This is a genomic window from Vibrio sp. Vb2880, assembly GCF_033337975.1.
Classification (GTDB): Bacteria; Pseudomonadota; Gammaproteobacteria; order Enterobacterales; family Vibrionaceae; genus Vibrio; species Vibrio alginolyticus.
Genome location: NZ_JAWORT010000003.1, coordinates 1 through 230,686 on the forward strand (window position 1 = coordinate 1; position 230,686 = coordinate 230,686).

At 44.2% G+C, this 230,686-nt stretch carries 191 protein-coding genes, 1 tRNA gene and 7 pseudogenes (1 of these 199 cut by a window edge); 130 read left to right on the top strand and 69 right to left on the bottom strand.

The window, feature by feature from the left end:
• Positions 1 to 223: 223 nt before the first annotated feature.
• The 9 genes and pseudogenes from R7M92_RS03975 to R7M92_RS04015 all read left to right on the top strand — a co-directional run bounded on the left by R7M92_RS03975 (position 224) and on the right by R7M92_RS04015 (position 7,123).
• On the top strand, positions 224 to 505 hold the full coding sequence (locus R7M92_RS03975; RefSeq protein ID WP_318132754.1) for a hypothetical protein: 282 nt from the start codon (positions 224 to 226) through the stop codon (positions 503 to 505).
• A 110-nt stretch (positions 506 to 615) separates the two neighbouring features.
• Positions 616 to 1,188: an imm11 family protein gene (locus R7M92_RS03980; protein WP_318132756.1), complete on the top strand. Its 573-nt coding sequence runs from the start codon at positions 616 to 618 to the stop codon at positions 1,186 to 1,188.
• Between the two features lie 8 nt (positions 1,189 to 1,196).
• A pseudogene (locus tag R7M92_RS03985) lies at positions 1,197 to 1,688 on the top strand (hypothetical protein).
• Positions 1,689 to 1,780: 92 nt separating this feature from the next.
• A pseudogene (locus tag R7M92_RS25075) lies at positions 1,781 to 2,157 on the top strand (DUF4150 domain-containing protein); the annotation flags it as partial.
• Between the two features lie 989 nt (positions 2,158 to 3,146).
• The gene (locus R7M92_RS03995; RefSeq protein WP_318132760.1) at positions 3,147 to 4,883 is read left to right on the top strand and encodes a hypothetical protein; all 1,737 of its coding nucleotides are present in this window, start codon (positions 3,147 to 3,149) and stop codon (positions 4,881 to 4,883) included.
• A gap of 127 nt (positions 4,884 to 5,010) precedes the next feature.
• Entirely contained in the window at positions 5,011 to 5,379 is a 369-nt protein-coding gene (locus R7M92_RS04000; protein WP_318132762.1) for a hypothetical protein, read from the top strand.
• Positions 5,379 to 5,942 carry a hypothetical protein gene (locus R7M92_RS04005; RefSeq protein WP_213867634.1) on the top strand — a complete coding sequence of 188 codons (564 nt, stop codon included), beginning with the start codon at positions 5,379 to 5,381 and terminating at the stop codon, positions 5,940 to 5,942. Before R7M92_RS04000 ends, R7M92_RS04005 begins: the two co-directional genes overlap by 1 nt.
• A 78-nt stretch (positions 5,943 to 6,020) precedes the next feature.
• Entirely contained in the window at positions 6,021 to 6,509 is a 489-nt protein-coding gene (locus R7M92_RS04010; protein WP_225496057.1) for a hypothetical protein, read from the top strand.
• Between the two features lie 203 nt (positions 6,510 to 6,712).
• Entirely contained in the window at positions 6,713 to 7,123 is a 411-nt protein-coding gene (locus tag R7M92_RS04015; RefSeq protein ID WP_005373341.1) for a hypothetical protein, read from the top strand.
• A gap of 114 nt (positions 7,124 to 7,237) precedes the next feature.
• Here R7M92_RS04015 and R7M92_RS04020 read toward each other — a convergent pair whose 3' ends face one another.
• On the bottom strand, positions 7,238 to 8,374 hold the full coding sequence (locus R7M92_RS04020) for a multidrug effflux MFS transporter (RefSeq protein ID WP_318132764.1): 1,137 nt from the start codon (positions 8,372 to 8,374) through the stop codon (positions 7,238 to 7,240).
• 99 nt (positions 8,375 to 8,473) lie between these two features.
• On the opposite strand from R7M92_RS04020, the gene R7M92_RS04025 reads away from it, so the two are divergent.
• Positions 8,474 to 9,247 (top strand): AraC family transcriptional regulator, encoded by a 774-nt coding sequence (locus R7M92_RS04025; RefSeq protein ID WP_213866782.1) that lies wholly within the window; start codon positions 8,474 to 8,476, stop codon positions 9,245 to 9,247.
• A 90-nt stretch (positions 9,248 to 9,337) separates the two neighbouring features.
• On the opposite strand, the gene R7M92_RS04030 is transcribed toward R7M92_RS04025, so the two are convergent.
• Entirely contained in the window at positions 9,338 to 10,246 is a 909-nt protein-coding gene (locus R7M92_RS04030) for a LysR family transcriptional regulator (RefSeq protein WP_149192096.1), read from the bottom strand.
• Positions 10,247 to 10,381: 135 nt separating this feature from the next.
• On the opposite strand from R7M92_RS04030, the gene R7M92_RS04035 reads away from it, so the two are divergent.
• The 9 genes from R7M92_RS04035 (at position 10,382) to mnhG (ending at position 18,448) form a co-directional block, all read left to right on the top strand.
• The gene (locus R7M92_RS04035) at positions 10,382 to 11,101 is read left to right on the top strand and encodes an SDR family oxidoreductase (protein ID WP_053307575.1); all 720 of its coding nucleotides are present in this window, start codon (positions 10,382 to 10,384) and stop codon (positions 11,099 to 11,101) included.
• 393 nt (positions 11,102 to 11,494) lie between these two features.
• Positions 11,495 to 12,430, top strand: coding sequence for a universal stress protein (locus tag R7M92_RS04040; RefSeq protein ID WP_054574676.1), 936 nt, complete (start codon positions 11,495 to 11,497; stop codon positions 12,428 to 12,430).
• Positions 12,431 to 12,539: 109 nt separating this feature from the next.
• Positions 12,540 to 12,731: a hypothetical protein gene (locus R7M92_RS04045; protein ID WP_005373328.1), complete on the top strand. Its 192-nt coding sequence runs from the start codon at positions 12,540 to 12,542 to the stop codon at positions 12,729 to 12,731.
• 164 nt (positions 12,732 to 12,895) lie between these two features.
• Positions 12,896 to 15,565, top strand: a complete 2,670-nt coding sequence (gene mbhE / locus R7M92_RS04050) for a hydrogen gas-evolving membrane-bound hydrogenase subunit E (protein WP_239932195.1) — start codon at positions 12,896 to 12,898, stop codon at positions 15,563 to 15,565.
• A complete protein-coding gene (locus R7M92_RS04055) occupies positions 15,565 to 15,918 on the top strand; it encodes a Na+/H+ antiporter subunit C (protein WP_017633704.1) in 354 nt (117 codons plus the stop codon). Before mbhE ends, R7M92_RS04055 begins: the two co-directional genes overlap by 1 nt.
• A complete protein-coding gene (locus R7M92_RS04060) occupies positions 15,915 to 17,411 on the top strand; it encodes a Na+/H+ antiporter subunit D (RefSeq protein ID WP_053349220.1) in 1,497 nt (498 codons plus the stop codon). Before R7M92_RS04055 ends, R7M92_RS04060 begins: the two co-directional genes overlap by 4 nt.
• On the top strand, positions 17,408 to 17,884 hold the full coding sequence (locus R7M92_RS04065; protein ID WP_005373320.1) for a Na+/H+ antiporter subunit E: 477 nt from the start codon (positions 17,408 to 17,410) through the stop codon (positions 17,882 to 17,884). Before R7M92_RS04060 ends, R7M92_RS04065 begins: the two co-directional genes overlap by 4 nt.
• The gene (locus tag R7M92_RS04070; protein ID WP_005373317.1) at positions 17,877 to 18,155 is read left to right on the top strand and encodes a cation:proton antiporter; all 279 of its coding nucleotides are present in this window, start codon (positions 17,877 to 17,879) and stop codon (positions 18,153 to 18,155) included. Before R7M92_RS04065 ends, R7M92_RS04070 begins: the two co-directional genes overlap by 8 nt.
• Positions 18,155 to 18,448: a monovalent cation/H(+) antiporter subunit G gene (gene mnhG, locus R7M92_RS04075; RefSeq protein ID WP_005373314.1), complete on the top strand. Its 294-nt coding sequence runs from the start codon at positions 18,155 to 18,157 to the stop codon at positions 18,446 to 18,448. The genes R7M92_RS04070 and mnhG overlap by 1 nt, the downstream gene beginning before the upstream one ends.
• A 19-nt stretch (positions 18,449 to 18,467) precedes the next feature.
• Here mnhG and R7M92_RS04080 read toward each other — a convergent pair whose 3' ends face one another.
• A complete protein-coding gene (locus R7M92_RS04080) occupies positions 18,468 to 19,175 on the bottom strand; it encodes a GntR family transcriptional regulator (protein WP_318132766.1) in 708 nt (235 codons plus the stop codon).
• A gap of 180 nt (positions 19,176 to 19,355) precedes the next feature.
• On the opposite strand from R7M92_RS04080, the gene R7M92_RS04085 reads away from it, so the two are divergent.
• Together R7M92_RS04085 and R7M92_RS04090 are read left to right on the top strand one after the other, a co-directional pair.
• Positions 19,356 to 20,684, top strand: coding sequence for a 6-phospho-alpha-glucosidase (locus R7M92_RS04085; protein WP_318132768.1), 1,329 nt, complete (start codon positions 19,356 to 19,358; stop codon positions 20,682 to 20,684).
• Between the two features lie 55 nt (positions 20,685 to 20,739).
• A complete protein-coding gene (locus R7M92_RS04090) occupies positions 20,740 to 22,290 on the top strand; it encodes an alpha-glucoside-specific PTS transporter subunit IIBC (RefSeq protein WP_053308067.1) in 1,551 nt (516 codons plus the stop codon).
• A 177-nt stretch (positions 22,291 to 22,467) separates the two neighbouring features.
• Here the strand turns inward: R7M92_RS04090 and R7M92_RS04095 are convergent, their stop codons facing one another.
• The 3 genes from R7M92_RS04095 to R7M92_RS04105 form a co-directional block, all read right to left on the bottom strand.
• Positions 22,468 to 24,495: an acetoacetate--CoA ligase gene (locus R7M92_RS04095; protein ID WP_318132769.1), complete on the bottom strand. Its 2,028-nt coding sequence runs from the start codon at positions 24,493 to 24,495 to the stop codon at positions 22,468 to 22,470.
• Positions 24,496 to 24,582: 87 nt separating this feature from the next.
• Complete coding sequence (locus tag R7M92_RS04100) at positions 24,583 to 25,509, bottom strand: electron transfer flavoprotein subunit alpha/FixB family protein (protein ID WP_017820355.1); 927 nt, start codon at positions 25,507 to 25,509, stop codon at positions 24,583 to 24,585.
• A complete protein-coding gene (locus R7M92_RS04105; protein ID WP_042523555.1) occupies positions 25,506 to 26,258 on the bottom strand; it encodes an electron transfer flavoprotein subunit beta/FixA family protein in 753 nt (250 codons plus the stop codon). Before R7M92_RS04105 ends, R7M92_RS04100 begins: the two co-directional genes overlap by 4 nt.
• Positions 26,259 to 26,413: 155 nt before the next feature.
• Between R7M92_RS04105 and R7M92_RS04110 the strand changes: the two genes are divergently transcribed.
• The 9 genes from R7M92_RS04110 to R7M92_RS04150 all read left to right on the top strand — a co-directional run bounded on the left by R7M92_RS04110 (position 26,414) and on the right by R7M92_RS04150 (position 37,155).
• Positions 26,414 to 28,051: an electron transfer flavoprotein-ubiquinone oxidoreductase gene (locus R7M92_RS04110; protein ID WP_053304706.1), complete on the top strand. Its 1,638-nt coding sequence runs from the start codon at positions 26,414 to 26,416 to the stop codon at positions 28,049 to 28,051.
• Positions 28,052 to 28,293: 242 nt separating this feature from the next.
• Positions 28,294 to 29,094 carry an ABC transporter ATP-binding protein gene (locus R7M92_RS04115; RefSeq protein ID WP_318132771.1) on the top strand — a complete coding sequence of 267 codons (801 nt, stop codon included), beginning with the start codon at positions 28,294 to 28,296 and terminating at the stop codon, positions 29,092 to 29,094.
• Positions 29,094 to 31,046, top strand: a complete 1,953-nt coding sequence (locus R7M92_RS04120) for a long-chain fatty acid--CoA ligase (RefSeq protein ID WP_318132773.1) — start codon at positions 29,094 to 29,096, stop codon at positions 31,044 to 31,046. The genes R7M92_RS04115 and R7M92_RS04120 overlap by 1 nt, the downstream gene beginning before the upstream one ends.
• Positions 31,046 to 31,939 (top strand): branched-chain amino acid ABC transporter permease, encoded by an 894-nt coding sequence (locus R7M92_RS04125; protein WP_005373295.1) that lies wholly within the window; start codon positions 31,046 to 31,048, stop codon positions 31,937 to 31,939. Before R7M92_RS04120 ends, R7M92_RS04125 begins: the two co-directional genes overlap by 1 nt.
• Positions 31,940 to 31,950: 11 nt before the next feature.
• Positions 31,951 to 33,018 (top strand): branched-chain amino acid ABC transporter permease, encoded by a 1,068-nt coding sequence (locus R7M92_RS04130; RefSeq protein WP_005382737.1) that lies wholly within the window; start codon positions 31,951 to 31,953, stop codon positions 33,016 to 33,018.
• A gap of 45 nt (positions 33,019 to 33,063) precedes the next feature.
• Positions 33,064 to 34,308 carry an ABC transporter substrate-binding protein gene (locus R7M92_RS04135; RefSeq protein ID WP_132937151.1) on the top strand — a complete coding sequence of 415 codons (1,245 nt, stop codon included), beginning with the start codon at positions 33,064 to 33,066 and terminating at the stop codon, positions 34,306 to 34,308.
• Between the two features lie 80 nt (positions 34,309 to 34,388).
• Complete coding sequence (locus R7M92_RS04140; protein WP_017633695.1) at positions 34,389 to 35,210, top strand: ABC transporter ATP-binding protein; 822 nt, start codon at positions 34,389 to 34,391, stop codon at positions 35,208 to 35,210.
• Between the two features lie 9 nt (positions 35,211 to 35,219).
• Positions 35,220 to 36,422, top strand: coding sequence for a phenylacetate--CoA ligase family protein (locus R7M92_RS04145; RefSeq protein WP_213867643.1), 1,203 nt, complete (start codon positions 35,220 to 35,222; stop codon positions 36,420 to 36,422).
• A gap of 136 nt (positions 36,423 to 36,558) precedes the next feature.
• Positions 36,559 to 37,155 carry a methyltransferase domain-containing protein gene (locus R7M92_RS04150; RefSeq protein WP_085569108.1) on the top strand — a complete coding sequence of 199 codons (597 nt, stop codon included), beginning with the start codon at positions 36,559 to 36,561 and terminating at the stop codon, positions 37,153 to 37,155.
• A 3-nt stretch (positions 37,156 to 37,158) separates the two neighbouring features.
• Here the strand turns inward: R7M92_RS04150 and R7M92_RS04155 are convergent, their stop codons facing one another.
• The 3 genes and pseudogenes from R7M92_RS04155 to R7M92_RS04165 all read right to left on the bottom strand — a co-directional run.
• A complete protein-coding gene (locus R7M92_RS04155) occupies positions 37,159 to 37,635 on the bottom strand; it encodes a hypothetical protein (RefSeq protein WP_318132775.1) in 477 nt (158 codons plus the stop codon).
• A gap of 117 nt (positions 37,636 to 37,752) precedes the next feature.
• Positions 37,753 to 38,372, bottom strand: a pseudogene (locus tag R7M92_RS04160) (c-type cytochrome).
• 76 nt (positions 38,373 to 38,448) lie between these two features.
• A pseudogene (locus R7M92_RS04165) lies at positions 38,449 to 38,672 on the bottom strand (molybdopterin containing oxidoreductase); the annotation flags it as partial.
• Here R7M92_RS04165 and R7M92_RS04170 point away from each other — a divergent pair.
• Both R7M92_RS04170 and R7M92_RS04175 read left to right on the top strand, forming a co-directional pair.
• Complete coding sequence (locus R7M92_RS04170; protein WP_226083206.1) at positions 38,657 to 38,965, top strand: TPMT family class I SAM-dependent methyltransferase; 309 nt, start codon at positions 38,657 to 38,659, stop codon at positions 38,963 to 38,965. The pseudogene R7M92_RS04165 and the gene R7M92_RS04170 sit on opposite strands and share 16 nt — an antisense overlap.
• 131 nt (positions 38,966 to 39,096) lie before the next feature.
• Positions 39,097 to 41,010, top strand: a complete 1,914-nt coding sequence (locus R7M92_RS04175) for a BCCT family transporter (protein ID WP_318132779.1) — start codon at positions 39,097 to 39,099, stop codon at positions 41,008 to 41,010.
• A 90-nt stretch (positions 41,011 to 41,100) separates the two neighbouring features.
• Here the strand turns inward: R7M92_RS04175 and R7M92_RS04180 are convergent, their stop codons facing one another.
• From R7M92_RS04180 to budA, 3 genes are read right to left on the bottom strand one after another with little or no spacing between them, the layout of a single operon-like run.
• Positions 41,101 to 41,859: an SDR family NAD(P)-dependent oxidoreductase gene (locus R7M92_RS04180; RefSeq protein WP_054574665.1), complete on the bottom strand. Its 759-nt coding sequence runs from the start codon at positions 41,857 to 41,859 to the stop codon at positions 41,101 to 41,103.
• Entirely contained in the window at positions 41,856 to 43,559 is a 1,704-nt protein-coding gene (gene alsS / locus R7M92_RS04185; RefSeq protein ID WP_318132781.1) for an acetolactate synthase AlsS, read from the bottom strand. The genes R7M92_RS04180 and alsS overlap by 4 nt, the downstream gene beginning before the upstream one ends.
• A 29-nt stretch (positions 43,560 to 43,588) precedes the next feature.
• Positions 43,589 to 44,374 carry an acetolactate decarboxylase gene (gene budA / locus R7M92_RS04190; protein WP_005382707.1) on the bottom strand — a complete coding sequence of 262 codons (786 nt, stop codon included), beginning with the start codon at positions 44,372 to 44,374 and terminating at the stop codon, positions 43,589 to 43,591.
• A 97-nt stretch (positions 44,375 to 44,471) separates the two neighbouring features.
• Here budA and R7M92_RS04195 point away from each other — a divergent pair, with 97 nt between their 5' ends.
• The 3 genes from R7M92_RS04195 to R7M92_RS04205 all read left to right on the top strand — a co-directional run bounded on the left by R7M92_RS04195 (position 44,472) and on the right by R7M92_RS04205 (position 46,707).
• Entirely contained in the window at positions 44,472 to 45,353 is an 882-nt protein-coding gene (locus R7M92_RS04195; RefSeq protein ID WP_213893484.1) for a LysR family transcriptional regulator, read from the top strand.
• A 129-nt stretch (positions 45,354 to 45,482) separates the two neighbouring features.
• Positions 45,483 to 46,208, top strand: coding sequence for a hexitol phosphatase HxpB (hxpB, locus tag R7M92_RS04200; protein WP_318132783.1), 726 nt, complete (start codon positions 45,483 to 45,485; stop codon positions 46,206 to 46,208).
• Entirely contained in the window at positions 46,201 to 46,707 is a 507-nt protein-coding gene (locus R7M92_RS04205; protein ID WP_054574663.1) for a hypothetical protein, read from the top strand. The genes hxpB and R7M92_RS04205 overlap by 8 nt, the downstream gene beginning before the upstream one ends.
• A 133-nt stretch (positions 46,708 to 46,840) precedes the next feature.
• Here the strand turns inward: R7M92_RS04205 and R7M92_RS04210 are convergent, their stop codons facing one another.
• Genes R7M92_RS04210 through R7M92_RS04220 form a run of 3 tightly spaced genes read right to left on the bottom strand, consistent with a single transcriptional unit; the run spans position 46,841 to position 49,390 of the window.
• Entirely contained in the window at positions 46,841 to 46,969 is a 129-nt protein-coding gene (locus tag R7M92_RS04210) for a DUF2474 domain-containing protein (RefSeq protein WP_005373267.1), read from the bottom strand.
• A 20-nt stretch (positions 46,970 to 46,989) separates the two neighbouring features.
• Positions 46,990 to 47,997, bottom strand: a complete 1,008-nt coding sequence (gene cydB / locus R7M92_RS04215) for a cytochrome d ubiquinol oxidase subunit II (RefSeq protein WP_258483393.1) — start codon at positions 47,995 to 47,997, stop codon at positions 46,990 to 46,992.
• A gap of 28 nt (positions 47,998 to 48,025) precedes the next feature.
• Positions 48,026 to 49,390 carry a cytochrome ubiquinol oxidase subunit I gene (locus R7M92_RS04220; RefSeq protein WP_318132785.1) on the bottom strand — a complete coding sequence of 455 codons (1,365 nt, stop codon included), beginning with the start codon at positions 49,388 to 49,390 and terminating at the stop codon, positions 48,026 to 48,028.
• Between the two features lie 136 nt (positions 49,391 to 49,526).
• On the opposite strand from R7M92_RS04220, the gene R7M92_RS04225 reads away from it, so the two are divergent.
• Complete coding sequence (locus R7M92_RS04225) at positions 49,527 to 50,960, top strand: PLP-dependent aminotransferase family protein (protein WP_005382689.1); 1,434 nt, start codon at positions 49,527 to 49,529, stop codon at positions 50,958 to 50,960.
• Positions 50,961 to 50,969: 9 nt separating this feature from the next.
• Here R7M92_RS04225 and R7M92_RS04230 read toward each other — a convergent pair whose 3' ends face one another.
• Positions 50,970 to 51,518 (bottom strand): sugar O-acetyltransferase, encoded by a 549-nt coding sequence (locus tag R7M92_RS04230; protein ID WP_318132787.1) that lies wholly within the window; start codon positions 51,516 to 51,518, stop codon positions 50,970 to 50,972.
• Between the two features lie 334 nt (positions 51,519 to 51,852).
• Between R7M92_RS04230 and R7M92_RS04235 the strand changes: the two genes are divergently transcribed.
• Complete coding sequence (locus R7M92_RS04235) at positions 51,853 to 52,719, top strand: mechanosensitive ion channel family protein (protein WP_005373258.1); 867 nt, start codon at positions 51,853 to 51,855, stop codon at positions 52,717 to 52,719.
• Between the two features lie 98 nt (positions 52,720 to 52,817).
• Here the strand turns inward: R7M92_RS04235 and R7M92_RS04240 are convergent, their stop codons facing one another.
• From R7M92_RS04240 to R7M92_RS04270, 7 genes are all read right to left on the bottom strand, one after another.
• Complete coding sequence (locus tag R7M92_RS04240; protein ID WP_005373256.1) at positions 52,818 to 53,138, bottom strand: DUF1840 domain-containing protein; 321 nt, start codon at positions 53,136 to 53,138, stop codon at positions 52,818 to 52,820.
• 173 nt (positions 53,139 to 53,311) lie between these two features.
• The gene (locus R7M92_RS04245; protein WP_062731026.1) at positions 53,312 to 54,214 is read right to left on the bottom strand and encodes a hydroxymethylglutaryl-CoA lyase; all 903 of its coding nucleotides are present in this window, start codon (positions 54,212 to 54,214) and stop codon (positions 53,312 to 53,314) included.
• A complete protein-coding gene (locus R7M92_RS04250) occupies positions 54,195 to 56,243 on the bottom strand; it encodes an acetyl/propionyl/methylcrotonyl-CoA carboxylase subunit alpha (RefSeq protein ID WP_213969773.1) in 2,049 nt (682 codons plus the stop codon). The genes R7M92_RS04245 and R7M92_RS04250 overlap by 20 nt, the downstream gene beginning before the upstream one ends.
• Positions 56,236 to 57,018, bottom strand: coding sequence for an enoyl-CoA hydratase-related protein (locus R7M92_RS04255; RefSeq protein ID WP_258460939.1), 783 nt, complete (start codon positions 57,016 to 57,018; stop codon positions 56,236 to 56,238). Before R7M92_RS04255 ends, R7M92_RS04250 begins: the two co-directional genes overlap by 8 nt.
• A 105-nt stretch (positions 57,019 to 57,123) precedes the next feature.
• Entirely contained in the window at positions 57,124 to 58,731 is a 1,608-nt protein-coding gene (locus tag R7M92_RS04260) for a carboxyl transferase domain-containing protein (RefSeq protein ID WP_262627204.1), read from the bottom strand.
• 115 nt (positions 58,732 to 58,846) lie between these two features.
• Complete coding sequence (locus R7M92_RS04265; RefSeq protein WP_005373245.1) at positions 58,847 to 60,016, bottom strand: isovaleryl-CoA dehydrogenase; 1,170 nt, start codon at positions 60,014 to 60,016, stop codon at positions 58,847 to 58,849.
• A 45-nt stretch (positions 60,017 to 60,061) separates the two neighbouring features.
• On the bottom strand, positions 60,062 to 60,448 hold the full coding sequence (locus tag R7M92_RS04270) for a MerR family transcriptional regulator (protein WP_005373242.1): 387 nt from the start codon (positions 60,446 to 60,448) through the stop codon (positions 60,062 to 60,064).
• Between the two features lie 209 nt (positions 60,449 to 60,657).
• On the opposite strand from R7M92_RS04270, the gene R7M92_RS04275 reads away from it, so the two are divergent.
• The 14 genes from R7M92_RS04275 to choV all read left to right on the top strand — a co-directional run bounded on the left by R7M92_RS04275 (position 60,658) and on the right by choV (position 78,434).
• Positions 60,658 to 61,836, top strand: coding sequence for a thiolase family protein (locus R7M92_RS04275; protein ID WP_046264876.1), 1,179 nt, complete (start codon positions 60,658 to 60,660; stop codon positions 61,834 to 61,836).
• A gap of 70 nt (positions 61,837 to 61,906) precedes the next feature.
• On the top strand, positions 61,907 to 63,400 hold the full coding sequence (locus R7M92_RS04280) for a CoA-acylating methylmalonate-semialdehyde dehydrogenase (protein ID WP_318132788.1): 1,494 nt from the start codon (positions 61,907 to 61,909) through the stop codon (positions 63,398 to 63,400).
• 93 nt (positions 63,401 to 63,493) lie between these two features.
• The gene (locus R7M92_RS04285; RefSeq protein ID WP_005373226.1) at positions 63,494 to 64,648 is read left to right on the top strand and encodes an acyl-CoA dehydrogenase family protein; all 1,155 of its coding nucleotides are present in this window, start codon (positions 63,494 to 63,496) and stop codon (positions 64,646 to 64,648) included.
• Positions 64,649 to 64,697: 49 nt separating this feature from the next.
• Positions 64,698 to 65,474: an enoyl-CoA hydratase gene (locus R7M92_RS04290; RefSeq protein WP_064354701.1), complete on the top strand. Its 777-nt coding sequence runs from the start codon at positions 64,698 to 64,700 to the stop codon at positions 65,472 to 65,474.
• A 10-nt stretch (positions 65,475 to 65,484) separates the two neighbouring features.
• Positions 65,485 to 66,615 carry an enoyl-CoA hydratase/isomerase family protein gene (locus tag R7M92_RS04295; protein ID WP_025767889.1) on the top strand — a complete coding sequence of 377 codons (1,131 nt, stop codon included), beginning with the start codon at positions 65,485 to 65,487 and terminating at the stop codon, positions 66,613 to 66,615.
• A 19-nt stretch (positions 66,616 to 66,634) separates the two neighbouring features.
• On the top strand, positions 66,635 to 67,531 hold the full coding sequence (gene mmsB, locus R7M92_RS04300) for a 3-hydroxyisobutyrate dehydrogenase (protein ID WP_033906449.1): 897 nt from the start codon (positions 66,635 to 66,637) through the stop codon (positions 67,529 to 67,531).
• A 9-nt stretch (positions 67,532 to 67,540) separates the two neighbouring features.
• Positions 67,541 to 68,299 (top strand): SDR family oxidoreductase, encoded by a 759-nt coding sequence (locus tag R7M92_RS04305; RefSeq protein WP_033906450.1) that lies wholly within the window; start codon positions 67,541 to 67,543, stop codon positions 68,297 to 68,299.
• 462 nt (positions 68,300 to 68,761) lie between these two features.
• Entirely contained in the window at positions 68,762 to 70,783 is a 2,022-nt protein-coding gene (locus R7M92_RS04310; protein WP_081008327.1) for a tetratricopeptide repeat-containing diguanylate cyclase, read from the top strand.
• Between the two features lie 605 nt (positions 70,784 to 71,388).
• Complete coding sequence (betI, locus tag R7M92_RS04315; protein ID WP_017820329.1) at positions 71,389 to 71,988, top strand: transcriptional regulator BetI; 600 nt, start codon at positions 71,389 to 71,391, stop codon at positions 71,986 to 71,988.
• Between the two features lie 18 nt (positions 71,989 to 72,006).
• Complete coding sequence (betB, locus tag R7M92_RS04320) at positions 72,007 to 73,467, top strand: betaine-aldehyde dehydrogenase (RefSeq protein WP_206970150.1); 1,461 nt, start codon at positions 72,007 to 72,009, stop codon at positions 73,465 to 73,467.
• Positions 73,468 to 73,647: 180 nt separating this feature from the next.
• The gene (gene betA / locus R7M92_RS04325) at positions 73,648 to 75,363 is read left to right on the top strand and encodes a choline dehydrogenase (protein ID WP_005373209.1); all 1,716 of its coding nucleotides are present in this window, start codon (positions 73,648 to 73,650) and stop codon (positions 75,361 to 75,363) included.
• 36 nt (positions 75,364 to 75,399) lie between these two features.
• Entirely contained in the window at positions 75,400 to 76,338 is a 939-nt protein-coding gene (locus tag R7M92_RS04330) for a choline ABC transporter substrate-binding protein (protein WP_005382646.1), read from the top strand.
• Between the two features lie 72 nt (positions 76,339 to 76,410).
• Positions 76,411 to 77,253, top strand: a complete 843-nt coding sequence (gene choW / locus R7M92_RS04335; RefSeq protein ID WP_005392552.1) for a choline ABC transporter permease subunit — start codon at positions 76,411 to 76,413, stop codon at positions 77,251 to 77,253.
• A 2-nt stretch (positions 77,254 to 77,255) separates the two neighbouring features.
• Complete coding sequence (gene choV, locus R7M92_RS04340) at positions 77,256 to 78,434, top strand: choline ABC transporter ATP-binding protein (protein WP_318132789.1); 1,179 nt, start codon at positions 77,256 to 77,258, stop codon at positions 78,432 to 78,434.
• A 96-nt stretch (positions 78,435 to 78,530) separates the two neighbouring features.
• Here the strand turns inward: choV and R7M92_RS04345 are convergent, their stop codons facing one another.
• Positions 78,531 to 79,187 carry an NAD(P)H-dependent oxidoreductase gene (locus R7M92_RS04345; protein ID WP_047101370.1) on the bottom strand — a complete coding sequence of 219 codons (657 nt, stop codon included), beginning with the start codon at positions 79,185 to 79,187 and terminating at the stop codon, positions 78,531 to 78,533.
• A gap of 243 nt (positions 79,188 to 79,430) precedes the next feature.
• Here R7M92_RS04345 and R7M92_RS04350 point away from each other — a divergent pair, with 243 nt between their 5' ends.
• Entirely contained in the window at positions 79,431 to 79,865 is a 435-nt protein-coding gene (locus R7M92_RS04350) for a globin (protein ID WP_149192078.1), read from the top strand.
• A 41-nt stretch (positions 79,866 to 79,906) separates the two neighbouring features.
• Here the strand turns inward: R7M92_RS04350 and R7M92_RS04355 are convergent, their stop codons facing one another.
• Both R7M92_RS04355 and R7M92_RS04360 read right to left on the bottom strand, forming a co-directional pair.
• On the bottom strand, positions 79,907 to 80,689 hold the full coding sequence (locus R7M92_RS04355; RefSeq protein ID WP_005373196.1) for a slipin family protein: 783 nt from the start codon (positions 80,687 to 80,689) through the stop codon (positions 79,907 to 79,909).
• A 10-nt stretch (positions 80,690 to 80,699) separates the two neighbouring features.
• Positions 80,700 to 82,076 (bottom strand): NfeD family protein, encoded by a 1,377-nt coding sequence (locus R7M92_RS04360; RefSeq protein WP_047101372.1) that lies wholly within the window; start codon positions 82,074 to 82,076, stop codon positions 80,700 to 80,702.
• Between the two features lie 498 nt (positions 82,077 to 82,574).
• On the opposite strand from R7M92_RS04360, the gene R7M92_RS04365 reads away from it, so the two are divergent.
• From R7M92_RS04365 to R7M92_RS04375, 3 genes are all read left to right on the top strand, one after another.
• Positions 82,575 to 83,543 (top strand): cytochrome-c peroxidase, encoded by a 969-nt coding sequence (locus tag R7M92_RS04365; RefSeq protein ID WP_017820324.1) that lies wholly within the window; start codon positions 82,575 to 82,577, stop codon positions 83,541 to 83,543.
• The gene (locus R7M92_RS04370; protein ID WP_318132790.1) at positions 83,536 to 85,893 is read left to right on the top strand and encodes an ATP-binding protein; all 2,358 of its coding nucleotides are present in this window, start codon (positions 83,536 to 83,538) and stop codon (positions 85,891 to 85,893) included. The genes R7M92_RS04365 and R7M92_RS04370 overlap by 8 nt, the downstream gene beginning before the upstream one ends.
• A 99-nt stretch (positions 85,894 to 85,992) precedes the next feature.
• On the top strand, positions 85,993 to 86,460 hold the full coding sequence (locus tag R7M92_RS04375; RefSeq protein WP_318132792.1) for an OsmC family protein: 468 nt from the start codon (positions 85,993 to 85,995) through the stop codon (positions 86,458 to 86,460).
• Positions 86,461 to 86,535: 75 nt separating this feature from the next.
• On the opposite strand, the gene gdhA is transcribed toward R7M92_RS04375, so the two are convergent.
• Positions 86,536 to 87,888: an NADP-specific glutamate dehydrogenase gene (gene gdhA / locus R7M92_RS04380; RefSeq protein ID WP_017633658.1), complete on the bottom strand. Its 1,353-nt coding sequence runs from the start codon at positions 87,886 to 87,888 to the stop codon at positions 86,536 to 86,538.
• A gap of 306 nt (positions 87,889 to 88,194) precedes the next feature.
• Here gdhA and R7M92_RS04385 point away from each other — a divergent pair, with 306 nt between their 5' ends.
• A complete protein-coding gene (locus tag R7M92_RS04385) occupies positions 88,195 to 89,205 on the top strand; it encodes a DUF2804 domain-containing protein (RefSeq protein WP_318132794.1) in 1,011 nt (336 codons plus the stop codon).
• Positions 89,206 to 89,212: 7 nt separating this feature from the next.
• Positions 89,213 to 90,070 carry a sterol desaturase family protein gene (locus tag R7M92_RS04390; protein ID WP_318132796.1) on the top strand — a complete coding sequence of 286 codons (858 nt, stop codon included), beginning with the start codon at positions 89,213 to 89,215 and terminating at the stop codon, positions 90,068 to 90,070.
• A 16-nt stretch (positions 90,071 to 90,086) separates the two neighbouring features.
• Here R7M92_RS04390 and R7M92_RS04395 read toward each other — a convergent pair.
• Positions 90,087 to 90,161, bottom strand: a tRNA-Gly gene (locus tag R7M92_RS04395).
• Positions 90,162 to 90,532: 371 nt separating this feature from the next.
• Here R7M92_RS04395 and R7M92_RS04400 point away from each other — a divergent pair.
• From R7M92_RS04400 to R7M92_RS04410, 3 genes are all read left to right on the top strand, one after another.
• Positions 90,533 to 91,051 (top strand): DUF4136 domain-containing protein, encoded by a 519-nt coding sequence (locus R7M92_RS04400; protein WP_005382627.1) that lies wholly within the window; start codon positions 90,533 to 90,535, stop codon positions 91,049 to 91,051.
• Positions 91,052 to 91,138: 87 nt separating this feature from the next.
• On the top strand, positions 91,139 to 91,576 hold the full coding sequence (locus R7M92_RS04405; RefSeq protein ID WP_318132798.1) for a hypothetical protein: 438 nt from the start codon (positions 91,139 to 91,141) through the stop codon (positions 91,574 to 91,576).
• 50 nt (positions 91,577 to 91,626) lie between these two features.
• The gene (locus tag R7M92_RS04410) at positions 91,627 to 92,307 is read left to right on the top strand and encodes a DedA family protein (protein ID WP_017820317.1); all 681 of its coding nucleotides are present in this window, start codon (positions 91,627 to 91,629) and stop codon (positions 92,305 to 92,307) included.
• Between the two features lie 124 nt (positions 92,308 to 92,431).
• Here the strand turns inward: R7M92_RS04410 and R7M92_RS04415 are convergent, their stop codons facing one another.
• The 3 genes from R7M92_RS04415 to R7M92_RS04425 form a co-directional block, all read right to left on the bottom strand.
• Positions 92,432 to 92,755, bottom strand: coding sequence for a hypothetical protein (locus R7M92_RS04415; protein WP_005373158.1), 324 nt, complete (start codon positions 92,753 to 92,755; stop codon positions 92,432 to 92,434).
• 86 nt (positions 92,756 to 92,841) lie between these two features.
• Positions 92,842 to 93,300 (bottom strand): hypothetical protein, encoded by a 459-nt coding sequence (locus tag R7M92_RS04420; protein WP_017633653.1) that lies wholly within the window; start codon positions 93,298 to 93,300, stop codon positions 92,842 to 92,844.
• A gap of 327 nt (positions 93,301 to 93,627) precedes the next feature.
• Positions 93,628 to 94,269, bottom strand: coding sequence for a murein L,D-transpeptidase catalytic domain family protein (locus R7M92_RS04425; protein ID WP_005373154.1), 642 nt, complete (start codon positions 94,267 to 94,269; stop codon positions 93,628 to 93,630).
• Positions 94,270 to 95,127: 858 nt separating this feature from the next.
• On the opposite strand from R7M92_RS04425, the gene R7M92_RS04430 reads away from it, so the two are divergent.
• Complete coding sequence (locus R7M92_RS04430) at positions 95,128 to 95,703, top strand: imm11 family protein (protein ID WP_017635389.1); 576 nt, start codon at positions 95,128 to 95,130, stop codon at positions 95,701 to 95,703.
• Between the two features lie 139 nt (positions 95,704 to 95,842).
• Here the strand turns inward: R7M92_RS04430 and R7M92_RS04435 are convergent, their stop codons facing one another.
• Positions 95,843 to 98,203 carry an EAL domain-containing protein gene (locus R7M92_RS04435; RefSeq protein ID WP_054574642.1) on the bottom strand — a complete coding sequence of 787 codons (2,361 nt, stop codon included), beginning with the start codon at positions 98,201 to 98,203 and terminating at the stop codon, positions 95,843 to 95,845.
• Between the two features lie 473 nt (positions 98,204 to 98,676).
• Here R7M92_RS04435 and rbsD point away from each other — a divergent pair, with 473 nt between their 5' ends.
• The 13 genes from rbsD (at position 98,677) to vctC (ending at position 111,289) form a co-directional block, all read left to right on the top strand.
• A complete protein-coding gene (rbsD, locus tag R7M92_RS04440; protein ID WP_005382620.1) occupies positions 98,677 to 99,096 on the top strand; it encodes a D-ribose pyranase in 420 nt (139 codons plus the stop codon).
• 23 nt (positions 99,097 to 99,119) lie between these two features.
• On the top strand, positions 99,120 to 100,625 hold the full coding sequence (gene rbsA, locus R7M92_RS04445) for a ribose ABC transporter ATP-binding protein RbsA (protein ID WP_318132800.1): 1,506 nt from the start codon (positions 99,120 to 99,122) through the stop codon (positions 100,623 to 100,625).
• Positions 100,622 to 101,605: a ribose ABC transporter permease gene (gene rbsC / locus R7M92_RS04450; protein WP_005382618.1), complete on the top strand. Its 984-nt coding sequence runs from the start codon at positions 100,622 to 100,624 to the stop codon at positions 101,603 to 101,605. Before rbsA ends, rbsC begins: the two co-directional genes overlap by 4 nt.
• Positions 101,606 to 101,692: 87 nt before the next feature.
• Entirely contained in the window at positions 101,693 to 102,571 is an 879-nt protein-coding gene (gene rbsB / locus R7M92_RS04455) for a ribose ABC transporter substrate-binding protein RbsB (RefSeq protein WP_005373143.1), read from the top strand.
• Between the two features lie 223 nt (positions 102,572 to 102,794).
• The gene (gene rbsK, locus R7M92_RS04460) at positions 102,795 to 103,712 is read left to right on the top strand and encodes a ribokinase (protein WP_318132802.1); all 918 of its coding nucleotides are present in this window, start codon (positions 102,795 to 102,797) and stop codon (positions 103,710 to 103,712) included.
• Positions 103,713 to 103,747: 35 nt separating this feature from the next.
• Positions 103,748 to 104,770: a substrate-binding domain-containing protein gene (locus R7M92_RS04465; protein WP_005373138.1), complete on the top strand. Its 1,023-nt coding sequence runs from the start codon at positions 103,748 to 103,750 to the stop codon at positions 104,768 to 104,770.
• A 499-nt stretch (positions 104,771 to 105,269) separates the two neighbouring features.
• On the top strand, positions 105,270 to 106,001 hold the full coding sequence (pnuC, locus tag R7M92_RS04470; RefSeq protein WP_017820308.1) for a nicotinamide riboside transporter PnuC: 732 nt from the start codon (positions 105,270 to 105,272) through the stop codon (positions 105,999 to 106,001).
• 10 nt (positions 106,002 to 106,011) lie between these two features.
• Complete coding sequence (locus tag R7M92_RS04475; protein WP_258472302.1) at positions 106,012 to 106,743, top strand: nucleoside phosphorylase; 732 nt, start codon at positions 106,012 to 106,014, stop codon at positions 106,741 to 106,743.
• A 134-nt stretch (positions 106,744 to 106,877) separates the two neighbouring features.
• The gene (locus R7M92_RS04480) at positions 106,878 to 107,558 is read left to right on the top strand and encodes a Crp/Fnr family transcriptional regulator (RefSeq protein WP_213904450.1); all 681 of its coding nucleotides are present in this window, start codon (positions 106,878 to 106,880) and stop codon (positions 107,556 to 107,558) included.
• 163 nt (positions 107,559 to 107,721) lie between these two features.
• A complete protein-coding gene (locus R7M92_RS04485) occupies positions 107,722 to 108,630 on the top strand; it encodes a siderophore ABC transporter substrate-binding protein (protein ID WP_213904451.1) in 909 nt (302 codons plus the stop codon).
• A gap of 22 nt (positions 108,631 to 108,652) precedes the next feature.
• Entirely contained in the window at positions 108,653 to 109,588 is a 936-nt protein-coding gene (gene vctD, locus R7M92_RS04490) for an iron chelate uptake ABC transporter permease subunit VctD (RefSeq protein WP_130546284.1), read from the top strand.
• Positions 109,581 to 110,531: an iron chelate uptake ABC transporter permease subunit VctG gene (vctG, locus tag R7M92_RS04495; protein ID WP_005376631.1), complete on the top strand. Its 951-nt coding sequence runs from the start codon at positions 109,581 to 109,583 to the stop codon at positions 110,529 to 110,531. Before vctD ends, vctG begins: the two co-directional genes overlap by 8 nt.
• Before the next feature lie 2 nt (positions 110,532 to 110,533).
• Positions 110,534 to 111,289: an iron chelate ABC transporter ATP-binding protein VctC gene (vctC, locus tag R7M92_RS04500; RefSeq protein ID WP_017635379.1), complete on the top strand. Its 756-nt coding sequence runs from the start codon at positions 110,534 to 110,536 to the stop codon at positions 111,287 to 111,289.
• 42 nt (positions 111,290 to 111,331) lie between these two features.
• Here the strand turns inward: vctC and cueR are convergent, their stop codons facing one another.
• Positions 111,332 to 111,718, bottom strand: coding sequence for a Cu(I)-responsive transcriptional regulator (gene cueR, locus R7M92_RS04505; RefSeq protein WP_005376627.1), 387 nt, complete (start codon positions 111,716 to 111,718; stop codon positions 111,332 to 111,334).
• Between the two features lie 87 nt (positions 111,719 to 111,805).
• Positions 111,806 to 112,774: a helix-turn-helix domain-containing protein gene (locus R7M92_RS04510; protein ID WP_053307613.1), complete on the bottom strand. Its 969-nt coding sequence runs from the start codon at positions 112,772 to 112,774 to the stop codon at positions 111,806 to 111,808.
• A gap of 116 nt (positions 112,775 to 112,890) precedes the next feature.
• Here R7M92_RS04510 and R7M92_RS04515 point away from each other — a divergent pair, with 116 nt between their 5' ends.
• Positions 112,891 to 114,897: a TonB-dependent siderophore receptor gene (locus tag R7M92_RS04515; RefSeq protein ID WP_005382608.1), complete on the top strand. Its 2,007-nt coding sequence runs from the start codon at positions 112,891 to 112,893 to the stop codon at positions 114,895 to 114,897.
• A 41-nt stretch (positions 114,898 to 114,938) separates the two neighbouring features.
• Positions 114,939 to 115,220 (top strand): DUF2218 domain-containing protein, encoded by a 282-nt coding sequence (locus R7M92_RS04520; protein ID WP_033906471.1) that lies wholly within the window; start codon positions 114,939 to 114,941, stop codon positions 115,218 to 115,220.
• Between the two features lie 88 nt (positions 115,221 to 115,308).
• On the opposite strand, the gene R7M92_RS04525 is transcribed toward R7M92_RS04520, so the two are convergent.
• The gene (locus R7M92_RS04525) at positions 115,309 to 115,560 is read right to left on the bottom strand and encodes a YgjV family protein (RefSeq protein ID WP_005376619.1); all 252 of its coding nucleotides are present in this window, start codon (positions 115,558 to 115,560) and stop codon (positions 115,309 to 115,311) included.
• Between the two features lie 861 nt (positions 115,561 to 116,421).
• Here R7M92_RS04525 and R7M92_RS04530 point away from each other — a divergent pair.
• Positions 116,422 to 135,039 (top strand): retention module-containing protein, encoded by an 18,618-nt coding sequence (locus R7M92_RS04530; protein WP_318132804.1) that lies wholly within the window; start codon positions 116,422 to 116,424, stop codon positions 135,037 to 135,039.
• A gap of 183 nt (positions 135,040 to 135,222) precedes the next feature.
• Here R7M92_RS04530 and R7M92_RS04535 read toward each other — a convergent pair whose 3' ends face one another.
• From R7M92_RS04535 to yccS, 3 genes are all read right to left on the bottom strand, one after another.
• Positions 135,223 to 135,525, bottom strand: coding sequence for a hypothetical protein (locus tag R7M92_RS04535; protein WP_318132806.1), 303 nt, complete (start codon positions 135,523 to 135,525; stop codon positions 135,223 to 135,225).
• An 80-nt stretch (positions 135,526 to 135,605) separates the two neighbouring features.
• Positions 135,606 to 135,836, bottom strand: a complete 231-nt coding sequence (locus tag R7M92_RS04540; protein ID WP_005376575.1) for a hypothetical protein — start codon at positions 135,834 to 135,836, stop codon at positions 135,606 to 135,608.
• Between the two features lie 189 nt (positions 135,837 to 136,025).
• Complete coding sequence (gene yccS, locus R7M92_RS04545; RefSeq protein WP_005376573.1) at positions 136,026 to 138,179, bottom strand: YccS family putative transporter; 2,154 nt, start codon at positions 138,177 to 138,179, stop codon at positions 136,026 to 136,028.
• 324 nt (positions 138,180 to 138,503) lie between these two features.
• On the opposite strand from yccS, the gene helD reads away from it, so the two are divergent.
• Positions 138,504 to 140,573, top strand: coding sequence for a DNA helicase IV (helD, locus tag R7M92_RS04550; RefSeq protein WP_005376572.1), 2,070 nt, complete (start codon positions 138,504 to 138,506; stop codon positions 140,571 to 140,573).
• A 77-nt stretch (positions 140,574 to 140,650) separates the two neighbouring features.
• Here helD and R7M92_RS04555 read toward each other — a convergent pair whose 3' ends face one another.
• Positions 140,651 to 141,106, bottom strand: a complete 456-nt coding sequence (locus tag R7M92_RS04555) for a methylglyoxal synthase (RefSeq protein WP_005376571.1) — start codon at positions 141,104 to 141,106, stop codon at positions 140,651 to 140,653.
• Between the two features lie 64 nt (positions 141,107 to 141,170).
• Positions 141,171 to 142,220, bottom strand: a complete 1,050-nt coding sequence (gene torT, locus R7M92_RS04560; RefSeq protein WP_080960073.1) for a TMAO reductase system periplasmic protein TorT — start codon at positions 142,218 to 142,220, stop codon at positions 141,171 to 141,173.
• 43 nt (positions 142,221 to 142,263) lie between these two features.
• Here torT and torS point away from each other — a divergent pair, with 43 nt between their 5' ends.
• On the top strand, positions 142,264 to 145,227 hold the full coding sequence (torS, locus tag R7M92_RS04565; RefSeq protein ID WP_318132809.1) for a TMAO reductase system sensor histidine kinase/response regulator TorS: 2,964 nt from the start codon (positions 142,264 to 142,266) through the stop codon (positions 145,225 to 145,227).
• A gap of 50 nt (positions 145,228 to 145,277) precedes the next feature.
• Here torS and R7M92_RS04570 read toward each other — a convergent pair whose 3' ends face one another.
• The 3 genes from R7M92_RS04570 to R7M92_RS04580 form a co-directional block, all read right to left on the bottom strand.
• A complete protein-coding gene (locus R7M92_RS04570; protein WP_005376565.1) occupies positions 145,278 to 145,469 on the bottom strand; it encodes a hypothetical protein in 192 nt (63 codons plus the stop codon).
• A gap of 18 nt (positions 145,470 to 145,487) precedes the next feature.
• Positions 145,488 to 147,842 (bottom strand): fatty acid cis/trans isomerase, encoded by a 2,355-nt coding sequence (locus tag R7M92_RS04575; protein WP_206958799.1) that lies wholly within the window; start codon positions 147,840 to 147,842, stop codon positions 145,488 to 145,490.
• Positions 147,843 to 147,922: 80 nt separating this feature from the next.
• On the bottom strand, positions 147,923 to 148,309 hold the full coding sequence (locus R7M92_RS04580) for a winged helix-turn-helix domain-containing protein (protein ID WP_005376561.1): 387 nt from the start codon (positions 148,307 to 148,309) through the stop codon (positions 147,923 to 147,925).
• A 306-nt stretch (positions 148,310 to 148,615) separates the two neighbouring features.
• Between R7M92_RS04580 and R7M92_RS04585 the strand changes: the two genes are divergently transcribed.
• The gene (locus R7M92_RS04585; protein WP_318132810.1) at positions 148,616 to 150,163 is read left to right on the top strand and encodes an arylsulfatase; all 1,548 of its coding nucleotides are present in this window, start codon (positions 148,616 to 148,618) and stop codon (positions 150,161 to 150,163) included.
• A 134-nt stretch (positions 150,164 to 150,297) separates the two neighbouring features.
• On the opposite strand, the gene R7M92_RS04590 is transcribed toward R7M92_RS04585, so the two are convergent.
• Positions 150,298 to 151,155, bottom strand: coding sequence for a LysR family transcriptional regulator (locus R7M92_RS04590; RefSeq protein WP_025767859.1), 858 nt, complete (start codon positions 151,153 to 151,155; stop codon positions 150,298 to 150,300).
• Positions 151,156 to 151,295: 140 nt separating this feature from the next.
• On the opposite strand from R7M92_RS04590, the gene R7M92_RS04595 reads away from it, so the two are divergent.
• The 11 genes and pseudogenes from R7M92_RS04595 (at position 151,296) to yegS (ending at position 163,401) form a co-directional block, all read left to right on the top strand.
• Positions 151,296 to 152,822 carry an arylsulfatase gene (locus tag R7M92_RS04595; RefSeq protein WP_017635363.1) on the top strand — a complete coding sequence of 509 codons (1,527 nt, stop codon included), beginning with the start codon at positions 151,296 to 151,298 and terminating at the stop codon, positions 152,820 to 152,822.
• Positions 152,823 to 152,928: 106 nt separating this feature from the next.
• Complete coding sequence (locus tag R7M92_RS04600) at positions 152,929 to 154,230, top strand: anaerobic sulfatase maturase (RefSeq protein WP_318132812.1); 1,302 nt, start codon at positions 152,929 to 152,931, stop codon at positions 154,228 to 154,230.
• Positions 154,231 to 154,315: 85 nt separating this feature from the next.
• Complete coding sequence (locus tag R7M92_RS04605) at positions 154,316 to 155,299, top strand: MoxR family ATPase (RefSeq protein ID WP_318132814.1); 984 nt, start codon at positions 154,316 to 154,318, stop codon at positions 155,297 to 155,299.
• Between the two features lie 12 nt (positions 155,300 to 155,311).
• Entirely contained in the window at positions 155,312 to 156,274 is a 963-nt protein-coding gene (locus R7M92_RS04610) for a DUF58 domain-containing protein (protein ID WP_047101409.1), read from the top strand.
• A complete protein-coding gene (locus R7M92_RS04615) occupies positions 156,275 to 156,853 on the top strand; it encodes a DUF4381 domain-containing protein (RefSeq protein WP_213971542.1) in 579 nt (192 codons plus the stop codon).
• Complete coding sequence (locus R7M92_RS04620) at positions 156,846 to 157,916, top strand: vWA domain-containing protein (RefSeq protein ID WP_005398156.1); 1,071 nt, start codon at positions 156,846 to 156,848, stop codon at positions 157,914 to 157,916. The genes R7M92_RS04615 and R7M92_RS04620 overlap by 8 nt, the downstream gene beginning before the upstream one ends.
• Positions 157,909 to 159,639 (top strand): VWA domain-containing protein, encoded by a 1,731-nt coding sequence (locus tag R7M92_RS04625; protein ID WP_318132818.1) that lies wholly within the window; start codon positions 157,909 to 157,911, stop codon positions 159,637 to 159,639. The genes R7M92_RS04620 and R7M92_RS04625 overlap by 8 nt, the downstream gene beginning before the upstream one ends.
• The gene (locus R7M92_RS04630; protein ID WP_318132820.1) at positions 159,636 to 160,937 is read left to right on the top strand and encodes a BatD family protein; all 1,302 of its coding nucleotides are present in this window, start codon (positions 159,636 to 159,638) and stop codon (positions 160,935 to 160,937) included. Before R7M92_RS04625 ends, R7M92_RS04630 begins: the two co-directional genes overlap by 4 nt.
• Before the next feature lie 49 nt (positions 160,938 to 160,986).
• A complete protein-coding gene (locus R7M92_RS04635; RefSeq protein WP_213874259.1) occupies positions 160,987 to 161,412 on the top strand; it encodes a bifunctional diaminohydroxyphosphoribosylaminopyrimidine deaminase/5-amino-6-(5-phosphoribosylamino)uracil reductase RibD in 426 nt (141 codons plus the stop codon).
• Positions 161,413 to 161,584: 172 nt separating this feature from the next.
• A pseudogene (locus tag R7M92_RS04640) lies at positions 161,585 to 162,490 on the top strand (LysR family transcriptional regulator).
• An 8-nt stretch (positions 162,491 to 162,498) separates the two neighbouring features.
• Complete coding sequence (gene yegS, locus R7M92_RS04645; RefSeq protein ID WP_213874258.1) at positions 162,499 to 163,401, top strand: lipid kinase YegS; 903 nt, start codon at positions 162,499 to 162,501, stop codon at positions 163,399 to 163,401.
• Positions 163,402 to 163,482: 81 nt separating this feature from the next.
• On the opposite strand, the gene R7M92_RS04650 is transcribed toward yegS, so the two are convergent.
• The 4 genes from R7M92_RS04650 to R7M92_RS04665 form a co-directional block, all read right to left on the bottom strand.
• Positions 163,483 to 163,818, bottom strand: a complete 336-nt coding sequence (locus R7M92_RS04650) for a YgiW/YdeI family stress tolerance OB fold protein (protein WP_203345389.1) — start codon at positions 163,816 to 163,818, stop codon at positions 163,483 to 163,485.
• Between the two features lie 15 nt (positions 163,819 to 163,833).
• Positions 163,834 to 164,481 carry an AcfA family outer membrane beta-barrel protein gene (locus R7M92_RS04655; RefSeq protein WP_318132822.1) on the bottom strand — a complete coding sequence of 216 codons (648 nt, stop codon included), beginning with the start codon at positions 164,479 to 164,481 and terminating at the stop codon, positions 163,834 to 163,836.
• 163 nt (positions 164,482 to 164,644) lie between these two features.
• Positions 164,645 to 166,258, bottom strand: a complete 1,614-nt coding sequence (locus R7M92_RS04660; protein ID WP_318132825.1) for a VRR-NUC domain-containing protein — start codon at positions 166,256 to 166,258, stop codon at positions 164,645 to 164,647.
• A 67-nt stretch (positions 166,259 to 166,325) separates the two neighbouring features.
• Positions 166,326 to 167,558: an OFA family MFS transporter gene (locus tag R7M92_RS04665; RefSeq protein ID WP_017635352.1), complete on the bottom strand. Its 1,233-nt coding sequence runs from the start codon at positions 167,556 to 167,558 to the stop codon at positions 166,326 to 166,328.
• A 576-nt stretch (positions 167,559 to 168,134) separates the two neighbouring features.
• Between R7M92_RS04665 and R7M92_RS04670 the strand changes: the two genes are divergently transcribed.
• The gene (locus R7M92_RS04670; RefSeq protein ID WP_005376535.1) at positions 168,135 to 168,491 is read left to right on the top strand and encodes a hypothetical protein; all 357 of its coding nucleotides are present in this window, start codon (positions 168,135 to 168,137) and stop codon (positions 168,489 to 168,491) included.
• Positions 168,492 to 168,594: 103 nt separating this feature from the next.
• On the opposite strand, the gene dcuC is transcribed toward R7M92_RS04670, so the two are convergent.
• Positions 168,595 to 169,962 carry an anaerobic C4-dicarboxylate transporter DcuC gene (gene dcuC / locus R7M92_RS04675; RefSeq protein WP_203345392.1) on the bottom strand — a complete coding sequence of 456 codons (1,368 nt, stop codon included), beginning with the start codon at positions 169,960 to 169,962 and terminating at the stop codon, positions 168,595 to 168,597.
• A gap of 359 nt (positions 169,963 to 170,321) precedes the next feature.
• A complete protein-coding gene (locus R7M92_RS04680) occupies positions 170,322 to 171,446 on the bottom strand; it encodes an acyl-CoA desaturase (protein WP_017821552.1) in 1,125 nt (374 codons plus the stop codon).
• 271 nt (positions 171,447 to 171,717) lie between these two features.
• Here R7M92_RS04680 and R7M92_RS04685 point away from each other — a divergent pair, with 271 nt between their 5' ends.
• Positions 171,718 to 172,266 carry a GNAT family N-acetyltransferase gene (locus R7M92_RS04685; RefSeq protein WP_005376525.1) on the top strand — a complete coding sequence of 183 codons (549 nt, stop codon included), beginning with the start codon at positions 171,718 to 171,720 and terminating at the stop codon, positions 172,264 to 172,266.
• A gap of 89 nt (positions 172,267 to 172,355) precedes the next feature.
• On the opposite strand, the gene R7M92_RS04690 is transcribed toward R7M92_RS04685, so the two are convergent.
• Positions 172,356 to 172,973: an HAD family hydrolase gene (locus tag R7M92_RS04690; protein ID WP_054701759.1), complete on the bottom strand. Its 618-nt coding sequence runs from the start codon at positions 172,971 to 172,973 to the stop codon at positions 172,356 to 172,358.
• Between the two features lie 363 nt (positions 172,974 to 173,336).
• Here R7M92_RS04690 and R7M92_RS04695 point away from each other — a divergent pair, with 363 nt between their 5' ends.
• Complete coding sequence (locus R7M92_RS04695; RefSeq protein ID WP_033906489.1) at positions 173,337 to 175,382, top strand: response regulator; 2,046 nt, start codon at positions 173,337 to 173,339, stop codon at positions 175,380 to 175,382.
• A gap of 103 nt (positions 175,383 to 175,485) precedes the next feature.
• Here R7M92_RS04695 and cqsA read toward each other — a convergent pair whose 3' ends face one another.
• Entirely contained in the window at positions 175,486 to 176,667 is a 1,182-nt protein-coding gene (gene cqsA / locus R7M92_RS04700; protein WP_318132827.1) for an alpha-hydroxyketone-type quorum-sensing autoinducer synthase, read from the bottom strand.
• Between the two features lie 336 nt (positions 176,668 to 177,003).
• Complete coding sequence (ylqF, locus tag R7M92_RS04705) at positions 177,004 to 177,948, bottom strand: ribosome biogenesis GTPase YlqF (RefSeq protein ID WP_005376521.1); 945 nt, start codon at positions 177,946 to 177,948, stop codon at positions 177,004 to 177,006.
• A gap of 447 nt (positions 177,949 to 178,395) precedes the next feature.
• Between ylqF and R7M92_RS04710 the strand changes: the two genes are divergently transcribed.
• The 5 genes from R7M92_RS04710 (at position 178,396) to R7M92_RS04730 (ending at position 186,225) form a co-directional block, all read left to right on the top strand.
• Positions 178,396 to 182,061 (top strand): ATP-binding protein, encoded by a 3,666-nt coding sequence (locus R7M92_RS04710; RefSeq protein ID WP_318132829.1) that lies wholly within the window; start codon positions 178,396 to 178,398, stop codon positions 182,059 to 182,061.
• A complete protein-coding gene (locus R7M92_RS04715) occupies positions 182,045 to 183,211 on the top strand; it encodes an EAL domain-containing response regulator (RefSeq protein ID WP_054576033.1) in 1,167 nt (388 codons plus the stop codon). Before R7M92_RS04710 ends, R7M92_RS04715 begins: the two co-directional genes overlap by 17 nt.
• Complete coding sequence (locus R7M92_RS04720; protein WP_017635347.1) at positions 183,204 to 183,800, top strand: response regulator transcription factor; 597 nt, start codon at positions 183,204 to 183,206, stop codon at positions 183,798 to 183,800. The genes R7M92_RS04715 and R7M92_RS04720 overlap by 8 nt, the downstream gene beginning before the upstream one ends.
• Positions 183,801 to 183,809: 9 nt before the next feature.
• Positions 183,810 to 185,180, top strand: a complete 1,371-nt coding sequence (locus R7M92_RS04725) for a GGDEF domain-containing protein (protein ID WP_005376517.1) — start codon at positions 183,810 to 183,812, stop codon at positions 185,178 to 185,180.
• Positions 185,181 to 185,337: 157 nt separating this feature from the next.
• Positions 185,338 to 186,225, top strand: a complete 888-nt coding sequence (locus R7M92_RS04730; protein WP_005376516.1) for a LysR family transcriptional regulator — start codon at positions 185,338 to 185,340, stop codon at positions 186,223 to 186,225.
• Here R7M92_RS04730 and R7M92_RS04735 read toward each other — a convergent pair.
• Entirely contained in the window at positions 186,222 to 186,830 is a 609-nt protein-coding gene (locus R7M92_RS04735; protein WP_017821556.1) for a response regulator transcription factor, read from the bottom strand. The two genes, R7M92_RS04730 and R7M92_RS04735, sit on opposite strands and share 4 nt — an antisense overlap.
• A gap of 681 nt (positions 186,831 to 187,511) precedes the next feature.
• Here R7M92_RS04735 and R7M92_RS04740 point away from each other — a divergent pair.
• A complete protein-coding gene (locus R7M92_RS04740) occupies positions 187,512 to 188,492 on the top strand; it encodes a chemotaxis protein (protein WP_025998672.1) in 981 nt (326 codons plus the stop codon).
• Positions 188,493 to 188,541: 49 nt separating this feature from the next.
• Here the strand turns inward: R7M92_RS04740 and R7M92_RS04745 are convergent, their stop codons facing one another.
• A complete protein-coding gene (locus R7M92_RS04745; RefSeq protein ID WP_005376513.1) occupies positions 188,542 to 189,072 on the bottom strand; it encodes a prepilin-type N-terminal cleavage/methylation domain-containing protein in 531 nt (176 codons plus the stop codon).
• Positions 189,073 to 189,515: 443 nt separating this feature from the next.
• On the opposite strand from R7M92_RS04745, the gene R7M92_RS04750 reads away from it, so the two are divergent.
• The 4 genes from R7M92_RS04750 to R7M92_RS04765 all read left to right on the top strand — a co-directional run bounded on the left by R7M92_RS04750 (position 189,516) and on the right by R7M92_RS04765 (position 192,368).
• Complete coding sequence (locus tag R7M92_RS04750; protein ID WP_005376512.1) at positions 189,516 to 190,238, top strand: sulfite exporter TauE/SafE family protein; 723 nt, start codon at positions 189,516 to 189,518, stop codon at positions 190,236 to 190,238.
• Between the two features lie 102 nt (positions 190,239 to 190,340).
• On the top strand, positions 190,341 to 191,246 hold the full coding sequence (rarD, locus tag R7M92_RS04755; RefSeq protein WP_031778926.1) for an EamA family transporter RarD: 906 nt from the start codon (positions 190,341 to 190,343) through the stop codon (positions 191,244 to 191,246).
• A 208-nt stretch (positions 191,247 to 191,454) separates the two neighbouring features.
• On the top strand, positions 191,455 to 191,841 hold the full coding sequence (locus R7M92_RS04760) for an MAPEG family protein (RefSeq protein WP_005376510.1): 387 nt from the start codon (positions 191,455 to 191,457) through the stop codon (positions 191,839 to 191,841).
• Entirely contained in the window at positions 191,835 to 192,368 is a 534-nt protein-coding gene (locus tag R7M92_RS04765; RefSeq protein WP_033906497.1) for a hypothetical protein, read from the top strand. The genes R7M92_RS04760 and R7M92_RS04765 overlap by 7 nt, the downstream gene beginning before the upstream one ends.
• Positions 192,369 to 192,652: 284 nt before the next feature.
• On the opposite strand, the gene R7M92_RS04770 is transcribed toward R7M92_RS04765, so the two are convergent.
• The gene (locus R7M92_RS04770; RefSeq protein ID WP_213872461.1) at positions 192,653 to 194,017 is read right to left on the bottom strand and encodes an endonuclease/exonuclease/phosphatase family protein; all 1,365 of its coding nucleotides are present in this window, start codon (positions 194,015 to 194,017) and stop codon (positions 192,653 to 192,655) included.
• A gap of 380 nt (positions 194,018 to 194,397) precedes the next feature.
• Between R7M92_RS04770 and R7M92_RS04775 the strand changes: the two genes are divergently transcribed.
• Positions 194,398 to 194,712, top strand: a complete 315-nt coding sequence (locus R7M92_RS04775; protein WP_005376506.1) for a DMT family transporter — start codon at positions 194,398 to 194,400, stop codon at positions 194,710 to 194,712.
• A gap of 79 nt (positions 194,713 to 194,791) precedes the next feature.
• Here the strand turns inward: R7M92_RS04775 and R7M92_RS04780 are convergent, their stop codons facing one another.
• On the bottom strand, positions 194,792 to 195,697 hold the full coding sequence (locus R7M92_RS04780) for a DMT family transporter (RefSeq protein ID WP_033906499.1): 906 nt from the start codon (positions 195,695 to 195,697) through the stop codon (positions 194,792 to 194,794).
• Between the two features lie 169 nt (positions 195,698 to 195,866).
• Between R7M92_RS04780 and R7M92_RS04785 the strand changes: the two genes are divergently transcribed.
• The 3 genes from R7M92_RS04785 (at position 195,867) to R7M92_RS04795 (ending at position 198,540) form a co-directional block, all read left to right on the top strand.
• Positions 195,867 to 196,325, top strand: a complete 459-nt coding sequence (locus R7M92_RS04785; RefSeq protein ID WP_005376504.1) for an NUDIX hydrolase — start codon at positions 195,867 to 195,869, stop codon at positions 196,323 to 196,325.
• 104 nt (positions 196,326 to 196,429) lie between these two features.
• Positions 196,430 to 197,002 carry a GNAT family N-acetyltransferase gene (locus R7M92_RS04790; RefSeq protein WP_318132832.1) on the top strand — a complete coding sequence of 191 codons (573 nt, stop codon included), beginning with the start codon at positions 196,430 to 196,432 and terminating at the stop codon, positions 197,000 to 197,002.
• A gap of 125 nt (positions 197,003 to 197,127) precedes the next feature.
• Complete coding sequence (locus R7M92_RS04795) at positions 197,128 to 198,540, top strand: coniferyl aldehyde dehydrogenase (protein ID WP_318132834.1); 1,413 nt, start codon at positions 197,128 to 197,130, stop codon at positions 198,538 to 198,540.
• Between the two features lie 175 nt (positions 198,541 to 198,715).
• Here R7M92_RS04795 and R7M92_RS04800 read toward each other — a convergent pair whose 3' ends face one another.
• Positions 198,716 to 199,195 carry an aminoacyl-tRNA deacylase gene (locus R7M92_RS04800; protein ID WP_005376501.1) on the bottom strand — a complete coding sequence of 160 codons (480 nt, stop codon included), beginning with the start codon at positions 199,193 to 199,195 and terminating at the stop codon, positions 198,716 to 198,718.
• Between the two features lie 156 nt (positions 199,196 to 199,351).
• On the opposite strand from R7M92_RS04800, the pseudogene R7M92_RS04805 reads away from it, so the two are divergent.
• From R7M92_RS04805 to R7M92_RS04820, 4 genes and pseudogenes are all read left to right on the top strand, one after another.
• Positions 199,352 to 200,894 (top strand): annotated as a pseudogene (locus tag R7M92_RS04805) (glutamate synthase-related protein).
• A gap of 186 nt (positions 200,895 to 201,080) precedes the next feature.
• A complete protein-coding gene (katG, locus tag R7M92_RS04810; protein WP_132937214.1) occupies positions 201,081 to 203,255 on the top strand; it encodes a catalase/peroxidase HPI in 2,175 nt (724 codons plus the stop codon).
• 174 nt (positions 203,256 to 203,429) lie between these two features.
• Positions 203,430 to 203,882 (top strand): antitoxin Xre/MbcA/ParS toxin-binding domain-containing protein, encoded by a 453-nt coding sequence (locus tag R7M92_RS04815; protein WP_005376498.1) that lies wholly within the window; start codon positions 203,430 to 203,432, stop codon positions 203,880 to 203,882.
• 1 nt (position 203,883) lies between these two features.
• On the top strand, positions 203,884 to 204,354 hold the full coding sequence (locus R7M92_RS04820) for an RES family NAD+ phosphorylase (protein ID WP_005376497.1): 471 nt from the start codon (positions 203,884 to 203,886) through the stop codon (positions 204,352 to 204,354).
• Positions 204,355 to 204,433: 79 nt separating this feature from the next.
• On the opposite strand, the gene R7M92_RS04825 is transcribed toward R7M92_RS04820, so the two are convergent.
• Positions 204,434 to 206,284 (bottom strand): acyltransferase family protein, encoded by a 1,851-nt coding sequence (locus tag R7M92_RS04825; protein WP_054577841.1) that lies wholly within the window; start codon positions 206,282 to 206,284, stop codon positions 204,434 to 204,436.
• A 241-nt stretch (positions 206,285 to 206,525) separates the two neighbouring features.
• On the opposite strand from R7M92_RS04825, the gene R7M92_RS04830 reads away from it, so the two are divergent.
• Positions 206,526 to 206,801: a nitrogenase-stabilizing/protective protein NifW gene (locus tag R7M92_RS04830; RefSeq protein WP_017820985.1), complete on the top strand. Its 276-nt coding sequence runs from the start codon at positions 206,526 to 206,528 to the stop codon at positions 206,799 to 206,801.
• A 117-nt stretch (positions 206,802 to 206,918) separates the two neighbouring features.
• Here R7M92_RS04830 and R7M92_RS04835 read toward each other — a convergent pair whose 3' ends face one another.
• Positions 206,919 to 208,019, bottom strand: a complete 1,101-nt coding sequence (locus R7M92_RS04835; protein ID WP_318132836.1) for an alkene reductase — start codon at positions 208,017 to 208,019, stop codon at positions 206,919 to 206,921.
• 11 nt (positions 208,020 to 208,030) lie between these two features.
• Entirely contained in the window at positions 208,031 to 208,417 is a 387-nt protein-coding gene (gene gloA, locus R7M92_RS04840; RefSeq protein ID WP_005376490.1) for a lactoylglutathione lyase, read from the bottom strand.
• A 211-nt stretch (positions 208,418 to 208,628) separates the two neighbouring features.
• Between gloA and R7M92_RS04845 the strand changes: the two genes are divergently transcribed.
• Positions 208,629 to 209,057, top strand: a complete 429-nt coding sequence (locus R7M92_RS04845) for a PaaI family thioesterase (RefSeq protein WP_318132838.1) — start codon at positions 208,629 to 208,631, stop codon at positions 209,055 to 209,057.
• A 26-nt stretch (positions 209,058 to 209,083) separates the two neighbouring features.
• Positions 209,084 to 209,473 carry a MazG nucleotide pyrophosphohydrolase domain-containing protein gene (locus R7M92_RS04850; RefSeq protein WP_047101463.1) on the top strand — a complete coding sequence of 130 codons (390 nt, stop codon included), beginning with the start codon at positions 209,084 to 209,086 and terminating at the stop codon, positions 209,471 to 209,473.
• 43 nt (positions 209,474 to 209,516) lie between these two features.
• Here the strand turns inward: R7M92_RS04850 and R7M92_RS04855 are convergent, their stop codons facing one another.
• Entirely contained in the window at positions 209,517 to 210,392 is an 876-nt protein-coding gene (locus R7M92_RS04855; protein WP_025767825.1) for a universal stress protein, read from the bottom strand.
• A 215-nt stretch (positions 210,393 to 210,607) separates the two neighbouring features.
• Here R7M92_RS04855 and R7M92_RS04860 point away from each other — a divergent pair, with 215 nt between their 5' ends.
• From R7M92_RS04860 to def, 5 genes are all read left to right on the top strand, one after another.
• Positions 210,608 to 211,951 (top strand): magnesium transporter, encoded by a 1,344-nt coding sequence (locus R7M92_RS04860; protein ID WP_017635328.1) that lies wholly within the window; start codon positions 210,608 to 210,610, stop codon positions 211,949 to 211,951.
• A 289-nt stretch (positions 211,952 to 212,240) separates the two neighbouring features.
• Complete coding sequence (locus tag R7M92_RS04865) at positions 212,241 to 212,783, top strand: AAA family ATPase (protein WP_170960430.1); 543 nt, start codon at positions 212,241 to 212,243, stop codon at positions 212,781 to 212,783.
• Between the two features lie 107 nt (positions 212,784 to 212,890).
• Positions 212,891 to 214,336: an AGE family epimerase/isomerase gene (locus R7M92_RS04870; RefSeq protein ID WP_085569062.1), complete on the top strand. Its 1,446-nt coding sequence runs from the start codon at positions 212,891 to 212,893 to the stop codon at positions 214,334 to 214,336.
• A gap of 537 nt (positions 214,337 to 214,873) precedes the next feature.
• On the top strand, positions 214,874 to 215,338 hold the full coding sequence (locus R7M92_RS04875; protein WP_017635325.1) for an ABZJ_00895 family protein: 465 nt from the start codon (positions 214,874 to 214,876) through the stop codon (positions 215,336 to 215,338).
• Positions 215,339 to 215,571: 233 nt separating this feature from the next.
• A complete protein-coding gene (gene def / locus R7M92_RS04880) occupies positions 215,572 to 216,078 on the top strand; it encodes a peptide deformylase (RefSeq protein ID WP_005388756.1) in 507 nt (168 codons plus the stop codon).
• Between the two features lie 72 nt (positions 216,079 to 216,150).
• Here the strand turns inward: def and R7M92_RS04885 are convergent, their stop codons facing one another.
• On the bottom strand, positions 216,151 to 216,558 hold the full coding sequence (locus R7M92_RS04885) for a helix-turn-helix domain-containing protein (protein ID WP_021707542.1): 408 nt from the start codon (positions 216,556 to 216,558) through the stop codon (positions 216,151 to 216,153).
• An 84-nt stretch (positions 216,559 to 216,642) separates the two neighbouring features.
• On the opposite strand from R7M92_RS04885, the gene R7M92_RS04890 reads away from it, so the two are divergent.
• The 4 genes from R7M92_RS04890 to R7M92_RS04905 all read left to right on the top strand — a co-directional run bounded on the left by R7M92_RS04890 (position 216,643) and on the right by R7M92_RS04905 (position 220,286).
• The gene (locus R7M92_RS04890) at positions 216,643 to 217,146 is read left to right on the top strand and encodes a DUF2938 domain-containing protein (RefSeq protein WP_005376471.1); all 504 of its coding nucleotides are present in this window, start codon (positions 216,643 to 216,645) and stop codon (positions 217,144 to 217,146) included.
• Between the two features lie 226 nt (positions 217,147 to 217,372).
• Entirely contained in the window at positions 217,373 to 218,401 is a 1,029-nt protein-coding gene (locus R7M92_RS04895; protein ID WP_017820977.1) for a phospholipase A, read from the top strand.
• 93 nt (positions 218,402 to 218,494) lie between these two features.
• On the top strand, positions 218,495 to 218,953 hold the full coding sequence (locus tag R7M92_RS04900) for a hypothetical protein (protein WP_005388759.1): 459 nt from the start codon (positions 218,495 to 218,497) through the stop codon (positions 218,951 to 218,953).
• A 328-nt stretch (positions 218,954 to 219,281) separates the two neighbouring features.
• Entirely contained in the window at positions 219,282 to 220,286 is a 1,005-nt protein-coding gene (locus R7M92_RS04905; RefSeq protein WP_206969559.1) for a metal-dependent hydrolase, read from the top strand.
• Between the two features lie 41 nt (positions 220,287 to 220,327).
• Here the strand turns inward: R7M92_RS04905 and R7M92_RS04910 are convergent, their stop codons facing one another.
• The 3 genes from R7M92_RS04910 to R7M92_RS04920 form a co-directional block, all read right to left on the bottom strand.
• On the bottom strand, positions 220,328 to 220,720 hold the full coding sequence (locus R7M92_RS04910; RefSeq protein WP_258678013.1) for a hypothetical protein: 393 nt from the start codon (positions 220,718 to 220,720) through the stop codon (positions 220,328 to 220,330).
• Positions 220,721 to 221,224: 504 nt separating this feature from the next.
• Positions 221,225 to 222,985: an ABC transporter ATP-binding protein/permease gene (locus R7M92_RS04915; RefSeq protein WP_318132843.1), complete on the bottom strand. Its 1,761-nt coding sequence runs from the start codon at positions 222,983 to 222,985 to the stop codon at positions 221,225 to 221,227.
• Between the two features lie 173 nt (positions 222,986 to 223,158).
• Entirely contained in the window at positions 223,159 to 223,773 is a 615-nt protein-coding gene (locus R7M92_RS04920) for a 3'-5' exonuclease (protein WP_318132846.1), read from the bottom strand.
• Between the two features lie 356 nt (positions 223,774 to 224,129).
• Between R7M92_RS04920 and R7M92_RS04925 the strand changes: the two genes are divergently transcribed.
• From R7M92_RS04925 to R7M92_RS04940, 4 genes and pseudogenes are all read left to right on the top strand, one after another.
• Complete coding sequence (locus R7M92_RS04925; RefSeq protein WP_318095238.1) at positions 224,130 to 224,990, top strand: immunity 49 family protein; 861 nt, start codon at positions 224,130 to 224,132, stop codon at positions 224,988 to 224,990.
• A pseudogene (locus tag R7M92_RS04930) lies at positions 224,991 to 225,359 on the top strand (threonine aldolase); the annotation flags it as partial. It lies immediately after the preceding gene.
• Positions 225,360 to 225,441: 82 nt separating this feature from the next.
• The gene (locus R7M92_RS04935) at positions 225,442 to 225,702 is read left to right on the top strand and encodes a DUF5062 family protein (RefSeq protein WP_005376453.1); all 261 of its coding nucleotides are present in this window, start codon (positions 225,442 to 225,444) and stop codon (positions 225,700 to 225,702) included.
• 223 nt (positions 225,703 to 225,925) lie between these two features.
• Positions 225,926 to 226,420 carry a YcxB family protein gene (locus R7M92_RS04940; RefSeq protein WP_318132848.1) on the top strand — a complete coding sequence of 165 codons (495 nt, stop codon included), beginning with the start codon at positions 225,926 to 225,928 and terminating at the stop codon, positions 226,418 to 226,420.
• Between the two features lie 119 nt (positions 226,421 to 226,539).
• Here R7M92_RS04940 and R7M92_RS04945 read toward each other — a convergent pair whose 3' ends face one another.
• The 3 genes from R7M92_RS04945 to R7M92_RS04955 all read right to left on the bottom strand — a co-directional run bounded on the left by R7M92_RS04945 (position 226,540) and on the right by R7M92_RS04955 (position 228,953).
• Positions 226,540 to 227,280 (bottom strand): helix-turn-helix domain-containing protein, encoded by a 741-nt coding sequence (locus tag R7M92_RS04945; protein ID WP_005376444.1) that lies wholly within the window; start codon positions 227,278 to 227,280, stop codon positions 226,540 to 226,542.
• 104 nt (positions 227,281 to 227,384) lie between these two features.
• A complete protein-coding gene (locus tag R7M92_RS04950) occupies positions 227,385 to 227,846 on the bottom strand; it encodes a carboxymuconolactone decarboxylase family protein (RefSeq protein WP_042520770.1) in 462 nt (153 codons plus the stop codon).
• Positions 227,847 to 228,041: 195 nt separating this feature from the next.
• Positions 228,042 to 228,953 (bottom strand): DMT family transporter, encoded by a 912-nt coding sequence (locus tag R7M92_RS04955; RefSeq protein ID WP_258474301.1) that lies wholly within the window; start codon positions 228,951 to 228,953, stop codon positions 228,042 to 228,044.
• A gap of 93 nt (positions 228,954 to 229,046) precedes the next feature.
• On the opposite strand from R7M92_RS04955, the gene R7M92_RS04960 reads away from it, so the two are divergent.
• Positions 229,047 to 229,952 carry a LysR family transcriptional regulator gene (locus tag R7M92_RS04960; RefSeq protein ID WP_033906526.1) on the top strand — a complete coding sequence of 302 codons (906 nt, stop codon included), beginning with the start codon at positions 229,047 to 229,049 and terminating at the stop codon, positions 229,950 to 229,952.
• A 266-nt stretch (positions 229,953 to 230,218) separates the two neighbouring features.
• Positions 230,219 to 230,686: the 5' portion of an MBL fold metallo-hydrolase gene (locus R7M92_RS04965; protein WP_175413494.1), read on the top strand. Its footprint extends 360 nt past the window's final position; 468 of the gene's 828 nt are visible here — the first part of the coding sequence; it begins with the start codon at positions 230,219 to 230,221; the stop codon falls past the right edge of the window.

Here is a 230,686-nt window from a genome sequence, read left to right on the forward strand (position 1 = left end):
TTAGCATGAGTAGTTTTACAGGCAAAGCCGAAACGGATGATAACCACCTACTGAAGTAGGTGGTTTAGGGCTGAAAACAAAAGTTTATAAGACTACTGATGTGTTTTTAATTCCTTCATTAGCAATAATAAGTGGTGTTTTTGATAATATTTCATTCAATCACTTATTTTGAGTAAACTGGGTTGACATAACTCTTGTCGATAATGGAAATTATGGCTATAAAATGTTACAGCTTTGCAATGAAATAAATGTAATTGATAGGGGTAAAAGTGTATTTGACTTTTACGATGAATTTGAAGGTGTAGAGTTTATCTCTGGAATGAATAAGTTGATTGTAAACGAAGATTTGATAGATAACATAGAGCTTAAAAAAAGACTTATATTTAGGGATTCTGGTTGGAAGGATAAAATATTTTACCATAAGTCCATTGTGGAAAAATTTCTTGAGCAGAAAGTGCAGGGGATAGAATTTTTCTCAGTCGATAATTATTCGGAGTTTGTATAGATGCCTATAAAATGTGAATAAATCAATAAGACTTTTTAAGGAAGGGAAATGATTTTTGTATTTGTGAAATCTAGACTTATACAGCATTATAAAGCAAGTGAACGTAAAATATGAAATTTTCTATTATTAGTGAAAATCATGTAATTTCGCAAATGATTTATACATGTGTTGATAGTAGAGAGTCATTGTATAGTAAAGCGCAATTTGAGCCCACAAGCTCTTTAGAGCCTATTGTTTGGGAATCTACGGATGGTTTTGTTAAAGGTGTAGGTAATATTGCGGATAATGGTGATCTCTGTGTTAGTAAGGAGTTCGCTGAACTGGTGATGAGTTTTGATCCTTATGGGATTGAATGTTACCCTGCAGAACCTAGATTAACAGATGGCTCGTTATCAAATCGTTATTTGTTGGCACTAAATAATGTTTTAGATGTTATTGATGAATCTAAATCTAGAATGAGAAAGTCACCCAAGAGAAATAAGATGTTAGTTATGGAACTTTATTTATCAGAGGAGAAGTTAAAAAAACTCCCTCTTCAAAATAGAGTTTTGTTCCGCGTTAAAGAGGCTGAGACCGCAACAATTTTCGGTGAGGAAATTTTTGATCTTGTGACTGGCACTGACTCATTTAGTGATTTAAGAGCTTTTAAATTGGATTGTGATAAGGAAGTACCAAAGTACTGAGGCTTAAGATGAAAAAACAATATCATTTACTAACCAAACAAGACCTAGGTAACTTTCTATTCAAGCAAAGTCCTAAGCCAATAGTGCCAGTAGAGCCCGATTTGCTTTTGGAAATGACCTTTTCTCCAAAGTTATTTATCACCAGTGATATTGCGTCAAAAGTGGAGAAACTGGTCGTACACGGGGTAGAGTGGTTAGATGCTCGAGTGGATTGCTCTCCAAGCCAACCAACAGATGATCAAATTAAAGTTTACGAAGATTATCGTATGCCTTATATCCATCAAACTTATAAATTGAGGGACAAAGAAAAACAATACGGCAAGTTGAACTGGTTAGACATTGAGTCAACGGAGTTTGATTTTTCTTAACTAGACAATGTTCCCTTAGAAGAGCGATTGATATTTAAACTAGAAGAAGATTTTGGCTTAGTTTTCATTCACCAAAGTGTGATTGACCTTCTTAAAAATGACGTCAAAGAGGTTTGGGTAAGGGATGTATAATAAACGCAGCAAGGCGCTTATTCATTTAATACTAGATTTAATCCATAAATCATATAAATGCACGTTTTTAGGTGTTTTTACTAGTCGCCTGTAAGCCGATCGTACCTATCTCTTATGGCAAATGCTAAATCAGCAGACCTTGCTGGTGGGACTACGACAGTCTCTATGGATGGCGGTAACAGTGTCGCTATCAAGGGCAGTACGTTCTCAAAAAGTACCGGCGATGCGGGCGGTGACAGAAAAGGCGTTTCCTCTGGCACGATAGAAGCTGAAGCAAAATTCATTTCAGCCTCACCAACGGTTAAATTTGAAGGTAAGGGCGTATGTCGCCTGTCCGATCAAATGACCATGAACAAAGCCAACACCATGTGTTTGGGTGGGGCACAAAACCCATCGGTTTCTGTTACGGAAGATCAGGAAGGGACGTATACGCTGGATATAGAATGCAAATATCCAAATGGGCTCCCTTACTCTAATGCACAATTTTCTTTAGTCGAACCTTCAGGTGCTGTCATTGGGAGTGGAGTGCTGGATTCTAGCGGAAAAGCATCTGTTAATGGTCTCGCTCTAAAAGAATGCAAGTTAGTGCTCAGTGAAACTCAAGACTCTTACACCCCGAACCAATCTTTAGCTGAAAATATTGTGACGGAAACTTACCCTGATCCGAATGATTTTTGTACGTTTGTCGCAGGTCGCCGCTCACCATTTTGGGAAGATCGTGTTGGGGTTGCTAATGACTGGGGGATATTGATGTCCCCATCCTTCAGTGATGATGACTTTAAAGACATTGTGTTAGAGCAAAGCCGTATATCGTCTCCTTATGCGATTAGTCAAAATCACTCTAAAGACTTTTCTGATGCTTATGTTTCGGCACTTTATCACATCCAAACTGATACTACTGCGCTAGAGAAATATGAACCTTTAGTTGAACTGCTCTTGGAGCAAGTGCACGAAAATGGCGATATATTGAGAGTCTTATATCAAGCTGATGTGTTTGAGCCTCCCTATGAATTATTAGCGAAGCTTCGCTTTTTAGGGACTGGGAATACTGTGAAGTATTTGCAGTTTGTTTTATGGACGTTGATAAACAATCAAATCTGTTCATACATCGATGAGCTAAACAGTGAAATCATCGGTCGTTTAGATTTCATACAAAGCCAAGCTTCTGCAAGATCGTTGAGTTCTGTTGAAGAGGGTATAAACGGTTATAAAAAAGCACTTAACCACTTCAAACAAGCACTTCCTGACGTCATTAGCCAAATTTTCGAAACCAAAAATGACACCCTAATTTCTATATCGGCAATGGCCCTTGGGAGCACCGTTAACATAGCGAGCCAATCTAGCTTTGCTACTAATTTAGGTAGGGTTAATGCGGTGGTGTACACGAAGTCAAACAACTTGAACCGCCCATCATTTGTCACTTTTGACGATAACTTTTCTGACTAGGACATTTAAATCATGGATGCAGTTTTTCCGATAGCGCAACGAGAAGGTGACGCTTACTACACGCTCAGTGATTTTACGAAATTGTTTGATCAAGCTAAGAGCGGTCGTTATTTAATAGGACAAGGGTACGGTTGGCATAGTGGCATTCACTTAACATCAAAAATGTTACCGTGGGGGAAAGGGCTCAGACCTATTCAAGCGATGCTTGATGGAAAAATAGTGGCATTTCGCATAAATCCTGATTACCTAACATCAACGTACCAAGAGCAAGAGTTTAAGTATAGTAATAACTTTGTGCTTATCGAGCATGAGGCTGTAAACCCCGAAGATAATGAAGATGTATTTAAGTTCTATACACTTTATATGCACCTTGCGCCACCTTCAGATATTGGCGCCAATTCATCTATAACCACGCGTTACCGTTTACAAGAAGCGAGAAATGTACGCACTTTCAAACATAGTGATGTGCCTACTAATTCTGGTGAAAAAAAACAGTCGATGTCTAAAGGAACATTACTTGAATACCTGTATGCAGAAGAGAAGGAGAGCCATCCATACCAGATCGACAAAAATACCTACAAAATGATAAAGTGCCGTGTGGTAGAGAATGGTAAATCGGCAAGTGGTAGCGAAAAAGCACTGTTAAACAAGATTGTTTGGTTTGCTTCGGGTCTCAATAGTGACTTTGACATTTTAGAAGATTCCTCTGCTGTCCTATCAGAACCAGTTTCAGAACCTAAATGGATGTCGGACAAGGCGGCAATGATTAGGGACGGTAGTGTGGTTTCTTTACTCCCACTCCTATTTAGAGAGGGGATAAAGGTTTCAGCTGGGGAAGATATCGGTTACATGGGACTGCATGAGTACAGTAACGATGCAATTGGAACTAAGAAAGAAGATAATCGTGTGCATATCGAGATGTTCTCTTTTGAGGAGCCGCCCGAATTTTTCAAAAAACAGATTTCTCCCAAAAATGCGGAAGAAAATCCACTTGTTGTTCTCGATGGGGCCGATAGTAGCGGTGCCGTTGATATGAGTAATTCGTTTATTCAGCAATTACTTGAATCTGTGACAGAAGATCAAGTAACGGACTTCTCCTCGTTCACTGCTCGCGATGCCAAAGTATACTTAGACGGTAAGCGTAAACACTTTGAGCGATTTATTGTGAAACATCCTACAGATTGGCATACAGAGTCGTCACAAAGTCTTTATGAATCAATCCATCAGACCGCAAAGGAAGCTCTAGATATTAAGTGCTCCGCTGGTTTTGTGACTATAGAGGACTACCGTAACTCCCCATGGCGCGATCAAGTGATGGATAGCTTTGATCTTTTCTCGCAATTCGAACTGGAAAGAGCAGATAAGTTCTCATGGATGCAAGATTTACAAGGTGATTTGCAACTAAGCGATGATAAGAGTCTTTGGCATTATTGGCCTTTTATTCCTCAAACTCAAGGTGCCTTTAAGTTTACTCTAGAAATGCTACAAGAGGTATACCCTGAAGTTAAAGACTCTAAGCGGGATGTCTTACAAGGTATTGTTAATGAACTAAATGATCACATGCTTTTTTATAAGCTAGATACGCCTTTACGTAGAACACACTTTTTTGCTCAGCTTATGCAAGAAACCGGTGAGAGCCTAAATATGGCTGAATATACCAATTATCGTATTTCTACGCTGGATACATCAGAATTTAATACTGCTAGGTCACGTCGATATCCTTTAGATCACCCCAAAATATGCAGGTAAGCGCTATATTGATGTTCACGGTATCGCAGACAAGAAAAATGGTAAATTCGTTAAAAAAGATGGTACTTCTCCTACTCTTGATGACAAAAGGATATTGTTTAACGTTATGTATGGAGGCAGAAGCGAAATGAAGAATGGTGATTTTTTGACAACTGATGATGGGTGGATTTTTAGGGGGCGTGGATTAAAACAGCTTACCGGCAGAGACAATTATGAGCGTTTCAATAAATGGCATTTACAAAATCAATCAGAGTGGCCATTGGACGTCGTAGATTTTTTAAATACACCAGAGCTTATATTAGAGGCTAAATATGCGACTCGCTCTGCTGCTTGGTTTTGGCTAGATATTAAAGGTCCTGAGAGGGCAGATAAAGGAGCCAACGATAAAGTTGTGAATGAAATAACACGTAAGGTAAACCGTTATACTAGCAATAAATCTTACCGGAAGCGTAGAGAAAACTTCAAACTTTTATGGGAAAATAAGGTATTTAACTAATGATAAAAAATATTAAACTTCATGCTATGTCAAGCATTCTCATAATAAGCTTCCCAGTTTTAGCAGTACACCCACAGATAGACAAAAAACTAAGCGATACAACAGTCACTTTGTGTAAGAGCAACGAGGACATTTACTTTAATGCAAAGTTAGAGAACCGAAAATATGTTTCCTTGTGTGGGGCTGGGCATAGAAGTCCAAGTACTGGTTATGTAAAGTATCGATATGGGACAAGCGATAAAGTAGAATTAGAATACCCAGAAAGTGCAGAAACCCCAAAAGGTAAATTTTTAAGTTATCATATAAGACTTGGTAAGTTACAAGGTAGGAATATTTTTTTCTATTCAGGGGATTACAGATATAGTATCGGTTATTTAGCTGATAACTGTAGCTTGCATGTTTATAAAGGTAGTGAGCTTGTATTTAGCTCATCTTGCGAAGAGACTTCCGAGCTGAACACGTTTGGTGGAGGTCAATCATCAGGCTCGGTGATATTAGAAGAAGAACTAATCAAAAGATTTCCTGAACAATTTCAAGACCCAAATGAACCGGAGTTTCACTGAATTTACAATAGATGTGTTAGCTTATAACGATCCTCTGGTTCTTGCGCGTGACTCTTGAATGTTTGATGAGGGGGCTCCTTGTTCATTAGGAATATAAACATCATTAGCTTTTTATCGTCCTTGTCTCTTTCACTTTCTGTAAGTGCAAGCTGTGATCAAGAATCCACCGTATTCACATGTGATTTAGAAAATAAAGGTGGCAGTTTGAAAGCTTGCTTTAATCAAGCCGAGAATTCGATGTATTTTGTTGTTGACGAAAATGGGTTGAAAACAGTTTATACTCCAAGACAAGGGAAGAGTTTAGATAACTATAAATGGATAGATATTTCTTTTGAAGAACCTGAATTCATTCCTTTGAAGTTTGAAGTAAATGAAAACAAGAATGCGTATTTTTCATTGACTAGAGGTGGTGGGCGGTTGAGTGTCGTTGCTAACTCCGTTGACATGATTGAAGATGAAAATGCTGTTGAGTACTACTGTGAATTGGAAACTGAAACAGCTCTGGATCCCAACGTTAGATTAAAAATAAAACACGTAAAGCCTAATGAGTTTGAAGCTTGGGGTTAAATAGCAATAGATTCCGGTGAGAGCCTAAATAAAATTCATTGTAATAAAAAGTTAGCTTTTCTAGAAAATCTACTCGAGACGTTTGGATAAGAAATGTTCAGATAAAAAGCGCCGAAAGGCGCTTTTTATTTTCTTTAAAATAAAGTATGGTCTCCCTCCTTTTAAAATGGTAAGTGTTGAATAATTCAACAGTGGTTAGGTAAATGAATAAAATAACTAAACTCGCTTTGGCTTTGTCCGTATTGACATCTGTTGTTGGGTGTCAACTGGTCTCAAATACGCCGATGCAATCGACAGCAACGAAGGAAATAATTGAAAAAGCAAAGACAGAGTTTGATGGACAACGTTTTTATAAGTTGAATGAATATGATGAAGAAATCAACGTTTCAGATGACGGGGTCATTACCTTCAAGTCTTACTTACCACGCAGCGGCGGCTATGAATGGGTACCAATTGTTATACGCGATACTAGTTTTCGTGTTTCTTGCGATTATTTCAGTGAATATGTTGAAGCTGGAATGGTTGTTCAGGTTCAGTTTGTAGGTAAACGCGGGCGCATTGAAAATTACGACAAGCAACGTTGTGAAGAGTTTGGCGAGCCAACATGGCAATAAGATCTATGGATAATTAAAGCGCCGACAGGCGCTTTTTATTTACGTTTTAGTTAACCGTTAGAAAAGATGTAGACCAATCTTCGGAAGATTAGGCAAGCAATGCGTAGTATCTGGTCACAAGTTGGTATGAACTTGCCTTTTAGAAAACGCTAATAAAATCGCTAAACAGCTACATGCTAATAGAACGACACCTAAGTTTTGTGCTGTTCCAGCCATCGCTAATCCCGTCCCGATCATGATGTAGTACATGAGCCCAAATAAAGCGCCTGCGCTACCTACCTGTTGTTTATAATCAACGAGTGCGTCACTGAGTATATTGGGTATCGCAATCCCATAAGACATGACGACTAACACCATTGGAGCAACAAACCAGATTGATTGGCTCAGAATCAACACACCGACTGATCCCAAACTAAGCAATACTGCTGAGAGCCAAAGTAGTTGGCTTTTTCGAACATTTTTAGACACTAGGGATTTGTTTAAACAACTCCCAAGCAGAGTGCCTAACCCCAGTACCATGCCACTGTATCCAAATTGTTCGGAGTTATACCCAAGTACCGAGAAAGTAAATGCGCCAAGCTGGTAATAAGAAAATAGAGCAATGTTATACAAAGCAACCAGTAATCCTGAGCGCCAAATTCGCGCGTCTCTTACCATTTCCCAGCTAAGTTGATGCAACCGTACTGGTGTCTGTTCCTTCTGTGTTTCAGGAAGCTTAATAACGTTATAAGCGAGCAATACTAACGCGATTAAAAACAAGGCAAAAAACACATAACGGTATCCACCAAGCGCTGTAAGCTGCCCGCCTAATAGCATGCCAACTACCGGGCTGATTGATATACCCATCCCCATTAAGCTAAAGACTTTACTCAGTTCTTGACCGTCAAACGCGTCACGAAGCATGGTCTGTGTGACAACGGATCCTACCGCGATACCAAATGCGCTTAGGGCTCGCGCGGTCATGACAACAGCAAAGCTTTCGGTTTGAGTTGCGAGTAAAGATGCGCAACCATAGATAAAGAGCCCAATAAGCATGGTGGGCCTTCTTCCCAGTTTATCTGCGAGAACTCCCCAAACTACAACGCCAATGGCAAAAGCTAGGAAGTAAATCGACAATGTTTGGGCTGCTTGTGCGTGGTTTACATCAAATGATAGAGCGATTGAGCTCAACGCTGGGCTATAGATGGTTTCTACAATTTGCGGAAACATCAACATGACCAGCATGAGCCATAAAGAGGGCTTAGTATTCATATTGTTACCCATTGTTAATGAAGTTGGCGGGCAGTATAAATGAGGCTATGATTGATCTAATAACAACATAAAAACCAAATACATCAACATTCGGACAAAATGGCGCTTATTAACGAAAAAACACAATTTGATGCAGACAAAATTTTTAATTGTGTAGTGGGAATTGCTGCGGATATTGGCAAGCACGACTCAGGTATGCATATGCACAAGAAAGGGCAGTTATTGTACGCACCTCAAGGTTGTATGAGTTTTGCTCTGGAAGACTCGATTTGTATTTTGCCACCGACAAAGGCGGTTTGGATCCCACCTAATACGCCGCATCGCGCACTAATGACGAATGTGGTGGCGTATCGATCTTTGTATTTTGATTGTGAGGAGTTTGCCTGTCCGAGTAAGATCACGATGATAGAAGTGAATAATTTACTCCAAGCTCTTATTGATAAAATGTCATTTTGGGAGTGGGATAAGCCTAGCAGCGAGATGGTAAATACGACGGCGCTTTTTTGGGAGGAGTTTTATGCTGCGAAACGTTATTCGTTTCAGTTGCCTTTGCCATCGCATCGGCGCTTAACAACGTTTCGTCGAGAGTTGGTTGAACCTTCATTTCTAGCTCCTTCGCTTACTACTCTTGCAAGCAAAGTTGGGGCAAGCACCAAGACGGTAACACGATTATTTAAGTCGGAAACGGGCATGAATTATCAAGATTGGCGGCAACAGTGGAGGCTTTTAAAAGCAGTTGAATTGTTATCAACGGGAATGCCAGTCAGCGCAGTTGCCGATTGGCTGGAGTTTTCGTCAGACAGTGCTTTTATTGCATTTTTCAAAAAGCAAACTGGACAAACACCTCTGACGTTTATGAAAACCAAGCCTTAAGCGTCAAAATGCTCACACTCTTTCTAGAACAAACCCCAGGTTCACAGGCTCAGCCTATAAAGCATACATAGACAGGTACCAACGTGCAGGTTACTTGTCTTTACTCTGCAGTTTGCGAAAGTATTGCGTAGTAAAATCAACAAAGGCTCGGATGCGTTTTGGTTGATGTCGGTCGTGATGATAAAGGAGTGAAAATTCCACACTCGGAATGCTCCAATTGGTAAACACTTCTTTTAGCTTGCCTGTCTGGAGTTCTTGTTGACAATAAAGTGCTGGTACACGGATGATGCCATTTCCCGCCAAGGCTGCTTTTATCATTACTCTGCCACTCTTACATCGTAACTGTCCACGTATCTGGTGTTCCGTTGACTGCTTTGTATTCGTGTTCTCAAATGCCCACCGTGTCACACTACCTGTCAAACAAACGTGTTTTTCTAAGTCCTTTGGATGCGAAGGATAGCCATATGTTTCTAAATAGTTTGGGCTTGCGTATGTCCCCATTTCCACATCGATCAGTTTGCGAGCGATAAAGTTGGAGTCGTCTAACTTTCCCATTCGAAAAGCGATATCGAATTCATCCGCGATTAAATCGACACGATGGCTACTAAAATCTAGGTTAATGCTCACTTGTGGGTGTTGGATTAGAAACTGAGCAACGATATCTGCGACAACGTCTTCTCCTAAATAGCCCCCCACACAGTTGATACGAATGTCACCTCTTAAGTCTTCTACATCATCAACCACTGCCATAACAGCTTGATCAATATTGTGAAGGGCAGTTTCACACTGTTTATACAGAGCCTTGCCTGCTTCGGTGAGGTTCAGTGTTCGAGTGGTCCTTTGTAGCAAAGTGACACCAATCTGTTGTTCCAGATTTGTTATTTGACGTGAAACGTGTGAGCGAGAAACGCCAAGTTGCTCTGCTGCTTTCGTGAAGTTTCCTAGTTGAGCGATTAGGACGAAGGAGCGAATATCCGCAAGGTTGATGTGTGTTTGCATGATGACTTCTTCATAATTCAAAAAAGTATTGTTGCAGTATAACAACAGTGTTTCAACTAGGTCGGTATATATCAACAAACAAAGTTTTCTTAAACTTACCGCCACTGATGTAAACCGTTCGATTAAGGATTCAAAATGAAAAAGTTAATTGTTATTACAGGCGCTAGTTCAGGCATTGGTGAAGCGATTGCACGTCACTTCAGTGACCAGGGCCATGCTCTTCTTTTGTTAGCAAGACGTGTAGAACGTTTAGAAGCATTAAACTTACCAAATACGCTTTGTGAAAAGGTAGATGTGACCGACAAAGCTTCTTTTGAGGCTGCAATTGAGAAAGCTGAAGCGTTGTATGGTCCGGTAGATGCACTTGTAAATAACGCAGGCGTTATGCTTCTAGGTCAGATAGATACTCAGGAAGCATCGGAGTGGAAGCGCATGTTTGATGTGAACGTAATTGGCTTGCTCAATGGCATGCAGTCCGTCCTAGCACCTATGAAAGCACGTAACAGTGGTACGATCATTAACATCAGCTCTATTGCGGGCAAGAAAACATTCCCTGATCATGCTGCTTATTGCGGTACCAAATTTGCGGTTCATGCTATTTCTGAAAACGTACGTGAAGAAGTTGCGTCATCGAATGTTCGCGTTACGACGATTGCACCTGGTGCAGTGGAAACGGAATTACTTTCACATACAACGTCTCAAGATATTAAAGATGGTTATGACGCCTGGAAGGTGGATATGGGCGGTGTGTTGGCCGCAGATGACATCGCACGCGCAGTGCTGTTTGCTTATCAGCAACCGCAAGGTGTATGTGTTCGTGAAATTGCTTTGGCACCGACAAAACAACAACCTTAACATTGAGTTACGGCGATTTTAGGTCACTAAAGCCGTAAAACTTTGCATATCGATTCGTGATTGAGATGGCATCTTTAAACTAAGTTGCGTGAAAATTTAGGTCATCCATTTAAATCCGGACACTAAGTGTGTTATTGCTTATACCCAAGTTACTCAAGGTGAGAAAAAACTTTGAGTAATTTGGGTTTTTATTTGGTCTCAACTTTAGGTAGCGGAATTTATTTAGGTCGAAGGCGATAGTTGTGAAGAAAGGAGAGTGTGACGTAAAACAAAATGAAGCAATATCCGTCTCTTAATGAGAATTGATTTCATCAACGTCACAAGCCGTTACAATTATCCGTTAGGTATTATACTTTGTGGGTGGTTAATATTTAACCAAATAAGGAGGTGTGTATGAAACGATTCGCAAACATACTTTTTGCAACACAAGGATTGCCAGGCCATAGTGACGCCCTCGAACAAGCGATGAGGATTGCATCTAGCAACAAAGTGCCTGTCTCAGGGCTAATAGCGTGTCCTGATTTCCCAACAGACATGATCCAGTATCAGCAAAGTTATGAGCAATCGCTGCAAGACTCCCTCAAACAAAGTATTCACGAATACAGACAGAAGCTGGGACTCACTGAAGAGGATCTCGCATTTCCTCTTACTGTTAAAAGCAGTGAAAAGCCCGCTGTCTGTATTATTCAAGAAGCATTAGCTGATAACAAAGATCTCATCATCAAAGAAGCTGAACCGCTCGGTGAAGGTGCTGAGGGTTTCAAAGCTATTGATATGACTCTGTTACGAAAATGCCCTTGTCCGCTTTGGTTGCACCGACCAATTGATAAGCCAAGAGATAAGCGCCGTGTTGCTGTGGCTATCGACCCATTAACGGCAAGCGATGAACAGCACTCATTAGCCGTGCGTTTACTCGAATTATCGCGTTCGATAGCCGACACCTGCGATAGTCGTTTACACGTGATTTCTTGCTGGGAGTATTACTTAGAAAACTACCTTAATGGTAACGCTTGGATTCAAGTCGATGATGCTGAGTTGAAACATGAACTCGATAAGGCAAAAGCCGATCATAAACAAGCTCTGCAACAGCTGTTGGAGGAGTCTGGGATTACAGGTGAAATTGTGATTCACCACCTGCATGGAAAACCCGACGAAAAGATTCCAGATTACGTAGAAAGTATTGAGGTAGACGTGTTGGTCATGGGTACCTTAGCGAGGACTGGTATATCTGGTTATGTCATTGGTAATACGGCTGAAAATATTTTGCAATCGATTAACTGTAGTTTGGTCGCTCTTAAGCCCGATGGTTTTGTCTCACCGATTCAGTAATTGGGGTGTAACAAAGTTGGGTTTAAGTGATGTTTTAGGTAAAGGAGGGAGATGGATCTCTAGAACATGGAATTATCAATGTATCAATAAGTTATCAGAGGAGAGTGACATGAAAAACCTATGCCCGAAATGCCACACAGAAATGATAGAACGTTCGAATGTTTATGTTTGTCCGAGAAATGATATCGGTGACTGCACCTACGATGCATTCGAGTTAGCTGATGACGATAATCCATATACATTCAGCCAAGAACACGTAAGTAGTGACCTACGTTCTTATGCCGTAGCAGACAGCAAATAGCGGTTTGTATCGGCGTTCCTCTAAGTAGCACTCAGTGATTACTGTTTGCTACTTTTCCCTTGGTTTCATGATCGTTTTTGAAGCGCTTGGGCTAAAACAATACAGTGGAGTTTGTCATTTGCGCCGGATAGGGCGTATCTTCTTATAATAACGAATGGGCTGCGATGTTGAATAACATAACGGGTAAAGAAAACCTGCCGAAAAACCTAGATAATCAGTTGGTCTTACTGATTTTCCCTGCGCTGCCAGTTTTAATCTTCTCTTTTCTCTTCTATATCTATACTCCTGCAGGCGTGAGCTGGAATGCGGAATGGATACCAAGCCTCGATATCAACCTTAGCTTTAGATTAGATGGTCTTTCATTTCTTTTTGCGGGACTGATCAGTGGGATTGGCGCACTGATTCAAATCTACGCTTTGGCTTATTTACGAGAAAGTGATAGCCGGTTTTCCTTTCATTTGTATCTAACCCTATTCATGCTTGCCATGCTAGGGATTGTGATGAGCGATAACATTCTGTTGTTATTTGTTTTCTGGGAACTCACCACCATCACTTCTTACTTACTGATCGGGTTTAATCACGAAAATAAAACGTCTCGGAAAAACGCCTTGCAGTCGCTGATTGTTACCGGTGCTGGTGGACTAGCGTTGCTAGCTGGTCTTATCTTGCTGGGAGCAATGGCAGGGAGTTATGAGCTAAATACCATTATCGAGCAGGCAGACACTATTGCGCAGCATGAATGGTTTATCCCATCTCTAGTGCTCATACTACTCGGTGCATTTACTAAATCTGCGCAATTCCCGTTTCATTTTTGGCTACCTAACGCGATGGCAGCTCCCACTCCGGTCAGTGCGTATTTACACTCGGCAACAATGGTAAAGGCAGGCATTTACCTATTAGCACGTTTATCGCCAGTTTATGCCCACAGCGAGATCTGGTTTTATGCTTTAGTCATCACTGGGAGTATCACTGCCATTTGGTGCACATTTGTCGCATTAAAACAAACTGACTTGAAGCTGATGCTAGCCTACAGCACGAATGTTGCTTTGGGTAAATTAACATTATTACTAGGTATGGGCACAGATTTGGCTGTTAGTGCAGTATTGATGTTTATTCTCGCTCACTCTTTCTATAAAGCTGCGCTGTTTATGGTGGTGGGTAATATCGACAAAGCGACAGGAACACGAGATATTGATCAATTGTACGGTCTGAAGTCAGTTCTCGTCATCAGCATGGTTGCGGGGAGTTTGGCTGCATTGTCTAAAGCGGGGTTCCCGCCGTTGTTAGGCTTTTTGAGCAAAGAATACATGTACAAGTCCGCAGTAGAGCTCAATAACTGGATCGCCTTTGTACTATTAATCGTGAATATACTGATGGTCGCGCTAACCATTATGCTTATTGCGAGACCATTCTTTGCTCGCCGTGGTCTCGTGCCGATTGAAACTAAGCCAGTTGAGACAAAAAAAGCCATGTGGATCTCGCCTTTGCTCCTGGCTCTTGGCAGTCTCCTGGTCCCGTTATTCGGTTTAAATTGGTTAGATCGCAATATTATTTTTCCGGGCTCTGCTGACATTCTGCCCACAGCAGCTCTTAAAGAGACATCACTATGGCATGGCGTGAATGTACCGTTAGTGTTAAGCGTTATTACGCTAGCGTTGGGGTATGTGGTGTACCGTGTTTATCCTACTGTGTCTGCATTTTTTCAGCGGTTACATCTATTCGTCCCCAAAGCGGAGAATATTTTTGAACGACTATTAGATGGCATGATGACAGTGGCGAAGTGGCAAACGGCGCGGTTACAGCAAAAGAAATTGAGTCGCTATGTCCTATTATTTTTCACGGTACTTGCCGTTGCGTTACTGAGTCAGGTAGCGCTTATTCCTCTACCTTTGGTTGGCGAACTTTCAAGTGTCACTTTCTATGAGATTGGTATTGCCTTATTGTTAATTGGTGCTGCGCTCGTATGTGCGTTGTCCCACGCAAGACTTCTTGCGATCTCTGCGCTTGGTATGATTGGCTTCATGACCACGCTTGTTTTTATGATCTATAGCGCCCCGGACGTTGCGAAGACTTTACTGTTAGTGGAAACATTAATGGTGGTCTTTCTTGCATTGTTAATGCGTCATATGCCACGTCTAACCACCGTGCCCAAGCATTCAATAAAACGTAAAGTAGCGAATATTTGCATAGCAGGTGTGATAGGTGTTTCGGTTACTTTACTTTTGTTAGGAATCACGTCTCAGCCGATGGACTCTTCGGTGTCAGATTTCTTTGCAGAAAACAGTGTCCCGGGTGGACATGGGCGAAACATTGTTAACGTTATTCTGGTTGACTTTCGCGCATTTGATACATTGGGAGAAGTTGTCGTCGTTGTTATTGCTGGGATTGCGGCAGTGAGTTTGCTTAAGACAAGAGCGAAAAAGCAAAATCGTATCCAATCATTAATTTTTGCAACCACGGCACACATCGTTTCGGCACTCATGCTCGTATTTTCAGTGTATCTGTTGTTACGTGGTCATAACGAACCGGGTGGTGGCTTTATTGGTGCGTTGATTGCCGTTATTGGTTTATCACTTCTCATGTTCGCGGAATCACCGAAATACGTTCGTTCTAGGTTGTATTTCAAACCGTTTCTCATTGCGTTATCTGGCATCGCATTGAGCTTAGTTTCTGGTGCTTTGAGCTTTGCGTTTGATAAACCGTTTTTGACCGGACTGTGGTGGAAAGACGTGATACCACTAGGGACGCCATTGGTTTTTGATGTTGGTGTTTACCTTGCCGTTATAGGTGGCGTGATGGGTATGCTGCTTCGTATTAATGAGGAGCTAGAGTGATGGAAATAGTCTGGAGTGTTGTCGTTGGAGTATTTGTCGCAGCAGGTGTTTATTTAATGCTTGAAAAGCATATCTTGCGCCTTTTGTTCGGCATCATGTTACTCAGTAGTGCGGTTAACCTTGCTATTTTTACCGCTGGAAGGCTGACGCCCGGAGAGCCGCCATTGATTGGCGATAATGCTCTTTTACCACCAGATAGCGCGGCAAATCCTTTACCTCAAGCGCTTATCTTAACTGCGATAGTCATCGGTTTTGGACTACTTATTTTTGCTTTAATGCTGTTCTATCGAGCTTATAAAGACACTGGAACTGCAAACGTCGATGAAATGCAACGTTCTGAGGAGGGTCAATGAGTTCGATTTTGCTTACGTTACCGGTTGTTCTCTCGCTGAGTACGGCGTTGACTATCTTCTTCGTCCGTCGCTCAACAAAAAGTGTTGAGTGGTTGAGCGGTGTAAGTGCGATTTCGAACCTTTTCGTTGCGGGCTTTCTCACAGAAAACATCATAAGTAATGGTATTCAAGCCGTTGCTTTTGGTCAGTGGAGTGCGCCATTTGGTATCGTGTTTGTCGCAGATTACCTCAGCGTTGCTATGGTGATGATAACGGCGGTGATTGGTGCGATATGTGTTTTCTACGCGATGGCGGACCTTCACCGAAAGCCCTCCTATAGCAATTACCATGCGTTAATGCACGTGTTGCTTGCTGGCGTTTATGGTGCTTTCCTGACTGGAGATATTTTTAATCTGTATGTTTGGTTTGAGGTCATGCTCATTTCATCATTTGGTTTAATGGTGTTAGATGCAACGAAAACTCAAGTTGATGGTGCAGTAAAGTACGTGATGTTGAACCTGATTTCGACGCTGGTATTTTTGCTTGCTATCGGTTTATTGTATGGCGCAACGGGCACCTTGAACTTGGCCGATCTCTACACCAAAGTAGGGGAAAATGAATTGAGCATCAACATGATGCTGTCCGCGCTATTTTTGTTTGCCTTTTCTATTAAAGCGGCACTCTTTCCTTTATTTGCTTGGTTGCCAGCTTCTTATCACACGTTACCAAGCGGTGTGGTGGCACTGTTTGCCGCGTTGCTTACTAAAGTCGGTGTATACGCGTTGATAAGAGTCTTTACCTTGGTATTTCCGCTCGCCGAGAGTGGTTGGCAACCGACGTTAATTTGGGTCGCAGGGCTAACCATGTTAACGGGCGTTTTAGGAGCGGCTAGCCAATTCGACATTAAGAAAATTCTTTCTTTTCATATTATTAGCCAAATAGGCTATATGATCATGGGGTTGGCTATTTACACTCCCTTAGCTTTAGCCGGTGCCATTTTCTACATTGTTCATCACATCATTGTAAAAGCGAATTTGTTCTTAATAGGTGGATTCATCGAGCGCAAATATGGCTCTAGTCAACTTGAACATTTGGGTGGGGTATACAAAGCTATGCCTTGGTTAGCGTTCTTGTTTCTTGTCCCTGCGTTTTCTCTGGCCGGTTTCCCACCGCTATCGGGTTTCTGGGGAAAGCTATTGGTCATCAAGTCGAGCATACAGGCTGAGTATTACTGGTTAGCAGGTACCGCGTTATTGGTGGGGTTGCTTACTGTCTACTCGATGACGAAAATTTGGAGTGAGGCATTTTGGAAAAAGCCATTTAGAGAGAAGCCAGAACAGACTCTGCAGGCCAAAGTACATTGGTTGTACTGCGTTCCAATTATTGTATTGACAACGTTGACGCTAATCATTGGCTTAGTGGCGGAGCCTTTTTATCAATTTTCCGTTCAAGCTGCAGAACAACTGTTAAATCCGACTGAATACATCAGAGTGGTGTTAGGAGGAAATGCATGATCTATCTATTCCTCAATTTTTTCTTAGCGTTAGCGTGGATGATGCTTAATGGCAGCTATTCGAGTCTGAATTTTGTTGTCGGATTTACGGTCGGCTTTTTTGCTTTAAGGTTGAGTCAACCATTTGGATTGAAAACGAGCTATTTTCAACGTTTTGCATCTGCATTGAAGTTATTGGTGTACTTCGCTTATGAAATGGTTATATCGGTTGCGAAAGTGGTGTGGGACGTCGTGACACCTACTCATTTGAGTCAGCCTGATATCGTTTATGTCCCTCTGGAGGTCGATTCTGACCTAGAAATCACATTACTGGCGAACATGGTTTCTTTAACACCGGGTACGCTTAGTTTGGATGTTACGGCTGATAAAAAGTATCTTATCGTTCATGCCATGTTTGCACCTGAACATGAAGAGGTTATTCGCGGAATTAAAGATGGGTTAGAGCATCGAATTTTGGAGGTGACGCGTGGATAGTTGGCTGCAAATAACGGTCACTTTTGCCTATTCTGGGCTACTACTCAGCTTTGTTATGGCTTTTGCTCGTTTAATTCTAGGACCAACGCTAGCTGATCGAGTTGTGGCGTTAGATCTGATTTCATTTATCACTATCGGATTTATTACGGTCTACACCTTAGACAGCGGTGAGGACGCTCTGTTAGACATCGCCATTACATTAGGTTTGGTCGCATTTCTCGGCACGATCGCATTTGCACGTTTGATCGTTAAAAGAAAGGAGAAAGAATAATGGACGTGTTGATTGGACTATTTTTATGCTTAGGAACATTGTTGACCTTGGTTGCAAGTCTAGGTGTCCTAAGGCTTCCTGATTTGTATACCCGAATGCATGCAGCGACCAAAGCTGGAACTGTCGGAGTGAGCTGCTTGTTATTAGCGGTCGCTTTCTCACTCCCTGAAGTTACCGTGATCTCTCGGGTTATCGGTACGATGTTGTTTATCGTTCTCACTGCGCCAGTCGCCTCCCACCTGCTCGGCAGAGCAATGCGAGAGGTCGGATATAAGATTTGGCGTAATGATTAACCATTAGCGTCGAATAGTACTACGCCCTAGTTGAAATAAACTCGAAGCTGTATTGATGAAGTCGGAAGTAATTGACGGTATATTCAAATGCACGACCATCTTCTAGGTAACCAGTGGACTCAACTTTTAGAATAGGGGAAGCTTCTGATTCATTCAGGTATGAGGCCGTCCCTGCATCTAACAAGTACGGTTTGACAGACTGACTGCTTTTCGCAATTTTCAATCCTTTGCTATTTTCAATGTACTCATATTTAGAACCATTCATTATGGCTATGCTCAAGTCTGGAAATAACATTGCTGGCATATGAGTGACTTCGTAAATTTCAGGCTCATCATTAATACATCTGAGTCTATGTATTTCATATGTATCATCATTGGGCGAGAGATTTAACTGCTTAGCAACCTGCTCATTCGGCTTTTTAAGTTCGAACTTTATGACTTGAGAGCTAGGCGTTTTCCCCTGTTTACTGACTTCCTCGATAAAACCCAGCAAATGTAAGGCATCATGTTGGGCTTTTAGATCGTTTACATAAGTTCCACTACCTCTTGTCCGACTAATTAAATTATTGTCGACCAGAATTTGTAAGCTTTTTCTGATGGTTACGCGGCTTACGGAAAACTCTTCTTGCAAATCACTCTCTTTTGGAAGCATCGATTTCGGTTGTAGTTCCCCATCTTTGATCTTTTTTTCTAATCGTTCCGCAATGTCTATGTATTTGGGTTTCATAATACCTCGCTAAGTCTTGGATCATGATAGCAAGAATGTGATCTGAGATGTAGTTAATACTTTTCCTTAGGATCTTTGTGTGATTTTTATCTCGTATCTTTGTGCTTATACTTTAAATGTATCATAAAAGTATTAATACTTATTTTATACATTTTCAGGATAAACATTTGAGGTAGCGAAATGAAACGTCAAAAATTAGCGATTGTTGGTGCTGGCAGTACATACACACTTGGTATGATGAACAGCCTTATTGCCGAAAAAGATAACTTTCCACTCGCAAAAGTCGTGTTTTACGACATAGATGAGAAACGCCAAGAATCGAATGCATTAGCTACTGAAATTCTATTGCGAGAACACTATCCAGAAGTTGAAGAGTTTGTTTATACAACGGATAAATCTGTCGCATTCGCAGATTCGGACTTTTTCTTTATCCAGATCCGCACTGGTGGGTTGACCATGCGCGAGCGCGATGAACAAATCCCGCTATCCAACTCTTGTGTTGGGCAAGAGACATGTGGCGCGGGAGGAATGGCATATGGACTTCGCTCTATCGGCGACATGATCCAGCTAGTGAACGAGATCCGACAAACGTGTCCAGATGCGTGGATTCTTAATTACACCAACCCGGCGGCAATTGTCGCTGAAGCTTTAAATCGTGAATTTCCGCATGATAAGCGAATTCTAAATATCTGTGATATGCCAGCAGCGATTATGGTCAGCTATGCGCAATTGTTAGGATGTGAAATTTGGGACTTCGTTCCTGAATATTTTGGGCTTAATCACTATGGCTGGTTTACCAAAATTCGTAACAAACAGGGTGAAGACTTAACGGACAAAATTAAAAATATCATCCTAAAAGAAGGGATCAGTGCGGTTGATGCGGAAATAGCGGATGACCCATCGTGGCAAGCCACATTCAAAAACATGAGAACAATGCTTGCTGATAATCCAGAGTTTTTGCCGAATACGTATCTTCAGTACTATTTGTACCCTGAAAAAATGGTGGCGAAAGAGGATATCAACAATACTCGCGCAAGGCAGGTAATTAACGGCCGTGAGAAACGAGTGTTCGAATTGAACGCAAGAATAATTGAAGCGGGCACCACGAAGCATGAAACACTGCATGCCGATATCCATGGTCGATACATGGTGAGAGTCGCGGCTTCGCTAGCCTACAACTTGAGCGATGTGTATCTCGTCATCGTACCGAACAATGGTGCTATTACAAATTTACAAAATGACGCCATGGTAGAAGTTCCAGCTGCGCTAACTAGTGATGGACCGAAAGCTTTTACTGTAGGAAAAATCCCAACCTTCCAAAAAGCCATGATTGAGAGCCAACTTGGTTACGAGAAATTAGTTGTGGATGCTTGGTACGAAGGAAGTCAGCAAAAGCTGATTAATGCACTCACACTTAACCGTACCGTGGTTAATGTGCCAAAAGCTAAAGAAATAACAAAACAATTACTAGAAGAAAATAAAGCCTACCTTCCTCAATTTTTTCAATAACAACTGGACGTTCGGGGCCTACTTGTAGACTCCGTGAATGAAACAAGAGGTTTATATGAAAGACATTATTCAAAGGTTCGGAGCCGCGATGTTTGTTCCCGTTCTATTATTTCCAGCAGCGGGCATGTTATTGGGTTTCTCTGTTGTGCTGTTAAATCAAGAAGTGTTTCCTTGGGCACTAGAGGGGAGTGCTTGGGTTAAAGTCTCGACGATCATTTTACAGGCATCTCTCGCTGTATTTAAAAATATGGCACTTATTTTTGCCGTTGGGTTACCTATCGCTTTAGCTAAAAAAGCATCTGGTCGCGCTGTACTTGCAACACTCGTTTCCTACATTACGTTTAACTACGTTATTGGTGGAATCCTTCAATTTTGGGGACCAGAACTGGGCGTGAACTATACGGAAGGTGAGCGAGGTTTGACTGAAGTTGGTGGCATTCTAACGCTTGATACCAACTTACTAGGTGCCATTTTAATTGCAAGTCTCTCTGTTTGGGTTCACAACCGATTCTTTGATAAAAAGCTACCGGATTGGGCGGCTGTATTTGGCGGAACGCCATTGGTTGTGATCATTAGTTTCCCCATTATGGTCGTGATGGCAATTCTAACTTGTTTGACTTGGCCAAGTATTCAGCATGGTATTAATAATCTGCAATCATTTTTGGTTTCTGCTGGATCGTTAGGGGTATGGCTATTTACGTTTTTAGAGCGAATCATGATACCAACGGGGTTGCATCATTTCGTATATGGTCCCGTTTTTTATGGGCCAGTTGCAGTCGATGGCGGGACGGTTGCCTATTGGATTCAAAATATACAGACATTCGCCCAGAGCTCGGAAAGTTTAACGACACAATTTCCTCAGGGTGGTTTGATGTTGACGGGAATGGGTAAAGTGTTTGGTTGTACGGGTATCGCACTAGCACTCTATTCAGTTGCGAAAAAAGAAAATAAAAAGATGGTGATGGGGTTAGTGCTCGGAGCCGCAATCACAGCAATTCTTACAGGGATAACCGAACCAATAGAGTTTACATTCTTATTTATCGCACCTGCGCTGTTTGCTTTGCATGCGTTGTTATCTGCGACAATGGCAACGATCGCCTTTATGTTTGGTGTTTCCGGTAACTTTCAGACTGGCTTGATAGACTTCATTTTCCAAAACTGGTTGCCTTTGGCTGGTAACCATGCAGGAACATACGTGATTCAGATTATTATTGGTCTCATGTTTACTGGTGTTTACTTTGTTACGTTTCGCGCGCTTATTTTAAAATACAACATACTTACTCCGGGACGTGAAGGTGCAGATAGTAAGTTGTATTCCAAAGCTGACTACAAAGAAGCGAAAGCGGTCCATAACAGTAGCGCAAGTCCGTCACAAGCTAGTGCCTTTATTGAAGGTTTGGGTGGAAAAGAAAACATTGACTTGTTAACTAATTGCGCGACGCGTCTGCGTGTTAAAGTTAAAGATGTCTCTCTGGTAAAGGAGAACGCATTTTTCACACAGCACGGAGCGGTGAATATTGTTAGAAATCAAGAGAGCCTTCAAATCATCGTTGGTTTAACGGTGCCACAAGTTCGCGAAGATATGAGCCAACTGATAAAAGCTTAACCCCCAAACTAATGCTCCAGCTCATATGGCTCAAAGGTGAGATAGAATTATCTCACCTTTTTTGTGTACATGAAGCATATTTCGCTCAGTTTCCACGAAAGTGGGGAGGAGTTATCGAGCGAGCTAAAATATAGTTAGGTTATACCCGTCTGTATTGTGGGAAGACTTGTTGGGTCTCTAAGTGACTGTGGCGCCTTCTATGTTGAAAAGCGTTTTAATTTCTTCCAGCACTTCTGGGTTAGCAATAGCACCAATGTTTTTTACAGCTTGTCCGTTTACCAATTGTTTCACTGCTAGCTCAACCAATTTGCCTGAGCGCGTTTTAGGAATATCACTGATAGCAAAAATTTGTCGTGGGACATGGCGCGGTGAACATTTTGTCTTCAATGTTTGGCGAATTGAATCGGTGAGTTGTTGGGTTAACTCGACGTTGTGAGCGAGTTTTACTAATAACCAGATTTCTTCAGACTGCTGGTTTAACTTGCCGACAGCGATGGAGTCTTCAACCTCGGGTAACGCGTTCACTTGTTGGTAGATTTCAGCGGTACCGATTCGTACGCCGCCTGGATTTAAGGTTGCGTCACTACGGCCATAAAAAATAAAGCCGCCATGTTCGGTTTGCATCACATCGTCGCCATGGTGCCAGATATCGGTAAACTTGCTCCAATAAGCGTTGTGATAACGTTCGCCGTTGTCGTTCCAGAAGCCAATAGGGAAGTTAGGTAGCGAGTTATTACAAGTCAGTTCGCCGCGTTTTTGCGTAATAGTATGTCCACCATCCTCTAGAACACGTGCGTCGATTCCTAGCCCTGAGCCTTGGCATTCACCTTTGTAAACTGGTGAAATAGGGTTTCCAAGTACAAAGCATCCGCAAATATCTGTGCCGCCAGCGATAGAAGCGAGATGCAAGTCCTGCTTGATGTGCTGATAGACATAATTAAATTGTTCTGGGTAAAGCACCGAACCAGTTGAGCACAGAGTTTTGAGTGACTTCAGGTTATGTTCTAGTTTTGGAGAGCAGTTTGCCTGTTCCAGTGCTTCTAAGTATTTCGCTGAAGTACCAAACAGCGACACGCTATGTTCTTCTGCTAATTGCCATAAGACGGAGTGATCAGGGTAAACCGGACTACCGTCGTAAATCACTAAGGCTGCACCACTCGCAAGAGCGGAAACATGCCAGTTCCACATCATCCAACCACATGTTGTGTAGTAGAAAACCTTGTCTTGCGATTTGATGTCGCAATGCAGTTGATGTTCTTTGAGGTGATTGAGCAAGGTACCGCCTGCGGAATGGACAATACACTTAGGTTGACCTGTTGTACCAGAAGAATACAAAATGAATAACGGGTCATTAAACAGCGTTGGTTGATATTGAATTGATTGTGGAGAAAAGTGGTGAGTAATATCGGACCAAGAAACAAACTCAGAAGTGCTAGCACTCTCAGCGTTTTGTAAATATTCGATTTGGCATACGCTAATAGTAGTCTCTTCGGAGGCACTGCTTAACTTACTACTAAGAGTGGTGTTCTTGTCCGTCATATCGAAAGCTTTGCCTCCGAACTGGTAGCCATCACAGCAAAAAAGAACTTTCGGTTTGACCTGACCAAAACGCTCTACGACGCTATCGATACCAAAATCAGGAGAGGTTGAAGTCCAAATGGCACCAAGACTGGTGGTGGCCAGCATGGCAATAACGGTTTCAGGAAGGTAGGGCAAATAACCCGCAACGACATCGCCTTTACCGACACCACAATTGAGTAGCCATTGTTGAATGGCAGAAACTTGTTCAAGCAACTGTTTACCGGTGAGTTGTCGGTGTTCACCGCTTTCATTGCTAAAAACAATAAACTCACGCTCTGGTGATTGTTCAGCCTGAGATAGGAGGTTCTCTGCGTAGTTCAGCGTGGCGTCAGCAAACCATACTGTGTCTCTATTTACATGATGATGATTAGAACCTGTTGGTGTCCATTTGGGACTGCCAAGGCTCTTGACTTGCGAACCCATATCTCCGATTACGTTGCAATACTGCCAAGTATGTCGCCAAAATTCATCATTGTGCTCAATGGACCACTGGTGTAGAGACGTGTAATTGTTGATTACGGTACCTTCGGCTTTGTCTTTATTAACCTTTTCGATGAACCGTAATAAGTTGCTATTGCTGACGCGCTCAGCAGATGGTGACCAAATAGGTGCAGAATTTGGCATAGGTCCCTCTAATTTCAATTCTTTTGAATATGACCAAAAACAAAATAAAGGGGCGAACATAGCAGTGTTCGCCCCTTATCTGATCGTTTAAAGTTGTTCGGCAAGCTGAGGTAGTACCTCAAATAAATCACCAACCAATCCATAGTCGGCAACTTCAAAGATAGGAGATTCTGGATCTTTGTTGATCGCGACAATCACTTTGGATTCCTTCATTCCTGCAAGATGCTGGATGGCACCGGAAATCCCAACCGCTATATAAAGCTTAGGTGCAACGATTTTACCGGTTTGACCCACTTGTAAGTCGTTGGCAACAAACCCGGCATCAACCGCCGCGCGAGAAGCGCCAATGGCAGCACCTAGTTTATCGGCCACTTGTTCGATCAACGCGAAGTTCTCTTTGCTACCGACCCCGCGTCCACCTGACACAACCACCTCTGCCGCGCTTAATTCAGGACGTTCTGACACGGTTTTATCGACAGAAACCAATTCAACCATTGGAGCTGAGATAGTGACCTGCTGATGCTTAATATCAGCTTGGTTGTGACAAGTAACCGGCTCAAACGCAGACGCGCGCACGGTGATGACGCGAACCTTGTCGCTGGTGGTCACTTTGGCAAATGCGTTTCCTGCGTAAATAGGGCGGATAAAAGTGTTTTCATCGATAACTTGGACAATATCGGAAATTTGCCCAACGCCGAACTTCGCTGCTACTCGAGGTGCAAGGTCTTTCCCTTTTGATGATGAGCTAGCCCAGATTGCGTCAAAACCTTCAGCAATACTCACTACAATAGGTGCGATACTCTCGGCAAATTGATGCTTAAGTTGCTCATCATCGACACAAATTACGTTTGATATACCATCAACGCGACAAGCTTGCTGAGCGACTTCTTCACACTGGTGGCCCACTACGATCAAAACATTGTCTTGGCTGACTTGTTTTGCTGCATTAACCACTTTGAGTGTGTCCGCATGCAATTGGTTATTGTCATGCTCTGCTATGATTAAGTTCTTCATGAAATCACCTTCGCTTCGTTACGCAGCTTATCGAGAAGCTCTGAGACAGATTCAACCTTGATGCCACCTTTTCTTTGCGCTGGCGGTGTGATTTCTTGAATGGTTTGGCTAAATACCACTTCAACACCCAGACTGTCAGGTGTGATGGTATCTAACGGCTTGCGCTTAGCTTTCATGATATTAGGCAAAGAGGCAAAACGCGGTTCATTCAGGCGTAAGTCAGTACTGATCACCGCAGGTAAGTTCATCGCGACCGTCATCAAGCCGCCGTCCACTTCTCTCACGACCTGAACTTTTTGATCTTCAATCTTCACGTCGGAAGCGAAAGTTGCTTGAGGCCAGTCAAGTAGGGCGGCCAGCATCTGAGCCACTTGGTTGTTGTCCGTATCAATGGATTGTTTACCCGTAATCACAAGCTGTGCTTGTTCTTGCTCAACTAGAGCTTTGAGCAGCTTAGCAACAACTAATGGCTCTATTTTGTCTTCAGTATCGACATGAATAGCGCGATCGGCGCCTAATGCAAGCGCGGTACGTAGTTGCTCCTGACACTGGCTACCGCCAGCACTGACAACGATGACTTCATCTGCAATACCTTGCTCCTTTAGTCGTACGGCTTCTTCAACGGCTATTTCGCAAAATGGATTAATCGTCATCTTGACGTTATTGGTTTCAACATCGCTATGGTCCGCTTTCACGCGAACTTTAACGTAGGGATCAATGACCCTTTTGATTGGCACTAGTATTTTCACGTTAGATTCCTTTTACAGTGAAGACTATGTGTTTACAGTGAAGACGATGTGATGACGTCTTTAAAATGATGTTAATTTACCTTTACGTTTGCGTCAACTTTAAATATATTATTGATTAACAAGTTGGAAACATGCAAAGAAAAAGGAATGCAATCATGGAAAGAGACTGCATGGAATTTGATGTTCTGATTGTAGGCGCTGGTCCCGCAGGTTTGTCTGCGGCATGCCGAATCAAACAATTAGCAGCAGAAAAAAAACAAGACCTCTCTGTTTGCGTGGTAGAAAAAGGTTCTGAAGTTGGAGCGCATATTTTATCGGGTGCGGTGTTTGAAACGCGGAGTTTGGATGAGCTTTTTCCCGACTGGGAAGAGAAAGGCGCTCCGCTCAATACCAAAGTAAACCAAGATAAAACCTACTATCTAGGCAATGACATCAATGGTCATGAACTGCCTTCTTGGGCGGTGCCTAATACGTTACATAACAAAGGTAATTACATCATAAGTTTGGGCAGTCTATGCCGATGGATGGCGTTGCAGGCTGAGAACTTGGGGGTGGAGGTCTACCCAGGTTTTACCGCCAGTCAAGCGATCATCGATGAAGATAGTCGTGTTTGTGGCGTGATCACGGGCGATATGGGATTAGATAAAAATGGTGAACAAAAAGGAAATTTCGAACCTGGTATTGAACTGCGAGCGAAGTTTACTTTATTTGCTGAAGGCGCACGGGGGCATATTGGTAAGCAGTTGATTAACCGATTTAATCTTGCTGAAGAGAAAACGCCTCAACACTACGCTATCGGTTTTAAAGAGCTGTGGGAAATCCCATCAGAGCAGCATCAGCAAGGTTTAGTAGTGCACGGATTAGGTTGGCCGTTATCAAATGAAGCTACAGGTGGCAGTTATCTCTACCATTTAGAGGGAAACCAAGTTGCCGTCGGGTTGATTGTTGACTTGAATTATAAGAATCCGCACTTGAGTCCATTTGATGAGTTTCAACGTTTTAAACACCACCCGTTGATTGAGCAATACCTCAAAAATGGGAAGCGTATTAGCTATGGCGCGAGAGCGATTACCAAGGGCGGCTTTCATTCGCTTCCCACGCAGCAGTTTGCTGGTGGCTTGTTAATTGGCTGTGATGCAGGAACACTTAACGGCGCTAAAATCAAAGGCACACACACCGCAATAAAATCTGGAATGCTTGCCGCTGAAGCAGTATGTGAAGCCCTTGAGAGTCAGTCAGTTACTGCTGATTATCAAAAGCATTTCAAACAGTCTTGGCTATATGAAGAGCTTTATCAAGCACGTAACTTCTCAAGTGGAATCCACCGCTTTGGATCGTGGCTGGGCGGTGGTTTAGCGCTGCTGGAACATAACGTGTTAAAAGGTAAAGCTAAGTGGCATATCCGCTGTGATAAGCCTGATCATCAGTCTCTGTTATTGGCGGAAAACAGCAATGAAATTGTCTATCCGAAGCCTGATGGCGTGTTAAGTTTCGATCGCCTCTCTTCCGTTTATCTATCCAATATCTTCCATGAGGAAGATCAACCATGCCACTTACGACTGGAGAACCAGCGGATCCCTATTGAGCAGAACCTTGAATTATATGCAGAGCCAGCACAGCGCTATTGTCCGGCTGGCGTGTATGAAATCGTACAGGGGGAGCAGCAGCCAGAGCTGCAAATAAATGCGGCCAACTGTATCCACTGTAAGACCTGCGACATCAAAGATCCAAGTCAAAATATTACCTGGACTCCGCCAGAAGGTGGTGGTGGTCCGAACTATCCAAATATGTAAGCGTTTGAGAATAATTTTTATTAACAATTTATTTACTTAAAGTTTGCGTTAGTTCAAATCTTTCTCGATGAACTCGATTGCAACTTAATCTTTCAGGCACTATTCTGATTTTAAATTGACGTTTACGTAAACTGAATACAAAGTTGATGCATAGGTGTAAAAGCGGTTACCAGTATCAAAGTTAGGTTTGATCAAATAGTGCTCAATGGAACGCACTTAAAATAACGAAAGGGAGATCAACTATGGTATCGGAATCGCCTCTGTTGCAGGTAAACGATATTTCATTGGCTTTTGGTGGGGTGAAAGCTTTAACTGACGTGAGCTTCCATGTGAATGAAAAGGAAATTTTTTCAATCATTGGTCCAAACGGTGCAGGTAAAACCTCAATGCTCAATTGCATCTCTGGTCGATACACACCAAACAAAGGCTCTGTAATCTTCGCTGGAGATGACGTAACTAAACGTACACCAAGCCAACGAGCTGAGTTAGGGCTGGGAAGAACCTTCCAAAACTTAGCGCTCTTTTCTCATATGTCGGTACTGGACAACATCATGGTTGGCCGACACCACCTACTAAAAAACAACTTCGTCACGGGGCCACTCTATTGGTTCTCTAATGCGCAGAAAGAAGAGATGGCGCACCGCAAATATGTGGAAGACGTGATCGATTTTCTAGAAATCCAGCACATCCGAAAAGCGATTGCAGGCACCCTATCTTACGGCTTACGTAAGCGTGTAGAGCTTGCTCGTGCCATTGCCTTAAAACCTAAGTTACTGCTGCTTGATGAACCAATGGCAGGTATGAACTTGGAAGAAAAGGAAGACATGGCACGTTACATCATGGATCTGAATGAAGAATTAGATATCACGATCATCATGATTGAGCACGACATGGGCGTGGTCATGGACATCTCTAATCGCGTTTTGGTTTTGGATTTCGGTAAACACATTGCTACGGGTGAGCCTGAAGAAGTGATGGCCAACCCACATGTGAAACAAGCGTACTTAGGCGAAGAGTTACCGACATTAGAGGAGAGTGCATAATGGCACAGCAACATAATGATTGGGCAGATATAACCCGCTTAGATACCTTTCCAAAAGTGTTGCAACACAATGCCAAGAACTGGCCCGAACAAGTCGCAATGCGTGAAAAGGAGTTTGGTATATGGCGAGAGTTCACTTGGAAGGATTATGAAAACCGCGTCAAGTGGATGGCACTGGCACTACGATATTTGGGTATTGGTGAGCAAGATGTCGTTGGTTTGCTAGGTGATAACCGCCCTGAATGGGTATGGGGCGAGTTAGCGGCACATGCGATCAAAGGTTTCTCGCTGGGCATCTATCAAGATTCTATGCACGAAGAGGTGGCGTACCTTATCAACTATGCAAAAGCAAAAGTCGTGATTGCCGAAGATGAAGAGCAATGCGACAAGCTGCTTGAGCTTGGTGATGAAATTCCTAGCGTTGAATACATTATTTACTGCGATCCTCGTGGAATGCGTAAATACGATGATCCAAGATTAATTGATGTTGAACAGGTCTACAAAAAAGGTCAGCTGATTGATAAAGCGGACCCAGACAAATATCTCAATATGGTTGTTGAAACCAAAGGCAGCGATCTTTCAATTCTTTGTACAACGTCGGGTACGACTTCTAAACCAAAATTGGCTCAGCTACACAGTGGCACGTTCTTGGATCACTGTGCGGCTTACTTGCGTGCAGACCCTCGTTCCCCAGGCGACAACTACGTTTCTGTTCTGCCTTTGCCTTGGATTATGGAGCAGGTTTACGTGGTTGGTCAGGCGTTGATTTCTCGTCAAATCGTTAACTTTGTGGAAGAACAAGAAACCATGATGTCCGACTTGCGTGAAATCGGTCCAAACTTTGTGCTGTTAGCGCCACGTGTGTGGGAAAACATTGTGGCAGACGTGTCTGCACGAATGATGGATTCGACACCGTTTAAGCAAAAGATGTACAAACTGGGCATGAGCTTAGCCAACAAAGCGTTAGAGCAGGGCAAACGTTCTAAACTCGCCGAATGGATTCTTTTGCGTGCTTTGCGAGACCGTTTAGGCTTTTCGAACCTAACATCTGCTGCAACGGGCGGCGCGGCGATGGGGCCTGACACTTTCCGTTACCTACAAGCTATTGGTGTGCCACTTAAGCAGCTTTATGGTCAGACCGAAATGTGTGGCGCATACACCGTGCACCAAGCGGATGATGTGGATTACGATTCCGTTGGTGTTGCGTTTGATAATGCAGAAGTGAAAGTCATCAACCCAGACAGCAATGGCGTTGGTGAAATCATCGCGAAAAGTACAGGCATGTTTACTGGCTACTTAAACAACCAAGCAGCATATGATGAAGATGTTCAAGATGGTTGGATGCACACAGGCGATGCGGGTTATTTTAAAGATTCCGGTCACTTGGTGGTGATTGATCGTCTGAAAGATATGTCGGAAACCAGCCATGGCGACCGTTATTCGCCACAGTTTATCGAAAACAAACTCAAGTTCTCGCCGTTTATTGCAGAAGCCGTGGTGGTAGGTAAAGGTCGACCTTGGCTGTCTGCCATCATCTGTATTCGCTATGCGATTGTCGCGAAGTGGGCAGAGCAACGCGGCTTGGCATTTACCAACTACACCAACTTATCTGCTCAACCAGAAGTGTACCAAGCGATTCGTGAAGAAGTTCAAAAAGTGAACGAATCCCTACCGGATGCACAGAAGATCAGTAAATTCATTCTACTTTACAAAGAGCTGGATGCCGACGATGGAGAGCTAACTCGCACACGTAAAGTACGCCGTGGTGTGGTTGCAGAGAAATACGGAGACATCATCGAAACCATCTACAGCGACGATCCAAAAGTCGATGTCGATACAGTGATCACTTATCAAGATGGCACCAAAACACGCATTCAAACGTCGCTAGTTATTGAAACGCTTATTGAGCATGAGCCAACACTAGTGGATAGCGAACAACGGAGGATCGCATAGTGAATACGGATTTATTACTGCAACTCGTCATTAATGGCGTGATCGTTGGCATGTTGTATGGCGTTGTCGCCATGTGCTTTGTATTGATTTACAAATCGACCCAGGTGGTCAACTTTGCTCAGGGTGAGTTCTTGTTGATTGGCGCATGGGTATGTTGGGCGGCATTGGTGCACCTACAGTTACCGTTTTTTATTGGCTTTTTACTCACGCTCGCGTTCATGATGATTTTTGGTATCGCCGTGCAAACCATTGTGCTCAGACCGTTGATTGGTGAACCGATTATCTCTGTGATCATGGTGACCATCGGTCTATCGATGTTTTTCCAAGCGCTGATGAAGTGGATATTCGGTGTCTCGGCTGTGTCGTACCCGCAAGTGTTCGAAACCAACGTGGTAAATATCGGAGGTTTGAATGTTGAGTTTGCTTACATTCTGAGCTTGATCTTCTCAATGCTCATCATGGGCGCGTTCTACTGGTTCTTCAAATTCAGCAAAATGGGTCTGGCAATGCGCGCAACGGCATTCAACCAGCAAGTAGCCCAGAGTCTTGGCATTTCCATCAAGAAAGTGTTCGCCATCAGTTGGGCCATTTCGGCAATGGTATCTGCAACAGCAGGGATTGTTATCGGTATCGTTAACGGCGTATCTGACGCGCTATCCATTATTGGTATCAAAGTTTTCCCAGCCGTTATTTTAGGTGGCTTAGATTCGGTAGTCGGCGCAATTGTCGGTGGTATTACCATCGGGGTGCTAGAAAACTTGGCTGAGTTTTTTGATAGCCAATACCTGCAAGTGGGTAACTTATACAACATCGCACCATTCTATGTGCTGTTAATCATTCTTGCCTTCAAGCCATATGGCCTGTTTGGTACCAAAGATATTGAGCGTATTTAAGGAGAAATAACATGGCTCAACTTAGCATGCGCCCATGTGGGGATTTTCGAACCACATACAAAAGCGATACGCCAATTTTTGAAACCAAAACCATCAGAAGCCTTGCGATTGCTGGTGTCATCGCCATGCTGGCAGCACCGCTGGTCTTGGATATTTACTTCCTAAACCTGTTTATTCAGATTGCATACCTCGGTATCGCAGCATTGGGCTTAAACATTTTGGTTGGTTTTACCGGACAAATCTCGCTAGGTCACGGTGCGTTCTTTGGCTTTGGCGCCTTTGCATCGGCTTGGCTAAATAACCAGTTTAATATTCCAGTTGTGTTTGCGATTCCGCTTGCGGGTTACTTAACCATGATTGTGGGGATGCTGTTTGGTCTGCCAGCGGCTCGAATTAAAGGTTTATATCTAGCCATCGCAACGTTGGCGGCGCAGTTTATTTTAGAGGACTTCTTTGCTCGCGCAGATTGGTTCAGTGGCGGCTCATACGGTGCAAGCGCGAACCCAATTAATTTGTTTGGCTTTGAGTTTACGACTGACGAAAGCTTCTTCTACATCGCTCTGTTTGCGCTGATCTTCATGTATATGTGGGCATCAAACTTAATCCGTTCTCGTGACGGTCGCGCGTTTGTCTCAGTACGAGATCACTATCTGTCAGCAGAGATCATGGGCATCAACCTAACCAAGTATCGTCTGCTCTCATTTGGAGTGTGTGCATTCTATGCGGGCATCGGGGGTGCACTCTACGGACATTATCTAGGGTTTGTATCAGCAGAAGGCTTCACCATCATGATGTCTATCCAGTTCTTGGCAATGATCATCATTGGTGGCTTGGGTTCAGTCAAAGGCACATTGATGGGGACGATATTTATCGTATTGCTGCCTGAAGTTTTGGAGTTTGGCGTAACGGGGCTTTCAGCGTTTGGTGATACCACCGCTTTCACTGATGGTCTGGCTTACTTCAAAGAAATGGCGATTGGTTTAGTCATCATGCTGTTCCTCATTTTCGAACCTCAAGGATTATCGCATCGCTGGCAACAGATTCGAGCATATTGGAAACACTATCCGTTCTCATATTAACGTGGAATTAAGTGGAATATACCTCAATAACAAGGACAACGAGTTATGAATAAAGGACATTTAGCGACAACGTTGGTGCTGTCATCTGCACTGTTTACTACCGCAACTTGGGCAAAAGATTCTGTGTTTGTCGGGCAATTAGTCGACTTTTCTGGACCAACTGCCTATGTGAGCAAGCCTTATGGTTCTGGCGTGCGAGACGCATTGCGTTGGATTAACCAAAACGGTGGCATTAACGGTACCGAGCTCGAATTTGAAACAGTAGACATGGCGTACAAAGTACCAGTGGCGATTTCTAACTATAAACGTTGGGTGGCGCGTAAAGACATGGTTGCGCTGCAAGGTTGGGGTACGGCGGATACCGAAGCACTTATTTCGTTTGTCACCAAAGACAAAGTGCCGGTGTTCTCTGCTTCTTACTCTGGTCACTTAACTGACCCAACCGGTAAAAACCCAAAAACCGCGAAACCAGCGCCTTATAACTTCTTTTATGGTGCGTCGTACTCAGATGCGTGCCGTGCGCTAGTTAAGTGGGCGAAAGAAGATTGGGAATCTAAGGGCAATCAAGGTGCGCCGAAATTTACGCACATTGGCGATAACCATCCATTCCCGAATGCGCCAAAAGAAGCGTGTGCAGAGTACGCTAAAGAGCTTGGTTTTGATGTGCAAAACCCAGTCGTTGTGTCACTAAAACCAGGGGACTTCAAAGCGCAATGTTTGTCGCTGAAAGAGTCAGGCACCAACTATGGTTACATTGCTAATATCGGTAGCTCGGTTATCTCACTAGTGAAGTCTTGTAACACGGTTGGGACAGAGTTCCAGTACATGGCAAACATTTGGGGCGGCGACAAGCCAGTGCTTGAAGCAGCAGGCGATGGCCTTAAAGATTACGTTTTCCCGGGTATGACGGCGTTTTGGGGAGATGATAATGAGGGCATGAAGCTGGTTCGTGAGATTTCTAAGCAGTCTGAATCAGAGCCGGGCGAATTCAGAACTCACCATTACATTCGCGGTATTTGTTCTGCGTTCTATATGAAAGAAGCAATGGAGTGGGCGAAAGACAACGGTGGTATCACAGGTGAAAACATCAAGAAGGGCATGTATGTCCATGACAACTGGGTACCACAAGGTTTAGAAGGTGTTTGTGTCCCTGCGAACTGGAAACCGGAAGATCACCGAGGCACAACAACCGTGAACGTCTTTATGGGCAACAACGATGGCGGCTCAGTTGATATTAAGAAAGTATCTCAGGTGACATTGTCACGTCGTGACGATTGGCTAGGTTACTAATCTACGACTTATTAATAACAAAGCTTACTGAAAATAAGGATGGGTGAGAGAACACTCTCACCCTAGCAAGGAGTAGCTTGATGGCTGAATTAGCAACGAATATCGAACCGGCAGAAATACTGCTTTCAGTGAACAACATTGAAGTCGTCTACGACGAAGTAATACTAGTACTTCGCGGTGTGAGTTTAGAAGTTCCAAAAGGGCAGATTGTGACCTTACTGGGCGCCAACGGTGCGGGTAAATCCACAACGTTGAAAGCCATTTCTGGTTTATTGAAAACCGAAGATGGTGAAGTGACGCGCGGCGAAATCAACTTCATGGGCGAGCGTATAGACAACAAAAGCCCGGAAGAGATCGTCCGTTCGGGCATCTTCCAAGTTATGGAAGGGCGCCGAATTGTTGAAGATATGACGGTAATAGAAAATCTTCGCTTAGGCGCTTATACACGCTCTGACAACGAAGTTGAACAAGACATCGAAATGGTGTTTGACTATTTCCCGCGACTCAAAGAGCGCACTGGCCTGGCGGGCTATTTGTCTGGCGGTGAGCAACAAATGTTAGCGATTGGCCGAGCGTTAATGGCTCGACCGAAGATGATTTTGTTGGACGAACCGTCTATGGGGCTTTCTCCACTGCTAGTTAAAGAAGTATTCAGCATTATTAACAAGATCAACAAAGAGCAAGGTATTACCATGCTTTTGGTTGAACAGAATGCCAACTTCGCTCTTCAAGCGGCCGATTACGGTTACATCATGGAATCAGGCAAAATCGTACTAGATGGCAGCAAGCACGAACTGCTAAACAATGAAGACGTAAAAGAATTCTACCTTGGCGGCGGCGATGAAGATCGCAAGAGCTTTAAGAATCTGAAATCTTACAAACGTCGTAAGCGTTGGTTGTAAGGAGCAAGGATGAACGAACTATTTGATGCGAAAGAATCGTTGTCTCTACAGGCGCGAGAAGAGTCGCTGTTTCAACGTTTGCCAGCACTGATTGAAAATTCGAAAGCCAATAGCGAACATTACGCGGCGCATTTTTCTGAGTTAGAGCCTACATTGGCAAACAATCGTGAAGGGCTTGCTCAGTTCCCGATTACACGTAAGTTCAATGTACCTAATCAGCAGCAACTTAAACCGCCGTTTGGTGGCTTAAATAGCGTTGCCATTGGTCAAATGGCGCGCGTATTCCAATCTCCTGGGCCGTTGTATGAGGCTCAAACGGATGAGGCCGATTTCTGGCGTATGGGGCGCGCGTTTCACGCTGCTGGGTTCTGTGCGGGTGATTTAGTGCATAACACGCTCTCTTACCATTTCTCTCCTGGCGGATTTATTATGGATGGTGGCGCAAGGGCTTGTGGCTGTGCGGTATTTCCGGCTGGAGTAGGCAATACCGAAGCGCAAATAGAGGCAATTAAACAGCTTCAACCTAATGGTTACACTGGCACACCTTCTTATTTGCTGACGTTGCTACAAAAGTACCAAGAGAAATACAATGAGCTGCCTAGCTTTGAGAAAGCTCTGGTCTCTGGTGAAGCGGTTACAGCAGACATGCAACAGATGTTTGAGGAAAAAGGCATTGCAGTCTTTCAAGCCTACGCAAGTGCAGAGCTTGGTTTGATTGCTTATCAAGTGTCTGGTGAACAAGGATTAGTGATTGCCGAAGATATTATTGTTGAAATCGTTGATCCTGATGGTGTTCCTGTACAACCGGGAGAAGTCGGTGAAGTCGTTGTAACGTCGCTCGATGAGAAGTTCCCGCTGATTCGCTACGCAACGGGAGATTTATCGGCATACCTAGAGACAAGTTCTGATTCTTCACGCACGAATGCACGAATTAAGGGCTGGATGGGACGAGCAGACTCCGCGGTGAAAGTAAAAGGGCTGTTTGTTTATCCGCATCAGATCCAAGAAGTCTGTCGTCGCCACGATATTAAAGGCTCCTTGAAAATTGAGCGCGATGGCTTCAACGATGCCATTACTTTCTGTTGTCATGATGTGCATGTATCAGCAGAGGACATTCAAGCAACACTCCAGTCTGTCACTAAACTGAAAGGCAATGTCCAGTTTGTACCGAACCAAGCGGAGCAGCCGTTAATCAATGATCTTCGCAGTTAACTCATTGGTGGCATAAGTGCAGTAGAAAGTGGTTGTCATAAAAAACTAACAACGTCAGACAAAAGGCTAGAAAAGGGATACCACATTGCGCTGCGTATCCCTTTATTTTTTACTACCGCAATCAGGGAGCGGGTAAATGAAACAGGCACCAATGATTAACACACAATTCTGGGATGATTTGTTTATCCGAGGCACTATGCCTTGGGATGCCCAATCGACACCTCAAGAACTCAAGGACTATCTCGACAATTCACTTCATGTAGGCCATTCAGTGTTTATTCCTGGGTGTGGTGCCGCTTATGAACTGAGCACTTTTATTCAATATGGGCATGACGTGATCGCGATGGATTACAGCCAAGAAGCGGTAAAAATGGCGCAATCAGCGTTAGGTAACTACAAAGATAAAGTCGTATTGGGTGATGTATTTAATGCCGATTTTTCTCAATCGTTTGATGTCATTTACGAGCGGGCCTTTCTCGCAGCACTACCGAGAGACATGTGGTCAGAATATTTCTCTATGGTGGATAAATTATTGCCAAGCGGAGGTTTTCTAATTGGTTTTTTCGTCATTGATGATAATTACCTATCACGCTTCCCTCCATTTTGTTTGCGAAGTGGGGAGTTGGAGGGTTATCTAGAACCGGCGTTTAAGCTTGTGGAATCCTCAGTGGTGGCAAACAGTGTTGAGGTTTTTAAAGGCAGAGAACAATGGATGGTGTGGCAGAAACGTTAGTCGTCACTGAGAATTCTTTAGAAAGTATTCGCGGAAACTGTCTGGTTCTTTTTTAATCGCTGAAAAGTAAGTCACAAATGTATGATATTTGGTCGATGCCATGAGCCAGAGAGCGATAATAGGAAAAAGTACAAAACTAACAAAAAAAAGTTTATGTTCATCTTCAAGAAGGAATAGGCCAAGAGCGTAAACAAGGAACTGAAAGTAAATATTGATTAAGTTGATTTCTGCCGCTTTAGGTTTGCCTCTAACAATCATCATGTTTGGGATAACAAGCAGTAGAGTCATGACCCCAGCAAAAGAAAAGTTTAGAGCCAAGAAAGTATCAGTAGTTAAGTGCTCAGACGACTGGTCAATCAATATTGCCAGCAACGTTACTGCCATGCCGCCTCCCATCATAATCAAGGTAATGACTGCCACGCCAACAAGAAAAACCCAAATAGAAAGGTAATGGTTGTCAAAAAACTCTTCTGCCTTCAATCTTTTAAACCTCATCGATACATACTGTGAAATAACAGAGGTTACTTCACTCTATTCCTGTTGAGGGGATACTCACACAGAAAGAATACGTATGTAAAATATCAATAAGCGTTAGTTTTAAAGGCGGGAGTTACCCCCATAATAGGTCGAAAGGTATTTCAGAATGGCTTCGCGATTATCACCCGGCAGTTCATCCATCCCTTGCTCTTCAATCATCCAGTCTAAGGTTTCATCTGATCGTTGGCGGCTTAGTCATTGTTGTGTGACCATGTGTAACGAATGACAGGCTGAGCAGACTGCCGCGACGAGTTCCATATTCTCTCCTGGCGCTAATATCCCATCACCAGCTGATTTGACCTCCATTTCAGATGAAGCAGTATTCCAATCTGGTGGCGTGTAGGGTTTTGGGTTGCTAGCCATGCAATGATTGCGGCTCGCGCACCCGGGTCTTTTACGCCGGGAAAGACCATGTTTGTGCCCGGAGCAAACTCCGGTGGTGACGCCAAAAAAAGCATCCAGTTTTTCTGCGTCCCATTGACCTTGATGCTGTTTGATGGCTTCGCTGTAATTGAAGCCTGTAAAGCCGGCAATATCACGCTCTGCTAAGCCCCAAAGAGGCAGCCTCACAAGCACTTCCTCCATTTTTCAAACTGGTGACAAGCTTTACACACCATCGCTTGCTGTTCGCCTGCGGCTATCAACTCGTCATTGTTTGCTAAGGCTGAGTAACTTAACAGCGCGAGAAAAGTAAACGAGAGCGGGAAAACCCGCTTATTTAAGGATGTTGCTTTCACTGTTATTCCCCCTTCATGTTTAACCCTTAACAATCAGCGCGATTCGGTGGAAGGTGTTGTTGAGGTAACCTTTCGGTTTCCATGTGATAGCAAAAGGTTGGCCCACCTCTTGGTCATCAGTCGCCTTTGCCCCAACTTCGTAGTAGCCCGCTGGGGGAATGTCACTTTGGCGTTGAACGTCTGCCAAGCGCTGTCATTGGCTGGGGCTGCGAGTTCGGCATCCATCCATGTTGCGCCAAAATCAATCCTTTCTCGCTGCACTACCGAGAGACCAGTGGCCAGATTACTTTGCTATGGTGGATAAATTGCTGACAAGAGACGGTTTGTTAATTGGTTGTTTCGTTATAGATGATGATTACCACTCTCGCTTCCCTCCATTTTGTTTGCGAAGTGGGGAGTTGGAGGGTTATCTAGAACCGACGTTTAAGCTTGTGGAATCCTCAGTGGTGGCAAACAGTGTTGAGGTTTTTAAAGGTAGGAGCGCTGGCTGGTGTGGCAGAAAAGTTGCCGTATTTAAACGCTATGGCATCAAATAATGAATACAAAATCAGCGTCACATAATGCATCTTTTAAAGACAATTATTCTTGTGGTAACGATAAGTGTTGTGAATTGGCGAAGTTGCGAGAAATGTGGATCATGTCCTTTGAAAATATAAGGATATATAATATGGACAAATCATTTTCTCTCATCGATAAGCCTACCTTCTTAGGCTCACTCTTTCTTTTACTCAGCGTCGTTATACCCTTAATTTTATTTCCCACACAAGGTGCGGATTGGATAGCTTCGGCCAAATTTTTCATGACCGATAAGCTTGGTGTGTTATACCTCGCACTGGGTATCGCAGCAATGTGTTTTATGATTTACACCGTGTTCAGCGATCTTGGCCAAATCAAACTTGGTGAAGCCGACGAGCAACCAGAATTTGGTAACGCCTCATGGGCTGCAATGCTATTTTGTGGAGGTATTGGCGCAAGTATTCTGTATTGGGGGTGTATCGAGTGGGCATACTACTATCAATCACCACCATTTCAGTTGGAAGCAGGCAGTGAAGAAGCCATTCGCTGGGCCGCGACTTATGGTCTGTTTCACTGGGGACCGATTGCTTGGTCAATTTACCTTATTCCTGCTCTGCCTATCGCTTACTTCTTTTATGTACGCAAACAACCTGTTTTGAAAATCTCTAGTGCGTTAATGCCTGTATTAGGAGAAAAGCGTGCAAACGGTGGTATTGGCAAGTTTATTGATGTGTTGTTTATTTTTGGTATGTTGGGTGGCGCGGCGACTACGCTTGGCTTAGCAGCGCCTCTTATCAATGGTGGTCTACATCATATCTTCGGTCTTCCAAACAATACCTTCAGCCAAGTGGCTGTATTACTTCTCTGTACTGCTATTTTTGGTTACTCCGCGTATGCAGGGCTTGAGAAGGGGATCAAATTCCTTAGTAACATTAACTTCTGGGGTGCGATGGGCTTGTTACTCTTTATACTTGCCGTTGGGCCAACCGTGTTCATGTTAGAAACGGGCTTAGATTCAATTGGTCGTATGTTGTCTAACTTCTTTGTTATGGCTACCTGGGCGGAGTCGTTTGGTGGTTATGGTGAGTTTACAGATACACACTTCCCGCAAGACTGGACTATTTTCTACTGGGCATGGTGGTTGGTCTTTGCTCCTTGTATGGGATTGTTTGTTGCGCGTATCTCGCGTGGAAGAACGATCAAACAGATGGTCGTAGGTTCTATATTTTACGGTTCTTTAGGTTGTTTCTTATTCTTCATTGTTTTAGGTAACTATGGTTTATCGTTGCAATTGACGGGTGAGCTTGATGTCATCGCAATCCTCAACGAATCAGGCGCGCCAGCGGCTATTTTTGCAACGTTAGACACATTACCGTTAGGGCCAATCGTTATTGGTGTTTTTACACTATTGTGTATCATTTTTACGGCGACTTCGTTTGACTCTATCTCGTACATTCTTGCGTCTGTGGTTCAAAATGATGTGACGGAAGAACCGATGCGCTGGAACCGTTTGTTCTGGGCGTTTACTTTGTCTTTTCTGCCAACCGTCCTAATGTTCATGGGAGGTTTATCGACATTACAAACCGCTGCGATCGTGGGAGGTTTACCATTGCTAGTTATCTCGGTGATGTTGATGGTGTCCTTTGTTCGCGCGGCGAGCCTAGATATTAAACATCAAGCAGAATACGAAGAGCCAACCATTAACATTGAAGAACTGCCGGAAATTGACCCTTGGTCAACAGAGGGAATGGCTTTGGCGAAATTTGAGCGCTTTAAAGACTTAGCTCAACAGGCGGCTGAAGAAGAGCGCGAAGCAATGGCGGCCCTGATGAGCATGCGTAAGAGAATTCGCGCATTTGCCTTAGAACACAGCTGTGAATCTGGGTTTTCGGACCATCATTTACCAGAAGAGATGCAAACAGAGCTACAGCAACTAACCGAAGCGCTTGAGTTGGCTCAAAAGAAGAAACAAGAACTGTCTGAGCAAGCCCAAGAATCTCGAATGGAATTTAATCATGTGTTATTAGGCGGCGCGTCGGCAGGTTTAGCAACATCGCAGGCTTAAGAACAGGCACACAAGAGCCGAGTACAAACTCGGCTCTTTTTTTGCGTGGATACCTTACAGTTAAAAATTCTGCTCAATCAGTGTTAATGCTTACACTATTTTAGGTTGACCATCTGATGCGGTGGCACCGCCGTCTACAGGTAGGTTTACGCCATTAATGAAAGATGCGTCATCACTTGCCAAGAAAGTCACGACGGACGCAATTTCTTCAGGTTCGGCGGCTCGGCCGAGCGCAATGCGCTCATTGAATTTATCGCGGATTTCCTGCGGCCAGCCGTTCGTCATGTTGGTTTTTACTAAGCTTGGGCATACGGCGTTAATTCTTACGCCCTCCGCACCATGGTCCAATGCCATCGCTCGGGTAAGGTTCACCACTGCGCCTTTACTCGCGCAATAGAATGCGGCACCCCAGTCGCCACCCAAACCGGAAACGGACGCAGTATTTACCATACAACCTTTCGTTTTTAAGAGTTCAGGTAACGCAAACTTCGCGCAATAAACAACACCATCAATGTTTACACCAGAGATTTTCTTCCAGTCTTCCACGCTACCTTCAATCACGGAACCAGGGACATGTACGCCAGCATTGTTTACTAAAATATCCAGTTTACCGAAACGGGTAACAACATCAGAAATCAGTGCTGCGACTTTTTCTGGGTCAGAAACATCAATAGAATGCGCAGACACACGCTGTTTATCAAAGCCCTCAACGGCGTTTGCCAACTGCTCTTCATTCCAATCGGCAAGAGCGACGTTTGCGCCTTCTTCATACAAACGTTTTGCGATGGCCAAACCAATGCCATTGGCAGAGCCAGTCACGAGTGCGACTTTATTTTTTAATCCTCTCATGCGATTTCTCCTTCGAAACTTACAAAAACGGGATCTTGATTTTTCTCTGTGCGCGGCAACATCAGTTTGTCGTTGTCGCTGTAATCTACGGGGATAGCCACCACTGCTGGCCCTTCAACGTCCATGGCTTTATTCAATGTCGGTAGCAATTCGTGTTGACTAGTCACTGCGAAGCCTTTCGCGCCAAATGATTCGGCGTAGGCCTTGAAATCAATTGGTCCAAATTTCACACCAGAGCAGCGCTGATATTTGTTGATCTCTTGCATTTCTACCATGTTGTAGGCGTTATCAACCCACACAATATGGACGATATTGCAGTTCAGTCTAACCGCGGTTTCTAACTCCATGCTCGATTGCATAAAACCGCCGTCTCCTGATATCGATACCACTTTGCTACCAGGTTTTAGTAGGCTGGCACCAATGGCCCATGGGAGTGCAACGCCCATTGTTTGTTGGCCGTTAGACACCAGCATTTGGCGAGCTCGAAAACAGCTCAAGTAACGAGCGATCCAGATGTGGAAGCTCCCCATATCAAGGCATAGCGTGGTATCCGGTGTGATGATAGATTGCATAGCTTTTATTAGCGCCAGTGGATGAAATCCTTGCTTGTTATAGACATTGGGATAGGTTTTGATCACTTGCCGTTGCAGTGCTACCTCTTCCAGTACTGAAAGTGCCGTTGGGGAAAGGCGAGCATATTCAGAGATATAGCTGCCCATCTTGTCTAATGACTGCGCAATGTTTCCGACGATTTCAACACAAGGCTGATAATTAAGTTGGTATTCTGCTGGTTCAATATCGAGGTGAATCACTGGGTTGCGGTGGCTGTTCCAAAGCTCAGGGTCATACTCTATTGGGCTAAAGCCGATGGTGAGAATTAAATCGGCGTCCCGCAGTAAAACATCGCCAGGTTGGTTATTAAACAAACCGACACGCCCAGCAAAGTGATGATAGTAATTGATGTCTACCGTGCCGGCGGCCTGGTAAGTGCCGACAACGGGTAGCTGCGTATTTTGAAGAAACCGAGCGATAGCAGCAGCGTTTTGACTGCGGCTCGCGTGAAGGCCAAGTAAAACCACACAGCGCTTTGCTTTACTGATTCGACTGACCGCTTCTTCGATTGCTGCGATGTCTGCGCAACCAGGCTGTGTGTAAGGCGAGGGGACAATAATGTCCGTTTGGGTTTCCTCGGATAAAACATCTTGGGGGAGACTCAAAAAGCAAGCCCCAGAGCGACCTGACTCTGCGATACGAAATGCGTTCGCCATGATCTCGCTTGCGGCGTCCACATGCTGCACTTCAGCACTGAACTTGGTTATAGAGCGAAAAATACTGACGGTATCCATGCTCTGGTGTGTTTGTTTTTGCTGGTCAGTTCGTTTCACCGCGCCACCGATAGCAATCAGCGGATCGCCTTCGGAGTTTGCTGTTGCCACCCCCGTAACTAGATTTCCACAGCCTGGGCCTGACGTAACCATTGTGACGCCTGCTTTACCGGTTAGTCTTCCCATAACGCCAGCCATAAACGCGCCGTTAGCCTCGTGACGTACCGGAATCATTTGGATGTTAGTGTCTTCAATCGCATCGAACAGTCGATCGATTTTTGCACCAGGAATACCGAAAATGTACTTAATGCCGAGAGACTCTAGCTGTTGAGCGATCAACTGAGCTCCATTTTTATTTGAAGGTTTGGATTGCATTTGTTGTCCTTATTATTTGCCTGACTTTGTTACTTTTCCGCCTTTTCTATGGCGGTATTTATATCTTCCGGAGCCAAATTGGCGTTGAGGAAGTCTGTCGATACTGGGGTATCAATCACTAGCCGTGAGACTTTGCCAATCTGGAGGAACCCTGACGAAATGCTGTAATCCTGGATATGACCACCTCCTTGGCGGTCATCGGTAATAAAGTGTTCGTGATAGCCGGGCACATTAATGCCAGTCGTGTATTTAGGACTGCGAAAGCCGGCGACCACGCCTTGCTTATGCGTGAAGCGGAATGTTGGTTGTTCTTTGACCACTTCAAGCATTGGCCGATAAGGGCGTGTTTGTTTAGGTACGGTACGAGTACGAACTGAATCGAAAACGCCATCAATGCGCACTGCGCAAAATAGGTTATCGCTTGGAACCATGTCGTCTATGAGGTTATGGACTTCATGACGTGACATGCGCGATGTCAGTGGCAGCTCGATATCAGGTTTAAAAAAAGTCATGACAGCAAAGGGCGTTTTTTGCGCCAGGTCTGCCGGGTTTGCGGAGCCATCCGACTTGAGTTGAAAAACTTCCTTATCAAAAGCAATCAACTCACCATCCAATTCATTGAACGTACCTAAACCAAAATCCCCATGTTTCAGCAGTTCTTCTATGGTTGTTGAACCTTCGTAAACTCCAGCGATCAAAGCACTCATTAACGAAGTCTGATAAATCTCACCATCTCCGGTAACGTGATGGTATTCAGAAAATTCTTTCGCTACTTCAAGCGAACAAGCACATAGAGGGTTATAAAATCCACGCATGAGTAAGACCAGTTATGCAATGAAGAGTATATTTAGATTGACTTCTACACGGCGCTAAATCCAATATAAAAAAGATTTATTTTGATATGGAAAATATATGGAATTTCGCTACCTGAAGTATTTTGTCGCGGTCGCCGAGACTCGTCACTTTACCCGAGCAGCTGAACAGCTAGGGATTGCGCAACCTCCTTTGAGTCAACAAATCAAAAAGCTAGAGCACGAGCTTGGCGTGGACTTATTTAAGCGCTTGTCTAGAGGAGTAGAACTGACCCATGCAGGGCAAGTCTTTTATTTGGATGCGGTAAATATTCTTGCTGATGTGGAACGCGCTAAAGCAAAAGCCCGACAGATTGCCCGTGGTGAAAATACGCAGGTTAAAATTGGGTTCGCGACGTCAACATCAACCTGCATTAAGGTATTGGAGAGGATTGGGCGTATTCAAGAGAATGGGGTTCATTTACAGACGGCGGAACTGTCAATGCCAGAGCTTGCCGCTCAGTTAAAAAGCAAACAACTTGATCTCGCAATCATGCGGCTACCCTGCTACGCCAGTGAGCCTTTTGAACACAAGGTGTTGTTTAACGACCCGTTTGTCGCAGTGATTCCGGCGGGGCACGAACTGGCAAAATATCCCTGTATCCAGATGAAACAGTTGAGAGGCCATAAAATTTTACTGTTTCCACGAGAGACGGGCCCCGCATTGTTTGATGGCATGAGCACACTTTTTGCCGACGCAGGAGTAAGGCTCGAACCACAGTTCGCAGCACCGCAACTTCGTACGACGATTGCCATGGCGCAGGCCGGGTTAGGTATTGCTCTCGTTCCGCGCTCACTGGCTGAACATCTCGATGATTCCGCGACAGTCGCTGAGATTGATGATATCCCTCTCACTAGTCGTGTTGTTGTTGCTTGGGAGGCATCTAATCTCAATAAACAAGCGTTAAAAGTAGCCACGAACATCGGTCATGTTGAGGCTTAAAGATGAGTCATCGAACTGGCTCTGATAGCCACAGGCAAATGTGATACTCTCACTCGTTATATGCAAAGCTATGCTTTGGTTGAATAGACAAATCTTACTCCACGAATAGAACTTACTGAGGATGTACCAATGATATACGCTGCGGTCTTTGATATGGACGGGTTGCTGATTGATTCAGAACCTTTGTCGAAGGAAGCGGAAAAGCTGGTGTTTTCATCAGTTGGTGTCCAAGTGACCGAAGTGCTGTCAAAGCAGACTGCAACTATGACGACAGGTGAAGTAACAAGGTTTTGGTATGAACGTAATCCTTGGCAAGAAAAGAGCCTAGAGGAAGTAGAGAATGCTGTTGTGGATAAAGTGGAGGCATTAATAATTGAAAAAGGATGCGAATTAGAGGGTGTTACAGAAACACTCAAATTGCTTAAGGAAAAAGGGCTTAAGATAGGGTTGTCTACTAATTCACCTTATCAACTCATTCCCATCATTTTGAACAAACTCGGTATTGCCAGTTACTTTGACGCGATATCATCGTCAGACGATGTAGAGCAGGGTAAGCCAGAGCCAGATGTCTACCTTTCAACAATCAATAAACTAGGTGTAGATTCAAGTAACTGTATTGCCTTTGAAGACTCTTATTCGGGCATGCTTGCGGCAACACGAGCAAACATAAAAACAGTCGTGATACCTCAACCTGATAAGTTCTACCAAGAGTTTAATGAAGCCAGTCTAAAGCTGCAAAAGCTATCAGAGTTTAATGAAAGCCATTTGGCGAGTTTAATGGACTTGAATTTGAAAGCAACACTTGCACCAACACCGCATGAAAGTTTTTTAGAAGAAGGACTTGATTGTGAATAGCCGGTCGCTGAAAAAATACCTACTGCCAATGTTCTTATTGGTTTTACCTATAGAATCATTCGCAAAAGATACGACTATGTTGGACGAGCTCAATAATCGATTTGTTACATTTGAAAGGCGATTTGATGATTGTATCAACTCTGCTTCTCAAAGTGATATGAGTGAAAACATTGTCAGTCAGATTCAAGCGCTTAATATTGATTTTGAAATTTCGGTTGGCTATTTATACAAACAATCACTTTATTTATGCTCTGATGATGAATTCAGTGATTTAGCAAGAATTATCATGATAATTGAAACCTCCGATAATGATGGATTGCAATTATCAAAGGCAAAAGCTAGTCAAATTAGAAAGCTACTTTTTAGCAAAGTGGATTTACGTTTAGAGTCGAAGTTTCAAAGTTTACCGCAAGATAAAAAGGAAGCATTACTGAGCATTGCGAAAAAGCTTGAACCTTTTGATCTCGTAAGCATGCATGAACGACTTCAGGCAATGTAGACTTATGAAAGAATGTTTTGAGTAGATTCTTAACGCTTGGCTTTTTCATTAAGATTGAGTATTAGGTTCAACGCCTCTAGCTCTTACACAAGATCTAGAGGCATCCATTTTTTATTGACTTAAAAATGCCGCGCTAAGATTTTAACCCTGCAGCGGTCATCATGACGCGAAATAACATAGACACTAACCCTAATGCAGCGACGCTAACGACCCAAATTCCAACCATCCAAGCCCATTGTCGGCACCAATTTTTGATTTTCATACTCACTCCTTATCAACTCGTTAATGGTACGCTTCGTCTTCTTTCACTTTTCCAGAGAAGACGTAATAACTCCAAAAGGTGTAAGCCAGAATGATCGGGATGATGATCACTGCTCCAACGAGCATAAAGCGCTGACTGCTTGCAGGAGCCGCTGCTTCCCATATTGATATGCTAGGAGGAATGATATTTGGCCAGATACTGATGCCAAGCCCAGCGAACCCGAGAATCACGATCACCAATGCCATCACGAAAGGGCTGCGCTCTTTACGCTTTTTAACGGAGTCGGCAATCTTCAAACATACCAGCCCAGTAATGGCAGGTACGGGCAGTAAGTAGAACAAATTAGGCAGAGAAAACCATCTTTCCGCAATGGCAGGGTAAGCAAGTGGAGTCCAAGTGCTCACAATGACTAATGCGGAGATCATCGCCAGTAGTGTTTTGTTAGTGAAGCGGTACATCGTGTTTTGCAGTTCACCTTCCGTCTTCATGATGAGCCATGTGCTACCAAGCAGCGCGTACGTTGCGACTAAACCCAAACCACAAAAGATGGGAAAAGGGCTGAGCCAGTCGAGTTGACTACCTACGAAGACGCGGTTTTCCACCGCAAAGCCTTGAATTACCGCACCAACAACTGTGCCTTGGAAAAACGTGGTTAAAATCGAGCCGACCATAAAAGAGCGATCCCAGAACTTTAAGTGGTTTTCCAATGCTTTAAAGCGAAACTCAAACGCTACGCCACGAAAGATCAAAGCAATCAACATCAACGTCAAAGGGATGGTTAGCGCTTCAATTATTACCGCGTAAGCCATCGGAAAAGCGCCAAATAGAGATGCGCCTCCAAGCACAATCCAAGTTTCGTTGCCGTCCCAAACTGGCGCGACACTGTTGACCATGACGTCTTTTTGTTTTTCATCCTTGATGAAGGGCATCAGTATTCCAATACCCAAATCGAAGCCATCCATGATGATGTACATCAAAGTGGCAAAAACAATGATCGCGAACCAAATCACGGATAAATCAAAATGCATATTTTCTACCTTCACTTTGTGACAAATTCTAGATGCGGCCTGAAACGGTCGTCATGTCGTGCTCATCGTGTTCGATTGCATCGGGGCCTTTCTTGATTTGGTGGATCAAGTAGTAATAACCAAAGCCAAATACCAAGCTGTATACAACAAGGAAACACAGCAGGCTGATGCTCATTTGTAGGTCTCCGTGTGCAGAAACCGCATCACGCGTTTTTTGTACGCCATACACGACCCAAGGTTGCCGACCAACCTCTGTCGTAAACCAGCCAGCGAGTATTGCGATAAGACCAGATGGCCCCATAAACAATGAAAACTTGAGGAACCAACGCGAAGTATAAAGCGTGTTCTTTTTTCGTAACCATATGCTGTAGAAGCTTTGAAAAATCATCAGAAGTCCTAGCCCGACCATGATTCGAAATGACCAAAAGACGATAGGTGAGTTCGGTCGTTCCTCTTTCGGGAAGTCTTTCAGCGCCGGGATTGGCTCAGTTAAACTGTGGCGTAGGATCAAACTTCCTAAAACAGGAATTTCTAAGGCATAGTCTGTGCGTTCTTGTTCCATGTTTGGCATGCCGAACAATATCAATGGGGTTGGTTTGCCATCGCTGTTATCCCAATGTCCTTCGATGGCAGCGATTTTGGCGGGCTGGTGTTCCAGAGTGTTTAGCCCGTGCACATCGCCAATCACGGCTTGGAGTGGCGCAAGGAACACTAAGATCCCGAGCGACATCGAAAACATGGTTTTTACCGCAGTCGATTGATTGCCTCTCAATAAATGCCAAGCGGCTGACGCGCCTACAAAGAGTGCTGAACTGACGAAAGCCGCGACGCTCATGTGCGCCAAACGATAAGGAAATGAAGGATTGAAAACGATAGCAAACCAGTCGGTTGGCACCACACGTCCGTCGACAATTTCATAGCCTTGTGGCGTTTGCATCCAACTGTTGGAGGCGAGAATCCAGAACGTCGAAATGATCGTTCCTAACGCCACCATCGAGGTTGCAAAAAAGTGCAGCTTTTCGCCGACGCGACGCCACCCAAACAGCATTACGCCAAGAAATCCGGCTTCGAGAAAGAAAGCCGTTAACACTTCATAAGTCAGTAATGGGCCTGTGATAGAACCAGCGAAGTCGGAGAAACCACTCCAGTTGGTGCCGAATTGATAGGCCATGACAAGACCAGATACAACACCCATTCCAAAGTTAACCGCAAAAATTTTCGACCAGAAGTGATAGAGCTTTTGGTAATCGGGATTACGTGTTTTTAGCCATAAGCCTTCCAGCACGGCGAGATAGGTGGCCAAACCTATGGTGATAGCGGGGAAAATAATATGAAAGGATACCGTAAAGGCGAACTGTATCCGTGCAAGCATAAATGCGTCGAGGCCAAACATTAAACTTCCTTTGATCTTTTAAGTTTTATGAGAGAGCTATTTTAAAAGGAGCGGAATGAGGGAAGTAGGTACAGACAGTGACTATAAACCTATAACAGATTAAATATTGAAGTGTTATTATTTTGAATTCGGCTTTATGGAAGGGGATTTGCGTTTGGCGAAGTATCAAGAGTTAGTGGAACAGCTTAAAAGGCAGATAAAATCGGGGATATGGCATCCGGGTGACAAGCTGCCTTCGCTGCGTCGCCAATCTGAACACTCGGGTTTGAGCTTGATGACGGTGTTGCACGCGTATCAAATTCTGGAATCTCAAGGCTGGGTGACGTCACAGCCGCGCTCTGGTTATCGAGTCGCGCCCAATATTAAGAGTTCAAATGAACCCCAAGCGCCAGCCGCGGTTTCGTGGACAGAGCAGGTAGACATCAATGAGTTTATCTTTGATGTTCTGCAGGCGAGTAAAAATCCATCCATGATCAATTTTGGCTTTGCCTATCCAGACCCAAGTTTGTACCCAAGATATCACGTGAATCGGGCGATGAGCGCAGCCGCTCGCAATATGCCGATTTCCACCACCTTTGATAACTTACCGCCGGGAAACGAACAATTACGCACCATCATCGCGAAGCGTTATGCTGCGAAAGGCATTGAAATTTCACCCGATGAAATTGTCATTACGGCAGGCGCGCTGGAGGCGTTAACGCTCAGTTTGCAAGCTTGTACAAGACCGGGAGATTGGGTGGTTGTGGAGTCGCCTGCATTCTATGGCGCTTTGCAATCCTTAGAGCGGTTAGGTTTGAAAGCGCTCTCAGTAAGAACAGACCCAGTCACGGGCATTGACCTAGACTCATTGGAGCGAGCGCTGCAAACGCATGATGTGAAAGCGTGCTGGCTTATGTCGAACTTCCAGAATCCTCTGGGTTTTACGCTCTCCAACGAGAAAAAACAAAAGCTGATTGAACTGACACAGCGATATAACGTGCCAGTAATTGAAGATGATGTGTACAGCGAACTGCATGCCGAGAATGACTCGGTTTACCCACTAAGAATGTTTGATGACACGGGCAATACCATGTTGTGCTCCTCGTTTTCAAAATCATTAATCGCAGGGCTACGTATTGGTTGGGTTGCGGCAGGAAAGCGGGCGCTAGAGGTACAAAAGTTACAGTTAATGAGTACATTAGCGACGAGTGCACCAGTGCAAATGACATTGGTGCACTATTTAACAAGCCGCAATTATGAATCGCATTTGAAGCAGTTACGGAAAAAGCTGTTTGAACGTAAAAGTAAGATGACGGATCTGCTTAGTGAGCTGTTACCTGAAGCAGTCAACGTGTTAAGCCAAAGCGGCGGGTACTTTATTTGGCTAGAGCTTCCTAAGCATATTGATGCCTTGCCGATATATCGAGAAGCACTAAAAGGTAATATCAGCATCGCACCGGGAAAGATGTTCAGCCTGACAGAACAATACGATCACTGTATTCGTCTTAACGCTTCTTTTGAGCTCAATGACAAATACGTTCATGCTCTCAATCTGCTTGCCAATATTATTCGCGATCATTTGGCGAAATAGCCACTTTCTTCAGTTTTTGGGTTTAATGGAGCGCGCCGGATTTCCAACGACTCGATCGCCCGGCGCAACGTCTTTGGTTACGACAGAGCCAGCGCCAACGACGGCCTGATCGCCAATGGTCACGCCTGGCAGTATGATGGCGCCCCCACCAATCCAAACGTTATTGCCAATTGTTACCGGTTTGGCGATCTCGTCTCCGGATAAGCGTCTTTGTGTATCGAGTGAATGAGCGGCTGTGTAAATTTGCACTCTAGGCCCAATCATGACGTTCGCGCCAACCTCAACCTGCCCATTGTCCAGAATAATGGCATCCCAGTTGATGTAGGTGTTTTCTCCGATGGACAGGTGACAACCGTAGGTAAGTTGAAGCGGTGGCTCTATACAGGCGCTGTTTTCTAATTGGACGCCCATTTCTGCCAATAGTTGTCTACGTATATCTGGGTTTGGCTCGTGGTTAAATTGGAAGACAAGCTGCGCGGTTTTGGCGCGCATTAGCTTTAGTTCTTCATCCAGACAATTATAGGTTTCTCCAGAGCGCATCCGAGTCAGTTCTGACATGACAATCATTCCATCAATGTTATTTGCAATAAGGTGCATAATAAGTGAGAGTGATTCGAAGTGAAAATTTGATGCTTAAAAATCAGAAAGTTATCACTGATTTTCCTTGCGTCTCAAGTTGGTTGATTGGCTCGTTTAGTTCACAAAGACGTACTCCCTAAATGGCTTAATCGGTTGAAGCCAAAGTGGGAAACCACTCGAAGCGTTTTACGTAGATTACTATATAGTTAATAAGAAGAACTTAATTGAGCCGCTTGCGCTATCGATTGGGCTAAAAATATAAGACTTATGCGCTCTGGCTTGCTGGCAACGATGAATCAAGAGTGAGCACTTTATGTTCGAACGGGTCATTTCATTTTTAGAAACAACACTGTTTACCTTTAACGAACAACCTATCACGTTGTGGGCGATATTGATGGTGCCGACATGGGTCATTGTCGCTTTATGGTTATCCAAAATTTTGATCAAAACCGTTACGTCAAGAATGTCTTCATCGGGGAAAGACCCAAACGTGATTCATTTGGTTAAACGGATATTATTTGTCATCGCTCTCGCCATTATTTTTATGACCACACTTTCGATGATCAATGTGCCAATCACCGCGTTCGCCTTTCTGTCTGGTGCCATCGCTATCGGCTTCGGTTTTGGTGCGCAAAACATCATTAACAACTTCATAAGTGGCTGGATTTTGATTGGTGAAAAGCCAATCCGAATTGGGGACTTTTTAGAGGTTGAGGGCGCCAAAGGCACTGTCGAGCAAATAAATACACGTTCAACGAGAATCAGACGAACCGATGGTGTTCATATGCTCATACCCAACAGTCAGTTGATTGAGAACGTGGTGATCAACTGGACGTTATGCGACAGATTAGTTCGTGGCTCGGTCGTCGTCGGCGTCGCGTATGGGAGCGATGTCAAACAGGTTGCTGCCTTAATGGCGGAAGTGACTTCGCAGCAAGCGCAAGTTCTGAGTTCGCCAGCGCCAGATGTGTTTTTTCAAGACTTTGGTGACAATGCTTTGATCTTCGAATCTTATTTTTGGATTAACTCAACGGTTGAGGGCGGTATTCGCTCGGTCGCAAGTGCCATGCGTTTTGAAATCTACGAAGCTTTCGAAAAGCACGGCATTGAAATCGCGTTTCCACAACGAGATGTGCACATTGATGGGCAAATTAAGTTGTCTAGGGAGAGAAACGGATAGGGCGATAAGCGGTATTGGTGTTCTTATCTTGGTGTCGAGTAACCATAGCGAGGCGGTCACAACACGGATTCACCTCGCTAGAAACCAGTTTGAAGGCGTTATTGGTTGTCCCACATGACTTCGCATTCTTCTTTGATTGCTGATTTTAGCAACTCAATCAGTGGAAACGCTCTGCGTCCTAGGCTTACCGCGGGCTCTGCTTGTTCTTCCTCTTCGTCTACATCAGTAGGGAGGTTTTCTTCAGCTGCATTTTTCGCAGATAGAGCAGAAGTTAATCTTGATAGCGCGTCAGGAACATCTTGAGCGGAAATTGATCCCGGCACCGTGCCGCTGTGACCCATCATTTTGAGCATATCTAATGCAATATCACCAAACATTGTGACGTTTGAGTGGCTTCGACAACGAAATGTTATGAGCATTTACCTGATCCTGTTTTATATGTTCGGTTTGAAACTAAATTGTAGCTGAAATCAGATACTAATTAATGTGATGAAGACCGTTGAGCGTTAAGGTTTTTATGAGTAACAACAAAAAACGGGCACGTACGTCTGCATGCCCGTTGAAATACATTACCTGATTGGTTGTTGATGATTTACAAGCTATACGGATCGCCCAGAGCTAATGCGACCCTAGAAGCAGGAGACTTTCCTAACGCACGGCAAATTTGCCAACCCGCTTCATTGATGACGCCAAGGTCAACGCCTGTTTCAATCCCAAGTTGCTCACACAGATAAAGTACATCTTCCGTTGCAACATTGCCACTGGCACCTTTCGCGTAAGGGCAGCCGCCCAAACCAGCAACCGCACTATCAATGGTGTTGATGCCCATTAACAAGGCTTGGTAAATATTGGCTAAAGCTTGTCCATAGGTGTCATGAAAATGTACCGCGAGCGCGTCTTTTGGCAGTAGCGTTAACAACGAATCCAGCATGGCGATAACGCGATTAGGCGTTGCTTTACCGACAGTATCACCGAGCGAAATCTCATAACATCCCATATCAAACAACGTATTGGCGACCTTGGTAGTTTGCTCTGGCTTGATTACTCCCTCATATGGACACACCATGGTACAAGACAAGTACCCGCGTACAGGAATGTTGTGCTGGTTCGCCAATTCGATAACGGGTTCAAATCGAGCGAGACTTTCTGTAATGCTGCAGTTGATGTTCTTCTGGCTGAACGTTTCTGAAGCGGAGCCAAACACCGCAATTCGCTTTACACCGCTTTCCAGCGCACGTTCTAACCCTGCGAGATTTGGTGTGAGCGCGCTATAAACCACTTCAGGCTTTTTTGAGATACCAGCAAACACCTGATCGGAATCGGCCATTTGAGGCACCCACCTTGGAGAGACGAAAGATCCCGCCTCAATATGCTTTAAGCCACTGCTGCTTAGTTGGTTAATCAAACGGATTTTATCAACCAGCGTCACTGCCGTTTCATTTTGCAGACCATCACGAGCGCCGACTTCGACGATATTAACCTTCGCTGGTAGCATATTCGCGCTCCTTATCTTCACTGACGTTATCCGATATCAAAGACAAATTCAGCAGTATGGAACCGTGCTGTACTTGGTCCCCGTGCTGATAAAACAATTCGTCGACTGTTGCTGCGACCGGAGCCGTGATGGTGTATTCCATTTTCATTGCTTCGAGTACCAAAAGCGGATCGCCCGCCGCCACTTCGTCACCTTTAGCCACCATAACTGCTGAAATTATGCCGTTGAGTGGTGCGGTTGGACTTAGTTCATCATCTACATCTTTTGCAGAGTCAAAGTTAGGTTGATGAGCGAACGTGCGCTGCTGACCAAGATAAAATAGTGTTGTCTTTTGTTCGTTGCTAAGTGCATTAAAGGTGTAACGCACATTATCAATATCGACGATAAACTGGTTGTCACTTTCAAGCAGGATGACCTGATGCAGCTCCTCGCCGCATCGGACAGTGAAGTGAGATCCTGTATCTTGCGATGATTGTTGCAAACGTGCCTGATGGTTGGCATTGGCATCCGTGAAGTTAAATCGGTAAACGTTGTCAACTGACAGTCTAAAACCTCGTTTGGTTGGCGCGGGTAACGTTGAGCTGTCTGATTTTGAAATGAGATCATTCCAACGAGCAACCGCCGCCAATGTAAGCCAGATTGAATCCGAGACGTCTTGCTGCTCATTTATGCCTTGTTGATGTCTTACGAGGAAACCTGTATCGAGCTCAATCTCGGCAAAGGCTGGCTGCGAAATAATACTGTGCAGATAACCAATGTTTGTCGTTACGCCACGTACGTGATATTGAGTTAACGCCTGCTTAATCTGCTTTAGAGCGATATCACGAGTTTGCCCCCAGACGATCAGTTTGCTGATCATTGGATCGTAATATTCGCTGATGCTATCGCCTTGGGTAACACCACTATCAACGCGTACGCACGCTAGGCGCACACTACTGTCTGATACGGGTTCTTTTAAGTAATCAATGCGGCCAGTCGACGGCATAAAGTCATTGTCTGTATCTTCTGCGTAAATTCGCAGCTCAATTGAATGACCGTTGTGGGTGATTTCAGATTGCGAAATAGGTAAATGCTCGCCAGCTGCGACTTTTAATTGCCACTCCACCAAATCAACACCGGTGATCAATTCAGTAACAGGGTGTTCAACTTGCAGACGAGTATTCATTTCCATGAAGTAAAACTCACCGCGGCTATCGAGCAAGAACTCCACCGTGCCAGCGCCAACATAGTCGATCGCTTGAGCGGCCTGAACCGCAGCTTCACCCATTTGTTTACGCAGTTCATCACTAAGACCGGGAGCTGGTGCTTCTTCGACTACTTTTTGGTGACGACGCTGAATGGAGCAATCGCGATCAGAAAGATAGACACAGTTGCCATGTTGGTCAGCAAATACCTGAACTTCAACGTGGCGAGGCTGCAATATGCATTTTTCGATTAGAAGCTGCTTATCGCCAAAGCTTGAAAGTGCTTCACGCTGCGCTCCGTCGATAGCCAGCGGCATTTCGGCTGCGCTGTTGACCACTCGCATGCCTTTGCCGCCGCCACCTTGTGTTGCTTTAAGCATCACTGGGTAACCGATTTTTTCAGCTTCCGCTAATAAGTGCTCTACGCTGTTGTCTGTGCCGTGATAGCCGGGAACCAAGGGCACGTTCGCCTCAGACATGATGGCTTTGGCTTGCGACTTCGAACCCATTGCTTCAATTGCGCTGGTGGAAGGGCCAATAAAAACAATGCCATTTTCGCTGCACGCTTTCGCCAGTTTCGGGTTCTCGGAAAGAAAACCATACCCAGGGTGGATAGCATCGGCTTGCCATTTTTTCGCAGCGCCGATAATTGCATCGATATCGAGATACGATTCACTCGCAGGAGCGGGGCCAATGAATTCAGCGAAATCCGCTTGTTTAACATGTAAGCTGCTGCGATCCGCTTCGGAATAGACGGCAACCGTCTCGATAGCCATGCTTTTTGCGGTTTTAATGATTCGGCAGGCAATTTCACCGCGGTTTGCGATCAGTATTCTTTTAAACATGATTCCTCCAATTGGCGGCGCGCTTTTCAAAAAATGCACTCAGTCCTTCTTGTCCTTCGCTGGACACGCGGGCGGTTGCAATAGCTTGGCTGGTGTATTCAATTAATGAATGCTCGATAGGTTGATTGTCACAACGTAAGCAGAGCGTTTTTGCTGCCTGCATGGCTTGTGGACCGTTGTTAAGCAGGTGATCAATGGTGCGATTGACGGCTTCACGTGGTTGAGCGTCTATCTGATGAAGAATACTCATCGATAGTGCGGTTTCGGCATCAATCAGTTCCGCGGTTAAAAAGTAGCGTCGGCTTTGTCGTTGTCCAATCGCTCGGATTACGTAAGGTCCGATGGTGGCGGGTAACAAACCGAGCTTCACTTCACTCAAACAGAAGCGGCTTTCAGGTGTACCAATAGCGATATCGCAGCAGCAGATAAGCCCAAGTGCGCCGCCAAATGCAGCGCCATGCACCATAGCAATGGTTGGTTTGCTAAAGGTATCCAGCGTATGCAAAAGTTTTGCTAGTTGCTGTGCATCTTGCAGGTTTTCACTTTCGGTTTTGGCGGCCATTGACTGCATCCAGCCAAGATCCGCACCCGCAGAAAAGTGTTTACCTTGCGCCGTTAGTACCAATGCACGTAGAGAGTCGTCTCTATCAAGTTTTTCCAAGATTTCGATAAGTGAAGCAATTAATTCATCATTAAACGCGTTGTGTTTCTCTGGTCGATTGAGGCTCAACCAGGCAACGCCATTGCTGTCTTTTTCGAGCAGTAGTCCGGTCATGTGACTTCCTTTGTCTGACATTTCAGTCTGTATTCCAATACTCGCTAACCGTTACTTGTATAAACATCGGTATTCGCGAGGAGTTAAGGTTTGCCTTGCATCCGACTACATACGGAAGATGCCAAATTTGCTGTCTGGTATCGGTGCATTAAGCGCAGCAGACAGAGCAATGCCGACAACATCACGGGTTTTCGCAGGGTCAATAATGCCGTCGTCCCACAGGCGTGCACTGGCGTAGTATGCATGGCTTTGAGTCTGATATTGCTCCGCAATTGGACGTTTGAACGCTTCTTCTTCCTCTACGCTCCAGCTTTCACCTTTGCGAGTTTTGATATCGCGGGTCACTTGCGCCATCACGCCAGCCGCTTGCTCTCCACCCATGACGGAGATGCGCGCGTTTGGCCACATCCACATCATGGTTGGATCATAAGCGCGGCCACACATGCCGTAGTTCCCTGCGCCATACGAGCCACCAATCACTACGGTAAACTTCGGCACGTCTGCACACGCAACAGCAGTTACCATTTTCGCACCATGTTTGGCGATGCCTTCGGCTTCGTACTTCTGACCGACCATAAAGCCCGTGATGTTCTGTAAGAAGAGCAGAGGAATTTTGCGTTGTGCGCACAGCTCAATAAAATGCGCGCCTTTTTGTGCTGATTCCGAAAATAGAATGCCGTTGTTAGCGACAATGCCAATCGGCATACCGTGAATATGGGCAAAGCCACAGATCAAGGTTTCGCCGAACAAGGCTTTAAATTCATCGAACTGGGAATCATCAACAATTCGGGCAATGACCTCTTTAACATCAAACGGCTTTTTAAGATCGGTTCCGACGATGCCGTACAGCTCTTGCGCAGGAAAGCGTGGTTCCTGTGGTGCTTTTTGCTTGAGTTGAACGGGTTTCAAGTGGTTGATTTGTGAAACCGCTTGTCTTGCCAACTCTAACGCGTGGTGATCATTTTCTGCGTAATAGTCCGCCACACCCGAGGTACGGCAGTGAACGTCTGCGCCACCAAGATCTTCCGCGCTGACTTCTTCACCTGTCGCCGCTTTTACCAGAGGAGGACCTGCCAAAAAAATCGTGCCTTGTTCTTTGACTATGATGGATACGTCGCACATGGCAGGAACATAAGCGCCGCCAGCGGTACATAGCCCCATGACCACCGCAATTTGTGGAATGCCTTTGGCCGACATACGGGCTTGGTTGTAGAAAATACGGCCAAAATGGTCTTTATCTGGGAAGACTTCATCTTGGCGGGGGAGGTTAGCACCGCCAGAGTCGACTAAGTAAACACACGGCAGTTGGCATTTTTCTGCAATTTCTTGTGCTCTTAAGTGCTTTTTCACGGTGAGTGGGTAGTAACTGCCGCCTTTTACCGTCACGTCGTTCGCGACGATCATGCACTCAGTGCCGTCAATCACACCCACACCTGCAACCACTCCAGCACATGGAACGTAATCTGGATACACATCCCAGCCAGCAAATTGACCAATTTCTAGAAAGGACGAACCAGGGTCGAGTAGGGCAAGAATGCGCTCACGTACCGGAAGTTTGCCTTTCTTCTGCTGATGCTCGCGGGCTTTCTCACCGCCACCATCTTCGATTTGCGCAGTCACGGTATAAAGTTGATCTACAAGTGATGCCATAGAGCGGTAGTTTTCCTGATACTGCTCTGAATGGGTGTTAATATTGGTCGTCAAACAAGCCATAAATAGCCGATCTCCATTCGGTAGACGGGTGTCACCACCCGTCTTTATTTAGGTTGAATAAGATTTAGATTGAATAAGGAAGTTGTTTCGAGTTCGAACCGCCTAGGTATGATGATTAGGCGCTTTCGTTAAACAATTCGCGACCAATAAGCATGCGGCGAATTTCTGAAGTGCCCGCACCGATTTCATACAGCTTGGCATCTCGCAACAAACGGCCCGTATCAAACTCGTTGATGTAGCCGTTACCGCCAAGTAGTTGAATCGCATCCAGTGCCATCTTGGTTGCCAGCTCTGCGCTGTAGAGGATCGCGCCAGCAGAATCTTTACGTGTGGTTTCACCGCGATCACAAGCGGCAGCGACGGCGTAAACATACGCTTTAGCGGCATTCATTTGTGTGTACATATCCGCGATTTTTGCTTGAACTAGCTGGAATTCACCGATGGATTTACCGAACTGTTTACGGTCGTGAATGTAAGGCACAACGATATCCATACACGCCTGCATGATGCCAAGTGGGCCGCCTGCAAGCACCACACGTTCGTAGTCGAGGCCGCTCATCAATACTTTCACGCCTTGGTTTTCTTCGCCGAGAATATTTTCCGCAGGGACTTCGCAGTTTTGGAAGACCAGCTCACACGTATTCGAGCCGCGCATACCCAACTTGTCGAGTTTTTGTGCTTGAGTAAATCCAGGGAATCCGCGTTCCACAATAAATGCCGTGATGCCTTTGGAGTGCTGGCTTGGGTCGGTTTTTGCGTAGACAACATAGGTGTGTGCATCAGGGCCGTTGGTGATCCACATTTTGTTGCCATTTAATAGGAAAATATCGCCTTTACGTTCGGCTTTAAGCTGCATAGAGACCACATCAGAGCCGGCGCCGGGTTCACTCATAGCAAGGGCGCCGATATGTTCACCGGAGATGAGCTTAGGTAGGTATTTCTCTTTTTGCGCTTGTGTACCGTTACGGTGGATTTGGTTGACGCAAAGGTTGGAGTGAGCGCCGTAACTTAACGCAACCGAAGCGGATGCTCGGCTGATTTCTTCCATAGCGATAACGTGGGCGAGATAGCCCATGCCTGCACCACCAAACTCTTCGCTGGTGGTCACACCTAAAAGACCCATGTCACCTAATTTGGACCAAAGATGGTTTGGAAAGTCGTTAGTTTGGTCGATAGATTGCGCTAGCGGCGCAATTTCTCTTGCAGCAAAACTATTGATTTGCTCGCGAAGCAAATCGGTATTTTCGTCATAAACAAAGTTCAGGGAAGAGTAGGTAGATTTCATTGCGTGTCCTTGCCTTTACGTCACCTACATCCCAGAGTTGAGGTGTTAGGTGACTTTTTCGCCTTTCATGGATCTCAGTGTGTTTTGGCATCGCAACTGCGCAGCATTTAACTCCATCATTACCGCTTGAATGTCGTTTGCTTGCTGTTGCAATGCTGCCTTCTTCTCTTCGATCAACCGAATCATATAGTTCAACTGCTCAGTACTTTGATCGGTATCGTAGAGTTCAAATAACTCTTTGATATCTGCAAGAGAAAAGCCCAATCGCTTACCTCGCAAAATCAGTTTTAGTCGAATTCGATCACGACCATTGTAGATTCGAGTGTTGCCTTTACGTTCTGGAGTTAGGAGACCTAAATCTTCGTAGAAGCGAATGCTTCGAGTAGTAATGTCGAACTCTTTCGCGAGCTCGCTGATCTTAAATGTGTTCATTCCTTAACCTTACGACTTTCGTATAACATTTACATGAATATACAATTCGTTAACGTTAAAGTAAACAAACAACATCCACTCTTGAGCCTTGATATCACTCGCATTTACTCGAAATCAAAGAATCACTCGAACAAACAATAACCTCAAACTTGACGTTAACGTAAATGTTAGTATAGTTATGACGTAAACGTCAACAAAAGGTTAATGGAATGAAAAATGAAACATGGATTGTTGCCGCTAAGCGAACGCCTATCGGCTCTTTTCAAGGTGCATTAGCTTCAACAGATGTCACGGAACTCGGTGCGAAAGCCATTCAAGGGGCGCTAGCCGAAAGCCAACTCGATGTGCACAAAATAGACGAAGTGTTGATGGGGTGCGTTTTACCCGCTGGTGTGGGGCAAGCGCCTGCAAGACAAGCAAGCCTTAAAGCTGAAATGCCACAATCGATTGGTTGTACGACACTGAACAAAGTTTGTGGATCGGGTATGAAAACCGTGATGCTGGCATATGACCTTATTCAATCTGGTAATGCGCATGCTGTCATCGCTGGTGGCATGGAAAACATGTCGTCTTCTCCTTATCTATTAAAGAAAGCGCGTGATGGTTTCCGTTTAGGTCACGAGCAAGTGCTTGATCACATGTTTTATGACGGTTTGCAGGATGCCTACCAAGGCGAGCTGATGGGTGTCTTTGCAGAACAGACGGCGCAAAAGTATCAGTTCAGCCGTGAAAGTATGGATGCCTGGGCGCAGCAGTCGGTGACTCGTGCGCAGCAAGCAATCGAACAAGGTTTGTTCAAAGAAGAGATCGTGCCCGTTAACGTAAAAAGTCGACGCGGCGAAACCTTGGTTGTAGATGATGAGCAACCGAGCAAACTCGACGTCACTAAAATTCCTACCTTACGCCCTGCGTTTGCCAAAGATGGCGGGGTAACCGCAGCAAACTCTAGTTCCATTTCGGATGGTGCGTCGGCAATGATCTTAGTCGATAGTGAGTTTGGTCGTCAGGAAAACCTTCAGCCTCTAGCCAAAATTGTCGCGTACAGCACGCATGCAAGACAGCCTGATGAGTTCACCATCGCACCGGTCTTCGCGATTGAATCGCTGCTGGAAAAAACGGGCTGGGACAAATCAGACGTGGACCTTTGGGAAATCAATGAAGCTTTTGCTGTCGTGACTCAATACGCGGTGAAAGCTCTCGAACTGGACGAGAGCAAAGTGAACCCGCGCGGAGGGGCTTGTGCGCTGGGGCATCCAATAGGCGCAAGTGGCAATCGAATCCTTGTCACTTTGATTCATGCGCTAAAACAAACTGGTGGTAAGCGTGGCGTTGCATCGCTTTGTATTGGTGGTGGCGAGGCTACCGCTATCGCGATTGAAATCTGCTAAATCACTCTCAACAAAGTTTCACTTACATAACAGTAGTCAGTAACAAACTGAAAAATACAAGGATGTCATCATGACAGAACAAGTAAAGCAGTATATCGGTGGTGAATTTGCCATCTCCGATTCAAAACAATGGCTAGATGTAACCAACCCGGCAACCAACGAAGTGATTGCACAAGTACCTTGTGCCACGGAATCGGAAATGAATGCGGCGATTGCCAGCGCAACAGAAACGTTCAAACGCTGGAAAGAAGTTGCAGCGCCGGAGCGTGCTAGATTGATGTTGCGTTACCAACATCTGCTAAAAGAGCAACACGATGAGTTGGCGATACTGCTTTCAAGTGAGACAGGCAAAACCCTCGCGGATGCAAAGGGTGACATTTGGCGTGGGATTGAAGTCGTAGAACAAGCGGCGAACATTTGTAGCTCAATGATGGGCGAAACGGTTGAGAATGTCGCAACCAATATTGATGGTTACTCTTACATTCAACCGCTCGGCGTTTGTGCTGGCATCACACCGTTTAACTTCCCTGCGATGATCCCATTGTGGATGTTCCCGATGGCGATCGCTTGTGGCAACACCTTTATCCTAAAACCTTCGGAACAAGTTCCGCTGACTGCAATGAAATTGGCAGAGCTATTTGAACAAGCAGGTGCACCAAAAGGCGTATTGCAAGTTGTTCACGGGACCAAAGAGCAAGTCGACCGCATTCTGACTGATCCAGTCGTTCGTGCGATCTCTTTTGTTGGCTCTGTGCCCGTTGGTGAGTACATCTACAAAACAGGTACAGACAACCTGAAACGCGTGCAGTCATTTGCAGGTGCTAAGAACCACATGGTCATCATGCCGGATGCAAACAAACAGCAAGTCATCAATAACCTAGTTGGCGCGTCAGTTGGTGCTGCAGGCCAACGCTGTATGGCGATTTCGGTTGCCGTATTTGTCGGCGACACCAAAGAATGGATTCCAGAGCTTAAAGAGGCGTTAGCTCAGGTTCAGCCTGGCGCGTGGGATGATGAAACCGCCGGTTATGGTCCGCTGATTAGCCCTCAAGCGAAGCAGCGAGTGGTGAATCTGATTAATGAAGGCAAAGCGTCAGGCGCGAACTGTGTTCTGGATGGAACAGATTGCCAAGTGCCTGGCTTTCCGAACGGTAACTGGGTGGGGCCAACACTGTTTACCAACGTGACCACAGACATGTCGATTTATCAGGAAGAAATTTTCGGGCCTGTACTGTTAACTATGGAAGTGGATGACCTAGATGAAGCGATTGAACTGATCAATGCAAACCGCTTTGGTAATGGTACGTCTATTTTCACGGCGAACGGCGCTGCCGCGAGAAAGTATCAACACAATATCGAAGTAGGTAACGTAGGCATCAACGTGCCGATTCCGGTGCCATTGCCATTTTTCTCATTTACTGGGTGGAAAGGCAGCTTCTACGGCGACCTGCATGCTTACGGTAAACAAGCGGTTCGCTTCTACACCGAGACGAAAACTGTCACCGCGCGTTGGTTTGAAGATGACATTCCAAGCGGTCCAAACATGACCATTCAACTTAGCTAATTACTGGATTAGCGACACCTCTAGCCAAGCGCCACCTTTTAAGTGGGCTTGGCTCGGATACAAATGCAACGAATTAGACCTTAGGACTTCAAGATGGATTTTGAATTAAACGAAGATCAACTCGCGTTTGCCGAAGTAGCAAAGCAGTTTGCAGACCAAATGTTAGCGCCTCATGCGGCCGAGTGGGATGAAAACCATCACTTCCCTAAAGATGTACTGCGTCAAGCAGGTGAACTTGGTTTTCTGAGCATCTATACGCCGCCAGAGCACGGTGGCTTGGGGTTATCTCGTTTGGATGCGGCGATCATTTTCGAGCAGTTGGCTATGGGTTGTACCGCGACTACTGCGTTTATGACCATTCACAACATGGCGACGTGGATGATCACCAGCTTTGCCAAAGCCGAAGTGGCGCAGCAGTTTAGCGCGGATCTAATTTCGGGTGAAAAGCTCGCTTCCTACTGTTTAACCGAACCTAATGCCGGCTCTGACGCCGCTTCTCTAACGACTAGCGCAGTGCGTGATGGCGATGAGTTTGTCCTCAATGGCGCAAAAGTGTTTATCTCTGGCGCGGGTGATACAGATGTATTGGTCGTGATGGCGCGTTCGTGTGGTGAAGGAGCGGGTGGCGTTTCTGCATTCGTTGTTCCTGCTGATTGCGAAGGCATCAGCTACGGTAAAAAAGAAGCCAAAATGGGTTGGAACTGCCAGCCAACTCGCATGATTACCTTCGAAAATGTCCGCATTCCGGCTGACTATCTGTTGGGTGAAGAGGGAGAGGGCTTTAAGTTCGCCATGCTTGGCCTTGATGGTGGTCGAATCAATATCGCTACTTGTTCCGTCGGTACTGCGCAACAAGCACTGAACGAAGCCAAGCAATATATGAACGAACGCAAACAGTTCGGCCGTTCACTGGCGCAATTTCAAGCGTTGCAGTTCAAGCTTGCTGATATGGCGACTGAGCTGGTCGCTGCGCGTCAAATGGTGCGACTCGCTGCCGCTAAACTCGATGCCCAGCACGCAGAAAAAAGTGCGTACTGTGCCATGGCAAAACGCTTTGCTACTGATGTGGGCTTTAAAGTCTGCGATCAGGCGCTGCAAATTCACGGTGGCTATGGCTACATCAAAGAATATCCAGTCGAGCGCCATTTCCGAGACGTTCGTGTTCACCAAATCCTTGAAGGTACCAACGAAATCATGCGTCTGATCGTCGCAAGACGATTACTAACGGAAGGCGTTGAGCTGCTTTAGTCAGCGAGACACAGCCTTACCTAAAGAAATTAAAAAGGACTGAAAGATTATGACGGCACAAATCAAATTAGAGCGCGAAGCGCATATTGCCAAGCTCACGATTAGTAATCCGCCAGCGAACACTTGGACGCTTGAGTCTTTGAATCAGCTAAAAGAGTTGGCAATTGAACTTAGTAATGATCGCTCTATTTATGCGTTGGTTTTAACAGGCGAAGGCGAGAAATTCTTTTCTGCTGGAGCAGATCTTAATAACTTTGCATCGGGTGATAAATCACAAGCAGCAAACATGGCGTTCGCATTTGGTGAAGCGTTTGAAGCGCTTTCTGCATTCGATGGGGTTTCTATCTCAGCGATTAATGGCTATGCGATGGGCGGCGGTCTGGAAGTGGCGATGGCGTGTGACATTCGTATCGCAGAAGAACAAGTACAAATGGCACTTCCTGAAGCATCGGTAGGTTTGTTGCCGTGTGCGGGTGGGACGCAAAACCTGACCGCGTTGGTAGGTGAAGGTTGGGCGAAGCGTATGATCCTGTGTGGCGAGCGTGTGACGGCCGAGCGAGCGGAAAAAATTGGGTTAGTCGAAGAGGTGGTGGCGAAAGGTCAAGCACTCGAAGCGGCTATGGAGCTAGCACAGCGTGTTGCAGGTCAATCACCGAAATCTGTGTCTGCGTGCAAAACGCTAATTCAAGGTCGACGCAGCCAAACTCATGCAGCTGGATTGGTTTTGGAGCGTGAACTGTTTTTACAGCTGTTCAATACACAAGATCAGACTGAGGGTGTGAATGCGTTTTTGCAAAAGCGCAAGCCACAATGGACAAACAGCTAGCGGAGGCCAAATGACAGGTACAGTAAATGTTTCAAAACTTGAGTGCGCTGATGGCTCTGTTATTGGTGTGCTAGAGCTTGATAACCCAGCAGCTCTCAACGCGTTGAGTTACGTGATGATTGAGAAGTTGTACAAACAGCTTAATGAATGGCAAACGGACGACAGCGTCATCGCGGTATTCTTGCATGCTCAAGGTGAAAAAGCGTTTTGTGCTGGTGGTGATATTCAAGCGATCTACCGTGCACTTGAAAACAAAGAGCAAGACTTTGATTCTGCGTTTTCAGCGATGGAAACCTTCTTTGACCTCGAATATCGCTGTGACCATCTTATTCATACTTATCCAAAACCGATCATCGCGTGGGGACATGGTTATTTGATGGGCGGGGGAGTTGGCCTGTTTATGGGTGCCAGCCATCGCGTAGCAGAAACCACCACACGCTTTGCAATGCCAGAGATTAAAATTGGCCTTTACCCAGATGTAGGCGCGACGTACTTCCTGAACCAGTTGCCAAAACATTTGGCACTGTTCTTAAGTTTGACTGCTTGCCAAATTAACGCAACAGATATGAAAGCGTTGGGGTTAAGCCAATGGATTGCACAGCCAGAAAACAAGCAAGTGCTGCTGGATCTGCTTGCATCGGTAAGTTGGAAAGGTGAAGCGAACATCAACGAAAAAATCGCCACTACGCTGCGTTCGGTACACGTGGACGAGCCAACCGAAGGGATGTTGATGCCCTATGCGGAATTGATTGAGCAGTTATGTTCGGGTGACTTAGCGTCAATTGTTGATGCAATCAGCCGTGCTAACGTTGATAACAAGTGGTTCGTCAATGCGCAGAAGTCACTGAACTATGGCAGTCCGTTGTCGCTCAGTATCACTTATCAGCAGTTAACGCAGTATCAAAACCTCTCTTTGAAAGCGTGTTTTGATATGGAATTTAACCTAACACTACGTTGTGGCTTAGAAGGTGATTTTAGAGAAGGGGTTCGTGCGCTGATTATTGATAAAACCAATCAACCGACTTGGCAACATCGCACGGTTTCTGACGTAACGCCACAAGTTTTGGAGCGCTTCTTCTCGCCAATTGACTCAGCAGAATACCCACTGACCGCATCGTCGGTAGCTATAGCGGCACTTTAGTACAAGGAAGAAATACGATATGGACAAAATTGCATTTATTGGCCTTGGTAACATGGGTGCGCCTATGGCTAAGAATCTACTTAAAGCGGGCTTGAACGTCGAAGTATTTGATTTGAACCCAAACGCAGTTGAGGAGTTGACCGCATTGGGCGCTTCAAGTGCCGATTCCGTTCAGCAGGCAGTACAAGGTGTTGATGTGGTTGTCACTATGCTGCCAGCGAGCCAACACGTTCAAAGCGTTTATCTTGGTCAAGATGGCATATTAGATAGCGTCGAATCAGGCACCTTGCTGATTGATTCATCCACCATCGATCCTGCGACTGCTCGTTTGGTTGGCGAAAAAGCATCGCAACTTGGTATCAGTTTTGTTGATGCACCAGTATCTGGTGGCGTTGCGGGCGCAGCAGCAGGTACGTTAACTTTCATTGTTGGCGGTTCACAAGAGAACTTTGTTCAAGCCAAAGCGGTGCTTAGCCACATGGGTAAAAACATCTTCCATGCGGGCGATGTTGGAGCTGGTCAGGTCGCGAAGATCTGCAATAACATGATGTTGGGCATTTTGATGAGCGGCACCTGTGAAGCACTCAATTTAGGGATGGAAAACGGACTCGATCCCAAAGTGCTTTCCGACATCATGTTGCAAAGTTCAGGGCGTAACTGGGCGCTAGAGCTTTATAACCCTTGTCCAGGTGTGATGGAAAATACGCCTGCAAGCAATGGTTATCAAGGCGGCTTTATGAGCCAGTTAATGGCTAAAGATCTGGGTCTTGCGATGGAAGCGGCGGTTGCCAGTCAAACATCAACGCCAATGGGCAGCTTGGCTCGTAATCTGTTTAATTTTCACAACGGTCAGGGCAACGGGCAAAAAGATTTTTCAAGCTTGTTTGAGTTCTACCAAAAGCAAAATCAGGCCTAAGGAGCGCTTATGGAGTTAGCAAATAAGGTCATTGCGATCACGGGGGCAGGGCAGGGGCTGGGTAAACAAATGGCACTGTCACTGGCGGAAAATGGCGTTCATCTTGCGCTTATCGACCTCAATTCAGAGCAACTGGCTGAAACGAAAGCGGAATGTGAATCTCTCGGCGTTACCGCTCGTTTTTATGTGACGAACGTGACTGACGAACAGCAGGTGTGCACTGCTTTTGAGCAAATTGAGGCAGATTTCAAGCAGCTCAATGGCGTTATCAATAACGCAGGTATTATGCGTGATGGTATGTTCATTAAAGTCAAAGATGGTCAGGTTAACACGATGTCGCTGGAACAATTTCAGTCTGTTCTAGATGTGAATGTAACAGGCACTTTCCTGTGTGGCCGTGAAGCGAGCAAGGTAATGCTGAACACCGATAGCAAAGGGGTTCTGATCAACATATCCAGCGTTGCGCGTGCCGGGAATATTGGTCAAACCAACTATTCAGCATCTAAAGCGGCGGTAGCCACCATGGCAACGGTGTGGGCGAAAGAGTTAGGGCGTTTCGGAATTCGCTCAGTGGCGATTGCTCCGGGTGTCATCAAAACTGCCATGACAGACCAAATAAAACCTGAAGCGATGGAACGTTTAATCGGAATGATTCCGGTTGGACGTTTAGGTTTGGCGGATGAAATTTCATCGACCATAAAATACGTGTTAACCAACGAATTCGTGACCGGACGAGTGTTCGAAGTCGATGGCGGAATGCGAATGTAACCCCCTCTGCAACATAAAAAAGGGGAGCGAGTTTGATTGTCCGCTTCCTTCCACTTTCTTCTTTCTTTTATTGCTTCTATCTGAAAAATGTATTGGATGCATGGTCGACTGCTATCTCATCGAACGGTATAAAAATTGATTCTATTTCTAATGTGAATGGTTAGTTCTATATTGCTTGTCATGTAAATGTATTAACTCACAACTAAGACGATCTTTTGTCTCACTAACGAGATCGTCATTCTTGGTGTGTAAAAAACACTCTTATTGGTCATATTGTAACCGAAAACTATTTCGGCATCTAAAGATGGTGATTTATTATTCAGCGCAAAATACATGGGAATATGAGGCTGACTGAATAACCTTCAGTTGTCTTAATAATAAATAATCAGAATTCTCAATTACACTGAAGTAACTACCCATTAGGGAAGAGCAATAATGTCACTATTTCATTCGCTTAGGACGATGCCGCTATTATTGGGGTGTCTGTGTTTTTCTGTTCAGGCCTCCACAGAAAAGGTGGAACAGGAAGGTAAGTTTTTACAGTCGTTAGAAGGCATCGAAAATCAAATTTACGCATTACCGCAGAGTTCTTTAGCTTTGATTGAAGCGTTAGAAGAAGAGTCTTTGCTACAAAACCAACCAACAGCGCTGTTGGTGCGTTACTGGCTTGCCAAGGCCACGGTTTTAGAGCTGCTAGGGCGCGTAGAAGAGAGTCAGAGTGTCGTTCAAAAAGGATTGGAGCTTGTGCGTCCACAGAGCCATGAGTATCTCCTGTTTAAGTTGATTCAGATGCGAACTATGGTTGGAAAGAGCGATATCGATACCGCGCTTTCTGCGTTGGATAGCTTGTTGGAAACATCGCGTGAGAATGGTGATAAGCAACTTGAATCAGAAATCCTGTTGCTAAAAGGACGCTATTACGATGAGCAAGGTGAGTTTAAAAAATCCTATGCTGCACTTATGTCGTCCATGGATGCGGCTGAATCTTCAGGTGTTCACGGGCTGGTCGAACGTGCAGCACTAGAGCTAGGTGACGTACTTGTCAAAATTCAGGGTTACGACCGATCTGAGGCGCTTTTGGAACAAGCATATCGCTATTTTAGGGATAGGCGTATGTCGTTCAATGAGTTGTTGAGCGTTTTGACGATAGCGAAACTTCATAAAGCACAGTTCCAATACGAAGAGGCGATAGCATCATATCAGCGAGCGTTAAAGCTGGCTCAAATTATCGGTGATGGACGCTTTAGATTTCGAGTTAACCTTGAACTTGCAGCTTTATATCGCGAGACGAATCAAGAAAAGAAGATGGTTAACCACTTGAAGCTGGCGGAGAATTTACAGTACAGAGAAACGTCTAGCGCGTATTTGGCAACATTTAAGTTGTTACAAGCCGAATATATGTTAGAGCAGCAGCAATTTGAAATACTTTTAGCGATGATCGCACCAATGCTGCCGGAGATTATAGAGAGTCGATACGTCAAGCAACAGCAAATGGAGCTACTAAAAGTCGCCGCTATGGCCTATGCGGGAAGCAATGACTTTAAACTAGCATTCGAAACTTACGGTAACTATCACGATAAATTTATCCAATTTAGCAATCAAAGAGAAGTTGAAAATCTTGAGCGCCAGCAGACGTTATTTGAGTTGGAACGACTTGAATATGAGAACGAAGATCTCAACTGGAACAATGTGTTGCAGCGTATGGAGCTAGAAAATAACCGTCGTACTTTTTACTTATTGGGTGAAGCGCTACTTGCGCTCATCGGTGTTCTATTTTTGATGGCGGTAGTATTTCTCGTCGTCAATCGCTCGCGTTTGAGAATGCGTCGCCTCGCAAAGACAGACACATTGACAGGGTTGTTCAATCGCCGTTTTTTAGAGGACTGGTTCACTAAGCCAGTAGAAGTGAGGCGTGAGCGAAAAGAGAAACCGGTACCTCAATCTAAGCAAGAAAAGATACAACACTTTGTTTTTGAGCAAGTCGAGCAAGTTAAGTACGGTTATCTAGCTTTAAATAAATGGGTAGATAGCAAACTCGATAAACAGAAAATGGTGCCAAATAAACCACAATCGGGGCCAGTAACTTTAGCGTTAATCGATGTGGATTATTTCAAGCAGGTAAATGATACCTATGGGCATGTGTTTGGAGATACCGTACTAACGGGCGTTGCCAAAGTGTTGGAGGAAACTGTACGTGAGAACGACATTGTTGCTCGCTTTGGTGGTGAAGAGTTTGTTGTTGTTATGCCCAATACAGACCATAAAAACGCCCTTATTACTGCAGAACGTTTACGTAGCGCTTTATCCCTACATGGCTTTGTTACGGAACAGAAAGAAGAAGTGAGAGTGACCTGTAGTTTTGGAGTCGTTACCACTGAAGATAATGAGATGAGTTTTAAATCACTTTGCGATCAGGCCGATAAATTGCTTTATCAAGCGAAAGCGAACGGACGCAACTGCGTGAAAGGTCGCTCGCTAGCGTAACAGAAATCAAAAGTTCAGGCTCATCGCACGATGAATCTGAACTTATCCCTCCCATTTACTTTGATAGCCAAGTGACTTTGAGATCCTTGTTTCGAATACAAAACGCTGAATCTAACATCTTAAAGTCACTTGGCGATATTACTTAAAAATGGCTTAAGGATATCGAATCGCATATTCATGGCGTTCAATATAACCTCTCTTTTTGCCTTCTTCACCTTCAAAGTGCGAATGCCACTTGTGTCTACAAAACTATAACAAACTAGTGTGTCTATTCTTTGTACAAATAAACCGTGTACAGGTGAAATGATTAGTGGTCGATATAAATTTTTTGTGGCACAGATTTTTGTTGTTCAAAAATCAACTCGCTCATCATCGTTTTAAAAATAGATAAATGGTTAAGCATTTGATTTTGTTTTACTTATTTGTTTGTTCTTAAACTAAAATCTAGTTATCCCGACAAGTTCTTACCGAGCAGTTTTTCGTACACCCTCAACTTTTCATCCTTTTTTACTAACATTTTTCTTTAAAAATAATTTGAGTTCGAATTAATTTTCAGGCATTTTATATTTAACTAACCGTTCAATTAAAAATAACAGGGACGCAAAATGCCAAAGGTGGGGATGCCTGAAATCAGAAAACCGCAGCTTGTGAAAGCGACAATGTCAGTGATTGATAGAGTCGGTTTACACGCGGCGAGTATTTCGTTAATCAGCAAAGAAGCCGGTGTATCAACGGGGATTATCAACCACTATTTCGGTGGTAAGCACGGATTGCTGGAGGAAACGATGCGCGAAATATTGCGTCAGCTTTCGTCCACTATCACACAGAAGTTACGTGAGCTGCCAAGTGATGCTCATCACCAAAGAATTAACGCCATCATTGACGGTAACTTTGTCGGCTATCAGGCAGAAAACCAAGTTGCTAAGACTTGGCTGGCGTTTTGGTCGTACTCAATGCATGACGAGCAGCTCAAGCGTTTACAGCGTGTCAACGAACGACGTCTATTGTCCCACCTAAGAAAAGAACTCAAAGCATTATTAAATGCAGAGCAGGCTGAATTGGTTGCTCATGGTATTGCATCACTTATTGATGGAATTTGGCTGCGCGGAACGCTCAACCCGCAAGGCATTGATGCAGAAAGAGCGAGAATCATCATCAACGATTATCTCGAAAAACAACTTACGTTTTATTCTGAAAAAATATAAAAGTTACAGGTCTTCAAAATGGAAATGAAAGCACACTATATCAATGGTGCGATGTACGACGGGTGTTCAGATGAACACTTCACCACTTACAATCCGGCGAATGGTGAGCCATTGGCCAACATTAAACAAGCGAACCAAGACGATCTTCAAGCAGCGATTGAATCGGCAAAGAAAGGTTTTGCTGCATGGTCGGCGATGACTGCGATTGAGCGCAGCCGTATTTTACACAAAGCCGTTGCCATTTTACGTGAGCGTAATGACGAGCTGGCTGCATTGGAAGTGGCAGATACTGGTAAGCCCATTCAAGAAGCTATCGCGGTTGATGTCACAACAGGTGCCGATGTTCTTGAGTACTACGCGGGTCTTGCTCCAAGTCTACAAGGTGAACAGCAGCCACTCAGCGACGATCAGTTTTTCTATACACGTCGTGAGCCATTGGGCATTTGCGCGGGTATTGGCGCTTGGAATTATCCAATTCAAATTGCGATGTGGAAATCGGCGCCAGCACTGGCTGCGGGCAACGCAATGATCTTCAAGCCATCAGAAGAAACACCATTAACGGCGCTTAAGCTCGCCGAAATTTATTCAGAAGCGGGCATGCCAGATGGCGTATTTAATGTCGTGCAAGGGGATTACCGAGTAGGACAGATGCTAACAGCGCATCCTGACATCGCAAAAGTGTCATTCACGGGTGAGTCAGGCACCGGTAAAGTCGTCATGAGTGACAGCGCTAAGACACTAAAACAAGTAACGATGGAGCTTGGTGGTAAGTCTCCACTGATTATTTTTGATGATGCGAAGTTAAACGATGCCGTTTCTGCGGCCATGGTGGCGAACTTCTACACCCAAGGTGAGGTTTGTACGCACGGTACACGTGTATTTGTCCATGAAGGTATTTATGACGACTTTATCGCACAGCTTAAAGCCCGAACCGAGCTGTTAGTCGTCGGCGATCCGCTTGATGAGAACACGCAAATTGGCGCGCTAATCTCTAAAGATCATGAATCGAAAGTTCTAGGAGCGATTGAAGCCGCGAAAGCGAGTGGCGCGACGTTACTGACTGGCGGCTACAAAGCAACAGACAATGGCCTAGCCAATGGTAACTTTGTTGCTCCAACCGTATTTGTCGATTGCGATGATGACATGAGCCACGTTCAACAAGAAATCTTTGGCCCGGTAATGTCAGTTCTGAAATTCCGCGATGAGTCGGAAGTGATTGCGCGTGCAAATGGCACCGATTATGGCTTAGCGGCAGGTGTATTTACTCAAAACCTATCTCGTGCGCACCGTGTGATCCATCAAATTCAAGCGGGTATTTGTTGGGTGAACACATGGGGTGACTCACCTGCGGAAATGCCAGTTGGCGGCTACAAGCAATCAGGTGTTGGCCGTGAAAACGGAGTCGAAACCCTTAAACATTACACACAAACGAAGAGTGTTCTGGTTCAGCTAAGCGACTTCGAAAGCCCTTACAAATGATACTACTCATAGTAGATAACTGACCACTTTAGCTTGTTAAAATGCTCGATAACTACGTTGTCAATTTTGATTGTAGGTTAACTACTTATCAAAATTTCCGCCTTGTTCTCAAGCATTTTTCCTACGCTAATTTCGTTCACTTATCTAGGGTGATTAGTATTAACTCCTAGGAGAATAAAAATGCAACAACACTACGATTACATCATCGTCGGTGCGGGTTCGGCCGGCTGTGTGTTAGCGGATCGCTTAAGTGAAAGTGGTCAAAATTCGGTCCTATTACTCGAAGCGGGTGGGTCGGATAAAAGTATTTTTATCCAAATGCCAACAGCGCTTTCTTACCCGATGAACACTGAAAAATACGCGTGGCAGTTTGAGACGGTTGAAGAGCAAGGGTTGGATGGTCGCCAACTTCATTGTCCTCGCGGAAAAGTTCTGGGCGGTAGCTCATCTATCAACGGCATGGTTTACGTTCGCGGACACGCTTGTGACTTTGACCAGTGGGAAGAGGAAGGCGCGAAAGGCTGGAATTATCAGTCGTGTTTGCCTTATTTCCGTAAAGCAGAGTCTTGGATTGGTGGTGCTGATGAATATCGGGGCGATCACGGTCCAGTCGGCACATGTAACGGCAACGATATGAAGCTCAATCCACTGTACCAAGCTTTTATTGATGCAGGCAAAGAAGCGGGCTACCCAGAAACAAAAGATTACAACGGTTATCAGCAAGAGGGCTTTGGCCCAATGCATATGACCGTCGACAAAGGCGTACGCGCTTCGACCTCTAATGCATACTTAAGCCGCGCTAAAAAACGCAAAAACTTCACCCTAATGAAGAGGGTGACGGTTCATCGAGTTTTATTAGAAGAAACTGGTGCAGAAGGTAAGAAAGCGGTAGGCGTTGAATTTGAAAAGTCAGGTTCAATTCAGCAATGTTTTGCGAATAATGAAGTGATTTCGAGTGCGGGTTCGGTTGGCTCCGTTCAGCTGTTGCAGCTTTCAGGCATTGGCCCTAAGGCAGTATTAGAAAAAGCGGGCATTGAGGTGAAACACTCGTTGGAGGGGGTAGGTAAAAACCTGCAAGATCACTTAGAAGTGTACTTCCAATATCACTGTAAACAACCTATCACGCTCAACAGCAAATTAGGTTTGGTGAGCAAGGGCTTGATTGGCACTGAGTGGATATTAACTCGCAAAGGCCTTGGTGCGACTAACCACTTTGAATCGTGTGCATTTATCCGCTCTCGAGAAGGGCTAAAGTGGCCAAATATTCAATATCACTTCTTGCCAGCGGCAATGCGTTATGACGGGCAAGCTGCTTTTGATGGTCATGGTTTCCAAGTGCACGTTGGACCTAACAAGCCAGAAAGTCGCGGGTCGGTCGAAGTTGTCTCTGCGAATCCGAATGATAAGCCGAAGATTGAGTTTAACTACATTTCCACTGAACAAGATAAGCAGGATTGGCGTGATTGTATTCGCCTTACTCGCGAGATCCTCAATCAGCCAGCCATGGATGAGTTTCGTGGGGATGAGATCCAACCCGGTCTGAACATCACAACGGATGAACAGATTGATGAATGGGTGAAGCAAAACGTCGAGAGTGCTTACCATCCATCTTGTACCTGCAAAATGGGCGCAGATAATGACCCATTAGCCGTCTTAAATGAGCGATGCCAAGTACGCGGTATTCAAGGCTTGCGTGTGGTGGACTCTTCTATTTTCCCAACTATTCCGAACGGTAATTTAAATGCGCCAACGATTATGGTGGCAGAACGCGCCGCGGATATGATTTTGGATAACGCCCTAGAAACGTCGAACAACGTACCAGTTTGGATTGCACCGGACTGGCAAGAGATGCAACGAATGCATCCGCCAAAAAGAGATCTCGATTCGATCTCATAAAATGAAAAAGTCAGTAATCATTACAAGGAATTCAACATGTCTAAGATGACAAAAATCTTCTCAACAATTGCACTAAGTACTTTAGCAACAGGCGCTTACGCCAACCAATGTGAAACGGTTCGTTTCGCAGATGTAGGTTGGACTGACATCACTGCGACCACTGCCGTTACATCAGAGTTACTTAAAGGGTTGGGGTACAAAACGAAGACTGACCTTCTGTCTGTGCCTGTAACTTACTCCTCTATGGCTAATGGCGATATCGACATTTTCCTAGGTAACTGGATGCCAACGATGGAAGGTGATATCGCGAAATACCGTGATGCAGGTACTGTTGAAACCGTACGCGCGAACCTCGTTGGCGCAAAGTACACGCTAGCGGTTCCAAAATACGTTTATGACGCAGGCGTAACCAACTTCGCTGACCTAGTAAAACATGCCGACAAATTTAAAGACCGCATTTACGGCATTGAACCAGGAAACGATGGCAACCGCTTAATTCAGTCAATGATTGATAGCAACGCATTCGGCCTAAAAGATTTCAGCCTAGTTGAGTCCAGTGAAGCTGGCATGGTGTCTCAAGTATCACGTGCCGCACGCCGCAATCAATGGATTGTGTACCTAGGTTGGGCGCCGCACCCAATGAATAGTAACGTTGAAATGGAATATCTAGCGGGTGGCGATGACTTCTTCGGTCCTAACTACGGCGGCGCGAACGTCTACACAAACGTACGTAAAAATTACCTCGCTGAGTGTCCAAATGTAGGTCAGCTAGTGAAAAATCTAGAGTTTAACCTAGAAATGGAAAATGAACTGATGGAAGCGATTCTTAACCAGAAACAGAAGCCATCAAAAGCAGCGCAAGCATGGTTGAATGCAAACCAAGAGCAAATTGAAGCGTGGCTAGAGGGCGTGAAAACGGTAGATGGCCAAGATGCGCTAACAGCTATTACAAACTACTTAAAAACAAACGCTTAATAAGCAGTATTTGAGCTCGTTTTTTTTAAAAGTGGGCAGTTTTGCCCGCTTCATTAACACAAAGGTTTTATTTTGAATTTTATTACGGACAACAAACTACCGTTGGGCCAATGGATGGAAACTGGCGTCGATTGGTTAACCATCAATGCATCGGGTTTTTTCGATGCAATCTCTATTACACTTGAAACGATCATTCTTTTCGTGGTGGACATTTTTAAATGGATGCCACCTGCAGCGCCAATCATTATGACGGCGGCAATTGCTTGGTTCTTACACCGCAGCATTCCGCTTGTTGTATTCATCGTGTTGGCCTTGCTCGCAATTCTCAACCTTGGTTACTGGCAAGAAATGCTGGAAACCTTTGTCCTTGTGTTTGCAGCGACAACGATTTCCGTATTAATTGGCGTGCCGTTGGGCATTATGGCGGCGCACCGTCCTTGGTTATACACCTTGTTGCGGCCAATACTCGATTTAATGCAGACCGTCCCGACATTCGTTTACTTAATTCCAACCTTGGTTCTGTTTGGATTGGGTATTGTCCCTGGTCTAATCTCGACCATCATTTTCGCTATCGCTGCGCCAATTCGATTGACGTACCTCGGCATTATTAAAGTGCCGGAGGAGCTACTTGAAGCGGGTAAAGCATTTGGTGCCAGCCGCATGAAGCTACTGTTTAAGGTGGAGTTACCTGCGGCATTGCCAAGTATTATGGCTGGCGTTACGCAGTGCATTATGTTGTCTCTGTCTATGGTAGTCATTGCGGCGCTTGTTGGTGCTGATGGACTTGGTAAACCAGTCGTACGCGCACTGAATACGGTAAACATCTCGCAAGGTTTTGAAGCTGGTTTAGCGATTGTACTCGTTGCCATCATTCTTGATCGCTTGTGTAAAGCACCAAACCAGAAGGAGGCATAATCATGGACGCTATTACTATTAAAAATCTTGATGTCGTTTTTGGTCAGCAACAAGCACAGGCGCTAGCACTGTTAGAACAAGGGAAGTCTCGACAAGAAATCATCGACGAAACTGGCCAAGTGGTTGGGGTTGATAATGTTTCGCTGAACGTGAAACAGGGTGAGATCTGTGTTTTGATGGGGCTTTCAGGCTCGGGTAAATCAAGTTTGCTGCGAACAGTTAACGGGTTGAACGAAATTTCTCGTGGCTCTCTGAAAATTAAAGACGGCGACGACATGGTTGAGCTCTCTAACTGTGACGAACAGAAGTTGCGCCACCTTCGTACTCACCGCGTATCCATGGTGTTTCAGAAGTTTGCATTGATGCCATGGTTAACGGTGTTAGACAATGTAGCGTTTGGTCTAGAGATGCAAGGCATTGGTAAAGCAGAGCGTCGTAAAAAGGCGCGTGAACAGCTCGAAATGGTCGGTTTATCTGAGTGGGAAACCAAATTCCCGCACGAGCTTTCTGGTGGTATGCAGCAGCGTGTTGGCCTAGCGAGAGCGTTCGCGATGGACACTGATATCTTGTTAATGGATGAACCGTTTTCAGCGCTTGACCCATTGATTCGTGCTCAGCTTCAAGATGAATTGATTCTGCTTCAAGAAAAGCTAAACAAAACCATTCTTTTTGTGAGTCACGACTTGGATGAGGCGCTTAAAATCGGCAACAACATCGCCATTATGGAATCAGGAAAGCTGATTCAACATGGCAAGCCAGAACAGATCATTCTTGCTCCAGAAAACGACTATGTGGCGGACTTTGTTGCTCACACTAATCCATTAAATGTGCTTAAGGGACGCTCCTTAATGCGTGACGATTTAGTTCGCGAAGATACGCGTGTTCTGATTTGCCCTGATAAAAATATTTGGGTGATACAAGAGAGCAAGGGGTTAAGTTTAGCGGATAAAGATAAATCGTTGATTCAATGGAAGAGCGACTCTTCGAACCTTGACGAAGTTAATGAAAACTCTCTGGTTCAGGTTAGCCCAGAAATCAGTATGCGAGAAGCGATTGAACTTAAACAGCGTAGCAATCAGCCTCTGCTTATGGTTGAAGATAATAAGCTGGTTGGTGTGTTAAGCGACAATGAGCTTTACGATGCATTGCTTGGTAATTTTAAGTCAGAGCAAGTTGCGTAAAGTTGACGCAGAACCAAGTAAAAAAGAGTCGCACATTAATGCGGCTCTTTTTAGTTTAAACAATGAGTTAAGTCGCTAAGCTAAGACAATGGTCGACTATAGAGTCGTAATTACGTCATCCACTGCAAGGCGTGCTTTGGGAAGACCATGATTATAATCTTCCCCATCTTTATGGTAGCCAATCGCCAGCGCAACTTCACAAATATGGCCCTCGAGCTCTTCTTTAAACTCTTCTCCAATCAGAGCCGGATCGACACCTTCCATCGGTGTTGAATCAATGCCTAGTCGTGCCAATGTGTGTAGTAGGTTGCCTAGTGCCAAATAGACTTGTGCTTTTGTCCAGTTTCCGTTGAAGCCATTTTCGTCCGTATTTGCATCGGCAAAAGCGTAAGCACCCATAAAGTTGTTGTACATCTCCGCTGGCAAGTGGCCAGATGTTACTTCTGCATCCACACGCTTCGCAAATTTCTCTTTAGTAAATTTAGGATCGTAAGCAAACAGAATCGTATGTGATGCGGCTTTCGCGTGTGGTTGGTTAAACTGATGCATATTTGCAAACGTATTGTGGAAACGTTGCTTCGCTTCATCACTTTCAATAACGATGAATTTCCATGGTTGTGAGTTGATAGAAGACGCCGACAAACGCAGTGCTTCTTTGATTATCGCCATGTCTTCTTGAGAAACGCGCTTGGTTTCATCATATTTTTTTGCAGTGTAACGGTTATTTAGATCGGTAATGATTTGATGGGACACGTTTATATCCTCTTTATGTGATGACAGATGAGGATGCACTAGCATCGACAACCATGCGTACCTCGAATATGGGTTCATGATAATGGATATTTTTTCATTGATAAGAGGGGGTTTATTTAAATCACTTTTTACTTTTTGTTGAAAATCGATGTGAGTTGATCGATTTGAAACTTAAAAGTCCTTATTTGGAAGCTTTTATTTGATATTAAATTAAACTCATATTGAGGCGTAGGGGAAAGCAACATGAACGTGATTGAAGTTTTTAATGATAGCTATGAACGTTGTACTTCAGATCAGGAGTTTTTCGACTTGTTCTACAAAAATTTATGGTCGAAAAGTGCCAACTTTAGACAGAAGTTTGACGGTATAGACATGCACCAACAAGTGAGAATGCTTAGAGGGTCTATTGTATTTTTTATGATGGCAGATACCTCGACCGAAGCGCACAAAATGGTGGAAAAGTATGGGAAAAAGCATGCAAGTGCAGATATTGGTATAGAGCCGCAGGATTTTGATGTTTGGCTTGAGAGTTTGTTAGAAACGGTTCGACAGTGTGATTCCGGGTATGATGCCGATGTTGAAACCGCTTGGCGAACATGCTTTAAAACGGGCTTAGAAGTAATGAAACAAGAATGTGATAAAGAAGATAGGCACATCCTTAAAGCGAGTACCAAATAAGGAAGTAACGTGAGTGGTCGTTACTTCCTAGGGGCAGAATCTTACTTATCTTGTGTCTCTTTATTCTTTTTCACCGCTTCGGCGATATCACTGACAGCTTCGACAAGATTGATCGGCATTGGAAAAATAATAGTGGATGTTTTGTCTGTAGTGATTTCAGTGAGTGTCTGCATGTAACGTAATTGCAGTGCATTCGGTGCTTCGTTGAGCATTTGCGCTGCTTCTTTTAATTTATTTGAAGCCTCTAACTCGCCAGTAGCGTGAATGATCTTCGCCCTACGGTTACGTTCTGCTTCTGCCTGACGGGCTAGGGCTCTGACCATGCTGTCATTTAAATCAACATGTTTGACTTCAACCGTAGCAATCTTGATTCCCCAGTCATCAGTCTGTTGATCGAGAATGGATTGTAAATCCTTATTGAGGCGTTCTCGCTCTGATAGCAATTCATCGAGTTCATGCTGACCCAATACCGAGCGCAGCGTGGTTTGTGCTAGCTGGCTGGTAGCATCGCTGTAGCTTTCAATATTGTTAATCGCCATTTGAGGATCGACTACGCGAAAATAAACGACCGCGTTGACGCGCACAGAAACGTTATCTTTGGTAATTAAATCTTGTGTCGGCACATCCAAAACGACAGTACGTAAATCAACCCTCACCATTTGCTGAATAAATGGGATAAGGATGATCAAACCAGGTCCTTTGACTTCTTGAAATCGACCAAGAAAGAACACAACCCCACGTTCGTATTCTCTCAAAACCTTGAACATTTGGGTCGCTAGTGCGAACAGCAGCACCACGATCACCGCAACGGTATAGAGCATCATAAAGCGCCTCCTATTTATTTTGGCGGTCATCAGGCATCACAGTTAAGGTCAGCCCTTTAACATTAACAATGGTGACGTGATCACCTTGTTTGAATTGTTGATGGTCTTTGGCTTTAGCTCGCCATAACGCACCGTTGAGTTGAACGCGTCCTTCGCCATCGATAAAGTCATCGCTTACCACGGCGACCTTCCCAGGGTAAGTCTCTAAACCCGTCGTTACACGCCGGCGACGAATTTTGAGCAGCAGGCCGACGGTCAGCACGATTAGAGCCACGGAAAATATGGCAATACCAAAAATCAAAGGAAGGGCGATCTGGAATCCTGGTAACTCACTGTCCATGAGAAATATCGAACCGAGTACAAAGGCGACAACGCCGCCTAAGCCCAAAATACCAAAGCTCGGGCTGAATGCTTCCGCTATCATTAGTGCAATACCGAGTAACAGCAGACCAAGACCTGCGTAGTTGACGGGCATCATTTGTAGTGCGTACATGGCAAGAAGCAGACAAATCCCACCTAGCACACCGGGTAAGCCAATTCCTGGGTTGTAAAATTCAAGAAGTAAACCGTAGATGCCGATGAGCATTAGAATGTAGGCAACGTTTGGATTGGTTATAACGGCTAACATTTCTGCTCGCCAATCTGGCGTTCTTTCAACCCATGTTGGATTTTCAAGTGACAATGTCACAGTGCGATTGTTTACTTTAACAGTTTGCCCATCTATGGCTTTGACTAAGTCTTCTGGCGAATTGGCGATGTAATCGATCACGTTTAATTCTAATGCTTCTGTTGCATCCAAGCTCGCCGCCTCGCTTACTGCTTTCTCTGCCCATTCTGCATTTCGTCCATGAAGTTTTGCTAAGCCTTTAATGTAGGCTTTGGCATCGTTAATTACCTTTTTCTCCATTGCGGTTTTAGCGGGAACTTTCTCTGAGCTTTCGTTGGTTCCTTCTGGCGTTTCTTCCGCGTTTTGATCTTTGCCATCATCCGATGAAGGAGGTTGAGGCGCACCACCTAACGCGACGGGCGTTGCAGCTCCGAGGTTTGTCGCTTCAGCCATGGCGGCTACGTGACTAGCGAGCAAGATGTATGTTCCTGCACTGGCAGCTCTAGAACCAGATGGGCCGACCCAAGTTGCAATGGGAGTCGAGGAGGTGGTAATGGCGTGAATAATATCTCGCATTGCGCTATCTAAGCCGCCTGGTGTGTCCATCTCTAAGATCACTAAACTGACACCGTTTAGTTGAGCTTCTTCTATTTCACGAGATAAATAGTCGCTAGTAGCAGGCCCTATAGCGCCTTTGACAGGAACAATCCAAACGGTATTCGCCAGTGCTTGACTGGCCATCAAGAGTAAAGGTAAGAACCATATCCATAGTCGTTTCATGCAGTCCTCCTTGTGTGGTCACAGGGACTTTTTGAAATCCTAATTCAAGTATATCCAAATAACTTAGAGATGCTTGAGTATAGGTTCTAATGAATAAGTTGCCGAGGCTAATTAGGAGACTACTTTTTTATATATAAACGCTGTGTGAGATAGTAAACTAAAGCAAATTATTGGTAATTGTGATGTTTATGTTTATTGTTCAGCGTTTGATTAAGTTGGCCGTTATCTGTGCCGTATTCTTTACTATTTTCGATCTGATCTCCTATGGAGAGGTGACTTGGTTTCAACGGTTTTTGGCTTTTCTACACTAAACTCAGATTTCAATACGTTAGCTACTCATAAGGCGATAGGTTTCTTCCTATTCGCCTTATTACTCCCTCTTCAACCAAAGCCTTAAACAAAGCAATACTTAACTCGTTTTTTCAACTTCCTGTGGGTGGAAAAAACGCCAAAATGCAACTAAATTCATATCAATGACAAGTTTAAGGTATGTAGTTGATGAGGCAATTCAGCGCAATCGCACTAGCTGTTGTAACACTCATTTTGAGCCAAACAACAACCGCAAGAAACGCGAAGATGTTAGGTGATATCTCCCTAGTTCAGCCCATACAGGGTGATCCTAATGTGGATATTAAGCTAGCGAGAATTGGCTGGCATCTCTTCCGCGATCCTCAGTTATCGTCAAATGGTAATGTCAGCTGTGCGACATGCCACAATCTGCAAACCAATGGCGCTGAAAATACACCTGTCTCTACGGGGGTGAAAGGTGATGGAATTAGAAATTCTATAACAGTGTTTAATGCAGCGTTAAATTATCGTTTTTTATGGGATGGTACGGAAAACACCTTGATGGCTCAGATTGATGGTCCAATCCATAATCCAATGGAAATGGACTCAAACTGGCAAACAATAGAGCAATATGTAAAAGAGAGTGAACATTATCAAGCTCTATTTAATCGTGACGGTGAATTGCCGATTAACGTTCATAATATCAAGTCCGCTATTGTGGAGTTTGTTGAAGGGCTGCAGACGCCTGGCGCACCATTCGATGCTTACTTATTGGGTTACACGCATGTACTGAGTGAACAGCAAATCAGAGGTTGGAAAACATTTCAGACTTCAGGTTGTGTGCAGTGTCATCAGGGCAAAAATATCGGCGGAGCGATGATCCAAAGGTTCGCCTATTTCAAGGATAAGCCAGTAGTAGAGGACTCGGGCAGGCAGCTCGTTACGATAGAGGATGAAGAGCGATTCTATTTTAGAGTAGCCAGTTTACGCAATGTCGCGCTAACGAGTCCTTATTTTCATAATGGGCAAGTCGATAAGTTATCCGACGCGATACAAATCATGGCTAAAACCCAGCTCGGTATAACGATGAACGATGAGAATGTCGCGGACATTGAAGCATTCTTGCAGTCGTTGACAGCACCTAGACCCATAATTTTAGAGGTGTTGGAAAATGAATAAATTCAAACTGATCAACTTTTGCTTTTTTATTGGGATACTGACGTGCTGCACACTGGCGTATATGTCGTATATGAACTCAAAAAACGCTCAAGAATTTCATGCAGAGCTAATGAACATCGGACATGAGTTGATTGAAGAGCGTGATGTTATCGTGAACCGATATGCCGTTGAAGATAGGAAAAACTATGAGTTAACAACATCTTTAGTAGAGATAGAAATCGCAGCACAGGCACTGTTGGAATCATCAAAGGCATCAGTTTGGTTTCCCGTGACACCCAATCGTATAAAAGTTAGGGATACGCTTGAACAGTTTAAGGAGCGAGTGCTTCAAACAACGTTGAAGCTTGATATGTTAATTGGTGTTCAGGTAGAAAATCGGTATGCATTACTCATGTTGTTCAATTTATATCAGCAAGATGTTTCTACCGAGAGCGGTCAATCTTTGGGTGGCAGTCGTTATTTTGAATTTCTCAACCAGTTGCTTCTAACACAAACTGAAGTTGAGAGTGAAAAGGAAGCGAACTTCCTTAAACGGCTTCAAACGAGTGATAAAAGAATTGAATTGCTGACGAATGAACTGCTTGATCACACTTATATTGAGTTTGTCGAAAGCTCAGAGCATCGGTTACTCAATATTGCTCAAAGTGAGGCGCGTTTTACGTGGTTGTTTGTATTTATCGCGGTGATGTTTCTAGTTAGCGCGTTTGTTTATCAGTCACATCACCGAATGCATAACTTAAAACAGTTGAATCTTGAAATTGAAGAGGCGAGAAACAAAGCCGAGCGAGCGGCAAAAGCGAAATCAAATTTTCTCGCTGCAATGAGTCACGAACTAAGGACGCCGATGAATGGTGTACTAGGGCTTTCTCAAATGATTGCAGAAGAGACCAAAGAGCCGACGACGAAAGAGCATATTAGGGTTATTCTTGATTCTGGCCAGCATCTGATGACTATCCTCAACGATATTTTGGATTTTTCTAAAGTTGAAGAAAACAAACTGGAATTTGAGCAAGCTAAGTTTAAGCTCGATCAAGTGCTTTCTCCGGTGTGTAGCGCAATAAAACCACTTGTTGATGAAAAAAATATCGAGTTAATCTTGGAAAACGAGGTTTCTGAATATACTGAATTTACTGGAGATTGTGCGCGTTTACGACAGATCTTGTTTAATCTCGCCGGTAACGCGGTGAAGTTTACCAATGAAGGGCATGTGCTGGTTAGAACTGAGTTAGATGAATCGAATCAGTTGTTGGTCATGCGCGTGAGCGACACCGGTATTGGTATTGCGCCAGACAAGCACGAGCATATTTTTAACTCGTTTGAGCAAGCAGACTCATCAACGACTCGAAGGTTCGGCGGAACAGGGCTTGGGTTAGCCATCGTCAAAAAACTAACCGATTTGATGGGTGGCCATATTACTCTGAAGAGTATAGAAGGCGTTGGAAGTCAATTTATCGTTGAGTTGCCGATTCCTTGGGTAGAATCTGCTCCGAAAAAGCAGCAAGAAGCACCGAAACCTCGCGCAAAATCAAACCATTTAAAGATACTACTTGCTGATGATAACCGTGTGAATGCCATTGTGGCAAAAGGGTTTTGCGAAAAGCTTGGGCATGAAGTGGAAGTTGCAGAAAATGGATTAATCGCGGTTAAAAAGGCGAAAGAGAACGAGTACGACCTGATCTTGATGGACAACCATATGCCCGAGATGAATGGCGTTGAGGCGACACGCGTTATCCGACAAGAGTTAGGTATCAAGACATTACTCTTTGCGTACACGGCAGACGTATTTCGTGAAGCTCACGATAGCTTTATTGAAGCAGGAGCAGACCATGTGCTTACGAAACCGCTACAGCATGAGAGCTTTTCAGACGCTCTCAAACAGTTTGCCGCCAGACTCGAACCGAAACAGAATCCGCCACTAACGAGTGACAGCAATGTGCTTCAATTGCAACGTAAGCCAATCGAGAACTTAAGGTTAACAGAGGAAGAACTCTCCCATTCAGGCATGTTTACTTCTTTACGAGATGAGCCAGAAGCGCTCGACGAGTTGCTAAAAAGCATTATTGTCGATTTTGAGACTTCGGTTGATGAACTTATTGAATACTTTATGGCTGAAGACTTTGCTTCATTAGAGCTGACGTTGCACAAAACGAAAGGGATGGCACTGAACCTAAGTTTACCTATTTTGGCGAGCCAAACGGAGGCCCTGGAAACTCAACTTAAAGCCAACCAAAGTCCCGAGATTGAGCAGTTGCAGATGCTGATCAATCGGTTACAGGTCAACATCCATCAGTCTCATAGACTTTTGGATGATATCCAGAAGAACAATGCCGATCCTCAACAGATTTTATAGTCCCTGTGAGTGCGATGCTTTCCTTAACTCATTTTGTTGTGGTTTACTGTGGCAAGGACGGATAGTGTTGATTCGTCGTCGGAAAATCAGGGAGTTAGAATGAGTAAGCATTCCGCTTTAATCAAATGGCATCGTAAAGCTGGCGAAGAGTTTAGTGATAATAAGTATAGTCGGGCACACATTTGGCAATTTGATGGAGGGTTGCAAGTCCCAGCATCTCCATCTCCCCACGTAGTGCCATTACCACTATCCGTAGAAGAAAACGTTGATCCAGAAGAAGCGTTTGTCGCGGCACTTTCTAGTTGTCATATGCTCGTTTTCCTGTCTATTGCAGCAAAGCGACGTTATGTTGTGGACAGTTACTTCGATGAAGCGGTAGGGGAGCTTGAAAAAGGCGAAAACGGAAAAGAGTGGGTATCAAAGGTAACGTTAAACCCTAAGATAACATTTTCAGGTGAAAAACAACCGACACTATCTCAATTAGAAAAACTGCACCACATGGCCCATGAGAATTGCTTTATCGCCAACTCCGTTAAAACAGAAGTGATAACGCTTATTGCGAATTAAGTGAAGCTCTTTATCAAAAGCGCGGCCTATTGCGGAGTTATATTAAGCCAGCAGTCATCCTGCTGGCTCGTTCATCTAGACGACACCTTGCTCAATCATTGCATCAGCGACTTTTCTAAAGCCTGCAATGTTGGCGCCTAAAACTAAATTTCCAGGTTGGCCAAACTCTTTACTGGTTTCGTTTGCATTGATGAAAATATTTTTCATGATGGTTTGCAACTGACTATCCACTTGTTCAAACGTCCAGTTTTGCATGCTGGCGTTTTGCGCCATTTCAAGTTGACTGGTTGCAACGCCGCCTGCATTGGCTGCTTTGGCAGGCCCATAAGCTATGTCTGAGTCCACGATAATATTGGCAGCATCACGGGTGGTTGGCATGTTCGCCCCTTCACTAATCAAAATACATCCGTTTTCGATAAGAGCCAGTGCGTCGTCTGACGTTAGTTCATTTTGAGTCGCACAAGGGAAGGCAGCATCAGCCTGATATCGCCAAACAGCATGTCCTTCATTAGGATAGTCGCCCTCTGGTGTGTATTCTGCTTCAGGGTAAGTTTCTAAATATTCTTCTAAGCTTGCTCTTTTCACTTCTTTCAGTTGTTTTAGGAGCTTAAGATCAATACCGTGCTCATGATAGATCGTACCTCGAGAGTCGCTGCATGTAACCGGCGTTGCTCCCATATGGTACAGTTTTTCAATGGCGTAGATAGCCACGTTGCCAGCACCAGAAACGAGGCAAGTTTTCCCTTTCAATGAATCGTTGCGGTCGTTGAGCATGCATTCTGCAAAATAGACGGCGCCATATCCTGTCGCTTCTTTTCTGGCGAGTGATCCACCCCAAAGAAGACTCTTGCCTGTAAGCACACCTTCGTAGCGCCCCGTCAATCGTTTGTATTGACCAAACATATAGCCAATTTCGCGCGCCCCGACGCCGATATCGCCTGCGGGAACATCGGTGGCAGGACCGATATGACGGTACAACTCGTTCATAAATGATTGGCAAAATCGCATGATCTCGCCGTCGGATTTTCCTTTAGGATCGAAGTTTGAACCGCCTTTGCCGCCACCGATAGGAAGGCCAGTCAGTGCGTTTTTAAAGATTTGCTCAAAGCCGAGAAATTTTATGATGCTCGCATTGACTGAGTGATGGAATCTCAATCCTCCTTTGTACGGCCCCAAAGCAGAGTTGAATTCAACTCGATAACCTTTGTTTACTTGTACATTTCCAGCATCATCAACCCAAGGAACTCGAAACATGATTTGACGTTCTGGCTCGACGATCCTCTGGATAATCGCTTGTTCCTTATATTTATTATTGCCTTCTATTACCGGCGCGAGAGAAGTTAATACTTCTTCTACCGCTTGGTAAAATTCTTTTTGCGCAGGGCTACTGTGTTGCAACGCAACAATAGTATCGTGTATGTATGACATAGATTTCTTCCTTGATGTGAATAAGCAATCAGTTTATATGAATGTATTTCCATTAAATAGTGATTTTGACCAAGATTCAATGGTTGTAGTGGTCTTTCCTGCGGATGAGAATGTGCAGCTTCTAACCCAGGCTGTGTTGGTTGAGATAGGTAGGGCGAGATAAGTAAGCGGGTGGTTGAGTGATCAGTTTCACATATAACAAGCAGAAATCACTTTAGTCGATGTTGTTGTGCAGTTACGCAAATTGTTTATGTTAACGTAATGTTAATGTTTTTTGTGTGTAATAACTTGTGAAAAGACAACTATATGGATGAGCTTAAGGTTCTGAACTCGTTTATTCAGCAGAATGGCCTACCAGCGTTTGGCCACCTTGATGGAATTCCAACATCGTTACAGCTAGATAAATTTACCTACCTCGATGAGATGGATAAGCCAGTGTCTAAGTGGCGCCGTTACCGCGATTATAAGCAGTTTCAGTTCGTCAATTTGGTCACACCTAATTACGTCATTGGAGTAGCGATTGCTGATATACGGTATTTAGCATCCGGCTTTTGCTACCTGTTTGATATTAAAAAGAATAAGTTGATTGAGCAACAATGGTTGAAACCTTTTAATATAGGTTATCAAACTCAGCCTTCCAGTTGGTGTAGTCTTGCCCATCTTGCTAACAAAAGAGTTCAGTTTTCTATTAAGGATGGTACTTGGCACGTCCACGTTGTGACAGAGTCAGTCAATGCGGATCTCTATTTACGTCCAGAAAATATGAGTTTGCCATTAATGTTGTGTACGCCAACAGGTTACGCGGGTTGGACATATACTCAGAAGCACAATGCTTTAGCAGTAGACGGTAACTTGTTAATACTAGGAAAAGAGCAAGATCTTTCAGAGGTGGCTGCTGGTTACGATTTTTCCGCTGGGTACATGCGGCGAGAAACAAGTTGGCGCTGGGCGAGTATCAATTGCTTTGAGGATGACAGGCGTCTGGGGTTGAACTTGGCAGCTGGCGTTAATGAAACTGGCTATTGCGAAAATGTATTGTGGATTAATGGTCAGCGTCACTTTTTGCAACCTGTGCAGTTTCAGTTTTCACGAAGTGATGAAGGGCAAAAGTGGCATATTACGTCGGAAGATAAACGAGTTAACTTACAGTTCACGCCTTTGAATCGACGCTCAGAGAAGAAAAATTTTTGGCTTCTCAAAAGTAACTTTCGTCAGTACATCGGTTATTTCTCTGGCTATCTTATCGATGGAAATGGCATCAAACATCAGTTAGAAGAAGTTATGGGTCTTACTGAAGATCACTATGCAAAATGGTAGAAACACAATGGATTGGACGCAATTGATGGACCGCCCAGAATTACTTCTGATGATTCTGGCTCCAGTTTTCTTTTTCTGCATGCTTGCCGAATATTGGTTCGGACAAAGAAGGGGACGCTTGCCTGAAAGCGCGACGTATTACTTCCCTGAAGTAGCGTGTAATTTTGTTCTTGCGGGCTTACACCAAGCGACAGACATACTCACGGGTTTACTGATTGCTCAGTTGTATTTGTGGTGGTTTGATTGGCGTTTGTTTGATATCGAAATGAGCGTCTCAGCTTTTCTTTTACTTGTTGTCCTGCAAGATTTTTTCTATTACTGGTTTCATCGGGCTAGCCATCGTATTCGTTGGATGTGGGCCGCGCACGTTGTTCATCACAGTTCGGAAAGAATGAACTTCAGTACCGCATTTCGTCAAAGTTTAATGTATCCGCTAGCGGGGATGTGGATTTTTTGGTTGCCCTTGGTGATTATTGGTTATGAGCCAAAATGGGTTGTCTTCGTTGTGTTGTTTAATCTGGGCTTACAGTTTTTTGTTCACACCCAATCAATTCGTTCTCTCGGGCCGCTAGAGTGGGTATTTAACACGCCGTCTCATCATCGCGTTCATCATGGTGTGAACCGTCAGTACATCGACAAAAATTATGCGGGTGTATTAATTATTTGGGATCGAATGTTCGGAACGTTTGAACCAGAGGTGGAAACGGTTCGATATGGGGTTTCTAAACCTGTAAACAGCTTTAATCCCATCCGCGTGACGTTTGCAGAATGGAAAGACATGTTTCATGACGTAACTCGACCAAACTTATCATGGAAACAACGCTGCCGCCGTTTGTTCGCTCCGCCATCGGATTTTTATGAGTAAATTGGGATAAAGAGATTGGAGCGGGCAGCGGGAATCGAACCCGCATCATCAGCTTGGAAGGCTGAGGTAATAGCCATTATACGATGCCCGCGCATCGATAGGACTCAGTTAATATGCCACACTGGACGAAAAAGAAAAGTCTTTTCTCATCAAATGTTTGTCAGTTGCCTAAAAAAGTAGCGGACTGATGTTAAAGTGTTCATTGTCTCTGGTTTTTTGTGGCACTCGCGATTCCGCTACTAAGCCTAGGGGCTTCCAATTAGGTCGTAAACACCGAATTCTTAGGTGTTTAGATGTTGATGATATTCAAGATTTTCTGTGTAAAGGTTAATCTCGTTTATTGAACAGTCACGTTTCATGGTCAAGACTAGATATTGAAATGATTACTTTTTACTGTTGATGCGTATGTATAACACAGGGTAATTCTGCTGAAACAGTCAGCTTAACCAAAGGAGATTTAACATGATGAGAGGTTTGATATTAGGGCTGGTGGTGATGCTGGTATCTGCTTGTACTACCGTTACAACCGATGTAGATAAACAAGCCGATTTTTCAGCTTACAGAACGTTTGACTTCGGTGCTCAGGCGGAAGCTCCTACCAGTATTGATGGTCGACGTATTGAGCAAGGGCTTGCTGAACAGCTTGAGGGTAAGGGTTTAATTAAGGTAAATAGTGGCGGTGACCTTTACGTACATCATGATATCGTAGAAGAATCCGAGCTTGTTTCTTCAGGATCGTCGGTGAGCTTTGGCTATGGCTGGAATAGCTTTGGTGTGATCACTTCAAGCCCAGAAAGATATAAAGAACGTAAGTATGGGAAGTTGGTGGTTGAACTGGTTGATGCAAAGGCTAATCAAGTCGTTTGGAAAGGCGTTTCAAGTCGTAAACTGTCTGAGTCAATGAGCTCTGAGAAAAGAGAATCTCTCATCCAAGAAGAAATCGCGAAGATGTTTGAAAGCTACCCTTACGGTGAAAAATAATTAGTATTCTTAACGATTAAGAATACTAATTGCCAATAGTTACGCACAGGGTTAAAAGAACTTATTATTTTGGTTTTGGTTACCTTTGTGCGTACGACTCTGATTGCTTTACTCGGACTACTTTTCTGCTTGTTGGCTCCGAGCATGAGCCTGGCGTACTCACACCCAAATTTTCTTTCCTTTCATAACCAGAATATTGCTGTTGACGCTAAGTCGAAGCACTTTTCAGAACATCCTGTCTCTCCAATACAACAAGACTATCCAAGTTTAAACAGCCGGAATATATTGAGGGTTAGCCATGCTAAGGAAATGAGCTCGAACGACGATGTAGAACCCGAATGGTTTGAAATGCTTGATGTAGCATGGTGGGCGCATCGTTCGGCAATTTACTTGATGAAGTGGCTAAAACGCATCGGCAAAGAGGCTTTAGGTTGTTGTATTGAAAGTATTTTTACTCACTTTAAATACAGAATCGGAGTGAGAAAAGAATCGAATTTCATATACCGCTTTATACATGCTCGCTAACACATTCCATGTTTTTGCAACTTTTGGTTAATTATGCTTAGGAGCGGTTTATGTTTGATTCGATCATTCAGGTCTTGAGTGCTTTTTGGCATCAAGATTTCACGGCGTTAATGGCGCCAGGCAGTGCAGGTTTGGTTTATTTTGTTGTTGCTGTGATTATCTTTTTGGAAAGTGGTTTTATTCCTGCTGCACCTTTCCCATGCGACAGTGTCGTCGTATTATCCGGTACGCTGGCGGCGGTTGGCGTCCTTGACCCAATTATGATCATGTTGGTGATAGCTGTTAGTGCGGGGTTGGGAAGTTGGGCGGCTTATTTACAAGGCAAGTGGCTAAATCGCTTACCTAAGGTCCAAGGCTGGGTGAGTGCGGTTCCTCAAAAGCGTTTGGAACAAGTCGACGTATTACTCAGTAAACATGGATTGATTGCGCTTTTGTGCGCGCGGTTTATTCCGGTTGTTCGTTCCCTATTGCCATTAATGATGGGGTTGCGAGTGAAACGTATTAGTAAATTCCATTACTTTGCGTGGCTGAGTGCGATTTTATGGACGCTGATATTATGCGGTTTCGGTTCATTACTTCCTTTGCTACCGGAAAATATGAGCAAAGCAATCACAATGCTATTAATGGCGGCACCAATAATTACTCTTGTGATTGGAGTGCTTAGTTTCTTGTTTGTTAAAGCACGTCGAGCGTTCTGTAAACCCAAGGATGTGTCTGAGTTTTCTCAGTAAGTTTACTTGATTTGCACTTTTAAGCTTGTATGCAGATTAGACATCTAATCGACAGGCTTTTGTCAGTAAAAAGAAAGGCGCATACATTGCGCCTTTCTTTTTGAGTGTCGTTAGGGTTTCGAATTTAATAGCCAATGCTATATAAGTATTCGCCAACTTCTTTGCACTGAGACTTGTAGATGTTCTCTACTTCAGACTCATTCTTATCTGCTGCTTTAAATTCAAGTTCGGCAGACGATAGCTGGTCAAAGCTGTAGTCTCTCTCAGACATTAAGTAGTGTCTGAACATCGCTCTGTGTTCCGGAACTGCAATACGTGCGTTAGAAACGTTGGCACACTCTAACAGAGTGTCGTTACTCATTTCTTCTGGCTTAGTTTCTGTGTTTGCTAAGGTTGAGCCCGCTGCAAATAGTAATGCTAGTGCGATGGTTGTAGCGATTCTTGTCATTATATGGACCTCAAATTGGTTCTAGTAACAATGAGCATATTGGTTCTTATCGTTACATTTTCGTGTTCTCTGTATGTCATAAAAAGTTAAACAACAGAGAAGGCGTTGCGACCATGAGTAAAGACGTACATTAAGTTAGCTTCCTTTCTTCCTGAGAGGCGATAAAGAGAGCGTTGACTCATGAGTCCGCCATAACTGTCTAGAGGTAAGCGAGATGCTTGTTTTGCCAACTCCAGTAGTGGTGGAGAAGAGAAAGCAATAAGTAAAAAATAATCAGGAGTAAAATCTGATGATAAAACGCCATCAGTAGCTGATGTTCGGCGACAGGAGACAAGCCCGAACAACTCGCGTTTTATATGTAGGTAGTAACTTTCTGATCCCCAAGAACTCAGAGAAGCTGAGGCATGAAAATCAGTGTGTGCTAGCTCAAAATCGTCTTGTTGTGAGAGTTTAAGTAAACGCTCGGAAGTGTAATGTTTGGTGTGGTGCCACTCATGCGCATATGAAGCTGTGATGAGCCCTGAGAGCAGGGACAAAGAAAGCATCAATAATATACGGTGTAGATAACGCAAGAAGTAACCCTAAACATATAAAGCCACAGTTACCCACCATGATTAAGGAATCTTAGTGGAACTATGATAACGATGAAAGCCAGTGTCTGATGAACTCAGCGTATACTAACGAGATGGAAGGGGGATGAACAGAGTTTTCTGATCGGACTTAGGTATATGAGCGAATAACACAATAATTTTCGCTTTCGAGTAAGCGAAAATGGAAAGAGAGTCGTTGCACAGGACGATTAAGCTAACAGGATTATTACTGGGGAAGAAATAGAATCTTCTTTTTTCTTCCCCATATGTGTCGCATCGATATTACGCGCTTGCGTAAATAACGCTGCCGCCTTTTATGGTGTCAATGATCTCGCGAGACAACTTCTCTGGCAAAGCAGGGCAACCCCAACTGCGTCCGAGGTATCCATTCTTCTTGATGAAGGAAGGGTTTGCGTAATCGGCACCGTGCACGACAATGTAACGCTCGCGAGCTTTGTCGTTTAATCCAGAGCTTAGCCCATCTAATCGAAGTGAATAGCCATTTGAGCCGTAGTAAGTGGTATCAGTCAAAAAAGTGCCCAATGATGTTTTTCGCGAGTTCACGACATTTGAAAACTGTGTCGCTGTTTTCTTTCCGCTGTTCACGCCGTGAGAAACATACGTATTGTAGATTAGCTTCTTTTTATCTAAATCAACCACATAAAAACGCTTTTCAGTTGATGGTTTACTATAGTCGATGATCGTTAGTACCGACTTCTTTCTATCGGGTGTCTTCTGATAAGCGATGTAAGCGTCACTGAACAACTTAAAGTCTACTATGCCATCTAGCTTGGCTTGTTTAAACACATGTTCAACTTGCTTTGGTCGTAAATGATCCCTGGGTTCGTTATCTGATTGTTTTGCAAAAGCAAAAGGTGAGACAGACAACAGCGCACATGTAAATAATAAAATTAACTTTTTCATCTTGGCTAAATAAAACTCTATGGTGTTACAAATTTACCGATTGCTTCATGCATTCGTTAAAACAACATGCACATCAATATAATTCTATTCCCAATGTTTCTTATTGCACGCTTAGGTGCTTGATATTGGGTTGACGATAAGTTTTCGAGTTAAAAACTAACTAATTGAAACTTATAAAAAATATGAAGTTTAACGATGATTTCTATAAACTTCGGCGTAAATAATATCTGATATATGTAATTAATAAAACTGTGTTTAAGGATATTTGTGAAGTTGCTAATTTATAAAAACGGCGTTTTATTTTTCGTACTTTAGAAACTCTTTTTATTTCAATGTGTTTTCTTTTTCTACGCTTTATCCAATACCTCAAAAGTTTGTGATTTAACTCGTAACAAATCGTAACGCCGAATCGTTATGTGTATAAGTGCATTTATAATGTATGAATAAACAACAGGGTGGTAAGAAAAGGCAGTAAAACAGCGGTGAATCGGTTGTTTTTAATTCACGATTGACAAAGCCAAGTCTAAGTCGTACAAAAATTGAACTTGTGAATCTATCGTTTAAGTGAGAGTGATGAGCTCGACAAAAGTGAAGTGATGCGTGCTATTGTTTATTCTCTAATTTATTCGATTACATAAGGAAGGGTACATAGTAAAAATTGAAAAAATAATTCTATCGTGTGGATTAAAATATATAAATAATAAAACTTAGAAATTAAAAGATAAGAACGCCAGATATTAATTCATTAAATTTTTGAACATGAAAGTAAACTCTATCTATTATGTTTGGTTTGGTTTGGTTTGGTGTGAAAGCGCTCGTCTCATTAAGAAAAGCGCTCAAATTTATTTAAGGACGGTTATGACAGCATTTAATAAAGTGTTTATTGTCACTCCCAATGTTAATGATTTTGCAATGTTGCAAGAGTCGCCATTGGAAATGTCTCTTCAAGTAACGGCAAGCAAACCTATCCAACTCTATGGAGAGTCTGTTAAAGCCAGTTGGAAAAGTATTGATATTGAATGGTTAGACGTTATGGGTGAAAAGCCATTGCCCAGGCCTGATATTGCAGCATGGGGATCTTTTACTCTTGCTGTATCCGCTTCTATTGCGGATAAGCTCGATGTGTTGAGCGAGAATGTCGAATTTTTACCATTAAATCTACAAGGAAAGCCTTGGCGAGCATTAAACATTGTCACTCAAATTGATGCCATTGATACCTCTGCTACCGAGTATAATCTTCGTCATGGTAAGCTAAGTCGTGCTAGACCGTTTAAGAAACTCGTTTTGAATAGAGAAGCCGTTAATGAATCTGACTTGTTCAGAGTTAAAGGTGCTGGGCTCAGAACGTTTTGCACGGACAAAAAAGGTGGCTTGTACGATAGCGTCAAAGCGCTGAATTTGACCGGTTTGGATTTCAAGGAAGTGCTGGTTTAAAAACGAATAAATAGTAATTTACTCAACTAAAGTCATAGATATAGGTATGGGGGAACAAAAGCTGAGCATCTATCAATGAAGCTCATATACAGCTAAATACAGCCGCCACAGTTGTGACAGCTGTACGTCTCCACTTAACTTATGTTCTTGAAACCCTAATTGAGCTGACCATGGACGCATCAAATCGACTGTCGTCATTTGCCGATTGCCACCACAAGCTCAATTGTTCTTTAGTCATTGGTTTGCCAAATAAATAGCCTTGCATATAGTCGCAGCGGTATGCCGATAGCCATTCATGCATCATATTGTGTTCAATACCTTCTGCTGTAACCGTTTTATTTTGGGCATGGCATAGCTCAATAATAGGTTTGATCACATGGCCGTTGTTGGTGTTCATCAATGTAACGAGGAACTCTCGATCAAATTTGATTTTTTGAACCGGATACTGAACGAGCTGAGTTAACGATGTGTAACCAGAACCAAAGTCATCAATTGCAAGACGGTAGCCACGTTTTGATAGCTCATCAAGTAGAGCCGTGCCTTGTTGTTCTGCGGCAAAGGTTTCGGTTATTTCTATCTCAATACATTCTGGTTTAACACTGTGCAGTGTCGCTTGTTCATGGATGTAGTTTGCCATTTCTATCGAGTTTAGCTCTGCTGATGAAAGATTGACCGAAAGAACAATATCCTTACCGAAAATATTCCTTAATTGATGGTATTCCGCCGTTGCATTGGCGAAAACCCAGCGGTCAATTTTATCAAATAATCCGGCTTGCTCTGCAATTGGAATAAACTCCTTTGGAGGGATAGGGCCGATACCTTCGGCTTCCCAGCGCAACAAGACTTCTAACCCCTCAATTTCGTTGCTTCGATTGTTCATATAGGGTTGAAAAACAAGGTGGAATTCTTCCTCTACATTGCTTTTTCGGAGCGCACGTTCAAGTTGACTTCGTCTTTGAGACTCAATATTGAGAGCGGCTGAATAATAGGCGTATTGATTTTTCCCTGCCCGTTTTGCTTGATACATAGCCGCATCGGCACTGGAGAGTAACTTCGCGATGTCAGTACCGTCTTGAGGATATTGTGCAATACCTACGCTTGCCGTAACGGGAAATGAATTACTCCAAGATGAACTGAGATTACTAATCGGTTTTAGCAGCTCTGATGCAAGCAAATCAGGCAAGCGTTTTACCTCTTGATTTGAGCTCAGCAAAATTGCAAATTCGTCACCAGATAACCTGGCGGCAAAGCAGGGGCTGTTGTAATCGTGCGAGAACTTTTGACAGGCATTCTTGATGTGTGATGAGAACACTTTTAATAAGTTATCTCCCAATTCATGCCCGTATTTATCATTCACGTATTTAAAGTTATCAAGATCGACGTAAACAACCCACAGAAACTGCGAAGGGGAGATAAGTTCACGAGTGGCAAGCTCATGAAAACGATGGCGATTGGCGAGTTGCGTCAGGTGATCCGTTTCAGCTAGGCGTTTTGTCTTTTTATAGATGACATTAAGTTCCTCATACATATCAAAAAAGCGTGCAGAGAGGCGTCCTATTTCATCGTTTGTTTCTAGCTTTTCAATATTGTCACGTTGATTAGATTCAAGTTCGTTCAGCTGCTTATCAAGGCGAGAAACAGGGCGCAACACATAGCGGTACAACACCAAAATGATTAATGTGATGGTGAAAAACGCCGCTACGCCAAAGGAGAAAGCAAGTTCTAGCCACACTTTATCGACTTTATTCCACATTAAATATTCGGCAGGAGAAAGCACGGCATAAAAGTGCGGCAGCAGCTCAATGGTTTGAGCGAGAGGAATATCAAGATAAATGGGTTTGTCGGCGAAAGTAATCACGCTGTGCGTGTCAAACTCGATGTCATGCTTAATCTCGTTAAAGGCTTCAAGTGATACGGAAACTACCACAAAAAACACATTTTTCGAGTCAAAGCTCAAAGGGTGAGTCCCCGTTCTTTTGTCGACGACCTCATATTGAAGAAGAATGCTTTGTCCACTGGAGTTATAAATAAAGCCAGTGTGACTGAAAGCCTCTCTCTCATTGAAACTTCGTGATATGTACTCTAACACCTTTGGGTCGACCACGCCCGATGATTCGTAATATTTGTTTTCTGTGTAGTAGAGAAGGTTTTGTTTGCCGTCGAGGATCGCCATGCTTGCATCGCCTTTGTAACCATGGCTCAATACTTCAGCGGTCTCGTCTAATCGGTTAAACAAGACTCGTTCACGATAGGGGTTGTTATGATTTACCAAGTAGTCTTGTAACACATCACTTTTACTGAGCGTATAGGCATAACTATTAAGAAAAATATTCGCTTGTCGAAACTGCCCGGCGAGCTTTTCCATTTGCAACTGAATATAGCTGTCTTCCCGCTTGATGAGCGTCACTTTTTGAATGCTATAAATAATATAGCTAGATACTAACGCGCTTAATAAGATCACTGGCGCGACAAGCAAAATGACTCTATTGCTTAACTTCATTATGGTTCTTAGTTTCCGTTTGTGTCCCTACAAACGTCGCGTACCAGGTAAGGTACTGAACGGATGATGTGTTTTGGCAAATTGTAACCAGATTGTAAGGTGAGCGTTCTCCAAAATCAGGCAGCTATCTAAGAATTGTGATGACGTGAAAGGTTTCGAGCTTATTAACTAGAGGTTTTCTCAGTAGTAGGACGTCTCTTTTCCTTCCTCCCTGTATAAAACCTAACCGTAATGACAGGGAAATACCGTCATCGAAACGTTTCGATGGTAAAGTGTGACTCAAGTGCACTTTTCCTATTCAATGACAATTGAATTACAGATCATTCTCACACCTTATCGATCTCACACTGGTCAAATTGCGATGACGAATTATTATTTCATCGAAACGTTTCGATGAGTTTTCTGTTAATAACGAAAACACTTTAAAACAGGCGCTCATGGTTGTATGAACGTGTAACCGAAAGGTCGATGAGATGAAAAAAAGTACCCTAATTAACTCAGATATTTCTTACTTGGTGGCGACGCTAGGCCACACCGACGAGATCACGATATGTGATGCTGGTCTACCAATCCCAGAGCATGTTCAGCGAATCGATTTGGCGCTAACGCATGGGGTACCAAGTTTTCTTGATACTGTTCGCGTAATTCTATCTGAGTCCCAAATCGAAGGGGTCATCATTGCGGAAGAGTTCTCTGATGCAAGCCCAGTTTTGCATGAAGCGTTGCTCAACGAACTGAGCAAAGAGAGTGAAGAAACGGGCAAATCTATTGAGGTGAGCTACGTGTCACATGAAGCGTTTAAAGCACGCACGGCCCAAAGTCGCGCTATCGTAAGAACGGGCGAATGCTCGCCATATGCGAACGTTATTTTCCAAGCGGGCGTGGTTTTTTAAGCCAGAGATATTGAGGACAGATTATGACTCAAGCCATTCTACAACTAAGCGAAATTGAGAAGGCGTTTCCGGGCGTAAAAGCACTCGACAAAGCAAGCCTGAATGTTTATCCAGGCCGTGTTATGGCGCTGATGGGTGAAAATGGAGCAGGCAAGTCAACGTTAATGAAGGTGTTGACAGGCATTTACCACATGGATGCGGGGAGCATTCAATATCAAGGTCAGCCGGCGGCCTTTAAAGGTCCACGCGATTCACAGGAAGCTGGTATTAGCATTATTCACCAAGAGCTGAACCTGATTCCTGAACTGACGATTGCCGAAAATATTTACTTGGGACGAGAGTTCACTGGATCCTTAGGGCGTATCCAGTGGAGCAAAATGTATGACGAAGCTGACAAGCTTTTAAAACGCCTCAATGTAAAGCATTCATCAAAAACATTGCTTGGCGATTTAAGCCTTGGTGAACAACAAATGGTGGAAATTGCAAAGGCACTTTCGTTTGAGTCGAAAGTCATCATTATGGATGAGCCAACGGACGCATTGACCGATACCGAAACGGAATCACTGTTTAAAGTGATTAATGAGCTTCGTGCTCAAGGATGCGGCATCGTATATATCTCGCATCGTCTTAAAGAAATCTTTGAAATCTGTGATGATATTACGGTGCTTCGTGATGGTAAGTTTATCGGTGAGTGCAAGGTGTCCGACACTGATGAAGATGGCCTAATTGAAATGATGGTTGGCCGAAAATTAGAAGAGCAATATCCACGTATTGATGTCCAACATGGCGAAACTTGTCTTGAAGTCATTGGTTTGACTGGGTCTGGCGTTCAGGATGTGAGCTTTACTCTCAAGCGTGGTGAGATTCTTGGAATTTCTGGCTTGATGGGCGCAGGCCGCACTGAACTCATGAAAGTCATTTACGGCGCATTACCTAGTGAGCATGGTGTTATCAATCTTGATAACAAAACTATTAACCCGGTTAGCCCGCAAGATGGCTTGGCAAATGGTATCGCTTACATCTCTGAAGATCGCAAAGGCGATGGTTTGGTTTTAGGTCTTTCGGTTAAGGAGAACATGTCACTTTGTTCGCTAAACCAGCTGACCAAAGGCTTCCAGATTCAACACAGCGACGAAGTGATTGCTGTGGAAGATTTTATTAAGTTATTCAACATTAAAACCCCAACGCGAGATCAAATCATCGGCAACTTATCTGGTGGTAACCAGCAAAAAGTTGCGATAGCGAAAGGGTTAATGACGAAACCTAAAGTTCTGATTCTGGATGAGCCGACACGTGGTGTTGATGTCGGAGCAAAAAAAGAGATTTATCAGCTCATCAACAAGTTTAAGGCCGAAGGCATGAGCATCATCTTGGTTTCTTCCGAGATGCCTGAAGTGCTCGGCATGAGCGACCGTATTTTAGTGATGCATGAAGGTCGTATCACTGGCGAATTTGATGCGAAAGACGCCGATCAAGAAAAATTACTCGCCTGTGCCGTAGGCAAAGAGATCAATGAGGAAGCAGCATGAGTACGAATACCATGAGCAAACCAACCGAAACTGGCAACAAGAAGTTGTTCACAAAAGAGTGGCTGATTGAGCAAAAATCACTGATAGCTTTGATCTTTCTGATCGTTGTTGTGTCATTTTTGAACCCGAACTTTTTTACGGTCGACAACATTCTCAACATTCTTCGTCAAACCTCCGTGAATGCCATTATCGCAGTGGGTATGACATTAGTTATTTTAACAGCAGGCATCGACTTAAGTGTTGGTTCGGTATTGGCATTGTGTGGTGCCTTTGCGGCAAGCATGATTGCGCTTGAGGTTCCGGTGCTAGTGGCGGTTCCAACTGCTTTAGTCGCAGGTGCAGCGTTAGGTGCGATCAGCGGTATCATTATTGCGAAGGGTAAGGTGCAGGCATTTATCGCTACGCTGGTTACCATGACGTTACTACGCGGTGTGACCATGGTGTACACCGAAGGTCGACCAATCTCGACAGGCTTTACTGACACCGCGGATGCGTTCGCATGGTTTGGTACTGGCTACGCGCTAGGCATTCCAGTTCCTGTTTGGTTAATGGTGGTTGTGTTCGCTGCGGCTTGGTATTTACTTAACCACACGCGCTTTGGTCGCTATGTTTACGCACTAGGCGGCAATGAGTCTGCGACTCGCCTATCAGGTATCAATGTAGACCGAGTGAAGATTGGTGTCTACGCCATCTGCGGTATGTTAGCAGCGCTTGCAGGCATTATTGTAACGTCTCGTCTTTCTTCGGCGCAGCCAACAGCAGGTATGGGCTACGAGCTAGACGCTATCGCAGCGGTTGTTCTTGGCGGTACCAGCTTGATGGGCGGTAAAGGCCGTATCATGGGTACCTTGATTGGTGCGCTGATCATCGGTTTCTTGAACAATGCACTTAACCTACTTGATGTTTCTTCCTACTACCAAATGATTGCAAAAGCAGTGGTTATCTTGCTGGCGGTATTGGTAGACAACAAAAACAAGTAATTCATAACAATCTGTATATATAAAACAGTGAATACAAACCGAGTCAGGGGACGTGTACTGGCTCACCCTACACAAAGGACTAGAACGATGAAAAAACTTGCAACTCTTATCTCTGCTGCACTTCTTTCTTCAACCGTATCGGTAGCGGCGCAAGCTCAAGATACCATGGCGATTGTGGTTTCGACGCTAAACAACCCGTTCTTCGTAACGATGAAAGACGGTGCGGAAGCAAAAGCGAAAGAATTGGGGTACGACTTAATTGTACTGGACTCGCAAAATGACCCGAGTAAAGAACTGTCGAACATCGAGGATTTAAGTATTCGCGGCGTAAAAGCAATTCTTATCAACCCAACGGATTCTGATGCAGTGTCTAATGCAATTCGTATGGCGAACCGTTCTAAGATCCCTGTGTTGACACTAGACCGTGGTGCAAGCCGTGGTGAAGTTGTGAGTCACATCGCGTCGGACAACGTAATTGGTGGTGAAATGGCAGGCCACTACATCATGGAAAAAGTCGGCGAAAAAGCAAAAGTCATTCAACTTGAAGGTATTGCGGGCACATCGGCAGCGCGTGAGCGCGGTGAAGGCTTTATGAATGCCGTGAAGGGCAGCGATATGGATCTTCTTGCTAGCCAACCAGCTGACTTTGACCGCACAAAAGGTCTAAACGTAATGGAAAACCTGCTAGCGGCTAACCCGGATGTACAAGCGGTATTTGCACAGAATGATGAAATGGCGCTAGGTGCACTTCGCGCAGTTCAAGCTTCTGGCAAAGATGTCGTTATCGTTGGTTTTGATGGTACGGAAGACGGCATTGCAGCAGTTAACCGTGGCAAACTAGCGGCAACTATTGCTCAGCAACCAGACCTTATCGGTGCTTTAGGTGTTGAAACGGCTGACAAAGTTTTGAAAGGTGAAGAAGTAGAAGAGTACATCCCAGTACCACTAAAAGTAGTCACTAAGTAAGTTTCAAGTTCCAATAAATCATCCTAATTTTTGCTCTCTCCTCCGTTTACATCTGTCGTTTAGGAGGTGAGGGCAAGCTTACCCAAAATACTGCAAAGTGTGGGGTATAGATGCCTTTGGCTTTTTATCGAGACTCCTTCGTCAGGAAGAGAAGTTAAAGTCATCTAATGTATTTTCCTAAACAGTTTTTAAAAAGGGTTCATTCAGAACCGAGGATAACCGTATGAATAAGTTAGTGGTGTTAGGTAGTGTAAACGCTGACCATGTTCTTCAAGTGCCTTCTTTCCCTCGCCCAGGCGAGACGCTGCATGGTCGCAACTATCAAGTTATCCCAGGTGGCAAAGGTGCCAACCAAGCCGTCGCGGCGGCGCGATTAAATGCAGACATCGGTTTTATCGCTTGTGTGGGCGACGACTCATTCGGCATTAACATTCGCGAAAACTTCAAAATGGACGGCATCGATATCACTGGTGTGAAGATGCAGCCAAATTGCCCGACAGGTATCGCGATGATTCAAGTGTCGGACAGTGGTGAGAACAGCATTTGCATTTCAGCTGAAGCGAACGCCAAACTGACAGCAGAAGCGATTGAGCCAGATTTAGAGCGTATTCGCCAAGCAGATTACTTGCTAATGCAATTGGAAACGCCGATGTGCGGCATTGAGAAAGCTGCGCGTGTAGCGAAAGATGCCAAAACCAACGTAATTTTGAACCCTGCGCCAGCTCGTGAATTGCCTGATGAATTACTGTCTTGCATTGACGTGATTACGCCAAATGAAACCGAAGCTGAAGTTCTGACAGGTATTACTGTAACAGACAACGAAAGCGCGCAAGAAGCGGCGAATGTGCTACATGGTAAAGGTATAGAAATTGTCATGATCACACTCGGTGCAAAAGGCGTTTGGCTAAGCCAAAACGGTCGAGGCGAAATCATCTCGGGTTTCCGCGTTGAAGCGACGGATACTACCGCAGCGGGCGATACATTTAATGGGGCATTCGTCACTGGTCTCCTAGAAGGTTTACCTTTAGAATCAGCGATTAAGTTTGCACATGCGGCGGCTGCAATTTCTGTGACCCGCTTTGGCGCGCAAACGTCGATTCCAACCCGCGAAGAGGTGGACGCGTTTCTCGCTGAACAATAAGGCGCACAACGCCTCATTAAAATAGGAGTAGTAACATGGCGACGATGAAAGACATCGCAAAACTGGCAGGGGTTTCCACTTCAACAGTGAGCCATGTTATTAACAAGACGCGTTTTGTGAGCGAAGAGATCTCTGAACGCGTTAACAATGCCGCAAAAGAGCTTAACTACTACGCGCCCTCTGCGTTGGCGCGTAGCCTCAAAGTTAATCGTACCAAAACCATTGGTATGCTCGTGACAACCTCAACCAACCCATTCTTTGGCGAAGTCGTAAAAGGCGTCGAACGCAGCTGCTACCAAAAAGGCTACAGCCTCATTTTATGTAACACCGAGGGTGATAACGAACGTATGCGTCAATCCATTAATACGCTATTGCAAAAGCGTGTCGATGGTTTGATTTTGATGTGTTCGTCGCTAGAAGGAGAGCGTATCGATGTATTTGAGCGTTACCCAGATATCCCAGTAGTGGTAATGGACTGGGGGCCGATGCTATTTACAAGTGATAAAATCCAAGACAACTCACTTCGTGGCGGTTACTTAGCGGCGAAATACTTAATTGATTGCGGCCATACCGAAATTGGGTGCATCACTGGCCCTTTGATTAAACACCAAGCGCAAATGCGATACGAAGGTTATAAGCGAGCAATGAACGAAGCGGGCTTGGAATTTAATGCCAATTGGATCATTGAATCGGACTTCGAATGTGAGGGTGGGTATCAAGCGTTCAAAAAAATGGCTCAGCGTGGCGCATTACCCAGCTCGATTTTCGTCTCTAACGATATGATGGCGATGGGTGTGATTAACGCCGCAAATGAGCTCGGTATTAAAGTGCCGGACGACCTGTCCATTATTGGTTACGATGACATCCATATCGCGAAATTTATGTCGCCATCGCTAACTACCATTCATCAGCCTAAGTATCGTTTGGGGCAGGCTGCCGTTGAGACTCTTGTACGAAAGTTGGATGAAAAGTCAACAGAGGCACAGGTCGTACAATTAGAGCCGACTCTAGTGGAACGAAAAAGCGTCAAGAGGTTAAAGTCAAACCTCACTGAATGACGTGTGATGTTGAGCTAAAAAATTAAAAAAGTCGTTTCTCTTTATACGATAAAGCCTTACTATCGTCGTTGATTATAAATAAAACTATTAATTGTTGTCTGGCGGATTAGTCAAATGTTATCAAAAGGTTACGCTAAGTTATCTGTAAAACACCCTTGGTTTCACCGAGTTAATGTTATTACAGTTGTATTGATTTTTTTTGTGAGCTGCTATCAGCTACTGGTTAATGAAGCATTTGAGTACGCAATTGGCTTTATTATTACACTTTTGGCGTCAGCTTTATTTGCATCAGCTTCTGCATTCAAAAAACGCTATCTAGGCTTGGACTCATAGGCACGTCTATTTCCAACACCGTTCAATAGCATCATTTATTGCTTTCAAGTAAACATTGAACTGAATTATGATCGAGTGCATCAAGAGGAGGACAAATGTCCTCCTTTTTGTTGGGGATCACGCTCTAATATAAGCGTATTCCAAACAAAATAATAAAGGACATGTTATGGACCTCTTTGCCTTACTCGATATTAATAATACTCTCGTTAACATTCCGATTGGCGACGGCTACGCAATGAGCTGGATCGAAGCTTTCGGTACCGTTTTTGGACTGCTTTGCATTTGGTTTGCCAGCCAAGAAAAAACCATCAACTACTTATTCGGTTTGCTGAATGTCACGCTTTTTGCCGTTATCTTTTTTCAAATTCAGTTATACGGATTATTGCTTCTTCAATTGTTTTTCTTCTGTGCGAACATTTACGGCTGGTATGCGTGGACTCGTCCAAACGCACAAGGTGAAACGCTGGAGGTTCGCTGGTTAAATAAACAGAAACTTATTACTACTGCCTCTATTAGCGTTGCATGTATCGCATTATTAACGATCTATATCGACCCATTTTTCTTTGCGCTAGCAAACATTGCTGTTGATAGCTTGAATCTCTTTGGTGCTGACTTGGCTGAACCGGTGCTTGAACCTGACGCGTTCCCGTTCTGGGATGCAACCATGACAGTACTTTCTGTTGTTGCACAAATTCTGATGACACGTAAATACGTCGAAAACTGGATTCTATGGGTTGTGATTAATATTATCAGTGTGGGTATCTACGCGACGCAAGGTGTTTACGCAATGTCTGTTCAGTACGCGATTCTTATGTTCATCGCTGCCAATGGCACGCGTGAGTGGGCTCGTAGCGCTAAGCGCAATGGCGATAAAACCTTAGCGCACGCTGCTGCGTAAGGAACGAAAAATGGCCAAACAACCTCATATCGGAGTGGATGAAACACAAATCGCTCCCCTCGTTATTGTATGCGGCGAGCCAGATCGAGCGAATCGTATCGCGGTATTATTTGATGATGCAGAAATGGTGTCGGAAAACCGCGAGTACCGTGTGTTTACCGGCAACTACAAAGGCAAGCCTGTTTCAGTATGTAGTACAGGTATAGGTGCGCCATCGATGATCATCGCAGTGGAAGAGCTAAAACAGTGCAGTGTGACTCATGTGGTACGCGTTGGATCGGCGGGGGCAATGCAATCAGGCATTCATCTTGGCGAGTTGATCATTGCCGAAGGCGCGGTAAGAGATGAGGGCGGCTCTAAAGCGTATGTCGATTCGTCTTATCCAGCCTACGCAAGCTTTTCACTGTTAAAGGAAGTTGAGCGTTACTTGTCGATGCAAAAAGTGCATTATCATTTTGGTGTGGTGCGTTCTCACGACAGTTTCTATACCGATGACGAAGATGCAATATGCCAACATTGGAACAAAAAAGGCATCTTAGGTGCCGATATGGAAACCTCTGCGCTGTTTACGGTCGGTCGACTACGAGGCCTTCATGTGGCTTCGATATTAAACAACGTGGTGCTGTATCAACAAGATGTGAAAGAAGGTGTTGGTCAGTACGTTGATGAAGCCAAAGTAATGATGCAAGGTGAGAAGAGCGCCGCGATTACGGCATTAGAAGCCTTGGTTGCTCAGCGTTAGCCAGTCTTTATCTCAGTAAGTCACATAAACAGAATAGATGTAAAGCGACAGGTCACTGTCGCTTTTTTATTTGGAGTTACGGGGTACAATCCACCTTAAATAGTTGTCCGTAACTTTTTCTGAGAGAGCAGAAAATGAAAATCAGCCCTTATCCGACTGGTCGCTTCAAAACATACCTTGAAGAAAAGAGTGCCACCTTTCGCGATTTGATTTATCAATGCCAAATAAATTCGCGTTACTTTGATGCTGGGGAAGCAATTCTCCGCCAAGGTGAGCAACTTCAGTACTTGTATGTTGTGCCAGTAGGTCGAGTCTCGATGAACATATTGGCCGCAAATGGACGACGTTTTCAATTAGGGGAAGCTAACTGCGACTATCATATTTATGGTGAAATGGAGTTCTTCACTCGGACTCCTTGTCAATGGAATGTGATAGCAGATGAACATATGCAGGTTGATGTTATCTGTATCCAAAAACTAACCGAAGCACTGCAAAATTATCCCCAAATGATGGTGTTCTTCGCTTCAGCATTGGCTGAGGATTATCAAGACTCCATGGATATCTACACTAGTCGTTTGTTGCATCCCATTACTTACAACATTGCCTATGATCTTCTCGTCCGTAATCAGACGGATAAGCTCCTTGGTGGCTTTGATAAAGTGAACCAAGAGGCTGAGCGGTTTGGCACCTCAGGCCGAGTCTATCGACGTGCAGTTAAGGACTTGATTGAAAAGGGATTGATTACAAAAACGGACAACGGTTTGGAGATTATTGATGAGCTGGCACTCAAAGCGTTTATTGAAGCGCATGAATGATACGCCCAGGTATTGAAACTGATGGGTTTTATAAGTCTTTGATATATCTAAGTCTTGAGTAAACGTAACTAATGTAAAGTACCTTAAATTTTGTTGAATGCATTAAAGAGTAGCGTTATATTGCGAACGCGTATGATAATAGATCTCATTAAGGCTTAACAAAATGAAAAAATTCGTCGGTGCGGCTATGCTGTCGTTATTTACTGTTTCTCCTTCTTTCGCTGCTAAAGTTGTGATTGACCACTACATGGGTCAAACAGAGCTAGAGCAATCCCCAGAGCGTGTGGTTGTGATTGGCTTTGGCCCGCTAGATGCGCTGGACAACTTTGGTATCGATCCTGTTGCAGTATCTAACTCGTCTAATCTTCCTAGTTACCTTTCAAAATACAGCAAAGATAACTACACCTCTGCGGGTAGTTTGTTTGAACCTGATTTTGAAACCATCTACATGCAAAAACCGGATTTGATTTTGGTTGGTCCGCGAGCGTCTGCGAAATATGAAGAGCTGAGTGAAATTGCCCCTACAGTTGTTTTTGCGGCGGAAGAGAACCAAGGCTATTGGGAAGGCACGCAAGCGCAATGGCGCAATATTGGTAAGATCTTCAATATCGAAGAAAAAGTAGAGCAGAAAATTGAAGCGCTAGATGCTCAATTCAAAGCAATCCGTGACTACAACCAATCGAACAAAAATGATGCACTAACGATTTTGAGCATGGGTGACAACATCAGCGCGTTTGGTGCCCAGTCGCGATTTGGCGTCATTTATAACGACTTTGGCTTCTTGGAAACGGTTGAGCACGTGAAAACGGGCACTCACGGAGATGTCATTTCTTATGAGTTTATTCGTGAAGCTAACCCGAAAAATATTCTCGTGGTTGACCGAAATTCTCTGACAGGTACGCCGGATAACGATATTCGTAAATCCATGGATAACGACTTAGTCAAAGCGACCGCAGCATATAAAAATCACAAAATCACTTATTTAGATGTGGACGCGTGGTATTTGTCGATGTCTGGTGTGACAGCAACAGAAAAAATGGTCAGTGAGATAAAGCAAACCGTTGAACTGTAATCCAAGATAGCAGAGGTTAACTTTGAAGAAGTTATTGCTAACCCTTGTGGTTTTAAGCACGGTTTCGTTATTTGTTGGGGTGGCAAACATGACGCCCCAACAACTCTTTTCAGGTGATGAGAAAGCATTAGAGCTTTTCTTTACCAGCCGTATACCACGTTTATTTGCCATACTGCTTGCTGGTGCTGGCTTGAGTATTGCGGGTCTTGTCATGCAGCAAATCAGCCAGAACCGATTTGCTGCACCTTCTACAACTGGTACGATCGAATGTGCCATGCTGGGCTACGTACTGAGCGTGGTTTTCTTTGGTAACGACAATCACCTTTGGCTCGTATTCGGCATCTCGGTATTTGGGACGCTAGCGTTTGTTTTCTTTATTCAGCGCATTCAATTTAAGAGCGTGGTTTTTGTGCCTCTTGTCGGGATTATTTTCGGCAATGTCATCCAATCCATGACTACGTTTATCGCTTACAAATATGATGCACTTCAAAGTCTGAATGCTTGGACAGTAGCAAACTTCGCCAACATCTTGCGTGGTGATTTTGAACTGCTGTACATCGCGGTACCAATGGTTATCCTCAGCTATCTTTTTGCCGCAAGGATCTCTGCCGTAGGTATCGGAAAAGATTTCGCGATAAACTTGGGTTTAAATTATCAGCAGGTTGTGACGATTGGCGTGCTATTGGTATCCATCATGTCAGCAAGTGTCGTGATGATTGTTGGCCAGTTGCCATTCTTAGGGCTGATTGTGCCTAATCTCGTGAGTCACTTTTATGGCGATAACCTCAAAAAGAACATTCCGCTTACGGCCATGTATGGGGCCATTTTAGTGTTGTGTTGCGACTTGGTGAGTCGTTTAATTATTTTCCCTCATGAAATGCCAATCTCTATCGTGATTAGCATATTGGGTGGCATGGTATTCATCGCTATGTTGTTGCGAGGTAAGCAACATGCGTGATTCAACGAAAATCCTGCTGCTAGGTGGCATTGCGATTCTTTTCGCGTGTTTGTTTATTGGTATTGGGCTAACGGCTGACAACTACCAATATTTTTTGTCTCGTAGAGTTCCTAAAGTATTGGCGATAGTGCTAGCGGGTGTGGCCATTGCTCAGTCTTCACTTGTATTTCAAACCATTACGCACAACCGAATTTTAACGCCAAGTATCATGGGTTTTGATGCGCTGTATGTGTTAACCCAAATTTTGATCGTGTTGATTTTTGGTGGGTTGAGTACCTTAGTTCTTAACTTGTACGTCAATTTCGCGATTGCAGTAATTGTAATGGTGTCGTTTTCGCTACTGCTGTTTGGGTTTTACTTTTCAAAAGGAAGCAAGAACTTGATTACGTTGCTATTGGTCGGCTTGATCTTTGGTCAGCTATTTTCCAATGCGGCGTCATTCTTTTCTTTGCTGATGGACCCAAACACATATGCAATTGTTCAGTCGAAACTGTACGCCAGTTTCAATAATGTCAAAGTGAACTTGGTTTACTTTAGTGCTCCGGCTTTGATGTTTGCATGTTGGTTGTTGTTTAGGATGCATCGCACTTTAGATGTGTTTTGGCTCGACCAAGACAATGCGAAAAGCTTGGGTGTTGATGTACCTAAAGTGACGAGAAATGTGTTTATTATCTCGGCGGTTTTGATTGCTATTTCTACGGCTTTGGTAGGGCCAATCATGTTCTTTGGCTTACTAGTGACCAACTTAAGCCGAGAAATGTTCCGAAGTTACCAACATAAAACGCTATTGGTCGGATGTTCGTTTCTATCCATCAGTTCACTACTTGCTGGGCAATGGATAATTGAAAACGTGTTCAGTTTTGAGACGACGTTGAGTGTCGTAATTAACTTTATCGGCGGTGCGTATTTCTTATACCTGCTGCTGAAAAACAAAGTTGTATAAATATGATAGTAATAGACAAATTAACGAAGGCTTTTGGTTCAAACAAAGTCGTAGACGAGGCCAATACTCAGTTTGAAAAGGGCAAGGTAACATCGATTATCGGTCCAAATGGCGCGGGAAAGAGCACGCTGTTATCTATGGCCTCGCGCTTAACGGAGCGAGATGGCGGTAGTGTTATCATTGATTGCAAGGAAATCGCGGAATGGGACACAAAAGAGCTAGCGAAAAAACTGGCAGTACTTCGCCAAGCTAACTCGATTACAATGCGGTTTACCGTAAAAGAGTTAGTCTCTTTTGGTCGTTTCCCATACTCTAAAGGAAATCTGACTAAAGAAGATCATGAGGTCATAGAACAAGCGATCGACTACTTAGATTTGCAAGATATTCAAGACAAATACTTGGATGAATTAAGTGGTGGTCAGCGACAGCTTGCATTTATTGCTATGGTGATTGCACAAGATACAGATTATGTCTTTCTTGATGAACCTCTTAATAACTTAGATATCAAACACTCTCTTCAGATCATGAAAGTTGTACAGCAGTTAGCCCATGACATGAATAAAGCCATGGTGGTCGTGATTCATGATATTAATTTCGCGGCGTGTTACTCAGATGTCATATTGGCGCTTAAGAAAGGCAAGGTTGTGGCGAGTGGTGCGGTTGAAGAGGTTATTCAAGCATCTACGCTAGAGGACATCTATGAAACGCCATTTAACATCATAGAGTTAAACGGTAAGCGCATGTGTACCTATCATTAAGCGAGCTAGTTCGTTTTTAACGAGATCAATAGATAGGCGGGCTTACTTGGTGAGCTCGTCTATGATTGGGCATCGGCTCTCTGCATCTCCAGGACAAGAAGAAACCCAACCTTCAAGTTGCGTTTTGATCTCCATGAGGTGTGCAATTTTTTCTTCAACCTCTCTCAGTTTGTCCATGGTTCTTGCTTTTACTTCGCTACTTTTGCGGTTGGGGTTATGAGCAAGTTGTACGAACTCTTTGCATTCTTGCAACGAAAAGCCTGCGCTTTTTGCGCGTGATACCAAGTTAAGCTCTTGAATATGATTATCTGAATATTCGCGATAGCCAGAGTCGCTACGCGCTGGTGGAGATATGATCCCTTTGTCTTCATATAATCGAATCGACTTAGATGAAAGCCCTGTGAGCTTCGCGACAGCACCAATATTCATGTTTAACCTCCATAACGTTTAAGGCGAGTATATACCGATGTTGTGGATAAGACACTCCTAAATAACAGTCAGTTACCTAGAGTCCCCTTACTCTTTAATCACTTCATGTGGTGGCACACCAAATGCCTTTTTGAAGGCATAAGTGAAGTTAGAAGGGTGGTGGTATCCGGCTTCATAGGCGGCTTCTGTTATCGTCACTAGGCCACGTTCCAAATGTTGCCTAGCAATCTCAAGACGTCGAAAACGAATGTAGCCGTTTATGGTCATATTAAGTGATTGTTTAAATCGGCGCTGCAGGTTTGAAACACTCATTGAGAATTGGCTCGCCAACTTTTCCAAGCGTAGTTCTTGATCAAGGTGAGTTTCAATATAGCTGACAATATCCTCAATCCGACCATCAATGTGTCGTTCAATACTGCTGTTTTTAGCACTGAAATTCTTAGGAATTTGCTTGGTGGCTTGATGTAATATTTGATAGATCAAGCTTTCGACTTCTAGCTTCTCTTGGAACTCTTGCGGTGTTTCTCTATTTGTTAACGTTTCAGCCAGTTCGCATAGCGTCTGGTTAAGCTCCAACTGTTGAAACGCCTGATGAGAGTTAAAAAAGGCTCGATGGCTACAATTTTGCTCAAGGCGGGCCTCTAGCCATTGGGGCTTAACCAATATGTTGATCTTATTAATGAGGTTATCTTTGAGCAGTGAACGACGAAAATTTGCAGGTTTGAGTAAGTTCACCACTACACCCTTAGGGCCGTCGCTCGCGTCTAAATCAAATTGCAAATCGTCGTAGCCAAACGAGAGTCTACCTTCTAAAAGAATAGTGACCAGCAGTGAGGCGTGTGCAGTAGAAACAATATTCGAATCAATAAGTTCTAGACAACGCCCGCCATGAACAAAAATTTGATCATTGTACTGATATGATAGGAACTTACCTTCGGCCAGTTGAGTTTGACAAGGTTGGCCTTGCGTGACAATCCATTGTTTCTCTGTCGCCTCTAGTCTTTGGGTTAAAGCTATCTTGGCAATTTTAGTTCGTTTTGTTGTGACTTCCTGCATTTGACACTTCCTCATAACACTTGTGCGATTTCGCATAACCAAATCGCCTTTGTATTTATAAAACTCATGCTTATTATACCTGAGAATTATTATCATTAATATTTAGGAATTAAGTTATGGAAAGCCCTGCTTGTTCACCTATCAAGCTTTCAAGCCTTTGCCTTGCAGTGGGAATGGCGCTATCAACCCCTGTTTTAGCTCAAGATACTGAGTCACATTTTGAAGAGGTCGTTGTATGGGGAACGAAAGTTTCCAGCAACACTGAGTCGATGTTTGCGGACGACATGTCACTGAAGCAAGCGGATCACATGTCTGATTTACTGCGCGATATTCCCGGTGTAGATGTTGGTGGAACACACTCTGTGAATCAACGTATTACGATTCGTGGTTTGAGCGAAACCGATTTGGACATTCGTCTTGACGGAGCTTCTCAGCATGCGAGTATGTTCCATCATATTGGTAACTTGACGTTGAACCCTGACATTCTCAAATCTGCGGACATTCAGGTAGGTAATAACTCTGTGACTCAAAACGGGTTAGGCGGTTCGGTCTACTTTGAAACGAAAGACGCTCGTGACTTACTTCGTTACGATGAAAAGTTTGGTGCGCGTGTTTATGGCGGCTATGCATCCAACGACAACCAACAAGGTTCGTTGACACTGTACGGACTTTTGTCCGAAAACATTGATGCGATGGTCTATGGCCATTACGTTACACGTGATGATTTTGAAGATGGTGATGGCAATAAAACCTATGGTGCTGCAGGTGATGTTTACAACATTCTGGCTAAGCTGGGGTATGAACTAAATGACATCCATCGTTTTGAGCTCTCTTATGACATGTACCGAGACAGTGGAGATTACAGTCCGCGTCCTGATATGTCGGGTAGTGCAAATAATAGCCTGTCGAGCAAGTTACTTATCCCTACGGATTATGACCGCGATACCGTTACCTTGAGTTACGAGTTGCGAGGCGAACAACACCAAGGAAACGTCACTCTTTATAATACCGAGACAGAAATTAAACGTGACGAAACGGTGATGGCCCCTCGTTGGCCCTCGAATCGTTTATCAAAGAACACCGCCAAAAACCAAAACTTTGGTTTGAATGGCAAATTCCAGTCAGATGTTATGTTAGGGGAGTTTGATAATCGAGTCACTTATGGCTTCGACTACATGGATAAAACGTCTTCGAGTTACTACGGTAGTCGTAAGTTTATGGACGAATCGGCGATTTCAACCGCACTGTTTGTAGAAGATCAGTTCTTCTTCTCTGATGCCTTCTTTATTACCGCAGGTATGCGCTTTGATGATTACAAACGCAAAGCTGAGACAGGAACCAGTAATTATGATGATGTGACTTGGGCTCTAGCAGCAGAGTGGGCGGTGACTCAAGATTGGACGTTGTTTGCGAGTGCACGTTCTCTATTTAAAGGTCCAGAGCTAATGGAAACCTTTATTGCTTACCAAGACGTTGCATTTTTAGAGGATGGGTTAAAGCCAGAAACGGGATTGAACACGCAGGGTGGTGTTCGTTTTGATAAAACCTTTGATAAGCATTTCTTTGGGGCGAATATTACGGTATTCCAAACGGAAATTGATGATTACATTGCAGATCAGTACCAAAACGCGACTCAAACTTACCTGATTTACAACTTAGGTGATGTTGAGATTAAAGGCTTTGAAGCTAGTGCTTCTTATGGTTACGACAAGTTTAACAGCAAACTTTCTTACTCTAAGTCGGACACCAAAAACAAGAATACTGGTGGTCCTGTTGCTGGGGGCAATGGGCGTAGCATTGATATGGGTGATAGCATTGCTCTAACTTTGGATTACCAGTCAGACGCTTTAGAAACGATCTTCGGGTGGAACTCAATGTTTGTTCTAGAGGAAGACAACGTCTTTGATGGTCAGCCAAAGAAAGCAAGTTATGATGTACATAATCTATACGCTCAATGGGTGCCGTCTGATATTGATGGATTGTCGGTGACCTTTGGTATTGATAATGTATTTGACGAGTTGTACAGCTCTCATGCGTCTCGTTCGGGTACTGCACGTGGCTTCACGCTTGATGACTACGAGCCGGGTCGCAACTTCAAGCTCTCTGCAGCTTATCAATTCTAACAAGGTTCTTCATAGGACGTTTCAAAGTAACGAGTAAGTTCATGATTAAAGAAAGCACCCGAATAGATAGCGAACACGCTGACAAATACTTAGTGACGCTTTGTCGGCATTTTGGACGAAAAGTTCCTGCTACTTGGAATGAAAATAGCGGTTTGGTGACATTTCCGACGGGAAAAGCGGAGTTTAACCTTTGTGCATCTAGCTTAACTATAACCTGTGAGGCGGATTCAGAAGAGAAACTGAATACGGTTAAGGCGATCATTTCATCGCATATGGATATGTTTTCTCGTCGAGAAACATTAGCACTTAGCTGGGTTCGTTAGCGCTCGTTTAGGGATGCTGTGATAGAAATGGAATATTAAAAGCAAAAGCCCGCAATCTTATGATTTGCGGGCTTTTATTGTTTGAATGCTATTGCGCTTTCTCAGGCTCTAGGCTTTTTTTTTCCTGCTGCATTTTTGCTAGGAAGTAGATGTTAACGCAAGCAATAAAACCGTTAGTTAATACTACAGGCCAAGAATCAATCATTAGTCCGTAAGCAGTAAATAGCGCACAACCAATAAAGTTAAGGATACGAAGCTTAACAATATCTTTCATAGTTAGCGAAATAGCGACCATGATTGAAGCTGCATAACCTAAAATCTCAACCATATTCATGTCCATTTTTTGACCCTCTTAAAATCTGCCGAATTTTGTCGGTACCAATTCTTCTCATCTTGAGATTAATGAGGAAGCTCCATGCCTCGAATGGTCTTTTTTTGTTGTATGGACGCACTATATCAATGGAAAAACCGTGATAAAAGCCTCAAATCAAGGTTAAGAGAAGGTTAGCGATTACGCAAACGTTTAGGACTGGAATTACTGATAATTTTACTTATTGTGTTGATTGATAATAACGATGACATTAATAGCTCAAACACCATTGAAAGTAAGGGAATATTTACATATGATTGAAAATGATAATTATTTTCAAGTGCTGTGTTTATGTATTTTATTATTAGCTTGGTCGTGTTTTTTTTGCTGTATATCAGAACAAAACCGAACTCGTGGTGTGCGGGGATTCATATCGTAAGCCACTTTTGTATCGTTGCATTTTGTCCTGCAATTTATGTTGTTCAATATTTAATCGTTACGTTTTTTTCGTCACCGATATTGATTAAGATGTCATCACGCTCCGGTGTATACAACATTCTCATTGCTTTTCTTCCATTATTGATCGCAACCGGCAGTCTGGCGTTTAGCTGAATGATTTCATCTCTCTTCTTTTCTTAAAACAACTACACTTAATTAGAATAAGGTATCAATTTCATATAATTATTCGATATCTACGCGTCAGCACATGTGTCACATTTCTGTGACTACGAGTAAGTTTTACTTATGTTGCTCGGTAGTAGGGTATTTATCGATTGTTTAATGATTCAATACTTAGTTTAATCGCATAAAGGTGTGCAGTATGCCGCACTAAATTAATAAGAAATTATCTAAAAAGGTTAATGGGAAACGTAAGCCATTAGCGGAGGTCAGATGAGTACGCACACGGTACCGCAGAGCGCGATTGTAAATGCTGTCAAAGGTGAAGTTTTGGTTTTGGGCCTGGACGGAAACGTTAAGGTCATAAAATCAGGGGATGAGTTAAGACCTGGCGAGATTATTATCACAGAAAATAATGCCTCTCTCGACGTACAGATAAATAATGAGCTTTATCTGGTCGACGCAAATTGTGTTGCTTGTCTTCCTGTGCCTTCTTCTGAACCGTTAGAACCAGTATTGGTACAATCTCCAGTTAATGGCTTAGTGACTTTTGACCCAACGGCTATTGGAAGTGCTGACTTCGACGCCAACGATATTGCCGCTATCCAGCAAGCTATTTTAGACGGAGCTGACCCTACCGCTATCTTAGAAGCAACAGCTGCTGGCGCAGGTGCTGAGGGCTCGGCTAATGCTGGCTACGTGACGGTTGAATATAATAACCCGGAAGTACTCGCGTCTACTTTTTTTGAAACGTCTGCGACTCGCAGCGGAGAAGATGATCGCGACGAAGATGACGGTTTGAATGTCACGATCTTTGCTGATGGTGGGCAGTCACTGCAATCTAGCGTAACAGAAGGCTCAATTTCTCTATCTAGCTACCCGCAAACCATTTCTTCTAGTGTGCTGGTTGAAGCAGGGGATCTCGCACTTGATACTGCTTCATTTGTACCTGAAACGTCCTCATTAGAGTCTTTGTTAACCGAGTTAAATAGTGACATTACTTCTGGTGGTCAGCCAGTAGCGTTCGTTTATGACGAAGCGCAAAATGCCATTATCGGCACCCAAGAAGGTAACGAAGTACTTCGTATCGAGATCGAAGCGACATCTTTAGGCCGTGATTTAGAGTTAGAGGTCGTTACCACGATTAGCCAGGGTATTGACCATGTTGCGTCTGTTGCTGATGGCCAAGTATCGATCGTCGGTGATCAAATCAATATTACTTTTGACATTACAGGCGCAGATATTGGTGGTAATAGCATTCAAGCGCCTATCGATTTTACGACAACCGTTATTGATGGCGATGATCCTGCGCCGCAGAACGTTACTTTTGAAAACGTTGAATCTTCTTCTACACCAATTACTGGCACTTTTGTTGATATTGGTAGTGATCAATTGGCAACGGTCACGTTTAATCAAGAAGGACTTAGTCAGTTCGATGGCCTACTGAGTGATAATCAGGCGACAGAAGCGGTACTCTCTGAAGACGGCAGTACTATCACCTTGTCCATTGCGGGCTCGAATGAAACCGTCTTAACCATCAGTTTGAATACTGATGGTACCTACCAATTTGAGCAATTTAAGCCGTTAGAACAAACAAACGGTGAAGATACGATTGAGCTCTCTTTGCCAACCACAATCGTCGATTTCGACCAAGATACGGCAAGCAACACCTTTACGATGACCATCCTCGATGGCGATAATCCAGTGATTGAGAACGTGACGGGCTTGTCTTTAGACGAGGCGGGGGTTGACCAAGGTTCACAGGAAGGCGCGGCAGTAACAAGTGGTACTGGGTCGATCACGACAGCGGTCGGAAGTGACATCATTGATCACTATGAGTTGGAACCTACAGAGTTCAATGTTGGTGGAGAACTCCAATCTCAAGGGCAGGTTGTTCAACTAGAACTAGCGTCCGAGAGTAACGGCGTACGTACTTACGAAGGCTTCATCGAGCTGGATGGTGTGCGTATTACCGTATTTGATGTGGCGATTGATGCACCTGCATTGGGCGAATACCAATTCAACTTGTATGAACAACTTGACCATACGGGGGCTAACGACGACTCGCTTACTTTCTCATTGCCAGTTTACGCGGTAGATGCGGATGGTGACCGCTCCTCTATTACCGAAGGTTCGAACACACCAGAAGCTGCGCAAATTGTCATTCAAGTTCAAGATGACGTTCCTACGATTGATGGCGTTGATGCACTCGCCGTCGATGAAGACGATTTATCAAGCATCGGCTCCGATCAAAGCGACTCTGTGCTCGCGCAAGGCAACTTCACGACGACTCAGGGCTCAGACCGTGTCGTAAGTTATCAATTAGAGAGCGGCACTGATCCACTCAATGGGTTGGAATCACAGGGTCGATCTATCTCTCTGACGGAAACAACCAACTCAGATGGCAGCTTTACCTATTCTGCGACGGCAGAAGGGGATGCTATCTTCACCTTACAAGTGAACCCTGACGGCTCTTATTCATTTACCCTTGAAGGTCCAATCGATCATGCTGTGGGTAGTGATAGCTTAACGCTAGACTTCACTATTGTCGCAACTGACTTTGACGGTGACACCAGTTCACTTGTTCTGCCGGTTACCATTACTGATGATGTGCCAACCATTAACGATGTTGTTGCTCTTACCGTCGATGAAGATGATTTAAGTTCGGTAGGCTCTGACCAATCACAGTCAACGCTGGTCGAAGGTCAGTTTACGACAACTCAGGGCTCTGATGGCGTCGTACAGTATCAGTTGGATGTAAATGCTGATCCTTTAAATGGCCTGCAATCTCAAGGGCAAACCGTCTCCATTGCCGAAACGCAAAATGCAAACGGTAGTTACACCTACAGCGCAACGGCAAATGGTAGTGCAGTCTTCACATTGATTTTGAATACTGATGGCTCGTACAGTTTTGAGCTGCAAGGTCCAATCGACCATGCGGCAAATACCGACAGCTTAACCCTTGATTTTAGCGTTATTGCTACCGATTTCGATGGTGACACAAGCCAAATCGTACTGCCTGTTACCATCGTGGATGATAAGCCGACTATTACCGATGTTGATGCGATTACCGTTGATGAGGATGATTTAGGTACGATTGGCTCAGACCAAACTGACCCGATTTCAATCGATGGCAACTTCACCACCACACAAGGCTCGGACCGAGTGGTGAGCTATCAGCTCGATGCTTCTGCAACACCAGTAGCTGGACTCACATCACAAGGGGTGGCAGTCACGCTGACTGAAACCGCAAATGGCGACGGTAGCTTTACTTACGAGGCGACGGCGGGTAGTGAAGCGGTCTTTACGCTGACCGTGAATACTGATGGTAGCTATAACTTCACGCTTGAAGGTCCAATCGACCACGCGGTAGATAGCGACGAGTTGACACTGAACTTCCCAATCATCGCAACAGACTTTGATGGCGATACCACAAACGCCACTATCCCGGTTACCATTGTGGACGATAAGCCAGTGATTACTGACGTCGACGCCATTACGGTTGATGAAGATGACCTAGCGTCAATTGGCTCAGACCAAAGCAATCCAATTTCTATTGATGGTAACTTCACCACCACACAAGGTTCAGACCGAGTGGTGAGCTACCAACTCGATGCTTCAGCAACACCAGTGGACGGTTTAACATCGCAAGGCGCTGCTGTCACACTGACAGAAACCGCAAATGGTGATGGTAGTTTCACTTATGAAGCGACTGCGGGTGGAAACCCAGTATTTACTCTGACAGTAGATACTGATGGCTCTTACAACTTCACACTTGAAGGGCCGATTGATCACGCTGTTGATAGTGATGAGTTGACACTGAACTTCCCAATTATTGCAACCGACTTTGATGGCGACACTGTCACAGAAACCATTCCAGTTACGATTGTTGATGATGTACCGACCATCACAGCGGTGGATGCGTTAAGTGTCGATGAAGATGACCTTACCGGTGTGGGTTCCGACCAAACTGACGCTGTGTTCGTTGAAGGCGCGTTTACTACCACACAAGGCTCTGACCGAGTGGTGAGCTATCAACTGGATTCAACCGCTGATCCTGTTGCGGGGCTAACCTCTCAAGGTGAGGCGATTACCTTGGTGGAAACCGCGAATGGCGACGGCAGCTTTACCTATGTTGCGACCGCTGACGGTAATCCAGTCTTCACGTTGAATGTCGCAACAGATGGTACGTACGACTTTACGCTGCAAGGCCCGATTGATCATGCCGCCAACAGCGACAGCCTGACGATTGATTTCCCAATTGTTGCCACCGATTTTGATGGTGATACGACCACGGCAACCATTCCAGTCACGATCACGGATGATGCACCAATCATCGATAATGTTGTGCCTCTGGCTGTAGACGAAGATGATTTATCAGGTATTGGCTCAGACCAAACTGACGCTGTGTTTGTTGAAGGCGCGTTCACCACTACCCAAGGTTCAGACCGTGTGGTGAGCTACCAACTTGATTCAACTTCTGATCCTGTCGCAGGTTTAACTTCTCAAGGTGAGCCTGTTACTTTGGTAGAGACGGCGAATGCCGATGGCAGCTTTACTTACGTGGCTACCGCGGATGGCAATCCGGTCTTCACCATGAATGTGAATGCTGATGGCACATACAACTTCCGTCTGGAAGGGCCGGTCGATCACGCGTTAAACAGCGATGAATTAGTTCTAAACTTCCCAATCATTGCAACAGACTTTGATGGCGATACGACGACCGCGACCATTCCAGTCACGATTACTGATGACGTTCCAACCATCGACAATGTTGTTCCACTGACAGTAGACGAAGATGATCTCGCCTCAATTGGCTCAGACCAAAACGATGATGCGTTCATGTCGGGTTCTTTCACCACAACTGAAGGCTCAGACAGCGTTGTTAAATACCAGCTTGATGCAACGGCAGATCCAGTAGCAGGGTTGACCTCTCATGGTGAGCCTGTCGTGCTTGCTGAAACTGCTAACGGCGACGGCAGTTTTACTTACACAGCCACAGCAAATGGTAATGCCGTATTTGAACTGGTGGTGAAGCCAGATGGCAGCTACACCTTTACCCTGCAAGGTCCATTAGACCATGCGGTGAATAGCGACAGCCTGCAAATCGACTTCCCGATTATCGCAACAGACTTTGATGGCGATACGTCGACAGAAACACTGCCTGTCACCATCGTTGACGATAAACCAACCATCACTGACGTAGACGCCATCCGCGTGGATGAAGATGACCTAGCGGCGATTGGCTCTGACGGCTCAGATCCAGTTTCAATCGATGGCAACTTCACTACAACGCAAGGCTCTGATGGGGTAGTAAGCTACCAATTAGATACTGCTGCAACGCCAGTTGATGGTCTAACATCGCAAGGTGTGGCAGTGACGCTGACTGAAACCGCAAACGGCGACGGTAGCTACACTTATGAAGCAACAGCAGGAACTGAAGCCGTATTTACGCTGACCGTTAATACGGATGGTTCATACAACTTCACGCTTGAAGGGCCAATCGACCATGCGGTAGACAGTGATGAGCTGACGCTGAACTTCCCAATCATCGCAACGGATTTTGATGGTGATACCACCACAGAAACGATCCCAGTCACCATCGTGGACGATAAGCCAACCATTACCGATGTCGATGCAATTACCGTCGATGAAGATGACTTAAGCACGATTGGCTCAGATCAGACTGACCCGATTTCAATCGATGGCAACTTCACCACCACACAAGGCTCTGACCGAGTAGTGAGTTATCAGCTCGATGCTTCTGCGACACCAGTGGCTGGCCTTACATCACAAGGCGTGGCAGTCACATTGGCTGAAACCGCAAATGGCGACGGTAGCTTTACTTACGAAGCGACGGCGGGTACTGAAGCGGTCTTTACGCTGACGGTGAATACTGATGGTAGCTATAACTTCACGCTTGAAGGCCCAATCGATCATGCTGTTGATAGTGATGAGTTAACGCTCAACTTCCCAATCATCGCAACAGACTTTGATGGTGATGTAACAAACGCCACGATCCCTGTGACGATTGTGGACGATAAGCCAGTTATTACTGACGTAGACGCAATCACGGTTGATGAAGATGACCTAGCCTCAATTGGCTCAGACCAAAGCAACCCGATTTCTATTGATGGTAACTTCACCACCACACAAGGCTCTGACCGAGTGGTGAGCTACCAACTCGATGCTTCAGCAACACCAGTGGACGGTTTAACATCGCAAGGCGCTGCTGTCACACTGACAGAAACCGCAAATGGTGATGGTAGTTTCACTTATGAAGCGACTGCGGGTGGAAACCCAGTATTTACTCTGACAGTAGATACTGATGGCTCTTACAACTTCACACTTGAAGGGCCGATTGATCACGCTGTTGATAGTGATGAGTTGACACTGAACTTCCCAATTATTGCAACCGACTTTGATGGCGACACTGTCACAGAAACCATTCCAGTTACGATTGTTGATGATGTACCGACCATCACAGCGGTGGATGCGTTAAGTGTCGATGAAGATGACCTTACCGGTGTGGGTTCCGACCAAACTGACGCTGTGTTCGTTGAAGGCGCGTTTACTACCACACAAGGCTCTGACCGAGTGGTGAGCTATCAACTGGATTCAACCGCTGATCCTGTTGCGGGGCTAACCTCTCAAGGTGAGGCGATTACCTTGGTGGAAACCGCGAATGGCGACGGCAGCTTTACCTATGTTGCGACCGCTGACGGTAATCCAGTCTTCACGTTGAATGTCGCAACAGATGGTACGTACGACTTTACGCTGCAAGGCCCGATTGATCATGCCGCCAACAGCGACAGCCTGACGATTGATTTCCCAATTGTTGCCACCGATTTTGATGGTGATACGACCACGGCAACCATTCCAGTCACGATCACGGATGATGCACCAATCATCGATAATGTTGTGCCTCTGGCTGTAGACGAAGATGATTTATCAGGTATTGGCTCAGACCAAACTGACGCTGTGTTTGTTGAAGGCGCGTTCACCACTACCCAAGGTTCAGACCGTGTGGTGAGCTACCAACTTGATTCAACTTCTGATCCTGTCGCAGGTTTAACTTCTCAAGGTGAGCCTGTTACTTTGGTAGAGACGGCGAATGCCGATGGCAGCTTTACTTACGTGGCTACCGCGGATGGCAATCCGGTCTTCACCATGAATGTGAATGCTGATGGCACATACAACTTCCGTCTGGAAGGGCCGGTCGATCACGCGTTAAACAGCGATGAATTAGTTCTAAACTTCCCAATCATTGCAACAGACTTTGATGGCGATACGACGACCGCGACCATTCCAGTCACGATTACTGATGACGTTCCAACCATCGACAATGTTGTTCCACTGACAGTAGACGAAGATGATCTCGCCTCAATTGGCTCAGACCAAAACGATGATGCGTTCATGTCGGGTTCTTTCACCACAACTGAAGGCTCAGACAGCGTTGTTAAATACCAGCTTGATGCAACGGCAGATCCAGTAGCAGGGTTGACCTCTCATGGTGAGCCTGTCGTGCTTGCTGAAACTGCTAACGGCGACGGCAGTTTTACTTACACAGCCACAGCAAATGGTAATGCCGTATTTGAACTGGTGGTGAAGCCAGATGGCAGCTACACCTTTACCCTGCAAGGTCCATTAGACCATGCGGTGAATAGCGACAGCCTGCAAATCGACTTCCCGATTATCGCAACAGACTTTGATGGCGATACGTCGACAGAAACACTGCCTGTCACCATCGTTGACGATAAACCAACCATCACTGACGTAGACGCCATCCGCGTGGATGAAGATGACCTAGCGGCGATTGGCTCTGACGGCTCAGATCCAGTTTCAATCGATGGCAACTTCACTACAACGCAAGGCTCTGATGGGGTAGTAAGCTACCAATTAGATACTGCTGCAACGCCAGTTGATGGTCTAACATCGCAAGGTGTGGCAGTGACGCTGACTGAAACCGCAAACGGCGACGGTAGCTACACTTATGAAGCAACAGCAGGAACTGAAGCCGTATTTACGCTGACCGTTAATACGGATGGTTCATACAACTTCACGCTTGAAGGGCCAATCGACCATGCGGTAGACAGTGATGAGCTGACGCTGAACTTCCCAATCATCGCAACGGATTTTGATGGTGATACCACCACAGAAACGATCCCAGTCACCATCGTGGACGATAAGCCAACCATTACCGATGTCGATGCAATTACCGTCGATGAAGATGACTTAAGCACGATTGGTTCGGATCAGACTGACCCAATTTCAATCGATGGCAACTTCACCACCACACAAGGCTCGGACCGAGTGGTGAGTTATCAGCTTGACGCGTCTGCAACACCAGCAGCTGGCCTTACATCACAAGGCGTGGCAGTTACGCTAACTGAAACCGCAAACGCTGATGGCAGCTTTACTTACGAAGCGACAGCGGGGACTGAAGCGGTCTTTACGCTGACAGTGAATACCGATGGCTCTTATAACTTCACGCTAGAAGGTCCAATCGACCACGCGGTAGATAGTGACGAGCTGACACTGAACTTCCCAATCATCGCAACCGACTTTGATGGCGACACGTCTGCTGAGACAATTCCTGTCAAGATCGTTGATGACAAACCGACACTTGGTGGCATCGAAGCAACAAGTGTGCAAACGGTTGACGAGGACGATATCCCAACAGTCGGATCTGATGGTACGCAGTCGAACAGCATTGCAGGTAACTTCATCGCGACTGATGGTTCTGATGGCATTTTGGAGTACAGCGTTTCTGACCTGACGACGCCAGTACAAGGCCTGACCTCTGGTGGTCAATCTCTGGTTATGGTTGAAGTATCAAACGCAGGTGGCGTTTCAGTTTACGAAGCTCGTATTGATGGCACGACGACACCAGTATTCCGTGTGACCCTTGATGCCTCTGATGACAGCTACACGTTCGATTTGCTTGCTCCTCTCGATCATCCAAATGCTGATGGCCAAAATGAACTGGTCATCAATTTACCGATAAACGCGACTGACTTTGATGGAGACGTGTCGAACAACATCACCTTACCAATTACGGTTGTGGATGATGTTCCGACCATTGATGGTTTGCTAGCAGGCAGCGAACAAACCGTTGATGAAGATGACCTACCAGCAGGTACGGATGCTGCAAGTGCAGAAGATACTGTTATTTCAGGTACTTTTGATATCACCGAAGGTGCTGACCAAGTTGCTTCTATTCAGCTGAGTGACCTGACCACGCCTGTTGCGTCACTGACTTCAGATGGTGAAGCTATCACCTTAGTTCTGTCTTCTAGCGCAAACGGCGTGAACGTATACCAAGGTGTCGCTGGCAATCCTGCTGAAGTGGTGTTCGAACTGACGTTGGATGCAACGAACAACACCTACGAGTTTGATTTACAGAAGCCGCTTGATCATCCAGATGGTAATCAGCAAAATGAGATTGTTATTAACCTCCCTGTGACGGCGACAGATAATGATGGTGATACTTCACCAGCCTTCACATTGCCAATTACCGTTGTGGACGATGTTCCAGTTGTTACCAATATTGAAAGTCTACGTGTCGACGAAGATGACTTACCTCTTGGTTCTGATGGCACTAAAGAGCCGTTAACGGTATCAGGTGAATTCGAAGTCACTAGCGCAGATGGTATTGATGCTTTCGAATTGGATCTGAGCTCAAATCCTATCCCGAATCTGAAATCGGGTGGAGAAGAGGTAACACTTTCTCAAGACGTTGGTGCTTCAACTGCTGACGCGCGTGTTTACGTGGGACAAACTCCGGGTGGAGTGACGGTCTTCACGTTGACACTTCATCAAGATGGTAAATACGACTTTGAGTTATCTGGTCAGTTAGATCACGCGGTTAACTCTGATGAGATTTTGTTGAATCTACCTGTGAAGATCACGGATGGCGACAACGATATCATCACTGCGACCTTGCCAGTGACCATCGTAGATGACAAGCCAACCATTGATGCTATTAGCTCTGGTAGTACCTTGTCTGTGGATGAGGATGATATTCCGAGCCAAGGTTCGGACGACACGCCAGAATCCAATATCATTGGTGGCAACTTTGACGTTACTGATGGTGCCGACTCTATCGTTAGCTTCCAGTTGGATAGCTTAACGTCGCCTGTTTCTGGACTTACCTCAGGTGGTCAACCGCTTGAGTTGGTTGAGTTTTCAAATTCAAATGGTGTGATTGAGTACCGAGCTTATGTACAAGGTACGACGGACACCGTCTTTAAACTGACGCTAAATGGTTCAGCAGACAGTTATGAATTTGAACTGTTGGGTGCACTTGATCATCCTGCGGGTAACGATGAAAACTCGTTAGTCATCAACTTCCCAGTCAACGCGACCGATTTTGACGGCGATGTGTCCAATAACATCACCTTGCCGATCACCGTGGTGGACGATGTTCCAGCGATTGTGAAAGTGACAGACTCTAGCCAACAAACCGTTGATGAAGATGATCTTTCCGGTGGCTCTGACACGACAAGTAATGATTCTACGGTATTGAACGGCGGATTTGAGGTCGTTGCTGGTGCAGACAAGATTGTCAGCTACCAAGTTTCAGACCTCGATGCCGTCGTGTCAGGCTTAACGTCGAACGGCAGCAGCATCGAGTTGAATCTAGTAGGCACCAATGGTGGAGTAACCAGTTACGAAGCGGTTATTACTGGCACATCAACTAAGATCTTCACGCTGTCTCTTGATGCGAATAATGACAGCTACCAATTTGAGCTGTTGGGACCAATCGACCATGACGCTGTTCAAGGTGAAAACAACCTTGTCATTGATATTCCAATTACAGTGACAGATTTTGATGGTGATACGTCATCATCACTGAACCTTCCAATCACCATTGTTGATGACATTCCTGAAATTACATCAGCAGATGCTTTGGCTGTTGACGAGGATGATCTCGCTAATGGCTCTCAGGCAACCAACAAAGACAGCCTAGAAGCAACAGGTAATTTCGATACGGTGGAAGGGGCAGATACGGTTGTCTCTTACCAGTTGGATCTTACTTCTAACCCGATCCCAGGAGTCACTTCAGGTGGTCTCGCGGTAACGTTAGTTCAAACCGCGGTAAGCAACAACAACTTTACTTATCAAGGTCAAACACCTGATGGTAACTCAGTGTTCACGCTAGTTTTGAACGCTGACGGCTCTTACAAGTTTACGCTTGAGGGTGCGCTAGACCACTCAACCCAAGGCGAAGATACACTCATACTCGATCTTCCAGTCTTCGCGACCGATGTCGATGGCGATACGGCCGGTATTAACTTACCAGTGACGATTACCGATGATGTTCCAACCCTGCACGATGCGTCTATTTCACGTATTGAGGGGCAAGGAAACCGTACGGTTCGCTTATTCCGAGACCCTGTAGAAGGTGATGATGATCTTGGTGCTGACGGCGCACAAGTGACGTCATTCTCGGCTGATGATTCGGGTATTTACTTCAAGCAAAACGGTGTTGACTCGGACTCTGTTGATTTAAACGGCAGCAACCAAGTTGTGTTCGTTCACAAGGTTCTTGACGGAGTGGATACTGAAATCGGTCGTTTGGTTGTTCGAACCGATGGCAGTGTGTCATTCCGTCCGAATGACGATCTTGACCATACCGAAACCGACTCGATTGATTTCACCATCAACGTTGTTGCAACCGATGGTGATGACGATATCGCAGATGCCGATGTGGATATCTCGATAAGAGACCGCAATGCGCAAATTGACACGTCTACCGTTACTGCGTTCGAGGACCAAGGGCGTGATGGTATCGTTGTGGGTGTTGACTCTGCAAATACACAGGACAACTTGTCGACGCTGGATGTTAACCCTGCGAAAGTCGACTTGGTTATCAATTTACATGATATCGACCGTAACGAGAGCTTAGGTGACATCACTATTCGAGATGCTGATACTCACAACGGTTCGTTCTACTACCGAGACGGCAGTGGCAACTACATTGAATTAACATCTGTGGGCAATACGGTTGTTCTCGACGCATCAAATGTCGAGCAGTCATTCAATGGTGAGCTTGTCTCGTTAGATAACTTGTACTTCGTACCAGATCGTCATACATCAACCGATGCTTCTGGTATCGATCCTCGTATCCGTGTGGAAATTCTTAACAATGGTACGCCAGATCATACGATTAATGGTCGTTTAGACATTGAAGTTGCTGCCGTTGCAGATATTGCAACGTGGACGGCAAGCAGCGAATTTAACTACTCGGTTGATGAAGATGGAAACAATGTCGCACTTAACATCACGGCTGAAACCCAAGACACTAGTAACCCTGAAGGCATTGTGTACGAGCTTGTCTTTACACAAGGAGAAGGTAACGCAGAGTTAGTCTATTCAGATGGTAGTGCGATACCAAAATCCGGTGGTGTTTATCTGGTGGATGCAAGCCGAATTGATGAAGTTCAAGTTGATCCGATAGATCACTTCTCGGGCGAAATCAGAATTGATGTCACCGCTATTACGACGGAAAACAACAATCCACTGCTTGGGAAAGATACCGCTCGCTCAGAAACCGAAACCATCATTATTGATGTAAACCCAGTTGCGGATAAAGGTAGTTTTACTGTAAATCGAATTAATGTGTTTGAGGATAACGCTCGAACTCAAAATACGGTAGACCCTGTCACTGATCACGACCCACTCCAATTAAGTGAAGTGATCACCATGAAACCATCAGCGGACTTAGATGGTTCTGAAGCGTTATTTGTGCGCATTTCTAACTTCTCAATTGATGGGGTTACTCTGGTGTGGCTGGACTCAGCAAACCCAAGTCAGATAGTAGAAGTGACCGATTCAGGCGGCAATATACTTTATTACGAAGTGCCAGAGTCTGAATTAGCGAACGTCGAAGTTCTTCCTCCGTTGCACAGCAATGATGACTTTACTTTCAATGTCGAAGGCATTGTGAAAGACACAGCATCATTGTCTACCGGTACGACAGAAGATGTGTTGTCACTGGGCAGTAAGACCGTCATCGTTGGTGTAAAAGGTGTTGCTGACATACCAGACACGGTATTAATTGACGCGGGGAACGTTTGGAACCGATTCGTAGACGGAGATGTGGCCGGGATAGAGACAACTATCGAAGAGAATGGTGTTGTAAACCTTAACTTCTCGGTTGTATCTGGTGAAGTTGCCGATAGACCACAGGATGATTCAGAAGCCATTACTGTTATCCTGTCCAACATCCCCGACGGTGTTCGTGTCGTAGATTCAGACGGCTCAAGCGTTGACCTCACCTTTGTTGGCTATGATGGTAACGGTCAACCGATTTACGAAGCAAACATCACTGGGCTGAATTTTAATTCCGGTATTCAAATTATTCCGGAAGCCTCTTCAACTGAAAATATTGCTATTACAGGGACGATCATTGTTACCGAGAATGATGGTCATAGTCGTGTGATTGAAAGAGAGGTAAGGATCAAGGTCGAACCCGTTATTGATGCTCAAGATAACTACGTTGTTCGATCGGAGGGAGATGAAGATACGCGCTTTAACATCGATTGGAAACCGACGCTCGTACAAAGCCCTGATACCGATGAATTCTTTAGTGATGTAACCATCTCTGGATTTCCTCCAGGCAGCACGGTCTATGTAGATGGTGTGGCACAAGCGCTTGTTTCTGGAACACTAACGCTTTCACCGCAAGCTGGTGAATCAGAGCAAGATTTTTCCGCTAGAATCTCTCAAAGTGGCTATGTTCAAGTCCAGTTGGAGCAGGATTCAAGTACTGACTTTGACTTGACCACAACCGTCACTGTGAAAGAGATTGACCATGAATATGTTGACGCTTCGAATCCCGGTGAAGGTATCGCTGAGAAAACCATCAATGGTACGGTGAATGTCCAAGTTAATCCAATCGTTGAGCCAGAGGATAAGACGGGGGCAATAGACGACCAAACCCGTCTGCTTGTCACTGAAAGTGGTGGTGGTGCTACCGATATCGTGAAGTCAGACGATCAAGGTAACATTGACTTTACGATCAACACTTCTATGGGGGGCGAATCTGGTGCTCATATCATTAAATACCAAGAGTTTGATGCGTCTTCAGATGAAGTGGTGACTCAACTTGTTGTTCAATTTCACAATGTGGACCCTGAGATCCTCAACCAATTGGTTATCGTCGGTGCACTAAATGAAGGTGGAGGTCGCTGGACAGTAACCGATGAAGACAACTTCTCAATTAAAGCGCCGTCTGGCCTTGATTTAACACCAAGCGATGACAGCGACGATGGCGATAACGGTGGTCTCTCTCAAATTGGCTTAACCATTTACGCAGAAGTGAATGATTTGGGCGAAGATTTGGGCAACGAAAAAGATGCGACTGTCGTGCGTCAAACGGATGTGACACTAGAGTTTCCAACCGTCCTCACACCGAAAATGAGTGTAGCGGCAGAGATTCAGGTGGCTGATGATGTCCAAATTCAAGCGTTGGAAGACAATTCTATTAACCTTGGTGCTCAGTTGACGTCGAAAGTCGATGCGATTAATGCAGATGGTGTGGAAGATGTCTTAACTATTATCGTCGACCCGACAGCTCCTGGCATTCCTCCTGGTTTGGTGATCACGGGGACGGATGTTGATTTTGTCAATGGTAAATACGTGTTCCAAGCCCATATCGATGCGAGTGGAAATATTACTGGCCTTGATGGTTTGACGATGCACTTGGCAGAAGATTACGCAGGTGATTTCGAATTGCCAATTCGGTTTGTCACTAAAGACACTGAGTCCGGTGATGAAAAAGAAAATAATGTCCAGTTTCCAGTTCAGGTTTTACCGGTTGCAGACGTTCCGAGTTCAGCCGGGGATCAGCCGTTGGATAGCGATGTCACACCAAATGTAAGAGTAGATATCGTCGGTACTTTCGGCTTGGATGCAAACAAACAACCTGTAACTGATCTAAATAACGACGTTCCCACGGCGGATGGTGTCGGTTACGAAGATGGCTTAATCCAACTTAACTTGAGTGTTGATTTTGCCGATCAATTTAACAACACTCAAGGTGGTCGAGAAACACTAACGAACATCAAGTTAGAGCTTGATGACACAACATTAGGTGAGTTTGTTGATGCCAATGGTAACAGCTTAGGAACCAGTATTGAGTTTAATGAAGCTGAGATTTTAGCTGGTGCGCTTGACAATGTTCTGTTTAAGCCAAAAGAAAATTACCCCGTAGGTGGTGGCCAAAATACCGTCAAGATTAATATCGAGGGCGAAATTACTGATGAAGCTGTATTTGATCAGTCTATCTTGAATAACTCTGGCGATAATATAGATGTAAGAACCTTCACTGACGATGTCACATTTGAAGTTACGCCAGTCGTTGATGACATTACCATTACAGGTACCGATCCGACGCAGCCAATCACGGTGATTGGTGACGAAGATACTTTAATTTCGCTGAATCAATCGGGCTCTGGTGTTTCGATCAGCCTGAACGATAATGACGGTTCTGAGAGTTTCGTTTCACTCAAGTTAACGGGACTTCCTGATGACTTTATCGTTAAATCCAATTCCTCTGATTATGTTGTTAAGAATAACGGTGGGGGCGAATGGAGTATTCAACTAAAAGATCTCACTCAGACGTCCATTGACCTGAGTGACATCCAAATTAAACCGCCAAAACACTTTAGTGGCGAGGCTGAGATAGGTATTACGGTCTTCATTCAAGAGGAGTTGCTACAAGTACCAACGGAACGAAACAACAACTTTACGCTGATTGTTAATCCTGTTGGTGATGATGTTGATGTGAATCCCGACACTTCGGCTGCAGGTAATGAGGGCGAAGACATTGTTATTAATGTAAATGCGTTAGTGGTTGATAACAAAGAGTCCATCGGAGATGGTGCAAACTACCAGGAAAATGATCCAGAGACGCTGAGAGTTGAGGTCTCAAATGTCCCTGATGGGGCGAGCGTTTCATTACCTGATGGGACAGTATTTACTGACCAAGGCGGCGGCGTTTTTGTCTTAGAAATCAATGCTCAAGACTTGGATCAAGTGGTGTTTAATTCTGGTGATCGCAACGATAACTCATGGGATGGTTCGCTGCATTTCAAAGTGCAAGCCGTTGATACTGGGCTCGATGGCAGTCAAAGCTTGGGCTCCGCAGAGGAGTTTGATGTCACTGTTGATGTTGAAGCAGTGAACGATCGTCCAGAGTTCGTCAATACCGTGGATGTGGAAACACCAGAAGATACGCCAATGCTGCTTGATGGTTTCAGCATTACCGATATTGATGCCGTACTCGATGATCCGAATGCTGAATACGTACTCAATGTGAACGTCGACAGCGGTATCTTGGAGCTTAATCCAACGCTCATCGCTACTTACAACCTAACCGTGAGCGGTGATGGTACGGACTCCGTTGAACTGAAAGGCACAGTGGCCGATCTAAACAATGCCATTGCAGACGGTCTGATTGAGTTTAACCCAGAGCTGAACTTCTTTGGTGACGTTCAGGTGGACGTGACAGTCGATGACCAAGGTAATGAAGGTATCGTAATTGGTGGGGTAGATGACACCCTAAATACCAACAGCAGCAGCTTCAATATTGAAGTAACAGCGGTGAATGATACCCCAGAAACTACGCCAGTGACGCTACCGGATATTGAAGAAGACAGTGGTGTGTTCTCCATCTCTGAAGCGGATCTTATTGCGAATGCGACAGACGTAGAGAACGATAATCTCACGGTTAGCAATGTTCAGTTAACGGATCCGAATTCGGGCAGCATTACTTTCAACAGTGGCACGGGAGAGTGGGAATTTACCCCAGCACCAGATTACAACGGTCCAGTTGAAATCACGTACACCATTACAGATGATGGCACGACAAATGGTGCATCCGATCCTAAATCGGTTAACGGCAGCGCATCGTTCAACGTAACGGAAGTCAATGATGCTCCAACGACGTCTGAAGTGACACTTTCTGATGTTGCGGAAGACAGTGCGGCGGTTGATATTACCCAAGCTGATTTGTTGGCGAATGCGTCTGATATTGAAAACGACACCTTGATGGTGAGCAATGTCCAGTTGGTTGATCCAAGCAGCGGCACATTGGATTTCGACAACGTAACAGGTACATGGTCATTTACTCCTGCGCCTGGCTACAACGGCAAGGTCGATCTAACCTACGACATTACCGACAACGGTACAACGAACGGTGTTTCAGATCCTCAAACGGTGTCAGGAACGGCGACCTTCGAAGTCACTGAGGTGAACGATGCACCGGTAACATCAGAGGTAACGTTGAGTAGTACCGAAGAAGATGGTGGTTCGGTAACTATTACGGCTACTGAGTTGCTGAGCAACGCAAGTGATCCTGAGTCAGACAACTTGACCGTCGATAATGTTGCGTTAGTGGACCCAACTTCCGGCACGTTGACTCAAGTGAGTGCGACAGAGTGGACGTTTGAACCCGCAGCAGATTTCTTTGGTGACGTTAATTTCACTTATGAAATCACAGATGACGGAACTACTAACGGCGCTCCAGACCCAATTACAATCGCGGGCACAGCAGTGTTGAATGTTGAAGCGACCAATGACGCACCTGAAATCACTGCAACGTCGGTAACGGATACGATCAATGAAGCTGATGGCCAGAAAGTAACGGGTATTAGTGTGAGTGACGTCGACTTTGCGGGCGCACAATCAAATGAAAGCATGACCGTGACTCTTACAGTTACCGAGGGCGACCTTCGTGTCGAGCCGCCAGCAGGTAGTGGTGTGACTGTTGGGGCGGGGATGGCTGGTGAAATAACCCTAATGGGCACACCAGATAATATTAACTCCGTTCTTGGAGCAACAGACGCTTCTGAGGGTGTATTTGTGGATGCAGGAGATGTCAACGCAGCTTCAATCACTTTATCGGTGAAAGTCGAAGACAACGGCGTGTACTTCGAAAATGCGGGTACCGCATTGGAAGCGAATCAAGATTTCACTATCAATGTGACACCTGTAGCTGATGCACCTACATTGAGTATTAATCCTCAGTTTAATTACATTCGTCAAATTGCGGCTAGCCAAACCGCGAGCAGTCAAGGTTTAGCGATTGTCGGAATCATGGCGGCGCTTACTGATATTGACGAGGTGCTGTCTTTGGAACTAACGGGCGTACCAGCTAGTGCTGAGGTAACAAGTGGCGTTTCTCCATCAGGCATTAGCTTCGATGGTACCACTTGGACAGTACCAAGCGATGAAATTGATACGCTAGAAATTGTCGCAACAGATACTAACAGTGGTATTGATGTCGGTTCTTACGATATTTCGCTTACGGCGATATCAACGGAATCTAATGGCGATGAAGCGCAGTCTTCACCTGTCCAAATTAGTTTGGATGTGAGTAGTGATAGCGACGATATTGACCAGTCAACCACAGTGGACGACAGCTATTTAGTCGGTGGAGACACAGGTATCAATTTGATTGGTGGCGACGGTGACGACGTTATTCTGGGTGGCGATGGCGATGACGTTCTTATCGGTGGCTTAGGTTCAGATATCTTAACGGGTGGAGACGGCAGCGATATCTTCAAGTGGACGGTAGATTCCGTTGATGAAGGGGCAGTGGATACCATTACTGACTTCACTGTTAACGAAGACAGTATCGATTTACGTGAAGTTATCTCTGATCTCAATAACTCAATGATCGACATGGATGATCTGCTTGGTCACATTTCAGCAGACTACGATGCATCGACGGAAAGTGTTTCTCTGAACATTACGACGGATGCAAATGTTCAGCAGACTATTGTCGTGGAAAACTTAGGTACTTCAATCGACTTCAACGGTCTCAGCTCCAACGAGATTGTAGAGTCATTGCTGAACAACGGTGTTATTGATAACGGATAAACCTGTATACAACACAAAAATGGGCGGCTCTGATAAGCCGCCCATTTTTTCGGGAACGCTTGATTTTAAACAGGAGATATTTGAATCGAAATAGAAAGCAAGAACGAAGCAAAGGGGGTATCTTGTTACGACGTTATAGTGATAGTTGGAAATTAAAATAGCGATAATTTGACGTTAAATAGCCTAAACGTGGATGTCTAGCAAGCTGCCAATGATTTCATTGTTTTTCTCTATGACAGACGCGCCAACTCGGTTATAACCAGCGGCTTGTACGAGGTTGATGAGAGATTCAACTTTTTGAGAGGGAAGGCTAGGTGTTGAGGCTGTTATTGCGACATCCGCAACCGCAGCTAAATCGATGTTGTGATCAGAAAGCTCTTCTTTTACCCTACTTACATTATTGCTAATGCCATGTGCAGCTTTCTCGGCTATTTGTTGTGACATCTGAACGATGTGGTGTCCAGATTGAATTCCCGATACAGGCATATCACTACTCCCAATATTATGATAGTGAGAGCATAGGTGGAGTTTATAAAACGTTCAAGTGTTTTATATCAATGACTTGATTAGGCAAACAGTTTGGCAAGCATTTCTCTTTCTTCACCAGATAGAACCGGTTTTTGCGCTTTATTTAGTTTCACGCTGATCTCACCTTGTAATGACTTTAACTGACTTGCCGTTAAATCACTGAGCTTTTGTTTAAGTTCATTAAATTGTTGTGCGTTCATCTCAATACCTTCGTCGTGATTCGGTTTATCCGTCGTTGCCCGAAATTCTTCATCCTTTGGATACAACATATTTATTCAACCAAAATAGATTAGAATTTGATCGATTGCTTTTTGTCCGAATATTGTCAAGGTGTGTTAAGTGATACGTCAGATTTTTCCTAAGAAGGTACATAATTACCCACTTTGGGGTAGATGGAAGCGTAAAAAGAAAAAGGGAAGCGATATAGCGCTTCCCTCTTACATATGGTTTGAATGTTACTAACTTACCCTGACGGCAAACTTACTAGCAAGTGAATGAAGCTCTGGGAGCATGCGATAGATAAGATGAAGTTGCTGCAATACCATGCGGGCAGAGCTGTCGTCTTCATCGCGCCATTCGTTTAAGCGTTGCTCGAGTCCAGCATCATCAATATTAGATAGGTCACACTCCTCACAATGCTGGTGAAGCTGTTTATGAAGTACATCCAGATGCTGATGAATACAACGGTGAGCATCTAAAACGAGTTTATGAATTGACTCATCTTCGATGCGAGTTCTGTGCGCGCCTAATGCAGAAATATAGTTCAACATTGCGTGATTTAACGTTAGGAAGCGAAAACTTTCATCAACAGCTGCGCGATATTTGCCAGGCTCCGCCAGCATCGTACTAATCGCAGAAGAGAGTGAGGCATCATTATTGTGGGCCTGGCGGCGAGCGATACGGTAACTCAAATTGTCTTTCTTGCCGATTCTATACTGACCAATGATCTGATCGAGATACTGCTTGTTTGCCTCTATCGCATCCGACATAACTTTGTGAAGCCTTCTCGACTGCCAGTCGGGCAAAATAACTAATACAGCTCCTACTGCAAGTACACACCCGATGAGGGTATCTGCTAGTCGAGGAAGGACAACTGCGTAACCTTCACCTAGCTGATTAAATAAGAAGAGGACGAGCAGTGTAATAAAACCAGTCGCGTACCCATAGTTGTTCATCCGGAAGGCGAAAAACATCACACCAGAGATAACGATAAATACTAACTGGCTTTCTTGAGAAGGGAAAAAAGTCAGCAATGGTACACCAATCAACAAACCAGCTAATGTACCTATTACTCGCGCCGTCAATTTTTGGCGAGTGGCACTGTAGTTCGGTTGGCATACGAATAAAGTGGTTAAGAGTATCCAGTAACCTCGGTCGATGTTGAATATTTGAATGATTCCATAGCCAATCGTTAAGGCAATTGACATACGTAATGCATGCCGAAACAGCATCGAATCTTTGTGTAAATTTGCTGATATGCGCTGCCACATCGCCTTTAGCGTGTGTGGGTTGGTATCGGCGAGGGTATCTTCTTCGAGGCCTTCAACATCTGGGTTGTTAATGTTATTAAGTTGTTTTTCTACCGTCGCTAAGTTATTGAATAAATATGTTAACTGCATCAGCAGACGTTTCCAGTGCCCTTGCTTTTGTTCTTCTAGATAAGCAAGAGAGTTCTGTACCTCAGCTAATGCCAGAATAGATTGATCGGTATGGGAGTATTCATTTCCTAGCTGAATGGCTAGTGCAATATCACGACACGCTTGGGCTTGAGACTCCAAAAGATATTTAAAACGAAACAGCACATCAGAACGTTCAAATTCGGTCGCTAAATCCTGATAGCGATAATGGCTAGAACTGACGCGTTCGTGAATGTCTTGAGCGATGAAATAAATATTTAAAAATCGGTCACTAGGCCCATCAATGTGACCCCGTTTCGATCGGTTAAGTAATGTGGTTTTACAAGCGTTTAGTGCCGTAACCGTGGCAGCATTGCATTTTGCAGCTTCAATCCGCAGCGGTTGTGGCGTCAAGTTGGTCACAGGGTGAAAAAGCTTGGCTTTCGCATCAAGATAATTCGCCATTTGGAAGAACACATTGGCTAGGCTTTGTTGCACCGGTTGAAGGGGCCAAAATATCTGCCAAATCATGGACATGAAGTAATACCAGGCGGCACCAGTTAAAAGCAGTAGTGGCTGAAACCAAATGTTGGTGCTTTCATGTGCGCCAAGCATAGTATAAATAGCGATCAGCAACGAACCAAAAGCAATACTCGCGTACTTAGGACCTATCGCCCCAAGAATGATGAAGCCGAAGGTTGAGATAAATAATCCCAACGCAAAAGCCCAAGGGGTATCGAACAAGATTTCAATTGAAAAAGCAGCAAGCGCAAAACAGAGAAAGGTGAGAATCAGAGCCTTGATGCGTCCAGTGAAACTGTCATCACTTTCAGCCAAAGCAGCAGCAATAACGCCTAATATTAATGGCGTTATCAGCGTGTTTTGCTCGAAGTACCAAGTTGGGATAACCACACCCAGTAAGGTAATAAGGATAAGAACGCTGTAATTTATCGTCTTGTTTGCCCAATATAGCCGAAATTTAGAAGTTGCTTGCACAATGCGCCTTATGTTTCCGATGAAGAACAGGGGGAATACTACCAGACCCACTATAGCGCGTTTATGATTTACTTTAAGAAAAATTCGTGGTTGCTGATAAAATCAGCAGGGATGTCATTGACTTATATAAAAACTGCCAGGTCATGTATTGAGGATTGTAAAGCCAGCTTCAAATAACCTCAGCTTTAGGTTATTAAATCGACAGTAATGTGAATTTTATTAAAGAATAGAAGAAGAAGCTTACTTAGGTGCTCGCCGTTGCTACAATTTAGCGCCTTAAAATGATATAAATCGACAACTTCTAAACTAAAAGGCGCACGTTTCATGCAGCTTACTGCCACTAGCAAAGCACAGTTTTTTATTCAAAATGAGTACCATCACGTCGAAATAAAAGAGAACAGTGTTTTATTAAGCTCGATAGGCAGTGAAGAACATATTCCTTTTACGATCTGGAATGGCAAAGTTAGCGTAAAGCGTGGGTTATTATGGAGCTCTTTACAGTTTTTTGCTCATGAACACGAAGGCAAACAACAAAGCTGGCTAGTCCAAGGTTTACCGTGGCCACAATGCCGAAAGTTCGCGCTTGAGGCCGTTCGTCAATATCAAGAGTGGCACAACACTCAGTGCCGAAAACTGGCTGAGTATCTACCTAAGTGGGAAGAAGAGCTTTACAAACTAAAGCACTTGCCTGCTTACTTATCGCATTCTCAAGTGGTCTCCTGGGTTGAAAGTCTTAACCAAGAGTTAAGCGAGATGAAAACCACCCTAGAAGAAGCCAAAATGCGAATGCCGAATCGTATGTCGCAAATAGAGCCTTGGCTCATTGATACCTCTGAGGCGCTTGGTGAGCGTAATCGCGATTGGCTAGAAGCAGAACGTCCAAATTGGGAAGTGCTGTTTAATCAAATTGAATCCTCTCCTTTGAATTTATCCCAGCAATATGCGGTATTACTCAACGACGACCACAACTTAGTTCTTGCTGGTGCCGGCTCGGGCAAAACCAGCGTTTTAACCGCACGAGTTGCCTATTTGTTGCAAAGCCATCAAGCTCAAGCAGAAGAGCTTCTCATGTTAGCGTTCGGTCGTGATGCGGCGACTGAAATGAAAGAACGCTTAGTAGATAAAGTGGGCATGGCGGCAGACGGTGTGCGCGTCAACACATTCCATCAGTTGGGCTTGTATATTCTTAAACAAGTCGAACAGCAACCTGTCGAAATTAGTCCTTTAGCGTTGGACGAAAATCAACGAACAGCATGGTGTGTAGACTGGTTGAAAAAACATTGGATGACACCCACCAACTTTAAACGTTGGCAAAAACATTTAGACAAATGGCCGATTGCGTACCTAAAGGGGGATGATGAGTTAGGAAGCCATTCAGAAAATCCAAAACTGATCGCTTGGCTAGATTCGCAGCTGTCTCATTTAGCGGCGGTAGGGTTGACCAAAAAGCAAGTACAAGAAAAGCTCGTAAACCACCAAGACTATACGCGTTTAAATAGTGAACTCGCCTTATGCTGGCCATGTTTTACAGCGTGGCAGAAAATGCTTAAAGAAAGCAACCAAGTGGATTTCCCAACCATGATCAGTCGTGCGACAGATTATGTGAATAAAGGAAAGTTTGTCTCGCCATGGCGCTTTATTATGGTCGATGAGTATCAAGATATCTCTCCAGACCGTCTGGCATTGATTGAAGCACTGTGTGAATCCACTCAGAAACAAGCAGGTGCGACGTTATTTGCTGTTGGCGACGATTGGCAAGCTATCTATCAGTTTGCAGGAGCGGATGTCGATCTTATCACTGGTTTTAAAGAACGCTTTGCTCACTCAACCGTTCATCACTTAGATACAACTTATCGTTTCAACAATCAGATTGGTGATGTAGCGAATACATTCGTGCAGCAAAACCCATCGCAGTTGCCGAAAACACTAAACAGCCACAAACAACGCAAGCAGAAGAGCGTACATACCGCGCCGAGCAATCAAGTGGAAAAGATCTTGGATCACTTGAATCAACAAGCCAAGCAAACCAAGTCAGTTTTATTGCTAGGACGTAACCATTATCATAAGCCCGATTTGTTCGACGATTGGTTGCGACGTTTCCCTAATCTCGATATTCGCTTTATGACTTGCCATGCGAGTAAAGGACGCGAAGCTGACTTTGTGATTATTCTTTCTGTGGATGAGGGGCAATTCCCCGCTAAGAAGAAGCAAATTCACATTGATGGTGCGTTGACGGAGTCCAAAGACAAATTCCCTTACGCAGAAGAGCGCAGGCTATTTTACGTGGCGATTACACGTGCGAAAGAGAAGGTTTGGATCACGCATACTGGCGCGGGATCTGCATTCGTTCAAGAGCTCGTTAATGGTGACTATCCCATCGTGACTTCCCGTTAAATGCAACGTTTAGAATGTTAAAAACAGCAAGGGCGATACTTGGTATCGCCCTTGCTTTATTTGGTTGGCATCAAAGCTTACATGCGCTCAGCAAGATAGGCTTCGTAATCCGGTACTTCGATGTCTACTTCTTGCTCAAGAAGAGGGGAGTTAAACAGGAACTTAGCGGTGGCTCGGTTCGTTGCTACAGGAATATTCCAAACACTAGCAATACGAAGAAGCGCTTTAACATCTGGGTCGTGAGGTACGGCATTCAGTGGATCCCAAAAGAAAACGAGAACGTCGATTTTGCCTTCTGAAATGAGAGCGCCTAGTTGTTGATCACCGCCCATCGGACCACTGATCATGCTCTTAATCGCAAGTCCAGTTTCTTTACTCAGCATGTGTCCTGTCGTGCCAGTTGCGTAAAGGAAGTGACTCTGTAGCTTTTCTTTGTTTTCTTTTACCCAGCGAAGTAGCTCAGGTTTGCAGTTGTCGTGAGCAACCAAAGCCACATGTTTATGGGTTGGCATGGTACGAATGGTTTTTTGCATCAAGATGTTTCCGTTTGTATGATTTTAAAATTGTTGTGACTCAATAGAACACGTTTTTGGTCTTTCAATCAACAGCCTTAACACGGAATGTCGGCCTATATTCTGACGGAGATAACGATTCTTCGATCGTGTCATCATGAAGCGTCTTCGGAGTCAGTGGTTTGATGGTTGGTGAGGCATGTTTGTCATAAGCTTCACCTCTTAAGTAATGCGTTGCTTGCATCACGGAAAGCCGACCTTGCTGCACCATTTTATCTGTTGGTGCGAAGAGCACTTTGTTACGTAACAGGCCTCGATATACACCATGACTTAAGTACACAGAAACTAAACCGATCTCCTCAGCTTTGCCTGCACTGCGCAGCTCACTGATGGCCGCTTCAATCGCCACTGCACTGCCAACAATGTAATCTATATTTCCCATATCGATCACACGTTGAACCAGGTTACGTTGTAACTCCTTGTCGTTGTCTGCCCAAAATGAGTCAACAATGTTGATATCACTTCCTTGTATCGCTTCATAAAATCCGGCAGTAACGGGTTTCGTACCACCACGAGTTCGCGGCCCCAAAAGTAAGGCAATGTTGGTTTTTCCTGACCCTTTTGGATGGCGAGCTGCCAAATATTGACCCGCTTCGTATCCCATCCAATGCCAGTCAACACCGACAGTCCCTTTTAGCAACTCACTTTGTTCTTCATCCAAGTCGAGTTGGTTCACAGTAGCAAAAACGGGAGTATTCCCTACCCAATTTTTAAGTGAATGCTCGTAAGCCTGTGGGTCCACGGTCCCAAGGATAACCGCATCTGCTCCCCATTGGTTACACAGTGCGAGTTGTTGTTCTTGACGGGTTTTGTTTGGGTAGCCGCCCGCTTCAAGGACTCGTAGCTCGACACCTTCTCTTTTCGCTTCGGACACCATTCCATAGTTTACTGACAACCAGTATGAATCCTTTAGGTGAGGGTATATTGCACATATTTTCTCTGCGGCAACCGCTGGCAAAGAAGCAACGAGGGTTAAAGTGGCTGCAGAATGTTTGAAAAATGTGCGAAATGCGTGTTGATTTTTAACCATGAAATGAAGTTCGTTGGCATAGATTAAGTAAACACTGCAAAATATAACGTAATATGTCGCTGAACACGAACATTAAGGTCATGAAAATATGCTGCTAGCAACTGCAAGCATCGGTCGTAAACTTTTGTTGTCTTTCATTGCGATGGCAATACTGGTCATGTTATCGGCACTTATTGGTGTGTCTGGATTTTCTTTGGTTGCCAAAACCGAAAGAAATGTCGTGGATTCTGCGATTCCCGCCATGATTGAGGCGAGACAAGTCTCTGAGTTGAGTACTCGTATTATTTCGTCTGTACAAATGTTGTCGAACGCAAGAAACGAGCAGGAAAGAAAGGAGTCAGGGCGAGTGCTGTTCGAACAGCTCGAGTCTTTACTCACTCACATCAAGGAGCTCGGGAGTGAGTCGTTCGATTCTCAATTGTTAGAAGCTTTAGAGAATAACGTCCAGAACGTTATCGACAATTTGGCAGAACTCGGTGTTTCGGTTGAAAAAAAGCTGTGGCTTGCAAAAGAGATAGATACTCGTGTTGAAGAAATGCGTCTGCTCAGTGAAGAGCTAGAACAACTAACTCGTACGCAAGTTCAGAATACAAGCACCATTGCTGTTGCTAACGTCACGCATATTTATGACTTATTAGAATCGAATAAAAAATCGCAAGTTTATCAGGCGCTAGATGCACTGGTGGAGGTCGATCTTGATCTGACTGAGCGATTGCATGAACTGCACTTGTTGGCCTTTAAAATGTTGAATCAGATTGAAGAGGCTCGGACATTAACGAATATTGAGCGAATTCAACAGGTTCAAAGTGATTTCGATAGCAACCTCAAAATCATGCAACGCCGTGTACTCGCTGTGGAAGATCCTACGCGCTCTAAGCAAATGAGCCAACTGCTCATAGAGCTTGGTAAGCGTCAGGTCGTATTTTCTATACTGATGCAGCAATACGAGAATAACGAACAGTCACAACAACTGATGCAAAAGACATTAGAGTTGTTCTCAGAGCTTAATGGCACGGTCAACAAATTGGTTGATGATTCAAACAAAACCACTACCGTCGCTGTAGACCAATTGACCAGCACATTGAAATTCGCTCAATGGTCTCTAACCGTTATTTCAATTGTTGGTTTGATTGTATTGGTGCTGATTTTATGGCGTGTGGTGTACCTTTCTGTTGTGAAGCGGTTAGCGGAATATTCCGCTGCGTTACTGTCTGTGGCACAGGGTAACTTAGCGGTTGAGTTGGAAGTGAAAGGCAAAGATGAGTTGGCGCATATGGGGCAGGCCATCATCACGGCTCGTAATACCGCGCAAGCACTAAAAGTGGTAGCAGAGGGTGAAGCTCAAGCCAAGCGAGAGCTTGAGGAGCATAAAGAGCATTTAGAAGAGCTCGTTGAGCAGCGCACTTCGCAGTTAAAACAAGCAAACCGCCGTTTGAATGAAGAGGTTTTGAATCACGCTAAAGCTCGCAAGCAAGCAGAGCAAGCGAGCCGAGCAAAATCGGCTTTCTTGGCGACGATGAGCCATGAGATAAGAACGCCAATGAACGGAGTGTTGGGGACAGCACGCTTGCTGATTGACTCAGGCCTCAACCCAATTCAAAAGCGTTATGCGGAAATCATTAATCGTAGTGGTAAAACGTTGCTCGCGATCCTTAATGATGTACTGGATTACTCCAAGATTGAAGCGGGGCATTTAGAAATTCGTCACATGGGCTTCGATTTACACCAAATGGTGGAGGACACTTTCCAGTTAATGAACAGTCGAGCACAAGAGAAGAAGCTGCTGTTCTCCTACCATATTGAAAGTGATGTTAGTCGCTACTGGAAAGGGGATGTCACCAGAATCAGTCAGGTGCTGAACAATCTTGTTGGTAACGCGATTAAGTTCACTGACGAAGGAGAAATTGATATCTACGTTAGCCTGAACCCTGAGGACGAGTCGCAAGTCCTGTTTGAAGTATCAGACACTGGAATAGGAATTGCCAAAAAATACCAGAGAACGTTGTTTGATGCCTTCACGCAAGCTGAAGGTGGGATGAGCCAAACTGGAGGTACGGGGCTTGGACTTGCCATCAGTAAGCGAATCATTGAAGCGATGGGCGGTGTTTTAGAAGTCGATTCCGAAGAGGGAAATGGTAGCCGATTCTGGTTCTCTATTCCGTTAGAGGAAAGCGAACCTGTTGAAACAGGAACCGTGGCAACCGCACGTTGCAAAGTGAAAGCAAAGGTCTTGCTGGTAGAAGATAATGAAGTCAACCGAGTGGTCGCGGAAGGTTTTCTAGAAAGCATGGGTCATCAAGTCGTGATGGCGGAAAACGGCTCACAAGCAGAGCAACTGATCAGCACACAGGATTTTGATATCGCTTTAGTCGACATCAACCTCCCTGATTGTGATGGAACTGAGTTGATCCAACGCTTAAAGCGGATTGAGTGTGATAAGCCGGCCAATAAAGCGCTTGCCGTCACGCCAATGATTGCAGTGTCTGCGCACGTTTTTGCGGAAGAAGTTGAGCGCTATCTAGCCGCTGGTTTTGACGGATACTTGCCTAAGCCATTGGCAAAAGAGGCACTCGCGGCATTGATTCAGGATGCGCTAGACGGAAAGCCGTTGTTGTTGCCACAAAATGCCGACTGTACCCCGTTTGATCAAATTTCGCCTCAAGAACAAGAGCTACAATCAAAGGTCGTTCAAGCGCCCCAAAAAAAGGAACCCGATGTGGTTATCATTAATCCGAGCGTGATTGAGTCCGATATGAAAATCTTGGGCAGAGATAAGATGTTGCACATTATTAATCTGTTTAGAGCCACCAGCACCGATGTATTAAGCAAGCTGCAAGCGTCTGCTGAGGACAATGATAGTAAAGAAGTAAAGAACCTTGCCCATAAATTAAAGGGCAGTGTAGGAAGTTTAGGACTAACTGCGTTAATGAACGCTTGCCAAGCAATTGAAGCCGCGCCTCAACCTCTAGATACCTATAATGCGACTAAAGATGATTTAGTTTCTCAAGTGTCTGCATCAATTCAAGCTCTGGATGAGTTAATGGCGAAGTAATCCATCGAGCATTGAAAATAAAAAAACCTCCGGCTTTCCGGAGGTTTTTTCTATTCGGTCATGTCATCTTCCCACTCGAATCGAGTGTCTAGGGCATAAGGGTCATCATCAAAAGGATGTTCCACTTTGCCACGCAAGTATTCGAGTTGATGCTCAAGCATATTGACCGTTTCGTAGTCTCCCTCAGAACAAGCAACGTAAATCTGTTGTTCAAGAGCGGCAATGTTATCTCGGATACCCATGAGAACCCCCTTAAATCATCATCGATTCTCAAAACGATTATAGTCAAGTAATCCAAATTCGATCGGTTGTTTTGTACGGTACCAATTGTGTAAACGATCGCTAAATGACCAGAATTTTTCTGAGCTTCTACGAATCGCAAAATTATCCAATAACTTAACGTAATCGGACTCGTTTTGGATGGCACTAAATTGATCGACAAAATCTTTTACTTGGTTTTCGTTGATCGAGAAAAATGCCGCAGGGTAGCTTCCCACAACGCCGCGTACAATGGTCATATCATCGTTAGCAAAGTCACGGTTACTTTCTTCATCAAACAAGCTAGAGATGTTTGTGTGTGCATTGTTGTGAAGTAAGGTGAACAGTTCATCTTCCCCTGATTGACTTCTCACCATAAGCATAGTGATTTGCGGAACGGTTTTTAGGCCTTCACCACGAACGTGGTCAATACGTTTTAGTTGCTTTTCACTACTCGCAGAAAGAGCCGTGCCTTGAATTTCGTAGCGAGGCAGAAGCACATCTGAAACATGTTCGCTCAACAACTCCACCAACTCCGTTTTTGGATCGTCACTCTTATACTGAACGCTGGTTGGTTGGTTAAACGGCTTCACATTTCGTTGTAAAAAGTCACTCAACTGCGGGCTTTGATCTTTATACCAGCTAGATTGAAGTTCATGGCGCATATCGGCGGGTAACAACGAGATAAAGTTACTTTCGCCTTCTAGACGCAAGAAGTCCATAAACATTCGTGTCATGAGCTGATGGCCGAAGTTACCGTAAACGTCAAACCCAGCAACAAGCAAATAGTGGATACGCTCTAGTAGCGCGTAGTCAAGAATCCACACTGTTTTAGGCTGCTCACCAACTAACCCTTGAACAACAGAAGCACTATCAAAATGGCGGAATATCGTTAATGCCGCATTATGGTTGGTGCCATTACCATCCCAAATTACATCGGTGGATAGGTTTTCACCTTCTTTAAACCAGTTATTAGTGAACTCAGATTTAGCCTCTAGGTAGCGAGCTTGTTGACGCGCGTACTTGACCCAGTTGGTAACAGGTAGCGTGTTACTTTCTTGCTCTGCCGGTAGTTTTAGATTATCAGCCTGAGATCGGTAAAACTCATTTACTTCTGGGATGTCTGCTTTATCTGGATCAAGGAAAAACACCCAAAAGCGATCATTGATAACATTCAATGCCAGTTGGCCACGACAAACTGGGCCTTTGATGTATGCCATTATTGTATTTTGCGCATTATCTAGCATGAACTTAAAGCGCGACTTCACTGGAAGGTCGATGAATGATGTCATCGGGTTTGCAGCAACTTCTGGTTCATAACTCGGTAGCTGACTAACCATGTAATCAGCATCAATAAACCAAGTTTTCCAGTTCTCTATGCGTTGCTTGTTTAACGCGAATGGCATGTGAGTTTTATCTACTATGGTCCCTTGCTCTGGAATAATTCGATAAAACACGCGTTCAACCCCTGGATCATCATACGGGCGACGCGTTGAAATACGTTTGACGGGCTGTCCTGGTGGTGTAGCAGAGCGGACGAGCGTGAAGAATCGGGGATCTTCATCGAGTTCCGAAAAGTAGAGATGAGATAAAAACAAATGCTCATATATATACCTAGCCATCAGCTGATTTTTCAAATCAGAGTGGTTAAGTAATGCTTCGTACTTATCTATTTGCGCTTGCTCATTCTCACTAACAGGTTGGTGAACGTTCATTATTGCGCCGTTTTCCAACCAAGTCATGAGTGTGTGGTATTCACTGTTTGATAGATTTGGCATACCAAAAGGCATGCCCCAGGTTGGGTTATCCTTTTCGTATTGCTCGTATTCTTCAATCGTTGGACAGGTTTGCTCTCGGTCTATCGAAAAGTCAAAGCCTTCTAACTGGACTTGGTCAGGCAATGGGTGGCGCTCTTTTTGCTGTAGCAAACGTGCGATAAGGCCTGCGTCAATGTTGGCTGCCATGCTTTGATCACGTTCGTTGAGAACCGGATGAAAACCCGCATCGCGCCACTCTTGGGTTGTTTCTGCATCTTCGAATAAGCGTGTTGGTGCTGCGGCTGTGAGTCTTGTTCCTTCATATACCAGTGCTTTACTCGCACCACGGTCAATGCCCTCAACAGAAGTGAGCTTAAGCTGACATGGTGCATCGTAGCACGCGTGGCAGACGACACAGCGGTTATCCATAATGGGTTTAACTTCGCTTTGGAAGAAGTTTGCTTGAGGGGTTTCCACGTCAACAGTGCGTTCACGCACGAGCTGTGGACCAAACAGTTGATCATAGTTAAGACCAGCATAGGTTGCACAGCCGGCAAACAAAGTAGCAATGCAAAGTGTAAAAATTAAGCGCAAATTCATTGAGTTATTTTACGTGATTAGAATTTGCATTAATTAAAGCAAAATAAGCGGTCAATTACCAAAAGTTGGGTCAATTAGCGTTAATTTTTCTGTTGATTGTCTGAGCGCTTGAAAATGTAACCCTGGCGGTGGACTGTCTGAATTCTGTCTGTCGGAACGCCTTCGTGAACTAGACGCTTTCTCATTCTGCTCATGTGCATATCGAGTGCTCGATCATGTTCAGTAAATTCACGTTTTAGTACTGTTTCGTAAAGAAAATGCTTACTAAGTACTTGATCTTGATGGTGAGTGAGAGTTTGCAGCAGCTTAAATTGAATGCTTGTTAATTGAACAGATTTCTTGTTTGGCAAGTAATTGAGTACCACAGAGTGAGTGCGCTTATCTAGTAATAGCTCCTCATCATTATGGTGAACGCCGTTGTGTTGGCATTGGGAAGTTTTTCCATTTGAAACCTTGGAGTCAAGCACACGGGTACCTTAATTATTAATAGTAGTAAAACGTATTATCATTAATATTTATGTAAAAGCAATCAGGTACTTTATGAGCACTGTGATATGCGTAGACAATCTTAATACTTGAGATTACCAGTAGTGATGAATGGTGCGATGGCGCTCTGAACTAAAGTGCTATTGGAGTGCGTATTAGCTACAAATAACGGTGTAATGTTAGGCAAAGATAGAAAGAATTCTCATTTAGTAAATTCGCTTATCCGCTATTTGTGAACTATACATTCTGTTGCAGGAAGCACTTTTCTAATACACACAGAGGTTTATATGACAGCGAAATATGGCGTTAAACGCCGATTAGCGATTCTTGCCGCCGCTTTAATCGGTGCGACAAGTAGCAGTATCGCAGCAGAGAAACCAAATATTCTCGTCATTTGGGGTGATGATATTGGCCAGTCCAATCTCAGTGCTTACACGTTTGGCTTGATGGGGTACAAAACACCAAATATAGATAGTATCGCCAAAGAAGGCATGATGTTCACTGACTATTACGGTGAGCAATCTTGTACAGCGGGCCGTTCTACTTTCATTACGGGCCAAACCGTTCTTAGAACAGGTTTGAGTAAAGTGGGGCTTCCAGGTGCTGATCTTGGCTTGAAGGAAGAGGACGCAACCATTGCCGAAATGCTGAAGCCGATGGGCTATATGACAGGGCAATTTGGTAAAAACCACTTAGGTGATAAAGATGAGCACCTTCCTACTAATCACGGCTTCGATGAATTTTTTGGCAACCTTTATCACTTGAACGCCGAGGAGGAGCCAGAAAACGTCGATTATCCTAAAGATCCTGAGTTTCGTAAAAAGTTCGGTCCGCGCGGCGTTATCCGTTCGTACGCTGATGGCAAAATTGAGGATACAGGACCTCTAACTCGCAATCGCATGGAAACCGTGGATGAAGAGACGTTAGATGCGGCACTCGACTTTATGGATCGTGCCGTCAAGGCTGAAAAACCTTTCTTTGTCTGGTGGAACGCAACTCGTATGCACTTCCGTACTCATGTGAAAGAAGAGAACTCTGGAAAAACAGGTATCAGCGAGTATGCAGATGGTATGGTCGAGCATGATAACCATGTAGGTCAGCTACTGAAAAAAGTGGATGATTTGGGTATTAAAGACAACACAATCGTCTTTTACTCCACCGATAATGGCCCACACATGAACTCGTGGCCAGATGCAGGTACAACGCCATTCCGTGGAGAGAAAAATACCAACTGGGAAGGTGCGTACCGAGTTCCTGCGATGGTACGTTGGCCGGGTAAAATTAAAGCTGGCTCTGTTTCGAATGATATCATGCATCACATGGACTGGATGCCAACGTTCGTTGCTGCCGCGGGTGATGACAATATCAAAGAGAAATTGCTCAAAGGTTATAGTGCGAATGGTAAGAAATTCAAAGTTCACCTAGACGGCTATAACTTCCTACCATATTTGACTGGTAAAGAGGATAAGGCCCCACGAGAAGAAATTTTTTACTTCTCAGATGATGGAGACTTAACTGCACTTCGCTATAACAAATGGAAGCTGGTCTTTATGGAGCAACGAGCAAAAGGCACGTTGCGTATTTGGGCTGAACCATTCACCACACTTCGTGTTCCTAAGATCTTCAACTTGCGTATGGATCCTTACGAAGTGGCTGATATCACTTCTAACACTTACTACGATTGGATGCTAGACCGTGCTTACATGCTTGTTCCTGCGCAAGCTTACGTAGGCAGATTCCTTGAAACGTTTAAAGAGTTCCCACCAAGGCAAAAAGCAGCAAGCTTCTCGCTCGATCAAGTGATGGAGAAACTAAAAGAGAACCCAAATAAGTAGGAAAAGCTAAGTGAAGTATCACATATAGAAAGAGGCTCATTAACGTGAGCCTCTTTTTTATCTGTAAAATTCTATCTATTCAGGTTTGTAGAAAGCTTGATGACGAAAACGCCTAACGCTTCAATTGACAAGAGTTATAAACAAATTGGTTCGTAGTGGGCTGCCGTTAAGTTGGCTTTGATTTTTTCACGTAGAGCGATGTGGGCTGGGTTGTTTACCTCTCGCTTATGGTAGACGAACTTGTAAGGGATAGAGCGTATCGAAATGGGGCAGGGCAAAATTTGAAGTTTGAGCGCTTTGCTCCACTTGTTTGCAAAAGATTGAGACACGATCCCTAAACTGTCTCTTTGGGCGACATACAGCGCCATGCCCGCTAGCGAAGATGTGATCAAGTCGACTTTTCTTTCTTGAATTGTTTCCTTTGCTAGTTGCTCGAACCCCGACATGTTGTTCCATTTTCCTGAAAATAAACAGTGAGTTTCCTCATAAAATTGCTCTTTTGTGAGCGTGCCGTGTACACGGGGATGGTTCTCACGACAGATAACCACGGCTTCTTCCTCATAGGCATCTTCAATAATAAACGCTGCATCTTTCGTGATCACCGTATCGATTACTAGATCGACTTTTTGTTGTCTTAACAGCTCAAATAATAGGAATTTTTCGGGTGGTGATTCATAAAAAATAGTGTTCTTTATCGGGTCCATAATGTGCAACAAAATTTCCGAACAACACACTTCAAAATGATTTTTATCAGATATCGCATTGTCAATAATATTAACCGCTTGCTGGAATTGCGGCAGTAATTGATAAGCGGTGGAGGTTAGTGCGATACCTCGCCCTTTTTTAACGAATAATTGCTTATCGACGACTTGCTCTAAACGCTTTATTGCAGCGCTCACAGCAGGTTGTGTAAGCCCTAATTGTTCCGCGGCTTTTGTATAAGATTGAAACTCCGCAACAACAAGAAAAGTTTGGATCAAATTCAAGTCCATAACGTCACTCATAAATTTAATTTATAGGTTAACTAATTTTGACTGCATTTATCGCCTGAAATTAGTGCTTTATCTTATATCAACAATGGTATTGAAAAGCGAATACCATTTTTACGCACTAGCGAACTCTTGGAGATAATATGAAAAATGCGACCAAAACGAGCAGTAAAAAACTCGTACTTAACGCATGTACGTTAGCTTTGGGCGCTGCATCTGCAGTTGCACATGCAGCGGACAAACCCAACATTCTTGTCATCTTTGGTGATGATGTTGGTTACTGGAACCTTAGTACCTATAACCAAGGCATGATGGCGTACAACACGCCAAACATCGATAGCATTGCTAAAGAAGGTGCGAAGTTCACTAACTTCTACGCACAGCAAAGCTCGACAGCAGGCCGTTCTGCATTTATCACTGGTCAAATGCCAAAACGTACAGGTCTATCAAAAGTGGGCTTACCAGGCGCTCCGGAAGGTATCTCGGAAAAAGATCCGACGATTGCAACCGTGCTTAAACAAATGGGTTACGCAACCGGACAATTTGGTAAGAACCATTTAGGTGACCGAGACGAGCACCTTCCTACCAACCACGGTTTTGATGAATTCTTCGGCAACCTATACCACTTGAACGCAGAAGAAGAGCCAGAGAACGTGGATTACCCTAAAGATCCGGAGTTCAAGAAGAAATTTGGCCCTCGTGGCGTTATCCATTCTTACGCTGACGGCAAAATCGAAGATACCGGTCCACTTACGCGTAAGCGTATGGAAAATGTTGATGGTGAGTTTCTTGATGCCGCAGAAAGCTTCATAGAAAAACAAGTAAAAGCGGACAAGCCGTTCTTTACTTGGTTTAACACCACTCGCATGCACAACTTCACACATGTTCCTGAAGAATACCAAGGTAAAACAGGTGCCGGTTTCTACGCGGATGGTGTTAAGCAGCACGATGACCAAATCGGTCAGCTACTAAACAAGATCAAAGAGTTAGGTGTGGATGACAATACAATCATTGTTTACACCACTGACAACGGTCCTATGGTTGATTTGTGGCCGGATGCAGGGATGACACCGTTCCGCTCAGAGAAAAACACTGGCTGGGAAGGGAGTTTCCGTGTGCCAATGTTGATTAAATGGCCTGGAAAAATTGAGGCAGGTAAAACATTCAACGGCATGATGTCATTAGAGGACTTTTTCCCGACACTAGTTGCTGCGGCAGGTGATACCAAAGTTAAAGACGAACTGCTAAAAGGCAAAAAAGTTGGCGATATGGACTACAAAGTTCACCTAGACGGTTACAACCAACTGCCATATTTAACGGGTAAGTCAGACAAATCCGCACGAAATGAGTTCGTTTACTGGAGCGACGACGGCGATCTTGTGGCATTGCGCCAAGGAAAGTACAAGTTCCACTTTATGATTCAAGAGAATGAAACGGGTATGGATGTATGGCGTAAGCCGTTCACTAAACTTCGTGTGCCACTGATCTTTGACTTGAGCATTGATCCATTTGAACGAGGCGATCAAGGCATGGGTTATTCTCGTTGGATGTACGAGCGTTCATTCTTAATGATGCCAGCAATGGATACAGTGAAAGAGGTGATGGGTACATTCAAAGAATTCCCGCCTCGTATGGAAGCAGGTTCGTTCGTACCTAAGTCTTCTAAGTAAATTAAGATTATATAGCGCTTTTTGGAGCGCTATATACCCAAATAGCTTCACTTTTGCTGTACAGCGCTCACGAGGTTATTTGGGTATATGTAATAGTGAGAAACGTATGAGTAAGATTTCCCCTCGCCATTCTACTACTATGCCTATTGTTCCTCTTAAAACGGCGTCTAAAGCGCCTGTTCTGGGCGCGTATGACCGTCGATTCCATGTGATGGCAAAGCCAGGCGGAGCAAAGTGCAACATCGATTGTCAGTACTGCTTTTATCTGCATAAAGAAAATCTACTGCACCAAGAAAAGCAGCCAAAAATGGACGACGCAACACTGGAAGCGTTCGTGAAAAGCTATATCGAAAGTCAGGATGGCGAAGAAATTGTATTCTCATGGCAGGGCGGGGAGCCGACGCTGCTTGGGTTGGACTATTTCCGCAATGTCGTAGCTTTGCAAAAGAAATATCAGCCGAAAGGCGTTCGCATTGAAAACGACCTTCAGACCAACGGCATTTTGCTAAACGATGAGTGGTGTGCGTTTTTAAAAGAGCAAAAATTCCTAGTTGGCTTGTCGATTGATGGACCACGAGAGCTGCACGACAAATATCGCAAAACCCGCAGCGGTAAGCCAACGTTTGATCTCGTGATGAAAGCGGTAGATAAGCTCAAAGCGCATGGCGTGAAATTCAACGCGTTGGTCACGGTGAATCGTCACAATGCGAAATACCCGCTCGAAGTATATCGATTTTTAACCCAAGAATTGGGTGTGACTTATATTCAGTTTGCGCCGGTGGTAGAAGCCAACAACTTCCAAACAACCGCGCCGCAGTTTTGGAACGAACAGATGATCCCAACCAAAGGCAGTGATCTGGCTAAACCGGGGCATCCAATGTCGATTGTAACGGATTGGTCAGTCGATCCTGAAGGCTGGGGACGCTTTTTAATGGCGACCTTTGAAGAGTGGGTGAATAACGATCTTGGCCGTGTGCTGGTTAATCTGTTTGAAACCGCGGTGGCGCAAGTAATGGGGAAACCGTCTCAGCTTTGCGTGACGGCGGAGTTTTGTGGCAAAGGGTTGGCGATTGAGCACAATGGCGACGTGTTCAGTTGCGACCACTATGTGTATCCAGAATACAAACTCGCCAACATTCATGAACACTCACTGAATGAAATGGCCTTCTCTACAAGACAATATACTTTTGGCATGGCAAAACGCGATTCATTGCCGACGTATTGTAAGCAATGCCCTTACTTGCCTTATTGTTGGGGGGAGTGCCCAAAAAACCGTTTGATCAAAACGCCGAATGGTGAGAGTGGTCTAAACTATTTGTGTTCGGGAATCAAAATGTTCTTTGATTATGCGTTACCGATGTTGGTTGGTCTTGCACAACTTCTCCAATCTCAAGAACCGCAAAGATAACATAGTGAATATAACCTTAAGTTATTTCATTTGTTCTTATACTTAACTATCGAAAAGACGGCTTAAACCATTGAAAAGGTATCCTATGAACCACGCACAACAAGCGATAAAAGAACTCATCGAACAAACAGAAAAAAGCGTCATTGGACAAAGCCACGTGGTTCGAGCTTTAGTCATCGGGTTATTAACAAATGGGCATATTCTGCTAGAAGGTTTACCGGGAACGGCAAAAACACGTTCCGTAAAATCGTTGGCGAACTTGTTAAACACCAGTTTTGGTCGAATCCAGTTTACGCCGGATCTTTTACCATCTGACGTGACGGGTACTGAGGTTTATCAAGAGCTGGATGGTAAGCCGCAACTCCACTTTCAACCTGGGCCCATTTTTAACAGCATTGTACTTGCTGATGAGGTCAACCGTGCACCTGCCAAAGTACAAGCGGCACTGCTTGAAACCATGGCCGAAGGCACAATCACAGTAGGCGATAAAACTCACGTATTGCCAGACTTATTTATGGTGCTTGCAACGCAAAACCCAGTAGAGCAAGAGGGCACGTACCCACTGCCAGAAGCGCAAATGGACCGCTTTATCATGAAGGTTACCGTCGATTATCCAGAAGATGACGCAGAACGTGACATCATTCGTTTGGTGCGCAGTGAAGAATTGGGTGCGGAAACCAGCAGCGAAATTATTACGCCAAAACACATCGAGCCAGACGTGGTGCTAGAAGCGCGTCGTCAGTTACCAAACATCGTGGTATCAGACCTAGTGGAAAACTACATCGTTGCGTTAGTGATGACGACTCGTAAGCCAGAGCGTTATGCCGATTCAAACTTAGCAAAATGGATTGAGATTGGCTCTAGTCCTCGTGCTTCCATCGCACTCGACAAATGCGCTCGTGCGTATGCGTGGATGCAAGGACGTGACCATGTGACTCCTGACGATGTGCGTGCCATGGTTCCGTCTGTATTGGGCCACCGTTTTTCTTTGACCTACGACGCACTAGCAGACGGAGTCGATCACCAACGAGTCGTACAAGAGCTGCTAGATTGTGTAGAAATTGGGTAAGTGGGAGGCATTATGGCTAAGCCAACTCTTGCGCCAAAATCACAAGGGATGGATCCCCGTTTGTACTGCGATTACGCTCGTTTAGTACGTCTGCAAGCACAAGCAGAATCATTCAGTTTACTTCCTCACCTAAAGGCGGGTAGCGTACTCTCTGGCCGACACAATTCGTTGTTTCGCGGTCGTGGATTGAACTTCGAAGAGCTGCGCCATTACCAATTAGGTGATGATATTCGTAACCTTGATTGGAAAGTTACGATGCGTACGGGTAAGCCGCATGTACGCAGTTATACAGAAGAAAAAGATCGCAACGTAATCGTGTGTGTCGACCAGAGAAGCACAATGTTTTTTGCTTCGACGCAAGTAATGAAATCAGTTGTCGCGGCAGAGATCGCAGCGATGTGTGGGTGGCGAGTATTAAAAGATGGCGACCGAGTCGGTTTTGTCATCGCATCCCCGCAGGCGTTGTTTCACAGCAAGGCACAGCGTTCGCAAAACGATCTTCTGGCGCAACTTAAACGTCTCGCTAAAGCCAATCAATCGCTCAATGTGGACTCCCGCAACTCCGAAAAAGTAACGTTCAGTCAATGGATTGAGCTCATTAAACGCATGAAGCTCAAGCAATCCACTTTGATTTTTATCAGCGACTGGAGCGACTGCGAGGAGCACCATCTTGATCACCTTAAACAGCTGCAACAGCACAATGATGTTCTCGCAGTGATGGTTAGTGACCCATTAGAACAAACGTTACCAGACGATTTGGCAAAATCGAAATGGGTGGTTGGTGATGGGCAGTATCAACTCAATTTAGACAGCAAAGCAAAGGTAGAAGCCGCGAGCGCAAAGCTTGAGGCTCGAACTAGCTTACAGCGTCAATCACTCTCTCAACTTATGGCGATGAAACACCTTCCGCACATTGAACTCGATACGACTGGCGAGCACATTAAACAATTTCAAAAACTGGTAGGAGGGCGTTAAATGAGTGGTCTTCCTACGCCTCCGAGTACCTACATACTCAGAGAGTTACATGATGTGGCCGTGCCACCAAGCGTGAGTTGGTATCCGCAAACTATTGGCTGGAAAATTTTAGCGGCGGTTGCGCTCATTGCATTGGTGTATGTCGCGTATCGTTTGGCTCAACAGTGGTGGTGTAACCGCTACCGACAAGAAGCTCTGTTGGCGATTTCGCAAATCAAACCGAGCGACAAAGGCATGCCTAAAGCATTGTTCTCTGTGCTTAAAATTGTGTTGATTCATGTTGATAGCCGTAACGCGAAATTGTTTGATACCGCCTTTTTGCGCAAGCTCGATGCGCTATATCTGCAAACCGGAGATTCTCAAGCAAACTCGCAAGTGGTCTTTAACGATGAGCTTTCAAAGCGTTGGCTACAAAGTATTGTTGACCCAAGCGTTATGCTAACCAACGAAGAGCGAGTAACGCTTATTGCTCGTGCGAAAAACTGGGTGAGTGAACACCGTTGCGATGCTCAAAAAGGCACAACAAAGAAATCACCACTATTGAAACGCAAAGCAAATCAGGGAGGTCAACATGAATGATCTTCTTGTATCGCTAACTGGTTTGTCTGGTTTTGAATTTGCTCACCCAATGTGGTTTCTGATTTTGCCGTTGCCATTGGTGGTATACTACTTGGTGCCTGCATATCGCACTAAGCAAATGGCGATCAAAGTGCCGTTTTTTAGTCAGTTGGTGGAAGCGATTGGCGAGACGCCGTCAGAAGGTGCAAGCCAGTTAACCCCAAGCTGGTGGCAACGAGCAACGTTAATTCTCTCATGGCTTTTGGTGGTGTGTGCGATGGCAAAACCCACCGTGTTAGGCGAGCCTCAAGTTCGCGAGAGTTTAGGGCGCGATGTGATGGTGGTGGTGGATCTTTCGGGTTCCATGGCTGAGCCTGATTTCACGTCTCGTACAGGTGAAAAAATTTCTCGCCTTGATGCGGCGAAAGAAGTGCTGACGGAGTTTGTTCAGTCTCGTAAAGGTGACCGATTAGGCTTGGTTCTTTTTGGTGATGCCGCTTTTGTGCAAACGCCATTTACCGCTGACCAAAAAGTGTGGCTCGAACTGCTTAACCAAACCGATGTGGCGATGGCAGGGCAGAGTACCCATCTTGGTGATGCAATTGGCTTAGCGATTAAAGTTTTTGAGCAAAGCGATAAGTCGCGTGGTGCTTTAGAACAAGATCAAAACCGTGAAAAAGTCGCGATTGTATTAACCGATGGTAACGACACGGGCAGCTTTGTCGAGCCGATTGATGCGGCGAAAGTTGCGAAAGCCAAAGGCGTGCGAGTGCACGTGATTGCGATGGGTGATCCGGAAACGATAGGTGAAACCGCGTTGGATATGGACACGATTCATCGCATTGCGAAAGAATCCGGCGGTGAAGCGTTTGAAGCTCTCAACCGTGATGAACTGTCGGCTGCCTACGACGAGATTGGCAAACTGGAACCTCAACTTTACGAAAGCACTACATACCGCCCAAAACAAAGCCTTCATCATTACTTGATGGCGTTAGTGGTCATCATGCATTTGCTCGCGTTCAGCGTCGCAACACTCAAAAGAAGGGCTGCAACACGATCATCATTAGGAGAGAGCGATGTTTGATTCTCTTAGTTGGACGCAATTCTTTACACAGTTTCATTTTATTCGACCACTGTGGTTACTGGCTTTGATCCCCATGTTTTTCTTGGTGTGGTTACGCTGGCGAGAAGAAAGCAAGCCAAGCTGGAAGGATATTCTGCCCGAACATTTACGCAATGCTTTGACGATAGGTGAGCGAGGCTGGCGTAAGCAACTGCCGCTTAAGCTCTTGATGCTGATTGTGTTCATCGCCATTGTGATTTGTGCAGGCCCAACGTGGCAACGAGAATCTTCTCCCTTTGGCGAAGATAAAGCCTCTATGCTTGTGGTGCTTGATAACAGCGACTCGATGCTGCAAAAAGATCTCCCACCAAGCCGCCTTGAGCGTTCCAAACAGAAAATACGCGATTTGCTAGCCGTGCGAAAAGGCGGAAAAACGGGTTTAGTCGTGTTCGCGGGCAGTGCTCATGTCGCAATGCCTATAACTCAAGACAGCAAAGTATTTGACCCATTTTTGGCGGCCATTACGCCAGAAATTATGCCCGTGCAAGGTAAGCTTGCCGAAAAAGCCTTGCCGTTAATTGATCAACAATTGCAAGGTCAACCAGGCTCCACCGTTCTGTTGGTGAGTGATGGCGTTAATCCAGCCACGATTGAGCAATACCAAGCGTATTTCTCGGGCAAACCTTATCAACTGTTAATTCTTGCGGCAGGGAATGCTGACATTGTGAGTAACAACCCAATGGATTTGGATTCTCTACAAAAACTGGCTAGTCAGACTAACGGTCGATTGGTGGAAGTGACCGTCGATAATAGTGATATCGAGCAACTGAACCGATACGTTGAGCGCAATATGCAGCTTAATGGCGAATCTTCAATGCCTTGGAAAGACATGGGTTATCAACTTCTGTTCCCAATCGCGCTGATCATGATGCTGTGGTTTAGAAAAGGGTGGTTAGTGCAGTGGTGCGTGATTGTAATGGTGAGCGGCACGTTATTGATGCCAACAAGTGCGTTGGCCGAGAACATTTCAGTTAAAGCCGAGCAGCCACAAGTTGTGCAAAAAGTGACGGCTTTCGACAAGGTAGCGCAATGGTGGTGGGATTTGTGGCTAACGCCAGACCAACAAGGACAGCGTTTGTTCAACCAACAAGCGTATTTAGAAGCCGCGAAACACTTTGTCGATCCATTACGCAAAGGGACGGCGTACTACTACGCTAGCGAGTTTGAACTCGCCCACAGTGCGTTTTTGGAAATGCAAAATGACCCGTCCGAAGAGGTTCGAGATTACGGTCTTTATAATGCGGCGAGTGCATTGGCGCGTCAGCGTGAATATTTGGCTGCACGTGACTTGTTAAAATCCCTAGCCAACAAGCCAACGTTAAGCGAGAGGCTAAGACCGGATGTTGAGCATAACTTGAAAGTGATTGGTGGTATTGTAGAGGACATCAACCGGATGAGTGAGAGTCAGGCAGGAACGGAGCAAGAAGCATCAACCGAGCTAGGCGATAACCCTCAAACCGCAGAAGGGGCGGATGAAAAAACGTCAGCGGAGTTGATGATTAAAGAGACGTTAAGTGCAGACGACATCTTAGGTAGCCAAGAATTAGCCGACAAATGGTTAAAGCGAGTCGAAGCGGATCCTAAATACTTCTTAAATGCGAAGTTTCAGATTCAATTGCGTTCAATAGAAACCGGAGAATCAACTTCTACTGCGAACGAAAATACAGAGGAGGCGGTGCAATGATGAAAAGCCACCGTTTTACGCCCTTTGCTTTACCCTTGTGGTTAGTTATCTGTTTCGGTTTCCTCCTGAGCAGTAGTGTGTTGGCTCAAGATATTCGTGACGTTCAACGAGAGCATGGTGTTGAGTTACAAGCGTGGGTTGGTAAACAACCAACGGCTGGAGAGAAGCGTAAAACACCAAGTTTTAGCGTCAATGAGCAAGTTATTTTAACCATCGAAGTGGCAACGCCGCGTTGGTTTACGGGTGGTACGAGAATTGGCAATATTGAAATACCCAATGTTATCGCCAAACAGCGTAATCAACTAGCAACCAACTTTACTGAGCAAAAAGAGGGACAAACTTGGTCGCGTCAACGCTGGGAAGTGACTTTGTATCCACAAGCATCTGGTGATTTTGTGATTCCACCTGTCGCAGTGGGCGTTCAGGTGTCTGCGCCGGACGGCGAGAAGGTGTCAGGCACACTTTACACGCAGCCGATTAAGTTCAAAACCGTATTGCCATCGGGCCTGCTGAGTGGTGAGACACCTTGGTTTTCTGCAACAGATGTAGAGGTAAAGCAAGAGTGGGAAACCTCCACTGAGTCACTCAAAGTTGGGGATGCAATCACGCGTAAAATCACTATTTCAGCTCAAGATTCACTTTCTGTGTTGTTACCAGACTTGCTGAAAGGAGAATCAACAACCCGTTACCAAGCGTATCCTCAACCGCACCGTCTTACGGATACGCAAACTCGTGGTGATTACCAGTCAACACGCACAGAAGAGAGCGTGTATGTGATTCAACAAGGTGGTGAATTAACCCTGCCAGATTATGAGTTCCGTTGGTGGAACAGTAAGACTCAGCAAGTGGAAACGGTGGTGTTAGAGGGCAAAACATTTGCCGCGAAGCACACGTTGAAATCCTTCATCAAAACGTATTTTGCATGGATTGTTTCCACGCTTGTATTGTTGGGTTTTGTGACTGTTTCATTGGTAGCCATTAAACGTTACTACCGCAACAGACCGACACCAGCATGGTTGACGTTCCACCGTTTGTTAAAGGCTAAACGTTGGTCTGAAGCAAGGACCGTATTGTACAAACAATTGCGTTTAAATACGGCAGAGCTGGAAATGACCAAAGCCGATTCGAGTGAATCGTGGCAAAAAAGTGCGTCGCGAATGCAAAATGGTGAAAATAGCGCTCATTTAATGAAGTCGATGTGGCGCAAGATCCAGACCAAACAACAACGCTTTAAATTCCGTATTCCACGAGCGTTACCAGAACTGGACAAAGTCATTGGAAGAGATGGCAATGAATAAAACGGGGCGCTAATATAGCGCCTCGTTTTTATTAGAGAATAGAGTTCAAATGAGCCAAGAGTTTATGCGCCGCGCATTGGAAGTGTCCAAAAATGCGCTTCCTGAATGTCAACCCAACCCGCCGGTTGGCTGCGTGTTAGTGAAAGACAATCAAATCGTTTCAGAAGGTCATACTCAAGCTATTGGTGGCAACCACGCGGAAGTAGAAGCGCTGAATGCATATCAAGGCTCGTTAGAATCGGTGACGGCATACGTTACGCTCGAACCGTGTTCGTTTGTAGGTCGCACGCCAGCTTGCGCGGTGACATTAGTGAAATCCGGTATTGGCAAAGTCGTCGTAGCCATGTTGGACCCAGATCCGCGCAACAGTGGTCGAGGTATCGAGATTCTAAAACAAGCCGGTATTGAGGTAGAAATTGGTTTATGCGGCGAGGAAGTCAGCGAGTTTCTTACCCCTTACTTAGGCAAAGCCTAATCCAAGCTTTACGTTGCACTACGGTGCCAGTTTATATAGTGAATGAAGTGCGTCAAAATTGAGTTAAAACTCATTAAAACAAGCGATACCGCCCATTTATTGCACTTGGCTACGTGAAGGATCATGCTGTTAGATTAAAATAGAGAAAGTGACTTTTGAAAAATTTAATAGCATGAAACCGACCGACCTTAATCTTATCCCCATTTTCACTGCCATCTATGAAGAGCGTAACTTGTCTCGGGCGGCGGCGCGCTTAAACATCACCTAGCCTGCGGTGAGTAAAGCGCTAGCAAGGCTACGTGATATCTACGATGATCCATTGTTTCATCGTTGCGTTAAAGGTGTCGAGCCTACCTCGTTTGCGATGGATATTTATCCTGCTCTTCTAGCTTCAGTACAAAATTTCACTTCGACATTATCGGCCTCTAGTGAGTTTGACCCTAAAGTGTCGAATAGAGTGTTTTCTATTGCCTGTGTGTCCGTTGCAAGCTTTGAGTTGCTACCTCAAGTCATGAAACAAATCCGTGTGTCGGCACCAAATGTTGCATTAGAAGTACATCCGCTTTTTACGGAAGATTTTGAAAGTGATCTGCGGTTACAACGATACGATTTGATCATTGATATCACACCAAGAGCAAGAACGGTGCTAAAACTGGAAACTGTACTTACGGAGCGTTTGGTGGTGGTATGTAGCGAAGCGCATCCACGCCTGAATGACGAGATTACGGCTGAACAATTTTTTGAAGAAGAACACGTAGTGGTTTCGCAGTGGCAGAGTCGTAAGAGCTTGTTAAACGCCGATGACATTGTCGACTTGGATAAGAGAAAGATTAAGTATCGAGCCTCAGGCGTACTAGAAATGCTCCCAATTATTTGTGGTAGTGAATACATTGGTTTAATGCCAGAGTCGATGATCAACTTGTTCAATAACACCTATCATGTTAAATCTTTATCAATGCCATTTGATGAACAAATGTATGAGCTTTGTACAATCTGGCATCCTAGTCGCACAAACGACAGCGCCCATCAGTGGTTGCGTTCACAGATTAAGCAAGCAGGAAAAGTCATCAACCAATAGGAAGTGCAATGAAAAAGACAATACGTGCCATCCTTAACGGAAAAAAAGCTGGGAATTCAGAGTTAAGAGATGCAATCATGAAAATGAGAGAAAAAGGCATCGACGTACAGGTGCGTGTGACGTGGGAATCTCAAGACATGCCGCGGCTAGTGAAAGAAGCGGTTGATGAAGGCATTGAACGTATTGTTGTCGCTGGTGGCGATGGGACCGTCAATGAGGCGGCTTCTGCGATTATTCAAATTGACGAAGAAAAACGCCCTGAGTTAGCCATTATTCCCCTTGGTACCGCCAATGACTTTGCTACCGCTATTCAAGTACCTAATTCCATTAAGGCGTCTTTATCTCTTGCTGTTGAGGGGCAGTCCGCTTTGGTCGATTGCGTCAAAGCGAACGATCGCTGCTTTATTAACGTGGCAACAGCAGGGTTTGGCGCAGAAGTTACAGCAGAAACGCCTGTTGAACTCAAAAACTTTCTTGGCGGCGGAGCTTACACGCTAACTGGTGTTGTAAAAGCACTTGGCTTTAAACCATATGACGGAACAATAACGATTGAAGGTGGTGCGTATCAGGGAGAAATGTTGCTCGGTGCGTTTTGTAATGGGCGCCTTGCTGGAGGTGGGCAAGAGTTAGCTCCAAAAGCGATGATTAATGATGGGCTGATGGATCTAACATTGGTGCGCCCATTTTTACCTCATGAGCTGCCTAAAGTAATCGACGAGATCAATAACCCGAGTGAGAAAGGAGAGTTTGTGAAGTACACTAAAGCAAGCTGGTTGGAGATAGACTTCCCGAATCCATTGCCTCTTAATTTAGATGGGGAACCTTATCATTCGAGAACCATTAGATTTGATGTTCAGCCTAAGAGTATACGATTAGTCGTACCGCAAGATTGTCCTTGCTTGACTAGCTAAACGAGCGTTTTCCATGATTATTGCTTAACACAGCCACTAAAATGTGGCTGTGTTGTTTTTGTTGAGGTATTAGTCAACTTCTTAACGTTTTTGAATGGTCTCAACGTCTATCTGCGTAGCTGTCCAATCTGAATCAACCTCTCCTCGAATCATTACGGTATCTTTTGGTGTCACCTCTTGACCCATCCAATCTTCGTTGTCGATCTCTACTTCGATCTCACCAGTGTTGTCTTTGAACAAGTAAGTCTCGTTACCAAATGATTGGACAATATGCCCGGTTAGCACTACAGCGCTGTCGTCCGTTGCGTTGCGCGCCTCTTTCACCGTATTGATTGCACTGACTTCTGGACCATTAAACGCGGCGAAAGCCGAGCTTGAAAGTAGAGCAAGCATGGATGTTAACAATACTCTTTTCATTATCATCTCCTTATATTAGAAGTAATAAGTTGTGCCTACGTTAAAGGATGCAGTGTTTGCGTAGCTGTCTAGTTGGTATTTAGCGTTTGCGCCAATGGTGAGCTTTGGCAACACTTGGTATTCCGCGCCCACAGAGAACATTGCGCCTAACTCGTTGCTTTTCTCCGAGCTATGGAAAAGCGTGTTGCTTATTTCCACATCGTCATTCGCGACAAGCTCATATTCTTGATGTTGAGCAACCTTGGCGTCGTATTGCGTGTAAGTTAAACCCGCTTTGAATTTTGTTGTCCATTTATCACTTAATGCATAGCTAAACACTGGTGCTAGCGAGACTTGTTTGGCTGTGATAGAGGAATTCCAATCCATTTCATGATGGTAATCTTTGCCATCAATTGTCTTGATACCAAGGTTCTTAGAACGGCCGTCATCAAGGTCAAACTGGCTGTAACCTAGCTCAATTGCCCAATTGTCATTAAACGAGTAACCGATAAATCCTGAGAAAATACCATCCTCAAGTTCTGGGTTAAGTGTTACATTTTCAGCTGAAAAGTGAGGTTCCAAGTCATGGTCAGTGGTGCCTAGTCCATATTCCAGACCTACATAAGGAGCCGCAGATACCGAAACTGAGCAGGTAACGAGTAACGCAAGAATGGTTTTGTTCATTTTATTTTGCCTCTTCAAATCAACTTAATGAGTAGAAGCGCATTGTGTGTGATGAAGCGTGAAGTGATCGTGAAGAAACAAAAATATTTTAGAAAAAGAGCAAGGTGCGGTAAAAAAGAAATTGTTTTAATGAATATGCGCCAAGCTCTTTATATAAAGAGAGTTAACTTGCGGCGACGTAACACACCGCAAATGGTACATTAAGGCGAGTAAACTCTTTAATCCAACGCCATTGGTTGTCTTGGAGTTTATCGCCCGGCCCTTTTACTTCAATCCATTCGAACTCGTTTCCTTTAAAAGCAATCAGATCAGGCATCCCATTGCGGTAAAGCTTTAGGTCACTCAATTGTATTTTAAATAGCGCCATCAACATGTTAGTTGGGATTGTATCGAGTGCTGTTTCGAGTAGCTCTTTACTTATTAAATTCCAATGTACAAATGGATTACTGATGCCAAACTTCTCATCGTATTTTGTCAATAACATCTGGGTGTTGCCCGCTTCTAGTTCGGCAAAAGCGGTGTCTATCAAAGCTTGGCGCTTGGTAACAAAATCCGAGTGATATAAATCTAAAGGACGGTGTTGATAAGCGTTAATGAATGCCCCTTCAATAGGAGCAAAAATCGCATCCCAAAAAGTGAGACCAAGTAATGCATTAAGCAGTGCATTTTCGGCGTAAAATACAGTCCAGCCTAAGGACTCAAAATACGCTTTGCTGGCGAGTTCGACTCTCTGTTGAGATAAATCCAGTTCAAGGCGGTATTCCGTACAGGTTGGCTTCGTCACTCTTGGCACTTTCTCGCCTTGTTTTCGTTTTAACCGTTGCTCAAGTTTTTGTGCAACTTCGAGCTCAGACACATCGATCGGTGAGTTAAGCATATCTGTGACAATGTCACCAAATAAATCATCTTGGTTTAATTTGTCATAGATACGTGCGCGTCGTTCTCGGCTCGGCGTGAGTTGAGTTTGGCCAAATAGAGACTGGGCGGTCTCTAGATCATTAAGCCGTTCGTAATCACGTGCTATGTCATTCAACATGTGCTCACGTTTACGATCTACGTAATGGTGATTCACGGGCTGAGGCATTACCTCAATTAATAAGTCGAGATTGGCTTTGTCTTTTCGGTCAAATTGCCAGTACAGGTTGGCCAACTGGCTCAGTTCAATTAAACGGTCTATTTGCTCACGTGAATCAAAGAAACGGCGCACTTCACTCAATTGATATTGCTCGAACTGATGCAAACCTAAGTCATCGAGCACAAACTGACTTAAGTCTTGATGGGTGTTGGCAAAAAACAGAGTGAGCAACACGTCGATCATATGAGCTGAATTGAGTTTGACGATCGTAAACTCAAGCTTCTCTGTACGATCAAATTCCGTATTACTCAAACGCTCGACAAGGGCGTCTTTCTTGAGTGATTTCGGCAGTTCGGGATAAAGCGTGGAGATTTCTGGCTTGGTCAGTAAATTAGCCGCTAACTCTTGATGAGAAAGGGGTGGGGAAAGGGCTACAAACTCATGCTGACTCAATTCTGCCAGTGCTTCATTGATAGAAGTTATTTCTGGATAACTCAGCTTATCACTTCGAAACCAACACCCCTTTCGGCTGTATAAACGCACCAAAAGGCACTGGGCGTGTTTGCTCAAAGAATCAAACGAGCAAAGCCATGCGTGTTCTTCCTTGGTCAGTAAATCGCTGTACCAAGTTACTGCGTGGTGAGTCAGCTTAAAGAAGTTCTCTAGATAGTAGTCTGGTGCAAGTTCGATAGGGCTTTCCATAAACGACCGATAACAAAAAAGGCTTAACCCATAGGTTAAGCCTTTTTGCTATCAAATCAATTCGCAATTATGCGTTTTTTAGCTGTGCTACTTTCGCTTCAGACAATGGCTTAGTGATGAACGCAAGTACGATACATACTGCCATCATTGCAGAAGAAATTGTGTAAGCCAAGGTGTAGCCGTCGCCATTTGTCATCGAGAAACCAACAACCGCTGCGCCGATTGCACCACCGATACCCCATGCTGTGTAAAGCACGCCGTAGTTAGTGCCGTAGTTTTTCAGACCGTAGAACTCAGCCGTTAGAGTAGGGAATACCGCTAGAAGTGTGCCGTAACCTACCGCTGCGATTGCTGTACCGATGATCAGTGTAAACTCAGAGTCGAACGTCGCGAACAGCACCATGTTTACGCCTTGTAGAACGAACGCAAGTAGAAGCGTACGAACACCGCCGATTTTATCCGCAAGCATACCCGCGGCAACACGACCGCCAGAGTTAAATACAGCAAGAATAGACGCTAGGTAAACCGCGTTTGGCAAGTTTGCTTGAACGCTTGCGATTGTCGTGATGTTACCGATGATCATTAGACCAACAGAAGCTGCAAACGCGTACATGATCCATAGAGAGTAGAACTGTGGCGTTTTCAACATTGCTTTCCAAGTTAAGTCATCTGACTTTTTCACCGCTTTAGGTGCTTGGCCTTCTTTTACTTTAGGCTCCGCAGGTGTGTAGTCTGCTGGTGGGTTGTTGATGGTTGCTGCAAGAGGAACCGCAATCGCTAGGATACCAACACCAAGAACCATAAAGCTAGTTTGAATGCCCATGCTGTCTATTAGCGCAGAAGTTACTGGCGCAAGGTAAATAGCCGCTAGACCAAAACCTGCCGCAATAATGCCGTTAACCATACCTTTCTTCGAAGCGTGGAACCACTTCATCGCAGAAGGTGATAGGCATGCGTAACCAAAACCGATACCTGCACCTGTGATCACACCGAAGGTAATGTTCAGCATGAGTGGAGTGTCAACAAAGCCAGACGCGATCATGCCCAGACCTGTAAGAACAGTACCTAGGATAAGGATCATTCGAGGGCCCATGCGGTCTTGAAGAATACCTGCAATAAGAAGACAGATAGAGAAAGTGATGGTTGCAGTTGCGTAAGGTGCAGAAGCTTCTGCAGCACTCCAGCCTGATTCAGTTACCAGTGCCTTGTTGAATACACTCCAAGCATACAGGATGCCAAGACAAAGGTTGATACAGAACCCTGCTAACAGGATGCGCATAGCTTTATCAATCTTGCTCATTTTTATTCTCAGTTTTTCCTCTTATTGGCAATGCCGCAAAGAAGGTTGGTTTAAAGATGTTTTTTCTCAAAATTAGTTTGCGTTTTTCAACGTTTAACGCAATGAGCGCGGATTATAACCAATAAATATGTGATTGGAATCTCTTTTTACGGTTACTGATAAAATAATTTGCAACATTAAAAGTGGATGTGAATTCATGGTTTTGTATGTAGTAAGAACGTTGTAAAAAAGTGACATTTTTTGTTCGCTAATAACGAATGATGAGTCAAGACAGAGAGGTTTTACGCTGTTGAGTGCACAGTTCACATTTCAAATAAAAAATTTCAAAATGTTTCTATGTTAACCATCTGTAACAAAAATGGCGAATTTATCATCTAACTGTCGTAAGTATCAGATGCAAAGGGTTTCTTAATTTTTAATTGTTAACCTTTTGTAATAATTGAAGCTGATTAGCTTTTATGTTCATTAAGTGAGCAAAAAAGTAACTTGTAATTGCTGATTTTAGGCGCAAAATATAGTGAAAAATGAGTTTTCATTTATGAAGGGATGCTTTTTAGATTTGTTGTGAGGTGACTTATGAAACTGTTCCTATTACTCATGGCTTCGGTATCCGCTGGTATCGCATCAGCAGACCACATCCATTCATTTATGTTGGGCTTATCTATTGCTTCTTTAGCGGTAGGTAGCTGTTATTTCTTCGCATTTCGCAGCTCGCGCTTTCCACAGCTTGCTTTATTCCTACTTATTTGCGGCATGCTTTCTAAGTTGACGATAACCGTAGTCGGTGTGATGTGGGGAATGTCCGCGGAATTAATCACGTCTCCAATCGTATTCGCACTTTCATATTTATTCTTTTCGCTTGCCGTTACCTACTTATGGTTTAGCTACAGAGAGAGCATCACTAAGATTCCTGACCGATTTAAGTCAGCGTAAATCAACACATTAGAATAAAAAAAACGCCAGCACATTTGCTGGCGTTTTTAATTAAACGTAATTTTGTTCGGATATTGCTTTTAGTTTGATCGTGGCAATACCGTTAGGCACTCATTGGAACAAGCACCATAGTACCAATAATCACCGTGATAAGGCCTGCTAGAACTGGAACGGATGTGCGTTTTACAACCTCAAACGGGCTGATGTTTGCCATACCTGATGTCGCAACGATTACGCCAGATACTGGTGAGATAGTACGGCCTAGGTTTGATGCTTGAAGCATCGGGATAATTAGGAACGCAGGGTTTAATCCCATTTTAGCAGCTAAAGATGGTGCTAACTCCACGAACGCATAGAAAGGCGCGTTGCCCGAACCCGTTGCAATTGCTGCTGCAACTGTCAATGCAGTTAGAATAAGCATTAAAGCAACGCCGCCTGCACCAGCATTGTCTGCGAGATGAAGTAGGTTATCGATAGCGCCGATAGACATCAGACCTTGTGCAAAAACCCCTGCGGCAACCAAAAGCATCACAACGCCTTTAAACGCGTCAGCCATGCCCGCGTAACAAGAATCTAAATCTTCTAGTGATTTCTTACCATCGAACTTATTTACAACATAATGGATCAGAGATCCAAGGAAAATCGAACCAACCACAATAGTGTAGATGTCTAGACTAAGTCCTGGAATGGTACGACCGTTGAATAGGAAAACGCCGATGATAGGTAGAAATGGAAGAGCTGCATAAAACGCTGGTGCGTCAGCTTTGATCTCTGATACATCAATTTTTTCCATTGGCGTATTTTCTTTCTTATCTAAGTATTTGTTCCAGAAGAACGCTGCCGCTGCCATGACGATGATTGCGCAAATAGAAACAGGCAACACAGTTTGTACCGCAAACACATCAAGCTCTAAACCAGACTTTTCTGCTGCGATAACAACATCACCAGAAGTAGGAGAAAGGATGATTGCCGCTGGAGAGGCACACACTGCAACGGCTGCTGGACGAGAAATGCCCATCGCGACCATCATTGGGAATAGTGTCGCCATTAATAGTACGCCAAGGCCTGTTGCAGAACTTACCGCAAGAGACATTAAACACGCCACAATGTAAGCCGCTACCAAAAGGACGTAAGGAGACTTGATGACAGAAAGCGGTTTAGAGAACTGTTTCACTACCACGTTGTTCGCGCCGATATGAGTCATGTATGACGCAAAACCACAAAGCAGCATGATTTGCATACCAAGACCGCCACCGCGGTATTGAAGCATGTATTTCACGTATTCCAGCGCATCTGTCACCATGTTACCAGTTGAGGTGATTTTTGACGGCAGCACGTCGTGCCCCAAAACGCCAGTCATAAGAAGTAAAGCAATACCAGCTGTCAGTAACACGCCCGCAGCTTTATAGCCTTTGACAATAAAGTAACCCACCGCAATGGTAACCACTAAGCCAATTAAGAGCTCTAACATAGGGATCTCCGAATGTTATGTAAAAAAGAAAGAAACTGTTTCAGTTTATGACAAGGAATTTACAGAATTCTTAGCTGTGGCACGAGACAAATATGGGGCTTGCATGATCTGAGACAAATAATAATTTAATAAATAATTTCGTTAGATTGTATTGTTGGAATTTGGTTTTCTAAGTGTTATGTGCTGGTTTGAAGCTATTTATAGGAAGGAAAATATGACTAGGAAAGTGAATGAATAAAGAGTGAATTGATTCACAATAGGAAAAAGACTTTACTCAGTAAGCAATTATTGGAAAACACTCTTCACAACAAAAAAGCTTCGCCGAAGCGAAGCTAAGTCATCGTAAGAATGAGGATAAACTATGCGTATCGACGAACCATAAGGTTCCAACTACGCTGCTGCCGTTCGAACTCTGCTTTAATTTGCTGATACTTCATTTTTGTTACAGAACATTCGTATTTCTTTACCACACTGGCAGTTTTGGCACCGAGTACTTCTTTGCGCATCTCGTAGTATTCCTGCATGTGATGAACTAGAGTATCAAACTCGTGCTGTAGCTGATCGAGGATTGTTTGCGTGTTCGGTTTCGATTCTAGCTTTTCTCTTGCTTTCTTCAAAAGTTGACTCGCACGGGCTTTTTCAATTCTAAATGTAGGCGTTGTGCGCAACTTAGATGTGAGTCCTAGCCAAGAACATGACTTTATCAACCACTTCGTTGGGTCGTAATGCCACCAATACACGCCATTGCGATAGTCATTCTCGAAAATATGATGGAAATTATGGTAACCCTCTCCAAATGTGAAAAAGGCGAGTACACCATTATCGCGAGCAGTGTTTTTGTCTGTGAAAGTTTGCTTACCCCAAATATGTGCGAGGGAGTTAATGAAAAAAGTCGTATGGTGACTCATAAAGAGTCGAGCCGCACCAACGACCAATAACATCCCCCAGATATCACCGTAGATCAGTCCGAGCATGACTGGGAAACCAATATTAGTCAGTAGGGCAAGTGGAACATAATACTTATGCTGCCACATGACGATTTTGTCGCGCTTTAGATCACGGCAGTTTGTATATTCGTTTTCCTTTGATTTATTGTAATCACGTAACATCCACCCAATGTGAGAATACCAAAACCCCCGCTTGGCTGAGTACGGATCTTTATCGTTATTGTCGACATGTTTGTGATGCACACGATGATCAGAAGACCAATGTAATGCACTATTTTGCAAAGAAAATGCTCCTCCAATCGCAAAAATGGCGCGCAAAATAGGATGAGCTTCGTATGTTTTGTGGCTCCAGAGACGATGATAGCCTGCTGTAATAGAAAGGTTAGTAAAACTAAATGCAATCACTCCCCAAATTAGATGTTCCCAACCCAGTCCAAAATGATATGCATACCAAGGCATTACAATAAAAGTTAGAACAAAACTGGCAGAAAATATTAATGTATTCAACCAGATAACAGGTGGTTTGTTTTGAGTCACAGGTGTATCCCTAACTTTGAGCTAACAAGTGTTCGCCAGAATATCAGCGTACACATGTAAGTCAAATTAAAGTTAGACAAATGTGATGATTCCTTTGGGTGTAGATTAAGGAACTTGATGGGATATTTTGCTTTTAATTGAATAATGAGTAGTATTAAAAAATGAGCTCTGGCTTAAGGTGTATAAAATCTGCCAAGAAACAAGTGTTATAAAGGTGGAATATACCGAGACTCTATAAAGAAGCAAAAATGTAAGAAAATAGGAATACGTAATGGATTTACGATTAGCGGAATATAAGGACTACGAGCGCATTGCGCATCTTCATGCGGATAGCTGGAAGCGTCATTACCGTGGCATTCTTAGTGATAACTATCTTGAGAAAGAAGCGATTGACGACAAACTACTGATTTGGCAAACCCGTTTGACCAACCCACCATTCAATCAGCACATTGTCTTGGCGGAGGAGGGAGGTTTGCTACTTGGCTTTGTTTGTGTGTTCGGCAACCATGATTTCGAGCGTGGAACCTTTATTGACGCATTGCATGTTGATGACAGTTACCGTGGTCGTGGGATTGGTAAGCAGCTATTACTTGCTGTCGCAGAATGGCAACAGCAGTACTTTAAAGACACAGGTCTTTATTTAGAAGTTGTGTCGCAAAACATTTCTGCGATTGAATTCTATCGCCACATTGGTGGACAAGAGGATCAAGAGCGAACTTGGCGCGCACCTGATGGCAAAGAGGTGTTAGAAAAAGTATTCCGTTGGAAGAACGCCCAGTCATTAGTTAGTGGGATTGAGGAAAACGTGATTTACTCCTAACCTAGCGTTCTAAAACATTAGATAAGAGCAGTCTCAACACTGCTCTTTTTTGTTTATGCACCCTAACGTTATGTTTTATTACAAGCTTTCTAGAAGTTAACCCCCATGGCTTTTAGTTCGAGCTCACATTGCTGAGCATTTTCAAACTGAATAGCAGCCATTCCAACTGCTCGGGCACCTTCAACATTGTAAGGCATGTCATCAATAAATACTGTCTCTTCGGGGTTAAGCTGATACTTTGAAAGTAGAGTTTGGTAGATCTCCGCTTGTGGTTTTAGTAATTGAACTTCAGAAGAGATGATTGCTCCATCAAACAGTGGCCAAAACTCATAGGTAGTACGAAGATGTTCCACAATTTCGTTGATGTTGTCTGTGAGCGCATATACGCCATATCCGGCACTTTTTACTCGTTTTAACAGCTCTATACTGCCGTAAAGTAGTATTTGAGTGTGTTTTACATAATAAAAGAAGCGGTCCATTTCTTCCGTCGTTACTTGGTGTTCACGTTGATAACGCTGTTTTGCTTCCCTTTCGGAGATCGTCCCTTTATTTAAATCTTTCCAGATTTGTGATGAAAATAGCATCTGAGCCATTTTCTCTGACTCTACGGAACCACCAAATGTTAAGCGAACGATTTCTACTGGAGACCAGCGTACCAATACATTACCTACATCAAAAATGACATTTTTTATCCGGAAAGAATTCATGACACACCCCAAGCCAATTGTTTGTCACCGCGGTATATGCGGTGAGTGCTGTTTTTAAATCGTTGGAAAGCCGTGCCAAAGGCGCGACTTAAGTTTCTGGAACAAAATGAGATTAACATCCAATTGGATACAGAGCGATTATCGCAAAATTACACTAAACTATATGCAACTTTGTTTATTTGGTTGTAAATCAAGTGCAGCTGTCTTAAAAGATTGAAACTAAAGATAAGTATTGCGAGCTGTTTACGTCATTTCGCGCTGCTTATAAATGATGATTAATATATAATTAGTTAATAATAAAATGATAAAAGTGAATCAAAATCACATTGTTGTGCGTCAGGCGGAGTAAGCAAAACAGATTATATGGACTCGATACGTAAGGTTTATCAATATGCAGAACCAAACCTAACTCTCGTTGGCTGGATGGGGTTTCTTGGCTTTCCGCTGTACTACTTTGTCTGGGAGTTTGCCTTTCCACAGGCTTATGAAAATTTACCTCTTAGATTGTTTTGCTCGTTATTGTTTTTCGGCATCATTTTTAGAAACCGCTTATCATCGACTTGGAGAGATTATGTTCCTATTTACTACCAAGTGACGATAACGCTGTGCTTACCGTTTTTCTTTTTTTATATGTTACTGATGAATGACTGGTCCAATGTATGGGTTATGTCGTTTATGTCTGCAATTTTCTTACACATTTTACTGGTTCATGTTACTAGGGTCATGTTTGCTCAAACCTTTGCTGGGATAGGTTTAGCAACATTCTTCGCTTGGGTTGCAAAAGGGTTCCATCTTGACTTGACCATGGATTGGACTCATGTGCCAATCTTTCTGTTTATTTATGTCTTCGGTAATTTGTTCTATTTTCGTAACCAAGTTGAACATGAAGCGAAAGTCTCGCTGGCAAAATCATTCGGGGCAGGGATTGCACATGAAATGCGTAACCCGTTGAGTGGGCTTTGCACTTCAATAGATGTTATCCAGTCGATCTTGCCCAACATGAAAGAGGCAGGAAAAGAGCAGTACGTCATGAGTGTAGAGGATGTCACCTTATTACGTGAAGTGAGTCAGGATGCAATGAACATTATCCAATCGGGTAATGAAACCATCGATTTATTGCTAACTTCGATTGATGAAAATCGAGTTTCTCGTTCTAGCTTCAAAAAATATTCAGTTCACTCGGTCGTTGAACAGGCAATTGAAAGCTTCAGTTATAAACGTGCCACTGATCGATTTGCCATATCGCTGGATGCGAGAAGTGAGTTTGAGTTTCTAGGTAGTGATACGTTACTTAAATACGTTATGTATAACCTCTTCAAGAATGCCTTCCATCACCGTAAATCTGAAGATTTTCACATACATGTATCCATGATAAGTTCAGAACGCTTTAATCAAATTGTTGTAACCGATAATGGTGCTGGCATTGCTCCTGATGTTCTACGCAATATCTTTCAAGACTTTTACACCACTGGCAAATCAGGAAGTTATGGTTTGGGCTTACCGTTTTGTAAAAAAGTCATGCGTTCATTTGGGGGGAACATTGAATGTCAATCTCAGTTAGGGGAGTGGTCTCAATTTACGTTAACTTTCCCACTAACGACATCTGATACCGTTACTGAAATAAAAAACGATCTGACTAAACTCAAAACCATTCTAACGGTGACTAGCCAAGATATCTTGGTGTCTAAAGTAACAGATATTAGCCGTTTTATGGGCTTTGACTCGACGATTTTAGATGCCAACCAAGTACTCAAAAAGAAAGAGTACGAGTTCGAATTCGATCTGATTTTTATCGATCTTGAGAGCTTAGATCCAAGAGCAAACCAATTGGATAGATTAGAATCTCTCTTGTCTTTCACTGAAGCACGCATCGTTTATCTTTTTGAGCATCATCCGACTCAGAGAGCACGCAAGGCTGCATATGAACCTATTTGGATCGAAACGCAAGCCTGGTTATTGAATACTAAACCAACGATTGAGCGTCTCTTATATGATTCAAGCTATGTATCGACACCAACGGCCTCGGTGACGTTAGATAATTCAAATAAGCGCACAATTATGGTCGTGGATGATAATGAATCTTTGCGTAAATTCACGGCAATGTTACTTGAAAAGCAAGGCTTTGAAGTGATTCAGAAAGAAGACGGGCAGCAGGCTCTGGATACACTAGAGCAAGAAGATGTTGATCTCATTCTGATGGATATCGAAATGCCAATTATGGATGGTGTAGAAGCGTCTAGGCGAATTCGAAGCTCGGATAAAAACTATGCGTCGGTACCTATTATTGCACATACAGGGGATAGTTCACCTGTCACGTTGGACAAAATTGGGTCTTCGGGTATGTCTGACTTCATCGTAAAACCGGCGGATAAAAATCGCTTGTTCGATAAAATCGCAAACTGGATCTAATCATTCGCGACTTGTTTTCTTGAGGCGAGTTGCTCACAACGAATAACACGAATAAAGAGCTCAGCAAAACTGTTGAGCTCTTTAGTTTTATCTACACACTAACTTACACAAACTCTAAGTCAGGGTGTGCGAATGCTTGTTGGCAGACAGTGAGTACATGATCAACTTCAGCAGCTGTCATGTCGGCATTGACTGAAAAACGGATGATGTTTTTGTTCCTTCCAGTTGCAGGGCGGCAAAACACTGCGCCGTAAACATTTCGCTCTTCGAGAAAATCGCGGACTCGCTCAGTGTTTCTCTCGTTGCCGCATTCTAATGAGATAATTTGTGATTCACTGCGAATAGTAAATCCAATGCGTTTTAAACCAACGGCTAAAGACTTGGCTCTTTCAAACAGAATATCTCGCTTATCATCTGATTTTCTTATGACGTCTAGTGTTTTCTCTAGCCGAATGATCTCTTGCGGTAATACGGTAGAACTAAATATTGCAGGGTACGCCACAAACGGAAGCGTCTTCGCCAGTTTTTCTGGGCCTAAAATCGCGCCAGCACGATAAGCAAATGTCTTGGCAAGACTAACGGTAATAAAATCTACCTTATGAGTTAAGCCAAGACCCTGCAGTATCCCCGCACCTTGTGGACCGTGTGTACCTAAAGAGTGTGATTCATCTACAACCAGGCCGCAGTCAAACTCCTGTGCTATTTCGTAGATATCACGTAGAGGAGCGATGGTCCCGATAGTGCTGTAAACCGAATCCACAACAATGATCCCTGAACCGTGACGTGAAATCTGCTTTCTTAGGTGACTGGTGTTGTTATGCATGAACGGATGAATTTGTGCTCCGGCAATACGTGCGCCTTCCCACAAAGACATATGTGCAAAGAAATCAATGTACACAGGTATGTTCGGTGCACAAATAGTCTGCAATAAACCGACATTCGCAGCCCAACCAGATTGAGAAAGTAGACAACTAGGCATACCAACGAAACTGGCTAGTTGCGTTTCAAATGCAGGTTTCGATTCATCATCTTGTAAGAAAATCGCGGACATCACGACGTTGTCATCGTGCTGGGAAATCGCATCACGATGCGCACTTTGAATCTCCTTGTTATGAGACAGTGCAAGGTAATCATTGCTTTGCAGGACAACGGCATTACACGGTGGGCGTTTACCAAGAACAAGGTGTTTTTTGTTCTCATTCGGTTCGATTAGATCTTGAATATAAAAATCTAGGCGTTCCTCGATAAAGGAGGGAAGTGGTTTGCTTTGTATAGTTTCACTCATAATAAATCTCTTCTTCATATGGAAAAACGCCAGCGCTGACACTTATTCATATTGCGGATTTTGGGGAGAGTGTCACTAACCAGGTTGCATAAGTTTGCAGACCCTTGCAAACTCGACATTTGAGGGTTGGATGGTGGCTGTAACTCTATAGGGGCCCGGGGTCTAAACTAGTTTGTGCTTAAAGTTTATACGGCGATTTTGCGGTGTTTTTTCGTGCTTCATATCTGGATTTTGGATGAGGAATATAAAGTTTGAAAAGTGAAAAAAATGGGCGCATTAGATAACAAAAAAGGCGCGAAAATCGCGCCTTGAAACATGAGTAGATAAGAGACAAAATTATCGCTTATTACGTAAATAGCGCTTACGACGCTCTTCTTTACGCTTCGCTTTTTCTTCTTCTTTACGGGCGGTCTCAATCTCGACTTCAATCAGCTCTTGAGTGATCATTTCTGGGCGCTCTAATGTAATTTGGCCCAAAGTGCCTTGGCGAAGTTCGTGCAATAAGATCTCTGATACTTTGTGCAAGTCAACACGTCCACCTGCACGTAGTGCTCCGCGGCGACGACCAATTTCTTCCATGATCTCGATATCTGATTCTGGAAGCTCTTCAATTTGATAACGCTCTTTAAGCTTGTCTGCATAATGAGCTGCTAGGTATTCAATGGTATAGAATGCGACTTCGTCATATTCCATCGCTGTATCTTTTACCGCGCCGGTAGCCGCAAGGCGGAAGCCACTGTGTGGATTTTCCACTTTTGGCCATAAAATTCCTGGAGTATCAGATAATACGATGCCATTTTGCAGGTTGATACGTTGTTGACGACGTGTAACCGCGGGTTGGTTACCTGTTACAGCGATTGTTCGACCTGCGAGGGTGTTAATGATCGTCGACTTTCCAACGTTTGGGATGCCCATGATCATGGTGCGAATGTTTTTACCAATTTCTTCTCGGTGTGGTGCAAGTTTGCGGCAAAGCTCCATGATTCGATGCACTTCTTGTGGTTCAGAAGTCGTGATCGCCATTGCTTTTACATGTTGCTCTTGCTCCAAGTGCTCAATCCACAGTTGAGTTAATTCTGGATCGGCCAAATCACGTTTGTTCAAAACTTTAACGACAGGTTTGTCACCACGGATTTGAGAAATCAAAGGGTTTTCACTACTGAAAGGAATACGAGCATCCAGTACTTCGATGATCACATCCACTTGAGGGATTGCTTCTTCGATCTCTTTACGTGCTTTGTGCATGTGGCCAGGAAACCACTGGATTGAGTTATTAACCATTTGAATTTAATACCTTAATTTTTCTAATGCTCCAGCGGTTGTAAAAGTAGCAATGTGAATCTTGAGTGACACAATACTAGAACGCATTTTCTAAAACTGTGTTTACTTCAAGCTGCTCGAAACCGCGGAGTTGAGCTTTCTTTCATGTTAATACGTCAGTTTATCATGGAATGATGATGAATCATTCAAGATGAAAGTAAAAAGCTATGGCGTGCAAACCTAAAAGCACACATCCCTTATGTATACCGACTCGCAGTGAATATCCGTCTGGGTGAGAGACCGAACGCAAACGCTGTGTAGTCAAAGGTGGATTGTGTTGTCAGATTGTTCTGACGAATTTTGGTTTTTTACTTTTATATCAGAGTGTTATTTTTATTTCACTATTGAGCTAAGTTTGACTTTTATCTGACAAAAACTAGTCTGAGCTTCCATTCAGAGGAAGCAGTCATGCTCAGTATTCTTAGAAGTATTACGGTATCGTCCGTCGCCTTAATTTTTTTAGCGAGTTCTTTTTGCTCAACTGCCAAACAGAGTCCTAAACCGAAGGTCATCGTTGGTGTTATTGCGCAAGACGAAGCTAAAGACTCGTTTGACGGTAGCGTTGGTCCTTCGTACGGAATTAGTCTTGAGTATTTGTCTAACATTACTAAAGCTTTGGATTATGAGTTAGAACTTCGGACTTACAAGCATATTCCGTCTTTACTTGCGGATGTCGAAAGCAAGAAGATTGATGGTGCGGTTGGATTTAGTAAAACAGCAGCAAGAGAAAAGCGTTTCTTGTTTTCGATGCCTTTCTTTTCGAGCACTATCGCTGTTTGGTATCGGAATGCCACTTACCGAGATAGTGATGCGCGTGATCTTAAATGGGTGTGTGTTGAGGGCAGTGTGTATTGTGACAACCTCACTGAACGTGGTATCGATAAGATACATTATGTTAAAACACGTTTAGAGGCGTTTAATGAAGTTAAGCGAGGTAAAGCGAACGCGCTGATTTACACTTATGTTGGTATTACCCAATATTTGGATTTGAATGACATTGTAAAAGGGGTTGTCGATATTCCCAGTTGGTTGAAAAACGAAGAGGTGAGTTTTATCGCTTCGTTGGACAAACAGAGTCTGATCGATGACATCAACAAAATCCTTCAGTGGGAGCAAAATGGAAAAAACATTCGCTCCGTCGCCTCGAAAAATCCTTACCATATCAGTGATAAGTTATTGGTAGATTACCGACGTAATCATCAAAACAAACTAGTGATAACTTACAGCAGCAGTGACGAAGCTTATCCGTTTCTCTACCGAGATTCGCAAACGGGCGAGTTAGATGGCTTCTTTCCAGATTTTGTCGACTTATTGCAGTCTCGTACTGGCTTGAGCTTTAAGTATGTGAAGCCGACGTCGAGCCTTTCAAATGGATTAACGGCATTTGATGCCGATATAGTCCCCATCTCTTATGTGGGTGAGCTACCTAAGTCAGATTGGTTGTTCACTAAACCATTCATGCACAGTAATTACGTGGCTATCCAAGCGGAGCAGAGCAAGCGCGATAAATCTGCACTGAAAGAAGCGGGTATTCTGCTCACTTTGAAAAAGCAAGGGTTAGTTCATTTGGGCACTTGGCAGCAAGGCCAAGTTGATCATTATGATGATTTGAAAAAGCTGCTTACCGATTTGAAATCGGGCGTTTTGGATGTGGCTTACATTCCTGACGACATCGTTCACAACATGATTGCACAAGATCAAGTCGATGGCTTGGTGATCAATGCGGAGGACGTTTTGACGTTCTCTAATGCATTTGCGGTTGCAAACCACAATACACAACTTCAACACATGTTGAACAGCATCATCGAAACCATTGATTCTAACGAGATCGAAAAACTGCTGCGTTCTCACCGAAGCTTCAAACTGACTTATGGCTATGACGCGGAGCAGATCGCTACATTTGTTGTTGCTGGTTCATTCATATTCTGTCTCATGTTAATTGCGGCGTATTTCATCTTATCTCACATGCGACTTAAAGTGAGGTTAGCCGAATTTAATGCTGACAATGAGGAAGCGGAAAAGCAATGGCTGATGGACATCATCAAAGAGATCAATAGCTTGGTTTTTATCCATAGTGAAAATAACCATATGGAGATGAGCAATTGTGCCAACTACAACAGTAAACAGTGCCAACAATGTAAGTTGAAAAGTGATTCTGCGCACGCTCCTCTGGTGAATAATTTTGATGAACTGACCACTGTTATCGCTGGAAAGCGTATTTCAGAAGAGGTTGCCTCGTCGGGCTGTGAACTTGATATTAAACATGTATATCGAGAACGCAAAGTCATCGCTTCTCCTAGCGGTAAGAACAAGTTTGTACTGACTGTTATTCAAGATATTACCCAGCAAAAAGAACGTGAGCAGGCGTTAATCGATGCGCAAAAAGAAGCGCAAACCGCGGTACGTGCGCGCGAAAACTTTTTGGCAACCATGAGTCACGAATTAAGAACGCCATTGTCGGCAGCACACGGCATCCTCGATTTGCTAAATCGCCAAGTGACGGCAGATTCAAATCGCGAGTTAATTGCCCAAGCCATACGCTCGCTCAATCATTTGAATACGCTAGTAGACGAAGTACTGGATTATTCAAAGTTAGAAGCAGGGCACTTAACCGTCGCCCCAGTTAAGACTGACTTGCTTAAAACCTTGTGCGATGTGTTTCGAAGCTTTGAACCACGAGCGCTCGCGAAAGGTTTGGATTACAAAGTGACAATCAAACCATTTTCGAATGCTTTCATTGAAATCGACGCGCTGCGATTGGTGCAAATTACCACCAATCTACTCTCCAATGCGGTGAAATTCACTGCGGAAGGCGAGGTTGGAATCAGTGTCATTCTTCATGAAAAGCAGCTTATCTTGAAAGTGGCAGATTCAGGTATCGGCATGACGGATGACCAACTCGAAGGCATTCTCAATCCTTTTGTTCAAGCGGATGACACTATTACGCGTAAATATGGCGGTACTGGATTGGGGCTAAGCATTGTTGACCGATTGATCGACTGCATGGGCGGCGTGCTCTGCATCGATTCACAATTTGGCTTGGGCACGACGATTACCGTCAGACTGCCAATTGAGCATTGCGACTCTGAGCCAGACGTTTGTTTGAACTGGACGTATAGCGAGAGCTTACCACTTAATGTTCGCCAGTGGTGTGACGCGTGGAAAATGCGTCCAGCGACGTTAAAAACAATGGTGGCGAACCTTCACCCTATACACGACAGCGATGCCAGTTTTAATGGCCTAATGCTGTGTGACGAACAAAGGGTACTTGGCAGTCTTACGCTAAGAGAGATTCAATATCCAGATACATTGTTCAATTTGCTCAGCCAAACGCAGCAAGAAACCAAGCTTAGTGACGTAAATCAAGAAGTGGTTTCTTGGGTTCTCGGCACGGTACTGGTCGCAGAAGATAATCCCATTAACCAAAGTGTGATAGCAATGCAGCTTCATGAACTTGGAATCGAACCTGTCATTGTGAATAACGGCCGCGAAGCATGGGAATACATCAACCAAGATGAAAACATTGTGTTGCTGCTGACCGATTTTCATATGCCAGAAATGGATGGCTATGAGCTTGTTAGGCTCGTGAAAAACTCCGAATTTAAAGCAATTCCAATCATCGGTGTGACAGCAGAAGATGCTCGTCTTACCATTGAACGTACACAGGATATCGGCATTGATGATGTGCTCTACAAGCCCTATGACCTTAATCAATTAAAAACCGTTTTGATTCCATTTATTGGCGAAAAAGAGAGGGGTAGGCTGCCCGGCTGGATTAAACGGTTCAAAGCACAGGACGCAAAAGAGATTGCGCGCGTGTTTAGTCAATCAATGTCTACAGATATAAAAAACTTAAACGCCGCATCGACTGAGCGAGACAAAAAACGGGTCATTCATGGCATCAAAGGAGCGGTTGGGGCGATAGGGGTAAGCATGCTGGCTGAGCTTTGTATTGAGGCAGAACGAGTTACTGCTGCGGAGTTTGACAGGCGAACAGCGGAGCTAATTTTACGAATCGAGCAGGAGATCGAAAACATAAACTATTGGGTAGAGACAAATGAATACACAATTTAATGTGATGGTGATTGATGACCATCCGCTACAAACCACAATACTTACGCAAATATTGGAACGCTATTGCGCGCAAGTCATCCCTTTTAACTGTGTGGATGCCGCTATTCAGAGTGTGCAGGAACAATATTTTGACGTGATTTTTTGTGATATCCAAATGCCCGGAAAAGACGGCATCGATATGATGGAAATGCTCGATAAAGTCCAGTACCAGGGGCAAGTTGTACTGGTCAGTGCAATGGAATTGACCATTATTTCTGCGGTAAGAGCCATGTGCGAGGGATTTAGTTTTGAAGTATTAGGGAAGCTGCCTAAGCCATACGATGAAAATGAAGTCGTTGATTTGTTGGGTAAAATAAAAGATGAAAAAGCGAAACAAGTCAGCTTTGCGCAACCTATTGAAGTGGAAGATCAAGAATTCCTGTTTGCTCTGGCTGAAGGGCGCGTGAAAAATTATTACCAGCCTTTAGTCGATGTGCAAAGTGGGGAAGTGCTTGGGTATGAAGCGCTCGCGCGTTGGAATCATCCTATTTATGGTGTGTTACCCCCTCATTATTTTTTGCCAATTGTAGAGCGTTGCCGCCTTTCTGGAGAGTTGTTTCAAGCTGTATTGAGTAATGTTATCTATGACATGAAACACCGCGGATTGACGCAAAACGTATCCATCAATGTAGACCATGAAAATTTAGAAGATACGGCGTTCTCTCATTACTTTTTACAGCAATGTTTAGAGAGCGAGATTGACCCATCACAAATCACCATTGAAATTACAGAGCGAGATACATTTCAGACTAGCGCGTCCCTGTACAAGAATTTACTCAAGTTGAGGATGAACGGTGTCACTGTCTCAATAGATGATTTTGGCACGGGGTCATCGACGTTTGAAAAACTGGCTCAACTGCCATTCAACGAGTTAAAAATCGATCGTTCGTTTGTACAAGGTGTCGAATGCGACATCAAAAAACGCAACATCGTTGTTGCTATTTGCGCGTTAGCGAAAAGTTTGAATATACGACTGGTCGCGGAAGGTATTGAAGACGAAGTCACACTGCAAGCGATACGTGAGTATGGGATTGATCTTTGCCAAGGCTTCTACATTGATAAACCCATGCCACTAGAAGCCATAACCATACTAAATGAAAGATATGAATAAATTGAATTACTTGATCTTTGACGATCATCCTCTCGTTTGTGTTGCAATCAAGTCGTTGTTGGAAGAGTTAGGGAAAACAAATGGGGTATTTACTGCAACATCAGCGAAGATGGCATTACAAATATTGAAAAAGGAAGAAATTCAACTGTTGATCTTAGATGTGAACTTGGCAGATTGCGATGGGTTTGATTTCTACAAACGTATCAAATCCCATGGTTATGAAGGCAAAGTCATTTTCTTCTCCGCTGAAACTAGCCAAATGTACAGCCAAATGGCTTTTCGTTCTGGCGCTGATGGCTATGTGTGTAAATCGGAAAATCACGACATTCTTAAAGACGCGATAGAAGCGGTAGAGAAGGGGTATACCTTCTTCAAATTTAAGCAAGTTGTTAACAGCGTTCGAGAAATGCCACAACTTTCAAGCAGAGAAAGTGCAGTAATGAAGTATTTACTACAAGGAAAGTCCAATAGAGAAATCGCTTCAGTGCTATCAATAAGTGACAAAACAGTCAGCACATACAAACGTCGTCTATTGGATAAATTTAACGTAAAGAACATTGTTGAGCTAACAAGAGTGGCGGGGGCGTAAGACCGCATCATGACACTTAAAAGTATCGCGTTGTCTCTTTTCATCGCAACATTACTATTCGTCACTTCTGTCACAATGATTGGTGCGGTGTTAATTTCTTATGAAGTAAAGCAGTTCAACACTTACGCGAATAATTTAGCCAAAATAAAACAAAAAGTAATTCTCATGGGGCTATTGACGGAAGCGCAGCTCGAGCAATACAAAGGCATGAGCGTGAGTGAAGTAGAAGCGCAAACAGAGCTGAGCTTTCAAGATGCGATTTACTCCCTGTCACCTTATGAAAAACTCAATTACGTTGAAGCTGTTGCACGGAAATCGCTTCATCAGGCTGAAGCGTATTTATCAAATGCGTTCAATCGACAAAATGCCGTTATGTATTTTCGTTCTTATACTGGAAACAAACTCATCTTAGAGAGACCGATTGAAGCGCTAGAGGGAGTGAAAGCCACATTTGATGTTGATTGGTGTAAAAGTAACTATTCTTGTGTGTTAGCCGCGTGGAAAGAGCAACTAACGGACCGGGTATTGTTTTCCCTACCATTTAAAACGACATACTCCGATGACATGGCGATAAGCATCATGAGTCCGGTTTACTTTCAAGGTGAGTTAGTGGGAGAGTTCTCGGAACAATTATACCTCTCGCCGCTTTATAATGATGGGAAAGCGGTGGATGTTCAAATAGCGAATGGGAACAAACAAATGGTGATTTATTTCGCTGGCTACCCCTTTCCATCATTCGCGTACACCCAATCATATGTCGCAGACAACAACAATCTTATCGTTTACATGTACCCATTCAGTAAAATTGTATTGGATTACGTGTTCTTGTTTATCATCTTCTTTTTCGTAACCTTAGCGTATTACAACAAAGCTTATGAATCTAAAGAGAGCAAACTTCGCCTCGCGAAAGCACTGACGAACGTGACGAAAGATGATTTAACGGGATTGTTTAACCGCAGAGTCTTTCAAGATAGCGAATTCAAACGTCGTTTGGAAACCGCGCCATATTCCGTCATTGCAATAGATGGCGATAGGATCAAGAGAATCAATGACCATTACGGTCACCATGTAGGGGACGAAGTTATTGGGATTATTGCTGATGCTATGTCTAAAGTGTTTCGAAATAGTGATTATCTAGTTCGAACTGGTGGTGATGAGTTTGTTGCGATTCTGCCAGGTTGCAGTATCAGCCAATCTTCAATATTGGCGAAGAAGCTTCGTAGTGTCGTTAAAGATAACCGACTAAAGACCTTGGATATCGAAGTTAGTGTGAGTACTGGTATCGCGGCGAATGAATTACACGAAACCCTTCAGGACGTTATTGTACGTGCAGATGAAGATCTCTATGAGATGAAAAAACACAGACAAAAGTCCCATTAAGCAGCGCTAGTATTGACTCAATGTTAAGTTACGGAACATAACCATGACATAACTGTTTGATTAATTTGACCAAACAGAATGAGTGGTCTTTTATATTAGAGCAGTCAACAAATAGTGATTGCTCTATTTATTCTCGACCTTACATTTGGTGTCGCACGTGAACAAAGATCTCGACTTAAACTTACTTAAAATACTTGTCTTACTGGATAAGCACCGTCAGCTCAAGCCCGTTGCGAAAGCGATGGGGAAGAGCGAAGCGTCAATTAGCAAATACCTTGCCCGATTGCGACTCCAGCTAAACGATGAATTGTTTATTCGGCATCCTCACCACATGGAACCGACGGACTATTTAAAACGTCAATTACCTAAAATTTCCGATGCACTCGAGAAGCTTGAAACTTGTCTAATTAGAGATGAGTTTGAACCGGAAAATTACGAAAAAGACATCACCATTTGTTTGCCGCAAACCGCTCAATACTCATTTGGGCATTTACTTGCAATGGATTTAATGGCGCTGTTTCCCAAGGCGCACATTTCGATAGCAACGATTACAGAGTATACGATAGAAGAGATAATCCTAGGCAAAGTGGATGCGCAGTTACATTACTTCAACGAGGATGTTCCGAAATCTGTTTATCAGAAGTTCATCGGCTATGCGCCTGCTGTGGTAGTTGTCCCTGAAGAGCTGGGAATTGCCACCCTGGAAGAAGCGGCCAAACTTCCCTTTATCATGTTAGAGATTATCGGTTGGAAAGAGAAAGAGCAGCTCGTTAAGCGTGCAATGGAAAGCCACGGTATGGTCATCAACCGTATTGCGGCTCTAGACAACGTAAGCAGCGTATTGAAGCTAATTAAGCAAAAAAGCGCCGCAACCGTGTTACTTGAATATCAGGCGCCAATTGATGGATATAAATTTATAAGAGTGCCAGAGCATTTTTACCCAGATGGCTGGCCAAAAGTGGTTGTACAGGTGAAGCAAAGCTTAAGACATGATGCAATGCACCAGTTGTTAATCGGTGCTATTGCAAAATACATGAGCGCTTAGCGGCAAAACTCAATGTTTTCTGACTGAGGAATAGTATGCAGAAGTTCAATCAACGTGTCCGCATGGTACTTTTTCAGAATACGCGTTTTGTAGGTGCTGATTGTTTTAGCGCTGAGTGAAAGTTGTTCAGAAATCTTCTTATTTGAGTAGCCTTGTACAAGATAATGGAACACCATGGCTTCGCGATTTGAAAGTGTTACGTTACCCGACGATGGTGTGTGAGTCGACTTAAACATTGAGTAACCGCGTGAAACACTCACGATTGCGTCAATAATGGTCTCTCTTGTTTCATGTTTGCTTAAGAAGCCATTTGCGCCCATTTCGTACGCTGCTTTAGAAAGACTCGAGTAGTCGCGTGAAGAAACAAATAACAGTCGGCCACGATATCCCGTCGCTAAAATGTTTTTGGCTAAACGCATACCATCGCGGTCGCCAAGCACTACGTCTAGAATAATCAAATCAATCTTTTGGCCTCGAACAAGATCCATCACTTCCGCACTGTCAGTGGTTTGAATCACTTCAGCTGCGTTGATTACAGATTCAACTAGAGAAGCAAGTGCTTCGCTATACAATGGTTGAGCGTCGATAATAAGAACATTATTCAAAGTTAACCTCACCTAATACATCAACTAGTGTGCTGTCAGGCGACAGCGCAATTGGATGAATAAGATTGTAGGAAAAACCTTGCTAAGAGGAAGGAAAATGACTCTTTCCAAAAGTGAAAATCAGTGTCTTGATTATGGGAATAGCGATGTCAGGTATTGAAATACCTAGTGATAGGATGATTGCTTAAAACTTACGCTGACAGAAAACTAACAAACTGAAAGTGTTCTTTCAGTGTTCTATGCCTTCAGATTTTCTTGCGATGCCTCTAGCGCTTCGATTTAAACCCGTGTTCACAAGCGCAGTTTTATACCATGCCACTTGAAGAGAGCTTGTTCTACACCAGGCATGAGCACGCTAGCCAACTTTGCACTGATATCTGTTGGATAGGTTTGGCTATTGACGCTGAACATCACTTCAAATTATTTCTAAACTTTTCATTGACTCGGCCGCTAAAAGTGGAGGTGTTAATTCGCACTTTGGCCACTCATAATGTCGTGTTCAAAAATGAGACAATTTTACATGGTTTGGTATGGAAATGTGCGTTAGCCGTCCTTTTGATGGTTTACAAATTTTGTTGTAACGACTAAAAAGGACTTTTGGATTTTTAGCCAGAGAACGGCTTCTCATGGCGTTTGCATCAAACTTTTCTGATGCGTATTTTTGGTTGGATAATTGGCTTTATGAGTAACGTAACCAGCACCATTTTGACAGAAAGTGGTACCAATGAGCTTGAAATCATCGAGTTTCATTTAGAAAAAACATTGCCAGATGGCAGCACAAAAACTTGTTATTACGGCATTAACGTTGCGAAAGTACGAGAAGTGATTCGCGTGCCAGAAACAACCGATTATCCAAACGCACAACCTCATATGATTGGTGTGTTCTCATCCAGAGATGTACTGACGCCTTTAGTGGATTTAGCTGGTTGGTTAGGTGTGCCAACACGACAAGATCTGGAGCGCAAGTTTGTAATCGTTACGGATTTCAACAAAATGACCAATGGCTTCTTAATTGACAGCATTTCGCGTATTCATCGTATCTCTTGGAATGATGTGGAATCACCAAGTCAGTTTTTGGAAGCGGGCGAACAAGATTGTGTAGTAGCCGTTGTCCGTAAAGAAGGCAACCTGATCATGATTCTCGACTTTGAAAAAATCATCGCAGACATCAACCCAGAACTGAGTATGGAAAAATACGATGTGAAAGGGGACAAGTCGGTGGATCTCAACCAGAGAATGGTCGGTAAGCGTAATGCTAAAACGATCATGGTGGTGGATGACTCAGCATTTATTCGCTCTTTGATCCAAGATACATTAGCTTCTTCAGGCTACAATGTGATCACATGTAAAGACGGTGGTGAGGCGCATGAGAAGTTGATGAGCTTGATCGAGGTTGCGAAAGAAGAAAACTTGCCAGTTAAAGAGCTATTAGATGCGGTGGTTACGGACGTAGAAATGCCTCGAATGGATGGTATGCACTTAGTGAAGAGACTACGCGATACCGAAGCGTTTCATGAAATGCCGATCATTATGTTCTCGTCATTGATGAGTGAGGATAACCGAGCGAAAGCACTATCTCTTGGCGCAAATGATACGATTACCAAGCCAGAGATTGGCCGCATGGTGAATATGATGGATAAATACGTGTTTAACTTTGCGTAAAAAACCGATCAGATGAAACAAATAAGGCTGCCGATTGGCAGCCTTATTTTTATTGAGGGCAGGGAAGAATATCTAAGGTGTAACTCTCGTTTGGAGTCTGCGGTGGCCCATATAAAATTCCGCATTGTGTAAGGCTAGCTCTTTTTTCGTCGGCTGCAGCAATGACCATTTCGCGAGTTGTTGAACCAGCCGGGTGATGAAATGTTTTCCAATCCGAGTCTTCTTCGTTCAGTCCTTGCACGAGTAACTTCATCGATTCGCTATCAGAATCAGGATATCCATATAAAAAAACACAGCGCTTTGAACCACCAATATTACAGCCGTCAAATGGTAAATCTGCCATTAAAGCACTGTCTACGAAGTTTGAAACGTAAGGCTTGCTTTCCAATCCCGCAATCGCCATTTTCCCATAACCGACGCCTAATGCTGACGCAATAGCGCCTTTCATTCCTTCCAAACGTGCTTCACGTGCATCACTTTGAAGGTTTAAAAAGCGTGGCGCGGCAGTGACAGCAAGAATACCGAGCACGACAATAACTACGACTAACTCTATTAGAGTAAATCCCGTTTGTTTTTTCATATTATTTTCACAGCAAGTTAAAGGTAGAAAAACACTGACCGTACACTTGTTATTGTGTAAATAAGTACGGTAATGACAAATCGATCAATAGTATAAAGAGGTGAGTTGTAAAGTGCTATACCGACGCCGCACTAATTGACTGAATCCATTAAATGCAATGGAGAATTCATGGGTCTAATTCTGCTAGATTTTAAGAGGTCATTAATTCCGCTGAAGAAATGCTGCGTGAACAGGCGAGCATGAATCCTCTTCGATGTAAGCAAACATGTACATCAGCGGAATGAAATACAAAATGCAAATGAGGGCGAACCGCACAAATGGATTGTCTTTTTATTCACTTTGATGAATGCTACGCGGAATTCATATCGCAGTATGCCTGAGGTATTCATCATGCGAATGTGCTTTGGTTTTGTGTTTATTTTTCAAATATAAGAATAATCTAAATGGAATTCGATTCGATAAACTTCCTTGCAATAGGTTTGATATTTCTTGGCTCTTATGTCCAGACCGCAATCGGTTTTGGCTTGGCTATTGTTGCCGCACCTTTACTGATTCTTTGGGCGCCAGAATATGTTCCTGCGCCAATCTGTTTAGTCGCGTTATTTATTTCGTTGATGAATGCGATGAAGCACCGCAGTAGTGTTGAAATCGGCGGCTTAAAGATGGCGTTGATTGGGCGAGTGCCGGGATCAATTGCTGGTGGCTTGCTACTCTTTTTTGTATCTACACAAACTCTCACGCTTTGGATTGGTTTGTTGGTGCTGTTTGCAGTCGTGGTGAGTGTTTTACCGTTTCGGGTTGAGCCTACGCCTTCGCGTATGACATGTGCTGGTTTCTTTTCTGGGTTGTTTGGTACCAGTTCTGCGATTGGAGGCCCTCCGATGGCGTTATTGTTGCAGCATCAAGAAGCAAATCAGTTACGCGGCAACTTATCGGCTTTTTTTGTTTTCAGTTCGATTATTTCACTAATAGTACAAATCCCAGTGGGCTTCTTCACATTGCATCATTTGGTCATTACTATTCCTCTATTACCTGCTGCGGCGCTTGGTTACTGGCTAGCAATGAAAACTACCCAGTCGTTACCAAAAGAAAAGATTCGGTTTGGGGCACTTGTGTTGTGTTTTGTGAGTGGCTTTACTGCCGTCGTACAAGCGTTGAGCCAATAATGCCATCTGCATCATAAAGCCACTGCGGGATTGCATTCCTTTTTATGTAAGGCGGACTTGTTTACTTACGCCAAATTGGTCGTTTAGATGGGCGATAGTTTTATGAATAACACTCGTTATGGCACTTTTATGGCAGCATTCTCCTTTGTGATCTGGGGATTGCTACCAATTTATTATCGTTATTTACCAAATGCTTCTATGGATGAGTTGCTAGCATGGCGAATCATTGGGTCTGTACCTGTCGGGTTTCTAATTGTACTTGGGATAACCCGTCGAGGGCTGAATTGGAAAGAAATCTGGCTTGATAAAAAATCCTTGTGGTACACGTTTGTGGCGAGCAGTTTGATGTGTATTTCTTGGAGTGCGTTCACTTGGGCTTTGACCCATCATCGGGTCATCGATGCCAGCTTAGGCTTCTTTATTGGACCATTAGTATCTGTTGCGCTGGGCGTATTTATTCTTGGGGATAGGCTCTCAAAAGGCAAACTTATTGCAATAGTGTTGGCAACAATTGGTGTTATGTATCAAGTGATTCACTATGGTCAGCTACCCGTTATCGCACTAACGATGGGGTTGTTCTTTGCTTTGTATGGGCTGTACAAGAAGAAGATAAATTATGACTGGAGTACAACCTTGTTTGTTGAGGCGTTGTTACTGACTCCAGTTGCACTCGCCTATTTGCTCTATAAACAATGGGCAACTGGTGAACTGGCTTCGGGCACAGATACCACAACATTGCTTTTGTATTTTGGCAGTGCACCTATCACACTTTTACCACTCGTATTTTATTCTATCGCAATACGTATAACTAATTTATCAACCGTCGGTCTAATGCAATACATCGAGCCAAGCTTGCAGTTTGTGTTGGCAGTTATGTTTTTTGGCGAGTTGTTTGACGAAGTGAAAGCGGTGACCTTTGCATTTATTTGGGTAGGGCTGTTGTTCACAATTTTTGAAAGTATTATCAAAGGGCATCGGCGCAAAAAGCTGGTCAAACACCCCTTATAGTGGTTTCAATATTCTCACATATTAGCTTCTTTATTCTTATGCCCTCATTCGAGGGCATTTTTAATACCATAAAGCATTGGCTTTCGTTTTTTGCCCGAATAGAAATCATAACTTGAGATTATTTGACGCATTATCATAATGATACCGCTATAGTTATAGCCAAGTGACACGCTTATATAAGTGAAAACCAGATCAAGAAGGACGACATATGATCACAGCTCTGTATGCCAACATTCTCGCAATACTCATTATTTGGTTGGCTGTTCAAGTAATTAAGCAACGTCGCTTAAATCAAATTGCTTATGCCGATGGTGGGGTAGAGGCTCTACAAATTGCTCGTAGTGCCCAGAGTAATGCGACAGAATATATCCCCATCACCCTGATTTTAATGGCACTTTTAGAATTTAATAGTGCTTACCCAACATGGATACATCTCACCGGTATTATTTTTGTAATTGGTCGAGTTATTCATGCTAAAGGCATATTGAAAAAAGACTTGAAAAAGCGCATTAGAGGGATGCAGGTGACATTTCTGGTGATACTTTCATTGGTTGTGTTAAATATGATTTACCTGCCATACGATAAGTTATGGTAAGTCTGCGACGTTACATTCCACCACCTTGGGTACTCGTTCTGATTGGATTAGTACTGAATATTGGCGCGATCATCGTTACTAGCTTAGTCCTTGATAAGTTGGGTAAACAGCACTCGCAGCTCGCAGAGCAAACAGCAGAAAACTTGTATTCCATCCAACTCGCATGGAACAGTGTGGAAACCCTAGAAAGGAAAAGAGAAGCTTTACTGCTGCATGTGCACATAAGTCAGAGCGTAGCGATACCTTTAGAGCTAGAAGAGGTATTAGCAGGGCATTTATCTTCTTGGGTTCTCAACGAGTCGGATGAAATAAAAATTGATCAACTTCCTCAACTGATGTCAAAGATAAATCAGGCACAAGCTTCGTATAGAGACCGCATCGATAATTACTACATTGAGAATGTAGAGCTCAATGAGGTAATGGCAAAGCAGGATGAAAAGATCGCTTGGTACAAGAATATCGGACTCTTCTTGCAAGTATTCGGACTTGCGTTAATCCTTGCACGCGACTTAGCTAGGAAGCAATAAAAGCAAGAGCTAAAGATCAGGTTTATTGCGAAATGCCAATGATAGTTTGCAAATTGCAATTTATTCGGTGAGCAAACAGTAGCTATTGGTTAAGTTTTAATGAAAGTGATTAAATAACAACCTGTTTTTGTGCGCTGAAAAGTTGGCACGCCTCATGCTTTAGTATGAGTGACCCTTTCTAAGCCGAGGGTCACCTAGCCAACTGACGTTGTTAGTGAACCATCTTGTTCACAAATATATACAGCCAATCACGACTCCTTGTGGTTGGCTTTTTTTTATGCAGTCTAGAACTGTGCTTTAATCCAGATCATGCGATGGTCGGAAGATACATCCTTACCATCACCATACTTACCGATACGTGCATCGTTAAATAGTTTACGGCCTTCTTCATAAGACGCTGACCAGTACACACCAGAGTCTATTACATTCAAATTTGCTGAAGGCAAGGCATAGTCTACCCCTAAGCCAAACGTTGAAGTGATGCGATTCGGATATGGGTGAGTTGAACTGCGGTCAACAGCGTGTTCAGCTGCACCAAAGCTTGTTGGGTAAAGCTCACCATTCATCACGGTTTGGTTAACCAATGGATCGTTGTGTAGCTCTTGCATTACAGAGCTAATACCGTCACCAGCAACTGGATCAAGGTTTTGATCACCCATCATTACGAATTTAGCGCCGTTCGTTAAGCCACCTGTTTTACCCGCATCGTCGTAAAAATAGTCTTTGCCTTGAATGTAATGATGCCAAAACTCCACTTCTGCTGCGTTTTGCGCTTTGTTTTTACCGGTGTCGAATACTGGTGGAGTAGGATGAGACATCAACAAGTGTACAACTTCCTCGCCATTGCGAGTTGGAATGATGATTGGCGCGTCGACGTGATTTTTCGAAGATAGACGCACTTGATCCCATTCTTCCGCTGAGTACCATTCATCACCACACTTCATGCCGTCTGGAATCTTTTGCGAACCGTCACAGATAGTAATGGTTGGAATTTTCGCACCTTCCATATCTTTCCATTTAAATGCTTGGAATGTACGTGTGTTTGCCGTGTCAATTTTATACTTAGACATAAGGGCAAATGCATATTGACCATGGTACATGCCAAAGCCCCATGCATCACCTGGCATTTGACCTGCGGTTCCGTTGTTGTCGAGATCAAACTCACTCAACAACCCTGTATTGGTTGAATAAGATTCAGCATAAGGGTATTCAATAGGCTCAAGGTTTGCTTCACCGCCCGCGCCATCGATACTTTGCGCGACAGACAAGTAGTTCTTCTGGAATCCTTCAATGGCTGCTTTGTTTTCACCTGTTCCATCGTTGTTGTATTCCGCCATCATGAGAACATCAGGACGATTCTTTTGAATGATTGCTGCAACGTTACGAATTTGAATGACTTTTTCCGCAGTGGTTTTGTCTTCGGCTGCGATTGAACCGTCTAAATAAGAGGTGACCAACGCAGTTTGCTGCGTTGGTTCAATTTGCATTTCACCTACCAAAGTTTCGAAGGTAGCGCGGTCAAAAGAGAGGTTGTAAGTCGCTATTTTTACTTCTTTAGGTTGAACATTGACGTATTCAGTATCGTCATTACATCCAGATAGTAGAGCGGCGCCAACAAGGACAGCGATAGAGGTTTTGATTGCTTTCATGGGTACGTCATACCTTATAATTAATTCGGCTGAATATTAAAGTCATCAGTCATTGTTTTAAGCGATATTAGTCACACAAACGTTTTCATATTTACATGTTCAATTAGTTTTTGTGTGATTTGTGCAATAAATGCAACACTTTCAACACCAGAAGGTTATATGTAAATTGTTAAAAAACGGTGTCGTTATTGATGCGAAATAGAGAGTCCGCCACCGTTAAAAAGAAAAGCGTAGAATTTAAGCGTGCATGAGATGTTTGAGTTGTATGCTTATCGCCGTGTTTAAATTTCCGTATATAATAAGTAGTCAATCAGAAGTGAGGACGACCTCACCGCTCTATCTTTTCTCGGGGACGACCCCATCTCGTTGGGAAATGTGACATGGCTTGGGGAATTCTCTTCATTGCGGGCTTGTGTGAAATCGCATGGGCTGTCGGTCTTAAGTATTCACAAGGGTTTACCAAATTCGGTGCTTCGGCATTCACTATTGTCTTTATGTTATTGAGCTTTTGGTTGCTTGGCATTGCGTTAAGAACCTTGCCTTTAGGCATTGCTTATGGCGTATGGGTAGGGATTGGCGCAATAGGCACGGCAGTCGTGAGCATTTATCTGTTCAATGAGCCAGCAACACTTATCAAAGCCTTAAGCTTGCTAATGATTGTCGCTGGTATCGCAGGGTTAAAAATATCAGCTTAACGTTAGGCTAAACACAAAACAGCCAGAGTCATTCTGGCTGTTTTTCTAAATGTCGTGTTTACGGTTCTAGGTAGGTATATCAAGCGTTGCGCTTAACAAAAGGTAACCGTAAGTGATGACCAAACGCATTAATTAATGCGCCTGTAACAATCAGACCGCCACCGACGTACGTCCAAATGATCGGAACCTCGCCAAAGAAAATGATGCCCAACAACACAGAAAATACGATCTGAATATACGAATAAGCGGAGGCTTTACCCGCTTGTTGAGTTTGCATCGCTTTGGTTAACCCCAATTGCCCAATTTGGGTAAAGACACCAACTAGAACCAACATGAAAGTCAGATATAGATCGGGCATTACAAAATCGTCGCCAATCAGTAAGAGTGAAGCGGGGAGAGCAACCAACGGGAAATAGAAAATGATCACTGAGCTGTCTTCTGTCTGACTCAGTTTTCTGACAATGACGTAGGCAATTGAGCTACCAAATGCGCCTAAGATCGCAATCATGACGCTAAACATTGGTAAAGCGCTATCTGAGCCTTGCCCAGTTTCTGGGCTTACCATGATATAGATGCCGAGTAAGCACAACGCAATACAAAGGAAAGTTGACGGCTGGATGCGCTCTTTCAAGAAAAATACGGCGAGTAGTGCAGTAAATACCGGATGAATATATTGGAATATCGTCGCTTCTGCCAAAGGTAAGGTGGTCACTGAATAATATACACACATCAGAGCCATCGTACCCACAGCACCGCGTGCAAATAGTAATGGCTTATTATTGCCCCATACAGAAATTCGTTTTCGCTTTACATCGAAATAACTAATGATAAGTGAAACGAGCGCTCTTGCTGCAACGATTTCAAAAACGGGGATACCGTAGTTGCCGACGTGCTTTACTGTAGCCGACATCAGAGCAAAGCCGAACGCGGAAAGCACCATAAAGCGCACACCGATGGGAATCATAGTGTTGAATGAATTGGACATTTTACTGCTCATTTGTTGCGACAGATCTCACTTTAGCATACTTAGTTAGCGATTAAATCCTCTCAACTCAAACACTTCTGTCGACAAGATGAATAAACAGTAGAATACGTAGCAATTAATCTGCCTCTCTTCAGCGTAACAATAAAAACTCGATATTTAAGGAGCTTACATGATCCCGATAAAAGCAACGCATGTTTCAGGCGTTGTCATTTCAAAAATTGATGGCATAGAAAAAATGCTGTTACTCAAACGCGTAAAAGGTGGCTATTGGTGCCATGTTGCAGGTGGTATCGAAGCGGGTGAAGCCGGGTGGCAAACCATTTTAAGAGAGTTAAAAGAAGAGACACTAATTGACCAAGTTGAGTTACATACAGCAGACTTTCTAGAGCAGTTCTACGAAGCAAAAAATAACCGTATCATGGTTATCCCATGTTTTGTGCTATTTTGTCCGCCTAACCAATCAGTTGTTCTTAACGAAGAGCATACAGAGTATCGCTGGTGTACGCTTGAAGAAGCTAAGCAGCTGGCTCCGTTTGCCAATCAGCATCACCTCTATGAACATGTATGGAAGCATTATGTAGATGTGGCATCACTAACGCCATTTACGCTGATCGATCAAAAGGGCTAAATGAACGGCAACGGCTTTGATTAGTTTTTATAGAGAGGTTTGTTCTCATAAAATGAAGCGTTAGGATTTGCGCTGAGCGTTCACAATAAAAAGGAATAACATCTATGGATGAAGTCACATGCCAAGAGACGTATCAAGGAAATCACTTACAGAAGCGTTTTTCCGTCTCGCAAAGGATCTCAATTGAGCCCCTCAACACGAAACACGCGTCCGCTTTACTAGAGGTTGTGAACACTCACCGAGAGAGCCTTGAGGGTTATCTACCTTGGACGGATTCTGTCACGAATCATAGAGAGGCTGTGAACTACATTTCCCAGCGAGTGAACAGTAACGCGCTGGATTCCCACTGGTGCGCAATTTATTTTGATGAGCAACTTACGGGTGTTATTGGCATTAAAGGTGTGGATTCACATACACGTGTTACTGAAATTGGCTACTGGCTTGCCAACAATGGGCGAGGCCATCGTGTGATTGATCAAGTACTCGCAGTATTGATCCCTTTTTTGAAGAAGAAAGGGCACGCACAATTCATTCAGTTCCATTGTATGGAAGATAACATCGCTAGCATCAATATTGCTGCGCGTGCAGGCGCCACATTAAAAGAATACGTTGATCATGAGTTCGATATGCTTGACCGCTCTCAACGACTAGGCATTTATGAACTACGTTTGACGTAGTATCCACCCTAGAGATATTTTAATCAGAGTTCGAACTCTAACTTCACGAGCGCTACAATAGTAACATTGTTGCGCTCGTGTTAACTTGGGGCGTCATTGGTAGAAACTAGGTTAGGAGAAGCATCATGAACGCAATCACAGAGGTTGAAGTAGATAACTTGTTACAGCAAAGCCTCGAACGCTTAAAAGCGGCATATGCAGCCGAACCTTATCCTAGTGTGGATGAACGTAAACAGCGCCTCGTTTTGTTAAAAAAATCGCTGCTTGAGAACAAACAAGCTCTGGTTGAAGCGTTAAGTGACGATTTTGGCTATCGCTCAGAATTTGATACCGCTATGACCGACGTTTTGCCAACGGTCTCGCATATTAATTATACCCTCAAGCGACTAAAAAAATGGTGCAAACCCAGCAAGCGCGAATCCGGCTTATTGCTTGCACCTTCTAAAGTCACCGTTCAGTATCAACCGTTAGGTGTCGTCGGGATCATTTCACCGTGGAACTTTCCTGTGATTTTGAGCCTTGCGCCTTTAGTGACAGCATTGGCTGCTGGCAACCGCGTGATGATGAAGCTCAGCGAATTTACGCCAAAAACCAATAAAGTCATCATCGATATTTGCCGTGGGTTGTCTGAGTATGTCGAAGTTTTTGAGGGTGAAGCAGACGTCGCACAAGCATTCAGCCAACTGCCATTCGATCACCTTTTGTTCACGGGTTCTACGAGTGTTGGTCGCGCAGTGGCAAAAGCGGCAGCGGAAAACCTTACCCCGGTGACGTTAGAGTTGGGTGGAAAGTCCCCGGTGATCATTGCAAAAGATGCAGACATGAAGAAAGCCGTTGATGCTATCTTGTTTGGTAAAAGCATTAATGCAGGCCAGATTTGTGTCGCGCCTGACTACGCATTTGTACCGCAAGAACGTGTCGAAGAGTTCATTTCGCTATTCTTAAAACGTTTTGAAAAGCTCTATTTAAAATCCAACAAGAATCAAAAGCTGACCCATATTGTCAACCAACGACAATATGATCGTTTGACTGCGCTACTTGAGGATGCAAAAGCGCAAGGTGCTAACCTTCACACTGTTGAGGCGTCGCCCCAAGAGGAACGACTTCTGTATCCTCATTTGGTCACGGATGTGTCGCCGAATATGCGAATCATGCAAGAGGAGATCTTCGGGCCATTTCTACCTGTTAAGCCCTACAATGCCGTTGATGAAGCGATTGACTACATTAATCAGCACCAAAGACCACTTGCGCTGTATGTTATGTCGGACGACAAATCGACCATCAAACATATTGTACGCAACACCCACAGTGGTGGCGTCGGCGTTAATGATACGGTTTTACATGTTGGCGCTGAAGATGCGCCTTTTGGTGGCGTTGGTGAATCGGGTATTGGGCATTATCACGGAGAGGAAGGATTCAGAACTTTTAGTCATGCGAAAACCATTCTTCACACACCGAAATGGTTGCCAAGAACGAGCGTATTAATGCGCCGTAGGGCTATGGCGATAAAAGCGATCCAAAAGATCTTTGTTCGATAATAATTATGATTTGATTGATAAAAAACCGCCCGAATAGGCGGTTTTTTGTTTCTATATGCTCTGAAACGCTGGGCACCAAAGTCCGAGAAACTTCCATCGCGTGCTACCAACAAAACAAAGAAAGGCTCTTGTTGAAAGAGCCTTGTTCAGGAAATGTCGAAATATCTTGGCAAGTTTAATGCAGAACTTCACTGCTGAATCTTAGATATCTACAGTCGTTCATCAGTTCTTTAAACGCCTTTCGGTCCAGCTTAATCAGAGTTTCATGATCGCCAGCTTCAAGGTAGACATGTTCCAAGTTTGCTAGTCTTTCATCGCAAACTGTCGACATGTGGTAAGGGCTACCAATCGGTGGAATAGCGCCGTGTTCACAATCGGTGAAGAGTCGGTAAACCATACGCTCTTTCACCAAGTGGAAGGTGGCATTAAATTCGTCGTTTAATCTCGACAAACTGATTTTGTTGTTGGCAGGTAAGACCGCCATCATATGACGCCCTTCATGATCCTCTAGAATCACACCTTTTGCGATATTCATTAAAGGCACACCTGCTGCAACACCACTTTGTAGCGAGCTATGACTGTGGCTGTGATTCACGGTTTGAAAGTGAATGTTATGCTCAGTCAAATATTCATCTAATCGGGTTGCAATAGTCATATAGCCTCCACGTGTATGAGACCCATAAAAAGTATAGGTTAGTCGGGCGACAATCGCGCATTTTACTCGGCGACACTGACGCTCTTTACGCTCCTGTTCTACGCTTATTGCAAGCCAGCGAGAAAGCATGGTTAACAATAATAAATAGGGGGCAACATGAGCAAGCCAATCATCGCTGATAACAAGCCGATCAAAGTAGAGTTGAAAGCTGGGCAAGAATATTACTTCTGCCGATGTGGGCGTTCTAAAAAAACAACCTTACTGCGATGGGTCTCATTCGGGAACCGGCTTAAAGCCAATGAGCTTTAGTGCGGAAAAAGACGAAGATGCCTATCTCTGCCAATGTAAGCATACCGCCAATGCTCCTTTTTGTGATGGTACACACAAGCGATTTACCGCAGAGCAAGTCGGTAAAGAGGGACCGGAACAAAAGCCAGAGAAAAGAGACAAACCAACAGCGTCTGCTACTCAAGAAGAACCAACCCTCGAGTTTATCCACCAATTAGCGAGAGAAGGACTCTCTAAACTCGGTCATCATGGTCCGATGGCTGCAATGGGGGTTCCTAGGCATTTGCTACCACATTGGGATGCTATACAAATCATGGTGGCGCAAATGGCGACACAACCGTTGTTGGAAGACGTTCCTGTGTCTACCGAGTTGATTGTGGGACCAAATGCGCGTAAGCCGCTCAGACTCGCTATTCCTTTGTTGGTGTCGGACATGAGTTTTGGCGCACTTTCTGAAGAGGCGAAAATTGCGCTAGCAAAAGGTGCAGAGTTGGCAGGGACTGGGATTTGCTCTGGTGAGGGTGGCATGTTACCGGAAGAGCAAGCCGCTAATTCACGGTATTTCTATGAGCTTGCTAGTGCTCAATTTGGCTACGACGAATCTAAGCTTCTTAATGTTCAGGCGTTTCACTTTAAAGGTGGGCAAGGAGCAAAAACGGGCACGGGTGGTCATCTGCCTGCAAATAAAAATGTAGGTAAGATCTCTCAGGTGAGAGGCATCCCCGAGGGACAACCAGCGATATCACCACCAACGTTCAAAGATCTTCACACTACTCACGATTTCAGAAAGTTTGCTGACAGAGTTCGTGGCATCACAGGCGGCATTCCAATTGGATTTAAACTCAGTGCCAACCATATTGAGCAAGACATTCAGTTTGCGCTTGATGCTGGGGCTGATTACATCATCTTAGATGGTCGCGGTGGTGGCACGGGTGCGGCGCCAACTATGTTCCGTGATCATATTAGTGTGCCCACCATTCCTGCATTAGCTCGTGCACGTAAGTACTTAGATGAAAAAGGTGAAAGTGACCGTGTCACATTAATCATCACCGGTGGGTTGCGAGTTCCTACGGATTTTGTCAAAGCGTTGGCACTTGGAGCAGACGGAGTAGCGATAGCAAACAGTGCGATGCAATCGATCGGTTGTGTCGCCGCTCGCATCTGCAACACCAATAATTGCCCGGCAGGCATTGCGACACAAAATGCCGATTTGAGGCAGCGTCTCGACGTCGAAAAGTCATCCCAGCAACTGAAAAATTTCTTCGAATCCTCGGTAGAGCTCATGAAAGTCATGGCGAGGGCGTGTGGTCATCACGCTCTGAATGAATTTAGTCATCATGATTTAGCGACCTGGGATCACAACATGGCGAGGCTGTCTGGGATTAAGTATTCAGGTATGGACTTAAACTGATCTCTATCCATATTTTCTGCATATAGGTACATGTTTGATAACAATTATTTATTCGCTGAAATGTTTGAAATTTTGACTTGGCGTTAACTAAAAAAACAGTGTATGAACTACGCTGTTTGAGGTGGATATTCGATTTATTGAATAACAAAGAGTGGTTACCACAACCACGACACGAAGGAGCATTATATGAGCAAAGCAAACGGCGGTTCGGTAGGTAAATGTCCAGTTATGCATGGTGGGCAAACATCTACAGATAAGTCGGTGATGGATTGGTGGCCGAATGCCTTGAACTTAGACATCCTGCATCAACACGACTCCAAAACCAACCCATTTGGTCAGGACTTTAATTACAAAGAAGAACTGAAAAAGCTAGATGTCGAAGCACTTAAAAAAGATTTAAAAGATTTAATGACTGATAGCCAAGACTGGTGGCCTGCCGACTGGGGACACTACGGTGGTTTAATGATCCGAATGGCATGGCATGCAGCGGGCAGTTATCGTATTGCGGATGGTCGTGGCGGTGCTGCTACAGGCAACCAACGCTTTGCTCCTCTCAACTCTTGGCCAGATAACGCCAACCTCGATAAGGCTCGACGCCTTTTATGGCCAATCAAGAAAAAATATGGCAACAAACTAAGTTGGGCAGACCTGATTGTCCTTGCCGGTAACATGGCGTACGAATCCATGGGTTTTAAGACCTTTGGCTTTGCGTTTGGACGAGAGGACATATGGCACCCAGAAAAAGACACTTACTGGGGTTCTGAGCAAGAATGGTTAGCCACAAGTGACGCTGATAACAGCCGCTACTCTGGTGAGCGAGATTTAGAAAACCCGCTTGCTGCGGTAATGATGGGTCTTATCTATGTGAACCCTGAAGGGGTAGACGGTAACCCAGATCCTCTCAAAACAGCACATGACATGCGAGTGACCTTTGCGCGAATGGCAATGAACGATGAAGAAACCGTCGCGCTCACAGCTGGTGGTCACACGGTGGGTAAGTGTCATGGTAATGGTGATGCCGCAAACCTTGGCCCAGAGCCCGAAGCAGCAGACGTTCATGAGCAAGGTCTTGGCTGGATTAATCACAAAACACGTGGTATTGGCCGTGACGCGGTAACGAGTGGTATTGAAGGTGCTTGGACAACACACCCTACACAATGGGATTACGGATACTTCCACCTACTATTTAAGTATGACTGGGAACTGAAAAAGAGCCCAGCCGGCGCATGGCAATGGGAGCCAATCGACATTGAAGAACAAGACAAGCCTGTCGATGTTGAAGACGGTTCTAAGCGCTACAATCCAATCATGACCGACGCCGATATGGCGCTCAAAATGGACCCTGAATATCGTAAGATTGCAGAAAAGTTCCAAAATGACCCTGCGTACTTTGATGACGTTTTTGCTCGTGCCTGGTTTAAGTTGACACACCGCGATCTAGGACCAAAATCATGTTATTTCGGCCCAGATGTGCCAAGCGAAGATCTTATTTGGCAAGACCCAACGCCCGCAGGTAAGACAGACTACGATGTCGATTTAGTGAAAACAAAAATTGAAGCAAGTGGCCTATCCATTAGTGAGTTAGTCAGTACGGCGTGGGATAGCGCGCGTACTTACCGTGGCTCTGACCGTCGAGGAGGTGCAAATGGCGCGAGAATTCGCTTGGCTCCGCAAAAAGATTGGCAAGGGAACGAACCTGAACGTCTAAGCCGTGTTCTTGCTGTGCTAGAAAAAATAGCAGCAGAAGAGGGCTGTAGTGTTGCAGACGCTATCGTGCTTGCTGGGAACGTAGGTATTGAACTGGCTGCGCGTGCCGCAGGTCATGATGTTTCCGTGCCATTCGCGCCAGGCCGAGGTGATGCCACCCAAGAGATGACGGATGTGGAATCGTTCGAAGTACTTGAGCCTGTTGCTGACGGTTTCCGAAATTGGTTGAAGAAAGACTACGCGGTTAAGCCAGAAGAGCTTTTATTAGATCGTGCTCAGCTTATGGGGCTAACGGCGCCAGAAATGACGGTACTTATCGGTGGTATGCGCGTTCTAGGCAGTAACTACGGCGGTGGAAAAGAGGGCGTATTTACTGAGCGAGTCGGCACTTTGTCGAATGATTTCTTCGTGAACCTTACTGACATGGCATATACGTGGAAACCAGTGAGTGCTAATCAATATGAAATCCGTGATCGTAAAACCGACGCTGTGAAGTGGACGGCTACTCGAGTGGATCTTGTCTTTGGTTCAAACTCGATCCTGCGTTCGTATGCGGAAGTGTATGCGCAAGATGATAATCAGGAAAAATTCATCCATGACTTCATCGCCGCATGGACGAAAGTCATGAACGCGGATCGTTTTGACTTGCAATAAGTGAAACGATGTTCATCGATAGATGCGTAAACAAAGTTGATGAATAAGTAAGAGAGGCGGGCGAAAAGCTCGCCTTTTTCTTTACCTATCTTTTTACTTTGATTGTTACTTTGATTGAAAATTAAGCTCATTTGAACCATAATAACTGGACCATATGAACCACAGGAGCTTGATATGGCAACTGCAGCATTAAAAAGCTTCAAACCGAAACAACCTCATAAAGCCAATTTCTGGTTTATGTTGGGTATTGAAGACGCTGAAACAGGTCGCACTGATGCGGTTCACAAAGGCTTTGAGCCAAAGGTGTATCGCAATATTGTTGAGCGTGTGAAGCTTTCTCAGAGTGAGTTTCAAAACGTCACATTGATACCTGTCAGCACGGTCAAGCGTCGTCTAAAAAACGATGAACGCTTCAATACGCAAGAAAGTGATGCAATCTATCGATTAGCGATGTTATTGAAACTCGCGACAGAACTGTTTGACGACGAAGAGCGCGCGTTAAAATGGATGAGAGAGAATGTGTATGGCTTAGGTGGAAAACGTCCACTTGATATGGTCTCGACCACGGTGGATTTTGAAATCGTAAAAGATTTGATCGGCCGTTTAGAGCACGGGGTATTCTCGTAATATGAAGCTCTATCGTCTCACACAAAAGAAATTTGCTGACACGCCATTCAGCCCCGTTGGCGCAAAGTTATTTGGAGGGCGATGGAACTCAAAAGGAACCGAAGCCCTCTACTTCTCTGAATCGGAATCCCTTTGCTCGTTGGAAGTGTTTGTTCACGTAAACAACGATCCTGCTATCACCAAACTTTACGATTTATATCGTATTGAAATGCCAGAATACCTCATCGCCACCTTAGATGAAGAAGATCTCCCTGTGACGTGGCGAGCAATACCGGCGAGCGAGTCTACGCAGTACATTGGTGATCAGTTTCTCAATGATCCTCATCCAGAGTTTGCCGCGCTGCAAGTGCCTTCAACGATTTCACCTCGTGATAAAAACTACGTGGTGAATCCAAATCATCCCAAAATGAAAGAGATCATCAAGAAAGCCGAAAAGCTCGATTTCGCGTTTGATCCGCGCATTTTCAAATAGACGCCTAGCTTTGTCTTGCTTTAAAGCATTCAGCGCTTACCTGAGATAAACGCTGAAGCATAAAAGTTTATTTCCTTGGTTATTGTCGGTCGTAAGTGAACTGTTGCGCTTCATTTGTAGTGTTGAGGTAATGCCCAAGCACCAACTCAGCACCTTTGTAAGATAAATGGCTGTCATCCGTATACATCGCATTGTTTGCTCCAACTCTCATTCGACATACGCCATTTCTGCAAATGGCATCGGTCAAGTCGACAAACTCAACGTGCTCAAATTGCTCAAAGTAGTTCACTAACTTCGCCACGTTTTGAGGGTGATGTTGTTTGGGAGAAAAGTCGCAGGCAGACTCTTCTGTCTCGCCAAACAAACGCGCTTTCCAAAGGCATTCTCCTACCGCAAACGGTGCAGAAGGGGTTGGACCGAAAACGACCACTTCCTTTCCTTTCAGTTCATTCAATAATTTGGTTAATGATGCTTCATAATCGGCTTGTGAAAGCTCTTTATTGAAATTAGAAGAGATAACAACGCGACGAATGGAAGGGGTACTTAGAATTGTATCGACAGCCTCATTGAAGAACTGTCGGCAAGAAATTGAGCCAGCAGCTTCTAGGATGTCGACATAACCGACCGCACAGGAATCTTGAGTAAGTTGCACCACGCCAGTTGGTGTTACTTCGGATAGACGCTTCACGTAAACCATGCTGTGACTATTGCCTAACACAGCGATGGCGGGCTGCGGCGCAGACGAGCACACATCGTTAACGTTGGTGTTGCCGTTGCAATCTAAACCATAACCGTTGTTAACGCGCATGGCCTCGAAAAATGCGCTTCTTTCTGGAAAACCACCGTTTTGATGACCGATAACGCCGAGCGTTAGCAAGGGCAACGTCAACAACACAATAACCGCGGACACAGTGCGCATGCTCATGGCTTTTCGGCTACGGAACGGCTTTTCAATAAAGCGCCAAGTGAAGTAAGAAAGTACAAAAAGAGTGACAACGTAAAGTGGGATATTGATGTCTTGTGTTGTGTCCAACACGTAGCGGTAAAAGACAAATAATGGAATGTGCCACAAGTATAAGCTGTAGCTGATTAAGCCGACGAACACGACCCACTTTAGGCTCAGTAATCTACCGCAGACATTGTCTTTAGAGGCAAACAAAATCACCAACGCGCTACCGATGACCGGCACCAGCAGCGTAATGCCCGCGCCATCTTGCGATTTTTCAAACAAAAGCGAGGAAGCCAATATCAAAACGATGCCAATGGTTGCTAGAGTATCGTTAGATTGAACTTGGACTTTTCTCATCACTAATGCGAGTAATGAACCGGTTGCCAGCTCCCAAGCGCGAGAGAAGATCATGTAAAAAGCGAAATCAGGATCGTTGCTCGCGTAGACAATAGTCATCAAACTCAGCACAAATACCGTGATAAAAAAAGTCAGGTAAAACGCGTTTTTGCCACGAGCGAGTAGCATGAGTAGCAAAGGAATGACAATGTAGTATTGTTCTTCAACGCCCAAGCTCCATGTGTGGAACAGCGGGTTGGCTTGATCTTCTAAACCGAAGTAATTGTGGCCTTTCAAATACAGAAGAATGTTGGATGAAGAGAGAATGGAAGACACTGCAAATTGACCAACGTCTTTGTGTGCTTGCGGCAAAAATAGCCACCAAGACATCAAATAGCTGACGGCGATCACCACCAGTAAGAGGGGGAGTATGCGACGAATGCGTCGCTCATAAAAATCACCAAGGCTGAACTTCTGGTTTTCTAAGTCGTTAATCACGATGGTGGTGATCAAATAGCCGCTGATCACAAAAAACACGTCGACGCCAATAAAGCCACCAGCGAATTGCTCAACTCCTGCATGAAACAAAATCACCAACGTGACAGCAATCGCCCTTAATCCGTCTACTTCTGCTCTGTAAGTCATATCGTGTTGCTCCAACATTCCGTTTAATGAAGTAGAGCAAAATATGAACCAGAAATAATGTTTATTTAAATCAGTGCCTTAAAGTGATTGTCAAAATGAAAATGCTAGGTGGGTTAACGAATTCCCAAATTGAATTTCAATATGGAAACCCCATAAAGAATGATCTTAAGAAGCGCTAAATCAAAGAACGTAAAGCGCGAGGCACTTAGACTTCATTGAAAATGATTACGCTAAAGAAACGATGACAGAGAATACGATTCAGGAAAAAATTGCCAGCTTTACTTGTATCGAAGAGGCTTTGAATTACTTCGACATCGAGTTTGATAGCCGATTTATCGAAAACAATCGAACCGAGTTGGTTAAGAGGTTTCACGGCTACTTAATCCTCACTAAACCGGATGATTGGTTTTCAGGTCGTCGTGCTTTAAAGAATGCTTACTGTAAAGTACAACGCAGTTTGCTCAGTAAAACGACGCGCTCTGCGTGTCGAGGTTGTACATCTTGTCAAAGACGTTAATTCTGGTGGCTTGCCTAAAAAGAACCCTGCATCTTGGTGTCACAGGGGGAAGAGCAAGGTTCTTTTGGTTTCGCTATTGGTTTGTCGCGAGTTACGAATCAGCTTTACGTAGATGAATTAACCCGCGTAATACGCAGGGTAGTCCACCAAGCCTTTTTCACCGCCGCCGAACAATGTGGCAGGGTCATGTTCTGCCAGCGGATAGCCATGCTTGATGCGGCTTGGTAAGTCTGGGTTTGCAACAAACGGACGGCCAAAGCCAATCATGTCGGCTAAACCACTTTCAATCGCGTGTTGCGCCTTTTCTGCGTTGTAACGACCGGCATAGATCAGTGTGCCTTTATACGCCTCACGAACTGCGGTTTTAAAGTCGTGCGGAGTGTCTGGCGCGTCGTCCCAATCCACTTCTGCAATGTGAATGTAAACCACATTGAGTTTATCAAGCAGCGCTGCAGCGGCGGTGTAGGTTTCGACTGGCGTACTATCAACGGTGCCATTTAACGAAGTGAATGGTGCAAGACGAACACCAACACGCTCTGCGCCAATAGCTTGCGTCATCGCCTCTACCACTTCACTAAGAAAACGCAGACGGTTTTCAATGGAGCCACCGTATTCATCGGTGCGGTTATTCGCTTCAGAATCGATAAACTGGTTAACCAAGTAGCCATTCGCTGCATGAAGCTCGATACCATCGAATCCGGCTTCTATCGCGTTTAGTGCGGCTTGGCGGTACTCTTCAATAACGTTCTTGATGTCTTGTTTGGTCATTTCACGTGGCTCAACCACGTCGACAAAACCCGGTTCGTCTGTGCCGTTATCGACAAATACTTTCACGTTTTCTGCTTTTAGCGCAGAAGAAGAAATAGGTTGCTCACCGCCAATGTTATCAGGGTGAGTCACACGACCAACGTGCCACAATTGCGCGAAGATAGTGCCGCCTTTCTCGTGCACTGCATCAGTTACTTTTTTCCAGCCAGCAATTTGCTCTGGGCTGTAAATGCCTGGTGTCCATGCATAGCCTTGACCCATTGGCGAAATTTGTGTGCCTTCAGCAACGATTAGGCCCGCTTCAGCACGTTGAGCATAGTAGGTCGCCATCATGTCGTTAGCGATATTACCTGGTTGAGAAGCACGAGAACGCGTCATCGGAGGCATAACGATACGGTTTTTTAATGAGAGAGAGCCAAGTTGAATGGGTTGAAATAATGCATCTGTCATAGGAAACCTCGTTATTTTTGAGTTTGGATGAGTTCGATTTGGTAACCATCGGGATCTTTAATGAACGCGATGTGAGTTTCTCCGCCTTTCATTGGACCTGGCTCGCGAGTAACGTTGCCACCAAGCGCTTTAATTTTTTCGCAAGCGGCGTAAATATCTTCAGACCCCAGTGCCATGTGTCCGAATGCGTTACCCAAGTCGTAACTGTCGGTATCCCAGTTATAAGTTAGCTCGATGGTCGCGCCATCTGGTTGATCAGGGTTACCAACAAACACCAGTGAGTAACGGTATTCTTGGTTTTCAAAACGATCCAAAACACTCATTCCCAGAACTTTTGTATAAAATTCGATAGATTTGTCTAGGTCAGCTACACGGATCATCGTGTGGAGAAACTTCATAAGTCGCCTTTTCATAACGTTGCGTAATCACTATGCAAACCATATCGCCACTCTAAATAAACTGGAAATTATCGTTAATTATTAAAATGATTATTTAGTGTTATGAAAAGCGAGGTTGCTGGCCCTGCAACATGCAAACAAAGATTACTCGCCGTTTCTTTTTAATTGTTGGCATATGCTAATTACTCTTTTGAGAAACCGAGTAACTATCATGTCCACAAACAGCTATTGTCATTACACTCACGAATCTCATCATCAATGTGCGGTTTGTTCTTCAATTAATGTGAATCCGAACTCTTTGGCCGTGAACTACCAATACCTAGCCGATGGTTCTGTTGTCGGAGAGTTTCACGTTTTACCGCGTCATCAAGGTTACACAGACCTGTTGCATGGTGGTATTGCCAGTTCGCTTCTCGATGATGCAATGACGCATTGTTTGTTATCTAGAGACATTCAAGCCCTTACGGCGCAGTTGGATGTGCGCTACCATGCACCTATTCAGTTAAATGATCGAGTCACGATTACCGCACTCTGTGAAGGTGAACGACGCGGTATATATCAACTGGTGGCTCAATTGCGGGTCGAAAGCGAAGTTAGAGTGACGGCTAAAGGGAAGTTTATTCGTCCTAAAAAGGCATAAATAAAAACGTGTTCTACGGAGAGGCAATGAAGAAATTTGATGAGCTGTATGCAATTGCGACGAGAAAATCTCAATATGACCAAACCAATACTTGGTTTAAAGGCGTAGAGACTTATCTGGAGGCCATTGGCAAAGAAGTTGATGAAGTCCGCGAAGAGATTCGCGAGGATCGCCTTTGTCATTTGGAAGACGAGTTAGGCGATGTGTTGTGGAACTACCTTAACGTATTAAAAGCGCTGGAAAGAGAAAAGGGTATAGATCCTGAGAAAGTACTCGAAAGAGCCTGCACTAAATACGAGCAGCGTGTATCTGCGATTGAATCGGGACGCAGTTGGGATGAGATAAAACAGCAGCAGAAACAAGCCTTGAACGCGGAACATGAAGCCGCGCAGTTAGAAGATGTAAAGAGCCAATAACTGCGCTTGGTATTGAAAGGGTTGGTTAATAGGGAATACCTAGTCAGCCCTTGGAACTGTTGACCAACAGTAGGTCACAAGGTGGTTGATCAAGTAACGTGTCTACAGTGCTGCCAGACCAAAATTGAGATGACATGCTTCGTTTACATGCCCCCATAATCAAAATCGCTGCTTGTGATTGCTTAACTGCTTTTGGTAACGCCGTTTCAGGGTTTCCTTCCGGTAATAGTAATGGAACTCGCGTTAACTTTTGCGCACTAATAAAATCTGTAATGCCTGCTTTTTGATTGCTTAATATCTCTGCACGATAGCGAGAGAGGTATGGCGCGACGTATCGGCAGTAAACGAGCGTCATTTTCCCGCTTAAGGTTTGTTCTAATTTTGAGCCTCGCGAGACGATGGCTTTATCTACTATCGACTTTTCATCCCCTCGATGAAGTGGGTCGATTGCACAAAGCATGTTGGCGTGAGAAGGCCATGACCGCTCACTCAGTAGCAACAAGTCGCAATCTTGTTGTGCTAGTTCTGTTAGCATCGTTTGAATCTCGTGTTTGTTAAAGTGTCCCACGAGCAGTAAGTCAGTGTGGTCAACAAGTCGTTTCGCAACTTGCTCAACCCAATGGCTCCCTTTGAAATGTTCGTAAGAGAGCGTTGGTGTTTCAAGCTCTTCTTCTTCACAAAGTTCGACAATTAATGCGTTGAACTTTAAGGTCCAAGCTTCAAACTCAGCTTGTCTTTTTTCTATATGGTCAGAGTTGAAACTGAGAAAATGAGCGAATGCGTGATCTTCACTTCGGCGATGGTCTTCCACTAAAACTACAATAGGCTGAGCCAGCGCTGTCGAAAATTGAATCACTTTACGAAGCACCTTACGACTTGGTAAGGCGGCCTGCTGAGTCAGAAAAAATACAGGTGCCATTGATTACTCCATTATCAAACAAGGCGAATGAGCCTGACACACATTCAAGTCTATACCATGAACTGATGCAGAGGCGTTTTGTTTCTGCGAGCGAAATATAAATTCCGCAATTAAGTCAACTATCGCCTAGAATTTTAACATCAAGAATTCATGCCTTCGGATAGCACATATCGTCAATGCGGCGAATGTGGTACTGAAAGCTATAGGTAAAAGTAATGATAGATTCCAACCAATTGCAAATTAACCGCAAAGTGCCACATTTGCTTGCTGAGATCATTAAAGCGATAGAATCGACCGAAGACTTGAGCTTTTTGAAAGACTATCAAGAAGCACAGATTGCGAACATTTTGGAATCGGTCAACATTGCTTACCGTAAGCGTGTCATAGAAGCAGTGCCGCCTGAGAAGTATTGGACGGTATTAAATTTGCTCCGATACGACACCGCCAAGCACATTCATCAATCACTCAATAAAGACTTACAACATGAACGCTTGGCGTACATAACGGATTCAGAACTGATCATCTTTGCGGACTTTCTACCGACCGAATTTGTAGATGAATACCTTATTGATCAAAGTGAAGAGTCTGTCGCGCATATCCAACAAGCATTGTCGTATGAAGACAACAAAGTTGGACGTTATGCCGAGCCTCACTTTCTGGTCGCAAACCCTAAAAACAGCGTAGGAGGCATCAAAACCGAGCTGCTAAAACGTGGGCAAAGTCCAGTGCGGTTGATTATTGTGCGTGATGCAAGTGGTGTGATTGGTACGATAGAGCCGCAAACCCTGTTGCTGCACGAAAATCATATCAAACTTACCGACTTGACCGTAGTTACGCCAATTCTAGAAGATATTCAAACGATTCAAAGCGTCAGCAAACAAGTCTCGATTGATGGTGGAGCACATTGGTTTCCTATCATGGCTGGTGGCAAAATTATGGGCGTCTTGTCGATGGCGACCATCGCGATTACCTTGCGTGAACTCAGCCTACAAGCTGTAGTGGCAGAAAACGTACGAAGCGAAGAAGATTTGTTTACACCATTAAGCGTGGCGACAAGGCTAAGAGCACTTTGGTTGGTGATTAACTTGCTGACCGCTTTCGTAGCCTCCGCCATCATTGGGCTTTTTGATAATGTGGTCGAGCAAGTCGTTGCGCTTGCGATCTTAATGCCCGTTGTGGCGAGTATGGGCGGCATCGCGGGTAGCCAAACCTTAGCGGTGGCCATTCGAGGTATCGCACTAAACCACTTGCACCAAAGTAACTTGAAGCTATTGGTGAATAAGGAATTAAAAATCGCCACCATTAATGGTTTAATTATGGGATTGGTGATCGCGGGTGTCGTTTACATGGTGTTTGACTCTTTGCCATTGGCGCTTATTATTTGCTGTGCCATTTTCCTCAATAGTTTGGCGGCCGCGGCATCGGGTACGTTGATACCATTCACGTTGAAAAAGTTTAACATTGACCCCGCCGTGGCTGGCTCGGTAGTATTGACGACCGTTACCGATGTCGTCGGTTTCTTTGCGTTCTTAGGCTTAGGTGCCATTTTCTTGATATAGATATCCAATTGACGCGTTAACTAGCAGAACCAATCGCACCACTTCCCAACCCATTATTTTGGGCGAGCTTGCTTCACTCAGCATTCCTCCGTTTTCCATAACCGATGAACACGTCGTTTCGGTTCTTACTTTGTATATCTCTTCACTGCCCAGTTCTATTCCCCAAATTTCCCACTACCGATCTCGCTTAACGCTGGCGTGCCAAATGCCAATTTCAAACGCCAGATGATGCCCATTTTCTTGGCTGTACACGCATTACTTCACTCAAACAAAAAATAAGGAAAAGATTTTGAATAAACTTATCGTATTCTCTGGTGGTCCCGGTGCAGGGAAAACTTCGGTAATCGAACAGCTAAAAACACAAGGTTTTATCTGCGCGCCAGAAACCGGCCGTCAAATAATACAAACGCAGGTTGCCAATCACGGTTCAGCATTACCTTGGAATGACAAACAAGCTTTTCGAGACGAAATGATGAAGGCAGAAGTGAGCAATTACCGAGCTTTCAATGTCCACCAAGGGAATGTGTTTTTTGATCGCAGTATTGTGGACGTATATGGCTACAGTAAGTTGGAACAACTGCCAATCTCGCATGAGCTCATCACGCATTGCCAGACGCTTCGTTATCATTCTCAAGTATTCATTTTTCCACCGTGGACGTCGATATTCAGCAACGACGAAGAGCGAAAGCAAGATTTTTCTGAAGCGGTGGCTACGTATCAACAGATGGTCAACGCTTATCACAAATTTGGTTATCAATTGATCGAAGTGCCCAAAATGTCAGTCGAAGACAGAGTAGCGTTTATTCTCGGCTCAGTCATCGAACAAGGCTGAAAGATGATTGATGCAAACAAATGCGTAAGGCGATTGTGAGCACGACAACAATATGCGTAAAGGGAGTTATTTATACTGGATAAAATTCAATAACTTAATTGAGTGTTATGTCTTTTAAATATCTTACCTTATTGCTCGCAACGACGAGCATGAGCAGCTTTGCTGATGTAGGCCTGCCTTCGGGGGATGATTGGTTAAACCATGTGACGAATGGCCTAGCCCCATATTGGATGATGGAAAGCGCGCATGGACAACCTGCGGGGAATTTTCCGACTTTTCGTTGTGATAACGGTGTCATTCTCGACCCACAAAAGCCGTGTGGAGAATTAAACAAAGGGTGGATTAGCCCGCACTTCGATCGCGAATACACCCGCATGAAATCGCGCCAAACTTACGCTTATGGCGTGCTTTTTCATCTTACGGGTGACAAGCAAGCATTAGAGCTGGCAAAGAAAGGGGCTTATTACCTGATTGATCATCTACAAGATGAGAAAAACGGCGGCTTTGTGAGCTTTACGCGTAGTGGGAAACCGGGGATGGAGTGGCAACAACGAACTTCTCAAGACCAAGCTTACGCCTTGGTGGGTTTGGCGATGTACTACTACTTGACTCAAGATCCAAAGGTCGAACAAGCGCTCATCGACCAGCAAGCGTTTATATTTAAACAATACCGACGAAGCGATGATCGCGGTCTGGCTTGGGTTTTGAAAGACGGTGATGGGGAAAGTGCGAAGCAGCAAGAGCTAGTCGCTCAACTTGACCAGATCAATGGCTATCTGTTGTTAACGGCGCCACTTTTACCAGCGCCAGCGCAAGCCAAGTGGAAGCAAGATCTGCAATGGCTGACGAAAGTGATGCTAGATAACTACCATTCCGTCAAAGAGCAGCGCTTTTATGGCGCGATACACCACAAAGCGGTAATGATGCCAGATGCGAAACACAATGATTTTGGACACACCATCAAAGCGTATTGGATGACGTATCTCACTGGTCAGTTGTTGGAAAATTCCAATTGGACAGAGTTTGGTTTCAAAGGAATGAAACACACGCTTAAGCAAGCGCAATATCAGCAAAACTTTGAGCAAGTCAAAGCACTTTTCTCACCAGAATGGCAGAGTAAATGGGCACAAGAGAGCATTCCTGCTTGGCAATCAAGACCATACAAGCACTATAGCTCGTCTTGGGAATGGGCAGAACTCGATCAAGCGGCGATGACAGTTTCTCTTGTCGATGGTTCGATGAAAGAAACGCTTCAATACACGTTACCCACTTTTATGGACGTATGGGTGGATCATCAATATGGAGGAGTCGGTCTGAGTCCTAAATCAACCAAAGCGTTCCATTGGGGAAATGGTTACCACCAGTTTGAACATGCGTTGGTCGGGTATTTGTACGCGCAACAAATGGCAAAACAGCCCGCCAAGCTTTACTACGCGCGACCAGCAGAGAATAAAATGCCACTTAATCCGTATTACTTTAGCGCAGACGTAAAATCGTTGTCGTCACAAAGTGATGGAGTCGCCACCGCGACATTCACCAATATTCGACCTTAGGTTGGTCGATGGTGATGTGTTAGTTAAAGTCCGCGTAAAAGCCAATAAAGTCCTCCGATAGCAAGGATGACTATTAGCTATCTAGGTCTGTCACTAGATAAGCTTCAAGCAGTAATTGTGTAGGTAATGACCCCTGGGCGCTTATAAAAAGCCGTCAGAACCACTGGTTTTGACGGCTTTTTATTTTATGACAGGTAGAGGATTCAATTTTCAGCGCGATAGGTCCATGAAAACTTAAGTGAGATTCCAATCACGTCGCATAGTCTCACTAGTGTCATTGGAAATAAATGAATTGTTTCTGATACATAGAACGTATTAACATGGTTGCACTGGGCCCATATGAGTAAACTTATTGAATATACAATTTGAGAGAGAGGGTTTAGTTTTAAAAAATAACAGTTAGTTGGAATCTAGGTTAAATGAAAATAAAACTATTTAAAAAGCTACAAGTTGTATTTCTTGTGGTGTTGTTTCTCTAGGTTGTCCAAGCGGAAGCATGATCTAAAACGCTTATTTTATTCAAATAAATGGAAGGAAATGAAAGTGGAATTAAAAAATAACTATTCAGAATCAGAAATAAACCAGCCACCATCGGTACTTCTTGTTACGTCTCTGTTGTGTCTGGCGTCCGTTTGTTGGGCTGCATTGCTGTTGGCCATTGAATATATTGTTGGGATAGAAATGAGTGGTACAGGCTTTCTTAGCACGTTAATCCCAGCCATGAGTGTTGGTTATTACTTCGGCTACAAGACTGGAGATGTAATGCCATCAAAAACAAGATGGTATGCTGTTTTACTGTGGACTTTAGCAAGTTTGGTAGTGTTCTCTCTTATCTTAATGTCGTTAGATATTTCTCCGTTTTATTTATTATCTGAGCTCGGTGGGGTAAGTATTTTTATTGCTATCATAATGCTAATAACGATTGGCATCGCCTACTTAATTTTAAAAAGTGGTGAGAAAATGGCGATTAGAGTATTACTCAAAGCCAAGGAAAGTCAGTAGATAAAATACAACAAACGATTCAATTAGGATCATGACAAGACGTCAGCCATAATGTGCTGGCGTTTTAGTTTCCTGTATGTAGGATTTTTATCTAAAAGGCAAACCCATTTATTGTGTTGTAGTTTGAGTTAATGGTTTATGCCTTGTGCGCAAGATAGCTTAGCAGGTTTATGTATCGAGAAACGTGTGTATAATTCGCCACGAATTACGATTTATAGATATGAAAGGTAAGTATGGCAGTCCTCGAAATTCTCTCCATTCCAGACCCAAGGCTTAAAGTAAAAGCAGAAAAAGTCACTGATGTATCGACAGTACAAACGCTGATAGACGATATGCTAGAAACACTTTACGCAACGGGCAATGGTATCGGTTTAGCTTCAACCCAAGTAGGCAGAAAAGAGGCGGTTGTTGTCATCGATATCTCTGACGAACGCAATGATCCTTTAATCTTGGTTAACCCAGAAGTGGTGAGCGGAGAAAACAAAGCACTTGGTCAAGAAGGGTGCCTATCTGTTCCTGAGTACTACGCAGATGTAGAGCGTTACACGTCAGTTGTTGTTTCTGCACTAGACCGTGATGGCAACCCGATTACAATCGAGAGCGATGAGTTCTTGGCGATTGTGATGCAGCACGAAATTGATCACCTATCTGGTAACTTGTTCATTGATTACCTTTCACCGTTAAAGCAAAAAATGGCGATGAAAAAAGTGAAGAAGTACGTAAAATCGCAAGCTAAGTAATATGAAAGGAAGTAACTCACAACCGCGAGTTACTTCCTTGTAAATCAAGAATAGGACGGTAGGGAGAGCGGTTTATCTCTGCTTTTGGGGGACATAACGCTTTACGACCTTCATAAGCCTTTGAAATGAAGAACAGTCCATATGTGACTCATGAGGGCAGGTGGCAACATGGTTTAGGCTGTCTCGCACCGCTTTCAAACGTTTTATTTGCTCATCAATCTCAAGTGCCTTTTTCGTTAGTAAGTCACGATCGATATATGGCTTTGAAACTTCTGATTGATTCAACATTTCTGCCATTTCGTTAAGCGATATTCCAGCGATACGCCCCAAACTAATTAAATTGAGTGTATTGAGTACCTCTGGTGAATATTGGCGTCTCAATCCATTCCTTCCTATCGAGCGAATTAACCCCAGCTGTTCGTAGTACCTGAGCGTTGAAGTCGGCAATCCTGATTTTCTAACCACTTCTGCAATATCCATATTATTCCCCATTGACTTCAAGTTGGCTTTAAGTTGTAGCATGCAACTAAGACCTTAACAAATCAAAAACTTGAGGAGAGAAAAATGCTGCTTTTAATGGGATTGCAAGCGGTGCTAATAGGGATTGGTGCCACTTTGATAATGGATTTATGGGCATGGTTACAAAGGAGAGTGTTTGGTATTCCTTCATTAAACTATGCGTTGGTTGCGCGCTGGGTTTTGTACATGCCCCAAGGAAAGCTTATGCATGCGCCAATTATGGCGTCAGAGGCGATGCCGGGAGAAAAGTCACTTGGCTGGTTTTTGCATTATGCCATCGGCGTTACTTTCGCTTTGGCTCACGTTACTGTTTTTGGTCATCATTGGTTGGTAGAGCCCAGTCTAATGCCCAGCTTAATTACAGGCGTGGTAACGTTGATCTTCCCATTTTTGGTCATTCAACCTTGTCTAGGATTTGGTTTTGCTGCGAGTAAAACCCCAACACCTTGGAAAGCCCGTTTTCTTAGCACATTGGCGCATTTGGGTTATGGTTTGGGTTTATTCATAGCCGGGTTTGCAATCAAAGTTACGAGCCAGTATTTTGCATAGATAAAATGAGCATCATGCAAACGAGTGGTTTTTATCTATGATGCTCAACTCTTGGTTGTTTTTTGCGCTTTGATCATAGTTGACCGATATGTCTAAAGTCTGTTGCATTTATCCAAGACGTAAAGTCGGCGGACATTTAACATTGCCTTAACGTCAGAATGGCAAGCGGTTTACCAAGAAAAACTAAAATTATCTGGTTTGACATAAAGAATATTAAGGGTTTCAGATGGCTTCAAAAGTGGCAGGGATATCAATACTGAGTTTATTGGCAGCGCCAGTTGCGATGGGAGAAACAGCCAGTGCTTATGATTTATGTTTGCTAGACAAAATAAAGCAAAGCAAAGGTGAGGAAACCATAAAGAGCATTCGCGCGCAGTGTGAGCTTGACACAGTAACCAGCACAGTGCCCGCTGATCCAGAAATTGAAGAGCCTGAAGAACTTCAGGAAAGTTTGGTCGACAAGCGTTTGGAATCAGAACGAGAAAACGCGTTTGAACCGTTTAGTCTGGTCGCGCATCGCGTTAACTATATTCTTCCGTTTACGTACAGTGATCGAGTAAATAAACGCGCGTATGCCGACACCAAATACGGCGATGAACTGCGTAAGGAAGAGGCGGAGTTCCAAATCAGTTTTAAAGTACCAATGAACTATGATGACTTGTTGTTTGATGGCGATGGTCTGTTTTTTGGAATGACTCTTAAATCATTTTGGCAGGTATACACGGGGGCAGCATCTCGTCCATTCCGTGAAACCAATTATCGTCCAGAGCTTTTTTACTACACCCCAACAGACTGGAAACCACTTGATGGTTCGACTTGGTTAGGTTTTGGTATTGAACATGAGTCTAACGGTCAGAGACAGGAGCTATCGCGCAGTTGGAACCGTGTCTATGCCAACTTAACCTTTGCAAAAGACAATTTTGCGGTTTCTATCCAGCCTTGGTGGCGTATACCTGAAGATGAAAAGACATCGCCTAATGATCCCAAAGGTGATGATAACCCGGATATCGAGGACTATATGGGACACTTTGAGCTATCGAGTGCTTACAAGTGGAATGGTTACGAGTTTACCTTTTTAGGTCGCCAGAACTTTCAAACACATAAGGGTTTTGCAGAACTGGGTGTGTCATTTCCGATTTGGGGCAAAGTTCAGGGGTACGCACAATACTCAGCTGGTTATGGTAAGAGCTTGATCGACTATGATCATAATCAGCAGCGGATTGGTGTTGGTATTGCAATCAACGGTGTTTTGTAGTTTTTCGTAGATGGATAGAAATTAACACTGGCAATTGAAATTTCAATATTTAGAATGCGAGGCTGAAATTGATTTCTAACCTAGAGTGATTTTATGCTTCGTGATTACACCTTCGATTGTCTTGTAACTATGCCTCGCCATGAGCTGGAAGAGTTTAGTGCTCGTATGATCAGTAAAATGGTGCCAGAAGACGTGATGAATGAGCTGTTCACTTTTGATCAAGAAGAAGTGGATAGTGAAGACCGCATGTTGTCTGCACGTCTTGATGCAATGCTACGCATGACAGCAATCGCACTGAGTGAAATTCAACAAGCGTTTGATGACTCAGACAACGCAAAGCAAAATAGCGAGCGAATGACGAGATTGGTGCTTTGGCATTTCTACGCGATCTCATTCCGTTTGGAAGAGGCCATCACGCTAGAAACACACTGTGCTCTAGTGGAAAAACTAATCGAAAATGCACCTTCGGATGTTTTTGCGTGGGTAAAAACATTGACGGAGCTGCTACACACTTACGCTGAAATCAACGCGAAAGAGAATCCTCAAGACTAAACACCTGTCGTTTATCGTTCAGTAAATTAGAAACAAGGCGAGCCATTTGGTTCGCCTTGTTTTTTCGCGTCAGATAAACCTTCGGGTTTGAAATACCAAACAAGCCTAGACTCAGATTTGTTCGTTCACTAGCGAACGGCGTGATTCCTTCTTACACTAAATCAAGGTGTTTGTTGCTAAACAAGCAAATGCATGACTAAGTCGTGTATTGTTTTCCACTTAAATGCGGATAATTTATGTCGAAGAACCTTCTGGTTTTTAAATTGGAACCGACTATTGAGCGTGTACGCTTTCCAGCTGAGCTTCATCTATCTAAAGGAAGTGAACGATGGATCCGTTAACGCAAGGTTTATTGGGTGCAGCTTTGCCACTGGCCGTGAGCAACAAGCGAAACCTTGCAGTTGTTGGCGTGTTGGGCGTGGTCTCTGGGATGGCTCCGGATTTAGATGTGCTCATCCGTTCTTCAACTGATCCTTTGCTGTATTTGGAATACCATCGCCAATTTACTCACTCGCTCTTGTTTATCCCGTTTGGTAGTTTCATTTGTGCTTTGGTGTTGTATCCATTGTTCGCAAAAAAGCGAGGACTAAGCTTCCGGCAGAGTTGGTTTTACTGCGCGCTTGGTTATAGTACCCATGCGTTATTAGACGCATGCACCAGTTATGGAACACAGCTTCTATGGCCGATAAGCAACACGCGTTATGCTTGGAACACTATTTCGGTAATCGACCCCGCGTTCACACTCCCTATTTTAATATTGCTTTTGTTTGCTGCACTGAAGCGAAGCCCAAACTATGCCCGCATTGCATTTTTATGGTGTCTGGCTTACCTAAGCCTTGGAATGATCCAACGAGATAGAGCAGAAGCAGCTGGTTGGGAAATCGTCAAAGAGCGACAACACAACGCTATACAGTTAAAAGCCAAACCAAGCTTTAGCAATCTTTTGGTTTGGAAACTAATTTATGAAACGGAAGAGAGCTACTATGTAGATGCCGTAAGGGTGGGGCGTTCAATAAAAATTTACCCTGGCGAATCAACTCCAAAGTTAAATATAAAAGAGCAATTTCCGTGGCTAAACCCGCAATCGCAACAAGCAAGAGACATCGAACGTTTCCGTTGGTTTTCAAACGGTTTTGTAGCGACGGATCCGAATAATGAAATGCGAATTGTTGATATGCGTTATTCCATCGTACCAAACCAAATTAATGCGTTATGGGGCATCAATCTATCCCCAAAAGCCAGCGCAGACGCGCACGTTGAATACACTGCTCATCGAGGAAGTACTGCAGAAGATCGCCAAGTTTTTTTCAACATGCTTACGGATTTTGAGTGATGGTTTTTACTTTGGGTACCGATGCGGTGTCGTAATAACCATCACGCTGACTGAAAGTCCTTCACTAGGGTAGGCTTGCTGGCGAAGAAAACTTTGCCAAACAGAGACTTGTACTTCCAGCCAAGAGACAACAGTCGTTTTGCTAAGCTTTTGTTTTCAATGATAGCGACCTCAACGCCTTGGTAATGATATGGATGGCTTTTAATGTAGTCGATAAATGCAGTAAGCACACCTTGCCCGCGAACGGAGGGCGCAAAGTTGACTGCAACAATGGAAAAGCGCTGACTGCCAACAGGGCAACGGACAAAGCAGTGTCCAAGCGGATGAGTGATGGTCTCGGAAAACTCAGGAAACGCGCGAGACTCTAGTTCTTGAGAAAGCGCATCGTATTGCTGACATAAATGATAAAAAAGTTGTTTCGCTTCATTGTTCATCTCGGTGCCACTTACTTGTAACTTGGTTTAAAGGCATTGATTTCACGAACATTGTAACCATAGGCAGCAAGACAAAACGCGGTGAATTTTTACAGTGGTGATTTCCTATTTTTGAAACCTAACTTGTTACAAATGAAGTTGATTGGATTTTATATGGTACTTGGGGATGAGTGTTTCTAGTTGAAGGGAGAGTACGCTGGTTACTGGATTCTTACCGGAGTTCCTGTATTAAAACGAGAACCACTTGGTTTAATGCCGCTCGTTTAACTACGAGTGGCATCTTTTTGTATTTCGTTATCTTATACAGCGGCGAAGGTGCGTGATATAGGATCTTCTATCCTAGCTCTTTATGGTCAAAATTGTCTCTTTAACCACTCCTCAGCACGTTGCTATTAGATTCCTAGTCTCGCCAAGGCTCGCTGGAATGACACAAAAACATCGTTAAGCTATTGGCATTAAATCACTTGGTCCGTTTTTGCTTATTCTTGAGGGCTTAACTAGGCGTTACTCTAAGTGCTTAAATTGTAACGCCACGAGTCGCTGATACAACTCACAGCTTTGCATTAATGATTGGTGGTTACCAACATCGACTAACTCACCATTGTCCAGCACCGCTATTTTATCCGCATGTTGGATAGTCGAAAGGCGATGAGCAATGATAAGTGTTGTGCGTCCTTTCATCAGTGCTTCAAGTGCTTGCTGAACGTGATGTTCACTTTCACTATCAAGGGCGCTGGTAGCTTCGTCTAGTAGTAAGATTTTTGGATCTTTTAGAATCGCGCGGGCAATCGCAATGCGCTGCTTTTGACCACCTGATAGTCTAACGCCGCGCTCGCCTAAAAAGCTGTGATAGCCTTCGGGAAGCTTCTCAATAAACTCATGGGCATGAGCTTTTTTGGCGGCTTCGATGACTTGTTCATCCGTGGCTTCTGGATTGCCGTAGCGAATATTGTGGAACACATCATGGCTAAACAGCGCTGGCTGTTGTGGTACGAGTGCCATTTGGCGTCGAAGCTCTTTTGGGTCGAACTGTCGAATATCTTCGCCACCAAACAACACTTGCCCCTGTTGTGGGTCATAAAAGCGTTGCAGCAATTCGAATAGTGTTGTTTTACCTGCACCAGAAGGGCCAACCAACGCCAATACTTTGCCTTGTTCTGCGGTTAGATTTAATTCTTTGATAGCTGGTTGATTTGGGCGAGAAGGGTAGTTGAAACTCACCGAATTAAAGTTAACCTCAGCAGGCATATCCGGACGGACAGGCAAATGGTTGCTTGGCGCTTTAATATCGCTGTCTACTTGAAGAATCTCAATCAGTCGCTCGGTAGCACCTGCGGCTCTTTGCAGTTCACCCATGACTTCGGAAATGGTTGCAGTCGATGAGGCAACCATAATGGCGTAAAACACAAACGCTGCTAGGTCTCCCGCAGACATCTTTCCGTGAATCACATCGCTGCCGCCAACCCAAAGCATGCCTGCAATTGCGCTGAACACAATCACAATAACGCCTGATATCAGGATTGCGCGTTGTTTTACTCTCTGTCTGCCCACTTCATACGCTTTTTCCACCTCGACAGCGAAAGCCGCTCGTTCGTACGGCTCTGAGCTAAAACTTTGCACGGTTTTAATATGTTCTATCGCTTCACCTGCGTAGCTGCCGACATCGGCCATTGAGTCTTGACTTTGGCGAGAGAGCGCACGCACGCGTCGTCCATAAAACAAAATCGGAACCAAAACCAAAGGCACAGAAGCAAGCACAATCAGCGTGAGCTTAACGTTGGTGGCAAACAACATTATGATGGCCCCAAAACACATCAAAGCGCTACGCATCGCCATCGAGAACGATGAACCAATAATGCTTTGCAGCAATGTGGTATCGGTAGTCAGGCGCGACATTATGTCGCCACTACTGTTGGTCTCAAAATAGCTCGGATGCAGCGTAATCACATGGTTAAACACCGCAAGGCGAATATCCGCACTAACGCGCTCACCTACGGAAGAGACAAGGTAAAAGCGAAAGAAAGTCCCAATGGCAATACACAATGTTACACCGACAATAAACTGAATCGCATTGGTAAGCTCTTGCAGTGATTGCTGAGCAAAGCCTTGGTCGATAAGAATGCGCACTCCATAGCCAACGGATAACGTTAAACTTGCCGTCGCGACAAGTGCAACTAAGGCCGCTGCAACCCGCCATTTATAAGGCGCAATAAAGGTGTTGAGTTTAAGAAGAATGCTGAGATTTTTGTTATTTTTTCGGCTCATGAGTGACTCACAAAGCGTTTTAGGTAACTGGCATAGTAAGCGAGTTTGGTTGGTGAGACCAGCGAACTGCCGCTTTCGGATTAGGAAATTCACTGGGATAACCAATATCGCATGTATATCGAAAATCACTTAAACGTCGAAGAGACTAGAATCAGCTTTTAGTTCGGAGGGGGTTACGCACGGCTTTTGGCGAGTAGCAGGTCGACTTTTCCTTTGGCTGTTTTACTAACTGTTTGCATCAACTGAAAACTTGGTTTTTCGACGCCTGAGTTTTCTATCCCTTCGACCATTAAGAGCCAAAGCTTGGCTGTCATTTGCGCATCGGCTAGTGCACGGTGGAAAACACCGTCGTTGTCGATATTTTTATAGCGAACAAGTTCACCTAGCTTATGTGATGGGGCTTCTTGAATGAGCCGTCTTGCTACCAGTAAGGAGCAAGCAAACTCACCCGAATAACCACAGTTGATTCGTTCAAGCTCTGCATCTAAAAATCGTTTATCGAAGGACGCGTTGTGAGCGATAAGGTTCTCGCCAGCAATGAACTCACTAAATGACGCTATTACCTCTTCGCAGCTTGGTGCCGATCGCAACATATTGTTGGTAATGCCGGTGTAGTTCTCAATGAAAGAACTCACTCTGAAACCGGGATTCATGAGTTGCTGAAAACTATCGACAACCTCGCCATTGACTAACTTTACTGCACCAATTTCTATTGCGCGATCACCTAAAGTAGGAGAGAGACCTGTGGTTTCAAAGTCGACTACGACCACAGAGTTTGCTTGAGGCATAAAATTTTCCAGCTGAGTAATATTGCGCAAGAGTATTATCGAAAGCGACAGAAAAAGAAAGGCGAACACAGTGGTGAATATCTGTCTATCTTTACTCCACAAAGTCAGTGTTCGTCGTCCACTGTTTATGGACAGGTACGTTCTGGCTTACCCATCGCGGCTTGTGCGGTAGCCTTATATTTCAAATGTTTTTCGGCTTTTCGGTTCATTTCAACTAAGTATTGCATTTCGATATAAGGTGCTGATTATAAATTGATTTCATAAAACAACTTCGGCATCATTCACTGCTTGATTTTGAGGATGATTATCATCACGGCAAAAAATTAGAACAACTTATAATGCGAGGCTAGGGAACGATGGAACCAATGAAGAATCATTATTTAGAGATACCTGAAGAAAGAAAATTGCGTATTTTTCGTGAAGAAGACGAACGTTTCTATAGTTTTTGGGAAAAAATGCTTGATGAAAAACAATCTTTTTATCAGCAACCTCTCAAAAGAATGAAAGGCGATGCTTGGCATTCGCTCCACTCATTCTTCACTGCTTCAAAATATGGACAACATCAGGCCTCGCCAGCTTATATAAAAAGAGCACTTGAGTTACTGAATAACGTCTACTTGCTGGCCAATCATTCAGACCAAGTTGTTGAATTCTCCGTTGGGCACCGACATTTTTCGGAAGTAGGTAACCGTTCTGTTGCAGGAGGAACAATGGATGCATGGTTGGATGAAATCTATTTAGCGATGGCAGCGAGAGATTGGCACTGCGTAGAGCTGATGACCATCATGGATGAGTCGTTAGTGCGTTTAAAAGATCCTTTCGATGTTGCGTTGGTCGAGTTCGTTAACGGTGTATTTAGCAATTCATCAGCATTACCTGAGTTATTGCAAACTGTGATGGAGAAATCTTCTCCGCAATACTTAGAATCAACCAGAGTGCCATATGTACACTCTTTGTTTATTCCATTTGTGAATGTGTTTGTTGCCATTATCGATGGCGATGAGGCGCATTATCAACAAGCACTGAGAGATGCGTTAGAGGCGCATTACCAGTTCTACATGAATGAAGATGTTCGTTATTCGCCAAAAGGGAATGTTTCTTTGAAACTGATTGGTCTTGCTGCATTGGCATACGATAAGTATGGCTGGACAATTCCAGAAACCGCATATTTGCCAAAGTGGCTCGTTTACGGTGAGCATGATCTCTGTTCTAAATAAATCATTAGTAGAACACCTTATGTAGTGTCTGCGGCAATGCCGTTCGATGAAAGGTTGGCGCAGCTGCGGGCTCTGTTTGAGCGAACAAAACAAATCTACAAGATCATTGATGAGTTCCCATCTTTGGCGGTAAGACCAACCCAGCCTCAAGCAAATATGTTGCACCTTATCCTGCCATTTAGCTGCGAAGAGTTGAAAGAACTCCAACACACGTTTGCCACGGAAAAGGGCATTTGGTTTGGTAACCCGCAAGTCACGGCACATCCAAATCAATCGATTGTTGAATGGTATATTGGTGACTACCTGCTCAATCTTGGTGATGACGAATTAAGGTCGTTTTTCAATCAGTTACTCGGTAAGAAGGCATAAACTTATCAATATGCGAGCTTACTAACACGCCATACGCGACACTTCATGTATTCTTAATTGAAGCGAAGAAGAGGATTTATAAATGTCAAAAAGCTCCAAGCTTCACAATGAAGACAAACTGGTTAAGAAGGCACTAGAGATTGGTGGGAAGATGGCGAAGCTACAAGGCTTTGACCTTCCTCAGTCACCACAACCTCTAAGAGTAAAAGCGATTTACCTATTCTTGGTTGATGCCAAACAGATCACCCCACTACCGGAAAGCAAACTAGACGGCGCAAGCATCAAACACCGACTGGCAGTCTGGATACACAGTGCATTGCCAGACAACGACCCTCTAAAGTAGAAAACCTCATAAGTCATATAGGTCATTAATTAACTAGGCGAGCCAAATGGTTCGCCTTGTTTGATCTTGGCGAGTGCACCGAGGTCTTTTGGCGTGGCGGTATCATTGATTTACAAAACAGAATCAAAAGGACTAAAGATAAATCCCGAGAAGCGCTACAATGCAGGTGTTGCGAGGGTGCAACCAAGATTACTCATTTACAGAAGCCTTGAAGTAACCATACATGTCTAAAGATTTCGAATTCACTACAGAATACATACTCGACAAACCTTTCTTTGCTGAGTGTTATGATCAAACTAGCCAGCCAGTTAAGTTCCCGCAAGCGTATTTGAAAGGGATCCTCTTTCTAATTTTTGGTGTGGTTTTATTGGAGTTTGAACTGCTACCTAACGGTTACGTCGGTTGGTTCTTTATCGTATTGAGTGTGATTGAAGCGTGCAGCGTTTACTTCAAAAGAACTTGGTGGCTGTGGCGTCAAACCATCAGCTCAAGCCGCGGCAGTAAAGTGGTGTTTGAAGTGAATGCAGATGGCGTGCGCTACAAAAGCGGTAAAGTTGACCGCAGCCTCGCTTGGAATGATATCGACCAACTCGAACAAACTGATTTGGGCTTTATCCTTCACCTTGGTAAACAACGCCAATACATCAGCAAATCTTGCTTAAATGAAGAAGCGATTGCGTTTATGGTAGAGCGGCACGCGGCATCAAAAGCGAGCTAACCAACTCACATCAAGCTGGAATGAGCGATCGAAAAAGTAGGTGATATATGATCGAACATTGTAACAAGTATATGGTCGATTCTGAATTAATTGGGTTTGATGTAGAAAGCTAATAAGGTTTAGAGGTTTCTCTTTCGGACATACTGCTTCGGTGTCATGCGCGCAATCTGCTTACACTCTCTAGTCATGTGTGCTTGATCGGAAAAACCTTGCTCCAGCGCCAACTCCGATAAAGTAAGATCGGGTTGCGCTCGGAGTTGCTCTAAAGTGTGCTTCACTCGTTTAATGCGTTGGTAATGTTTAGGAGTAATCCCCAACCATTTCTGAAAATTGCGCTCTCTCTGGCGCTGACTGATGGTCCCTGTAGGTTGTTCAATAATGTGGCCGACATACTGCGGTTCATATTCCTCAATCAGTGTTTGAACCCAGCGATATAACGTAGAAATCCTTGCATATGGCGAACGAGCTGTTTGCAGAGACTCAAATGTTGCTAGTGCAGAAGAAGCCAAAGGGTGGTCGTCTTGAATCCGCAATAGCTGTTCTAGACGTTTACCAAATAGTTGATAACCAACAGCAGGATGAAAGCGTACGCCAGTCATCACCGCGCCTGGCGGTAGGCAGACCTGATGTGCCAGAATGCTTATAGGCAGTAGGACAACCCCTGGCGTTTGCCACTCACCATCCATTTGTACTTCATTCTGTAAAATGAATACCACACCTGTACCAGCATCACTGAGTAATTGTTTACGTACGGTTTGCGTCGTATCAGGTTTGACGGATGCTGACCAAATGGCTTGAACATAGCCAGCTAAAGCCTTTTGAGGTTTTAAAATATCAAATTCTAAGTTCAAATGAATCATCCTATTTAACCTCAACTTAAATGAGAATGTGATACACATGTACTTTTCATCCTATTAAGTTGAGGTATAAGCAGCGGCTTACAAGTAAGAACCGTCAAATAGAATTATCGAGGTTTATAGACTCCAACCTTTGGCTTAAATGCCTTAACTATTCGGTTCCAACTATTGATCGCGTTGATCGCAATTGTTAGGTTGACCATAGCTTCTTCTCCAAAGGTATTCAAGGTCAGCTGATAGGTATCATCATCTACTGGTAGGCCAGCAGTTAGTAGTTCAGCCCAGCCTAGTGCAACGTGTTCTGCATCGCTGTAGAATGGCATATCTTTCCATGCACTAAGCCCCCATATGCGTTCCGGCTTTTCACCTAACTGAAGCGCATCTTTACTATGCATGTCGATACAAAATGCACATTGATTGATTTGCGATATGCGTAACTTAACCAGTTCCCATATGATCATGTTCATGGTTTCTGATTGGCTAAATTGTTCATGGAAGTAAGCCTCCTGAGCGTATAGGATTTCTATTGCTTTTGGCGCTACTTCAATATAGTTGAGTCGTTTCTTCATGGTCATTCTCCTCTGTTTTTTACATAGTAAAAAACGCTCTTAGCAAAAGATTGAAGATTTTCGACATGTACTCAATAAAGTTAGATAAAAGAGTGAACGACGAAAGCGAAAAGTGTACCTATTGGAAACCAAGAAAACTTATGCCAATTAACAAAGTATTGCTCTAAATAATGGACTTAAGGTTGGCGTCTATTTTTACTCCACCACCTTCCGTAAACGAGCAAAAGGTGCTGAGTTACCTATATACACACCAGCCGCAACGATAAAGACGCCTAAAACATTTTCCCATTGAGCCTGCTCACCAGAAATGAACGAAATCAGTAGAGTGAATACCGGCATAATATTAAATAATGGAGACATCTTATCTGGACCAAGAACGATAGCGCCTTTCATCCAAAAGTAATAAGCAATCAAAGTTCCAAACAGGCTCATGTAAGCTATTAATGCTAGGTCTTTAAATGTTATGGCATTTAAGCTACGGCTAAAGTCGCCGTGGTACATCGCTATAGCGACCATTTGAATGGCACCAATACTTAACACCCAACGTAACTGCTGAGTTACTGGGATATGAGATGTTAAACGCTTCGCTAGAATTGTGTATAAACACCCACTAATTAAAGCAAATAACATGTATAGATCACCAATATTACTATTGCTGCTAATAGAATGAATATTTCCCCCTGTAATGACGATTACCACTCCACAAAAACTGATTAGTGCACCTAAAATAGTTTTAACCGAAATGGAAGTTTTGAGAATAAAGCCCGACAACAAGATAGTGACAAGTGGTAGATTTGCCTGAACAACCGCTGCGTTAACTGGGGTAGTAAAGCTCATTGCAGAGAAAATAGAGAAGTTTTGGATAGTTACACCCACGGTTGCTATAACAAACAACGACAACATACTTTTTCGTGTGAGTTTGGCTCCATATGGAGAGCGTTTAGTACCTCTTATCAGTAAGAGTATTAAAGCTGCAACGGAAAATCGTAACGTCGCTGAATCCAAAGGAGAGACATCGCTATTAATAGCCTTTATTACGTTAAAGTTACTAGACCAAAAAAAGATAGCGACAACAACACCGCACCAAATTGATAAATGCTTAGACATAGATCTTCCTGATAAAAATTAACTTGACGCGATAATGCTATATATTTCATATTTGATTTTTAATAGCCAAATTTAAGAGGGTTAATCCCAAATATGGAACGTCACTCTTTGGATGACCTTTTGTTATTCGTTTCTGTTGCTCGCTATCAAAGCCTAACACAAGCATCTGAGCGTCTTAATGTCCCGTTAGCCACGCTAAGCCGGAAGTTAAAAAGGCTGGAAATAAACTTAAATTGCAGACTATTTAACCGCAGTGCACACCACTTTGCGTTAACAACTGATGGCGAAAAATATTATCAACTCTGTGAGCCGTTACTTCTTAGCTTAAATAATGTGACATCGAGAATTGCGACTGAGCGTCAGTCTTTAAGCGGAACGATCAAAATATCAGCGCCAATTAACATGACACAGATGTGGTTAAAGCGGTGCGTTTATGAATTTGCAGAGCAACATCCGAAGATATGTATCGATTTAGATGTACAGAATGAAAAAATCAATCTTGTATCTAACCGTGTCGATGTTAGTTTTCGTCTTGGTGATCTTATTGAACAAGACTGGATTGCTCAGAAATTATGGTCGATTCCATTTGCGCTTTGTGCATCACGAAGCTATTTAGAACAACACCAACCGATTACCCATCCTGAACAACTTGTGCATCATCGCCTAATTACGGTAAACAACGACAGCCAATGGAAATTAGTTAATCAAATCACCAATGAAACATTTGATCATCCGCTAAAGTTTCAATTCACTTCAAATGATGTACTACTAGTTAGAGACGCTGTCATCCATGGTTTAGGAATTGCGTGGATTCCAACCTATTACTTTCATGAGCTAAATCATGATCAACATAACCTGCTGCCTTTGTTGCCAGAATGGCAATGTTCGGGTAAAGAAGTATTCATTATGTATCGAGACCGCGATAAAAGGCCTGCAAGAGTTGATGCATTTATTGAACATGTCTTAAATTGGAAAAATCGCATTCAAATGTTTGCTTGAAAGAGGTTTATCACATTGTGCTGTGCCGGTAACCTCAAGTGAAGCTTCATGACTCTGCTTCAATTGAGTTCATTTATTTAACCTCTAAAAGAATCATGAATACATAGGCAGTTAATGGGATTCGAGTTTACAAGTGATTCGGTCAGCTAAAACTCAAGCTAAGTAGAAAGTATTTGCAGTTGTATTTGCCTCTGAAAATCGTTTAGAGCTTTCTCATCCGCGAAGTTCTATAAGAAATTATTAAGGATATATTTGTGTGCGATTTCGTGAAAAAAATTATTGTAGGTTTACTTTTCAGTGCTTCGTCTTTTGCTTCCTTAAGTCAATATGTTCCAGCAATGAATGATAAGAACGGTTATGTAGAACCATTTCAGATGTTTGATAATGTCTATTATGTAGGAGACAAGTGGGTCTCATCATATGCCATTGCTACAGACGACGGACTCGTTATCATTGATACGCTTGACTTCCCTTACTCTGAGTGGATACCTATCAACCTAGAGAAGCTAGGGCTAAAAGATAAGCCAATAACGCACATATTGGTAACTCATGGGCATTCTGACCACGTTGGGGGCGCCCAGTTACTTCAAGAGAAGTATGGTTCCAAAGTCGTGATGACCAAAAGCGCTCATGAACTATCTATACAGCAATCAAACAAAAGCGAAGGTGAGAACAAGTTCCTTCCTCCAAATTTAGACATAGAGATAAAAAGCGATAGCTCCATGGTTATTGGT

Coding starts and splice junctions, on each gene's coding strand:
- R7M92_RS03975 (WP_318132754.1), top strand. CDS start 224: ATGTTACAGCTTTGCAATGAAATAAATGTAATTGATAGGGGTAAAAGT.
- R7M92_RS03980 (WP_318132756.1), top strand. CDS start 616: ATGAAATTTTCTATTATTAGTGAAAATCATGTAATTTCGCAAATGATT.
- R7M92_RS03995 (WP_318132760.1), top strand. CDS start 3,147: ATGGATGCAGTTTTTCCGATAGCGCAACGAGAAGGTGACGCTTACTAC.
- R7M92_RS04000 (WP_318132762.1), top strand. CDS start 5,011: ATGAAGAATGGTGATTTTTTGACAACTGATGATGGGTGGATTTTTAGG.
- R7M92_RS04005 (WP_213867634.1), top strand. CDS start 5,379: ATGATAAAAAATATTAAACTTCATGCTATGTCAAGCATTCTCATAATA.
- R7M92_RS04015 (WP_005373341.1), top strand. CDS start 6,713: ATGAATAAAATAACTAAACTCGCTTTGGCTTTGTCCGTATTGACATCT.
- R7M92_RS04020 (WP_318132764.1), bottom strand. CDS start 8,374: ATGAATACTAAGCCCTCTTTATGGCTCATGCTGGTCATGTTGATGTTT.
- R7M92_RS04025 (WP_213866782.1), top strand. CDS start 8,474: ATGGCGCTTATTAACGAAAAAACACAATTTGATGCAGACAAAATTTTT.
- R7M92_RS04030 (WP_149192096.1), bottom strand. CDS start 10,246: ATGCAAACACACATCAACCTTGCGGATATTCGCTCCTTCGTCCTAATC.
- R7M92_RS04035 (WP_053307575.1), top strand. CDS start 10,382: ATGAAAAAGTTAATTGTTATTACAGGCGCTAGTTCAGGCATTGGTGAA.
- R7M92_RS04040 (WP_054574676.1), top strand. CDS start 11,495: ATGAAACGATTCGCAAACATACTTTTTGCAACACAAGGATTGCCAGGC.
- R7M92_RS04045 (WP_005373328.1), top strand. CDS start 12,540: ATGAAAAACCTATGCCCGAAATGCCACACAGAAATGATAGAACGTTCG.
- mbhE (WP_239932195.1), top strand. CDS start 12,896: ATGTTGAATAACATAACGGGTAAAGAAAACCTGCCGAAAAACCTAGAT.
- R7M92_RS04055 (WP_017633704.1), top strand. CDS start 15,565: ATGGAAATAGTCTGGAGTGTTGTCGTTGGAGTATTTGTCGCAGCAGGT.
- R7M92_RS04060 (WP_053349220.1), top strand. CDS start 15,915: ATGAGTTCGATTTTGCTTACGTTACCGGTTGTTCTCTCGCTGAGTACG.
- R7M92_RS04065 (WP_005373320.1), top strand. CDS start 17,408: ATGATCTATCTATTCCTCAATTTTTTCTTAGCGTTAGCGTGGATGATG.
- mnhG (WP_005373314.1), top strand. CDS start 18,155: ATGGACGTGTTGATTGGACTATTTTTATGCTTAGGAACATTGTTGACC.
- R7M92_RS04080 (WP_318132766.1), bottom strand. CDS start 19,175: ATGAAACCCAAATACATAGACATTGCGGAACGATTAGAAAAAAAGATC.
- R7M92_RS04085 (WP_318132768.1), top strand. CDS start 19,356: ATGAAACGTCAAAAATTAGCGATTGTTGGTGCTGGCAGTACATACACA.
- R7M92_RS04090 (WP_053308067.1), top strand. CDS start 20,740: ATGAAAGACATTATTCAAAGGTTCGGAGCCGCGATGTTTGTTCCCGTT.
- R7M92_RS04095 (WP_318132769.1), bottom strand. CDS start 24,495: ATGCCAAATTCTGCACCTATTTGGTCACCATCTGCTGAGCGCGTCAGC.
- R7M92_RS04100 (WP_017820355.1), bottom strand. CDS start 25,509: ATGAAGAACTTAATCATAGCAGAGCATGACAATAACCAATTGCATGCG.
- R7M92_RS04110 (WP_053304706.1), top strand. CDS start 26,414: ATGGAAAGAGACTGCATGGAATTTGATGTTCTGATTGTAGGCGCTGGT.
- R7M92_RS04115 (WP_318132771.1), top strand. CDS start 28,294: ATGGTATCGGAATCGCCTCTGTTGCAGGTAAACGATATTTCATTGGCT.
- R7M92_RS04120 (WP_318132773.1), top strand. CDS start 29,094: ATGGCACAGCAACATAATGATTGGGCAGATATAACCCGCTTAGATACC.
- R7M92_RS04130 (WP_005382737.1), top strand. CDS start 31,951: ATGGCTCAACTTAGCATGCGCCCATGTGGGGATTTTCGAACCACATAC.
- R7M92_RS04135 (WP_132937151.1), top strand. CDS start 33,064: ATGAATAAAGGACATTTAGCGACAACGTTGGTGCTGTCATCTGCACTG.
- R7M92_RS04140 (WP_017633695.1), top strand. CDS start 34,389: ATGGCTGAATTAGCAACGAATATCGAACCGGCAGAAATACTGCTTTCA.
- R7M92_RS04145 (WP_213867643.1), top strand. CDS start 35,220: ATGAACGAACTATTTGATGCGAAAGAATCGTTGTCTCTACAGGCGCGA.
- R7M92_RS04150 (WP_085569108.1), top strand. CDS start 36,559: ATGAAACAGGCACCAATGATTAACACACAATTCTGGGATGATTTGTTT.
- R7M92_RS04170 (WP_226083206.1), top strand. CDS start 38,657: ATGTTGCGCCAAAATCAATCCTTTCTCGCTGCACTACCGAGAGACCAG.
- R7M92_RS04175 (WP_318132779.1), top strand. CDS start 39,097: ATGGACAAATCATTTTCTCTCATCGATAAGCCTACCTTCTTAGGCTCA.
- R7M92_RS04180 (WP_054574665.1), bottom strand. CDS start 41,859: ATGAGAGGATTAAAAAATAAAGTCGCACTCGTGACTGGCTCTGCCAAT.
- alsS (WP_318132781.1), bottom strand. CDS start 43,559: ATGCAATCCAAACCTTCAAATAAAAATGGAGCTCAGTTGATCGCTCAA.
- budA (WP_005382707.1), bottom strand. CDS start 44,374: ATGCGTGGATTTTATAACCCTCTATGTGCTTGTTCGCTTGAAGTAGCG.
- R7M92_RS04195 (WP_213893484.1), top strand. CDS start 44,472: ATGGAATTTCGCTACCTGAAGTATTTTGTCGCGGTCGCCGAGACTCGT.
- hxpB (WP_318132783.1), top strand. CDS start 45,483: ATGATATACGCTGCGGTCTTTGATATGGACGGGTTGCTGATTGATTCA.
- R7M92_RS04210 (WP_005373267.1), bottom strand. CDS start 46,969: ATGAAAATCAAAAATTGGTGCCGACAATGGGCTTGGATGGTTGGAATT.
- cydB (WP_258483393.1), bottom strand. CDS start 47,997: ATGCATTTTGATTTATCCGTGATTTGGTTCGCGATCATTGTTTTTGCC.
- R7M92_RS04220 (WP_318132785.1), bottom strand. CDS start 49,390: ATGTTTGGCCTCGACGCATTTATGCTTGCACGGATACAGTTCGCCTTT.
- R7M92_RS04225 (WP_005382689.1), top strand. CDS start 49,527: ATGGAAGGGGATTTGCGTTTGGCGAAGTATCAAGAGTTAGTGGAACAG.
- R7M92_RS04230 (WP_318132787.1), bottom strand. CDS start 51,518: ATGTCAGAACTGACTCGGATGCGCTCTGGAGAAACCTATAATTGTCTG.
- R7M92_RS04235 (WP_005373258.1), top strand. CDS start 51,853: ATGTTCGAACGGGTCATTTCATTTTTAGAAACAACACTGTTTACCTTT.
- R7M92_RS04240 (WP_005373256.1), bottom strand. CDS start 53,138: ATGCTCATAACATTTCGTTGTCGAAGCCACTCAAACGTCACAATGTTT.
- R7M92_RS04245 (WP_062731026.1), bottom strand. CDS start 54,214: ATGCTACCAGCGAAGGTTAATATCGTCGAAGTCGGCGCTCGTGATGGT.
- R7M92_RS04250 (WP_213969773.1), bottom strand. CDS start 56,243: ATGTTTAAAAGAATACTGATCGCAAACCGCGGTGAAATTGCCTGCCGA.
- R7M92_RS04255 (WP_258460939.1), bottom strand. CDS start 57,018: ATGACCGGACTACTGCTCGAAAAAGACAGCAATGGCGTTGCCTGGTTG.
- R7M92_RS04260 (WP_262627204.1), bottom strand. CDS start 58,731: ATGGCTTGTTTGACGACCAATATTAACACCCATTCAGAGCAGTATCAG.
- R7M92_RS04265 (WP_005373245.1), bottom strand. CDS start 60,016: ATGAAATCTACCTACTCTTCCCTGAACTTTGTTTATGACGAAAATACC.
- R7M92_RS04270 (WP_005373242.1), bottom strand. CDS start 60,448: ATGAACACATTTAAGATCAGCGAGCTCGCGAAAGAGTTCGACATTACT.
- R7M92_RS04275 (WP_046264876.1), top strand. CDS start 60,658: ATGAAAAATGAAACATGGATTGTTGCCGCTAAGCGAACGCCTATCGGC.
- R7M92_RS04280 (WP_318132788.1), top strand. CDS start 61,907: ATGACAGAACAAGTAAAGCAGTATATCGGTGGTGAATTTGCCATCTCC.
- R7M92_RS04285 (WP_005373226.1), top strand. CDS start 63,494: ATGGATTTTGAATTAAACGAAGATCAACTCGCGTTTGCCGAAGTAGCA.
- R7M92_RS04290 (WP_064354701.1), top strand. CDS start 64,698: ATGACGGCACAAATCAAATTAGAGCGCGAAGCGCATATTGCCAAGCTC.
- R7M92_RS04295 (WP_025767889.1), top strand. CDS start 65,485: ATGACAGGTACAGTAAATGTTTCAAAACTTGAGTGCGCTGATGGCTCT.
- mmsB (WP_033906449.1), top strand. CDS start 66,635: ATGGACAAAATTGCATTTATTGGCCTTGGTAACATGGGTGCGCCTATG.
- R7M92_RS04305 (WP_033906450.1), top strand. CDS start 67,541: ATGGAGTTAGCAAATAAGGTCATTGCGATCACGGGGGCAGGGCAGGGG.
- R7M92_RS04310 (WP_081008327.1), top strand. CDS start 68,762: ATGCCGCTATTATTGGGGTGTCTGTGTTTTTCTGTTCAGGCCTCCACA.
- betI (WP_017820329.1), top strand. CDS start 71,389: ATGCCAAAGGTGGGGATGCCTGAAATCAGAAAACCGCAGCTTGTGAAA.
- betB (WP_206970150.1), top strand. CDS start 72,007: ATGGAAATGAAAGCACACTATATCAATGGTGCGATGTACGACGGGTGT.
- betA (WP_005373209.1), top strand. CDS start 73,648: ATGCAACAACACTACGATTACATCATCGTCGGTGCGGGTTCGGCCGGC.
- R7M92_RS04330 (WP_005382646.1), top strand. CDS start 75,400: ATGTCTAAGATGACAAAAATCTTCTCAACAATTGCACTAAGTACTTTA.
- choV (WP_318132789.1), top strand. CDS start 77,256: ATGGACGCTATTACTATTAAAAATCTTGATGTCGTTTTTGGTCAGCAA.
- R7M92_RS04350 (WP_149192078.1), top strand. CDS start 79,431: ATGAACGTGATTGAAGTTTTTAATGATAGCTATGAACGTTGTACTTCA.
- R7M92_RS04355 (WP_005373196.1), bottom strand. CDS start 80,689: ATGATGCTCTATACCGTTGCGGTGATCGTGGTGCTGCTGTTCGCACTA.
- R7M92_RS04360 (WP_047101372.1), bottom strand. CDS start 82,076: ATGAAACGACTATGGATATGGTTCTTACCTTTACTCTTGATGGCCAGT.
- R7M92_RS04365 (WP_017820324.1), top strand. CDS start 82,575: ATGAGGCAATTCAGCGCAATCGCACTAGCTGTTGTAACACTCATTTTG.
- R7M92_RS04370 (WP_318132790.1), top strand. CDS start 83,536: ATGAATAAATTCAAACTGATCAACTTTTGCTTTTTTATTGGGATACTG.
- R7M92_RS04375 (WP_318132792.1), top strand. CDS start 85,993: ATGAGTAAGCATTCCGCTTTAATCAAATGGCATCGTAAAGCTGGCGAA.
- gdhA (WP_017633658.1), bottom strand. CDS start 87,888: ATGTCATACATACACGATACTATTGTTGCGTTGCAACACAGTAGCCCT.
- R7M92_RS04385 (WP_318132794.1), top strand. CDS start 88,195: ATGGATGAGCTTAAGGTTCTGAACTCGTTTATTCAGCAGAATGGCCTA.
- R7M92_RS04390 (WP_318132796.1), top strand. CDS start 89,213: ATGGATTGGACGCAATTGATGGACCGCCCAGAATTACTTCTGATGATT.
- R7M92_RS04400 (WP_005382627.1), top strand. CDS start 90,533: ATGATGAGAGGTTTGATATTAGGGCTGGTGGTGATGCTGGTATCTGCT.
- R7M92_RS04410 (WP_017820317.1), top strand. CDS start 91,627: ATGTTTGATTCGATCATTCAGGTCTTGAGTGCTTTTTGGCATCAAGAT.
- R7M92_RS04415 (WP_005373158.1), bottom strand. CDS start 92,755: ATGACAAGAATCGCTACAACCATCGCACTAGCATTACTATTTGCAGCG.
- R7M92_RS04420 (WP_017633653.1), bottom strand. CDS start 93,300: ATGCTTTCTTTGTCCCTGCTCTCAGGGCTCATCACAGCTTCATATGCG.
- R7M92_RS04425 (WP_005373154.1), bottom strand. CDS start 94,269: ATGAAAAAGTTAATTTTATTATTTACATGTGCGCTGTTGTCTGTCTCA.
- R7M92_RS04430 (WP_017635389.1), top strand. CDS start 95,128: ATGACAGCATTTAATAAAGTGTTTATTGTCACTCCCAATGTTAATGAT.
- R7M92_RS04435 (WP_054574642.1), bottom strand. CDS start 98,203: ATGAAGTTAAGCAATAGAGTCATTTTGCTTGTCGCGCCAGTGATCTTA.
- rbsD (WP_005382620.1), top strand. CDS start 98,677: ATGAAAAAAAGTACCCTAATTAACTCAGATATTTCTTACTTGGTGGCG.
- rbsA (WP_318132800.1), top strand. CDS start 99,120: ATGACTCAAGCCATTCTACAACTAAGCGAAATTGAGAAGGCGTTTCCG.
- rbsC (WP_005382618.1), top strand. CDS start 100,622: ATGAGTACGAATACCATGAGCAAACCAACCGAAACTGGCAACAAGAAG.
- rbsB (WP_005373143.1), top strand. CDS start 101,693: ATGAAAAAACTTGCAACTCTTATCTCTGCTGCACTTCTTTCTTCAACC.
- rbsK (WP_318132802.1), top strand. CDS start 102,795: ATGAATAAGTTAGTGGTGTTAGGTAGTGTAAACGCTGACCATGTTCTT.
- R7M92_RS04465 (WP_005373138.1), top strand. CDS start 103,748: ATGGCGACGATGAAAGACATCGCAAAACTGGCAGGGGTTTCCACTTCA.
- pnuC (WP_017820308.1), top strand. CDS start 105,270: ATGGACCTCTTTGCCTTACTCGATATTAATAATACTCTCGTTAACATT.
- R7M92_RS04475 (WP_258472302.1), top strand. CDS start 106,012: ATGGCCAAACAACCTCATATCGGAGTGGATGAAACACAAATCGCTCCC.
- R7M92_RS04480 (WP_213904450.1), top strand. CDS start 106,878: ATGAAAATCAGCCCTTATCCGACTGGTCGCTTCAAAACATACCTTGAA.
- R7M92_RS04485 (WP_213904451.1), top strand. CDS start 107,722: ATGAAAAAATTCGTCGGTGCGGCTATGCTGTCGTTATTTACTGTTTCT.
- vctG (WP_005376631.1), top strand. CDS start 109,581: ATGCGTGATTCAACGAAAATCCTGCTGCTAGGTGGCATTGCGATTCTT.
- vctC (WP_017635379.1), top strand. CDS start 110,534: ATGATAGTAATAGACAAATTAACGAAGGCTTTTGGTTCAAACAAAGTC.
- cueR (WP_005376627.1), bottom strand. CDS start 111,718: ATGAATATTGGTGCTGTCGCGAAGCTCACAGGGCTTTCATCTAAGTCG.
- R7M92_RS04510 (WP_053307613.1), bottom strand. CDS start 112,774: ATGCAGGAAGTCACAACAAAACGAACTAAAATTGCCAAGATAGCTTTA.
- R7M92_RS04515 (WP_005382608.1), top strand. CDS start 112,891: ATGGAAAGCCCTGCTTGTTCACCTATCAAGCTTTCAAGCCTTTGCCTT.
- R7M92_RS04520 (WP_033906471.1), top strand. CDS start 114,939: ATGATTAAAGAAAGCACCCGAATAGATAGCGAACACGCTGACAAATAC.
- R7M92_RS04525 (WP_005376619.1), bottom strand. CDS start 115,560: ATGGACATGAATATGGTTGAGATTTTAGGTTATGCAGCTTCAATCATG.
- R7M92_RS04530 (WP_318132804.1), top strand. CDS start 116,422: ATGAGTACGCACACGGTACCGCAGAGCGCGATTGTAAATGCTGTCAAA.
- R7M92_RS04535 (WP_318132806.1), bottom strand. CDS start 135,525: ATGCCTGTATCGGGAATTCAATCTGGACACCACATCGTTCAGATGTCA.
- R7M92_RS04540 (WP_005376575.1), bottom strand. CDS start 135,836: ATGTTGTATCCAAAGGATGAAGAATTTCGGGCAACGACGGATAAACCG.
- helD (WP_005376572.1), top strand. CDS start 138,504: ATGCAGCTTACTGCCACTAGCAAAGCACAGTTTTTTATTCAAAATGAG.
- R7M92_RS04555 (WP_005376571.1), bottom strand. CDS start 141,106: ATGCAAAAAACCATTCGTACCATGCCAACCCATAAACATGTGGCTTTG.
- torS (WP_318132809.1), top strand. CDS start 142,264: ATGCTGCTAGCAACTGCAAGCATCGGTCGTAAACTTTTGTTGTCTTTC.
- R7M92_RS04570 (WP_005376565.1), bottom strand. CDS start 145,469: ATGGGTATCCGAGATAACATTGCCGCTCTTGAACAACAGATTTACGTT.
- R7M92_RS04575 (WP_206958799.1), bottom strand. CDS start 147,842: ATGAATTTGCGCTTAATTTTTACACTTTGCATTGCTACTTTGTTTGCC.
- R7M92_RS04585 (WP_318132810.1), top strand. CDS start 148,616: ATGACAGCGAAATATGGCGTTAAACGCCGATTAGCGATTCTTGCCGCC.
- R7M92_RS04590 (WP_025767859.1), bottom strand. CDS start 151,155: ATGGACTTGAATTTGATCCAAACTTTTCTTGTTGTTGCGGAGTTTCAA.
- R7M92_RS04595 (WP_017635363.1), top strand. CDS start 151,296: ATGAAAAATGCGACCAAAACGAGCAGTAAAAAACTCGTACTTAACGCA.
- R7M92_RS04600 (WP_318132812.1), top strand. CDS start 152,929: ATGAGTAAGATTTCCCCTCGCCATTCTACTACTATGCCTATTGTTCCT.
- R7M92_RS04605 (WP_318132814.1), top strand. CDS start 154,316: ATGAACCACGCACAACAAGCGATAAAAGAACTCATCGAACAAACAGAA.
- R7M92_RS04610 (WP_047101409.1), top strand. CDS start 155,312: ATGGCTAAGCCAACTCTTGCGCCAAAATCACAAGGGATGGATCCCCGT.
- R7M92_RS04615 (WP_213971542.1), top strand. CDS start 156,275: ATGAGTGGTCTTCCTACGCCTCCGAGTACCTACATACTCAGAGAGTTA.
- R7M92_RS04620 (WP_005398156.1), top strand. CDS start 156,846: ATGAATGATCTTCTTGTATCGCTAACTGGTTTGTCTGGTTTTGAATTT.
- R7M92_RS04625 (WP_318132818.1), top strand. CDS start 157,909: ATGTTTGATTCTCTTAGTTGGACGCAATTCTTTACACAGTTTCATTTT.
- R7M92_RS04630 (WP_318132820.1), top strand. CDS start 159,636: ATGATGAAAAGCCACCGTTTTACGCCCTTTGCTTTACCCTTGTGGTTA.
- R7M92_RS04635 (WP_213874259.1), top strand. CDS start 160,987: ATGAGCCAAGAGTTTATGCGCCGCGCATTGGAAGTGTCCAAAAATGCG.
- yegS (WP_213874258.1), top strand. CDS start 162,499: ATGAAAAAGACAATACGTGCCATCCTTAACGGAAAAAAAGCTGGGAAT.
- R7M92_RS04650 (WP_203345389.1), bottom strand. CDS start 163,818: ATGAAAAGAGTATTGTTAACATCCATGCTTGCTCTACTTTCAAGCTCG.
- R7M92_RS04655 (WP_318132822.1), bottom strand. CDS start 164,481: ATGAACAAAACCATTCTTGCGTTACTCGTTACCTGCTCAGTTTCGGTA.
- R7M92_RS04660 (WP_318132825.1), bottom strand. CDS start 166,258: ATGGAAAGCCCTATCGAACTTGCACCAGACTACTATCTAGAGAACTTC.
- R7M92_RS04665 (WP_017635352.1), bottom strand. CDS start 167,558: ATGAGCAAGATTGATAAAGCTATGCGCATCCTGTTAGCAGGGTTCTGT.
- R7M92_RS04670 (WP_005376535.1), top strand. CDS start 168,135: ATGAAACTGTTCCTATTACTCATGGCTTCGGTATCCGCTGGTATCGCA.
- dcuC (WP_203345392.1), bottom strand. CDS start 169,962: ATGTTAGAGCTCTTAATTGGCTTAGTGGTTACCATTGCGGTGGGTTAC.
- R7M92_RS04685 (WP_005376525.1), top strand. CDS start 171,718: ATGGATTTACGATTAGCGGAATATAAGGACTACGAGCGCATTGCGCAT.
- R7M92_RS04690 (WP_054701759.1), bottom strand. CDS start 172,973: ATGAATTCTTTCCGGATAAAAAATGTCATTTTTGATGTAGGTAATGTA.
- R7M92_RS04695 (WP_033906489.1), top strand. CDS start 173,337: ATGGACTCGATACGTAAGGTTTATCAATATGCAGAACCAAACCTAACT.
- cqsA (WP_318132827.1), bottom strand. CDS start 176,667: ATGAGTGAAACTATACAAAGCAAACCACTTCCCTCCTTTATCGAGGAA.
- ylqF (WP_005376521.1), bottom strand. CDS start 177,948: ATGGTTAATAACTCAATCCAGTGGTTTCCTGGCCACATGCACAAAGCA.
- R7M92_RS04710 (WP_318132829.1), top strand. CDS start 178,396: ATGCTCAGTATTCTTAGAAGTATTACGGTATCGTCCGTCGCCTTAATT.
- R7M92_RS04715 (WP_054576033.1), top strand. CDS start 182,045: ATGAATACACAATTTAATGTGATGGTGATTGATGACCATCCGCTACAA.
- R7M92_RS04720 (WP_017635347.1), top strand. CDS start 183,204: ATGAATAAATTGAATTACTTGATCTTTGACGATCATCCTCTCGTTTGT.
- R7M92_RS04725 (WP_005376517.1), top strand. CDS start 183,810: ATGACACTTAAAAGTATCGCGTTGTCTCTTTTCATCGCAACATTACTA.
- R7M92_RS04740 (WP_025998672.1), top strand. CDS start 187,512: ATGAGTAACGTAACCAGCACCATTTTGACAGAAAGTGGTACCAATGAG.
- R7M92_RS04745 (WP_005376513.1), bottom strand. CDS start 189,072: ATGAAAAAACAAACGGGATTTACTCTAATAGAGTTAGTCGTAGTTATT.
- R7M92_RS04750 (WP_005376512.1), top strand. CDS start 189,516: ATGGAATTCGATTCGATAAACTTCCTTGCAATAGGTTTGATATTTCTT.
- rarD (WP_031778926.1), top strand. CDS start 190,341: ATGAATAACACTCGTTATGGCACTTTTATGGCAGCATTCTCCTTTGTG.
- R7M92_RS04760 (WP_005376510.1), top strand. CDS start 191,455: ATGATCACAGCTCTGTATGCCAACATTCTCGCAATACTCATTATTTGG.
- R7M92_RS04765 (WP_033906497.1), top strand. CDS start 191,835: ATGGTAAGTCTGCGACGTTACATTCCACCACCTTGGGTACTCGTTCTG.
- R7M92_RS04770 (WP_213872461.1), bottom strand. CDS start 194,017: ATGAAAGCAATCAAAACCTCTATCGCTGTCCTTGTTGGCGCCGCTCTA.
- R7M92_RS04775 (WP_005376506.1), top strand. CDS start 194,398: ATGGCTTGGGGAATTCTCTTCATTGCGGGCTTGTGTGAAATCGCATGG.
- R7M92_RS04780 (WP_033906499.1), bottom strand. CDS start 195,697: ATGTCCAATTCATTCAACACTATGATTCCCATCGGTGTGCGCTTTATG.
- R7M92_RS04785 (WP_005376504.1), top strand. CDS start 195,867: ATGATCCCGATAAAAGCAACGCATGTTTCAGGCGTTGTCATTTCAAAA.
- R7M92_RS04790 (WP_318132832.1), top strand. CDS start 196,430: ATGGATGAAGTCACATGCCAAGAGACGTATCAAGGAAATCACTTACAG.
- R7M92_RS04795 (WP_318132834.1), top strand. CDS start 197,128: ATGAACGCAATCACAGAGGTTGAAGTAGATAACTTGTTACAGCAAAGC.
- R7M92_RS04800 (WP_005376501.1), bottom strand. CDS start 199,195: ATGACTATTGCAACCCGATTAGATGAATATTTGACTGAGCATAACATT.
- katG (WP_132937214.1), top strand. CDS start 201,081: ATGAGCAAAGCAAACGGCGGTTCGGTAGGTAAATGTCCAGTTATGCAT.
- R7M92_RS04815 (WP_005376498.1), top strand. CDS start 203,430: ATGGCAACTGCAGCATTAAAAAGCTTCAAACCGAAACAACCTCATAAA.
- R7M92_RS04820 (WP_005376497.1), top strand. CDS start 203,884: ATGAAGCTCTATCGTCTCACACAAAAGAAATTTGCTGACACGCCATTC.
- R7M92_RS04825 (WP_054577841.1), bottom strand. CDS start 206,284: ATGACTTACAGAGCAGAAGTAGACGGATTAAGGGCGATTGCTGTCACG.
- R7M92_RS04830 (WP_017820985.1), top strand. CDS start 206,526: ATGACAGAGAATACGATTCAGGAAAAAATTGCCAGCTTTACTTGTATC.
- R7M92_RS04835 (WP_318132836.1), bottom strand. CDS start 208,019: ATGACAGATGCATTATTTCAACCCATTCAACTTGGCTCTCTCTCATTA.
- gloA (WP_005376490.1), bottom strand. CDS start 208,417: ATGAAGTTTCTCCACACGATGATCCGTGTAGCTGACCTAGACAAATCT.
- R7M92_RS04845 (WP_318132838.1), top strand. CDS start 208,629: ATGTCCACAAACAGCTATTGTCATTACACTCACGAATCTCATCATCAA.
- R7M92_RS04850 (WP_047101463.1), top strand. CDS start 209,084: ATGAAGAAATTTGATGAGCTGTATGCAATTGCGACGAGAAAATCTCAA.
- R7M92_RS04855 (WP_025767825.1), bottom strand. CDS start 210,392: ATGGCACCTGTATTTTTTCTGACTCAGCAGGCCGCCTTACCAAGTCGT.
- R7M92_RS04860 (WP_017635328.1), top strand. CDS start 210,608: ATGATAGATTCCAACCAATTGCAAATTAACCGCAAAGTGCCACATTTG.
- R7M92_RS04870 (WP_085569062.1), top strand. CDS start 212,891: ATGTCTTTTAAATATCTTACCTTATTGCTCGCAACGACGAGCATGAGC.
- R7M92_RS04875 (WP_017635325.1), top strand. CDS start 214,874: ATGAAAGTGGAATTAAAAAATAACTATTCAGAATCAGAAATAAACCAG.
- def (WP_005388756.1), top strand. CDS start 215,572: ATGGCAGTCCTCGAAATTCTCTCCATTCCAGACCCAAGGCTTAAAGTA.
- R7M92_RS04885 (WP_021707542.1), bottom strand. CDS start 216,558: ATGGATATTGCAGAAGTGGTTAGAAAATCAGGATTGCCGACTTCAACG.
- R7M92_RS04890 (WP_005376471.1), top strand. CDS start 216,643: ATGCTGCTTTTAATGGGATTGCAAGCGGTGCTAATAGGGATTGGTGCC.
- R7M92_RS04895 (WP_017820977.1), top strand. CDS start 217,373: ATGGCTTCAAAAGTGGCAGGGATATCAATACTGAGTTTATTGGCAGCG.
- R7M92_RS04900 (WP_005388759.1), top strand. CDS start 218,495: ATGCTTCGTGATTACACCTTCGATTGTCTTGTAACTATGCCTCGCCAT.
- R7M92_RS04905 (WP_206969559.1), top strand. CDS start 219,282: ATGGATCCGTTAACGCAAGGTTTATTGGGTGCAGCTTTGCCACTGGCC.
- R7M92_RS04910 (WP_258678013.1), bottom strand. CDS start 220,720: ATGAACAATGAAGCGAAACAACTTTTTTATCATTTATGTCAGCAATAC.
- R7M92_RS04915 (WP_318132843.1), bottom strand. CDS start 222,985: ATGAGCCGAAAAAATAACAAAAATCTCAGCATTCTTCTTAAACTCAAC.
- R7M92_RS04920 (WP_318132846.1), bottom strand. CDS start 223,773: ATGCCTCAAGCAAACTCTGTGGTCGTAGTCGACTTTGAAACCACAGGT.
- R7M92_RS04925 (WP_318095238.1), top strand. CDS start 224,130: ATGGAACCAATGAAGAATCATTATTTAGAGATACCTGAAGAAAGAAAA.
- R7M92_RS04935 (WP_005376453.1), top strand. CDS start 225,442: ATGTCAAAAAGCTCCAAGCTTCACAATGAAGACAAACTGGTTAAGAAG.
- R7M92_RS04940 (WP_318132848.1), top strand. CDS start 225,926: ATGTCTAAAGATTTCGAATTCACTACAGAATACATACTCGACAAACCT.
- R7M92_RS04945 (WP_005376444.1), bottom strand. CDS start 227,280: ATGATTCATTTGAACTTAGAATTTGATATTTTAAAACCTCAAAAGGCT.
- R7M92_RS04950 (WP_042520770.1), bottom strand. CDS start 227,846: ATGAAGAAACGACTCAACTATATTGAAGTAGCGCCAAAAGCAATAGAA.
- R7M92_RS04955 (WP_258474301.1), bottom strand. CDS start 228,953: ATGTCTAAGCATTTATCAATTTGGTGCGGTGTTGTTGTCGCTATCTTT.
- R7M92_RS04960 (WP_033906526.1), top strand. CDS start 229,047: ATGGAACGTCACTCTTTGGATGACCTTTTGTTATTCGTTTCTGTTGCT.